The organism is Streptomyces sp. NPDC093111 (assembly GCF_040683955.1).
GTDB lineage: Bacteria > Actinomycetota > Actinomycetes > Streptomycetales > Streptomycetaceae > Streptomyces.
This window is the reverse complement of sequence record NZ_JBFBNW010000012.1, coordinates 1-221,622: the sequence shown is the minus strand read 5'-3', so window position 1 is coordinate 221,622 and position 221,622 is coordinate 1. Positions and strand designations below refer to the sequence as shown.

The window sequence follows — 221,622 nt, the reverse complement described above, 5'->3', positions numbered from 1 at the left end:
CGAGAGCGCCGTTCGTTCGCCAACCGGTGCATGACCCTGGCCGACCTCAGTTACAACATCACGCTGTTTACCCCGAGCCTGGTCAGCCCCGGCCTGCCCGAGTCCCGCCCGGTCTTCCTCGTGATGCAGTGCAAGCTGTTCAGCTACGTGGGACACGCCCCCGCCGTCGGCGACGCCGTCGCCTCCGTCATCGACCGGCACCACGGGCCCGTGATGGACCACGCCCTCCTCGCTCGCCGTCGCGCCTTCCAGGACGCCTACCTCACCTGTCTGGGCACCGTCCTGCCCAGCCTTTCCGCCGCTCCGGAGGTAACCCGGTGATCGACCCCGAAGTCCTCGACTTCTACAACCTCGGCCTTGAGCAGGAACGCCTTCAAGACCCCCGCCGCTCGGTGGAACTCCGGCGCACCCTCGACATCCTCGCCCGCCACCTGCCCCAGCCGCCGGCCACGGTCCTGGACATCGGCGGCGGCCCCGGGGCCTACGCCCTGCCCCTGACCCAGGAGGGCTACCGCGTGACCCTGATCGACCCGGTTCCGCTGCACATCGAGCAGGCCAACCGCGCTTCCGCACGGCAGGACCGGGCACTGCACCGCGCTCTCCAGGGGGACGCGCGGTGCCTGCCCGTAGAAGAGCAGCACGACGCGGTCCTCCTGCTCGGACCGCTCTACCACCTCACCAGCGAAGAGGACCGGGCGCGTGCCTGGCAGGAGGCCCACCGCTGCCTCCGTCCCGGAGGAGTGGTCATCGCCGTCGCGGTGTCCCGCTTCTACGCCGGCTGGCAGGCCCTTGCGGCGAACTACATGCCGCTGCCCGGAGTCGCTGAGGGACTGGCGAACCAGATGGCCACCGGGGAGTACCGCAACCCGAGCGGCGACGAACGGCTCTGGACCACGGCCTACTTCCACACCCCCGACGAACTCGCCGCCGAGGCCCGTGCCGCTGGGCTCACCGTGCGGTCGCTCATCGCCGTGGAGGGCCCGGCCAAGCTCCTCGGAGACATCGCAGACCGCATGGCCGATCCCGAGCGTCGGCAGCACGTTCTTGATGTCCAGCGGCAGATCGAGGAGGAGCGCAGCATCCTGGGCATGTCGCAGCACATCGTCGTTGTTGCCCAGCGAGCGGAGACCCCATGAGCCCCGAGTACGCCGACGCCAACGCCTTACTCATCGCTGTCTCGCAATGGCTCGACGGCACACCGGCCAACCAGGCCCGCGACCCCGAAGCCCTCCTGTGGGGCCGTGTCGCCAAGGTGGGGGAAGAGGCCGGGGAGGTGATCGCTGCACTCGTCGGAGCCCTCGGCCACAACCCGCGTAAGGGCGTCCACGACACCATGCAGCACGTCGAGTACGAACTGCTCGACGTCGCAATGACCGCGCTGTGCGCAGTGGCGCATCTCCGCTCCCATCGGAGCGGGACGCCGGACCTCTTCGATCTCCTCCGGCAGCACATACGCACGGTGCACGAACGCTCCGGGGCCTCTGCCGAAGCGCCCCAGGAAACCGAATAACCGAAACGAATCTCCGCAAGTCGGCTGTGCTACCTGCACAGTTAGAGGGATCAGGGTCCCGGTCGGTAACCTGCCGACGGTCGGCAGCCTGCCGCCTGGGGCCCTCTTCCCCAGCCGACATACGGACACGGGAAGTGAACATGCGGAACATCGCGGTCTTCGGCGCCGGGTACATCGGCCTTGTGACCGGTGCGTGCCTCGCGGAACTGGGGCACACGGTCGTCGTCCGGGACATCCAGCCGGAACGCGTCGCCGCCCTCCGCCGGGGGGAGGTGCCGATCTACGAGCCGGGCCTCGGAGAGCTGATGAAGGCCAACGCCGACCGGCTGAGCTTCAGCTTGGAGGCGGGAGAAGCACTGGAGCACGCCGAAGTCGCATACGTGTGCGTGGACACGCCGCCCACGCCCTCCGGCGACGCCGACCTCTCTCGCGTCTGGTCCGTCATCGAGGACCTGAAGACCGCTCCGCGCCTGGCGGCCGTCGTTATGAAATCGACTGTCCCCGTCGGCACCGGTGACCAGGTACGCGCCGCGCTCGACGCGGCAGGTCTCGATCACCTCGGATACGCCTCGAACCCGGAGTTCACCGCCGAAGGGCGAGCCGTCCGGGACTTCATGAACCCCGACCGCATCGTGGTCGGCGCCTCCGACCCCGCCACCGCCCACCTGATCTCCGACCTGCACAAGGGCGTTGCCGGACCGGTCGAGACGATGAGCATCGCCTCCGCCGAGATGGTCAAGCTCGCGTCGAACGCCCTCCTCGCCACGAAGATCACGTTCATCAACGAGATCGCGGCCGTGTGCGAAGCGACCGGAGCCGATGTCGAGGAAGTCGCCGCCGCGGTCGGGATGGACCACAGACTCGGCCCTCACTTTCTCAAGGCCGGTCTCGGCTACGGCGGAAGCTGCTTCCCCAAGGACTCCCGCGCCCTGCGTGCGATGGCGTTCAACACCGGCCTGCCGATCCAGCTCCTCACCACAGTCATCGAAGTCAACGACCTCCAGCCCAGGCGGGCCATCGCCCGTCTCAAGGAAGAACTCGGCGGCCTCCGGGGGCGCCGGATCGCTCTGCTGGGCCTCACCTTCAAAGCCGGCACCGACGACATGCGAGAAGCCCCGAGCACGATCATCGCCTCCCGGCTCGTGTCCGAAGGAGCCGAACTCACCGGCTGGGACCCGATGGCCCATCTGCGCGATGAAGCCCCGTGGAACCGGCTGGAGCGTGCCGAGACCGTGATCGAAGCGGTCGCCGGCTGCGACGCCGCGGTGATCGTGACGGAGTGGCCCATGCTGACGGAGGTCGACTGGGCATCGGCGGCATCGACCATGAGGACCCCCTTCCTCTTCGACGGCCGCAACCTCCTCGACCCGCAACTTCTTCAGAAGTGCGGCTTCACCTACATGAGCGTCGGACGAGCAACCGTCCGGCCCGAATAAGCCATGCGGTAGGGGCACAAGAGTTCGGGTGCTCGCCACTGCGACTACGCTCAAACACATGAGCGTCCCTACTGAAGGGCTGACTCTGGGGGCCGTCAGCGCGATCGTCGAGAAGAAGATTCTCACCAGCAAGATCAGGATCTACCGGCCTGGCGAGCCGGTGTTCAACCCCGACACAGGGCAGTACGAGCCAGGCCCGCCCGTCACCGTGTACGAAGGGCCAGGAGCCTTCTTCCCCGTGGGCGGACCGTCCGTCGTCCTGCACCTCGCGGGGCAGGCGTACGTGGACGACACGCCATCCCGGTATCGACTGCTGACGCCCCTGTCGGCGCCAGTGGCTTCCCGCGAGGACACCGTAACCGTGGTGGAAGCCGAGGACGAAGCCGCCATCGGGCGGACCTGGCGGGTGGTCGACCTCGGGGAGACCTCCACGCTGAGTATCGTTCGTACAACGTGGGTGGACCAGAACACCCAGACGGCCGGGGCCGTGACGTGAGCACGGCGATCGATCCGGAGGAAGTGCGCAGGGAGCTGGAGGCCAAGCTCCTGCTGGACACGGTCCGGGTTACCCGTCCCACCGGCACCCCCGTGCTTGACCCGGAGACGGGCCTCCTCGGCGACGTGCCAGCGGTCGTCGTCTACGAGGGGCCTGGCGCGCTGCTTTCCGGCCACGGGCAGGTGACGGCGGAGGGCATCGTCGGTCGCCAATGGCTCGACGACACCGTCTCCTGGTACCGCCTACTGACACCCCTCAGCGCACCCGTCCCCGCACGCTACGACCGCGTCGAGGTCGTCCTCGCGCACTCCGACGAAGCGGCAACTGGCGGTCGGCTGTGGCAAGTTCTCGACCCATCGGAGGCGTCAACCGTGGAACTCGTACGGGTCACGCGGCTCGACGAGATCACGCCGCCGTCCTGAGCGATTCGGGGTGTCCGCGAACCGTCCTACGCTCGATGCATGGAGATCACGGACACCCCACCCGCAGACATACGGCAGGTCGAGATCACGGCAGCCGGCGGTGAAGCATCGCTCCTGGTAGACGGATCTGACTGCTCGAACCTCGTCTCCGGCTTCACGATCCACCACCGCTCTGGAGAACCAGCCGAGCTGGTCGTCCAGCTCGCACCGGGGACGACCGCCGCGACCTTCGACGGCGAAGCCCGGGTCTTCGTCGGCGTCCCGTATGAGCCGGGACCGGCCGCCGCCCACTTCCTGTCGGCCATCGACGCCGGACTACTGGAGAAGGCGGCGCTCGCCCGGCCCGACATCAGCGGCCCTCACGGCTTCACGGCTGCCGTCCTCGCACAGCTGAAGCAGTGGGCGAACGGCGAGTTCGACCAGGTGAAGGAGACCGATGGCTTCCTCTCGTAACCGGGGCGCCCGAGCAGACTCGAACGCCGCTCAGATTGCCGCCCAGCTGAACGGCCGCGCGGCAGCAGCCCTCCCGGCGGTCAGCTCCGTCGTCCAGCACTACGCGATGCTGCTGGAGACCAGGATCAAGGCCCACGCCAGCGGCCGACCCGGCCCAAACGCGCCGACCGGCGACTACCGGCGGTCCTGGACCCACGAGTTCACCGCCACCGGACTCACGGCCGAGGCGGTCGTCGGCACCAACAAGCCCCAAGCCCGCCGACTCGAGTACGGATACGTCGGCCCGGACAGTCTCGGCCGCATCTTCCAGCAGCCTCCGTACCCCCACATGGGTCCGGCAGTCGAAGAGATCCGCCCCAGCTTTCTCGCCGCAGTCGGAGCGGCGGTGGGGGACTGATGCCCGTATCCGGACGCATCCTCAGCCTCGCCGTCCAGAGCATGCTGGCCGGCGCAACTGGCCGGTCCTGTGGGTACGGAGCTGCGCCCACGGCAAGCAGTCTCCCCACCGGAACGACCACTCCGTACAGCGTGCTCTACCCGATTGGCTCCACCAGCGACGGTCCTCCTTTCGGGGACATGAGCGCGGACGCCCGGATCCTCTACCAGGTCACGTCCGTGGCGACGACGGCTGAGCAAGCAGAGTGGATGGCCGACAAGGTTCGCGCGGCCTTTATGGCCCGAACAGAAAAGGGCCCCACGTACCCCATCGCCGCGACCGGGTACGTGGTCATGTCCCGCGAGGTGGACAAGGAGGAAGGCGTCACCGTCGCAAGCGGCGTATACAGTTATGTCCAGCGGTTCGCGCTTGAGGTCACCACCCTCGCCTGACCGCACACCTCACCGCGGAGGCCCATCGCGGACGCCCGACCCACCGGTACGGGCCGACTCCCAGCAACACCTGTTGGGGACGGGCCTGCCGCAATCCCGGGGCCGTCGTCCCCGGAGAGTGAGAGTCGCGTGGCCACCACGCAGCAGCGTTTCATGCGCCGAGGCACGACCCTCTTCTACTTCCTGAAGGAGATCGCCTCCGACGACAACATCCCGACCCGCGCCGAGTTCGCCCCCGGCAACGCGACCAACCTGTCGGACACCATCTCCGACGTCGAGGGCTGGTCGCTGGAGAACACGCCCATCGACACGCCGGACATGGGCAGCACCTTCGCCACGACGATCCCGGGGGAGGACAAGGCCGACAACTCCTCGATCACCTTCTACGAGGACAAGGTCAGCGACACCGTCGAGACTCTCCTCTCCAAGGGCGTCACGGGGTACATCGCGATCATGCGCAAGGGCGACGTGGTCGCCTCGAAGTCGCTCGACGTGTTCCCCATCCGGGTCGGCAGCCGCAGCCCTTCCTACTCGACCGCCTCCGAGCCCGCCAAGTTCAAGGTGACCTTCGGCATCACCGAGGAGCCGACGCTCGACGCCGCAGTCCCGGCGAAGACCGTCTGACGGGGGGTGCCGCATGTCCAACATGAGCAATCCCGCACCGCCGGCCGCCGCCGTGGCCCGGGACCCGCACTGGTCCGCCAAGATGGCCCGCCTCAAGGCCCGGAAGCTCCCGGAGCGGAGCCTACGCCTATGCGACGACGACGAGGCGAAGCAGGCCGCCACCGACGCCGCACTCAGCCTGGCGAAGGCGCGTACCGCTGCCCGAGCCGCTTCCATCGAGCAGGGAGTCAGCGAAGCCGACCGCGAGAAGTGGGTGACGGCCCACCCGGAGGTGGTCGCCGCGCAGCTCCGACTCGACGACGCCGAGCAGGCGCTGACGGAGGCGACCGACGTTCTCACGTTCCGGGCTCTCCCGCGGCCCGTCTGGGAGCAGCTGCTGCGCGACCACGCGCCGACCGAGGCACAGGCCGACCAGGGCATGGAGTACAACGTCGAGTCCTACCCCGCCGCGCTCGTCGCCGCGTGTCACATCGAGCGTGACGAGACGGGCACCGAGGTGCCCGGAATGAGCGAGGAGGACGCGCAGGAACTCCTCGACAGCTGGCCGGACTCGGAGGCGAAGGCGCTCTTCACCACAGCCCTCTTGGTCAACCAGACGATCAGGGCCGACCTGGGAAAAGGCTGATCGCCGACCCTGCGTTCCGCGCAGAGATGGAGGTCTGTGCCTCGTACGGCATCCCGCACAGCCGCTTCACCGGCGCAGGAGACGGGCGGTGGTCGGCGCTCGACCGCGCGAAGGCCGTCGCCTACCTCGCCTACTCGCGGACGGTGTGCGACTCGTGCGGGACGAGGCCGGATGAGTGGGACGAGCACGTGGGCGGCGACCGCTTCGCGTACGTCACCGAGACGCACCGGTGCATCGGCTGCGAGCTGATCGCCATGGAGCAGGAGCAGGTTCCGGAGGGTCCGGAGGGTCGTGGGGTGAAGGTCGGGCTTCGGCCCAGGAAGAAGGCTTAGCCAGTGGCTGGGGCCTACACCCTCTACGTCCACGTTCAGGCCGGCGTCACGGGCCTGGTCGGCGGTCTGCGCACGGCTGCGGGACAGGTCAACGCATTCGGCGGCCAGATCCGTCGCCTCGACAGCGACCTGAACCAGCTCGCGGGAAGGTCGGAGCAGACCCGCCGGACCATGGCCGTGGGCTTCGCCGTGATGGGCGCCGCCCTTGGCGGGGCCTTCGTTCTCGGCGTCCGGGGCGCCATCGAGCTTGAGAAGCAGATGGCGAACGTGATGACGATCTCCAAGGAGATCAACAACACCAACATCGGCGCCTTCACGGACCAGATCGTCGAGCTGAGCACCCAGCTTCCGCAGTCCGCCTCCCAGCTTGCTGAGGGCCTGTACCAGGTCGTCTCCACGGGCTTCGACGGCGCGGACGCGATGACGATCCTCCGGGTCGCTGCCCGAGGTGCAGCCGCTGGCCTGACCACGACGGAGACTTCGGCACGGGCCCTGCTCGGCGTCCTGAAGGCGTATGGGATGGACGCCTCACAGGCCGGCGACGTCATGGACGTCATGTTCCAGACCGTGAACTACGGCGTCATCTCGTTCGACGAGCTCGCGCAGCAGCTCGGCGACGTCGTGCCGATGGCGGCCGCCGCCGGCGTCCAGTTCGACGACATCAGCTCCGCGCTCGCCGCCGTCACCCTCACCGGCATCCCTGCGGCCGAGGCGGTCACCGCGCTCAACATGCTGATGACGAGGATGATGAAGCCAGGCCGTGAGCTGGTCGACATGATCAAGGGCTTCGGCTACGAGTCGGCCGCAGCCGCCCTGGAGCAGGACGGCCTGTACGTCGTTATGGAGAAGGTCCGCACCGCCACGGGCGGCTCGGCCGATCAGCTTGTGCCGTTGCTGAAGGACATCCGGGCAGTGCGCGCCGCGCTCGCCCTGTCGGCCGCTGAGGGCAGGAACTACCAGGACACCTACGCAGGCATCAGCATCGAGGTCGAGCGCGCCGGAGCGACCCAGAAGGCGTACGCGATCCAGCTCGACACGACCGCCGGGCAGTGGTCGCTGTTCCAGAATCAGGCCCAGGCGCTCGGCATCTCCATGGCGCGAGCTCTGCTCCCTGCCTTGGAGAGCGTGGGGGAGGTCCTGAACATCGTGGCCGGGTCGATCAACGACCTTCCCGGCCCCGTGAAGTCCCTCTTGGGCGGGATCCTTGCCCTCTCCGCCGCGGTGCTCTTGGCGAAGGCCGCCTTTCTCCGCTTCGGGACCCAGCTCACCGTCTTCCGTACGCAGCTGGCCGCCGCGCGGGCTGGTGGGTCTGCTCTGCCCGCGGTCCTCACGGGCGCCGGCATGGCCGTGGCCGGCCTGACGACTCTCATGGCCATCGGGGTCGGCGTGTACGCCGCCTACTCCGCCAGCAAGCAGAAGGCCAAGGCCGCGACCGAGGAACTGGTCGACGCGCTGCGCCGCGAGCGTGAGGAAGGGGAGCAGGGAGCAGGCCTGCGTGCACTCACCGAGCAGCTCACCAGCAGCGGTGACCTGGACAAGCTGAAGGACGCCGGTCTGAGCGTGGAGGAGGCCATCGACGCCCTCACTTCGGGTGGGGCGAAGCTCCAGAGCCTCAAGGACGAGCTCGACTTCGGCAAGCTGATGTCGTGGGAGAAGACGAGCACCGGGTGGATGTACGACGTCCGCTTCGACCGGGCCAAGAAGGTCTTGGAACAGCAGCACGAGGTCTGGTCGAACGCGGTCAAGAAGGAGAACGAACTCGCCGCCTCCATGGCGATCGTCAACAACAAGATCACGGCCAACCGGCAGCAGATGCTTGGCGCCTGGGAGCTCACGCAGTCGCTCCCGACCGACAAGAACGGCTCCCCGAAGTTCACCGAACAGATGGAGGCGATGGGCAAGGCTCTCGGCTCGATCGTTGACCCGGCCAAGGCGTGGAAGGCCGCGCAGGACAAGGTCGCCGAGGCGAACCGGAAGGCGGGCCTGTCCGCCGACGCGTCCAAGGCCTCTCTCTCGGACTACGTGGAGGAGCTGAACAAGCAGCTCAAGGCACAGCGAGAGTTCCAGAAGAACCTGGGCGAGCTGGCGGCGGACGGCCGCCTCGATCTGGCTGACCACTTTGCAGCCCTCGGCTCCGACTCGGCGCCCCTCCTTGGGGAGCTCGTCGGGCAGCTCAAGAAGGGCAAGGGCGACGTTGCCGACGAGCTGGAGAAGATCATCCAGGAGTCGTCCGCACGGGCGACGCCGGCGTTCCGTGCCGGGCTGGAGCAGCTTCCCGCGATCTCGGCGAAGTACGGCAAGAAGGTCGCTGACGCGTGGGCCGACGCGTCGGCCACCAACGACCCGGGAAAGTTCGCGAAGGTCATGCAGGACATGGTCGTCGCCGACATGGGGAAGGCCGCCAAGAAACTCCCCAAGGCCGCCGCCGCGCAGATGGAACAGGGCATGAGCGTCCTGGCAGACGTCTCCGAGAAGTACGGCAAGGAAGCATCCACGTCGCTGGCACAGTCGTTCCTCAAAGGCGACATCGAGAGCATCCGCTCTCAGCTCGGCTACCTGTACGGCGCGGACATGCCCATCGACGCACCGGACCTCTCGGCCGTCGTAGCAGCATTCCGTACGGCAGGCGGCCAGTCGTCCTCCGAGTGGCTCGGCATGCTCAGCCTGATCGTGTCTGTCTCTCAGACGAAGGGATCCGAGGCGGCGAGCGCCCTGACCTCGGCGCTGCTCTCGGGCGATATGGCAGCCGTGCAGGCGCAGCTCGACGAGATCGGGGCTTCGGTCGGCCGGATCCCCGGCCAGAAGACGATCACCGTCAGCGTGAACAAGCCGGCCAGCGTGACGATCCCCTTCTTCGCGAAGATCCAGGCCAGCGCGTGGGACAAGGATGGCAACGGCGTCCCTGACGGCATTCAAGCGCCGGTGAAGCAGGCCAACGGCGGGCTGCTCGACTTCTACGCAGACGGCGGCGTGCGCAGTCCGCGCGAGGACCACACCGCACAGATCGCGCCGGCGGGCGCATGGCGTGTGTGGGCGGAGCCGGAGACGCAGGGCGAGGCTTACATTCCTCTGGCCGGGGCGAAGAGGGAACGTTCCAAGCGCGTCCTGGAGGAGGTGGCCCGTCGCTTCGGTGGCGAGGTCAACTACTACGCCGACGGCGGGCTGAGCGGCTTCACCTACCGCCCTGCCACCCCCGCGACGCTCTTCTCGCTGTCAGGAATCGCCACCGAATCGCGAGACAAGAAGGGCAACTTCAGCCTCAAGGCCTTCGCCAAAAAGCTGGACGCCTCGATCGCCACCGCCAAGCAGTGGCGCAAGGACCTTGACACCATCGCCCGCCGTGCCGGCCGTGATGTGGCCGACGCGCTGGAAGAGATGGGCGAGGAGGGGATAGCTCTCACACGGAAGATGGCGAGCGGAAGCTCCGGTTACCTCCTGGCGATGGCGAAGAACATCAGGGAGCTGGAGGCCGCCTCCAAGGCGAGTCTGGGGGAGTTCACCGGCCAGCTGCGGAAGGCCGTCCAGGACCAGGTCGCCTTCGAGCAGAACCTCGCAATGCTGGCGGCGAAGGGCTTCGGCGACCTGGCCGTCCGTCTGGCACGTCAAGGAGACCAGGACGCAGCCGACTTGGCAGTCGAGGCGGTGAAGAACCCGAAGAAGGCGAAGGCGGCGAACGACACCGCGCGCGCCGCGAACCGGACCCTGCCCGAGGAAGACCTCCCCGACCTGATCGCGATCATCGGGGCGGTCAAGAGCAAGACGACCGGGCTGCACGCTGTGGCCGAGACAACAGGCCTCGGCGAGGACCAGATCATCGAGATTGCCAACCGTGCCCTCGACCGCCTGAAGAAAGCCCTGGGATCTAAGGGGAGCAAGTTCTTCTCCGACCTGAACCGGGCCACCCGGGGCCTGTCGTACGCCAACGGCGGCATCCTCACGCCTGGCCTCTACGCCACCTCCAACGGGCTCGTCAGGTTCGCCGAGCCCGAGACGGCGGGCGAAGCGTTCATCCCGTTGGGCGCAGGCAAGCGCACCGGCGCGCTCGCCGTCCTCCACGATGTTGCCTCCCGATTCGGGATGCGCCTGTCCACCGCCGCGGCGCCGCCGTCCGCGACGCGGCTTGTCGACGCGCGCCCAGCTACCGCGATCAAGGTCACTGTCGTCCAGCAGCAGCCGAAGGCCCTGGTGGGATCGATGCCGATCACCGTCCATGGTCGGGACACGTCCCCGCAGGAACTGTCAGGGGAGATCATGCGGCGGCTACGCAACGCCCAGCGCGGAGGGCGAATCTGATGATGTCGCTTGCCTACTGGCAGATCGACTTCGCCGGCGTACTCGTCGGTCGCGACACCCCAGTACCCGTATCGAACGTGGAAGGTCTCGGAGCTGCCGAGCTGCGCACACAGGATGTGCTGAACCCCACCGACGACGGGGCATTTCCCGGAGTGGATCTGTACGCACCGCGTACGGTCCGGATCGAGGCGGCCATCCGGACTCCGGGCGACCCGGCCGCCGCTCTGGACAAGCTGGCTGAGATCGAGGCCGTCGCTGCGGATGCGAAGGTCCGGCGTACGGCCGGAGCCCTCGCGCAGTTGCGCTTGCGCTGGCCTGGCCGCGAGACCAAGGTCCTCTTCGGACGCATCCGGCGAGCCGAAGCGGTCTCCACCGCCCAAGCCATCCACGGATGGATTCCCCTGGACCTGGAATTCACCGCCCTCGACCCGCGGATGCACGGCGACTCGATTTCAAGCATCACCCTGCCTCTGGACATCAGCCACAGCGGCGGAGGCTTCCGCGCCCCGATCGTGGCACCCATCACCACCGGCATCGCAACCCCTGAGACCAGGCCCGGGTGGGTCATCAACGTGGGCAACGCCGGCGCCTGGCCGTCCATCAGGATCACCGGGCCCGTCGTCAACCCGCGGATCGTGCACGTGGAGAGCGGCCGCGTACTTGAGCTGGCCGTCACCCTCGGTTTCGGCGAGCGCATCGACGTCGAGACCCGCCCTGGTACGCGCTGGGTGTTGCGCAACGGCTCGGGCAACGCAGCAACGGCGCTGTCGAGTGCGTCTCGCCTTGACCTCTTCCAGATCCCGCCGGGCCGCAGCGAGATCCGCTGGACCGCGACCGACTACACGAACTCTTCCCGGCTGGCCGTCTCGTGGCGGCCAGCGTGGACAGCCCTGTAAGGAGACCCGCTGTGCCACTCATTCAGCCGCCCATGCTCACCCACGGCGGAACCCACCCCGCCCGCGCGATGCGCATGATGATCAGGGACCTCGCACGCGGTTCCCAGGGCGTCACCGAGGCCAACGACCTCAAGGTCAGGCAGCTCTCGACGCCGGGCTCCGCCGTCCGCGTCGGAGACGGGTCGTCCATCATCCGCGGTGCGTCATGGGCCCAAGGCGCCTACACCCAGTACAACGTGGGCGACACCACGGTCCCCATCGCGCCCACGGGCGCGTCGGCGCGTTCGGACCTGCTCGTACACCGAGTGGAGGATCCGGAGTACGAGGGCAACCGGGACCCCGCCACTGAGGACATCGGATACTTCCATGTCATCCCCAACGTGGGGGCGACAGCAACCGCGGTCCCGGCCGGGATGACCGCGATACCCCTGGCCCGGATCGACATCCCGCCCAACACGGCGACGATCACGGACGCGATGATCAAGGACCTGCGGCGCATCGCCAACCCGCGCAGGGACCGCCGCCTCTACACCGCCTTCCCGGGCAGCCTCCAGCGCCTGACCTACTCGGACAACCGCTGGCACACGTGGCCGGCGGCCGCGCGGTGGACCATCCCCGTCCCCGACTGGGCCGTGAACGTCAAAGCGATCACGACCTTCGCAGGTCTCCGTATGGACAGCGCCGATGTCTACGCCACCATGCAGCAGGTCTTCGGCCCGATTCAGGGCCAGGACACCGTCATCGACGACGACCAGGGCAAGAACACACGGCGGAGCGCGATCGTCCTCGCCGACAGCCTCGGAGTCTCGGCCGCCATGCGCGGGACGAACCAGATCCTGTACGTGCAGACCTACATGTCGAAGGCGGAGACCGGCAACCTGGCCGTCGACGGCGGCACCTCGATGATCTGCGACGTGGAGTTCAGCGAGGGCGTCATCTGATGGCGTACCGCTACCTCACGACGCATGCCCTCACCGGCCAGACGCTGGCCTGGGATCTTCCCCTGAGCGAGGTGGAGTTCGGGCCCGAGCTGTCCGGACCCGGCTCCTTCACGGGCGTCCTGGAACCCAAGCTGGCCGGGCTGATGCCTTCCCAGGTAGACCCTGGGACCACGGCGATCTACGTCGAGCGCGACCGGACACTGCTGTGGGGCGGGCTGATCTGGAGAGCCGAGCCCGAAGGACAGAAGCTCCGCCTGGAGGCCAGCGGCTTCGGGTCCTACCTGACCAAGCGGACGGATACGCACGGCAACCTCGGCGGCCGCGGTCCCTGGGTGCACGCCGACCCGTGCCGTGTGATCCGGGACGCGTGGGCGTACTGCCAGGCTCAGCCAGACGGGGACGTGCGCGTCGCAGTGGACGCCACAACGTCGCGGGCTACGGTCGGGACGCCCGCCGAGCCATACTCCACTTCGTGGTGGGAGGCACCCTCTCTCGCGAAGGTCGTCGACGACATGGTTGCGGTCGCTGGCGGTCCGGAGTGGACCGAAGCGGTCGCATGGTCGGGCAACTCTCCGACCCAGCGCATACGCATCGGCTGGCCCCGCCTTGGAACCCGACGGCAGGACATCAGCTTCACATCCGGAATCAACGTGGCCTCGGCGGTCCCGGTGCAGTACGACGCCGACGCCTACGCCCAGGTGATCATCGGCCTCGGTGCCGGCGAGGGCCGTTCCCGGCGCCGCGCCGTCGATGCGGCCCGAAACGGGCGGCTCCGGCTGGAGCACGTGCTTGAACTCCCGGACGAGAAGGCGACCGACCGCCTGGCCGCGCGTGCTCGCGCCGAGCGCGTGGCCCGATCGGTCATCGGGGAGGTCACCGAGATCGTGCTTCGGGACCACCCTGCGGCGCGCATCGGCTCCTTCCAGATCGGTGACGACGTCCGCGTGCGCCTCACCGACGAGTGGACACAGTACGACGGCTGGGCTCGGATCACCGGCTGGCTCCTGAAGCCGCCGTCCGACGCCGGGCCGGAGCAGATCACAGTTCAACTGGCGCGGGCCGACAGATTCACCTACGGAGCGTGATCATGAGCAACCCCATAGCCGACTTCGCCGCCCGCCTCGCCGGCGTCGAGCGGCGGCTCGACAGCACGAGCCGGACCGCCCAGCTTGCCTACTCCTCCATCGAGGACGGCGCGATCAGCGTCTACGACGGGGACGGATCCCTTCGCGCGATCATCGGCCAGCAGCCGGACGGTACGACCGGCCTCACCGTCACCAACGGGCCGCCCCCTCCGCAGCCGACTCAGCCGACGCTCGTGCCGTCGATCGGAGGCGTGACGGTGGCTTGGGACGGGCAGTTCCTCGACGGGAGCGCCGCCCCCCTGGACTGGGCTCGGCTGGAGATCCACACCGCAGAGGTGCCCTTCACGCCAGATTCATCGACTCTGCGCGCGACCATTGAGTCTCCGCAGGGCGGCACCTTCACCGTCCAGGCCGAGACACCCCAATACGTCTGCCTCGTGGCACGGAACACGTCAGGCACCGCGTCGCCGCCATCCTCGCCTGCGGGGCCTCTGGGTCGCATGCCGGTCGTCGCCGAAGCGGTGCTCGACGGCATCGTGGGCGAGCTGGCGCTCGCGGATGCCGCCGTCAGCCGCGCGAAGATCGCGGTCGGCGCCGTTGATGCGGACCGCCTCGCCATCGGGACCGGCAACCTCCTACCCGACGGCGGATTCGAAGGCCCGTATTCCGAGAAGCTGATCGCCGACAGTCCCGACTGGCAGCTGACGGGGCCGGGCTACAACTCGGCCCGCTGCCTCACAGCGACCGTCACCGCCGACGTGCCGACTACACGAGGCCAGCGGCTTGCCGTGCTTCCGGTCTCCCCGGGCGACCGGTTCTTCCTCGCGGTCGACTACCGGACCAGTCTCGACTGGTCCGGACTCGGCGCGCGGCTCGCCCTGCGGTGGTGCGACGCGAGCGGCGCCACGCTGGGGGCAGACGCCGTCGAGCGGGCGGCCGCGCCCAACTCTGCGTGGACGCGTATGAGCGGTCAGGCTCAGGCGCCCGCCCACACGGTGAGAGCCGAGGTATGGGCGGAAGCCGTCCAGGCGAGCCAGGGGACGGTGTCCTTCGACAACTCCGAGCTTCGCACGGTCGTCACGGCCGGCATGGTCCTGGCGGGTTCCATAGGCACCACCGAGCTGGCCGCGAACTCCATCACAGGCGAGAAGGTCGTAGCCCAGAGCATCACCGGCCGGGAGGTGAAGTTCCAGACCCTGACCGGCGATCACATGGACGTCAACAACGTCCGCGTCGCCCTCCTGACCGCGGGTGTCGTCACGGCCGACATGATCAAGGCCGACGCGCTCAACGGCAAGACGATCACCGGCCTGAAGATCATCGGCGCCGAGATCAACGGCGCCACCCTGCGCACCGCCGACTCGGGCAGCCGGGTGGAGATCACGTCCGTACCCGCCAGCGAAACGACGCCGGCGTCCGGGCGGGTGCAGCTCCCGTCGGGCTCGGCAGCCGAGGTCGAACCAGCGGCCGTCTACTCGCTGTACGACGCCAGCAGTAACCGTTCCACCCTGAGGCTGCAGTCGGCTGTACTGCGCGCGGCGAACACGGCGGGCGGCGCCATGAAGGCCATGGCATCGGAGCCCACGTGGCCCAACTCTGCGATCACCATGTGGTCGGAGCCTGACACCTCCTACCTCGAAGTGGTCGCCACCAAGGCGATCATCGAGGCGGGCTCTGTCGAGATCGGCGACTCCATCCGCACCCACCTCGTCATCGAGGGCAACAACATCAACGCGGAGAACCCGGGGGGCCGCGCGCCGGTCTACATCGGCGGCACGTTCACGGTCGACCCTGACGGATGGATCAGCCGCTACAACGAGGCCTGGCGCGAGCCGACGATCGCGTCAGGCTGGGTTCAGTACGGGGGAACCTGGGACCGGGTCGCCTGCAAGGTCTTCCCCGACAAAACCGTCGGGCTGCGAGGGGTGCTCAAGCGGACCTCCAAGGACCCCGTGGGCTCAAGCGAGATGGTCATGGTCCTCCCTGCTGCGGCCCGGCCGAAGGCCAGCTACACCCAGCAGTTCCAGGTTCTCGTCTCGAACGGGGCAGCGGCCTTCCTAAATCTCAACCCGGCCACGGGCGTTGTCACCCTGACCAACGTCACCGCGGCTGCGTCCACGGCACTGGCGACCGGGACGGCGCACCTGAGCCTGAGCGGCATCCGCTACCCGCTGGACTGACGCTGGCTGACCGTCCGAAGTTCCGCCGTATGATCGAGGCGTGGCGCGGGGCCACCGATCACTAGGAGTTCGCGGTGACCATCCCGCCGGGTGCGGAGCCCACGCTGTGGGAGCTGCACCGCGCCGTCGTCCAGCTGCGCGAGGACCAGCGCGACGACCTCGCCCAGCTCCGTGACGATCTGCGCGGCGACATCGCCGCCCTGGCGAACCGCTTGGCCGAGGTGGTCACCGTGGACGTCTACCGAGCCGACCAGCGCAACGTCGTCCAGCGGATCGACTCTCTCGAACGCGACCTTGAGGAAGTGAAGCGGGAGCGCAGCCAAGACCGGGAGCAGGCCACCACGAACCGGCGCCTCGTCGTCTCCGCGTTCATCGCCCCGGTGCTGCTGACCGTGCTGCAGCTGGTACTTGCCGCCCGCGGTAGCCCGTAGGGCTAACACCACCACCTACAACTCAGCTGGCGCGGGGGAGAAGCAGGACGCGCCTCATGCCCGACCTCTGGCTGCCCGGCGCCGAGCGGCACCCGCTCGGCGATACGGCACCGACCGACACCCAGTACGCCCCGCGCGTGATCTGGCACATCACCTGGGACAAGAACGCCAGCTCAGCCCGCCCGGCCGATCTCGTCCCGTTCGACCGGCTCGTGGCGTACTTCACCGGCGCCGGACGCAGCTCGGCCCCCCACCTGCTCTGGGACCCCTTCACGGGCCGAATCGCGCAGTTCTACCCGGCGAACAGCCGGTCGAAGTCGGTTGTGGACCTCTCCGGCGGCACGCGGACGAACCGCACTGGGAAGGTCTGCCTCCAGGTCGAGACGCTCTTCTTCCCGCACTGCCGCGTCAACGGCAAGTCGTACGCGACCGTCCGTGACACACCTGCGAAAGGGCTGGACAAGATTCTGGCCTGGGCCCGGAGCTGGGGCGTCCCCGACGGCTGGCCCATGGGCTTCCCCTCCTGGTCCGCGAACCGGAGCGAGGAGGTGTGGGAAACCCGGGGCGGGCACTACGGGCACAGCCAGACGCCTGAGAACACGCACACGGACCCGGGCCCAATGCCGAAGTGGCCCGCGGACGGATCGCCGGCCCCCAAGCCCGGTCCGCCCCGCTTTCCCGGGCGGGGCGCCTTCGGCCCCGGCAAGTCGAACGGCTCGATCCTCCTGCTCGGTCAGCAGCTCGTCAGCCGGGGCTACGGCAAGCACTACCGGGTCGGCCCCAGCCGCGACTGGGGCGAGGCGGACCGACTGAACGTCGCGACCTTCCAGCGAGCCCAGGGCTGGAGCGGCGCGGACGCCGACGGGCTGCCCGGCCCTGAGACCTGGCATCGGCTCTTCGCCTGACCTCACCGATTCGACCAAGGAGACAGCTCCCTGTGAACCTGTACGTGTCCCTCCTGCGCACGGGCGTTCCGGCCATCGCCGGCGCGATCGTCGCCTTCGCCCTGCGCTACGGCCTCGACCTCAACGCGTCCACGCTCACCGAGGTCCTGACGCCGCTCGCGGCCTTCCTCTACTACGGGGTCTTCCGCCTGGCCGAGACGCACCTGTCGCCGCGCTTCGGATGGCTGCTCGGGTACGCCCGTCCCCCGCAGTACGAGACGGCCCCGGTGCCTCTGCCGAGCGTGTCCTGTGACAGCGAATCTTGATCGTGCGCCGTCGGACTTTGACTGATGTGAGTTCGTGTCATCGAAGGTTGATCACGTAGTTCAGATGCGCCGTCCGAGTGTCCCCGGATGGGTGAGATGTGCATGTATGCACCTGGGCGCGGGTAGCGGTCTCCATCGATTGATCATCATCCCGGACGATGGGACGCAGCATGGGTGACCGCCAGCACGGCACAGTGAAGTGGTTCAACGACGAGATGGGACGTGGGTTCATCACCCCGGCGGATGGGGGCGACGATCTCCCCACCGACTACAAGGCCATCCGGACCGACGGACCCAGGACCCTCACGGAAGGGCAAGACGTCACCTTCGTCGCCGAACGGGGCCTGAAGGGAATGCAGGCCGTGGAGGTCCAACCCGAGTAGGTCCGCACCTTGCTGGGGGTGGGGCCAGGCCCGGCCCCGCCCCTGCCCTTCCGGGTTCGTCAGCCCGGCAGCGACCGCTCAACCTTCCTTGCCATGTACTCAAGGTTCGCTGTCACCGGACAGCGAGCCTGATCTTCGGGCTCAGAACTCTCGGTGCTCATGCAAGGAAGAAGGCCCCCGTCATACGACGGGGGCCTTCGACCTCTTGGAGACACCCACTCTACCGCCGTTCTGGGCAGCGCCGAGTCTCCACGCCCACTGGTTACAATCTATATGCATACGTTGGTAGAGCGGGAGGCGTCGAAGTGGTAGAGGGACAGGGGCTGGCGGCGAGGAAGCCGTACCTGGTCGGCGGGGCGGAGTTCGCCGAGCTGTACGACGTGAAGCGGCTCCAGGTCAGCCAGTGGATCAGCCGGGACCACACGCTCGACTACCGGTATGCCAAGATCATCAGCGGCTCGCCGTACTGGCTGTTGCGGTTTGCCAAGGAGTTCGGGGAGACCACGCCCCGGCCGCGGCATCTGAACTCGGCGGCGCTTGAGCGTCTGGTCGCCTCGCAGGACCCGGGCTACTGGGCGAGCGAGGTGAGCGAGCTGCCCCCGCTCGTAGGTCAGGCGGAGCTGAGTGTGCTGTTCGGGGTGTCGCGCCCGCTCCTGCGTGATGCCCTGGACTCGGGCCGGCTCCGTCCCGCCGACTACACCCTCTCGGGCTCTCCGATCTGGCTCCTGGAGCCCGTGGTGGCTGAGGCTCCCACGCTCAAGGCTGGCGCCCGCACGGCGGATTGGTCGATGGATGAGAGCGTCCTGGAGGCCCTGCGTGCGGGGTCGTACGACGGGTCGGGTTCCATGATCGTTCCGCGAGGTAGGGCGGCAGCGAAGCCCGGCAACTAGGTTCCGTAGCAGGCGATTTGATTTGAATTCACCCCTAATCGCATATAGAATGGAAGCGCATCCAGGGGGGTGCGCTTTCGTGCGTTGAGGGAGGGTCGTGTACGGAATCAGGGGGCCGCCGTGGGGTGGTCGATGTTGCTGACGATCGACAATTCGCCCATCCAAAGATAGATTCCAACACTCCAGAGTCGTCGGTCTATCTCTGAGGGGGAGCCTTGTTGATCGAGCAGCCGCCGTTGTTCGGCATCCAGCCCGTTCGTCGTCCCTCCGGTACCTCCGGCCTGACGATTCAAGAGCGGTTCGAGGCATTCCACGCTTGCAACCCCTGGGTGGCACGGGCGCTGGAACGGCTCACCGCCGACTGCGTAGCCACCGGGTTCAGCCGCATTGGCATCGGGATGCTCTTCGAGCTCCTGCGCTACCAGTACGGGGCGGCCACCCACGGCGATGAGTTCGCGCTGAACAACTCCTACCGCTCCCGGTACGTCCGGCTGCTTCTGGACGACCACCCGGAGTGGGCGCCTCTTTTCGAGGTCCGCAGCTTGCGCGCGGACTGACCCACACGACCTCTTGGAGCCAGATCGTGACCGCACCAACGGACGCCCCCAAGGCGCCTGGCATCAAAATCAGGACCCGCAAGCCGACCGGGATAGTCCCGTGGCCGCTTCTCCTCATCGAAGGGGAAGAGGGCGCCGGCAAGACCTACTCAGCCGCCCAGTTCTCCAGCAGCGACCGCATCGGCCAGATGTACTGGATCGACCTCGACGAAGGCAGCGCAGACGAGTACGCGGCCATCGAGGGCGCGGACTACCTGATCATCGAGCACGACGGTACCTACCGGGACATCCTTGAGCAGATCGAGGCGGTGCACTCCGAGGCGCGGCGAGCGGCCGCAGCCAAGGAGAAGCCGGTCGTCCTCGTCATCGACTCTGGCTCCGCCCTGTGGCGGATGCTGACCAACTGGACCTACGAGCGCGGTCGGCGAACCAACAAGAACCGCAAGCTCCTCCAGGACGACCCGGACGCCGCGTACGACATCGGCCGCAACCTCTGGAACGACGCTCTGGAGCGGTGGAGCAGGGTGATCTACCTCCTGCGCACCCTGCCCGGCATCGCCATCGTCCTGGCGCGCGGCAAGGAGGTCAGCGCAACCGACGACACCGGCCAGCCGGTCCGGAACAAGACGGAGTGGAAGGTCGCGGCACAGAAGGACCTCGGCTTCGACGCCACCTGCTGGATCCGCATGAAGCGCGACACCGACCCGCAGGTCATCAAGGTCCGTTCCCTCAGGGTGCAGGTGCAGCGCGGGAAGCCCATCACCTTGCAGGACTTCAGTATCGAGGACCTGGTCTTCAGCAAGCTCGGCTGCTCCGTCGAGTCTCAGCCCCGGATCATGCCCGCCCTCACTGGCGACCTCGTCCAGCCCTGGCTGAACCGCATCGAGAAGCTGAAGGACAAGGACGCCCTCCAGGCACTGTGGCGGTCGGTCCCGGACCAGGCCAACCGGCTCGGCCGCGAGGAGATCCTCACCATCCGAGCTGCTGCCGAGCGGCGGGCCGCCGAACTGGAGAACCCCCGCTCCGGCATGGGGGAGGGCCCCCTGTCCGACGCCGACAAGCTCCGCGCCGCCGCTCGCCAGAGGGCAGCCGAGCAGGACGCGGATGCCGAGCAGTGACCCCCTCGACTCTGGAGATCCCCTCATGTCCGTAGCAGCCCTTCCCGGCACCGCCGCACCCTCCATATGGGACGCGGCCCACGACGTCGACGCTCGCCGGCCGCGCTCCCTTCAGACCCAGCTGGGAGCGTCCGACACGGTGTGCGGACGCCGGGCCGCCTACATCCTCCACGGTGTAGTCCCGACGGATCAGTCCGACAAGCGGGCCGCCATCCTCGGCACCTACATCCACCACGGCCTCCTGGAGTCGGCGCGCACCGAATACCGGTGGCTCGTCGAGCGCAGCATTCAGGACAGCCGCATCCGAGGGCACGTTGACGTCGTGCAGCTCGACGCGGCGACCGCCGCGCGGCTGCCCGCCCGTCACCGGCCCGCGGTCCCGGCCGACGTGCTCACGGTGGAAGACGTCAAGACCAAATCGACCTACCTGTGGGACCAGGTCCGCCGATACGGCGCCACGGCCGCCGAACTGCGGCAGGTGCACCTGTACGCCGGTGCCCTCGCCGAGGTGGGCTTCGAGGACGTTCCTGGGCAGCGGTACCTCGCCCGGCTGGGGCCCCTGGAGATCGGCCGCATCCGCTTCCGCTTCATCAACAGGGACAACGGCGCCGAGCACGTCCAGGAGATCGACTTCGACCCCCAGCGCGCCGCCGAAGCCGGATGGTGGGTGGAACGGGTGAGGGAGACGACCGACCCGGACCAGATGCCGCGCGACTTCAACGGACCGGGGCTGGACCCCATCTGCGATTACTGCCCCTTCCGGTCCCTGTGCTGGCCCGAAGCCGAGCCGGGTGCCCCCGTCCAGACCGCGCTCATCCACAACGACGCCGACCGTGAACAGGCCCTGATCGACTACGTGAAGGGCCACGAGCTCGCGGCGGAGGGAGCCCGGATCAAGCAGCTCGCGCGCCAGAAGCTCGACCGTTCCCCGGAGGGGATCTACGGGCCCAACCGGCTCTCCTGGCGCGGCGGCAACGACGGCGAGGAGGACGACCTCGAGGCCATGGTCGACCTGCACGAGGTCGCGAGCCTGCCGGTGCCGATGGTTCCGGACGCCGGCCGCATGATCAAGAACCTGACCGCAGCTGGACTGCCGGTGCCACGCCGGAAGACGGGACGGAAGACGCCTCGGGTCATCAACGTCGGACCCGCCTGACGTACGAACACCGCCTCATGAGCCCCGCCCGGCAGAGACCGGGCGGGGCGCCCCGTCCTGCCCCGCACCGTCCGAGGAAAGCGTGCCGTGTCCATCCAGCTGATGATCGCTGCGTCCTACCTGCCACCCGAAGAAGTGACCCAAGGGCAGAAGCTCGCCCTCATGAAGATCGCGGACTCCGCCGATGACGAAACGCGCCTGTCGCGGCCGGGCCTGACGCGCCTTGCCGCCTGGGTGGGTGTGAGTGACAAGCGCGCCATCACCATCGTCACCGAGCTGATCGCCAAGGGCTTCGTCGAGCGCGTGGAGACCGGGAAGGTGGGGCGCGCTGCCGTCTACCGGGTCTTCCCTCTCGGCGTGCCTCCGACCCCGACCACGCCGGAGCTCAAGGCCGCAGCCGCCGCGCGCAAGGCGGCACCGAAGAACCCGCGGTTGGCCCGCCCGGGAGTATCGCGCCCCAAGCCCGACAAGCCGGCCATGACCTACCAGGACGTGGAGAAGAGAGAAGCCGAGCGCCGCCAGAGAGGCGAATCTGCGCAGGTGGAGCCAGGGTTCCACGAAGGGAACCCTGCTGACAGCGCAGGGTTGCGCGAGGGGAACCCTGAAGCCCAGGAGCCCCGGGTTCCCCCGGTGGAACCCGGTGAGTTCCGCGAGGGAAACCCTGTGGGTTCCCTCGGTGAAACCCCTTCCTTTCCTGGTCCTTCCTCTGTTCTTCCTTTCCCCCCTACCCCCACGGCTGACGCCGTAGGGGAGCCTGCTCCGCCTGCTGCTGGCTCTTCTGAGCAGGAGCGCGCTGCGTCCCCAGAGGGTTGCGAGAGGCACAGAGGCCGCCCTGCTGCGTCCTGTCGTGGCTGCGGCACCAATCCGCGTGCAGGACGGGAGCGCGAGCGGGTGCGGGCCAAGGAGGCGGAGAGGCGGGCTGACAGCCAGTTCTGGGAGGACTGGAGGGAGGGGGCAGCCAGTCGGCGTCAACAAGCCGACGCGCAGGTGGAGACGGCCGAGAGAGCCCGTGAGGAGGCCCGTGCCGCCGTGCGGAGCTTCAAGGAGCTCAAGCGCCAACAGCAGTAGCCAGGAAAATTCCGCCAAAAATATGGACATCCCGGCAATTGCATATAGAATAGAAGCGCAAGGAGGGGAAACCCCTCCTGGACCGGAAGGACACCATGACCTACTTGCCGACCCTCGGTCGCGACTGCGACGGGGCCCTGGTCCTCGACAACTCCACCGTGATCCACGCGTGCCTGCGCATCCTCGCGGACCTCTACCGGGAGGACCCCGAGGGAACCGGGGATGCGCTCGTCGGCATCGCCGACCTCGGCGACGCGGTCGAGGAGGAGCGGTGCTCCAGCGGCTGCGGATGCATCGAGCGCGCCCGCGACGCAGTGATCGACCGCCTCATCGAGAGCCTGGGGGGTGCGCGAGTCCGCCTCGATCCCCGCGTCAACCACCGGGCCCTCATGCAGATCCGCCACCTCGCCGGCGAGGCCCGGTGGATCGCGGACGTCTCCGACGCTCGTGCCGAGGAGCTCGCATCGGTGGCCGCCGTGGCGCGCCAGATGAACGAGAAGGGGCGCCAGGCGTCCACCTCGTAAGGCATTCAAAATCAACCCGAAATAGATCCCAACGCTATAGTGTTTGCCCTCGACCTCTTGGAGAGTTCGTGAACAACGCCCTTGTCCCCGCCCCCTTGCCCGAACACGGCCGCATCACCGACCCGCTCTGGCGACGGCTGTGGAACGCCTATGACGAGGTGATCGGCGCCCTGCGCCGCATCCCGCTCCACGTCGACGTCGAGACCACCGGCGGCGAGTTCGGCATCGTCGCCGAACTGGCCGACGGCTCGCACCTGTGGATCGCCTCGGACCACGACCTGCCCCTGGACCCGACGGACCTTCAGGGCTTCCACGTCCGGCGAGCTCACCCGGACGTCCCGACGATCGACGAGATCGTCTACGACTCCACCCCCGCCGGGGAGCAGTCCGGAAACGGCAACGACGTCGCCCCCGTCATCGTCGCGATCACCGAGTTCATCGCCGCACAGGGCCTCGCGACCCCGCCCGTCGAGGTGTTCTCCGTCCAAACGGTGGGTGTGACCGCCAAGCACCGCGCGGTCGTCGACCTGGGTCCGGAGTCCTATCTCAAGCGCGAGGAGGCACTGAAGGCGTTCGACCAGGCCACCCACTTCATCGAGCGGGAGGGTGCCCGTCTCATCCACCTAACGGGCGAGGACACCGACTGGCCCGTGACGGTCTGGGACGTGCACGGCGAAGTGGTCACCATATTCCTGGCACACGGCAGGCAGGCCCCGAGCCAGGCCACGCCCGGGCGCCCCGCCGACGCCGAGCCGAGCCCGTCGTGACCGCCCTGTACGCCTTACTCGCGCTCGGCGTCGGCGCCGCCGCCGGCCTCGCTGCCCTCGCTATCGATGAACTGCGGCGGGAGGCGCGCAGCAGGATCCCGCGCTGCACCACCTGCGGCGAGACGCACCGCCGCCACGCAGCCCACCGCTGAACCGCCGCCGGGCCCGCACGGGCCCGGCGGCCCCGACCTCTTGAGAAGACATGGGATACGACATCTACGTCCAGGATCAGGAAGGCAGATTCCTGATAGGCGACGAGAACTACTTCCGAATCGCCGACACCCGCATGCCTGGCGTCCTCGACGCGATGCAGAACCTGGGCATGGTCGTCGAGACGGCCAACCCCCCCTACCCGCAGCTCGACGGCTTCCAGCTCACGGAGGCCGACTTCCAGACCCACCTCCAGCGCGATCCGGAGGTGACGCAGCGCATCGATGCCTTCAGGGCCGCCTACCAGGCCGTCAAGGACGCCGCCGAGCCCGAGCCGACCGCGATCCCGAAGTACAAGCTCTCGCTCAGCGACGGGTTCCTCGTCACCGTCCCCGAGCTCACGGCCGCCTTGAAGGCCTATGCCGCCCACCCGGCCATCGACATCTCGGAGATGCCCTGGGGACAGCCGGACTGGGGGAACTGGATCTCCTTCCTGCGCCGCGCGCAGGTGCACGGCGGCCTGCGCACCCTCTGACTCTCGCCCTGCCCGGCTCCGCCAACCACGGGGCCGGGCCTTGGCAACACCTCTTGGAGAACATCCACATGGCAACAGTCATCGACCTGCTCTGCGGCGCGGGAGGCAGCAGTACCGGTCTCGTCGAGGCCGGACACGAACTCCTCCTCGGCATCAACCACTGGTCCCTCGCGATCGAAACCCACGCCGCAAATCACGTGAACGCCGACCACGCGTGCATGGACATCAGCGGCTTCCCCATGCGCCACCTGCCCAACGCCGACATCCTGTGGGCCTCCGTCATCTGCACCGAGATCAGCCCCGCGGGCGGACGCCCCCGCCAGACCGCCCAAATGGACCTCCTGACCATGGTCGAGGACAAGGACGACTGGGAGGCGCTGACCAAGGACGCCTTCGAGCGAACTCGGGTTACCGGGTGGTGCGTCGTCCGCGCAGCCGAGGCGAAAAAGTTCAAGGCCGTCGTCGTTGAAAACGTGGTCGAGTTCGGCCTCGACTGGGTCCTCTTCCCCACGTGGATTCAGGCCATGGAGCGCCTTGGCTACGACTACCAGATCACGTGCGTCAGCAGCGCCCACGTCGGCGACGAGACCAACCTGAGGGCGCCGCAGTGGCGCGACCGCATGTACGTCACCTTCACCCTCAAGGCCATGCGGAAGCCGGACCTCGCACCCCGCCCGCTCTCGTTCTGCCTTGAGTGCGGCGAGGACGTGAACGCGGTGCAGTCCTGGCACGTCACGGGCACACGAATCGGCAAGTACCGCCGGGACTACATCTACCGGTGCCCCAACACTCGCTGCCACCACGCCATGGTCGAGCCCTACGTCCGCCCCGCCAGCGACATCATCAACTGGGGCGACCTCGGCACTCGGATCGGCGACCGCAAGAGGCCACTCGCGGACAGCACGATGCAGCGGATCAACGCTGGCCTCATCAAGTTTCCTCACCGCCCCAGCTCCATCACCCTCACCCACGGCAAGGATGGGGGCGACCGGGCGTACGCCGTCGAGGACCGCCCCCTCTCCACGCGTACCGCCAAGCAGGGAGACGCCCTCCTCGTCCCGACAGGCGGCTCGTGGAACACCGACGCCGTTCCCGTCGACGTCCCGCTGCGCACCAGGACCACCCGCGAGAGCGAAGCCCTCGTGACAGTGGAGCCCTTCGTCGTGGAGTTCCGCAACCACGCCACCGCCAGCCCCGCCCGCAACCCGCTCGCCAGCATCACCGCCCAGGGCAACCACCACGGCCTGGTCACCCACAACGGCCACGTGCCCGAGCAGGCGCGGAACACCCTCGTCATCCCCTACCGCAAGGCGGCGGTCAAAACGGCTGTCGAACCCATCCACACGCTCTCCACCCGCGACTCCGCTGCGCTGCTGCGCAGCGCCCCGAACATCGAGGACTGCTACTTCCGGATGCTGAAGCCCCGAGAGCAGCTCCTCGCACAGAGGCTCCCGGGCGCCTACATCGTCTACGGCACCCAGGCCGAACAGACCATGCTGGCGGGTAACGCCGTCAGCGTGAACGTCGCGGGGTGGATCGGACGACGACTGGCGGCCGTCCTGTGACCGGTACCCGCAACCTCCCCGGTATCCACGTCACCGAGCACGCGCCCTGCTGGGGCGACGAGGACTTCGCTGTGGCCGATGACCGCTTCAAGTCCTCCGCTGACCTGATCAAGCTGTGCTCGCCCGTGCTCTACGTCTGCGCAGGCTGCCCGTTCCGCGCTGCGTGCATCCGGCAGGTCAGGCCGGCGAAGACCGAGTTCTCCGGCATCTGCGGCGGGCGCATCTGGAACAACGGGGAGATCGTCTGCACCCATCCGGACGCCGAACCCGCCGAGCTGCTTGCACCCGTCATCCGCAAGGCCGCGTGCGGCAAGGCGGCCGGCGTGCGTGCCCATCGGAAAGCCGCCGAGCAACTGTGCCTGCGTTGCCAGGAGTTCGACACGGACGCCGACCAGCTCGAACTGCCCACCTCGGACTGAGAGAAGACCTCCATGCCCCGTGACCGCCAGATGCGCGACCTCCTCGGCCCCGTGGCCGCAGTCGCCCTCATCGCCCAGCTCAACGGCGACCTTCCCGTGCCCAACATCAGCTTCGAGGTCATCTTCGACGGAGGCCGCGAGCTCGGTATGGGCGTACGCCTTCACCTCCACCACCCCGACCACGGCACCTACGAGAGGTGGGCCCAACTGATCGGAAGCGACAACCCCGACTCTCACACCGACTACACGCCCACGACCAGGGGCAACGTCATCCGCCGCACCTTCGGCGCCTACGCGGACATCCCCGTCGAGGTCGTCGCCTACGTCCCGCCGACGCAGCCGGTAGCCGTCAGCCACCTGGCGCTCGCCCTCGGCAGCTCTGCCGCCTGATCAGCCAACTTAGCCGCCCCGGAGGCCCCGGGGCGGCAACGACCACGAGACAGACACGACCAAGGGGAGGGGTGCCACGTGCATCAGCGCGAGAGCGAGCAGAGGACGGGGGACATGAGCGGGTCCACCTATACCGAGGACGGTCTTCGCCACGACGTCGCCGACCCTGCGACGTGGAGCGTACGGATCTGCCTGGAGCGGTGCACTACCTGCATCTTCCGGCCGGGCAACCTCATGAATCTGACCCAGGGCCGGGTGAAGAGCATGGTGGACCAGGCCGTCGCCGACGGCGGTCACATCGTCTGCCACGCCACGCTCGGCAGCGATGCGCCCGCGATCTGCGCGGGCTTCGAGGTCCACCCGGTGGGACGCGTGACGTCCCTCGCCCTACGCCTGGCACGTGCCGGGGTGCTCAGGATCGTCCGCGTCCGGCCCGACTCCGGGAGCCGAGCGTGAGCGCCGGCTTCATCGTGAACGGGCGCGTCTTCGCGGCCTGCCATCCGGAGGACACTGCTCGGCTGCGGATCGTCCGGTACCAGCCCGGGGAGTTGCGCGCCTTGGTCGCCGACGCCGCGACCGGCGCCCGCCAGCGGTCCATCCTGGTCTCCAGCTTGCACGACTCCCCGCTCACCAGAACGGGGGGCCGGCGACGCAGCGGCTACGCCCCGGACGACGACTGGGAGCCGGAAGCGCCCCCGCCGATGGTGGAGGCAGCTGTGGAGCCGAATGTCGGCGAGGTCGACTGGTTCCAGGGACTTCCCGGACGCCGGTTCAGAGTCGCGCTCCCGCCTCGGCTGATCCTGCTCAACGCCAACGAACGGCTTCACCACCATTGGCCTTGTTCACGAGTTCCGACAGCGGATATCCGCCGGTTTTGACAGCACTCCGCGCGGCTCGGATCGAACGCGCGGTGAAGGCTGGGCGGCCGGTGCGGATCCGGATCGTCAACGAGGCCGTGGAGATTCAGGTCAGATCGGTCGGGCGGGAGGGAAGGCCCAGGTGCCGTCCAGGATCTCCGGGCGGGGGCGGTAGAGCCGGACCATGTAGTTCCAGCCCTTGGGGACGGGGAGGACGTTGACGTCCTCGTCGTCTGTGGTGCCGCCGAACTGGACGGTGATGGTGCCGTCGGCGGCCCGCTTCGCGCCGAGGTTGTTGAGGGTGTAGACCCCCTCGGTGTTCTGCTCGAAGTAGCCGTCGCTGTTGTACACGCTGATCGACCAGAACCCGTCGACCGGCACCTCGCCCACGGTGAGCCGGTAGACGGTGTCGCCGTCGTTGTCCTCAGGGGTCACGTTGAGATAGGTGGCGTCCTTGTCGGGGTTGCCGCCCCACGCGCTCGCGCTGGCGATCAGGTGGCGGACCGGATCGACGTGTCCGGGCGCGCCGAAGGCGTGCGCGAGGTCTGGAAGTCCCTCGCTGAGAACGATCAGAGCGTCCCGGACGCGCTTCTGGGACACCTGGTCCCAGGCGGGCAGGTCGAGGTCTCCGGGGCCTCCGGGCTGGTCGATGTGCATGGAGTCCTGGAGCGCGTGGACGACTGCCAGGTCGCCGGCGATGCCGGGGTTGACCATCGTGCGGATGCCGATCATCACGTAGCGGGTTCCGACCTGCTCGCGCGTGACGCGGTACGACCCGCCTCCGTACTCGACGCCGGCGATGTAGTGGTCCTCGTTGATCAGGATCATCGACAGGAACCGGTCCCCGGGGTCGGGCAGCGTGATGGTCGCCGGGCCCGCGTCCAGGTCGAGCACGGCATCGGAGTACAGGGTGTCGCGGTTGGCGCGGACGACGCTCTGGTGGTCGATCGGCATCAGGGCGCGGTGGTGGTGGAAAGCCCCGAAGCCTCCCTGGTTTGCCGACACGGAGAAGTACATGTCGCTCTCGGCCCGGGGGAAGTTCTCGACCGTGACGGCGACGGCCTCGGGAGTGCTCTGCCGCTGGACCACGGGTGCTCCTCTGTCATCTCGCTCGGGTTCCGCTCCTTCGAGTGGGCACTGGCCCCGCCCAAAGGCGCTGCGGCCAGCAGAGCACCGGTGGAACGCCACCGCTCGACGAGTCGACCGAACGGGTGACCGGCCGGGTGGGTTCGCGCAGGCCGCCAGCCTTCACCGCGCGTTCGATCCGGCCGCGCGGGGTGCTGTCGAAACCGATGGACATCTGCTGTCAGAACTCGTGAACAAGGCCACCACCATCGACGCGCCGAGGTGACCCGCGTCCTGAGGCGGGCTGCCGCCCTCGCCTCGCGCCACATTCCGCACCTGGAGCGGGCGCACATCGTAGGAGTTCTGCACCCGCCCAAACGCGGGCGCCGGGACCCGGCCAACTGGTACCCGACCTTCAAGGCCGTGACGGACGGGCTCGTTGACCAGGGCGTCCTGGACGACGACGACCACACGCGCGTCGTCGGGCCGGACATGAGGCTCGGTCACGTCGTCGAGGGAGCCCGGATCGTCTTGCACATCAGAGCTCTTGAGGCGCCCAACCTGCCGTCTGAGCAGGGAAATTAGCCGCGCGCCGCACGAGAAAATTCCACCGAAAATATTGCCAATCCCCCTAATGCATATAGAATAGAAGCATGAAGAGGGGGGAACCCCACCCGAACCCCGCCCGGCGGCCGGTGAACGCACACCCGGCCGCCGGGCGGACTCGCACCCAGGAGGACGAACGTGTACGTGCCCGTGCAAGACCCCTGCGGCGAACAGGACCGGCAGGTCTGCGCCGCCACCCGCAGCCTCGCCCGCGCCATCCTGCGCCGTCTCGCGGTCAACGCGACCGCGATCGAACCCCGCACCAGGGGCATCGTGGCCACCCTGGGCGACGGGCCGTGGTCCTACGACCTCTGGAAGCTCTGCGGCGAGGACGGCGAGGAGTTCAAGGAGTTCGACCTGTCGAAGGGGCCGGACCCCGCCTGGGGCAAGGTCGCGGCCGACGTCGCGAAGCTCATCCGGCTCGCCGACCTGCGCACCCATCCCCACGGCTACTACTACGTCTTCCCGCTCGAAGACCAGCGCGACTTCACCATCGTCCTGCCCGCCCACGCCTACGGGCCCAGCCCCCGACGGATCGGATCCCCGGCATGACCCCCTCCGTCATAGTCCTGTGGCCCAGCGGCCGAACGCAGACGCTCTACCGGGACCAGGGTGCCTTCCGTGGGGACGTCAACCTCTATGTCGAGGGCGCTCGCCCCTACCTCCTCGGTCGACAGGCGATTGTCCACGCCGGCCTGGATCGGGGACCCGTCAACCAGCCCGCACGTCAGGTCTGGATGAGTCTCACCGGCGGCAGCCTGCCGCCGGTCCTGCGCGGCCCGGTCGCCTTCACCGGTCCCGCCGACCGCTACGGCAACCTGGCCCCGCTGTCCGCCGACAGCGTGAACGCCGTCCAGCGCGTCGCCGACCTGACGGACGGACTCATCAGCACGGCACCGTTCACGGCCAGCGCGGCCCAGGCGCGCGGTGAGCGGACGTATCAGTGCGACGCCCATGCCGTCAGGCTCTCCCGAGCGACCGGGCGATCGGCCTTCGTCGTCCTGGATGGAATGGGCGCCACCGCGGACGTCCACCACTTCGTCCATCGGTACGCCCCCCTCATCGCCCAGGGTGCCGTCGAGAGCGGCAACCCCGACCAGGCGCTCCGAGCCGCGCGGATCGCCGCCAACGCCGACCGCCAGACCGGCGGGGTTACCGCAACCGCCGTCGTCGCCGTCCTTGACGCCCGGCATCCGTACGTCCACATCGCCTGGTGCGGCGACTCCCGCGCGTATCGCGTCTCACGCTTCGGTGCCGCCATTCCCTTGACCGCGGACCACGTGAGGGCCGCCGCTCAGCTCCACCGCCACGGCCTGCCCGCCGGCGGTCGCGCGCTGAGGGGCTGGCCCGCCTCCAGCCTCACCGCCGGGCCGATCACCCAGCGGTTCGTCGAACACCGCGCCATGGCTCGGTTCCTCCTGTGCACCGGAGGCGTCTACGCGCCGCTGGAGCGCGACCGGCTGGGCCCGATCCTGCACCTCGCGGAAAGCGCGAAGGAGGCAGCCGCCCAGTGCGTGCGCGAAGTGACTGCCGCCGGCGGTGCGGATCCGGGCAATGGGACCGCCCTCGTCGTTGACCTTCACCACTGACCCTCCCGCCCATTCACCAGCGCCGACCCACGCCCTCAATGCACATAGAAAAGCAGCATCGGGTAGGCGTTCCCCTCCACCAGGAGACACACATGCCCAAGCCCTCAAGAACCCCCGCCTTCAACACCCCCGAACACCACCTCGGGGCAATGGCCCTCGTCCTCATCGTCCGCAATCCCGAGGACGCCGACCTCCGTGCGGCCGCCAGCCTCATCGACAACGCCACCGAAGCCGCCTGGGCCCTGCGACCCGACCACCTCGTCCCGCTGGCCAAGGAGGAGTACCGCCAGCTCATCGACTACTTCGCCGCTCCCCACGTCTTCGACTTCGCCCTCTATCTCGAAGGCGACCGCAAGCAGATCCGCACCCTCATGGAGCACATCGCCACCCAGCTCGACGACGCCCTGGCCCACTACCCCGCCCCCGCACAGCCCACCGAGTAGAAACGGAGCAACCGATGCACGCAACCTCGATACAGCTCCTCGCCCATCCGACGGCCACGCGCTTCGGCATCGACCCGCGCATTGCCGAAAGCGCCGTCCGGCGAACCCTGCGGCAGTTCCAGGCCGAAGCCCGCCACCCGGCCATCGCCCGCGCGGGACGCACCCCCGGCGAATACCTCGCCGCCGCCCTCCCCGGCCCCCGCTTCACGGCCGCCGTCCACTCCACCGCGCTCGCCTTCGCCGGACGCGAACCCGAAGCCGAGGTGCTGTGGGACGCGCACATCAAGGCGGAGCGCGAAGCGGTACAGCGAGCCCACCTCGACGTCCCGCCCACCGCCCTCCTCGGCAACCTTCAGGCCATCCACAGCGTGGGGAAAACGCTCAACCTCAGCCCCCGGCGGACCGAGCGGCTGGTCGCCAGCATCGTCAACACGATCGCCGCCGGATACCCGTGCCGCCCGAGAGAGATGGACCACCTCAGCCTCACGGACTCCCTCGCCCAGGTCGACGCCGAGGAGCTGGAGATCTACCTGCTCCACGCCAGCCTCGTAGAAGACGGCCACCAGGCCGCAGCCGACGTGATCACGCAGGCAGTACTGCGGCACGCCTGAACCACCCTCGCCACGCCCGCCCTGCAGCCGGGGCGGGCGTGGCGGGACCTGCCCGAACCCCACCCATCCCGGAGACCGACATGAGCCAGCTCGACCTCTTCGCCGACGAGTCGGAGGAGCCGCCCGCTCCGCCTGCCCCCGCCGCCCCGATTCGCCGCTACCTCACCGACCTCCCACCCGCCCCCAATCGGACGCCGGCGACGAACCGCACCCTCCGCAGCGTCACCCCGCCCAAGACCGAGGCGCACCACTACCGCCCCTCGACGCGCGACCCCCACGCGCACGCCTTCGAGATAGCCGAGGCCGTCAGCTACGCCTGGCACCACCACCAGGGCGGCGAGGACATCGCCGTGCCGATCGGAACCGTCGCCACCCTCGCTCTCTGGCCCCTGTACGGACCCGACGCCCACCTCGCTGCCGACTGGTGGCTCAGCCTCAGCGAGCAGGACCTGATGACCGCCTTCCGCGAGTGCTGGGCCCGCTGGTGGATCAGTCGCCCCGACCTCATCGACCGCGCCGCCCCGCTGCACCGCTGGCTCGACGACGAGGAGCCGCCCGCCCGACGCATCAAGGCCGTGCGCGCCGTCGTCGAGGCGGCGCTCACCCGCGGTCTGCTCCACCGCACCAGCAGCGCCGACGCCGAGATCCGCTCGGAGGCGGACATCATGGGCGCGCTCCTAGCGGTCCTCCGCTCCAGGGGTAGCCACGACGCGCTCGCGGAGGTCCATACGCCGCCCGGCATGGCGGAGCTGATGGCCCGCATGCTCTTCTCCGACGCGTCGCTGGAGCCGGGGATGAAGTTCGACGAGCCTGCCGGAGGCACCGGCGGCCTCTACCGCGCTGCCGCTCAGGTCATGCGGGAGAGGGGTATCAGCCCGCACGGCTTCGGCTGGTGCCTCACGGACATCGACCCGATCGCGGCCGCCGGGGCCGCCGTCAACGCGATCGTGTGGGATCTCGGCCCGCACGTCCTCATCGCCTGCGGCGACACACTCCACGACGGCAACCTGCCGGCCAGGGCCGCACAGGAAGCGCGCGAGTCGATAGGCCGCCGGGATCGCGTGCACGCCCAGGCGGTCATGCTCGCCGCGATCCGCAAGGTCGAAGCACTGTTTGAGAATGCGGCTTGACCTGCGGAAATCTCGAAAATGAATCTTGAACCCCCCTTGAATGCATATAGAATAAAAGCGTCAGGGAGGGGGCACGTACCGGCCCGCCGCTCGTGGCGCCGACCCCGCACCACCACACCCCGAGAAAGGAACACATGGCCTACGCCCAGGGCGACCGCATCGCCCTCGTCCACACCAGCGACCCGCACACCGACCTCAAGCCCGACGACGAGGGCACCGTCCTCAGATACAACGCCACCCTCGATCAGCTCGACATCACCTGGGACAGCGGATCCAGGCTCTCCATGCTCCTCGACGAGGGCGACATAGTCCGCCCCGCCTGACCACCGATCCACCGGCCCCGCCCTCAAAGGCGGGGCCGCAGTCGTACCGCCAAACCTCTTGGAGAACCCCATGCTCATCACCGACGCCGCAGTCCACGAAGCGGCCCTCACCCTCGCCCAGCGCCTCACCCTCACCGACCCCGCCACCGGCACCTGGACGATCGACCCCGAAGCCCCGGCCGACGGCGCAGCACACCTCACCCACGACGACGGCCGCAGCCTCAGCTTCCGCCCCATCTACGGCGGCACCACCGCGCAGATCTGGATCACCGGCGCCCCCACCCCCTCCCTCCCGGCCGACGCCACCCCTGCCGAGCGCAACGCCCACAAAGCGCACCTCGCCCTCCGCCTCGCCGCCGGCCACCGCTACAACCACGCCATCACCCTCCTCGCCGAAGACGACAACGACGACGACCCCGCCGACCTCATCCAGGCCGCCGTCGAGAACAACCTCCTGCCCGCCTTCACCATCAAGCCCCTCTACGTCGGCCACCGCCCCTGGGACGACCTCTTCGCCGAAGCCCTCGCCGAGGCCACCAACGAGAACGCCACCCCGACCGGTACGTCCCTCCGCGACTGCGGCCCCGAGGCCCACACCCAGCCGGCCGCCGAAACCAGCAACGAGCCGGGCGAAGGCGACCCCGTCCCGGAGGTCGAAGCCGACGCGGCCGACACCTCCGAGACGTCGATGGCCCAGAGCGACGAAGGCCTCACCGTAGGATCCGATATGCAGCAGCCCACTGAAGCGACGCCGGCCGCCGAGCCTCAGGAGCCCGAGGCCGATGAGGCCGTCACCGACGGCGTCTCCACCGGCGACGCCCTCCGCTCGGCCGCGAAGCGCCGCCCGCGCAAGCGCACCTCCAACAAGAAGCCCGACTGACCAGCCCTTGGGAGCCTGGCCCCGGCCCGATATCCTGAGGGCAGATGTTGGGCCGACGACACGGCCATGAGGCTCCGCCCCCAGTACGGGGGGCGGAGCCTCTGTGCGTTGGAAAGGGAATCCGTCGGCCGGGACTCCGCTTCGGCCCGGTGAGCTGGGCTCGATGTCCACGTGGTCCCGCGACTGGCCAGGGATGGACGGGGATTGGACGGAGATTGGACACAAGGACAGGAAAGGATTGGCAAGGGCCGGAAAGGGGAGGTCCACCTCACCCCATCTGACCAGGCGAAACGACATACCTGATCATGGAATGGCAAGGGCCGCCAAGATCCCCAAAGGACTCATAATCCGTCGGCCGTGGGTTCGAGTCCCACCCGCCCCACCGTTGCCGTGGACGCAGGAAGGTTTTGCCAGCCCTGCGTCCACGGTGCACCACCGGTGAGACGCGTCACAGCAGCGACACGCCGAGATCCCACGAATGTACGTACGGATGCGCAGGCGCCGACGCGCGGCGGCCTACCGATAAGAGCGCCGCCTCCGGCTGCGAGGGCGGACCGCCCCGGCGATGACCCGAACCGAGCCCCCACACCACCTCCCGCCCGCGATCAGCCCTCGACGGCGGTCAGGTGATAGGTCGTGTCGACCCAGAACCCCTCCGCCGTCTCCCCCTTGATCTCCAGCACGTACTGTCCCGGCGTCAGCGGCGCGAGCCCCGCCCACAGGCCCCAGGCGAGATGCATCCGCAGCCCCAACCGGAACGGCGGCGCGACGAACTCCTTCAGCGGAAGCGGAACGCCGTTGAGGTGGGCCGTCGCCCGCGTGACGTCGAGGCTCATCGCCTTCCGCGAGAACAGCTTGGTGTGCTGCATGTTGAGCACGGGGAAGAACACCCGCCGCCTGGCCGGCACCTCACACCGCCGCACGACCCGCCCGCCGTAGGTCCCGGCCAGGAACCAGAGATCCTCCGGCTGCCGCCACCCCGCGTGCTCCCCGGTCTCGTCGGCGACCGGACTGATCTCGTCGGGCGCCGACAACGCCCACTGCCACCAGCGCGCGGAGAGCACGCCACCCGCCTCGTCGGATATCTGCCATTCGCTCACGGCGACACACCCTACGGGGTCACCGCAACCCGTCCCCTTCCCCGGGCGTCTTCGGGTGCGGACCCCCTGCCCCCGCCGCCGCTACGCGCGTCATGTGCGGCCAGGGCAGCCATCGCCCGATCACAGTAGGGAGCCTGTGGTGAAAGCGAAGGTAAGTCGCACCGCGGAGAAGGTGGCGTCCGTCGTCACCGTGTGGATCCCGCTCGTCGGGGCCGCGTTCCTCGCTCTCCGCAACGTGTTCACGGCGGCCTGGACCGCCGACGGCTGGGCGGCGCCGGTGGCGCTCCTCCTGGCCGGGCTGGTCTTCCAGCGGCTCGACCTCGTCCAGAAGCAGCAGAAGAGCACGGAGGAGAAGGTCGACGCGATCATCGCGTCCGCGTCCTCGGTCACCCACTACAAGAACGGGAGGGAGTTCTACGGAGCGCTGAGGACCGCGCTCAAGGACACCACCGACGAGGTGCGGTCCAGCTACTTCCGGAGGGTCCCGCCCGGCAACGAGAAGGCCGCCAAGGACTACTTCAAGGCCTGCGTCGCCTGGGCCAACGGCGGCTCCGACCGCGCGCTCCTGCGGGTCATGGCCGAGCCGCAGACCGATGCCATGCGCGCCTGGGTGGAGGACCAGCGCGAACAGGCGAAGAGCGTCAGGAACGGCAAGTACCTGCTCCACTCGATCCAGCTCCACGACACGCGCGCCGTGTCCCAGGTGGACGCCCTGAGCATCGCCGTACTCGACGAGAAGACGGTGTTCTGCGCCTTCACCACGGACGACGAGACCGTCCGCGGCTTCAGCGTCACCAGCGGCGACCTCGGCGGCTACTTCGCGCTCTACCACAAGAAGCTCTTCGAGGGCGGGAAGAAGATCTTCTAGTCGCACGCCCCGAGAGGAGCGCGGCGCCCCGCCCGCGAACAGGCGGCCGGGGCGCCGTCATTCAGCCACACCACACCTCATCGACGCCCGCTAACGGAGCTGCCCCCTCCTGGCCGCAGGAGGGAAGTCAGCACATCGAATGTTGATCACTCTCTGTAATGAACTGGCTGGTGTGTTCGCAACCGAGGGCGCGGCGCCGGGGTTCTCCGGTGGTCAGAGTCGTCCACTGGAAGGACCTTCATATGGTCACCCTGCGTGCGCCCCGGTTCCTCGCCACGTTCTCCATGGCCACCGCCGTCGCCCTGGCGGGCTCGTCGCCGGCGCAGGCCACCGCGATCGGGTCGACGCCCGTCCACACCTTCGACTACAGCGTCGGCGGCGCGACGATGAAGGTGCCGACCGGGTGCATGTTCAGTCACGTCATCCGGGGAGACGGCAAGAAGATCACCTATCAGAACGCCGGCGTGGACTGCGGTTTCGTCGCCGCGATGGGCAGCGGTTTCTGCAACTGGCGGATCGACTTCACCTACGCCGACACCAACAACAAGACGTACCGCACGTCACGGGGCAGGACGCACTCCGAGTGCAAGATCGACCCCATGCGGAACAACTCCCCGCAGACCCTCCCTCGTTATGGCAAGGCGTGTGCGCATCTGCACGTCAACGGGGTGCGCCGGGTGAGCCAGTGCCATCACATCACGAAGTGAGTGGTCACGAAGTGAGTCGTTACGAGGTGAGTCGTTCATGATCGATCGTGAGCAGGGGCCGCGCGAGGTGGACGTCGCGGTGGCGCGTCGCCGGGTCGTGGGGATCCTCGGGTTCGGGGCCGGGTTCGTCGTGGCGATCGGGTTCTTCGCGTTCTTCCCCGGGCTGCCGCACGTCATCGACTGGGGGGCGATCCTCGTCTCGCTCGGTGTCGGGGCGGGCGCCCGGTGGGGTGCTCGGAGGTGGGTGGGGGAGTAGGCGGGTGCCCCGGCCCCTCCGTGGGGAGGGGCCGGGGCGGTGGGGTCAGTACGTCAGGATCCCCGGGTCCGAGATGCCTGTCGTGCCTGTTTCCACGTGGCCGGCCAGGCGGCGGAGGAAGTCCGGGTTCGTGGAGGACGTGATGGTCACGTCGTACCAGCGGGAGGACGCCGTCAGGTCCACGGTGCGGGTGGTCGTCGTGTTCTTCGGGACCGTCACCGTCTGGGGCTGGCCCGTGTACGTGTTGGCGATCGTGAGGGTCGTGTCCGTGGACGTCGGGTTGGTGAGGGTCAGGTCCAGGTTGCCCGTCGTGCCGTTGTGGCGGGCCGTGACCTCCGGGGCGGCGGTCTTGCCGGGGGAGCGGAAGCGGCGGAGGAAGCCGTTGGGGCCGTGGACCGTGAGGTCGGTGAGGGTCTTGGAGTACTTCGTGTTCCAGGTGTCCGCGATCTGCTTGTTCGCCTCCGTCGTGTACGTCCACGGCGCGTCCGTGCGGTTCGCCGACGTCACGTAGAACTGGGCGCCCGCCGACGGGCCGCCGCTGAACGTGAGGCGGTACGTGCCGGCCGAGACGTCCGCCGCGCCGTCCACGTACGGGGCGTACTTCAGGGGGCGGGTGGGCTTCGTGCCCGGTTCCTGGCGGGGCATCGTGCCGACGGCCGGGGCGGTGGCCAGGAAGTCGGAGTGGCGGTTCTTGTCCGGCGGGAAGTAGCCCGCGGTGGAGGGGAGCGTGGGCTGCTGCGTCTGGGTGCGGGTGAAGTCGAAGGCCGCGGTCAGGTCGCCGCAGACCGCGCGGCGCCACGGGGTGATGTGGGGTTCCTGGACGCCGAAGCGGGACTCCATGAAGCGGATGATCGACGTGTGGTCGAAGGTCTCCGAGCAGGTGTAGCCGCCGGTGGACCACGGGGAGACGACCAGCATCGGGACGCGCGGACCCAGGCCGTACGGGCCGGCCGCGTAGCCGACCTTGCCGCCGAAGTAGTCCAGCGTGGTGGCGGTCGTGGACAGGCCCTGGGCCGCCGAGCCCGGCGCGTACGGCGGGACCACGTGGTCGAAGAAGCCGTCGTTCTCGTCGTACGTGATGAACAGGGCCGTCTTCGCCCACACGTCCGGGTTCGAGGTCAGCGCGTCCAGAACCTGCGCGATGTACCAGGCGCCGTAGTTCGAGGGCCAGTTGGCGTGCTCCGAGAATGCCTCGGGAGCGGCGATCCAGGAGATCTGGGGGAGACTGCCCGACTGCACGTCGGCGCGGAGCTTGTCGAAGTAGCCCTCGCCCGCCTTCGCGTTCGTGCCCGTGCGGGCCTTGTCGTAGAGCGGGTTGCCCGGCTGCGCGTTGCGGTAGGTGTTGAAGTAGAGGAGCGAGTTGTCGCCGTAGTTGCCGCGGAACGCGTCGTTGATCCAGCCCCACGAACCGGCCGCGTTCAGGCCGTCGCCGATGTCCTGGTAGATCTTCCAGGAGACGCCCGCCGCCTCCAGGCGCTCGGGGTAGGTGGTCCAGCCGTAGCCCGCCTCGGCGTTGTTGAGGACGGGGCCGCCGCCCGTGCCGTCGTTGCCGACGTAACCCGTCCACATGTAGTAGCGGTTGGGGTCCGTCGCGCCGATGAACGAACAGTGGTACGCGTCGCAGATCGTGAACGCGTCGGCCAGCGCGTAGTGGAACGGGATGTCCTCACGGGTGAGGTGCGCCATCGTGGCCTTGGTCTTGGCCGCGATCCAGTTGTCGTACTTGCCCTTGTTGAAGGCGCTCTGGCCGCCCTGCCAGTCGTGGTTCAGGCCCTGGAGGTACTCCATGCCCAGCTTGTCGCTGGTCGGGCGGAACGGCAGCGTCACCTTGATGCCGTCCGACTGGTTCCACACGGACTTGCCGCTGGGCAGCGTCACCGGGCGCGGGTCGCCGAAGCCCCGTACACCCTTCATCGCACCGAAATAGTGATCGAAGGAACGATTCTCCTGCATCAGCACGACAATGTGCTCGATGTCCTGGATCGTGCCGGTCGAGCCCTGCGCCGGTATCGACGCGGCGCGGGCGATGCTGTCGGACAGCATGGTGAACGCGGCGGTGCCGCCTGCCAGTTGAAGGAACCGGCGGCGATTGAGGTCAGCCATGGGGGAGTTGTCCTCCGGGGGTGAGGGTGGGCGAGCTGGCGGCGTGCCGGCCCACGGGCCGGCGACGGGCGCCCCAAGGAGAGCGCCCCCGAACTACCGCCCGGCGGCCGTCCGATGACTGCCCGCCGTACGGCAGGCGAATCCCCCGTATCTCAACATGAACGAGCAGATGCGAACACCCCCTGTGCGGGAAAAGTGCACAGGGGGCGTTCAGTTGCCGACAGGGGGGGGTGATGTCGGGTGGCGGGGGTGGGTGGTTTGGGTGCCGGTCTTGCCGGACGTCGCTCGCCTTCGGTGGCCTTCGGTGACCGGTGCCGGTCGTCGTCGGCCGTCCGGTCGTTACTCCACGACCAGCTCGACCTTGATGTTCCCCCGCGTCGCCTTCGAGTACGGGCAGAACGCGTGGGTCTTCTCCAGCAGGGCGGCTCCCGCCTCGCCCTGCAGGTGGTCCGGGAACTCCGCGCGCATCACGACCGCCAGGCCGAAGCCGCCGTCGGACGGGTCCTTGCCGATGGAGACCTCGGCGGTGATGGAGGCGTCCGCGATGTCGATCTTCTCCTGGCGGGCCACCACTCCCATCGCGCTCGCGAAGCAGGCCGCGTAACCGGCGGCGAAGAGCTGCTCCGGGTTGGTGCCCTGGCCGTTGCCGCCGAGGGCCGCCGGGTGGGCGAGGGGGAGGTCCAGGTGGCCGTCGGAGCTGACGGCGCGGCCCTCGCGGCCGTTCGCGGTGGCGACTGCGGTGTAGATCGCGTCCATGGGGGTCCTCTTCTCGATTCCGGTTTCCGGTTTCCGGTTCCAGGGCGGCCCGGTTCTCGGGTCCCGGCTGCCGGGTGTCGGGCGGGGTGTCGGGCGGGGTGTGTCGTGCTGCCCTCATATTTGTAGCGTGCCATTTAATTGTGCACAACTTAATTGGGTGTGATGCGGGTCTCCCGTATCCTGGGCCCCATGGACGGACGCACCACCGACGCACCCGCCGACGAGGACTTCCTCCGGCTCGACAACCAGATCTGCTTCTCCCTGCACGCCGCCACCCGTGCCTTCAACGGCGTCTACCGCGGCGCGCTCAAGGAGCTCGGGCTCACCTACCCCCAGTACCTCGTCATGCTGGTGCTCTGGGAGTACGGCGAGCTGCCCGTCAAGGGGATCGGCGAGCGGCTCCGGCTCGACTCCGGGACCCTGTCCCCGCTGCTCAAGCGGCTCGAAGCGGCCGGATACGTCGAGCGGCGGCGGAGCGCCGAGGACGAGCGGTCGGTCACCGTGCGCGTCACCGGCGACGGGGCCGCCCTGCGCGAGCGGGCCCTCGGCGTGCCGCGCCGCATCGCCGCCGCCACCGGGCTCGACCTGGACGAGATCGCCGGACTCCGCGACCGCCTGAACGCGCTGGCTGTCCGCCTCGACGGCGTCGACCCGGACGACCTCGCCGCCTGTCTGTGAGGGGGCCGGTGAGGGGGCGTGAGGGGGGCTGTGGCGGGCCGCGCGGACTCCTTCAGTCTTCACATAAATGTAAGGAGCCAATCCGCTAGGCGGTCCTATACTCAGCCCATGGTCGAGATCACCCTCAGACGTGCCACGGCGGCCGACGCCAAGCGTCTCACCCAGATCGTCCGGAAATCCGGTGCCTACCGGGGCGACTACGCCTCCATGGTCGACGGGTACGTCGTCGGTGGTCCGTACGTCGAGCACCACCCCGTGTACGTCGCCGTCGACGCCGGGGACAAGGTGCTCGGCTTCTACGCGCTGATCCTCGACGAGGCCGAGCTCGACCTGGCCTTCGTCGCCGACGAGGCCCAGGGGCGGGGGATCGGGCGGCTGTTGGTGGAGCACATGCTCGGGGAGGCGCGGGCCGCCGGGCTCGACTCGATACGGGTGGTGGCCCATCCGCCCGCCGAGGACTTCTACCTGCGCACCGGCGCCCGCCGCACCGGCGCCGTCCCGCCCTCCGGACACATCCACTGGGCGCGCCCCGAGCTCCGGTACGACGTCACGCCCGGCGTCACGGCCGACATCGCGCCCCACGCCACGGCCGACATCGCGTGACCGCCACCCAGGAGGCGGGTCCCGGTAAGCGCAGGGTCTTCGCCGACCTCACCCCGCTGCGCACCTCCGTCCACTTCCGCCGGCTCTGGTTCGGCAACGCCGTCACCTGGGTCGGCCAGGGCATGACGACCCTCGCCATCTCGCTCCAGGTCTACGACATCACCGGCTCGCCGTTCTCGGTCGGCCTGGTCGGGCTGTTCTCGCTCGTCCCCCTCGTGATCTTCGGCCTGTACGGCGGTGCCGTCGCCGACACCGTCGACCGGCGCAAGCTCGGGCTCGCCAGCGCCGGCGGATCCGCGGTGCTGTCCGCCGCGCTCGCCGCCGCCGCGTTCGCCGGGTTCCACGAGGTCTGGTTCCTGTACGGGATCGTAGCCCTCCAGGCCGTCTGCGCCGCGCTCAACGCGCCCGCCCGCAGCTCGATGATCCCGCGCCTGCTGCCGCCCGAGCAGCTGCGCGCCGCCAACGCGCTCAACGCCATGACCACGACCTTCGGCACCCTCGTCGGCCCCAGCCTCGGCGGCCTCATCGTCGGTCTGGCCGGCTACCAGGCCGCGTACACCATCGACGTCCTCGCCTTCTCCGCCTCCCTGTACGCGATGGGGCGGCTGCCGTCGATGCTGCCCGAGCGGACGGGTGCGAAGCGGGCCTCCGTGCTCGACGGGCTGCGGTTCCTCGCGACCCGGCCCAACCTGCGCATGACCTTCTTCTCCGACTTCTGCGCGATGATCCTCGCCCATCCGCGCGCGCTGTTCCCGGCCGTCGCCGTCCTCTGGTTCGGCGGGGACGCCAAGACCACCGGACTCCTCGTCGCCGCACCGGCGTTCGGCGCGCTCCTCGGCGGGGTGCTGTCCGGCTGGCAGGGGCGGATCCGGCACCACGGGCAGGCGATCCTGCTCTCCGTGGCGGCCTGGGGCACCGCCATCGCCGCGTTCGGCCTCACCCGGAACCTCTGGCTCGGGCTGCTCCTGCTCGCCGTCGCCGGATACTCCGACACCGTCTCGATGATCTTCCGCAACACGATGATGCAGGTCGCGGCCCCGGACGAGATGCGCGGCCGGCTCCAGGGCGTGTTCATCGTGGTCGTCGCCGGCGGCCCCCGCCTCGGCGACTTCCTCGCCGGGTCGGTCGCCGACCTCACCTCCCCGGCCGTGGCCATCACCGGCGGCGGCCTCGCCTGTGTCCTCGCGGTCGGGATCCTCTCCCTGTACGCGAAGGGCTTCCGGCGGTACGACGGCGACAACCCCACCGCCTGACCCGCCCACCCCGCAGCCGCCACCGGGCGACCAGGCCCCGCTGCCCGTCCCGGCGCCCGCCCCGCCGCCCCCGCCCCCACACCGTGCGGTCCGACCCCCACCGCCCGCCCCACCCCCCAACCCGACATCCCGCCACCTGATCCGCCAAATCCCCCACCCCGACTGGCGGTTGACCGCCACGGCACATAGCCGCCAGGCGTGACAAGGGTCAACTCCCGTCCCGCGGACCAGACTCCTCGCGACGCCCGGAGCCACCCCTTCCCCCGGGCGCCCGAGGAGTGTGTCGTGATCAGACCTTCCGTAGGAGGAAGGACAGCCGGCCTGCTCGCGGCGGGGCTCTCCCTGATGCTGCTCACGGCGGGCCAGACCCCCGCCGGGGCGGCGGAGCCCGCCGTGCCGGACACGTTCAGGAGCGCCGCGGCGTCCGCGTCCACCACCGTCACCCTCGTCACCGGTGACCGGGTCACCCTCACCGACCTCGGCGGCGGGCGGAGCACCGTCACCGTCGAGCGGGCCAAGGGTGCCACCGGGGCCGTCCGCAGCGAGACCGTGAACGGCAGGGTCACCGTCATACCCGACGAGGCCCGGCCCTACCTGGAGTCCGGCGCCCTCGACCGGCGCCTCTTCGACGTCACCGGCCTCGTCGAGCAGGGCCTCACCGGCGAACTGCCGCTGATCGTCACCTACGGAGCCGGCCGGAACGCCCGCGCCGCCGCCGGCGGCCCGCGCGGCACCGAGACCGTGCGCGCACTGCCCAGCATCGGCGGCGCCGCCGTCACCGTCACCGAACCGGGCGCGTTCTGGCGGGAGTTCACCGCCCCCGCCCGGCGTTCGGCCGGCCCCGTCAAGGTCTGGCTCGACGCCAAGGTGACCGCCGCGATGGCCGAGTCCAACGCCCAGATCGGCAGCCCCAAGGCCTGGGAGGCCGGGCTCACCGGCAAGGGCGTCAAGGTCGCCGTCCTCGACACCGGCTTCGACTCAGGCCACCCCGACCTCGCCGGACGGGTCGGCGAGACCCGCTCGTTCATCGAGGGCCAGGAGGTCGCCGACCGCAACGGCCACGGCACCCACGTCGCGTCCACCGTCGGCGGCAGCGGCGCGGGCTCCGAAGGCAAGGAGCAGGGCGTCGCCCCCGGCGCCACCCTCGCCGTCGGCAAGGTCCTCAGCGACCAGGGCACCGGCACCGAGTCGCAGATCATCGCCGGCATGGAGTGGGCCGCCCGGGACATCGACGCGAAGATCGTGTCGATGAGCCTGGGGTCGCAGGAGGCCAGCGACGGCACCGACCCCATGGCCCAGGCCGTGAACTCCCTGTCCGCCGAGACCGGCGCGCTCTTCGTCATCGCCGCCGGCAACTCCGGCGCCCCCGGCTCCATCGGCTCGCCCGGCGCCGCCGACGCCGCGCTCACCGTCGGCGCCGTCGACTCCGCCGACGAGGCCGCCTACTTCACCAGCAAGGGCCCCCGCTACGGCGACCAGGGCCTCAAGCCCGACGTGTCCGCCCCCGGCGTCGGCATCCTCGCCGCCCGCTCCCAACTCGTCGCGGGCAGCGGCCTCTACACCTCGATGAGCGGTACGTCGATGGCGACCCCGCACGTCGCCGGCGTCGCCGCGCTGCTCGCCGAACGGCACCCCGACTGGACCGGCGCCCAGCTCAAGAACGCCCTCATGTCCAGCTCCAAGACGCTCGCCGACTCCGCCTACGACCTCGGCGCCGGCCGCGTCGACGTCGCCGCCGCCCTCGAAGCGAACGTCACCGCCACCGGCTCCGCCGATCTCGGCTTCTACGCCTGGCCGTACGAGGAGAACAAGCCGGTGACGAAGACCGTCACCTACACCAACTCCTCCGACGCGCCCGTCCGCCTCGACCTGGCCGTCGAGGGCATGCCCGAGGGCACCGCCGCCCTGGCCGACCGCACCCTCACCGTCCCCGCCCACGGCAGCGCCGCCACCACCGTCACCGGTGACGGCACCAAGGCGCCCGTCGGCAACAGCTCCGGCCGGATCACGGCGAGCTCCGACGGCACCGCGCTGGCCCACACCGCCCTCGGCCTGGTCAAGGAGGAGGAGCGCTACACCCTCACCGTCCACGTCAAGGACCGCGACGGCGCCCCCGTCCCGGCCCACCTCGGCGTGCAGCGGCTGGCCGCCGACTCCGACCCGTTCCCGGCGGCCGTCGACGACTCCGGCACCCTCCAACTGCGCCTGAAGCCCGGCACGTACACCGTCGACACCTTCCTCGACGTGCGCGGCTCGCACGGCAAGGACTCGCTCGGCCTCGGCTTCCTCACCGCACCCGAGATCGTCCTCGACCGCGACCGCGAGATCACCCTCGACGGACGGCGGCTGCGCGAGATCCGCGCCGAGGTCGAGCGGCGCACCGAGACCCGGCAGCTCCTGATGGAGTTCGACCGCAAGGCCAACGGGGCCTCCTACGGCGGCGCCGTCCAGGTCCCGGCCGCCTACGACTCGATCTTCGCCGCGCCCACCACCGCGCCCGCCACCGGCAGCTTCGAGTACCGCACGATCTGGCGGCTCGGCAAGCCGATGCTGGAGGCCACGGCCGGCGGCACCCGGCTCGCCGACGTCGTCGCGCAGCCCGGCGCCACCCTCCTGGAGGGCCGCCACCGGCTCGGCGTCGTCGACGTGGGCACCGGCACCGCCGCCGAGTACGTCGGCAAGAAGGTCACCGGCAAGGCCGTCCTGGTCCGCCGCACCGAGGGCGCCGACCCGGTCGCGCTCGCCCAGACCGCCCAGGACGCGGGCGCGAAGGCGCTGTTCGTCACCGACGACCGGCCGGGACGCCTGATGGCCTGGTTCGGCACCGCCGACTACGAGGACCGGCCGCTCGCCGTCGCCTCCGTGAACACCGCCGACGCCGCCCGTCTCGCGGCGGCCGCCGCCCGCGGCACGGCGCTCGACCTCACGGGCACCCGCTTCACCCCGTACACGTACGACCTCTCCGAGGGGCACCCCGGCCGCATCGGCACCGACCTGGTGTTCCGCCCGGGGCGCAAGGAACTGGCCACCATCCGCTCCACGTTCCACATGCCGACCGCCCGCAAGGAGCTCGGCGGCGAGTTCCGCTACTCGCTCACCGACACCTTCCGGATCGGCTTCGGCTTCAAGGAGTGGATCGCCTTCCCGGCCGAGCGCACCGAGTACGTCTCCACCGGCACCGGCCAGCGCTGGCACGAGTCCGTCGACCTCGGCGACTCCCTGGAGCAGCGCGGCGGGCAGTCCGTCTACCGGGGCGGCAGCGAGAACGAACTGGAGTGGTTCAAGCCGGTCTGGCACCCCTGGCTCGGCACCGGCCTCGGCTGGGGCCAGGAGCGCAGCGGCAACGACCTGCGGTTCAACACGCCCGGCTGGGGCGACTCGGGCCCCGACCACACCGGCTTCGGCAACGTGTGGGGCGACGACTCGATGACCCAGTACACCGAGGTGTACGTGAACGGCGTCCGCGTCGACCGCAAGAAGAGCTCCGGCGCCTACGCCTGGGACTCGCCGTCCGAGGAGGCCACGTACAAGGTCGTCACCGACACCACGCTCGACCCGGCCCGCTGGCGCCTGGGCACGAAGGGCCACGCCGAGTGGACCTTCCGCTCCGCCGAGACGCCCGGCGACCGGATCACCTACCTGCCGCTCATCAACCTCGGCTTCGACCTGCGCACCGACCTCGTCGGTGACGTCCGGGCCGGCTCCCGGGTCCCCGTCCGGATCACCGCCGCGTACGTGGCGGACGCGGCCGGCACCGGCCGGATCGGCGGCGGCTCGCTGGAGGTCTCGTACGACGAGGGGAAGACCTGGACGAAGGTCGGGCTCGACCGTTCCTGGGGCGGTGAGCTGCGCGTTCCCGCCGGGGCGAGCTCCGTCTCGCTGCGCGCGGGCGCGCAGGACGACAAGGGCGGCTCGGTACGGCAGGAGGTCATCCGGGCGGTGGGCGTGAAGTAGAAGTGCTCCCAGCCGAACGGGTCATCCCGCCACTCGACAGGGCGCGTGCACTTGCTGACGGCCTATGCCCCGGCGAGGCTCCGACGTGAGCAACTCGGCTCATACAGGAGGTTTTCATGCGTAGGTTCATCGCCACGGTCACGCTCGCCGCCGCCGCCGTCCTCGTCGGTTCCGGCACCGCCCTCGCCAACGGCGGGCCCGAGCACGGCGACGACATCGACATCGTCGTGGTGGACAACACGGTCGTCGTCTGCGGCGACTTCAGCCTGTGTGCGGGCGACGTCAGCATTGGTGGCTGACGTCATCTGACCCACGCGAAGCCCCCTCATCCGGAGGGGGCTTCGTGCCGCCGGGACTTCAGCAGTCCCGCCGCGTGGACCTAGTCGTTTCTTCCACCTGGACTTCGTCGGCCCTTCCGCCCGGGACCCGTCAGTCCTTCCGCTCGGGATCCGCTCCGACGATCCCGCGCACCACACCGAGCTCCACCAGGTCCTGGGGGCGGAGCCGCAGCTGGTCCGCCGTCTCGGGGACGCGGGCCGGCGGGCGCTTCAGGATCTGCGCGGCGAGTTCGGGGGCGATGACGGAGAAGTAGCCGCCGGGCGCGGCCCAGGTGTTGCCGGGCGCCGCGAGCGCCAGCGCGCCCCCCGACCCGCCCTCGCCGACGAGGAGCGAGGTGACGGGGGTACGGGCCTCCGCGAGGGCCGTGAACGCGTCCGCGATGGCGGGGCCCGCGCCCGCCCGTTCGGCGTCGGCGCCGTTGGCGGCGCCGGGCGTGTCGATCAGGGTGAGGACGGGGACGCCGAGCCGCCCCGCGAGCCGCACCAGCCGCGCCACGGTCCGGAACCCGGCCGGCCGGGTCGCCCCGCCGTCCTGCGCCGCGTACGCGACGACGCGCCCCTCGTGCACGCCGAAACCGCACTCCACGCCCGGGTCGACACCCCCGGCCCGGTCGCCGCGGATCGTCGCCCGCACCTCGAAGTACCGGTCCAGGTACGCCCCCGCGCGCGGCCGTTCCGCCGCCCGGGCCCGCCGCACGGCGTCCCAGCCGGAGGCGGGCGGGCCGAGCGGGCCGAGCGCGTACGGCGGGGGCGCGGGGGCCGGCGGCGCGGCGGCGTCGGACGTGGCGTCCGGGCCGAGCAGCCGCAGCCACAGCGCGACGGCCGCCCGCAGCCGCTCGGGCGGGACGAGCGCGTCGACGTGGCCGTGGGCGTACTGGCCCTCCGCCGTGTACGCGGCCGGGTCGGCGTCCGCCGGGCGCACCCGGGAGCCGGCGAAGGCGACCTGCGCGGTGGGCAGGGCCAGGACGACGTCGGCGCCCGCGCCGACCGTGGCCCAGCCGCCGCCGGTCGACGGGTCGCGCAGCACCGTCACATGGGCCACGCCCGCCGCCCGGAGCCGGACCGCCGCGGCGGCCACGCGTTGCAGCTGGGCGAGGGCGATCATGCCCTCCTGCATGCGGCTGCCGCCGGTCGCGACGAGCGAGACCAGCGGCAGCCGCCGTTCGGCCGCCGTCCGGTACGCGGCGACCAGCCGGTCCCCGGCGGCCCGCCCGAGCGAGCCGCCGAGGAAGCCGAACTCGAAGACGACCAGCACGCAGGGCCGGCCGCCGACGGTCGCCGTGCCGTACAGGACGGACTCGTCGGCGCCGGTGCGCTCGGCGGCCCGGGCGCGCGAGGCGTCGTAGCCGCTCCAGGCGAGCGGGCCGTCGGGCTGCGGTGCCGGTGCCGGAGGCTGCGCCTCAGTCTGGGCCGGTGTCTGTGCCTCAGTCCGCGCGGGCGTGGCGGCGGGCGTGAACTCCTCCGCGACCAGGGCGACGGCCTCCCGGGCCGAGAGCCGCTCAGGCATCGGGGGTCCCCGGCAGCGCCTTCTTGAGGATCTTGCCCATGTCGTTGCGGGGCAGCGCGGCGAGGTAGCGGACCTCGCGGGGCCGCTTGTGCGGGGCGAGGAGGGCGGTGACGTGGGCGGCCAGGGCGTCGGGCGCGGGGGGCCGGGCCGGGTCGGCGGGGACGACCCAGGCAACGATCCGCTCGCCGAGGTCCGGGTCGGGTTCGCCGGTGACGGCCGCCTCGCGGACGTCGGGGTGGTCGAGCAGGGCGTTCTCGATCTCGCCCGCGCCGATCTTGTAGCCGCCGCTCTTGATGAGGTCGGTCGCCTTGCGGCCGACGATCCGGACGTAGCCGTCGGCCTCCCGTACCGCCATGTCCCCGGTGCGGAACCAGCCGCCGTCGGCGAAGGCCGCCGCCGTCGCGTCCGGGCGGTTGAGGTAGGCGGTGAACAGGTTCGGGCCCCTGACCTGGATCTCGCCGACGGTCTCGCCGTCGTGGGCGTCGAGGACCGAGCCGTCCTCCTCCACCAGGCGCAGCCCGACCCCGCGCAGCGGCAGTCCGACCGAGCCGGGGCGAGGGCCGGGGCCGACGGGGATCGAGGTGTTCATGAGGGTCTCGGTCATGCCGTAGCGCTCGATCACGGTCCGGCCGGTCGCCGCCGCGATCCGCTCGTGGTCGCGCACGGGCAGCGCCGCCGAGCCGGAGACCAGGAGCCGGGCGCCGGTCAGCGCCCGGACGAGCGCGGGGTCGTGGGGGAGGGCCTCGGCGATCCGGTGGTACATGGTGGGGACGCCGAACAGCATCGTGCCGCCGCCGTCGCCGAGCTCCTTCGCGACCCCCTCGACGGAGAAGGCGCCCAGGTGCCGCACCTCGCCGCCGCGCCGCAGCGGGCCGAGGATCCCGAGGATCAGGCCGTGCACGTGGAACAGCGGCAGGGCGTGCACGAGCACGTCGTCGGCGGTCCACCGCCAGGCCTCCTCCAGGGCGTCGAGGGAGGCGGCGATCGCCCGCCGGGAGAGCACGACGCCCTTGGGCGGGCCGGTCGTCCCGGAGGTGTAGACGATCAGGGCGGGGGCCTCGGCGTCCTCCCGGCCCTCCTCGGCGCGCCCCCCGCCGCCCGCGGCCGGTACGCCACCGTCCGGTACGCCACCGGCCGGTACGTCGATGTCCACGTCGATCCGGCGCAGTGCGGCGAGCGGGCCGGGGAGGTCGTCCGCCGTTCCGGCGAGGACCGCGCCCGGGGCGCTGTCGCCGACGATGTGGGCGAGCTCCCGCTGCCCGGTGCGCGGGTTGACCGGGACGGCCGGCACTCCGGCGAGGAGCGCGGCGACCACGCCGACGGCGGTCTCCGCGGTGGGCGTGGCCCAGACCGCGACGCGCCCGGCGCCGCGGATCCGGACCGCCAGGGCCCCGGCGGCGCGGGCCAGCTCCTCGTACGTCAGGGTGTCCGCGCCGAAGCGCAGGGCGGGGCGGCCGGAAGCGGCCTCCAGGGCGGGGAACAGGGCGCTCATGGAGGCATTCTGCCCAGGCGTCAGGGTCGGCGCGTTGCGACCTTGCTCACCTCGGCCCGCGGGTCGCCGTCCTCGGGCTGGATGTTCCGCATCCGCCCGTACGCGTAGACGCAGCCCGCGAGGGCCAGGTCGGACAGGAGCATGAAGCCGATCGAGTACGAGCCCTTGGCGCTGTAGATGGCGCCCATGACCAGCGGCGGGACGAAGCCGCCGAGGCCGCCCATCGCGCCGACGATGCCGGTGACGCTGCCGACCTGGGACTGCGGGGTGACCTGGGAGACCAGGGCGAAGACGGAGCCGCTCGCGGTGCCGAGGCCGGCGGCCATGATGAGCAGGGCGGTGGTGCCGCCGGGGTTCAGCGGCGGGTCGAAGGCCTGCACGATGGCCAGGAGCGCGACGACGGCGAGCGCGACGGCCGTCACCAGGGCCGGGTGCACGCGGTCCGAGAGCCAGCCGCCGATGGGCCGGAACACGACCGTCACCAGGGCGAATCCGGCGGCCTTGGTGCCCGCGTCGGTCGGGTCGAGCTCGTACCAGGTCTTCAGGTACGTCGGCAGGTAGACGCCGAACGCGACGATGCCGCCGAAACCGATCGCGTACAGCGCCGACAGTTCCCAGGTGACCCGCAGCCGGCCGGCCTGGCCGAGCCGGTGGGCGAGGGAGGCGGAGGGAACCGGCCGGTCGGGGCGGTCGGTGATGAGCAGGGCGGCGAGGACGGCGTACGCGGCGAGCGCGACGGCCACCACGACGAACGGCAGGTTCTCGCCGTGCTTGGCGATCCGCGGGGTGAAGTAGCCGGACAGCGCCACGCCGCCCATGCCCATGCCGAAGACGCCGAGGGCGAAGCCGCGCTTGGCGGGCGGGAACCAGGAGTTGACCAGCGGGACACCGATCGCGAACGTGGTGCCGCCGAGTCCGAGCAGGAAGCCGACGACCAGCATCAGCGGGTACGAGTCCTTGACGACGATCAGCAGCAGGACGGGCACGATCGTGAGCGCCGCCACCAGCGGGAACATCTTCTTCGCGCCGTACCGGTCGGTGAGCGCCCCCGCCGGGATCCGCCCCAGCGAACCGACGAGCACGGGCACGGCGACGAGCAGCGACTGCTCGAAGGAGCTGAGCGAGAGCCGGTCGCCGTACCAGCTGCCGAGCGGGGCGATCAGGTCCCAGGCCCAGAAGGTCAGCGTGAAGCCGATGGTCGCCATGACGAGGTTGCGGTAGGCGGCCGCGGGGATCTTCGCTTCGGTGTCCACGCCCTCAGTCAAGATCCGGGCGGGGAGCGGTGCGCGCGGGACTGAGCCGTACGGGGGAGCAGGGGGCCCTCCGGAGGCGTACGGGGAGTGGGCGGCCCCCTCGGACGCGGTACGGGGGTGTGCGCGGTCCTCCGGAGGCGTACGGGCGGCGGTGCGCGGTCCTCCGGAGACGTACCGGTCAGGGCCAGTCGACCGTCGTCGGCGGGGTGCCGTCGTCCTCGACGTGCAGCCGTAGCCCGTTCTCGTCGGCGGTCACCTCGACGGCCACCGAGCCGACGCCGGGGCGGCGGTGCGCGGCGGCGAGCGCGCCGCGCAGGGCGGCGAGCAGCCCGTCGGCGGTGGCCGCTTCGGCGAGGGTGTCGACGGCGCCGGAGAAGTGCACGGAGGGCTGGAAGCCGAGCAGCGCCGCCGCGCCGCCGGTCTCCCGCAGCACCTGGCCGCGGAACGAGGTCGGCGCGTCGGCCGGCGGCTGCTGGAGCGCGAAGATCGTCGTGCGGACCTCCTGGATCGTCGAGTCCAGCTCGTCGACGGCCCGCCCGAGGAGCGCGTCCTCGTCGGAGGAGTCGTCGGCCCGGCGGCGGGTCGACTCCAGCATCATCTCGGTGGCGAAGAGGCGCTGGACGACCAGGTCGTGCAGGTCGCGGGCGATCCGGTCGCGGTCCTCGTAGACGGCCAGCCGCTCCCGGTTGTGCTGGGCGTCGGCGAGGACCAGGGCGAGGGCCGCCTGGGAGGCGAACTGGGCGGCGAGCAGCCGGTCCACCGCCGAGTACGGACGGCCGCCGTGCCGCCGGGGCAGGGCGAGGGTGCCGATGAGCTGCCCGCCGCTCTGCAACGGCAGCATCATCGAGGGTCCGAAGCGGCTGCGGACGTGGGTGGTCATCCGGGGGTCGCTCGCCGAGTCCTCGATGAAGACGGGCTCGCCGCCGAGCAGCTGGACCAGGACGGGGGAGCCGGGGGCGATCGTGGTGCCGACCAGGTCGCCCGGATCGTCGGTGGTGGAGGCGGCGACGATCTCCATGCCGCCCTCCTCGGTGGGCTGGAGCACCACGCCGGCGGAGGCGTCGGCGAGCAGCCTGGCCCGTTCGGCGACGGTCATCAGGGCGTTCTCGGCCGGTTCGCCGGAGAGCAGGGCCGTGGTGACGGCGGCGGCGCCCTCGATCCACCGCTCGCGCTGCCGGGCCGTCTCGTACAGCCGGGCGTTGCCGATGGCGATGCCGGCCTGGGAGGCGAGGACGCGCAGCAGGTTGTGGTCCTCCTCGGTGAAGGGGCCCTCGCGCTTCCCGGTGAGGTGGAGGTTGCCGAACACCTCGGTGTGGACCCGGATGGGCACGCCGAGGAAGGCGCCCGTGCCGGGGTGCCCTTCGGGGAGCCGGTCGATCCGCTGCCGCTGCTCCTCCGTGATGCCGGAGGTGTACAGCTCGGTGATGGTGCCGCGCTCGGGGTCGACGACCCCGAGCGCCCCGTGGCGGGCCCCGGTCAGCTGGGTCGCGGTCTCCACGAGGTGCTGGAGGGTGGTCCGCAGTTCGAACTCGCTGCCGACACCGAGGACGGCTTCGAGGAGCACGGGCAGCTGGGGGGAGGCGTCGTCGGGCTGCCCACCGCGCTCGTCGCCGTGCGCGTCGCGGTGCTCGTCGCCCCGATGGCCTCCCCGCTGGTCGCCTTGCTGGTCACCGGGGTCGTCACCGTGCTCGTCACCGTGCTCGTCACCGTGCTCGTCCATGATCGACATGGGGTCATTGTCGTACAAAACACCCATCCGCCGGCTATTCGCTTTCGGACAGCGGGTTGAGCACCAGTGGCTGGATCTTGCCCTCCAGCATCGCACCCAGACCCAGGACCGCGCAGACGTCGGGGCGCTCGGCGATGTGCACCGGCATCCCGGTGGCCTCGCGCAGCATCTGGTCGAGGCCCGGCAGCAGGGCGCTGCCGCCGACCATCATGATGCCGCGGTCCGCCAGGTCGGCCACCAGGTCCGGCGGGCAGTCGCGGAGCACCTTGCCGATGACGTCGAGGACGGCCGTCAGCGGGGTCTGGATGGCCTCCCGGACGGCGGCGGTGTCGACGGTCACGGAGCGGGCGAGGCCGGTGGCCACGTCCCGGCCGTGGATCTCGGTGTAGGTGGGGCCCTGGAGCGTGAGGCCGTTGCCGTGCAGCGCGACTTGCAGTGGGCGGACCGACTGGCTGGGCAGCATCAGCTCGTGCTGGTGGCGCAGGTGCTGGATGATCGCGTGGTCGATCGCGTCGCCGCCGACGGGAACCCGCTCGGCGGTGACGATCGCACCGAGCGAGAGCACCGCGACCTGGGTGGTGGCCGCCCCGCACACCATGATCATGGTCGCGGTGGGCTGCTCCACCGGGAGCCCGCAGCCGACGGCCGCCGCGATCAGGGTGTCGACCAGTTCGACCCGGCGGGCGCCCAGGCCGACCAGGGTCTCCACGGCGGCCCGCTGGGCGAGCGGGTCGCTGTCGTGCGGGGTGCAGGCGGCGGCGCGCAGCCGGGGCTTGCGGCGCAGCTGGCGGCGGAGCTTGTCGCCCAGCAGGTGACGGAGCATCCGCTGGGCCATCTCGATGTCGACGACGGTGCCGCCGGAGACGGGGCGGACCACCCGGATGTAGTCGGGGGTGCGACCGGTCATCTTCTCGGCGAGGGCGCCGACGGCGATGAGCGCGCCGGTGCGGGTGTTCACGGCGGCGACGGACGGCTCGTCTACGACGAGTCCGGCGCCCTTGACGAAGACCCGGGTGCGGGCTGCTCCCAGGTCGACGGCGACATGGCAGCGGCGCAGCTGCTCAAGGCTGACGGTCACGGCGTTCCTCCGGAGTGCGGTGCTGGCACGGGCGAGGCGGTGCGCGGAGCACGGTCCTGTTCGCATCGTGCTGCCGCCCCGGCCGGTGCGCGCGTTGGGCTGCGCCGCCCGGGGGTGGCGAATCGCTGACGGAGGGTCAGGCTCGGGTGAGGGCTTGGGGGGCTGGGGGGGCGTGGCGGGCCCGTGGGGTCTCGGCGGGTCCCGGCGGCCGGATGGCGTCCGTAGCGAAGGCGTAGGCCCGCGTCTGGCCGGCGCGCGGGCGAGGCTGCGCCGGGCCTGGGCTCCCCGCGACGGCTTGGCGGGGCTCGGCAGGGTGGCCAGGGCTCGGCAGGGTCGGGTACGGCTCGGCAGGGTCGGACAGGGCTGGTCAGGGCCGGGGGCAGGGCTCGGCAGGGTCGGACTGGGCCGGGGGCAGGGCTCGGCAGCGCCAGCCCGAGCCAGCCCGAGCCAGCCCGAGCCAGCCCGAGCCGGTCGCAGCCCGTCAGCCCTTCACCGGCGGCAGGAGCCTCTGGAGCAGCCCCCAGGCGAACTCGGCCGCGCATGTCGAGTCGTCGGGCAGGGTGAAGTCCAGGCGGGTGAGTGCGGGGGAGACCTGTTCGCGGGCGCGGGCGTCCCGGGACGCCGTGTACACCTCGTCGATCGTGCACCGCCACGGCAGCAGGTCGGCCGCGGTGCGCAGTTCGGGTACGGGGGCGCCGGGCGCCCTGGTCAGGGTTCTGGACCAGACCGCGCGGCCCGGGCCGGCGCAGACCGTGAAGCGCAGTTCGGGCCAGAGCGGCACCGGCCACACCCACGCCTGGTGACCGGCGGGGAGGCCCGGGATCGGTCGCCGCGCCTCGGGTTCGCCCAGCGCCGCCCGGTACCGGTCGAGTTCACCCGGTCCGCGCCCGGCGTGCGCCCGCGCCTGCCAGCGCTTGTTCGCCTCGCGCATCACGGTGGGGGTGGCGCCGAGCGTGCGCAGCGCGTCCTCGACGAGTCCCGGCTGGTGGTCGGCCATCCGGCGGAGCAGGACGAGCTGGAACTCGGCCGGTCCAAAGGGGGCGGCAGGGGTCATGCGCCCATCCTGCCCGAAGGGGGAGATTAGCGACGGCACGCCGACGACCTGCGGTTTCCTCACAGGATCCTCACCTCCGTGGCTATCTGTCGTGTCCATGGGACGCATAGCCTGCGGGCGCCATGGACTACTGCCACCAGTGCCGACGGCATCTCAACGGCGCCCTGGCCTGTGCCGGCTGCGGGACCCCCGTCGAGGAGCTGCGGTACCGCGCCCCCCACCCGACCACCGCGCCGCCGGCGGACTTCCCTCCGCCGGCCGAGCCGGAGTCCGGCTACGCCTTCGAGCTCGACCCGCTGGAGCCGCCGCGCCCCGCGGAGGGGCGCGCCGCCGCACGCCGGGGCGCGCGGAGCGCAGGCCGGGGCGGCAAGGGTGCGCGGGGCGCCGCCGGGGCCAAGGGGGGCCGCCGGGCGCGCTCACGGCGCGGGCGCACGGTCCTGGTCGGCACGCTCGGCCTGGTGCTCGCGGCCGGAGCCCTGAGCATGGCGAGACTCGCCCTGGAGCAGCCCGACGGGGGCGGTGCTGCCACCGCCGTCCAGGAGGAGGAGGTCGTCGAGAGCTCCCTCGACCCCGACCCGCTCACCCCGTCGGAGAGTGCCGCGCGGACCGAGGGCCCCGGGACGGTCGAGGTGCCGGACGCCACGAGCCCGACGCCCACCGGGCCCGCCTCGCACGGCTCGGGAGGCAGCGGCGGCGGCAGCGGCGGCTCGGGTGGTTCCGGTGGCTCCGGCGCGCCGGGCAGCGGTACAGGGACGGGCTCCGGGGACGGTACGGGGCCCGGCTCGGGCTCCGGGGACGGCTCCGGCGCCTCGCCGCGGGCGTCCACCGGCTCCCCGAGCCCGACGGCCACGCCCTCCGGCACGCCCTCCGGCTCCGCCTCGCCCACGGCGAGCGGTCCGGCCCCGACGACGGGCGCGCCGAGCGGCACGCCCAGCACCTCGCCGAGCCCGACGCCGACCTGTACGCGCTTCCTGTGGTGGTGCGTGTAGGCAGGGGCAGGGGCAGGCGGTGACGGGGCGCCTGCGGGTGCGGCTAGGCCGTGCCGAGCATGCGCTTCAGGAGGTCGCGGAGCAGGGTGCGCTCGACCTCGGTGAGCTCACCCAGCGGCTCGCGGGCGAAGTGCAGCGACTCGCGCAGCCGGCGGGCGACGTCCTGGCCCTCCTCGGTGGGGGCGGCCACCTTGACCCGGCGGTCGCCGGGGTCCGGGCGGCGCTCGGCGAGGCCGCGGGACTCCAGGCGGTCGATGATCCCCGTCACGTTCGACGGCTCGCACTTCAGCTTCTCGGCGATCTTCCGCATGGGCGTCGGCTCCAGCGAGAGCAGGCCGAGGACGCGGGCCTGCGCGCCGGTGAGGGCGTGCTGGGTGGCGGCCTCCTCGTACTCGTCGTGGTAGCGCGCCACGACCGTGCCGATGAGCTCCACGACTTCCAGCGTCAGGGGGTCCGTACGTGTGGTGGGCATGACGTCATCGTACTCCGATACTTGACAACATGAAATATTGAGGCGCATGGTTGTTTCAGTTGATGAAGCATTTCTAGGAGGCTCCGCCGATGTCCGCACTGCCCGCGTCCAGCCGTGAGTGGCACCTCGTCTCCCGTCCGCACGGCTGGCCCGTGCCGACGGACTTCGCCCTGCGCGAGACCCCGGTCACCGAGCCCGCCGAGGGCCGCGTCCTCGTGCGCAACCTGCACTTCTCCGTCGACCCGTACATGCGCGGCCGCATGAACGACGTCAAGTCGTACATTCCCGCGTTCAAGCTGGACCACCCCATGGACGGCGGCGCGGTCGGCGAGGTCGTCGCGTCCAACGCGGAGGGCTTCGCCGTCGGCGACCACGTGCTGCACGGCCTCGGCTGGCGCGAGTACGCCGAGGTGCCCGCCCAGCACGCCACCAAGGTCGACCCGGAGCTCGCCCCGCTCTCCACCTACCTCGGCGTGCTCGGCATGACCGGCCTCACCGCCTACGCCGGCCTCTTCGACGTGGCCTCCTTCAAGGAGGGCGACGCCGTCTTCGTCTCCGGCGCGGCCGGTGCCGTCGGCAGCCAGGTCGGCCAGATGGCGAAGCTCAAGGGCGCCTCCCGGGTCATCGGCTCGGCCGGCTCCGACGAGAAGGTCAAGTGGCTCGTCGAGGAGCTCGGCTTCGACGCCGCCTTCAACTACAAGAACGGCCCGGTCAAGGACCAGCTCCGCGAGGCCGCCCCGGACGGCATCGACGTCTATTTCGACAACGTCGGCGGCGACCACCTCGAAGCCGCGATCTCCTCGCTCAACGTGCACGGCCGCGCCACCATCTGCGGCATGATCGCGCAGTACAACGACACCGAGCCGGTCGCCGGCCCGCGCAACATGGCCATGATCATCGGCAAGCGGCTCCGCCTCCAGGGCGTCCTCGTCGGCGACCACTACGGGATGCAGCAGCAGTTCGTCCAGGAGGTCGGCGGCTGGCTGCGCTCCGGCGAGCTGAAGTACGGCGAGACCTTCGTCGAGGGCATCGAGAACGGCGTGGACGGCTTCCTCGGTCTGCTCCGCGGCGAGAACACCGGAAAGATGATCGTCTCGCTGACCCGTTAGTCTTCCCTCAGCCGTCGCGATCGTGGGCGCGAGTCGCGGCGAACGAAGAAGGAAGACATCAGCATGTCCATCCAGCACTCCGATGTCCTGTACACCGCCGTCGCGACCGCCGAGAACGGCCGCGACGGCCGGGTCGCCACCGACGACGGGCAGCTCGACGTCGTCGTGAACCCGCCGAAGGCCATGGGCGGCTCCGGTGCCGGCACCAACCCCGAGCAGCTCTTCGCCGCCGGGTACAGCGCCTGCTTCCAGGGTGCGCTGGGCGTCGTCGCCCGCAACGAGAACGCCGACGTGTCCGGTTCGACGGTCACCGCCGAGGTCGGCATCGGCAAGAACGACGAGGGCTTCGGCATCATCGTGAAGATCTCGGCGACCATTCCGAACGTGGATGCCGAGACCGCCAAGAGCCTGATCGAGAAGGCGCACCAGGTCTGCCCGTACTCCAAGGCGACCCGTGGCAACATCACGGTGGAGCTCGCGGTCTGATCACGGGATACCGTAGTAACGGGGCCGCACCCCGACCGACCGAGGTGCGGCCCTCCTTCACGTATGCCCGGACGCCCTGGTCAGCGGGCCAGCAGAGCCCGTCCCACCAGGGCGAACGAGCCCTTCGGGTGGTCCCGGAACAGGGGTTCCGTGCCGATCAGCACCACCGGGGCGCCGTTTCCGGCCCGGCCGCTCACCACCGCGGCCCGCCCGGCGGCGTCCGCCGGACCGCCCCGGCCGTCCGCCCCGGCCCGCCAGTGGCCCGAGACCAGCGGCGCGAGCGGCGCGTACGCCAGATCGGTCCGCACCCCCGCCCCCAGCCCCGTGAACCACAGCGGCCCGTAGACGAAGGCGTGTCCCGGAGCGCCCGCGGTCAGCGGGGAGCCCGTGGCACGGACCCGCACCACCCCGTTCGCGTCCGGATTTCCCGCGACGGCCGTGGCCGTCAGCAGCCCCGCCGCCGCGTTGAACGCGGCACCCTCCGCCCCGACGGCGACCACGCCCGCGCCGCTGGCCCGCAGCGCCGCCCGGGCCGCCGGGGACAGCCCGGCCCAGTCGAGACCGCGCGACACGTACAGCACGTCCCCGGCTGCCCAGCGGAAGCCCCCGTTCAGGCGCTCCGCCGAGACCGGCACCACCGCGAAGCCCATCTCCCGCAGCGCGAACAGCTCGCCCGCCGAAGCCGAGGCCACCACCCGGGTGCGGACCAGCGGCGCCGAGCCCCGCTCCTTCGTGGCCCGGAACCCCACCCCGTACCGCGCCGCGAGCTCCCGGGCGGCCTTCCGCGCCGAGCCCGGCACGACCGCCGCCCCGCTCGCCGTCCGGCGCACCGCGACCCCCCGCGCGAGCAGCGCGTTCACCGCCACCAGCTCCTCCGGGTCGTCCAGCCGCAGCAGCAGGTCCCCGTACGGCGCGACGGAGCCGGTCGGCGCCGCCGCGCGCACCTGCCGCACCACGGCCGGCACCGGGCCGCGCTCCACCTTCCGTACCGTCGCGCCCCACAGCAGGCCCAGGCTCCAGCCCGAGATGTCGTACATCGTCGACACGTCCGCGCTGATGTCCCGGCCGTCCGCCAGGATCACGTTCGCGATGCCCCGCTTGGGCTGCCGCAGGTCCACCACGTACGAACCGTCCGCCGCCCGCCCGACCCGTACGTCGTTGGCGAGCAGATGGTCCACCAGCCGCGCCGCCGCGACCGCCGACCGCTGCGAGCGGCCCGCCGGGATCACGTACGCCCGCGGGAAGGTCGTCGTGTACACGTCCTCCGGACCGATCCCGGGCACCCCCGGCACGGTCTCCTCCGACACCGGCCGCTGCGGCTCGCCCGCCGCGCCCCGCCGGAAGGTCTCGATCTGGTCCGCGAGCACCGAGGCGCGGTGCGCGTCCGTGTAGTCGAGGGTGGCCCGCATCGCCGCGCCCGCGACGGCCACGTTGATCGCCGAGCGGCGGCGCAGCTCCGGCACCGGCAGCGTGTCGTACTCCTCGTTGTTCACCGCCATCGGGAACTCGACGGTGTGCGCGGCCACCGCGCCCTGGAACGGCATGTACTGCGGGGTGAAGATCGGCGGCCAGTCGTCCCAGCCCTCCGGCAGGTCGCGGAACGGGATGACGGCCGGCTCCACGCCGTCCTTCGCCGGGGTGTAGCCGAGCCCGTTGACGGCCTTCTCCATGCCGAGCGCGTTGGCGTACGCGTTCTTCAGGAACAGGTCGTACTCGTAGTTCTCGCCGTGCGGCGGGGTGGTCGGCTCGATCAGGGTGCCGTTGACGTAGCCGTGCAGGTCCAGCATCACGGCCGGCTGCTTGTCGATGGCGATCCGGCGGATCGCCCGCGCCTCCGGCTGGGAGGCGGTGACGAAGTCGCGGTTGAGGTCGAAGCCGTCGGCGTTGGCCCGGGTGCCGGCGATCCGGCCGTCCGGATTGGCCGTCACGTTGAGGTAGACCCGGGTGCGCGCGAGCAGCCCGGCGGTCTTGCGGTCGGTGGCGGTGGCCAGCTCCCCGATCAGCTTCAGGGCCGCGTCGGTGCCCTCCCACTCGTTGCCGTGGATGTTGTTGTTGATGAGGACCGGCGTCTTGTACGCGGCCTTGATCCGCGGGTCCTTCGCCGCCGCGGCGGGCGCGTTCTCTATCCGCTCGCGCATCCGCTCCTGTTCGCGGGTCTGCCCGGCGGACTCCGGCGCGGTGACGGTGACCAGGTACAGCTCGTGCCCGCCGGCCGACCGCCCGGCGACCTCGACGCTCACCCGGTCGCCCAGCCGCTGCAGGGCGTTGAGACGCGGAGCGAGCGCGTGGTACGGGGCGAGCCCCAGCTTGAGCGACCGGTCGGCCGGGTCCGCCGGCGGCACGGGCAGGGGCGTGCGCCGCGGATAGCCGGCGCCCGGGCGCGCCGCCAGGGGCAGGTCGGGGGCGCCGAGCGCCCGGGGCAGCCGCGCGGCGGCGGACTCCGGCCCGCCGTCCTCCCGTAAGGGACGGGTGGTGGGACCCGGCGTCCCCGCCGGACCCGGGGGCGCGGCGCTCGCCGGGAGCGCGGTGAGGACCAGCGCCCCGAGCGCGGCGCAGGCCGTGGTGATCAGAACGGAACGGGGTCGTGCCATGCGTGCGAACCTCCGTGACTGGGCCCGATGATCATTACGGAGGGGTCTACCGTCTCAACTCGGGAACAACAAGAGGGCGTCGGGCCGACCGCCGTTAGGGTGATCACCATGCGCGATTTCGGGGCGGGATTCGGTTACCTGCTGCAAGGTCAGAAGTGGGTCGGCCGGCACGGACGCTGGTTCGGGTTCGGGCTGCTGCCCGGTCTGGTGACCTTCGTCCTGTACGTGGGGGCGCTCGTCGGCCTCTTCTACGGCGCCGACGACCTGACGGCCTGGGCCACCCCGTTCGCCGACGACTGGGGCTCGCCGTGGCAGGGCGTCCTCCGGGGCGCGCTGACCTTCCTGGTCTTCTCGCTGGGCCTCTTCCTCGCCGTGATCACCTTCACCGCCGTCACGCTCCTGGTCGGCCAGCCCTTCTACGAGTCGCTGTCCGAGGAGGTCGACCGCAGCCGGGGCGGCGACGCGCCCGAGTCCGGGCTGCCGCTCTGGAAGGACCTGTGGATCTCCGCCCGCGACAGCCTGCGGGTCCTGGTCCGGGTGGCGTTCTACGGCGTCCTGCTCTTCGCGGCCGGGTTCATCCCCGTGGTGGGCCAGACGGTCGTCCCCGCGATCGGCTTCTGCGTCTCGGGCTTCTTCCTCACCGAGGAGCTGACCGCGGTCGCGCTCCAGCGCCGGGGGATCGAACTCAAGCAGCGGCTCGGTCTGCTGCGCGGGCGCCGGATGGCCGTCCTCGGCTTCGGCGTCCCCCTCACCCTCGCCTTCCTCGTCCCCTTCGTCGCCGTCCTGCTGATGCCGGGCGCGGTCGCCGGAGCCACCCTGATGGCCCGCGACCTGAACGGCGAGGAGGGCGACGGGGACGCCGACGGTGACGACGCGGCCGACGGGACCGGCGGCCACCGGCCCGCCACGGGAGCCGCGTCCGGCGCCTGAGGCTCAGTCCGGCGTCACCGGGTCGAGCACCGGATGCAGCTCCGGCCGTGACTCCCACCAGGCCTGGTGGAAGGCGTTGTTGGGGACGTTCGCCAGATAGGCGAGGCCCGCCGCGCGGTACAGCAGCACCGCCCGGCGCTCCGAGACCGCGGCCCGGTTCCAGGCGAGCCGGATGCGGCCCGTGATCGGGTCCCCGGCCAGCGGGCGCAGCACGGTGCCCTCGGCGGGGGGCGCCGTCGGCTGGCTCACCGAGATCGCGCGGCCGGCCGCGATCAGGTCGTAGTGCATCTTGCGGTCGGCGATCCGGTAGCGCAGGGCCGGTGTGAACCCGGCCTTCTGACAGGCCGCGACCAGTGCCTCCGGGCCGCCGTCGTCGTCCTCCACCAGCGTCATCCAGGTCTCGCCCGCCAGCTCCGCGAGGTCGATCCGCTCCCGCGAGGCCAGCGGATGGGCCGCCGACATGCGCACGCAGAACGGTTCCTTCGGGATCAGGGTGCGGGCCGCCGTGCCCTCGGGGAGCGGCACCTCGTGGTCGTTGCACTCCCCGTACACGATGGCGTCGTACTGCCCGGCGCCGAGCAGGCGGCTGAGCGTGGTCACCGAGTGCTCGATGCTGACCGCGATCTCCTGCCCCTCCATCTCCCGGTCGAGGCGGCCGAGCAGGCCGTCCACCAGGACCAGCAGGATGCACCCGAGCCGCAGCGTCGGATGCGGCTCGGCGGCCCGGGCACCGGCCGCCAGCGCGTCCATCTCGCCGAGCACCCGGCGCGCCTTGGACAGCACGAACTCGCCCAGCGGGGTGGGGTCCACCCCGTGCCGGCCGCGGAAGAACAGCTCGCCGCCCGCGGCCCGTTCGATCCGCCGCAACTGCGCCGAGAGCGCGGGCTGCGAGACGCCGAGCCGGACTGCGGCGCGCCCCAGACTGCCCGCTTCCGCTATCCGGCAGACGGCTTCGAGATGCCTCAACTCCAACTGCATTTCAGCAGCGTACGCAGCGCGAGAGGGAGGACGGCAGGGTTCTGCGGCTCCGATCCATAACGCGGGTCTTATGCCGGGTGAGATGTCCCCGACTTGCCATGTCCACGCACATACTCGGCGCGACGACCCACCGTCTCCCCCCACCTTTGATCGGAGCAGACGTGCAACCCACCAGACTCTCGGCGGCCGTGGCAGCGCTCGCGCTGACGGCGAGCCTCGCGGGCACCCTCGCGAGCACCGCCTCCGCCGCGACCCCGGCGCCGCAGCCCGTACCGCCCGGGCACGGCAAGTCCCTCGCGCTGGCCGCCGCGGACAAGGCCGCCGACAGCGGGCTCGACGGCCTGCGCCACGGTGCGGACGAGGAGCTCGTCCGCACCGCCGTCACCCCGTGGGCGGGCGGTCTCTTCTACGCCACCTACCAGCGCACCTACAAGGGGCTCCCGGTGGCCGGCGGCGACGCCGTGGTCCTCTCCGACAGCGCCGGCAAGGTCCGTGACGTCACCTCCGCGCCCGCGCCGGCCATCCGCCTCTCCACCAAGGCCACCGTGAGCTCCGCCGCCGCGCTGGCCACCGCCCGCGGCCAGCTCGCCGAGGTCGAGAGCGCGAGCGCCCCCGAGCTCACCGTGCTCCTCAAGGGGAACAAGCCGGTCCTCACCTGGCACACCCTGGTCGTAGGCCGCACCGCCAAGGACCTGCCGAGCTCGCTCGACACCTACGTCGACGCCCGCACCGGCGCCGTCGCCCGCGCCACCGACAAGATCCTGCACGCCGACGGGCGCGGCTACCACAACGGCAACGTCACCATCGACACCGCCGCGGGCTCCATGACCGACCCGAACCGCTCCGGCTTCAAGTGCGGCGGCCAGAACGGCAGCGTCTACACGGGCTCCTCGCCCTGGGGCAACAGCGGCGCCAACGACCTGGTCACGGCCTGCGTCGACATCATGTACGCGGCGCAGAAGGAACACTCCATGCTCAAGGAGTGGTTCGGCTACAACGGGCAGAACGGCCAGGGCGGCATGGTCCCGGCCCGCGCCGGACTCGCCGAGGTCAACGCCTACTACGACGGCACCAAGACGACCTACGGGCGGGCCCAGACCGGCTCCAACCAGCTCACCGGCATCGACGTCGTGGCCCACGAGTACGGCCACGAGATATTCGACCGCACTCCGGGCAGCTCCGGCTCGTCCAACGAGAACGGCGGGATGAACGAGTCCACCGGCGACATCTTCGGCGCGCTCACCGAGCACTACGCCAACAACCCGAACGACACCCCGGACTACACGGTCGGCGAGAAGGTCAACTTCTTCGGCGACGGCAAGCCGATCCGGAACATGTACAACCCCTCGCTCGTCGGCAACGACCCCAACTGCTACCCCCAGTTGACCTCGGGCACCGAGGTGCACGCGGCGGCCGGTCCGCAGAACCACTGGTTCTACCTGCTCGCCGAGGGCTCCAACCCGGGCGGCGGCAAGCCCAGCAGCCCCATCTGTTCCGGCGGCCCCTCCTCGGTGACCGGCGTCGGCATCCAGAAGGCCGGCAAGATCTTCATGGGCGCCCTGCTGATGAAGACCTCGTCCTGGAACCACCTCGCCGCCCGCAAGGCGACGCTCTCCAGCGCCAAGAACACCTACGGCAGCGTCGAGTGCAACGCGGTGAAGGCGGCCTGGAACGCGATCGGCGTCCCCGCCCAGTCCGGTGAGACCGACTGCGGCGGCACCACCACGCCGGACTTCTCGCTGGCCCTGAACCCGACCTCCGGCTCGGTCCAGGCGGGCGCCTCGGCCACCTCCACGGTGAGCACGAGCACCACCGGCGGCAGCGCGCAGACCGTGCAGCTCTCCGCGAGCGGCGCCCCGAGCGGGACCACCGTCTCCTTCAGCCCCTCCTCGGTGACCTCGGGCGGCTCCTCGACGATGACCGTGCAGACCGGGGCGGGCACGCCCAACGGCTCCTACGCGATCACCGTCACCGGCACCGGTTCGGCCACCCACACGGTGACCTACCAGCTGACGGTCGGCTCCACGACGCCGCCCACCGGCTGCGACAACACCGAGTACACGTACCAGGGCACCCTCGCCTCCGGCCAGGCCCAGGCCCAGCCGGACGGCTCGTACTACTACGCGGCCACCGCCGGCACCCACGTGGGCTGCCTGCGCGGCCCGGCGGGCACCGACTTCGACCTGTACCTGCAGAAGTGGAACGGGTCGGCCTGGGCGGACGTCGCGGTCGGCGGCACGGCCGGCGCCGATGAGGACACCTCGTACTACGGCACGGCGGGCTACTACCGCTATGTGGTCCACGCCTACAGCGGATCCGGCGCGTACACGCTGGGCCTGAGCGCCCCGTAAGGGGCGGGGACGCCGTCGTGGACCGGGGGTTCCGCGGCGGCTTCCCCCGCCGGACGGCCGTGGGCGCACCCACCGGCCGTCCGGCTCTTCCGCGTACGGGACGCCGGTGACCCTTCCCCGTCACCGGCCTTCCGGCACCTCCGCGTCTCTGGGGCCTTCCGGCACGTCCGCGTCACCGGCGGGCCGGGACTTCCCGTCACCGGCCGTCCGGGACCTCCGCCAGCGCGTACCCCGGCTCTGCGCCCGCGTCGGCGATCCGGCGTCCGTCCGGGGCCCAGGCCCCGGCGAGTCCGGCGCCGACCCCGTCCTCGTTGGCGCCGAGCACGTTGCCCAGGACCACGTACAGGCCGAAGTCCCGGGCCCGCGCCGGATAGACCGTCTCGAACGAGTCGTTGTCCGCGCCCAGCACCGAGCTCGCCAGGTAGACCGCGCAGCCGTCCGCCGCGGCCCGCTCGGCGAGTTCCGGGAAGCGGTTGTCGTAGCAGGTGGCGGTCGCGAACCGGACGCCGTCCAGCGCGAACCGGCCGTCGGCGGTGCCCGGCGCGAAGACCTCCTCCTCCACCCCGTACAGGTGCCGCTTGTCGTAGCGGGCGAGGAGGGAGCCGTCCGGGCCGATCACCAGCGTGGTGATGGCCAGCCGCCCCGAGGCCGTGCGCACCGGCCCGTTGACGACGGCCGCCGCCGACGCCGCCCGGCAGGCCTCCCGTACGGGTTCGAGGCGCGGGTCGTCCTCGCTGAGGACCAGGCCGGGGGTGTCCCGGATCAGGCTCGGCTCGTAGCCGGTGAGGGCCAGCTCGGCGAAGACGACGCCCCGCGCCCCCTCGGCCCCGGCGGCCCGGACGAGTCCGGCGACCGTCCGGACGTTGGCGGCGATGTCCCCGGCGACCGGGGCGAACTGGGTGGCTGCGACGATCATGGGCGCCATCATTCCGCCTCGGCCGGTAAGGAGCAACAGTGGGGCGGGGGGCTTATTCGGCGGTGCTCGGGCGGCCGGCGGCCACCGTCAGGATCGCCCGCACCTGGGCGATGATGTCCAGCCGGTTGCGGACGAACTCGGGGTCGGTGACCGTGCCCGTCGCCGGGTCGGCGTTGGCGGCCCCGAACTGGAGCACCGGGGTGTGCACATGGCCGCCGGGCAGCCCGGTCAGGCCGAGCCGGTCGCGCAGCAGGGTGGCGCGGTAGGCGATCTCGTTGGAGAGGTAGTCCCCGCCGCCGCCCGCCCGGGCCCGCGAGCCCGGGGTGGGGCCGCCGGGGCGCACCACGGGGGTGTCCGTCCCGGCCGGGAGCTCGGTCACCGAGGTGTTGTCGTAGACGGGGAAGCGCCCGGTGGCCGCCGCCGTGATCGCCGCGTACGGGAGGGTCGTCGACGTCCACTGGGGCTGCGCGGCCGGACCGTCCACCGGCACCGTGCCGGTCCTGGACAGGTTCTCGTTGTCGGGGAAGCCGCCGCGCCAGGCGCCGTTGGTGCGCTCGATGTCGAAGCGGCCGGGGCGGCCCTGGCTCACCGTGGTGAACAGGTCCACCTCCGGCAGGTGCGGGCGCAGCGTCCGCTCGACCGTGCCGTCCGCGAAGTCCTCCCAGCGCACCGGGAAGACGGCCGTCTCGATCCGGGCGAGGGAGCCGTCGGAGGTGCGCAGCCAGGTGCCGTCCAGGGCGAGCGCGGTGGCGCCGGAGGGGTTGCTGATCCGCATGTCCCGGTCGAGGGTGAACGGGTCGAAGCCGGTGAGCAGGATGCGCTTGACGCCCTTGCCCGCCGGGTAGCGGATCGTGTCCTGGCCGCGCGAGGAGCGCTCCAGGCGGTCGAGGAGCCGGGCCCGGCCCTCGTCGGTGACGTCGAACCCGGGCCGCCAGCCGCGCAGTTCGCGGGTGAGGGCGAGCCGCGCCCAGTACAGCGGCCGGTCGTCGTCCCGGGTCAGGTCGCCGTGGAGCGGCCCGCGCCCCTGGGCCCGGTCGACCGCCCGCTGCCACAGCCGTGCTCCGTGCCGTGCGACGGTGCGCTCGGCCTGCCCGATCGTGCGGGCGTCCGCGAGGTCGGTGGCGAACTCCGGTGCCAGGGCGTCGAATCCGCTCCTGCGCAGGATCTCGCGCGGTGCGGCCCGGTCGAGCCTGGCCTCCTCCGTGGTGACGGCGGGGGAGGGCGAGGCCGGGGCGGCGGGAGCGGCCGGTGCGGCCGGTGCGGGCGGGGCTCCCACGGCGAGCGAGGCGGCGGCGAGGGCGAGGGCGAGCGTGCTGCGTATCGGGGGCACGGGGGTCCTTCCGTACGGCGGTGACGGGCCGGCGGAAGTATCCCGTCCCGCCCGCGACTCCCGCTACGGAGCCCCCGTGCGTCTGTCAGGACCCGCCCGTCACGCGGTCCGCCGCGAGTCCTCCCCGGGCAGTGCCCGATCCGCCCGTCACGCGGTCCGCCGCGAGTCCTCCTTGAGGAGCGCCAGGAAGTCCCGGAAGGACGCCGCCATGTCCACCGCGTCCGGGTCCAGCAGCCACTGGTACTGGAGGCCGTCCATGACCGCCGTGAGCAGCGGCGCCACCCGCTCCGGGGTGAGCCCGCCGGGCAGTTCGTCGCCGTACTCGGCGCGCAGGACCTCGGCCATGTTCTCCCGCACCTGGGTGTAGCGCTCGGTGAAGAAGGCCCGTGCCGGGTGGTCCTCGGTGACGCTCTCGCCGAGCAGCGCGGAGAAGGTCTGCACGATCCCGGGCCGCATCGCGTTGTACTCCACGAGCGACTCCATGAGGTCGAGCCGCCAGTGCTCGCGCTCCCGGCCGCCGCTGGTGTCCCAGCGGTCGCGCTCCTCCAGGACGGCGACGAGCAGCGCCTCCTTGGTGGGGAAGTAGTGCAGCAGTCCCTGCTGGGTGAGTCCGACCCGCTCGGCGACCGCGCCGAGGGAGGCGCCCCGGTAGCCCCGCTCGGCGATCACTTCGAGGGCGGCGCGGACGATCTCCGTCCGCCGCTCCTCGCTCCTGGCCCGTGCCATCGCCCCGTCCCCCTTCCGTAGGTCCCTGACAGGAGGACCGTACGTCATGCCGCGCACCCCACCGTTGATAACGAAATGCTAACGTAACCTACCGATCTACAGGTAGTCGGGTCACCATGGCGGCATCAGCACTTCAACGAGGAGGTAGGCCGTGCCGGAGACGAACGCGGACACCCTGCGCGAAGAGGCCGTCGAGGCGGCCCTGGCCAAGCTGGACCTGGACGCCAAGACCCGACTGCTCGCCGGTCAGGACATGTGGTCGCTCCCGGCCCTGCCCGAGATCGGCCTGGTCTCCCTGGTCATGTCCGACGGCCCGATCGGCGTCCGCGGCGTCCGCTGGACCGCCGACGACCCGTCCGTCGCCCTGCCGTCCCCGACCGCCCTCGCCGCCACCTGGGACCCGGCGCTGGCCCGCCGGGCCGGCCGGCTGCTCGCCCAGGAGGCCCGCCGCAAGGGCGTCCACGTCCTCCTCGCGCCCACCGTCAACCTGCACCGCACGCCGCTCGGCGGGCGCCACTTCGAGGCGTACAGCGAGGACCCGTACCTCACCGGCGCCATCGGCACCGGCTACGTCCAGGGCGTCCAGGACGGCGGCGTCGGCACCACCGTCAAGCACTACGTCGGCAACGACGCGGAGACCGACCGCTTCACCGTCGACAACAGGATCGCCCCGCGCCCGCTCCGCGAGCTCTACCTCGCGCCCTTCGAGGCCATCGTCAGGAACGCCCACCCCTGGGGCATCATGACCGCCTACAACCGGGTCAACGGCACGACGATGACCGAGCACCGGTACCTCGTCAACGAGGTCCTGCGCGGCGAGTGGGGCTTCGACGGCTACAACGTCTCCGACTGGATGGCCGCCCGCGACACCAAGGGCGACATCGAGGGCGGCCTCGACGTCGCCATGCCCGGCCCGCACACCGTGTACGGCGAGGCGCTGGCCGCCGCCGTCCGCACCGGCGACGTCGAGGAGTCCGCCGTCGACGCCGCCGTGCGCAACGTGCTGCGGCTCGCCGCCCGTGTCGGCGCCCTCGAAGGCGCCCCGGCCGTCGTCACCGAGCCGCCCGCCGCCATCGACGGCGACGCCCTCGCCCGCGAGCTCGCCCGCCGCGGCTTCGTCCTCGTCCGCAACGAGAACGGCGCCCTGCCGCTCAAGCCCGGCAGCGTCGCCCTCTCCGGCGCCGCCGCCCGCGACGCCCGCGTCCTCGGCGGCGGCTCGGCCCAGGTCTTCCCCGAGCACACCGTCTCCCCGCTCGACGGCCTCACCGCCGCGCTCCCCGAGGGCGCGCTCACCTTCCGCGTCGGCGCCGACCCCAGCGAGGAACTCGCCCCCGCCGACCAGGGCTTCACCCTCCGCGCGGTCTGCCGCGACGCCGACGGCGCCGTCCTCGGCGAGGGCACCCTGCCCAACGGCCAGGTCCAGTGGATCGGCGACGACCTCCCGGCCGGCGTCACCCACGAGGCCCTCGCCTCCATCGAGGTCATCGGCAGCTTCACGCCCCGCGAGACCGGCGAGCACTCCTTCGGCACCCGCGGCCTCGGCGCCTTCGTCCTCACCGTCGCCGGGGAGGTCCTCTTCGACGGCGTCCAGGCCATGGGTCCCGAGACCGACCCCTTCGAGGCGTTCTTCGGCTCGCCCGTCGAGCGCGGCCGGGCCGTCCTCACCGCCGGCGAGACGGTCGAGGTCTCCCTGCGGCACTCCCTGGACAAGGAGTTCGCGGCCCCGCTGCCGGCCGTCATGTTCTCCTTCGTCCACCTCGGTCCGCGCCGTGACCCCGACGAACTGATCACCGAAGCCGTCGAGGCGGCCCGCGCCGCCGACACCGCCGTCGTGGTCGTCGCCACCACCGAGCGCGTCGAGTCCGAGGGCTTCGACCGCAAGGACCTCGCCCTCCCCGGCCGCCAGGACGACCTCGTCCGGGCCGTCGCCGCCGCCAACCCGAACACCGTGGTCGTCGTCAACGCCGGCTCCCCGGTCGAGATGCCCTGGCGCGAGGAGGTCGCCGCGGTCCTGCTCAGCTGGTTCCCCGGCCAGGAGGGCGGCGCCGCGCTCGCCGACGTCCTCACCGGCGCCGAGGAGCCCGGCGGCCGGCTCCCCACCACCTGGCCCGTCGCCCTGGCGGACGTGCCCGTCACCGAGGTCACCCCGACCGGCGGCGAACTCCACTACGAGGAGGGTGTGTTCATCGGCTACCGAGCCTGGGACAAGGCCGACGCCACCCCCGCGTACCCCTTCGGGCACGGCCTCGGCTACACCACCTGGACGTACGACTCCCTCGTCGTCACCCAGGACAGCGCCACCGTCCGCCTCACCAACACCGGTGAGCGCGCCGGCCGCGAGATCGTCCAGCTCTACCTGGCGCCCGTCGACGACCCGGTCGAGCGCCCGGCCCGCTGGCTGGCCGCCTTCGCGAGCGTCGAGGCCGGCGCGGGCGAGACCGTCGAGACGACCGTCGAACTGCCGCGCCGCGCCTTCGAGATCTGGGACGAGGAGCGGAACGACTGGACCCTCGTCACCGGCGGCTACGCGGTGCTCGCCGCGCACTCGCTGGCCGACGCGCGGCTGACCGCGACCCTGGAGCTCTGACCTCCGGGGTCCCCGAGACCGGCCCCGGGGCGGACCTGACTCCCGCCCCGGGGCCGACGGCCGTCCCGCGCCCTACCGTGCGCTGATCAGGCGATACGCGATCTCCGCGAGCCGCGCCTGCCCGTCCCGGCTCGGATGGAACCAGTCCCACGGGCTCAGCTGTCCGCCCTCGAAGCGGAAGCCGAACACCGCCCCGCCGTCGTAGCGGCAGCGCGCGTCCTTCGCGCACACCTCACGGAGCACCCCGTTGTACGCGACCACCCGGTCCCGCACCCGGTTCCTGCGCTCCTCCGCCGCCGGGCCCAGGTCCTCCGGGTCGGCCAGCATCGCGCCGCAGACCCCCAGGCTCCACACCTGACGGCCCATCGGGCTGACCCGGCCGGTGGCCCACAGCCGCTTCAGGTCCGGCAGGCTCGACACGTACACCTGCGCCTTCGGCGCCCCCGCCCGCAGCCGGCCGAGCGCCGCCGTGAACGAGGCGCGGAACTCCTCGACCGGGGTCATCAGCTCGGGCCGCTCCCGGCAGGCGTCGTTGGCGCCCATCATGACCGTGACCAGCTCGGGGCGTTCGGCCGCCGCCGCGGCCATCTGGGCCGGCAGCTCCGCCATCCGGGCCCCGGTGCGCGCCAGGTTCCAGCTCCGGCCGGCCACGCCCTCGGGCCCGAGCAGTCGCAGGGCCAGGCTGTCGACGCCCGCGTCGGTGCCGGTCGCCCAGGACGCCTCGGGGCAGTCCGCCAGGACCGCGCAGGCGTCGAAGGCGCGGGTGATGGAGTCCCCGACGGCGGCCACGGAGCCGGGGGAGGGGTCCCACAGGGGCGTCGGCTTCGGCGTCGGTCTCGGCTTCGCGGCGGTGGCGGCCGGGCGCGCGCCGTCGGCCGGGCCGTCGGCGGAGCAGCCCGTCAGCATCGCGACGCACAGCGTCGCGACCGCGGCGGCGGTGGTTCGGAATCGGCGTCGCCCGCGCATCCCCGGGGCCCCTCCTCGGCGTCCTCGCGAGTGAATGCTTCGTGTCCACCCGCACCTGACCGACCGTACGTCACTCCGATGTGGGTGAGGCACGGTAGCTTTTCCCCGTCGAACCAGAGGCGCCTCGGCCGACTGTGTCCGGTAAATTACGTCACGTCACTTGCTGTCCCCTTTTTGGGGGTTTGCGAAGTTCTGCTCCTGATGTGTTTACTGAGGCCGCTGGGCAAGGTGAACCTCGTCCCACACTGGAGGTCCCGGTGACGACACGTGGAGTCCTGTACGTACACTCCGCACCGCGCGCGCTCTGCCCGCACGTCGAATGGGCGGTCGCGGGTGTCCTCGGTGCGAGGGTCCAGCTCGACTGGATCCGCCAGCCGGCGTCCCCCGGCACCTGGAGAGCCGAGTTCTCCTGGAAGGGGCGGACCGGCACCGCCTCCCAACTCGCCTCCGCCCTGCGCGGCTGGCAGATGCTCCGCTTCGAGGTGACCGCGGAACCCTGTCCCAACGCCGAGGGTGAGCGCTACAGCGCCACCCCCGCGCTGGGCATCTTCCACGCCGTCACCGGCATCCACGGCGACATCCTGGTCCCCGAGGACCGGCTGCGCGCCGCCCTGGCCCGCGCGGCCCAGGGGGAGACGGTGCTGGAGGCGGAGGTCGCCCGGCTCCTCGGCAAACCCTGGGACGACGAGCTGGAGCCCTTCCGCTACGCGGGCGAGGGGGCCCCGGTGCGCTGGCTGCACCAGGTGGTCTAGTACGCGCTACGCGTCGACGGTCACCCGTACGCGCCGACGGCCCCGCCCTTCGTGGGCGGGGCCGTCGGCGCGTCACGGGGAGGGGTCAGGAGTGGCGGCCCCGGCTCCGGCGTCGGGCGGCGAAGGCGAGGCCCGCACCGGCGGCGACGGCGAGCGCGGCGGCCGCGGCGGCCGGTCCGGCGATCGATCCGGTGTCGGGGAGCTGACCGCCGCCCCCGGGGTGGCCGCTGTGCGACGGGCCCGGGGTCGGTTCGGTGGAGGTGCTCGGCTCGGGCGTGGGGCTGGTCGGGACGTCGACCTCGGTCGTGGCGGTGCAGTCCGGGTCGCCGCCGCCGGCCGGGCAGTTGCCGCCGGGCTTGTCGCCCACCACGGTGTTGGTCAGCTTCCGGTCGCCGTCGGCGGGCTCGTCGACCGTGACGGAGTAGGTCAGCTTCACGGTCTCGCCGACCGGGAGGTCACCGGTCCAGCTCAGCTTCGGGGCGTCGTAGCCGACGGTGCCGCTCGTGGCGGTGGCGTCGCCGCCGTACGTCGCGTCGTCGAGCACCGCGCTCAGGTCGTCGGTGACGGTCAGCGCCTTGAGCGGGGTGTTCCCGGTGTTGGCGATGTCGACCTCGTAGCTCACCTTGTCGCCGGGGGCGGCGGTGGCGCGGTCCGAGGTCTTCTTGACGTGGTAGCCGGACTTGGCGGCCACCGTGTTGCGCACGGTGTTGCTGGTGCGCTCCTGGGCGCGGCCCGTCTGCTTGCCCTTGAAGGCGACCGAGGCGGTGTCGTCCAGCTTCGTGCCCGCGGCGGTGCCGTCCGCGACCTTCGCCCGGAACGAGACGGTACGGGACGCGCCGGGCGCGAGGTCGGCGGTGGTGCAGGTGACGGTGGACGCCTTCGCGGTGCAGTCCGGGTTCGACCCGGCGACGTACTCCGTGCCGGCGGGCAGCTCGTCGGTGAGGGTGACGCCCGTGGCGGTGTCCAGGGCGTCGGTGCTGCCGTCCGCGTGCTTGTTGGTGACGGTGAAGGTGTAGGTGATGGTGGCGCCGGGGTCGACCAGGCCGGGAGGCGTGTCGTTGGTGGTGCCGGGCGGGTCGTTGGCCTTGGTGAGCTGGAGGTCCGGCTCCCGGGCCTCCAGGGCCAGCCAGACGGCCTGGGGCTCCAGCGCGTCGCCCGCGCCGTTGATCCGGAGCAGGGCCTGGGTGCTGCCCGCCGGGATCTTGCCGGTCACGTCGATGATGCGGGCGTCGTAGCCGTAGTTGCTGACCGGGTTCGGGTCGCGGGTGGTGATGTTGCTGCTGGTGCCGTCGGCGGCGACGTGGTCGATGCGCCCGGTGAAGGCGTTGTCGGTGCTGATGCCGTTCGGGCCGGGCATCGGCAGCGCGGTGAGGTTGTCCACGGTCGAGCCGACCAGGGCCTGGTCGCCGGCGATCGGGGCGTCGCCGTCCCCGACGGTGACGCCCATGGTGGCCGCGGCCGGGCCGCCGTCCGGGGTGCGGATGCCCGCCAGGGTGAGGGTGGTGGCGGGGTTCGGGTCGCGCAGCAGCTGGAAGCCGTCCCAGACCTGGAGGTAGCGCAGCGGCTCCGTGGGTGCCTCGTAGGCGACGACCAGGGACCAGCCGCCCCAGCAGCCCACGTTGTTCCCGCCCTGGTTCTGGGCGGAGGAGCGTCCGCTGCACGCCTGGATGTCGGCGACGGTGTACGAGCCCGCGCCCGCGGCCTTGACCTCGGCCGTGACGTCCTTGACGGCGCCGGCGGCCATCAGCGGCTCCGGCGGCGTACCGCCGACCTTCTGGTCGAAGTAGTCGAAGGTGTCCGCGGTGACCTGGGTGTAGCCGCTCGCCCCGGGGACCTTCCAGGACACCGTGTTCCCCTTGGCGAGGTCGCCGGAGGTGCCGTTGGTGCTCGTCCCGGTGGGGTTGAACTGCCAGTAGAGCCGCGCGGACAGGACGGTGGCGCCCGCCGGCAGCTGGAGCTGGGCGGCGGAGGCGTTGGACCCGGGGGCGTTGGGGTCGGACTTCACGTACATGGTCCGGCCGTTGTTCGTGCCCTCGGTGTCGGAGCAGACGCTGCCGTCGCTCGGGTCGCAGGTGAGGACCGAGTTGGAGGCCATCGTCAGGTTGCCGTGGGTGAGCAGGGTGACGACGGGGTCCGGGCCGATCGGCCGCTCGGTCCCCGCGCCGCGCGGAGCGGCCTGGACGGCACCGGCCATGGGCGCCGCGGCCACGGCCAGGGCGGCCGCGGCGAGGGCGCCCACCACGGGCCGCAGGGTTCGCTGGGGTCGCCCACCTCTGTGGTGACGACGGATCATAGGTGACGCCTCTCGCGGCCGAGTTCCCGGCCGACGCCTACCGCCGACCGACCGTCCCGCCGCCGGGAGCGTGCTGAGGGGCGGTACGGGCGTCAGCATCACATGATCATTCGCTCATACCGGTACGACACGCATGTTCATCGACTTATGAGATAAAAGCGACATAGGTCCACCCCCGAAACCGGGGGTGGACCTATGAGGTGACGGAACGTCACACCGCGTGTCAGGACAGCGTGTCAGAACCGCGTGTCAGAACAGCGCGTCAGACCGAACGGAACGCCAGCACCACGTTGTGGCCGCCGAAGCCGAACGAGTTGTTGATCGCGGCGATCGAGCCCTGGGGCAGTTCGCGCGGCTCGTTCAGGACGATGTCGGCCTCGACCTCGGGGTCGAGGTCGGTGACGTTGATCGTCGGCGGGGCCAGCCGGTGGTGGAGGGCCAGGACCGTCGCGACGGTCTCGATGCCGCCCGCGCCGCCCAGCAGGTGGCCGGTCATGGACTTGGTCGCGGAGATCGCGACGTGGTCCAGGTCGTCGCCCAGGACCCGGCGCAGCGCCTTGATCTCGGCGACGTCGCCCTGCGGGGTCGACGTGGCGTGGGCGTTGAGGTGGACGACCTCGGACGGCTTCAGGTCCGTCGAGTCGAGGAGGTTCTGCATCGCGGCGGCGATGCCCCGGCCGGTCGGCTCGGGCTGCGCGATGTGGTGGCTGTCGGCCGACAGGCCCTGCCCCAGCACCTCGCAGTAGATCTTCGCGCCGCGCGCCTTCGCGTGCTCCTCGGACTCCAGCACGACCACGCCGGCGCCCTCGCCCAGGACGAAGCCGTCCCGGCCCTTGTCGTAGGGGCGCGAGGCCTGCTGGGGCTCGTCGTTGTTCTTGGACATCGCCATCATGTTGGCGAAGGCCGCGATCGGCAGCGGGTGGATCGCCGCCTCGGTGCCGCCCGCGACGACCACGTCGGCCCGGCCGGTACGGATCATCTCGACGGCGTAGCCGATCGCCTCGGCACCCGACGCGCACGCGGAGACCGGGGTGTGGACGCCCGCCCGGGCGTTCACCTCCAGGCCGACGTTGGCGGAGGGGCTGTTGGGCATCAGCATCGGCACGGTGTGCGGGGAGACGCGGCGGACGCCGGACTCCTTCAGCACGTCGTACTGGTCGAGCAGGGTCGTGACACCGCCGATGCCGGAGGCGATGACGGAACCGAGCCGCTCGGGCGCGATCTTCTCGTCCTCGCCGGCGGGCGCGGTGTAGCCCGCGTCGGCCCACGCCTCGCGGGCCGCGATCAGCGCGAACTGCGCCGAGCGGTCCAGCTTGCGGGCCAGCGGGCGGGGCAGGACCTCGGACGGCTCCACCGCGACGCGCGCGGCGATCCGTACGGGCAGCTCCTCGAAGCGCTCGCCCTCCAGGGGCTTCACGCCGGAGCGTCCGGCGAGGAGGCCCTCCCAGGTGGAAGCGGAGTCGCCACCCAGCGGAGTGGTTGCGCCGATACCGGTGACGACCACGGTGCGATTGGTCGAGCTCACAGGAATTCTTTCTCCATGTGTGTGATGGTCGAAAAGCGGCGCCACCGCTGGGTGGCGAACCGGGTCAGCTAGGCCCGAATCAGGCCTGGTGCTTCAGGATGTACTCGGTGGCGTCGCCGACCGTCTTGAGGTTCTTGACGTCCTCGTCGGGGATCTTGACGTCGAAGCGCTCTTCGGCGGCCACGACGACCTCGACCATGGACAGGGAGTCGACGTCCAGGTCATCGGTGAAGGACTTCTCGATCGCGACGTCCTCGACCGGGATGCCGGCGATCTCGTTCACGATGTCGGCGAGACCGGCGACGATCTCTTCCTGGGTGGCGGCCATGGTGGCGCTCCTTCTTGTGTGTGCTGAGAAAACAGAGGCTTCCGGGAGATCCGGAGTGCCTAGGGGAGAGTAACGACCGTCGCGGCGAAGACGAGACCCGCCCCGAAGCCGATGATGAGCGCCGTGTCGCCGCTCTTGGCCTTGCCGGTCGCCAGGAGCCGCTCCATCGCGAGCGGGATCGAGGCGGCCGAGGTGTTGCCGGTGGTCTCCACGTCACGGGCGACCATGACGTGCTCCGGCAGCTTGAGGGTCTTCACCATCGAGTCGATGATCCGCATGTTGGCCTGGTGCGGGATGAAGACGTCCAGGTCGTCCGCCGAGATGCCGGCGGCGTCCAGGGCCTGCTGGGCGACCTTCGCCATCTCGAAGACGGCCCAGCGGAAGACCGCCTGGCCCTCCTGCGTGATGGCGGGGAACTTGATGTCGCCCTGCTCGTTGAGGGGCAGCGTCGAGTCGTCGCCGCTGTGGAACTCGTTCCACGGCACGGTCTGCTTGATCGTCTCGGACTTGTCGCCCTCCGAACCCCACACCGTGGGGCCGATGTGCGGCTCGTCCGAGGGGCCGACGACCACGGCACCGGCGCCGTCGCCGAACAGGAAGGCCGTCGCGCGGTCCTCCAGGTCGGTCAGGTCGCTCAGCCGCTCCACGCCGATCACCAGCACGTACTCGGCCGAACCCTCGACGATCATGCCCTTGGCGAGGGTGAGGCCGTAGCCGAAGCCCGCGCAGCCGGCGGAGATGTCGAACGCGGCCGGCTTGCCGGCACCGATCTTGTCGGCGATCTCGGTGGCCACCGCCGGCGTCTGCTTGAAGTGCGACACCGTGGAGACGACGACCGCGCCGATCTGCTCGGGAGAGATCCCGGCGTCGGCGATCGCCTTGCCGGAGGCCTCCACCGACATCGCGGTGACGGTCTCCTGGGGGGACGCCCAGTGGCGGGTGGCGATGCCGGAGCGCGAGCGGATCCACTCGTCGGAGGAGTCGATCTTCTCCAGGATCACCTCGTTGGGCACCACACGGGTCGGGCGGTAGCCGCCGACACCGAGGATGCGCGCGTACGGGGCGCCCTTGCTGGGCTTGATCTTCGCCATGCTTCTCGACACTCCTTGTCAGGCCGTGGCCGTCGTCGCTGCGAGCGTGCGGGCCGCGTCGAGGTCGTCCGGGGTCTTCAGAGCCACGGTGGGGACACCGGGCAGGGCGCGCTTGGCGAGGCCGGTCAGGGTGCCGCCGGGGCACACCTCGATCAGGCCGGTGACGCCGAGCTCCTTGAAGGTCTCCATGCACAGGTCCCAGCGGACCGGGTTGGCGACCTGGCCGACCAGGCGGGCGATGACCTCCGCGCCGCCGGTGACGACCTGGCCGTCCTTGTTGGAGACGTAGCGCACGGCCGGGTCGGCCGGGGACAGCTCCTGGGCGGCGGCGGCCAGCTTCTCCACGGCCGGGGCCATGTGGTGCGTGTGGAACGCGCCGGCGACCTTGAGCTCGACCACGCGCCGGACGCCCTCGGGCTTGTCCTCGGCGAGCGCGGCCAGCTGCTCCAGGGTGCCGGCGGCGACGATCTGGCCGGCGCCGTTGACGTTGGCCGGGGTCAGGCCCAGCTTCTCCAGGTGCGGGACGGTCACCTCGGGGTCGCCGCCGAGCAGCGCCGCCATGCCGGTCTTCGTGATCGCGGCGGCCTCGGCCATCGCCAGACCACGGGTGCGTACGAGACGCAGCGCGGCGGTGTCGTCGAGGACGCCCGCGAACGCGGCGGCGGTGAACTCGCCGACGCTGTGACCGGCGACGGCGCCGGGCGCCAGGTCACCGAGGGCGGCGGCGGACAGCAGACCGGCCGCGACCAGCAGCGGCTGCGCCACGGCGGTGTCGCGGATCTCGTCCGCGTCGGCCTTCGTGCCGTAGTGGGCAAGGTCGAGCCCGATGGCGTCGGACCAGGCCGCGACGCGGTCGGCGGCACCGGGGAGTTCGAGCCAGGGAGTCAGGAAGCCGGGCGTCTGGGCGCCTTGGCCGGGAGCGACGAGTACGAGCACCCTCACACTCTCTCTTGGGGACGGTCCCCGACGCCCGTGGGGACAAGGACGAAGAACCGTCGGTCGAATTGTTGGTGTTCGACAAAAGTCTAGGACTGGGTATCCGCGTCGGCCAAGCGCCCGAGGATGAGTGCGATCCGCAGGGTGAACGCGGAGCGGACGTCGGAGGGTGACCAGCCGGTGACGTCGGTCACACGTCGAAGCCGGTAGCGCACGGTGTTCGGGTGGACGAACAGCATCCGCGCCGCGCCTTCCAGGCTGCTCGCCTGCTCCAGATAGACACTGAGTGTTTCGAGCAGCGCCGATCCCGCTTCTTCCAGCGGTCTGTAGATCTCCTCCACCAGCTGGTCGCGGGCCGAAGGGTCGGAGGCGATGGCCCGCTCCGGCAGGAGATCGTCCGCGAGGACGGGCCTGGGGGCGTCCTGCCAGGCCGTGCAGGCCTTGAGGCCGGCGGCGGCGGCCTGCGCGGACCGGGTGGCGGCCAGCAGGTCGGGCACGACGGGCCCGGCGACGACGGCACCGGCCGCGTACGGCCCGATCAGCGCCTTCGCCACGGCCAGCGGGTTGTCGTTGCCGCCCGCGATGACCACGAGCCGGTCCCCGAGGACCCCCGTGAGCACCTGGAGCTTGGCGTGCCGGGCGGCCCGGCGGATCGCCTCGACGGTCAGCTCGCTGTCCCCGTCGGGCGCCGTCCCCAGGACCACGCACACGTTCTCCGGCGAGTTCCAGCCGAGCGCGGCGGCCCGGGACACGGCCCCCTCGTCGGCCTCCCCGGAGAGCACCGCGTTCACGACCAGCGACTCCAGCCGGGCGTCCCAGGCGCCCCGCGCCTCGGCGGCCTGCGCGTACACCTGCGCGGTGGCGAAGGCGATCTCCCGCGCGTAGACGAGCAGCGCCTCGCGCAGCACCCGCTCGTCGCCCGGTGCGGCGACCTCGTCGATCGCCACCTCCATGACCTCGATGGTCGTGCGGACCATCTCGACGGTCTGCCGCAGCGTGATCGCCCGGGTCAGCTCGCGCGGCGCGGTGCCGAACACGTCGGTGGAGATCGCCTGCGGGGTCTCCGGGTGCCGGAACCACTCGGTGAACGCCGCGATCCCCGCCTGGGCGACCAGGCCGATCCACGACCGGTTCTCGGGCGGCATCGCCCGGTACCACGGCAGCGTCTCGTCCATGCGGGCAATGGCGTTGGCGGCGAGCCGCCCGGAGGACTGTTCGAGGCGCTTCAGGGTCGCGGCGTGCGGGTGAGGGGCGTTCACGGGTTCAGACACGGGGACAAGACTGCCTTATCAGGACGGCCGCGTGCGGGGTCGGGGCGGTTTCGCGGACACCCCGCGCACCGGCCGCCGCTACCGTGGGCCCGTGATACGCATCCAGCGCGCCGGGGAGCGGTACCCCGGAGGTGACCCCGAGGCCGGGATCGACACCCGGCACGCCCTCTCCTTCGGGCGCTTCTACGATCCCGACAACCTCCGCTTCGGCGCGCTGCTCGCCTGCAACGAGGAGCGTCTCGCGCCGGGGGCCGGTTTCGACGAGCACCCGCACAGTCACACCGAGATCGTCACCTGGGTCGTCGAGGGCGAGCTCACCCACCGCGACTCGACCGGCCACGCGACCCTCGTCCGCCCCGGCGACCTCCAGCACCTGAGCGCCGCCGAGGGCGTCCGGCACGTCGAGCGCAACGACGGCCCGGCCCCGCTGGTCTTCGTCCAGATGTGGCTGGCCCCGCTGACCCCCGGCGGCGCCCCCGCGTACGACGTGGTCCGCGGCATCGCCGACGCCACCCCGTACGCCCTGCCGGCGGCGGGCGCGATGCTCCACGTACGCCGCCTGGAGGCGGGCGAGCGGTCCGCCGTCCCGGACGCCGCCTTCGTCTACGCGCACGTGGTGCGCGGCACGGTCCGCCTCGACGGCGAGGAGCTGTCGGCGGGCGACGCGGCACGCGTCACCGGCGCGGAGGGCCTCGCCCTGCTCGCGACCGGCGACGCGGAGGTGTTGCTGTGGGAGATGCGGGGTGCGTCCTAGCGGACGCCGTCCACGAAGGTCTGCCAGGCGGCGGCGCCGACGATCAGGGCCGGGCCCGTGGGGTTCTTGCTGTCACGGACCGGGACGGTGCCGGGGCAGTCGTCGATGACCTCAAGGCACTCGCCGCCGGTGTTTCCGCTGTACGAGGACTTCCGCCAGGCGGCGTTTCCGGTGACGGTGCACTCGACGCATTCGCCACCGGTGCTTCCGCTGAAGCTGGACTTACGCCACCGCGCGCCGGTCAGCTCAGGACGGGTCTCCATAACGTTCCTCCATCACGCGGGCGATCAGTGCCGCCGAATCCTCTACGGAGAGGGCGGTGGCCTGCACGTGAGAGTAACGGAGCGCGGCTTCCCTGACGGTGTCGGGGTTGGCGGTCATGTGGCCCGAGATGATGTCCTCGGTGTAGACGATATCCGGGTCGTCGTCGAAGCGAAGGGCTGTGAACGACCCTGCCAGGCTTGCGTGTTCGCCCGCCTCGAAGGGCAGCACCTGGATGCGCATCCAGCGGTGGTCGGCGAACGTCAGCAGGTGGGCCAGTTGCCTGCGCATCACCTCGCGGCCGCCGATCGGCCGGTGGAGCACCGCTTCGTCGAGCACCGCCCAGGCCAGCGGCGGGCGCTCTCGGGTCAGGATGCGCTGGCGTTCCATGCGCGCCGCGAGCAGACCCTCCAGGTCGTCCGGCATGCCGGTGGCCAGGACCGCCCGCGCGTACTCCTCCGTCTGCAACAGCCCGTACACCAGCTGCGTCTGGAACGTGGAGATGTACGTCGCGATGGCCTCCATCTGCGCGTACGGCTGGAACCACGCCGGCAACTGGCTCCGCAGCACCAGCCCGACGAGCCGGCTGAACAGCCCGTCCGTGCCGAGTGCCGCGTCCAGCCGTTCGGAGAACTCGCGGGTGGGGATCTTCTTCGCGCACTCGACCTGGCCGATCAGGGAGGCCGAGCAGAAGATGATGTCGCCCAGCTGCTGCTGTTTGAGGCCGTGCGCCTCGCGTAAGCGGCGGAGCTCCCAGCCGTAGTAGTCCAAGGGGGAGGCGCTGGGGTCGAGTTGCATGATGTTGGCCATGGCGGGTACCTCCGGCCTGGACGCGCTCGGCGTGTCGACTCGCTGTGTCGCCGAGCGTATCCAGTGCGTCGCGGGCCGGAGGAGGGAATCCCGTACGGCCACTCCTGTGGGTGACCCGGCCGGGGTCAGCCGCGCAGGGCGCTCTTGGCCTGCCAGGCGTTCCAGTCCAGGTTCCACGCGCCGTAGCCGTTGCCCTCGGCGACGACGCCCTTGGTGTCCTCGCCGGTGATCTCGAACGGGTCGCCGACGCGGACGGAGGCGTAGAAGGAGGTGGCGTTCTCGGTGCTCATGCCGATGCAGCCGGAGCTCTTGTTGGCGTTGCCGAAGTAGGCCGCGTTCCAGGGGGCGGCGTGGGCGTACATGCCGGACCAGGTCAGCCGCATCGAGTAGTCGACGTCCTTGTTGTAGGCGTCGCCGAGGCCGACCGTCTCGGAGTTCATGTTGATCGTGCCCTCCTTCGCCATCAGGACGGCCGTGCCGCGCCAGGAGCGCTTGTCGCCGCCGGGGGTGCCGCCGGAGACGGGGATGGTACGGACGGTGCGCCCGTCGCGGACGACGGAGAGCTTCTGGCGGTCGAGGTCGACCTTGATGACCTGGGACTGGGCGGCGACGGTGAAGCCGGTGCGGTAGTCGCGGACGAACCAGCCGCCGCCCGAGTCGGTGCCGTTCAGCGTCGCGTCCAGGGTGACCTTCGTGCCGGGCTTCCAGTACGCGCGGGGCCGCCAGTCCGCGCGGTCCTTGCCCGAGTAGTCCTTGAGCCAGCCCCATGAGCCCTCGGTGGGGACGGAGGTGGTGACTTTCAACTGGCGCTCGACGTCGGCCTTGTTGGTCACCGGGCGGTCGAAGACGATCGAGAGGGGGTGGGCGACGCCCACCGTGGTGTTCTTGCCGGGGGCCAGCGTCAGCTTGTTGACCTTGTCGGCCTCGGGGGTGGAGAAGGACCTGCGGTCCTTCGTCTCCTTGCCGCCGGCGCCCCGCGCGGTCACCTCCACGGTGTACGTGGTGCCCGGCGCGGCCTTGCGGTCCGAGGTCCAGGCGGAGCCGCCCGTACCGGTGCGGCCGACGAGCGCGATGCCGTTCGCGTCGACCACCTTGACCGTCGCCAGGGTGCCGCCGGTGGCCGTCACCGTCACCGGCCGCCCGGCCGCCGGGGGCACCACGGTCACCTTCGCGGGGGCGCCGTCCGCGGACGCCTTCGGCGACGCGGACTGCGGGTCGGCCGCCGCCGTCGAGCAGGCGGTCAGCGACGCGGCCGCGATCAGGAACAGGGGGATGCGTATGTGGGTGCGCAGCACGGCACGGCCTCCGCGAGGGTGGAAAGGGTGGGATGCACCGGACTGTAGGCCGCCGCCGGGGGGACGCGCCCGGTCCCGGGGCGTTGTGACGGGGGCTGAAGAGAAACGGTCATCGTCCGGTCACAATCCTCGCGCGGAGTGGTCAATACCGGCTGTGAGCCTGCTGAGCGCCCCACCACCGACGGGGCGGAACAAGGAGGCCCTCGTTGTGTCAGCGCTGCTCGTGACGCCCGCGCCCGCCCGCCCCGCGCTGCGGCTCGGCCCCGTCACCCCCGAGGTGTACCGCGCGTTCCTGGCCGCCCGCTCCACCGGAGCGGACGGGCCCAGCTTCCTCCAGGTCCCCTCCTGGGCACAGGTGAAGGACGGCTGGACCCACCAGCTGGTCGGCTGGGGACCCGAGTTCGGTGAGCTGTCCGGCGTCGCGCTGGTGCTGCTGCGGGCGTTCCCCGGCACCCGCAAGTACTTCGCCTACCTGCCCGAGGGGCCCGTCGCCGACTGGGCCGACCCGGACCTCGACGGCTGGCTCGATCCGCTGCTCCGGCACCTGCGGTCCTGCGGCGTGTTCGCGGTGCGGATGGGCCCCGGGCCGGACTACCGGCGCTGGTCCGCCGCCACGCTGAAGGCGCACGCGGGGCCCGGCCGGCGCCTGTCCGACGTCCTCGCCACCGAGGTCGACCCGCTGGGCTCGGCCGTCGCCGAACGGCTGCGGGCCCGCGGCTGGAAGCGGTGCGGCGGCGAGGCCGACGAAGGCGCCGACGCCCAGCCGCGCCTCGTCTACCAGGTGCCGCTCACCGGCCGCAGCTCCGACGACCTGTGGTCCGGGCTCAACCAGGAGTGGCGGCGCAACATCCGCAAGGCCCGCAAGTCCGGCGTCGAGGTCGTCGTCGGCTCCGCCGCCGACCTGCCCGAGTTCTACCGGCTGCTGCGCGTCACCGAGGAGCGCGACGGCTTCCGGCTCGGCCGCTCCCTCGCGTACTACGAGCGCCAGTACGCCGTCCTCAACGCCGAGCACCCGGGGCGGATGCGGCTCTACCTGGCCCGGCACGAGGGCGAGATCCTCGCCGCCCACACCATGGTCACCGTCGGACGGCGGGTCTGGTACCAGACCGGCGCCTCCGCCGACCACCGCCGCGAGGTCCGCCCCTCCAACGCACTGCAGTGGCGCATGCTGCTCGACGCCCACGCGCTGGGAGCGGACGTCTACGACATGCGCGGGGTACCCTCCACCCTCGATCCGGACGACCGGGCCCACGGACTGCTCCGCTGGAAGCTGGGCACGGGCGGGCGGGTCGTCGAGACGCTGGGGGAGTGGGAGATTCCATTGCAGGGCACGACCAACCACACGCTGTACCGCGCCTTCCAGGCGTACCTGGCCCGCCGATGACGGCCACGGCCACCGAGGCGGCCCCGGCCACGTCCCCGTCCGTGCTGCGCAGCGGCGCGCTGATGGCGGCCGGATCCCTGGTCTCGCGCGCCACCGGCTTCGTACGCTCCGCCGTCGTCGCGGCGGCCATCGGCACCGGATTCGTCGCCGACGGCTACGCGGTCGGCAACTCCGTCCCCACGATCGTCTACATGCTGCTGCTCGGCGGCGCCCTCAACGCGGTCTTCGTCCCCGAGCTGGTCAAGGCGGCCAAGGAACACGCGGACGGCGGCGTGGCCTACACCGACCGGCTGCTCACCGTCTGCGTGCTCGCCCTGACCGTGCTGACCGGCGTCGCCGTGCTCGCCGCCCCCGCGATCGTCGACGGATACACCGACTACACCGGCGCTCAGCGGGACATGACCGTCGCGTTCGCCCGCTCCTGCCTGCCGCAGATCTTCTTCCTCGGCCTGTTCACGCTGCTCGGGCAGGTGCTCAACGCGCGCGGCCGGTTCGGCGCGATGATGTGGACGCCGGTCCTCAACAACGTCGTCGTGGTCGGCGTCTTCGGCCTGTTCCTCGCCGTCTCGGCGGGCGGGGAGCTCACCCCCGGCGAGACCGCGCTGCTCGGCTGGGGCACCACCGCGGGCATCGCCCTCCAGGCCCTGGCCCTCCTGCCCTCCCTGAAGGCGGCGGGCTTCCGCTGGCGGCCCCGCTTCGACTGGCGGGGCAGCGGCCTGACCGCGCCCCTGAAGGCGGCCGGCTGGCTGGTCCTGCTGGTCCTCACCAACCAGGCCGCGTACTGGGTGACCACCAAGATCGCCACGGCGGCCGGCCAGCACGCCGAGGGCGCCGGCCTCAGCGCGTACAACAACGCCTACCTGCTGTGGGCCGTCCCGCACGGCATCGTCACCGTCGCCCTGGTCACGGCCCTGCTGCCGCGGATGAGCGGCGCGGCGGCCGAGGGCGACCTGGCGGGGGTGCGCCGGGACGTCGCGTACGCGCAGCGCACCAGCGCGGCGGCCATCGTGCCCGCCGCGTGCGCGCTGTTCGCGCTGGCCGTCCCGCTGGTGGGCATGGTCTTCCAGTACGGCCGCACCGACGCGGCGGCGGTCCGCGCGATGGCCTGGATCCTGATGGCCCTCGCGCCCGGCCTCGTCGCCCTCTCCGGCCAGTACGTCTGCACCCGCGCCTTCTACGCCCTGCGCGACACCCGCACCCCCTTCCTCCTGAACCTGGTCATCGCGGGCCTCAACGCCCTCCTCGCCGTCACCGCCTTCAGCGTCCTGCCCGCCCGCTGGGCCGTCACGGGCATGGCCGCGGGCTACTCCCTGGCGCTCTGGACGGGCTGGGGCCTCACGGCGTACGTACTCGGGCGCAGGCTCAGGGGCACGGGGCGGCCGGAGGCCGGGGCGGCCGGGACCGCGCCGACCGGCGCCGGTGCCGCGCCGGCCGGCCAGGCACCCACCGGGACCGTGCCGACCGGTGCCGCGAACGCCGCCCGGGTGCCCATCGACCCCGCGCCGACTGCCGGTGCCGGTGCAGGTGCCGCGCTGGCGCGCCTGCTGACCGCCGCCGTGCCCGCCGCCGGGTTCGGGCTGCTCGTCGCCGACCGCACCACCGGCGCCGGCTCCGTGCTCTCCGGACTGGCCGGCGCGGGCGCCGTCCTCGCCGTCTTCGCCCTCCTCGCCCGGCCGCTCCGGCTCACCGAGGTGCAGGCCCTGCTCACGGGCACCGCCGCCCGGCTCACCCGGCGGCGCTGACACCACACCCGCCCCGCCCCCCCCGTACCCGCTCCCCGCCGGATCCCCTCCCCGGCGGGGAGCGCATCCGACCGACCTTGGGATACTCCACGAATGCCACGCGTGCTGCTGATCGAAGACGACCCCTCCGTCCGCGAAGGCGTCGAGCTCGGGCTCCGGCGCCGCGGGCACGAGGTGCGCACCGCCGCGACCGGGGAGACCGGCCTCGCCGCGCTGCGCGAGTTCCGCCCCGACCTGCTCCTCCTCGACCTCATGCTGCCCGGGATGAACGGCGTCCAGGTCTGCCGCCAGGTCCGCGAGACCAGCCAGCTCCCGATCATCATGCTCACCGCCCGCGGCGACGACTTCGACGTCGTCATCGGCCTGGAGGCCGGCGCCGACGACTACATCGTCAAGCCCGCCCGTACCGAGGTCATCGAGGCCCGGATCCGGGCCGTGCTCCGCCGGATCGACGAGCCCGGCGGCGCCCGGCAGGCCGTGGAGTTCCACGGGGAGCTCGCCGTCGACCGGGCCGGACTCACCGTCGCCAAGAACGGCGAACGCATCGCGCTGGCCCCCTCCGAGCTCAAGCTGCTGCTCCACCTCACCGCCGCCCCCGAGCAGGTCTTCAGCCGCCAGCAGCTCCTCGAACACGTCTGGGAGCACAGCTTCCACGGCGACGCCCGGCTCGTCGACGCCTGCGTCCGCCGCCTCCGCAACAAGATCGAGGACACCCCCGGCGACCCCCGCTACATCCAGACCCTGCGCGGCTTCGGCTACCGCTTCGGACCGTTGTGAGAGCCCACGTCCCGGGCGGCGGCAGACACGCCGATGCCCGCCGCAGACGCCTGCACCCCTTCGGGCTGCGCACCCGGCTCGTCCTCGCCTTCCTGCTGGTCGCCGCCGTCGGCTGCGGCACCACCGCCGCCCTCACCTACCGGGCCGCCCGCAACGCGATCCTGGAGCAGACCCAGGACACCGCCGTCTCCGCCTTCCGCCAGCAGGTCGAGACCCTGAACACGCAGCTGCCCATCAACCCCGACGGGCTGCGCACCGCCCTCCAGGGCATCGCCCGGCAGGGCAAGCCACGGCCCTGGCGGGTGTACGCCGAATACGGCGACCTGCGGGTGTCGTCCACCGACCGGCCCGAGTCGAGCGTCCTCACCCCCGAACTGCGCCGCCGCGCCACCGCGATCGGCGCCACCCACGGCAGCTTCCAGCGGGTCGTCAAGGACGGCGTCCCGTACCTGACCATCGCGGTGCCCGCCGTCTTCGGCGACTACTACCGGGGCTTCCCCGAGAACAGCCCCACCGGGCTCGTCCTGTACGCGGTGATGGACCTCGGCGAGGAGGAGGCCAACGTCGAGGCGATGGTCGTCGCCGCCCGCGACGGCGCCCTGCCCGCGCTGCTCGTCGCCCTGATCCCGGCCCTGGTGGCCTCGCGCGGGGTGCTGCGGCCGGTGCGGGAGCTGCGGGTCGCCGCCCACAGCATGGGCCGGGGCCGGCTGGACACCCGCATCCACGCCAAGGGCAGCGACGAACTCGCCGACCTCGCCCGCACCTTCAACGAGTCCGCCGCCGAGCTGGAACGTTCCGTCACGGAGCTGCGGAACGCCGAGGCCCGGGCCCGCCGCTTCGCCTCCGACGTCTCCCACGAACTGCGCACCCCGCTCGCCGGGATGCTCGCCGTCACCGAGGTGCTCGACGAGGACGCCGGCACCCTCGACTCCGACACCGCCCGCGCCGTCCGCCTGATCAGCGCCGAGACCGGCAAACTCGCGGTGCTCGTCGAGGACCTCATGGAGATCTCCCGCTTCGACGCCCGCGCGGCCGAGCTCCACACCGACGAGGTCGACGCGGCGGACTCGGTCCGCAAGACCCTCCAGAACCGCCACTGGACCGACCCGGAACAGATCGTCACCGAGCTCACCGACGGCATCCGCGCCCCCCTCGACCCGCGCCGCTTCGACGTCGTCGTCGCCAACCTGGTCGGCAACGCCCTGCGGCACGGCGCCCCGCCGGTGACGGTCCGGCTGTACGCCGAGGACGGGCCCGACGGGCGGCTCGTCACGGAGGTCGCCGACCGGGGGCCGGGCATCCCCGAGGACGTCCTGCCGCACGTCTTCGACCGCTTCTACAAGGCCGACGCGGCCCGCACCCGCTCGGCGGGCAGCGGCCTGGGCCTCGCCATCACCCTGGAGAACGTCCGGCTGCACGGTGGTACGGTCGTCGCCGCCAACCGCCCCGACGGCGGTGCCGTCTTCACCGTCAGGATCCCCTTGTGACTCCCGCCGCGAGCCGCCCCCGGAGGCGTGCGGCAGCCGCCCTGCTGGCCCTGCTGGCGCTGGCCGGCTGCGGCATACAGAAGAGCGACGTCGTGGAGGCCGGGGCGGGCGCCCCGGTCACGGTGAACCCCACCGGCAACCCGCGGATGCTGCTGTTCTTCGTCGGACGGGAGGGCAGGCTGATGCCGGTCGCCCGCGACCTCGGCTTCCACCGCATCGTCAACGACGGCTCCGGCGTCGACGTCGCCCGCCCGCCCGACTACCGGGTCGCCACCGACAAGCTGCTCGGCGCCCTCATCGAGGGCCCGGACGAGCGCGAGCGGGCCGCCGGCCTCACCACCCGGATCGACTTCCACGGCGCGGGCGAACCGCACACCATGCGCCAGACCGGCCCCGACGGGCGCCCGCAGCTCACCGTCGGGCTCCGCGTCCGCGTCCAGGACCTCGACCCGATCGCCGTACGCCAGCTGATCTGCACGGCCTCCTACGCCGAGGAGCTCGGCCGCACCGCCGAGGTGGTCCTCGCCGGCACGGACGGGCCGCTGCCCGCGTCCCGCTGCGAGACGGACTGACCCGGCGGGCGTCCCCGCTCAGACGCCCCGCAGCTCCGCGAGGACCGCGTCCGTGAACGGCGGCCACGCCTCGACCGCCCAGGCCCCGAAGGGCCGGTCGGTGAGCGCCACGCAGGCCGCGCCGGCGTCCGGGTCGATCCACAGGAAGGTCCCGGACTGGCCGAAGTGCCCGAAGGTGCGCGGCGACGACGAGGCGCCCGTCCAGTGCGGCGCCTTGCCGTCGCGGATCTCGAAGCCGAGGCCCCAGTCGTTGGGCCGCTGGTGCCCGTAGCCCGGCAGGATGCCGGTGAGACCGGGATACGTCACGGTCATCGCGTCCAGCACCGTCCGCGCGTCGAGCAGCCGCGGCGCCTGCACCTCGGCGGCGAAGCGCACCAGGTCGTCGACGGTCGACACGCCGTCCTTGGCGGGCGAGCCCTCCAGCGTCGTCGCGGTCATCCCGAGCGGCTCCAGGACCGCCTGGTGCAGATACTCGGCGAAGGGGATGTCGGTGGCCTTCGCGACGTGGTCGCCGAGCACCTCGAAGCCGGTGTTGGAGTAGATCCGGCGGGCGCCGGGCGCCGCCATGACCCGGTTCTCGTCGAAGGCGAGCCCGGAGGTGTGCGCGAGCAGGTGCCGCACGGTCGCGCCCTCGGGCCCGGCCGGCTCGTCGAGGTCGATCGCCCCCTCCTCGTACGCGACGAGGACGGCGTACGCGGCGAGCGGCTTGGTGACCGAGGCGAGCGGAAAACGCCGGCCGGTGGGGCCGTGCGCGCCGGCCAGGGTGCCGTCCGCGCGGACGACGGCCGCCGCGGCGGTGGGGACGGGCCAGTTCTCGATCGACGCCAGGGTCTGCAGGCTGCTCAGCATGGTGCCGAGCGTACTTGGCCTGCTTGCTTCGAGTGCACTCCAACGTTCTAGCGTGAGGGCATGAGCTTGATCGAGAGCACGACAGCCCCGGTGCGGAAGGACCGCTACACGATCAGCGAGGTGGCCGCCCTGACCGGACTCTCGGCCCACACCCTGCGCTGGTACGAGCGGATCGGCCTCATGCCGCACGTCGACCGCTCGCACACCGGGCAGCGCCGCTTCACCGGGCGGGACCTGGACTGGCTGGCCTTCGTCGGCAAACTGCGGCTGACCGGGATGTCGGTGGCCGACATGGTGCGGTACGCCGAGCTCGTCCGCGAGGGCGCCCACACCCACGCCGAGCGGCGTGCGCTCCTGGAGACCACCCGGAGCGACGTCCTGACCCGGATCGCCGAGTTGCAGGACACCCTCGCCGTGCTCGACCTCAAGATCGACCACTACGGCACCGTATGCGGAGGCAGCACCTCATGAGCAGCAGCGACGGCAGGATCGGCACCGTACGTCTCGGCGCGGGACAGGACGGACCGGAGATCGGCGTCCAGGGCTTCGGCGCCATGGGCATCAGCGAGTTCTACGGCGACACCGACGAGAAGGCCGCCCGCGACACCCTCGACGCGGCCCTGGAGTCGGGCGTCACCCTCATCGACACGGCCGACGTCTACGGGCAGGGCGCCAACGAGGAGTTCCTCGCCCCGTTCGTCGCCGCGCACCGCGACGAGATCGTCCTGGCCAGCAAGTTCGGCATCGAGCGGCGGGCCGACGACCCCGCGTACCGGGGCGTCCGCAACGACCCCGCGTACATCCGCAACGCGGTGGAGGCGAGCCTGCGCCGCCTCGGCGTCGAGTCCCTGGACCTCCTCTACATGCACCGCCGTGACCCCGGCGTCCCCCTCGCCGAGTCCGTCGGCGCGATGGCCGAGCTCGTCCGGGAGGGCAAGGTCCGGCACCTGGGCCTGAGCGAGGTCACCGGGGCCGAGCTGCGCGAGGCGTACGCGGTGCACCCGATCGCCGCGCTCCAGTCCGAGTGGTCGCTGTTCTCCCGCGACGTCGAACGCAGCGCGGTCGCCGCCGCCGCCGAACTGGGCGTGACCTTCGTCCCGTACTCGCCGCTCGGCCGCGGCTTCCTCACCGGCGCGTTCGCCGACGCCTCCAAGGACCTGTCCGACACGGACTTCCGCCGCCACCAGCCGCGCTTCAGCGGCGAGAACGCGGCCCGCAACGCGGCCCTGCTCGCCCCGGTCCGGACGATCGCCGAGGAACACGCGGCGACCCCCGCACAGATCGCCCTCGCCTGGGTCCAGCAGCGCGCCGCCGTACACGGCCTGGACGTCGTCCCCATCCCGGGCACCCGCAAGCGCTCCCGCCTGAAGGAGAACGCCGCCGCCACCCGCATCACCCTCACCGAAACCCAACTCACCACCCTGGAACCGATCGCCACCCAGGTAGCGGGCGACCGCTACCCGGACATGACGTTCACGTCGGCGTCCCGGGAGGACTAGCGGGCGGGGGCCCGGACCCGCACCCGCACCCGCACCCACCTCACGCCAGCCCCAGCGCGAAGACCGCGAACCCCGCCGCCAGAACACCCGCGAGGGCCCGCAAGGCGGTGCCGGTCCGGCTCCACGGCGACTCGAAGCCCCGCGCGTACCGCCCGATCAGGACGAGCAGCCCCGCGAAGACCGGCATCCAGGCCAGCCGCGCCAGGATCCAGCCGACCGAGTCGGGCGCCCCGACCAGACCGGCGACCTCCCCCACGTACGAGGCGGGGATCGCGGCGGTCAGCATCGCCGTCTGGTGCCAGCACAGGATCGTCATCGCGGACAGGTTGATCACGACGACCGGCGCCCACAGCGCCGGCTTCCGGAGCAGCTTCCCGAGCCGGTCCCGCAGCAGGATCGCGGCGCCGCTCTGCGCCGCGGCGAGCGCGAGCACCAGCAGCGACGGCGGGTGCGAGTTGGTGCGGGCCTCGCCCGGGACGCCGACCATCGAGGCGGGGTAACCGCACCACAGCAGGAGCACGGCGAACAGCGCCGCGCCACCCGCGAGAAGCGCCCAGGCGTGCCGCCGGGTGACCCGCCCCTCGCCCCAGGAGACGCCGAGCTGATACGCGAAGAGCCAGCCGGGCAGGATGTTGAGGACGCTCAGCCAGGACGGCACGGCATCGGCGTACGGCCCGTAACGCAGCAGGTCGACGACGGCGACGGACCCGAGCAGCGGCGCCGCCGCCCACACGCCGAGCCGGCGGGCGGCCCGGACGCAGTACGGGGTGAGCGCGGTGACGACCGAGTAGACGCCCACGAACCACAGCGGCTGTATAACCAGCGTCGACGCCGTCCGCAGGGTGTCGCCCGGCACGCCGAGCCCGTAGTGCAGCAGCGGCAGCAGCGCCGCCCACACGGCGGTGACCCCGAGCACCGGGCGGCCGAGCCGGGCCAGCCGGGCCTTGAGCCAGTCGCGGACCGGACCCTGGTGGCGCCGGAAGGAGAGCACCGAGGCGTAGCCGCCGACCAGGAAGAAGATGCCCAGCATCTGGAGGATCCAGCTGGCCGGGGCGAGGCCGCCGAAGGCGGAGAGCGGGCTGGCGTTGTGGATCGCGCCGTCGGCGGAGCGCGTGAACCCGCCGAGCAGCCAGTGCCCGGTGGGCACGGCGAGCAGCGCGAGGGCGCGCAGCCCGTCGATCGCGCGGTCGCGGTGGGCGGGCGTACCGGCCTCGATGCGCCGGACCAGGGTCTGCGTCGAGCTCATCGGGCGACCCCCTCGGCGATCGCGGCGAAGGCCCGCAGGGACGCGGTCCCGGGGGCGAAGTAGCCGTCGTGGCCCCGCGCGTCACCGGCGTCGATCCGGCGCGCGCCGAACTCGGGGGCGGTGGGGTCGGCGCCGTGCCCGAGGCCGGCCACCTGGACGTTGGGGATCCGGTCGATCCAGTCCGTGGGGTCCTTCGCGGCCCACACCCGGGCCCCGGTGCCGAGCGCGGCGGCGTTGTCGGCGCGCATCCCGGGGGAGCCGAGGACGACGAGGTCCTTGACCTCGATGCCGTGCGCGGCGAGCCCGCAGACGACGGAGCCGTAGCTGTGGCAGAAGACCGAGGGCCCGGCGGCGCCGACGGCGGCCAGCCCCTCGGTGAAGCGGGTGAGCCGCCCGGCACCGGCCTCGGCCAGGCCCCCGGTGGCGGCGTCCAGGCCGACCCCGACGGGCGTGGTGTAGCCGGCCCAGGCGACGACGGCGGTCCGGCCGCCGGTGGCCTCGCGCAGGGCGGTGGCCTTGCGGGTGAGCGGCGCGAGGTTCCCCGCGTCGATGTCGGACCCCGGCACGATCACGGCCACGTGCGCGGCCTTCGCCAGGTCGCCGTAGACGAGGACCGCCTGGCCGCGCCCCCGCGGGTCGTAGGCGAGGACCTGCTGCCCGGCGAACCGGGTTCCGGCGGTCCGGGCGTTGGCCGCGTAGCGCAGCGCGGGCGGGGCGCCGTCGAGGTTGCCGACCACGGTGGGGTGGGCGGCGGCCAGCTCCCGCTGCCGCCGGGGGCTCAAGGACCCGAAGTAGGAGGCGATCTGGGCGGGCGTCATGCGCTGCGGGTCGGGCAGCCCCTCGGCCCGCCACTGCGCGGTCCCGACCGGCGCGCCGGTCACGGCCTGCTGGCTGCTGCCGGAAGCCCAGCCTGCGGTCCCGGCCACCATGGTCGCGGTGAGCGCGGCGGCGACCAGGGTCCTCGTGAAGCGGCGCATCGAGTGGCCCTCCCTCTCTCTCGTCGTTGGCGAGAGGAAGGTAGGAAGACGACGCCTGACCGGGCGTCACACCGGAGCGCCAACCGCGAACCGATACCCCGGTAGGGGGAGGAGGAGCAGAAGGCCCCAGGGAGGGGGTGGGGCTAACCCCCGGGGGTTGTCCCGAGCGCGTACGGGGGGACGGGCCCGGCACCCCGGCGACGGCGGGGCCGACGCGCCTTCGGGGGCGGGCCCGGCGCCGGGTGCGGAGGGGGCGGAGCCGGCCCGCGCGGACGGGGGTGGAGCCGGCCCGCGGGGACGGACTAGCACCTGTGGGGCTAGTGCCCGTGGGGCTAGTGCCCGTGGGGCTAGGGCCCTCGGGGCTGGCGCCCCTGGGACGGGCGCCGGTGGGGCTGGCGCCGGTGGGGCTGGCGCCGGTGGGGCTGGCGTCCCCGGGACTGGCGTCCCCGGGGCTGGCGTCCCCGGGGCTGGCGTCCCCGGGGCTGGCGTCCCCGGGGCTGGCGTCCCCGGGGCTGGCGTCCCCGGGACTGGCCCCCTCGCGACTACCGCCCCTGACCCGGTGTCACAAGCCCCGACTCGTACGCGAAGACGACCGCCTGGGCCCGGTCGCGCAGGTCCAGTTTGGCCAGCACCCGGCCGATGTGGGTCTTCACGGTCTGCTCGGCCAGCACCAGGTGGTCGGCGATCTCCTGGTTGGACAGGCCCCGGGCGATCAGTTCGAGGACCTCCGTCTCGCGCGGGGTCAGCCCGTTGAGGCGCAGTGCCGCGCGGTCCGCGCGCGGCGCGGGCTTCGAGGCGGCGAAGTCGGCGATCAGGCGCCGGGTCACCGAGGGCGCGAGCAGCGCGTCGCCGGCCGCCACCACCCGGACCGCCGCGATCAGGTCGGCCGGGGGCGCGTCCTTGAGGAGGAAGCCGGAGGCGCCGGCGCGCAGCGCCTCGTACACGTAGTCGTCCACGTCGAAGGTGGTGAGCATGAGCACCTTGGGGCGGTGGACCACGCCCGGCGGTGGGTTCAGGATCTCCCGCGCCGCCGAGAGCCCGTCGAGCTCCGGCATCCGTACGTCCATGAGGACCACGTCCGGGTGGGTGGAGCGGGCCACGTCCACGCCCTGCCGCCCGTCCGGCGCCTCGCCCACCACGTCGATGTCGGGCTGCGCGGCGAGCAGCGCGGCGAACCCCGCCCGCACCATGGCCTGGTCGTCGACGATGATCACACGGATGGTCACGGGCTTCCTCAGCAGTCGGTCGGTCCCAGCGGCAGCCGGGCGGCGACCCGGAAGCCCCCGTCCGGCAGCGGCCCGGTGTCGAGCGAGCCGCCGGTCAACCGTACGCGCTCCCGCATCCCGACCAGCCCGTGCCCGGTCCCGGAACCGCGCTCCACGGGCGAACCCTTCTCCGCGGCGGGCCCGTTGACGACCAGGACGTTCAGCCAGCCCTCGCCGTCGGGACGGACGGACACCCGGGTGGCGGCGCCCGGCGCGTGCCGGACGACGTTGGCGAGGGCCTCCTGCACGATCCGGTACGCCGACAGGTCCACCGCCTGCGGGACGCCGTCCAGACCGGCCGCCAGGGACAGCTCGGCCGGCACCCCGGCCCGTACCGTCGCCTCGACCAGCTGCTGCACCCGGTCGAGCCCCGGCTGCGGCGCCCGTTCGCCCTCGGCGCCCTCGCTGCGCAGCACCACGAGCAGCCGCCGCATCTCCGCGAGCGACTCGCGGGCGCCGGCCGCGATCGAGGCGAACTCCTCGCGGGCCGCGTCCGGCAGTTCGGGGATGCGGTACGGGGCGGAGTCGGCCTGCACGGTGATCACCGACATGTGGTGGGCGACCACGTCGTGCAGCTCGCGGGCGATCCTGGCGCGCTCCTCCAGGAGGGTGCGGCGGGCGCGTTCGGCCTCGCTGATGGTCTCCTGCTCGACGAGCCGCCGCTCGGCGTCGCCGCGGCCCCGCAGGGTCGCGGTGATCAGCAGCACGGCGCCGCTGAGCACGAAGAGGAGCAGGGTGATGCCGCCGGCCCGGTGCGGGGAGAAGATCTCGAAGACGGTCGCGGCGGCCCCGGTCATCAGCCACACGCCGAGGAGGGCGCGCCGGGACTCGCGCAGGCCGAGCGCCAGCATGAGCGCGAGGTAGCCGACCACGACCATCGGCGTCCACGGCCAGGGCCGCCCGTCGACCCCGTCGGCGGCGAGCAGCACGAAGCCGCCGAGGACGTCCGCGGAGAAGATCACCCACCAGGCCTGGAGGGGCCGGGTGACGGCGAGCAGCAGGGGCGCGGTCTGCGCGGTGGCGAGCGCCCCGGCGACGGCGCCGTTGACCTGGTAGTCCTGGACGAGCACGGTGACGGTGACCGGGAGCAGCGCGGCGACGAACGCCAGCGCGACCCCGTACGGGAGCAGCCGCACCCAGGGCGAGGACGCCCGGGCGAGCAGCGCCTCCCCGTCGGCGGACGGCGTGGCGAGCGCGACTCCGAAGCTGCGGACCAGCCCGTTCGCCCGGGCCCCGACGGCACGGAGCGGCCCGGCGGCCCGGGCCCCGACGCTCTGGAGCCGCCCGCGCACACGGACGGCGGTCTGGGAGAGGCGCTCTCGGCGCCGCGGTTCATCCTTCATGGCCCGCCCAGGGTAGGCAGGCGGGGTGGGAGCGGACGTCATACCGGGGGGTGGGGTGCGGGGTCATACCGGGGTACGGGGTCGGGCCCGTACTACGGGGGCGCGCCCCGCCTCCGTACCCCGGGGGGCGCGCCCCGTCCCCGTACCTCGCGCCCGTCCCTACAGCTCGGCCAGCAGCTCGGCTTTCCTGGAGGAGAACTCCTCGTCGGTCACGAGGCCCGCCCGGTGCAGCTCGCCGAGGTGCCGAATCCTTTCCGCAACTCCCGCCGGGTCGTAGGGCGCGGAGGCGCCCGGGAAGGCGGGGACGCGGCCGGAGCCGCGGATCGCGGCGAGCACGGCGGCGGCGAAGGGCAGGGACTCGTGCACCGGCCCGTAGCGGTGCCCGAAGACCACCGCGGCGGGGTCCAGGTCCGGGTGGGGCGGCCGGGCCGACGCGGCGACCGCCCCGCGCGGCAGCAGCCGCAGGCAGCCGTCGGGGGACTCGGGCGAGCGCCACTCGACCCCGCTCAGCTCCCGTACCGGGAAGATCCGGTCACCCGCCCGCCACTTCTCCGAGGACGCCCCGGTCCGCGACCAGCGGAAGGCGACCTCGCCGGACCCGTCGAAGCTGGCCTTCCCGTCGTACGCCTTGAAGGACTGCGGGCCCTCCGGCGCCGCGACGAGGAAGCCGTCCGTCGGCTCCGCCGCGTCCCGGGGGAGCACCGCGAGCAGCTCCTCGCGGTAGTACGCGGCCTGCGCCTCGCGGTCGACGGGCAGCACGAGCCGGTAGGGGTCGCCCCCTTCCTTCAGCTGCCCCGCCGCCGCCTCGACCAGCGGATCGGCCCCGGGTCTCGGCACGGCGTGCAGCACCACGGTGCCCCGCTTGCCCGGGGCGAGCGTCACGGACGCCAACGCCTCGTGCGGGATGCGCCGTTCGCGCAGCGCGCCGAAGAGTCTCGGCGTACGGATCCCCCGTTCGAAACGGATGACGATGGCGTCGCTCTCGAACTGCCAGGTGGCATGAATTCCGGCCAGCACATCACCCATACGCCTCATCGTATGCGGCGTATGCCCCGGCGTCGCCCCTGTGGGAACGCCCGAAATCCGCCGTGATCTACGCGCGTCAGGCGGCTTCGGCACCGGAGATTCCCCGGCGGCAAGCGCTGTCGGCGGCGGCGCAGGTCAGGTCGTCGTAGGCGCCGACACCTATCGCGGCGAAGTTCCGCAGGCTCCCGGTGCCGGGCTCGAAGTATCCGGCGTGGCCGCTGGCCCCGGCCGCCGAGAGCAGCCGCGCGCCGAACTCCGGGGCGACCGGGTCGGCGCCGTGGCCGACCCCGCCGAGCTCCACGTGCGGGACGTCGGCGATCCAGTCGCCCGCGTCCCGCATCGCCCAGATGCGGGCCGGGGTCGCGAGGTCGGCGGCGTGCTCGGCGCGCATGCCGGGACTGCCGGCGACCACGACGTCCGTCACCCGGGCGGGCAGCCGGGAGGCGGCGACCCCGCACAGGACGGAGCCGTAGCTGTGGCAGAACAGGCTGACCCGGGCGTCGCCGGGCAGCGCGGCGGTCAGGTCGACGAGCCGTACGGCGCCGTTCTCGGCGAGCCGCCCGATGGCCGCTTCGATCCCGACGCCGACGGGCGCGGTGTAGTCGGCCCAGGCGATGACGGCGGTCCGGGCGCGCGGGTCGGCGCGGTGCTCGGCGGCGTACAGGGAGGTGGCCATGCCGGCGGGGGCCGAGTACATCCGGGCGGTCTTCTGGAAGGTGAGCAGGTTGGTGTCGACGCCCGGCACGATCACCGACACCCGCCGGGCCCGGTCCAGGTCGCCGAGGACCTCGGCGGTCCGGCCCGAGCCGGTCGGGTCGAAGGCGAGGATCTGGCGGCCGGGGTGCATCAGCGACCGGAAGCGGTCCACGCGGCGGCGGGCCTCGTGCAGTCCTTCGGCGTTGAGCCGCGGGTCGTCGACCCGGCTCCGCTCGGCGTCGAGGGTGTGGGCGAGGGCGATCCGGTTCGCGCGGTAGCGGAGGGTGACCGGGACGCCGTTGAGGTTGCCGACGACGAGCGGGTAGCGGTCGGCGAGGCGGGTCCGCTGTGCGGGGGACAGGGAGGCGAAGAAGGCGGCGACGGTACGGGCCGGGGCCGCGGCGTCCGGCAGCGGGCGCTGCCCGATCCGTCCGTGGGCCCAGGCGGCGAGCGCGGTCGCGCGGGTCTCCCCTGGCGTGCTCTGATCCCGGATCGTGGTCCACCCGGTGGTCGCCAGGAACACGAACACCACGGCCAGCGCGAGCATCATGCGCCAGACGGAGAGGGTGGGGGAGGAGTCGAAAGGTGGCATTGCGAGCCACCCTAGGGGGCGCGGTCGTACGCCCGGGCGGGCGAGTGACGCGGATCACCTGGCGGACGGCGCGCGGTGACGTTCCGTGCGCGGGGGCGCACGCGGAGCTTGCGCGGGGGTGGGGCGGGTTGAGGGCGTGGGGGGGGGCGGGTGGAGGGCGTGCGGGCGGGGTGGAGGGCGTGCGGGCGGGGTGGAGGGCGTGCGGGCGGGGTGGAGGGCGTGCGGGCGGGGTGGAGGGCGTACGGGCGGGGTGGCTGCCCGCCTGCCCGCCTGGCCGCGTGCCGGCGCGGGCGGGTGCGGGCGGGTGCGGGCGGGTGCGCCCCGGGTCCGTTCAGGTCCTCCAGTCCGGCGCGAGCGCCGGGCCCAGGTGGTCCAGGTAGTGCTCGGTGAGCGCGCGGATCGCCTCCAGGGTCGGCTCGCCGCTCCGTCCCCACAGCTGGCCGGTCACCCGCATCACGCCGCTGAACGCCGCCACGGCGATCCGCGGGCGGGGGTCCGCGTCCACGTCGAGGCCCTCGCGTTCGGCGATCACCCGGGCGATGGACTCCTCCATCTCCGTGGAGCGGCGCAGGTGGACCGCGAGCAGTGCGGGCGTGGACTCGATGACCTGGAAGCTGCGGACGTACAGCTCGACGGGGACGACCTCGGCGATGGCCTCGCCGATGGTGTCCCAGGCGCTCAGGACCGCGTTGCGCATCGCGTCGAACGGGCCCTCCTCGGGGGGCCGTTCGGTCAGCGCGCGCATGAAGCGCTCCTCGACCATCTGCTGGACGGCGAAGGCCGCGTCCTCCTTGGAGGCGAAGTAGCGGAAGAAGGTGCGCTGCGAGACCTCGACCGCGTCGGCGATCTCGTCGACGGTGGTCCCCTCGTACCCCTGGGTGGTGAAGAGCTCGAGGGCGACCCGGATCAACGCGTCGCGGGTGCGCTGCTTCTTCCGCTCACGCAGACCGGGAATCGTCACCACCCGGCTCCCTTCCCCGTCTCGATTCGGCCACTTCGTCCAGCTCAGCGTACCTGTGAGCAACATGACAGTTACCGTCGCGTGAACTCATTAGTCAATTGTCAGTGACTGACATTAGCCTCGCCGCATGACTAGTCAGACCACCGTGGAAAAGACCCCGAAGGGCCAGGGGGGTGGCCGGCAGCCCGACGCGACTCCGGCCCCGGCTCAGGCGAAGGGGCTCCGCGGTCATCCGTGGTTGACGCTGTTCGCCGTGGCCGTGGGCGTCATGATGGTGGCGCTCGACGGCACCATCGTCGCCATCGCCAACCCCGCCATCAAGGACGACCTCCAGGCCTCGCTCGCCGAGGTCCAGTGGATCACCAACGGCTACCTGCTCGCGCTGGCCGTCGCCCTGGTCACCGCCGGCAAGCTGGGCGACCGCTTCGGGCACCGCCAGACCTTCATCATCGGCATCGCGGGCTTCGCGGCCTCCTCCGGCGCGATCGGCCTGTCGAGCTCGATCGGCCTCGTCGTCGCCTTCCGCGTCCTCCAGGGCCTCTTCGGCGCCCTGCTGATGCCGGCCGCGCTCGGCCTGCTGCGCGCGACCTTCCCGGCCGAGAAGCTCAACATGGCCATCGGCATCTGGGGCATGGTCATCGGCGCCTCGACCGCGGGCGGCCCGATCGTCGGCGGTCTGCTCGTCGAGCACGTCAGCTGGCAGTCCGTCTTCTTCATCAACGTGCCGGTCGGCGTCCTCGCGCTCGTCCTCGGCCTGGTGATCCTCAAGGACCACCGCGCCGAGAACGCCCCGCGCTCCTTCGACGTCCTCGGCATCCTGCTGCTCTCCGGCGCCATGGCCTCCCTCATCTGGGGCATCATCAAGGCCGGTGAGTCCTGGGGCTGGTCGAGCGGCAAGACCTGGGGCTGCCTGATCGGCGCGCTGCTGCTCTTCGGCGTCTTCGCCTTCTGGGAGACCCGCGTCAAGGAGCCGCTCATCCCGCTGGCGATGTTCCGCTCCGTGCCGCTCTCGGCCGGTGTGGTGCTGATGGTCCTGATGGCCTTCGCCTTCATGGGCGGCCTGTTCTTCGTCACCTTCTACCTCCAGGGCGTGAAGGGGCTCAGCCCGGTCGACAGCGGCATGCACCTGCTCCCGCTGACCGGCATGATGATCGTCTCCTCGCCGCTGGCCGGCGCGCTGATCACCAAGTTCGGCCCGCGCGTCCCGCTGGTCGGCGGCATGGTCTGCACCGCGATCGCGATGTTCGGCATGATCACCCTCACCTCCGGCACGGGCACCCTGGCGATGTCCCTCTGGTTCGGCCTGCTCGGCCTGGGCCTGGCCCCGGTGATGGTCGGCGCCACCGAGGTCATCGTCGGCAACGCGCCGCTGGAGCTGTCCGGCGTGGCCGGCGGTCTGCAGCAGGCCGCCATGCAGGTCGGCGGCGCCCTCGGCACCGCGGTCCTGGGCGCGGTCATGTCCTCCAAGGTCTCCAGCGCCTTCGCGGAGAACTGGAAGGGCGCCGGCATCCCGACGCCGCCGGACCCGCGCCTGGAGCAGGCCGCCGAGTTCGGCATGGTGCCGCCCGGCCTGGAGCAGGCGCCGGGCATGACGCCCGAGATCGCCGGGACCATCGGCAAGGTCATCCACGACACGTTCATGGACGGCATGGGGCTCGCCTTCACCGTCGCCGGTGTCGTGGCCGTCGTCGCCGCCCTGGTCGCCACGCTCACCAAGCGCGGCGCCAACGCGGAGGCGGGTGCGGGCGCGGCCCACATCTGATCCCGAGCCGGACCCGGGAGAGTCCTGGGCCGCCCCGGCCGCCCTGAGCTCCCCTAGGGGGTCGTCACCCGTTCGCGTGAACGGGGGCGGCCCCTCTTCCGTTCGGGGGGTCCGTTCCGCCATGCTCTCGATTACAGAGAGTGACGAAACGGGGGTTCACCTGCATGTATACGAAGACGATTCTCGCTGCCGGAGTCCTGCTGACGGCCCTGGCGGCCCTGCCCGCCGAGGCCGCCGCGCCGGGCGTCACGCCGGGTGTCGCGCCGGGCGCCGCGCCGGGCTTCACGCCGGGAGCCGCGCCGGGCGCCGCACCGGCCGGCGCCGCCCTCGGCCCCTGCGGATCCGGCCAGCTGTGCCTGTGGCCCAAGCCCGACTTCAAGGGCAGGTCCCAGACTCACGAGTTGGCCTCGGTCGACATCGAAAGCTGTGTCGCCCTGCCACCGGGGACGACCGCCCAGGCCCTCGCCAACCGGACCGGACGGCCGGTCACCACCTACCAGTCCGCGGTCTGCGCGGAGACCGGCGAGTTCGAGACCTACCCGGGCCGGGGGACCTGGGTCCCCCAGACGCCCTACCAGGTCCGGGCCTTCAAGATCTGGGAGCGGTAGGCGCCGGGACGTCCGGGGTGCCGGGCGGCGGGACCGAGAGGCGCGCGACCTCGGCCCGCAGCTCCCGCACCTCGACGGTCAGCGCCTCCAGGAGCTCCAGCTGCCGGCGCTCCGTCTCGTCGTCCCGCTCGAAGCGGGCGATGAACCAGGCGGCGATGTTGGCCGTCACCACACCGAGCAGAGCGATGCCCGACAGCATCAGACCCACCGCCAGCACCCGGCCCAGGCCCGTGGTCGGGGCGTGATCGCCGTAGCCGACGGTGGTCATCGTGGTGAAGGACCACCAGACCGCGTCCCCCAGCGTCTTGATGTTGCCGTTCGGCGCGTCCCGCTCCACGTGGAGCACGGCCAGCGAGCCGAACATCATCAGCCCGACCACCGCGCCCGCCACATAGGTGGTGAGCGTTATCTGCGGGGCCATCCGGGCCCGCCGGCCCACCAGGAGGAGCGTCGACACCACCCGCAGCAGCCGCAGCGGCTGCACCATCGGCAGTATCACCGCGAGCAGGTCCAGCGGATGTCCCCGCACGAACGCCCACTTGGCCGGGGCGAGCGCGAGACGCACCAGATAGTCCAGGGCGAACGCGGCCCACACCGCCCACTCCACATGGGTGCACAGCCGGTGCACCCACGGGTCGGCGCCGGGCGCCACGATCGGCACGGCGTACGCCACGCCGAACGCCACGGCCAGCACCAGCAGCGGCGTCTGGGTGCGTGCTTCCCAGCGGTCCTTCATGACGGGTGATCCTTCATGCCCGGCATCGTAAGGAACGCGGAAGGGCGGCGGGACCGCCCGGTCCCACCGCCCTCACCAGCGCATACGTGTTACGCGTCGCCGCCCGCCGCGCCCGGGTCCGCCGCCGCCACGTCGAGCAGCTGGTAGCGGTCCACGGCCTGCTTCAGGGCCGAGCGGTCGATCTTGCCGTCACGGGCCAGCTCGGTGAGGACCGCCAGCACGATCGACTGGGCGTCGATGTGGAAGAAGCGACGGGCCGCGCCCCGCGTGTCCGCGAAGCCGAAGCCGTCCGCGCCCAGCGAGGTGTAACGGCCCGGCACCCAGCGGGAGATCTGGTCCGGCACCGAGCGCATCCAGTCCGAGACCGCCACGAACGGGCCCTGGGACGACTGGAGCTTGCGGGTCACGTACGGGACGCGCTGCTCCTCGTCCGGGTGGAGCAGGTTGTGCTCCTCGACGGCCACGGCCTCGCGGCGCAGCTCGTTCCAGGACGTGGCCGACCAGACGTCGGCGCGCACGTTCCACTCCTCGGCGAGGATCCGCTGGGCCTCCAGGGCCCACGGCACGCTGACGCCGGAGGCCATGATCTGCGCGGGGATCGCCCCGGCCTCGCCGGCCCGGTAGCGGTGGATGCCCTTGAGGATGCCCTCGGCGTCCACGTTCTCGGGCTCGGCCGGGTGCTGGATCGGCTCGTTGTAGACCGTCAGGTAGTAGAAGACGTCCTCGGCCTCGGGGCCGTACATCCGCCGCAGACCGTCCTGCACGATGTGCGCGATCTCGAAGCCGAAGGCCGGGTCGTACGCGACACAGCCCGGGTTGGTCGAGGCCAGCAGGTGCGAGTGGCCGTCGGCGTGCTGGAGGCCCTCACCGGTCAGCGTGGTGCGGCCGGCCGTGGCGCCCAGCACGAAGCCGCGCGCGAGCTGGTCGGCCATCTGCCAGAACTGGTCGCCGGTGCGCTGGAAACCGAACATCGAGTAGAAGACGTAGACCGGGATGAGCGGCTCGCCGTGCGTCGCGTACGCCGAGCCGGCGGCGATCAGCGAGGCCGTGCAGCCGGCCTCCGAGATGCCGTCGTGCAGCATCTGGCCGGTCGGGGACTCCTTGTAGGCGAGGAGCAGGTCGCGGTCCACGGCCTCGTACTGCTGCCCGAGCGGGTTGTAGATCTTGGCGCTCGGGAAGAACGAGTCCATGCCGAAGGTGCGGTACTCGTCCGGCGCGATCAGCACGAAGCGCCTGCCGATCTCCTTGTCCCGCATCAGGTCCTTGAGCAGCCGGACGAAGGCCATGGTGGTGGCGATCGACTGCTGGCCGGAGCCCTTCTTCACCGCGGCGTAGGTCTTCTCCTCCGGGAGCGCCAGCGGCTTGGCGCGCACCACCCGCGTCGGGACGTACCCGCCGAGCGCCTTGCGGCGGTCGTGCATGTACTGGATCTCCTCGGAGTTCCGGCCCGGGTGGTAGTACGGCGGCAGGCCGTCCTCCAGCTGCCGGTCCGTGACCGGGATGTGCAGCCGGTCGCGGAAGCGCTTGAGGTCGTCGACCGTCAGCTTCTTCATCTGGTGGGTGGCGTTGCGGCCCTCGAAGTTGGGGCCCAGCGTCCAGCCCTTGACCGTCTTGGCCAGGATCACCGTCGGCTGGCCCTTGTGGGCCTTGGCCGCGGAGAACGCGGCGAAGATCTTCTTGTGGTCGTGACCGCCGCGGCCCAGGTGCAGGATCTGGTCGTCGGTCATGTTCTCGACCATGGCCCGCAGCCGCTGGTCGTCGCCGAAGAAGTGGTCGCGGATGTACGCGCCGGTCTCGGTCGCGTACGTCTGGTACTGCCCGTCCGGCGTGGTGTTCATCCGGTTCACCAGCACGCCGTCGCGGTCCTGCGCGAGCAGCGGGTCCCAGGAACGGTCCCAGACCAGCTTGATGACGTTCCAGCCGGCACCGCGGAAGACCGACTCCAGCTCCTGGATGACCTTGCCGTTGCCGCGCACCGGGCCGTCGAGGCGCTGCAGGTTGCAGTTGACGACGAAGGTGAGGTTGTCCAGGTTCTCGCGGGCCGCGATGGTCAGCTGGCCGAGCGACTCCGGCTCGTCCATCTCGCCGTCGCCGAGGAAGGCCCACACGTGCGACTTGGAGGTGTCGGCGATCCCGCGCGCCTCCATGTAGCGGTTCATCCGGGCCTGGTAGATCGCGCCGAGCGGGCCGAGGCCCATCGAGACGGTCGGGAACTCCCAGAAGTCCGGCATCAGCCGCGGGTGCGGGTACGAGGACAGCCCGTTCGGGAACTTCGACTTCTCCTGGCGGAAGGCGTCGAGCTGGGTCTCGCTCAGCCGGTCCAGCAGGAAGGCGCGGGCGTAGATGCCGGGGGAGGCGTGGCCCTGGAAGAAGATCTGGTCGCCGCCGTCACCCTCGTCCTTGCCCCGGAAGAAGTGGTTGAAGCCGACGTCGTACAGCGAGGCGGAGGAGGCGAAGGTCGCGATGTGGCCGCCGACGCCGATGCCGGGGCGCTGGGCGCGCGAGACCATGACGGCCGCGTTCCACCGGGTGGCGTTGAGGACCTTGCGCTCGATCTCCTCGTTGCCCGGGAAGAAGGGCTCGTCCCTGGTCGCGATCGTGTTGACGTAGTCCGTGCTGCGCATCTCGGGCACCGCGACCCGCTTCTCGCGCGCCCGCTCGATCAGCCGCAGCATCAGGTAGCGGGCCCGCTCCCGGCCCCGCTCGTCGACGGCGGCGTCAAGGGAGTCGAGCCATTCCTGGGTCTCTTCGGGATCGAAATCCGGGACCTGGCTGGGAAGGCCGCCAATGATGATCGGGTTGCGATCGGATGCGGAAGCCACGCTGTTCCTTCGCTGGTCGGTGGAGCCCACGGGGAGGGACCCGCGGAGGCCGGGATGACCATCGTGTACCCCGCCGACGGCAAACGTCATCTTTACCGTGGGGTAACCCTCCCGAGGTGCCTTGTTCGGTCAAATCGCAACCTTACGCCCATCCCGCGCATGCGTTTCGTCAGCGCGTTCGGCAGACTGAAGCCGCAGAGTCCCGTATTCCGGGGCGAAGCGTGCATGCCTCGTCACGGAGCGCGACGGGCGCTCGCCGGAAGTTGCGGCGAGACGGCCCCAAACGTCACCGTTTCGGCGGTCTCCGTGGCCGGGTACTTGCGCGATCCGCCCCGGCCCGTGTGGACTACGGCCAGCGCCGCGCGCACGCGCGCGGCCGAAGCATTTTTCCGAAGACGATCAGGAGGCAAGCCGTGAGCGCGACCGCGGACCACGCGGAGGAGCGGACCAACCCGGCAGCGAGGCTGGGGTTCGAGCCCGGACAGGTGGTCCAGGAGATCGGCTACGACGACGACGTAGACCACGATCTCCGAGAAGGCATCGAATCCCTCATCGCCCAGGAACTCGTGGACGAGGACTACGACGACGTCGCCGACGTCGTGCTGCTGTGGTTCCGTGACGAGGACGGTGATCTCACCGACGCCCTGGTGGATGCCATCGGTCTTCTGGAGGAGGGCGGCCAGATCTGGCTGCTCACCCCGAAGACGGGCCGCGACGGCTACATCGAGCCGAGCGACATCAACGATGCCGCGCAGACCGCCGGTCTCTCCCAGACCAAGAGCATCAGCGTCGCCAAGGACTGGACGGGCACCCGCCTGGGCACTCCCAAGCGCTGATTCCTCGATCGCTGCACGGAGCCCCCGCCGGTCACGACCGGCGGGGGCTCTGCGCGTACCGGCCGCCCATTAGGGTGGGTTTCACCGGATCGGCCCAAGGCTGGGCCGCCGGGCGAAGGGATGCGTACGCGATGGCGATCGAGATCGGCGCCCAGGCCCCGGACTTCGAGCTGAGGGACAACCACGGGCGGACCGTGCGGCTCTCCGCGCTCTTCGGGGACTCCCCGGACAGCCGGAACGTGGTGCTGTTCTTCTATCCGTTCGCCTTCACCGGCGTGTGCACCGGCGAGCTGCGCGAGCTCCGCGACCACCTGGGCGCCTTCGTCAACGACGACACCCAGCTGCTCGCGGTCTCCAACGACTCCATCCACACCCTGCGCGTCTTCGGCGAGCAGGAGGAGCTGGAGTTCCCGCTGCTCTCCGACTTCTGGCCGCACGGCGCGGTCTCCCGCGCCTACGGCGTGTTCGACGAGGACAAGGGCTGCGCGGTGCGCGGCACCTTCGTCATCGACCGGACGGGAACGGTCCGCTGGTCGGTCGTCAACGCCCTCCCCGACGCCCGTGACCTCGACACCTACATCAAGGCGCTCGCGGCCCTCTGAGCGTCCGGCCGGGGGCTACCGGTCCAACACTCGGGCGAAACGTCTGTTTGTGCGGGGAACCCGTCACTAGGATCCAGACGTTGATCCGATGCCAACGCACGACTGGGGGCACGACCCCTGGAAAACAATGGAGGGACTCGTGGGAGTCAGCCTCAGCAAGGGCGGCAACGTCTCGCTGACCAAGGAGGCCCCTGGCCTGACCGCCGTCACGGTCGGTCTGGGCTGGGACGTCCGCACCACCACCGGTACGGACTTCGACCTCGACGCCAGCGCCATCCTGGTGAACGCGGAGGGCAAGGTCCGCAACGACCAGGACTTCGTGTTCTTCAACAACCTGAAGAGCGCCGACGGATCCGTCGAGCACACCGGTGACAACACCACCGGCGAGGGCGAGGGTGACGACGAGCAGGTCAAGGTCGACCTGGCCAACGTCCCGGCGGACGTCGCCAAGATCGTCTTCCCGGTCTCGATCTACGACGCCGACAACCGGCAGCAGTCCTTCGGCCAGGTCCGCAACGCGTTCATCCGCGTCGTGAACCAGGCCGGCGGCGCCGAGATCGCGCGGTACGACCTCTCCGAGGACGCCTCGACCGAGACCGCCATGGTCTTCGGCGAGCTGTACCGCAACGGTGCGGAGTGGAAGTTCCGCGCCGTCGGCCAGGGGTACGCCTCGGGTCTGCGCGGCATCGCGCAGGACTTCGGCGTCAACGTCTGACCGACGCCCTCGCATCCGTCCGGCGCCGCACCCCTCGTGCGGCGCCGGACGTGCCTGAAGCGCCTGTAGTGCCTGAACAGCAGTCATCACCGGGGAGGAACCACCGTCATGGGCGTCACGCTCGCCAAGGGAGGCAATGTCTCCCTCTCCAAGGCCGCACCCAACCTCACCCGGGTCCTGGTGGGTCTCGGCTGGGACGCGCGCTCGACCACCGGAGCCCCCTTCGACCTCGACGCCAGCGCGCTGCTGTGCCAGTCGGGCCGGGTGCTCGGTGACGAGTACTTCGTCTTCTACAACAACCTCACGAGCCCCGAAGGCTCCGTCGAACACACCGGCGACAACCTCACCGGTGAGGGTGAGGGCGACGACGAGTCGCTCATCGTGGACCTCACCAAGGTCCCGGCCCACTGCGACAAGATCATCTTCCCCGTCTCGATCCACGAGGCCGACAACCGCGGCCAGTCGTTCGGCCAGGTGGCGAACGCGTTCATCCGCGTCGTGAACCAGACCGACGGTCAGGAACTCGCCCGTTACGACCTCTCCGAGGACGCGTCCACGGAGACCGCGATGATCTTCGGCGAGCTCTACCGGTACAACGGCGAATGGAAGTTCAGGGCGGTGGGGCAGGGGTACGCGTCCGGTCTCCGGGGCATCGCTCTAGACTTCGGGGTCAACGTTTCGTAAAGCCGCGTTATTACACGATGAGGTAGACAGTGGTTCTGAAAACCTTCGGGTGGTCGTTCGCGATCACTGTGCTCGGCCTGGCCGCGGCCGTGATCTACGGGGGGTGGGAGGCGTTCGGGGTCGTCGCGATCCTCTGCGTCCTCGAGATCTCGCTGTCCTTCGACAACGCGGTGGTCAACGCCGGAATCCTGAAGAAGATGAATGCCTTCTGGCAGAAGATCTTCCTCACGATCGGTGTGCTCATCGCCGTCTTCGGCATGCGGCTGGTCTTTCCTGTCGTCATCGTCGCCATCAGCGCCAAGATCGGCCCCATCGAGGCCGTCGACCTCGCGCTGAACGACGCCGACCGGTACCAGGAACTGGTCACCGACGCACACCCGTCGATCGCCGCCTTCGGTGGCATGTTCCTTCTGATGATCTTCCTCGACTTCATCTTCGAGGACCGTGACATCCAGTGGCTGCGCTGGATCGAGCGCCCGCTGGCCAAGCTCGGCAAGGTCGACATGCTGTCGGTCTGCATCGCCCTGATCATCCTGCTGATCACCTCGATGACCTTCGCGACCCAGGCCCACCAGCACGGCGGCGCGCACGTCGACAAGGCCCAGACGGTGCTGATCTCCGGCATCGCCGGCCTCATCACGTACCTGATCGTCGGCGGTCTCTCCGGCTACTTCGAGAACAAGCTGGAGGAGGAAGAGGAGCGCGAGCACGAGGCCGAGGAAGCGGCCAAGCGCAGCGGCAAGAAGGTTTCCGCGGTCCAGCTCGCCGGCAAGGCCGCCTTCTTCATGTTCCTCTACCTGGAGGTCCTCGACGCCTCCTTCTCGTTCGACGGCGTCATCGGCGCCTTCGCCATCACCAACGACATCGTCCTGATGGCCCTCGGCCTCGGCGTCGGCGCCATGTACGTGCGTTCGCTGACCGTCTACCTGGTCCGCCAGGGCACCCTGGACGACTACGTCTACCTGGAGCACGGCGCCCACTACGCGATCGGCGCGCTGGCCGTGGTCCTCATGATCACCATCCAGTACGAGATCCCCGAGATCGTCACCGGCGGCATCGGCGTCGCCCTCATCGGCTGGTCCTTCTGGTCCTCCGTGCGGCGCAACAAGGCCCTCGCGGCGGCCGGCGGGAACTCCGATTCCTCGGACGACAAGACCGGGGTGCCGTCGGGGGTGTGACACCCCCGACAATGAGGAACGCTTCACTGCGGGGCGGCCGGTGCACCCGGCCGCCCCGCGGCGTGTGTCAGGGGTGGGCGACGAGTGGGGGGTGAAGGCGCATGGCCTTCTGGGACAACCTGTTTCCGGGCCGGGTGGACGAGTTCGCGTCGGGCACCGGCTCGCACGCGGTCGACCTGACCAGACGCCGCCCCACGATCTCCCTCAGCAAACAGGGCGCCGCCACCGGCAACCTCCGGGTCAACCTCTCCTGGCGCATGCGCACCTCCGACATCGGAGACCGCCCCCGCCAGTCCGGCAGCCTGCTGCGCCACCCCTTACGCCTCTTCAAGCCCGAGGAGGTCCAGGCGCACACCCAGGGCGTCGTCAACGTCGACCTCGACCTCGGCTGCCTCTACGAGATGGCCGACGGCAGCAAGGGCGTGGTGCAGCCGCTCGGCGGCTTCATGGGGGAACTGAACGAACCGCCGTACGTGCGGCTGAGCGGCGACGACCGCTTCGGGGCGCCCTCCGGCGAGACGATCTTCGTCAACCTCGACCACGTGGACGAGATCAAGCGCCTGCTCTTCTTCGTCTACATCTACGACCAGACGCCGGCCTTCGACCGCACCCACGCCACCGTCACGCTCTACCCGAGCAACGGCCCGCGGATCGAGATCGAACTGGACGAGCACGCCCCGCAGGCCCGCTCCTGCGCGGTCTTCAGCGTCGAGAACGTCAAGGGCGAGCTGACCGTCCGCCGCGAGGTGCGGTTCGTGTACGGCTTCCAGGCCGAGCTGGACCGGCTGTACGGCTGGGGCCTCCAGTGGGGCCGCGGCTACAAGTCGAAGACCTGACGCCCGTCCGGCCCACCGGGCCCGCCGCGGTCACCGGACGAACTGCGGCCCCATCGGAGGCATCCGGAACTCGCGCACCGGCTGCGGATAGCCGTACGCCGGCGCCGCCGGAACGGGGGCCGGCACCGGTGCCGTCGCCGGGAGCGGCGGAGCGGCCGGCTGCGGCGGCACGACCGGCACCGGCGGCGGGCTCACCGGGCCCGCCGGGGCCCGCACCGCCTCCACCGGCTGCACCATCGTCGCGTCGAGGTCGTGCCCGGCCGCCGCAGCGTCCCGCGGCCCGCCGTCCTCGGCCCCGGAGGCCCCCACGGCCCCCGCCTCGACGGAATCGTCGACCGAGACCCCGAAGTCCGTCGCGAGGCCCACCAGGCCGGTCGGATAGCCCTGCCCGACCGCCCGGAACTTCCAGCCGTCCCCGCGCCGGTACAGCTCGCCGCAGATGATCGCGGTCTCCTCGCCGGTCTCCGCCGACACGTCGAAGACCGCCAGCGGGTCCCGGTCCCCGGCGCCCGCCGCCCCGTCGTACAGCAGGATCCGCAGGTCGGAGACCGAACGGAAGGTGTCACCGTCCGATGAGGCCGCGAGCACCACCCGGTCGACCGACGGGTCGAGGACGCCCAGGTCGGCCTCCACGGTGTCCGTGAGGCCCTCCGGCACCCGTTTCTTGTGGGGCAGCCTGCGCACCAGCCCCGACGGATGCCGGAGCTGGTTGTAGAAGATGAAGTCCTCGTCGGACCGCACGCGCCCGTCCACGCCGAGCAGCAGCGCCGAGGCGTCCACGTCGGGCACCCCGGGGCCCGGAGTCCAGCGGAGCACGGCCCGTACGGCCGCGGTGTCGAGAGGGACGTTGGAGCCCTTCAGCATCGCGTGCGTCATGACCGTCATCATTCCTGCCCGGGCACCTTCCGGACAACGCGGGGGGCCGGATGCGGACGAGTTACCTGAACTTCACGCACGTGGGGAACTACGGACACCCTCACCTACGTACTATTACCGGCCACATCTCATCAGGGCTTCCCGGGCCAGTCAGGGGAGATACATGCGTCATTTCGGGCACATCCCGGCCGCAACGCGGACCAGGCTGTTCCACCAGGAGCCGGCCGCGTTCACGGCCGACTCCGCCGCGCGCACGCTCGCCGTGGCCCTGGGAGCCACGCTCTACAGCCCGGCCACCCGGCCGCGGCTCGCCGACGACGTGCGCAAACAGGTCACGCGGGGAGTGGCCTCCATGGTGCTCTGCCTGGAGGACTCCATCAGCGACGCCGAGGTGGAGGCGGGCGAGGCCAACCTCGTCCGGCAGTTCGCGGACCTCGCGGCCGGCAGCGGCCCGGACGGCGCCGACGTCCCCCTGCTCTTCATCCGGGTCCGGGAACCCGGACAGATCACCGATCTCGTCGACCGCCTCGGCGACACGGTCCGGCTGCTGTCCGGATTCGTACTCCCCAAATTCACCGAGGCCCGGGGCCGCGCCTTCCTCGAAGCGCTCGCCGTCGCCGAGCGGAACTGCGGCCGGCGGCTCTTCGCCATGCCCGTCCTGGAGTCCCCCGAGCTCCTCCACCTGGAGACCCGGGCCGAGACCCTGGCCGGCATCGCCTCGATCACCGGCAAGTACCGCGACCGCGTCCTCGCCCTGCGCCTCGGCGTCACCGACTTCTGCTCCCACTACGGCCTGCGCCGCTCGCCCGACATGACCGCGTACGACGTCAAACTGGTCGCCGACGTCATCGCCGACGTCGTCAACGTCCTCGGCCGCTCCGACGGCACCGGCTTCACCATCACCGGCCCCGTCTGGGAGTACTTCCGGCCCGGCGAGCGCATGTTCAAGCCGCAGCTCCGCCGCAGCCCCTTCCTGGAGGGCCGCGCCGAGGACCTGCGGACCGCGCTCATCGAGCACGACCTCGACGGGCTGCTGCGCGAGATCGAACTCGACCGCGCCAACGGCCTGCTCGGCAAGACCTGCATCCACCCCACCCACGTGCCCCCGGTGCACGCCCTCTCCGTGGTCACCCACGAGGAGTTCAGCGACGCCCAGGACATCCTGCGGCCGGAACGCGACGGTGGCGGGGTGCTCCGCTCCGCGTACACGAACAAGATGAACGAGGTGAAGCCGCACCGCGCGTGGGCCGAACGGACCCTGCTGCGCGCCGAGGTCTTCGGTGTCGCGCGCGAGGACGTCGGCTTCGTGGAGCTGCTCACCGCCGGCCTGGCCGGCTGACGGAAGGCTGAAGAACTCCGATGGAAACGGTGTGGTCGGGAACCTGGGTCGCCGAGCGACTGGGCGTCGGACTGATCGGCGACGCGAAGCTGCCGGACCTGCTGGGCCTCGCCCTGCGCCGCAACCCCAAGCGGGCGCATCTGCTGGTCTCCAACGTGCTCGGCAAGCACGTCCCGCAGCGCCCCTCGGTCGTCCGGGACGCCGGGCACGACCTGGGCGTACGGGTACGGGCGCTGCTCGGCGACGAGGAGGCGGCGCGGGCCGTCGTCCTCGGGTACGCCGAGACCGCCACCGGCCTGGGCCACAGCGTCGCCGACGGCCTCGCCCTCGCCCCGTACCTGCACTCCACCCGGCGCCCCGTCGACGGGGTCGCCACCGCGGGCGGCTTCGAGGAGTCCCACTCCCACGCCACCTCCCACCTGCTGCTCCCCGAGGACCCCGAGCTGCTCGCCGGCGACGGCCCGCTGGTCCTCGTCGACGACGAGTTCTCCACCGGCAACACCGTCCTCAACACCATCCGTGACCTGCACGAACGCCACCCGCGCGACCACTACGTGGTCGTCGCGCTCGTCGACATGCGCACCCCCGCCGACCGCGCCCGGCTCACCGACTTCGCCGACACCCTCGGCGCTCGCGTCGACCTGATCACCCTCGCCGCGGGCACCGTGGAACTGCCGGACGGCGTCCTCGCCAAGGGCCAGGAACTCGTCGCCCGCCACGAGGCCGCCGCCCCCGCCGTACCCGCCCCCCGCCCCCCGCGCGGCGGACCCGCGCCCCGGACCCGGCGGATCGCCCTCGACTGGCCGGCCGGCCTGCCCGACGGCGGCCGGCACGGCTTCACCCCCGACCACCGGGAGCGCCTGGAGGCGGCCCTGCCGGGGATGGCGGCACGGATCGCTCAGGCGCTGGGGGAGGGCGCCCAGGACGGTCCGGGCGTCTCCTCCCGCGCCCCCCGTGTGCTCGTCCTCGGCTTCGAGGAGCTGATGTACGCCCCGCTGCGCCTGGCCGGCGAGCTGGAGCGGACCGGCGCCGCCGAGGTGCGCTACTCGACCACCACCCGCTCGCCCGTCCTCGCCGTCGACGACCCCGGCTACGCCATAAGGACCCGGCTGGTCTTCCCGGCGCACGACCGGCCCGCCGACGGCCCCGGCGAGCGGTACGCGTACAACGTGGCCGGCGGCGGCTTCGACGCGGTCGTCGCCGTCGTCGACTCGGCCGCCGACACCCCGGAGCTGCACGCGCCGGACGGACTCCTCGCCCAGCTCGCGGCCCACATACCCCGGGTCGTCCTGGCCGTCGTCCCCTCGTACACCCCCCAGGTCACCGAAGCTCCCGAAAGGAGCTCCATGCTGCCCGAGCCCCTCCGCGGCCCCGCCTTCTCCTCGTACGCCCCCGAAGAGGTCGGCTGGCTGCTCCAGGACCTCTCGGACGTCGAACTGGAGGCACCGACCGAGGAGCGGGAGGAGGCCATCCAGAGCGGCGGCGCGCACTACGCCGAGTCGCTGCCGGTCGAGTACCAGCCCAGCGAGCGGTACCAGGAGCTGTTCCAGGCCGCCCTGGACGGCTCCGCCACCCGGATCGCCCGGGCCGTCGGCACCGTCACCGAGACCGTCCTCGCCGAGCGCGGCAAGCAGGCCGTCCTGGTCTCCCTCGCCCGGGCCGGCACCCCCGTCGGCGTCCTGATGCGCCGCTGGGCCCAGCACCGGCACGGCCTGGAGCTCCCGCACTACGCCGTCTCCATCGTGCGCGGCCGGGGCATCGACGCCAACGCGCTGCGCTGGCTCGCCGCCCACCACGACCCGGCCGACGTCGTCTTCGTCGACGGCTGGACCGGGAAGGGTGCCATCACGCGCGAACTCGCCGAGGCGCTCAAGGAGTTCGACGGCTTCGACCCGGAGGTGGCGGTCCTCGCCGACCCCGGCTCCTGCGTCCGCACCTACGGCACCCGCGAGGACTTCCTCATCCCCTCCGCCTGCCTCAACTCCACCGTCTCCGGCCTGATCTCGCGCACGGTCCTGCGCCCCGACCTGGTCGGCCCGCACGACTTCCACGGCGCCAAGTTCTACCGCGACCTGACCGGCGCGGACGTCTCCGGCGCCTTCCTCGACGCCGTCGCCGCCCGCTTCGACGAGGTCGCCGCCGACGTCGACGAGGAGGTCGCCAAGCTGCTCGTCACCGACCGCACCCCCACCTGGGAGGGCTGGAGCGCCGTCGAGCGGATCAGCGAGGAGTACGGCATCCACGACGTCAACCTGGTCAAGCCCGGCGTCGGCGAGACCACCCGGGTGCTGCTGCGCCGGGTCCCCTGGAAGATCCTGGCCAAGCGGGGCGCGGGCGCCGACCTGGCCCACGTACGGCTGCTCGCCGAGCAGCGGGGCGTACCGGTCGAGGAGGTCGACGACCTGCCGTACAGCTGCGTCGGACTGATCCACCCCCGGTACACGCGCGGGGCGACCGGCGCCGACGGCACGGCGGTGGTGTCCCGGTGAACGCGATCCCGAAGCCCGCCGGGGCCACGCCCCCGCCCACGCCCACCGTCCTGGTCGCCAGCGACCTCGACCGCACGCTCATCTACTCCACGGCCGCGCTCTCCCTCGGCATGCCCGACGCCCAGGCGCCCCGGCTGCTGTGCGTGGAGGTCCACGAGTCCAAGCCGCTCTCGTACCTGACCGAGAACGCCGCCGACGAACTGCGCGCGCTGGCCGCCGAGACGGTCTTCGTCCCGACCACCACCCGCACCCGCAAGCAGTACCAGCGCATCCGGCTGCCCGGCGACACCCAGCCGACGTACGCGATCTGCGCCAACGGCGGGCACCTCCTCGTCGACGGCGTCTCCGACCCCGACTGGCACGGCGAGGTGCTCCGCCGGGTCGCCGAGTCCTGCGCCCCGCTGGCCGAGGTCCGCGCCTACTTCACGGCCACCACCGACCTGTCCTGGGTGCGCAAGCACCGCGTCGCCGAGGACCTGTTCGCCTACCTCGTCGTCGAACGGGAGCGGCTGCCCGAGGAGTGGCTCGCGCGCTTCACCGAGTGGGCGGGCGAGCGCGGCTGGACGGTCTCGCTCCAGGGCCGCAAGGTGTACGCCGTGCCCCGGCCGCTCACCAAGAGCGCCGCCGTCCGCGAGGTCGCCCGCCGCACCGGCGCCACCCTCACGCTCGGCGCCGGCGACTCCCTCCTCGACGCCGACCTCCTGCTCGACGCCGACCGGGGATGGCGCCCGGGCCACGGCGAACTCGCCGACGCCGACTGGACGGCGCCGCACGTGGAGGCCCTGGCCGAGCGGGGCGTGGCGGCGGGCGAGGAGATCCTGCGCCGCTTCCGGGCCGCGGCCCGCGCGCACACCGCGCCCCGCCTCAACGGCGCGCCCGCCGTCTGAACGGCTGAAGGCCGGGCGAGGCGAGCGGCCTCAGCCGCAGCACCCGCCGCCGCAGCATCCGCCTCCGCCGCCTCCACCGGGCGCGGGGGCGGAGCCCTTCCCGCCGCCGACGGCGACGGCGGAGAGCAGCTTGACGGTGTCGTCGTGCCCGACGGGGCAGGCGGCGGGGGCGGAGGACTCGGCCATGGGACGGCTGAGCTCGAAGGTGTCGCCGCAGGTCCGGCAGCGGTACTCGTAACGAGGCATGGACACAGGTTACGGCGTGCCCCTACGCCTTCCCCCGTTCCTCCCGGATCTGTTCGACGACCTGCCCGGCCGTGGCGCGGATCGCCTCCAGCTCGGTCAGGAAGGCCCAGTAGTCGGGATGCCGCCCGCTGTCCAGGGTCCCCACGGCCCGGTCGATCCGGGCGACGGCCTCGTCGAGGGGCCGGGCGTGCCGGGGCTCGGGGGTGGAGCGCCCCGCCATGGCGAGCCGCTGCGCGTCCCGTACGGCGAAGCGGGTGCGGTCGATCTCGGCCTGCGGGTCCTTGGCGACGGCGTTCAGGCGGCGCAGCCGCTCCCCGGCGGCGGCCACGCCCTCGTCGGCGGTGTTGAGCAGGGCGCGGACGGTGGCGAGCAGCGAGGTGGCGTCGGGCCAGCGCTGCTCGTCGCGCGCCGTGACGGCCTCGGCCAGCCGCTCCTCGGCCTGCCGGGCGGCGGTGGCGGCCTGCTCGGGCACGTGCTGGAGGTCCTGCCAGCAGGCGGCCGAGAACCGGCGGCGCAGCTCGGACAGGACCGGCTCGACGCCGTCGGCCCGGGTGGCTAGGGCCTGGGCGCGGGTACGGAGCGACACGAGCCGCTTGTCGATCTCGGCGGCCCGCTCGGGCACCCGGGCCGCCTCGGTCCGCACCGCCTCGGCCTCCCGGAGGACCCGGTCGGCCCGTTGCAGCGTCTCGGCGACGCCGTGCCGCCCGGCGCCTTCGTTGAGCCGGGTCAGCTCGGGCCCGAGCAGCGCGAGCCGCCGCGCGAGCTCGTCGGCCCGGAACCCCTGCTCCCTGGTGGCGTCGAGCGCGACCGCCGCGCCGCGCAGCGCCTGCCGGGCCCGCTCCACGGCGGGGGCGAGCCGGGCCAGCTGGGTCTCCGCCCGGTCGATCAGCGGCGCGAGGCCCTGCTCGAACCGGTCGAGCTCGCCCTTGACCCCGACGAGCTGGTCCCGGGCCCGCTCCAGCTCGACCTTGGCCCGCCCCGCGGCGGCGGCGTCGAGCTCGTCCCGATCGAGATCATGCCCGTCCACGGCCTCGATATAGACATGGCTGACCTCGTCGATCCGTCGCCCCAGCGCGGCGAACCCGTCCACCGCGCGCCGGGCGTCGGCGGAGTCGTCGGCGGCGGTGATCGTCTCGATGGAGATCCGCAGCCCGCGCTGCGCGGTGTCCAGCTCGTAGAAGGCCGCCGCGGCGGCGTCCTTCGCGGCCTGCGCCTCGGCCCGCCGGCTCTCGTCCCGCCCCCCGAACCACCGCCGGGTCCCGCCCCCGGCGAAGGCCTGCGGCAACAACGCGACAACCAGCAACGGCAAGGCGAGCCCCAGCCGAACCACACTGGTGATCCCGGGCGTCGCCCCGCCCCTGTCCTCGGTCGCCGCCACGTTCCCTCTCCCGTGCTGTGTCCGCCCTGCCCGGTCCGCTACATTCTCCCACCCGCTACGGACGAAGACACGGCCCCCTCAGTTCGCCCGAACCCCCACCCACTTCCCCACCCCCATCGGTTTGTGATCCCCACCGGTCCGCCATGTACGCTGTTGCTTCACTCCACGGGTGCGTAGCTCAGGGGTAGAGCGCTGCTCTTACAAAGCAGATGTCGGCGGTTCGAAACCGTCCGCGCCCACCACACGAAGGCCCCCAGCCGATCTTGGCTGGGGGCCTTCGGCGTTCCTGTCGGGCCGGGGCCGTTCGCGGTCTCCGGTCTCCCGGTGCGTCGAGGGCCGGTCGGTCAGCTGGTTCTTCTCGGAGTGACGGTGTGTGCGGCCAGGGCCAGCAGGCTGAGGCCGAACATCAGGACGCCCAGGGGGACGTGGACCGACGGGACGTGTGCGATGCCCAGGAGGACCTGGGCCGAGGCGAGGAGCAGGAAGACGGTCGCGTACAGGATGGGGCGGGGGGTGCCGCCGCCCGGGCGCCAGGCCAGGGTCGCGGCCAGCAGGTAGAGCATCGACGCGCCGTACATCACGCGGGCCCCTATGCCGTGCAGCAGCTCGCCGTGCGAGGAGGTCAGCAGGAGGCCCGCGGTCGTCGCCTGGAAGAAGAGGGTGAGGGTCTGGAGGGCCACCGTCGCGCGGAGGAACGTGGCGGTCGCGGGAGTCTGCGTGGGCGTCGTGGGCATCTTGGGCCTCTGTTCTGTCGCTTCGCGGGCGGGTCGGTACCTTCTCGGTAGTTCGACGACGCGGGTGCGTGGAATGTGAGGCGGGGGGCGTATGAGCGGTGTGTACGGGGGTGAGGGCGGCGTGCTCGTCTCGGAGCGGCGGCGGCTCACCGATCTCGCCTACCGGCTGCTCGGGTCGGTCGCCGAGGCCGAGGACGCCGTCCAGGAGACGTACGCCCGCTGGTACGCCATGTCGCCGGAGCGGCGGGCGGCCGTGCGGGTGCCGGGGGCCTGGCTGACCACCGTGGCGGGGCGGGTCTGTCTCGACCTGCTCGGTTCGGCGCGGGTCCGGCGGGAGCGGTACGTGGGGGCCTGGCTGCCGGAGCCCTTGCCCGACCGCGGCGAGTGGGGTGGGGGGACCGCGGCCGATCCCGCGGAGCTGGTGACCCTCGACGAGTCCGTCCACATGGCCTTTCTCGTCGTCCTGGAGGCCATGACGCCGGCCGAGCGCGTCGCGTTCGTCCTGCACGACGTCTTCGGGTACCCCTTCGCCGAGGTCGCCGCGATCGTCGGCCGGACGCCCGCGGCCTGCCGGCAGCTGGCCTCCTCGGCGCGCCGCCGGGTCGCCGCCGCCAAGGCGCCCGCCGCCCCCGCCGCCGCCGGGCAGGCCGGTGTGGTGCGGGAGTTCAAGGAGGCGTGGGAGGCGAAGGACATCGGGGCGCTGGTCGGGCTGCTCGATCCCGACGCCGTCATGACGGCCGACGGCGGCGGCCTCGTCGGCACCGTCCTGCGTCCGGTCGAGGGCGGCCGACGGATCGCCGACTACCTGCTCTTCATCGCCGGCAAGGCCCCCGGACTTCGGCTCCTGGAACGGTCGGTCAACGGCCGGCCCGGCCTCGTCGCCCGGCTCGGCGACGTCACCGTGACCGTCGCCGCGTTCGACCTCGGCGAGGACGACGGCAGGGTTCGGCGGATCTGGGTCGTGCGCAATCCGGAGAAGCTGCGGCCCTGGAGCGAGGGGTGAGAGGGGAGGGGGACGGGTCAGGTTGACTCGCGGGCGGCGCGGCGGTCTACTCCCACGCATGGATCAGGTGGGGGACGCGCCCGAAGTCGAGGCGCGGAGCGGCGAGATGACGCCGCAGACGTACGTGGAGACGCGGCTCGCGCAGTACCAGGAGTGGTACGACCGCAAGGCCACCAAGATGAAGGCGATGCATCTGCGGATGCGTACCGTCTCGGTGGTCGGCGGCGCGCTCGTGCCCGTTCTCGTCAACCTGGACGTGGGGTTCGCGCGGATCACCGCGACCGTGCTCAGTCTGGTCGTGGTGGCGTCCGTGTCGCTGGAGAGCGTCTACCGCTATCGCGAGCAGTGGAAGAACTACCGGTCGACCGAGCAGCTGCTCGGCCACGAGCGGGTCTACTTCGCCGCTCGCGTCGGGCCGTACGACCGGCTCTCCGACCGGGACTCGTTCACGACGCTGGTCGCGCGGGTGGAGAAGGCGATCGCCAGCGAGAACTCGGCCACGCTCAACGTCATGACCCTCGGCGGGCAGGTCAGCACCGAGCTTCAGCAGTACGGGCTCCCCCCGCAGCGCGAGGAGAGCCCGGCGGGCCCCAAGGGGCCGCAGGAGCCGAACGGTCAGGCCCGGCCCGACGGTTCCGCCGTCAGCACATGACGTAGTCGACGCGGGTCGAGTTGTACGAGCACGTGTCGATCCGCGCACCGTTGGACTTGCGCAGCGTCGCCGTGTCCCGGTCGTTGTTCCACACGTACGCGCCACGGCCCTGGTAGAGGTTCGCGGCGGTGTTCGTGCCCCGGCCGGTGCGGACGGTGACCGTCTTGCCCTTGCCGAGGCTGAAGTTGCCGAAGGTGTACTTGTGGTTCGACGCGTCCGTCAGCGTCCAGCCGCGCAGGTTGACCGCCGCGCCGGTCGTGTTGCGTATCTGCACGTACTCGGCGTTGAGGCTGGCCGTGCTGCGGGTGTCCGAGCCCGGGCTGTCGTAGTAGATCTTGTACAGGTGGACGGAGCCGGCCGCCTGGGCGGGCGAGGGCAGCAGGAGCAGGCCGGCTGCGGCGGCAGCGGCGGCGGCCGCGACGGTGCGCGTACGGAGCATGGGTGTCCCTTGGCGTGGTGGGGCGGATGCGATGGTGACGGGGCCGGGCCCGCCCCGACGGGCGCCCGGCGCGGACACAGAATACGCACGCTCTTCACAACTTCCGCACCGAGTTCCGGAAATGACCGCCCGGCGGCCGGAAGTGGATTCCCGGCCCCCCAGGGGATCCCCGCCGGCTTCCCAGTGGATCCGCAATGGATCCCCGTCTCCCCGCCCCCCCCGTCACGCGTCGAAGTCGTACTCCAGTACGTACGACGCCGAGTCCAGCGTCATTTCGTTGAGCTCCACCGGAACTCCCGCCTCCGTGAGCGCCGTCCGGCTGATCAGGATCACCGGCGTGCCGAACTCCAGCGCGAGCCGCGCCGTTTCCTCGGCCGTCGGCATCCGGCAGCGCAGCTCCTCGCGGAAGTGCGCCGGCCGGTGGCCGAGTTCGGTCAGGCGGGCGTAGGTGCCGCCGGGGCCGGTGTCCGGTTCCGTGATCGCCGTGCCCTCGGCGAGGGCCGCCGGGAGGTACGAGACGGAGAGCAGCACCGGCTTGTCGTCCAGCACGAAGCGTCGGCTGCGCACGCAGACCGCCGTGTCGGGCGAGGCCAGGCCGAGCGCCCTGGCCACCCGCGCCCCCGCCGGAGCGGCGGCCCGGATCTCGACCTCGTCCACGAGGAGGGACCGGTCCTCGATGTCCGCCGACCAGACCGAGCGCCCGGCGCCCCAGTGCGCGTGCGCGAGCCGCGGGATGCCCCTGCGGCGCAGCGGGCGGAAGGTGCGGACGAAGACCCCGGCCCCCTTGCGGGCCTCCGTCAGGCCCTCGTTGCGCAGGACGGACAGGGCCTGGCGCGCGGTCATCCGGGCCACGTCGTAGGTGGACATCAGATCGTTCTCGCCGGGGAGTCGGTCGCCCGGCGCGAAGTCACCCGACTGGATCGCGGTTCTCAACTCGTCGGCGATGCGCTGGTACTTGGGCCGACGACCGCTGTCCTGATCAGTCATGGGTGGACCACTCCCTTCCGTCTGCGGGACACCCTACGGCCCGGTTCTCCGAGGTGGTGTACACCTGTGCGCCGTCCCGCGCCGCCGATCCGTCCTTCGGGGGACATCTCTAGAGATGCGTTGACACAGGGGGGTCTCAGGGCTTCTCTGGGTGTATCTATCTGATCTCTGCCAGATCTCTGTCAGAACTCTGCGTAAGGGGACGGAGGGAATGCGTGCAGCCCATGCCCGAGGTCGGTGACCTCGTCCGTGATGCCGCCACCGGGCGGGTCGGCTTCTACGTCGACAGCGTCTCCGGTCGCTTCCTCATCCGGGCTGTCAACGGCGACTGCGCCTGGGAGGCCGAGCCCGCCGACGTGCAGCTCGCCACGCCCCTGCGGGAGCTGCGCGCCCGTGCCGCCGAGATCAACGCGCGGAGCAGACGGAGTCTCGGCGGCTGATCCGGCCGGCGGGCCTGACGTTGTCAGTGGGGCGCGTCACACTGGAGGCATGTGCCGCAGCATCAAGACCCTCCGACCGCCGGCCCTCCCCGAGGAGGCCACCGAGGACGACTTCCGCGCCGCCGCCTTGCAGTACGTCCGCAAGGTCTCCGGCTTCCGCGCGCCCGCCGCGCACAACCGCGAGGTGTTCGACCGGGCCGTGGACGAGATCGCGGAGGCGACCGCGCGTCTCCTCGCGGGCCTGGAGATACGGGGGAGTCACCCGCATCCGGCCCAGGGGACGACCCAGGGGACCGGCGCCGCCGCTCCGGACCGGCCCGTCAGCCCGCGGTCGCGGGAGCCGCAGCCGGACGCCGTATGACGTAGGCCGCCACCCCGCCCGCCAGGAACAGGGCGAGGACCGGGACGCAGGCGCCGAGCCAGGTCGCGCCCAGCCAGCGGCCGCTCAGCCAGCCGAGTCCGACGCTGTACGTGGCCCAGGCCACGGCCGCCAGGGCCGACCAGGGCAGGAAGTCCCGCAGCCGGCGGCCCGTCGCGCCGGCGCCGAGGGAGACCACCGAGCGCCCGGCGGGGGCGAAGCGCGCCAGGACAACGAGCAGGCCGCCGCCGCGCGCGAGGGTCTCGCCGAGACGTTCCTGCGCCGCTGCCAGGCGGCGCGAGCGGGCGACGGCGCGGGCCAGCCGGGTCCCGCCGCTCCTGGCCAGGCGGTACGCGAGGAGGTCGCCGAGCGTCGAGGCGGCGGCCGCGCAGAGCAGCAGGGGGAGCAGGGCGGGGGCGTACGGGCCCGCCGCCGCGCCCGGGGCGGCGGCCACCGTGGCGGCCGAGGACGCGGTGGCGGCCGTGACCACCAGGATGCCGCTCGGGAGCACGGGCAGCAGGACGTCGAGCAGGATCGACGTCGTCACCGCCGCGTAGATCCACGGGCCCGAGGTCAGCGCCTGCAGTGACCACCCCGTGCCGTCGAGCACGTTCACAGCGCCAGAGCCTACGTGGGGGCGGCCCCGGCCGGACCGACCGGGGCCGGAAAGCGGCGCCTAGGCGGCGACCGTCGGGCGCTTCTCCTCCGAGGACGGCCGCGCGGCGGCCGAGGAGCGCGCGCCGAAGAGGCTGTCGAGCGCCAGCGCGCCGGGACCGGTGAAGACGAGCAGCAGGAAGGCCCAGCAGAACAGGGCCGCGCCGTCGCCGCCGTTCTGCAGCGGGAACAGGCCCTCGGGCTGGTGGACGTCGAAGTACGCGTACGCCATCGAGCCGGAGGCTATGAACGCGGCACCGCGCGTCCCCACGCCCAGCAGGACCAGGGCGCCGGCGCCGAGTTGGATGACGGCCGCGTACCAGCCGGGCCAGGCGCCGGTCTCCACCGTGCCGCCGCCGTTGGCACCGCCGAGCACTCCGAAGAGCGAGGCGGCGCCGTGGCAGGCGAACAGCAGGCCGATGACGATCCGGAACAGGCCGAGGGCGTACGGCTGCGCCTGATTCAGGCGGTTCGCAAGGGTGTTCATGTGGGGGGAGGGCTCCTTCGGTTTCGCGGGGCCCTCAGGTTAGGCATCCCTCACTAGTACTTGCAACTTCAACATTCCGCCCTGTGAGACGCCCTGGTCGGAGGCGGGTGGGGTCAGCAGCCGGCGAGGGTCGACTGGAGCGCGGACTTCTCGGCCGAGTCGACGCTGAGGTTCCAGTAGTACTTCACGTGCACCCACATGCGGGCGTACGTGCAGCGGTACGCCGTGCGCGAGGGCATCCACAGGGCCGGGTCCTTGTCGCCCTTGGCCTGGTTGACGTTGTCCGTGACCGCGATCAGCTGAGGGCGGGTCAGGTCGTTGGCGAAGGACTGGCGCTGGGCGGTCGTCCAGGAGTTGGCGCCCGAACGCCATGCCTCGGCCAGCGGCACGACGTGGTCGATGTCCAGGTCCGAGGCGGCGGTCCAGGTGGCGCCGTCGTACTCCGAGTACCAGCTGCCGCTGACCGAGGCGCAGCTGGAGTCGGTCACGACGTTCACGCCGTCCCGCTTGAGGACCGTCTCGCGCGTGTTGCAGGCGCCGGACTGGGTGATCCAGTGCGGGAAGAGGTCGCGGCTGTAGCCGCTGGTGGAACCTTCCGTCTTGACCGTCAGGGCGGCGAGGTAGGTACGGGCCGTGGCGGCGCTGACCGGAGTGGGCGGGGCGGCCTGGGCGGCCGGGGCGGTGGCGAGCAGACCGGTGGCGGCGGCGGCGACGCCTATTCGACGCGCGTAGACGCTGGCGACGGACATGCGAACTCCTTTGATGTGGGGGGACCTTGACCGTGGCCGGCCCCCGTGCGGGTGCGGAGGGGCGCCGGACGGCCCGGTCATCGTGACGGCGCCGGGTTTCCGTGGGGGGTGCGCCAGGTAACAGGGTGGCGACATGAGCACGTCACATCAAGGGGTGTGACGTGCCGGCAGTTCCCGTGCGGGGTCCTAGGGTTGGCGCGTGCTCGTGGACGTGAACGTGACATTCGGGGCGGTTCTCGCCGTTCTGCTCGCCCTCGCCGCCGGGGTCGTCGCACTGGCCCGGCTCGGCCGCGCCCGCGACACGCTCGTCGCCGGAGCCCGCGCGGCCGCGCAGCTCGTGGCCGTCTCCCTGGTGATCGGGTGGGTCGTCCGCTCGGTGCCGCTGCTGATCTGCTTCCTGCTGCTGATGTACGCGGTGGCGGTACGGACGGCGGGGCGGCGGATCGTCCCGGCGCCCGGCCGGGCCTGGCGGTGGGCCGCCGTCCCGATCGCGGCGGGCGTCGTCCCGGTCGTCTCGGCCCTGGTCCTCACCGGCCTGGTGCCGCCGCGCGGCATCACGCTCATCCCGGTGACCGGGATCCTCATCGGCGGCGCGCTCACGGCCACCGTCCTCGGCGGGCGGCGCGCCCTCGACGAGATCCGGGGGAGGTGGGGGGAGGTCGAGGCGGGGCTCGCGATCGGCCTCCCGGAACGCGAGGCCCGCCTGGAGGTGGCCCGCGAGGCGGCCTCCGACGCGCTGCTGCCCGGCATGGACCAGACCCGCACGGTCGGCCTCGTCACCCTTCCGGGCGCCTTCGTCGGCATGCTCCTGGGCGGCGCGTCACCCCTGCACGCGGGCGCGGTGCAGCTCTTCGTCCTGGTCGCCCTGCTCCTGGTCCAGGCGGTCGCGGTCGCGGTGACGCTGGAGCTGGTGGCGCGGGGGCGGCTGGTCAGGGTTTAGGGGGGGCGGGAGCCGCCGAGATCCGCTCCCCGGGGGCTCCGCCGCCCCCGAGATCCGCTCCCGGGTACGGCGAAGCCCCCGGGATCCGATGGTCCCGGGGGCTCCCGCGTGCGGGTCGGCCCGTTCGTGTCCTACGCGAACGTCAGCGTGATCGTGCCCTCGGCGCCCGGCTCGACGCGGAGCCGGGTCAGGTCCTGGACGTGCGCGTCCGGCGCGAAGGCGGCGGCGCGGGGGCCGACGCCCACCACGCGCATGCCGGCCGCGCGGCCCGCCTGGATGCCCGCCTCGGAGTCCTCGAACACGACGCAGTCCTCGGGGGCGAAGCCCAGCTCCGCCGCGCCCTTCAGGAAGCCCTCCGGGTCCGGCTTGCTCGCGCTCACGCCCTCGGCGGTCACCCGGACCGCCGGCATCGGCAGCTCGGCCGCGCCCATCCGCGCCCGGGCCAGCGCCTCGTCGGCGGAGGTCACCAGGGCGTGCGGCAGCGTCGCCAGGGCGGCCATGAACGCGGGCGCGCCCGGCACCGGCACGACACCGTCGAGGTCGGCGGTCTCCTCGGCGAGCATCACGCGGTTGTCGGCGAGGTTCTCCTCCATCGGCCGGTCCGGCAGCAGGACCGCCATCGTGGCGTACCCCTGGCGCCCGTGCACCACCTTCAGGGCCTCCACCGGGTCGAGCCCGTGGCGCTCCGCCCAGCGCCGCCAGCAGCGCTCCACGACGGCGTCGGAGTTGACGAGCGTTCCGTCCATGTCGAGCAGGAGGGCACGTGCGGTGAACGACGCCGGAGTGGTGGCAGTCATCAGGGATCTCCAGGAGGGGTGGTCGGAGACGAGATGAGGAGGAAAGGGACAGAGCGGTCCCGCCCGCCGGTCAGGGAGTGCGGACGGGGCCACTTTGTTTCTCCACGATACAAAACGAGTCGGCTTCCGCGCCAATCCGTCCGCATCGCGGGACCCGCCGGCGGCCCCGTCACCCCGAGGTCTCGGCCTCCAGCGCGCGGCGCGTGGCCGGCCCGTAGACGCCCTCGGGGTCGTCGGAGATGTACTTGTACGACTGGAAGATCTCGACCGCGTGCTCCACCTTCCTGGTGAACCTGCCGTCCTCGGGCCCGTTGTACAGCCACAGCTCCTTCAGGCGCCGCTGGAGCTCCGCCACCTCGTCCCCGCTGGAGCCCAGGCTGAGGGTCGGCCCCTCCGGGTCCTCCGTGGCGCTCGGGGCCACCCCGGGCGCGCTCGACGGTGCGGTGGTGGTCTTCGTCGCGGTCGCGGCCGGTGCCGTCCTGGTGGCGGACGCCGAGGTCCGGGCCGGGGTGGCGGAGGCGGTCGCGGTCGCGGTGGGGGCCGCCGAGGTGGTCCGGGCGGAGGGGGAGGCGGTCTCCGTCGGGGTCGGCGCGGTGCTCGGCTCCTCGGAGACGGCGACGTTCTCGGACGCGCTGGTGGTGACCTCGGGGACGGCGGCCCGGTCGTCCGTGTCGCTCCCGCCGATCATCGCGGTCGCCATGACCGCCGTACCCACGACGGCGGCGGCGACCACGCCCGCGACGGCCAGGGCCCGGCCCCGCCCGGAGCGCCGGCGCCCCTCGGGGGCGTACGCGAGCGTGTGCGAGACCTCCTGGGCCCCGTCGAACCCGGCGCTCCCGTCGAACCCGGCGGCCCCGTCGAACCCGGCGGCCCCGTCGAACCCGGCGGCCCCGCCGAGTCCAGAGGCCCCGTACGCGCCGGTGTCGGCCTGCCCTGCCCCGTACGCCTGCCCCGCCCCGTACGCCTGCCCGTACTCGTACCCGTAAGCCTGCCCCTGGTCCTGCCCCGACCCCTGCCCGTACGAGGGTCCCGCCACTCCCGGCAGGAGCAGCGACATCGTCTCGGACGGATCCCCGGCCGGACGCGGCACCGGGACCTCCGCCGGGACCTCCGCCGGCACCTCCGCCGGCAGCGGTCCGGCCAGCGGCCCCGGTCCCGCGGGCGCCCCCGCTCCCGCTCCCGGCGGCACGGGCGGCACCGGCCGCAGCAGCGTCGTCGTGTCCTGCGGTGACTCCAGCGTCACGTACGGCCGGATGCGCAGCGGATCGAAGTCCTCCGCCGCCGCCACCTCCGCGGCCTGCGCCTCCGCTCGGGCGCAGGCGCAGCCCGGTCTGTGTAGACCGCATTCAGGACAGGCGTGTCCGGACATCGTTGGTTCCCTCCCCGGTTCAACTGCGAGCGATTATGCAGCCAGCCCACCCCGGTGGAGTGAACAGCTGTGCCCTTTCGCCACTCCTCCGCAGGCCATACCGGGGCAAAGCAACCAGGATGGAGCCGTACGGAGGGGGACGAACCCCCAGCGGCCCGGCCGGAGGAGACGCCCATGGCCCAGGAAGTACGCGCGCCGCGCGCCGGCGGCGACCCCCTGCCCGGGGAGGGCCAGAACCAGCGCACCGTCATCATCGCGATCGGCGCACTGCTGCTCGGCATGCTGCTCGCCGCGCTCGACCAGACCATCGTCTCCACCGCGCTGCCGACCATCGTCAGCGAACTCGGCGGCATGGAGCACCTCTCCTGGGTCGTCACCGCCTACATGCTGGCGTCGACCGCCGCCACGCCCCTGTGGGGGAAGCTGGGGGACCAGTACGGGCGCAAGAAGCTCTTCCAGAGCGCCATCGTCATCTTCCTGATCGGCTCCGCGCTCTGCGGCATCGCCCAGAACATGCCGCAGCTCATCGGCTTCCGCGCGCTCCAGGGCCTCGGCGGCGGCGGGCTCATGGTGCTGTCGATGGCGATCGTCGGCGACCTCGTCTCGCCCCGCGAACGCGGGCGCTACCAGGGCCTGTTCGGCGCGGTCTTCGGTGCGACCAGCGTGCTCGGGCCGCTGTTGGGCGGACTGTTCACCGAACACCTCTCCTGGCGCTGGGTGTTCTACATCAACCTGCCCGTCGGCATCGTCGCGCTCTTCGTCATCGCCGCCGTGCTGCACATCCCGGTCGGCGGCACCCGCCACACCATCGACTACCTCGGCACCTTCCTCATCGCCTCGGTCGCCACCTGCCTGGTCCTGGTGGCCTCCCTCGGCGGCACCACCTGGGCCTGGGGCTCGTCGCAGATCATCGGGCTCTCCGTCCTCGGCGTCGTCCTGCTCGTGTGGTTCGTGTACGTGGAGCGGCGGGCCGCCGAACCCGTGCTGCCGCTCAAGCTGTTCCGGATCCGGACCTTCAGCCTGGTCTCCGTGATCAGCTTCATCGTCGGCTTCGCGATGTTCGGCGCGATGACCTACCTGCCGACCTTCCTCCAGGTCGTGCAGGGCGTCAGCCCCACCATGTCCGGCGTCCACATGCTGCCCATGGTCCTCGGCATGCTGCTCACCTCGACCGCCTCCGGCCAGATCGTCTCCCGCACCGGCCGCTGGAAGGTCTTCCCGCTGGCCGGCACCGCCGTCACCGCCCTCGGCCTGCTCCTCCTGCACCGGCTGACGGAGACCAGCTCCACCTGGGAGATGAGCGTCTACTTCTTCGTCTTCGGCGCCGGACTCGGCCTCGTCATGCAGGTCCTGGTGCTCGTCGTGCAGAACGCCGTCTCCTACCAGGACCTCGGCGTCGCCACCTCGGGAGCCACCTTCTTCCGCTCGATCGGCGCCTCCTTCGGCGTCGCCATCTTCGGCACCGTCTTCACCAACCGCCTCACCGACAAACTGGAGGCGGCCCTCGCCGGGCAGCGGGTGCCACCCGGTGCCGGGGCGGCGCAGATCGCCGCCGACCCCCGGGCCATCGCCGCCCTCCCGCCGGAGCTGCGCCCCTCGGTGCTGCACGCGTACGCCACGTCCATCACCGACGTGTTCCTGTACGCGGCGCCGGTCGTCCTGATCGGCTTCGTCGTGGCCTGTTTCCTGAAGGAGGACCCGCTGCGGGCCTCGGTCACCGCGCCCGACACCAGCCAGACCCTCGCCTCCAACCCCGTGGAGCGCTCCTCGTACGACGAGTGCGCCCGCGCGCTGTCGCTGCTCGGCTCCCGCGAGGGGCGCAAGCACGTGTACGAGAAGATCACCGCGCGCGCCGGGCTGGACCTGCTGCCGGCCGCCAGCTGGCTGCTGCTGCGGGTCCGCCGGCACGGGACCGTGGAACCCTCACTGCTCGCCGACACCACCCCCGTACCGCTGCGGGCGATCACCGAGGCCGCCCGGCAGCTGGAGGAGCGGCGGCTGGTGGACCGCGAGGGGGTCCAGCTCGTGCTCACCGAGGACGGGGCGCAGACGGCGGTCCTGCTCGCCAAGGCGCGCGAGGACTCGCTGTCGGAGCTGCTCGGCGACTGGTGGGGGCCGGACCGCCCGACCGATCTGGTGCAGCTGGTCGAGGAGCTGACCGCCGAACTCGGCGGCTCGGACGGGGAGCGCCCCCGCTCGCCGGAGCCCCCGGGCGACCACCACGCCCCCTGAGGCGGGGCGCCGCATCCCGGAGCGCCGCCCCCAGGAGTGACCCGCCCGCGCCCTCCGGCGGTCAGAGCTCCTTGCCGTACCAGATCTCCATGTACGGCCCCGAGCAGTACGCCGGTATCTCCGCGTACCCGTGCCGTGTGTACAGCGCCCGCGCCTCCACCAGGTCGAGCCGGGTGTTGAGGACCGTCCGGCGGGCGCCGAGGTCGCGGGCCGCGTCCTCCAGGCCGTCCATCAGGGCGCCCGCGCCGCCCTTGCCCCGGAAGGCGTGCCGGAGGAACACCCGGGTCAGCTCGGCCCGTTCGGCGTCGAGCAGGAGCACTCCGCCGCAGGCCGCGGGGGTGCCGTCGTAGCGGCCCACGAGGAAGCGGCCGGTGGGCGGGGTGAGCTGCTCGACCCCGTCGCCGGCCAGCCCCTCGTCGATCTCCGCCTCGGTCGCCGGGCGCTTCCAGTACCGTCCCGCGACGTCGCCGTAGTAGGCGCGGCGCAGCGCGGTGGCGTCCGGGGTGTCGACGTGCTCGGGCGTGAAGATCCAGGTCATGCGCGCCATTGTGCGGCGCGCGGGGCCCGGGACGCAGCCGGGTTTCGCCGACCCGGCCGCGGGCTGTCGCGGGACCCCGGTTCAGTTCTTGGGGGACGCCGTCTGCACGACCTCGAAGGACCACAGGGTGGAGCCGGTCGCCGCGGGCTTCGGCCGCTCGGCCCCGCCCTCTCCGCCGGAGGTGCCCTGGTGGGCGGCCTTCATGGAGCCGTTCATCCAGTTCTGGAAGTCCTCCTCGCTGCGCCAGCGGGTGTAGACGAGGTAGGAGTCGGTCCCCTCCAGGGGGCGCAGCAGCTCGAACCACTCGAAGCCGTCCGAGCCCTCGACGGCCCCGGCGCGCGACGCGAAGCGCTTCTCCAGGACCTCGCGCTGCTCGGCCGGCACGGTCAGTACGTTGATCTTCACGATGCTCATGAAGGGCAGGATATGACCGGTTCCCCGGTCAGTCCGTCACGCGGGCGATCAGCAGCCCGTCGTGCCCCTTCGTGCCCACCGTCTGGAACGCGGTGGCGTCGAGCCGGGGCTCGCGGGCGATCAGGTCGAACATGGCGCGGATGCCGGTGATCGCCGGGTCGTCCGGGTGGGCGGTGGCGACCTTCCCGCCGCGCGCCACGTTGTCGACGACGATCAGCGAGCCGGGCCGGGAGAGCTTCAGGGCCCAGCCGACGTAGTGCGGGTTGTTGGCCTTGTCGGCGTCGACGAAGACCAGGTCGAAGGGGCCGGCGCCCTCCTCGGCCAGGACCGGCAGGGTGTCCAGGGCCGCGCCGGTGCGCACCTCGACGATCTCGTCGAGGCCCGCGCGGGCGAGGTTGGCGCGGGCCACGTCGGCGTGGACGGGGGAGTACTCCAGGCTGATCAGCCTGCCGTCGGCGGGCAGCCCGCGGGCCAGCCAGATGGTGCTGTAGCCGCCGAGGGTGCCGATCTCCAGGACCTTCCTCGCGCCCTGGACGCGGACCAGGAGGTTCAGCAGTTTGCCCTGGTTGGGGGCGACCGCGATCTCCGGCAGGCCGGCGGCCGTGGAGTCGGCGAGCGCGGCGGCGAGCGCCTCGTCGGCCGGGGCGAGCAGCTCGGTGAAGTAGTGGTCGACGGCGGTCCATTGATCCTGGTCGTTGCTCATGCGGCCGAACGTACACCGCCGTTCGCGCGCCGGGCCCGCACCGCCACGAGGACGCCCGCCACGGTCAGGAGGGCCGCCCCGCCGAGGGCGAGCAGCCAGGCCGGGACGCCGCCGAGGGTGAGCAGCCGGTCGGTGTAGTACACCGTGCGGTACGGGGTGTCGGCGGCGGCGCGGACGAGGGTGTGGTCGTCGTCGATCCGGGCGGGGACGGGGAAGCTCTGCTCGACCGCGGTGAGGAAGACCGGGGCGCGGCCGGTGAGTTCGGCGACGGCGCCGTCGGGCGCGTCGAGCGTCCCGGCGAAGGTGACGGCGGGCCGGTCGCCGCCGATGCGGTCCCGCGGCTCCATGCGGTGGCCGGAGAGCACGTACAGGTCGAGCGCCTGCGGGGTCCGCGCCAGCCGGGACAGGCGCATGGGGTAGACGGGGGTGTCGTTGGCGAAGGTGATCCGCAGCGGGTCGAGGGCGCCGCGCAGGGGTGCGCCGGCCTGTTCGGGGGCGAGGCGGACGGCGACGTACTCCCATCTCCGCTCGACGTACGGGCGCAGTTCGGCGGCGAGCCGGTCGGGGAGTTCGAAGCCGTTGCGGTGCAGCCAGTCGCCGAGCGCGTCGGGGTCGGTGGCGGTGAGGCGGGCCACGTCGAAGGGGCCGAGCCGTTCGCGGCCGACGACGCCGACGCCGGGGGCCCGGGCGGTGGGCGGCGCGGCTCCGGCGACGCCGTCGGTGTCGCCGGAGGAGAAGGGCCAGTCGCCGGAGCGGGGCCAGAAGTGGTCGCGGTCCCGGTAGGCGGGTGCGGTGAGCCGTTCCAGGGCGTCGAACAGGGCGGGGTCGCCGAGTCGGACGTCGGCGCGGTGCGGCACGGGCATGACCCAGGCGGCCTGGTCGGCGTCGCCGCGCACGGTGAAGCGCATGACGATCCGTTCGGTGCGGGTCCGCTCGTCCCAGTGCACGGCCGAGGTCTCGCGGTCGACGCCGATCCGGGCGCCGCGGCCCGGGATCATGGCGCCGCAGCCGCACGCGTAGGCCGGCGCGACGAGCGAGCCGGCCTGGAGCGCGAGCAGCGCGACGAGCATGGTGAGCAGTCTGGTGAACCGGTGATGGTGTGTCCCCCGCATGCCCGTTCGGACGTGCGGGTGGACCACCCGGTTCCGGCGGGCGCTCAGGCCACCCGGACCTGGAGCTCCTTGATGCCGTTCAGCCAGGCCGCCCGCAGTCGGCGGGGGTCGCCGGCGAGGGTCAGGTCGGGCAGTTCGTCGGCGAGTGCCTCGAAGATCAGCTCGATCTCCTTGATGGCGAGGGACTTGCCGAGGCAGAAGTGCGGTCCGCCGCCGCCGAAGCCGAGGTGCGGGTTGGGGTCGCGGCCGATGTCGAAGGTCTCGGGGTTCTCGAAGACCTCGGGGTCGTTGTTGGCGGAGGAGTAGAAGAGGCCGACCCGGTCGCCCTTGCGGATCTGCTGCCCGCCGAGCTCGGTGTCCTGGGTGGCGGTCCGCTGGAAGGAGACGACGGGGGTCGCCCAGCGGACGATCTCCTCGGCGGCGGTCGCGGGCCGCTCGCGCTTGTAGCGCTCCCACTGCTCGGGGTGGGTGAGGAAGGCGTGCATGCCGTGGCTGATGGCGTTGCGGGTGGTCTCGTTGCCGGCGACGGCGAGGAGCAGCACGAAGAAGCCGAACTCGTCGGAGGAGAGGTTGCCCTGTCCCTCGGCCGCGACGAGCTGGCTGACGATGTCCTGGGCGGGGCACTCCTTGCGGCTGGCGGCGAGGTTCATCGAGTAGCCGATGAGCTCCATCGCGGCCTCGGCGCCGATCTCCTCGGTGATGGCGTACTCGGGGTCGTCGTACGCGACCATCTTGTTCGACCAGTCGAAGATCCGGGCCCGGTCCTCCTGGGGTACGCCGATGAGTTCGGCGATGGCCTGGAGCGGCAGCTCGACGGCGACCTTGGTGACGAAGTCGAAGGTGCCGCCCTCGCCGGCCGCGGCCTTCGCCTCCTCGACGATGGAGCGGGCCCGGTCGCGCAGGGCGGTCTCCAGGCTCCGGACGGCGCGCGGGGTGAAGCCGCGCTGGACGATCTGGCGGACCCGGCTGTGCTCGGGCGGGTCCATGTTGAGCATGATCAGCTTCTGGACCTCGATCTGGTCCCGCGAGATGTGCTCGTTGAAGCGGATGACGGCGGTGTTCTCGTTGGAGGAGAACAGCTCGGGGTGGGTGGAGACGTACCTGACGTCGGCGTGCCGGGTCACCGCCCAGTAGCCGTCGTCGGCGAAGCCGGTGAGGCCGGGGGTCTGGGCGCACCACCAGACGGGCGCGGTCTGCCGCAGCTGGGCGAACTCCGGATGGGGTATCCGGTCCTGGAGCAGATCGGGGTCGGTGGCGTCGAACCCTTCGGAGAGGTGAGGGCACGGCATCGGCAACACGTCCTTGTCTGATCCTGTCAGTCCATTGTCTGACGGCCCATCAGAAGTTGCCGGGAAAGGTAGTAACGAGTTCTACAAGAGGCAAGGCATGGCGCGGGAACTGTTGCGTTCCGGACCCTTGCGTACCCGCGGTAGCAGTCATAAGACTGCACTCAGAACTAGAACGCGTACCAGTTCCGGATGTGAGCCCGCACCGGGGTGCCGGGACACCCCGGGCGGGCGAGGAGAGGACGAGCTCATGGCCGCGGAACCCGTCATCGTCGAAGCCGTACGCACCCCCATCGGCAAGCGCGGAGGCGCGCTCGCCAACCTGCACCCCGCCTACCTCCTCGGCGAGACCTACCGTGAGCTCCTCGGACGCACCGGCATCCACGCCGACTGCGTCGAGCAGATCGTCGGCGGCACGGTCACCCACGCCGGCGAGCAGTCCATGAACCCCGCCCGCACCGCCTGGCTCACCATGGGCCTCCCGTACGAGACCGCCGCCACCACCGTCGACTGCCAGTGCGGCTCCTCGCAGCAGGCCAGCCACATGGTCGCCAACATGGTCGCGGCCGGCGCCATCGACATCGGCATCAGCTGCGGCGTCGAGGCGATGTCCCGCGTCCCGCTCGGCTCCGGCTCCAAGCACGGCCCCGGCAAGCCCTGGCCGGACGAGTGGAACGTCGACCTGCCCAACCAGTTCGAGGCGGCCGAGCGCATCGCCCGCCGCCGCGGCCTCACCCGCGAGCGGGTCGACTCCCTCGGCCTGCTCTCCCAGGAGCGGGCCGCCGTCGCCTGGTCCGAGGAGCGGTTCAAGCGCGAGACCTTCGCCGTCCAGGTCCCGACCACCGAGGAGGAGCAGGCCGCCGGCCACGGCATGTGGCGGCTCGTCGACCGCGACGAGGGCCTGCGCGACACCAGCATGGAGGGCCTCGGCCGGCTCAAGCCCGTCATGCCGACCGCCGTCCACACCGCCGGCAACTCCTCGCAGATCTCCGACGGCGCCTCCGCGATCATGTGGGCCTCCAAGCGCATGGCCCGCGCCCTCAAACTGCGCCCGCGCGCCCGGATCGTCGCCCAGGCCCTGGTCGGCGCCGACCCGCACTACCACCTCGACGGCCCCGTCGACGCGACCCGCGCGGTGCTCGGCAAGGCCGGGATGTCCCTCAAGGACATCGACCTCGTCGAGATCAACGAGGCCTTCGCCTCGGTCGTGCTCAGCTGGGCGCAGGTCTTCGACCAGGACCTGGGGAAGGTCAACGTCAACGGCGGCGCCATCGCGCTGGGCCACCCCGTCGGCGCCACCGGCGCCCGGCTCATCGCCACCGCCCTGCACGAGCTGGAACGCACCGACAAGGAGTTCGCCCTGATCACCATGTGCGCGGGCGGCGCGCTCGCCACCGGGACGATCATCCAGCGCCTGTGACCGGCTGACCGCACCCCGGAAACGCCGCAGGCCCCGCCCCTCCGTGCGGAGGGCGGGGCCTTGCGGGTCTGCGCGGTGCGGCGTGGTGACTCTTAGTACCAGCCGTGCGACTGCCAGAAGTTCCAGGCGCCGTTCGGGGAACCGTAGCGCTCGTTCATGTAGTCCAGACCCCACTTGATCTGCGTGGCGGGGTTGGTCTTCCAGTCGGAACCGGCCGAGGACATCTTCGAGCCGGGCAGGGCCTGGACCAGGCCGTAGGCGCCGCTGGAGGAGTTGGTGGCGGTGTGGTTCCAGCCGGACTCGTGCTCGACGATCTTGCTGAAGGACGCGTACTGGGCCGCCGGGACGATCTGCCGGGCAAGCTCCTGGGGGGTGGCGGCGGAAGCCGTACCCGTCGTGCCGAGCACCGCACCGGAGGCGCCGAGCAGCACCGCGGCCGAAACGGCGAAGGTCTTCTTGCGGGAGTTGGCACGAGTGGCGATCGAGCGGAACAAAACGTCATTCCTAACGTCGGGGACTTGGGCCGCGCCAGGGGTTTCGGCATGCCGGAACCAGAGCCCGGGAGACCCGGGGACTGGGGGGAACCGGCCGGCCGTGCCGTTGCGATGAGCACCGGCTGCCTGGCGACGTCCACCAGAGAAGCAAACCCCGGACGGCGGCGCAATCACCCCCAGTACGAGGAAGGTTCGGACCTCGCCCACAGGTCCCGGCGCGAGCTCTGCCCCCTTTCCGCAGGTAGAACCCGCGTATGGGGGCATTTGACCCACCCTGAACCCTCTACTATTTCCCGTCGTACGTGACGTGGGTCCTATGAGGCGCCTCACCCGCCAGGGCCCTCTCCGGGGCCTCGAATGTGACCTGGGCCTCGAAGTTCGCCCGCCGCGTGGCCCGCCGGAGCGCCTTCAGGAGGGTGCCGCCGACGGTCAGCGTCAGCACCACGGTGAGGACGGCCCGCCCGAGGTCCCAGCCGACGGAGGTCGCGACCACGTACGCCAGGAACCGGACCAGGTTCTCGTGCACCGGCGCCCCCGGCTCGAACGAGATGCCGTGCGCCAGGCCGCCGACCGTCACCCAGCCGTACAGATTGGTGACCGTGCCGTACGCGAAGGCCGCCACGAAGCCGTACGCGGAGAGCATCAGCAGCTCGCCCCGCCCCCGCACCCGCCCCGGCAGCAGCCCCGCGCCCATCGAGAACCAGCCCATCGCCAGCATCTGCGTCGGCATCCACGGCCCCACCCCGCCCGTGAGCAGGGCCGACGCGAACATCGTGACCGCGCCCAGCACGAAGCCGAAGCCCGGCCCCAGCACCCGGCCGCTCAGCACCATCAGGAAGAACATCGGCTCCAGACCGGCCGTCCCCGCCCCCAGCGGGCGCAGCGCCGCCCCCACGGCCGCCAGCACGCCCAGCATCGCCACCGCCTTCGCGTCCATCCCGCAGTCCGCGATCGTCGCCACCACGACCGCGATGAGCAGCGGCAGCAGCAGGGCGAAGAACCACGGGGCGTCGGCGGCGTGGTCGGTCAGCGCCGAGCCCCGGGCGGCGAACAGCGGCCAGCCGACCGCGATCAGCCCGACGACGGACACCAGGACCAGGGCGACGACCGAACGGGCGCCCAGCCGGATCGGCCGCGCGCTCACAGCGCCGCCTCCACCTGTTCGACGGTGAGCCACGGCTGGGGCGCGAGGACCTTCGCGACCTGCGGCGAGAACGCGGGCGAGGACACCACGACCTCGGCCGTCGGGCCGTCCGCGACCACCTCGCCGCCCGCCACGATCACCACCCGGTGCGCCAGCTCCGCCGCCAGCTCCACGTCGTGCGTGGCCAGCACGATCGCGTGCCCCTCGGCCGCGAGCCCGCGCAGCCGCGCCACCAGACGCGCCTTCGCCGCGTAGTCCAGACCGCGGGTCGGCTCGTCGAGCAGCAGCAGCGGCGGGCGGGCCGTCAGCACCACGGAGAGCGCGAGCGTCAGCCGCTGCCCCTCCGACAGGTCCCGCGGATGCGTCCCGTCCGCGACGCCCGGCAGCAGCTCCGACACCAGCGCCCGGCAGCTCCCCGGCGCCGCGCCCGCGTCCGTGTCGGCGGCGGCGCACTCGGCGGCCACCGTGTCCGCGAACAGCAGGTCCCGCGGCTCCTGCGGGACGAGCCCCACCTGCCGGATCAGGGCCCGCGGGTCCGTGGCGTGCGGGGTGAGCCCGGCGACCCGGACGCTGCCGGAAGCCGGCGCGATCATCCCGACGAGCGTCCCGAGCAGCGTCGACTTCCCCGCCCCGTTCCGCCCCATCAGCGCCACGGTCTCGCCGGCGGCGACCTGGAGCGTCACCTGCCGCAGGGCCTCGACGCGGCCGCGGCGGACGGCGAGGCGGTCGATGTCGACGAGGGGCAGGCCGGGGGCGACGGGGGCGGGGCGGGCGCGCCGCCGCCGGAAGAGGGAGAGTCCCCCACCCCGCCCCTTCCCGAAACCGGGGGCCTGCCCCCGGGCCCCCGTACGGCCTGCGGCCGTGCCCTCAAGCGCCGGGCGGGCTGGGAAATCCAGCCCCGCCGCAGGCGCCCCCGGGGCTCCGCCCCCGGACCCCCGCGCCTCAAGCGCCGGCGGGGCTGCAATTTCAGCCCGTCCGGCGTTTGAGGACCGGGGTCCGGGGCGGAGCCCCGAAAGCGGGGCCCGGGGCGGAGCCCCGGTTCGGGAAGGGGCGGGGTGGGGAGCAGGGCCCGCCGCAGGCGCCTCGGGCTCGCGGCCCGGCCCTGGGGCTCCGCCCCCGGACCCCCGCGCCTCAAACGCCGGCGGGGCTGGATGTGCCCCCGCCAACCGCTCCCGCAGCGCCCCCGCCGCCCGTCGCGCGTCCCGTACCGACAGCGGCAGCGGGTCCCACCCGGCCAGCCGCCCCAGCGCGACCACCGGCGGGTGGACCGGCGAGACGGCCATGAGGTCGGCGGGGGCGCCGAGGACGCCGTCGGGGAGGAGGAGGACCTGGTCGGCGTACTGGACGACCCGCTCCAGGCGGTGCTCCGCCATGAGGACGGTCGTGCCGAGGTCGTGGACGAGCCGCTGGAGCACGGCGAGGACGTCCTCCGCGGCCGACGGGTCGAGCGCGGAGGTCGGCTCGTCGAGGACGAGGACCTTGGGGTGCGGGGTGAGCACGGAGCCGATCGCGACGCGCTGCTGCTGCCCGCCGGAGAGCGTGGCGATGGGCCGGTCGCGGAGTTCGTTCAGGCCCAGCAGGTCCAGGACCTCCTCGACCCGCCGCCGCATGACGGCGGGGGCGAGGCCCAGGGACTCCATGCCGTAGGCCAGCTCGTCCTCGACGGTGTCGGTGACGAAGTGGGCGAGCGGGTCCTGCCCGACCGTGCCGACCAGGTCGGCGAGCTCGCGGGGCGGATGGGTGCGGGTGTCGCGCCCGTCGACGGTGACCCGGCCGCGCAGGGTCCCGCCGGTGAAGTGGGGGACGAGCCCGGACACCGCGTTCAGGAGGGTCGACTTGCCGACCCCCGAGGGACCGACGAGCAGCACGAGCTCGCCCTCGGGCACGGTCAGGTCGAGCCCGCTCAGGGTGGGCGCGGCGGCGGCGTCGTAGGTCACCGACACGTTCTCGAAGCGGATCATCGGGAGGTCTCCTTCGGAACGGGGGCCACGAAGGCGGGGAGCAGGCCGAGCAGCACGGACACGGCGGGCCACAGCGGCAGCTCGGGCGCCCGGAGGGGGACGACGCCGGGGCGGAGCGCCTCGGGGTCGGCCGACGCCGCCCAGATCATCGCGACGGCGACGGCGATGCCGGAGGCGGCGACCAGCCAGGCCCGGACGCCCCAGCGGTCGGGCCGGTAGCGGGTCCTGGCGGCCCGCCGCCCGCCGAGCCGCAGCCCCGCGACGGCCGCGAGGAGCCCGGCGGCGAGCAGCGGCAGCCCGTACCCGGCGCCCTGCGCGGCGAGCAGCCCGTACGATCCGGCGCACACGCCGAGCAGCCCGCCGAGGGTGAGGACGGCGGTGGTGCGCCGTACGGCGGGCGGTACCCGGGCGGTCCGGCCGTAGCCGCGCGCGTCCATGGAGGCGGCCACGGCCACCGAGCGTTCGAGGGCGCCCTCCAGGACCGGAAGGCCGATCTGGAGCAGGGCCCGCACCCCGCCGGTGGGGCGGCCGCGCAGCCGCCGGGCGGTGCGCAGCCGGACGACGTCGGCGACCATGTTCGGCGCGAAGGTCATCGCGACGACGACGGCGACCCCCACCTCGTACAGCGCGCCCGGCAGCGACTTGAGCAGCCGCGCCGGGTTGGCGAGCGCGTTCGCCGCGCCCACGCAGATGAGCAGGGTCGCCAGTTTCAGCCCGTCGTACAGGGCGAAGACGAGTTGTTCGGCGGTGACCCGGCCGCCGATCCGGACGCCCTGGGCCCAGTCGGGCAGCGGCACCTCGGGCAGCGTGAACAGCAGCCGCTCGCCGGGGATCGGCGAGCCGAGGACCAGCGAGAACACCAGGCGCAGGGCGACGACGAACAGGCCCAGCTTGACGAAGGCGCCGTACGAGCGGGCCCAGGGCGCGTCGGTGCGGCGGGCCGCGACGACGTAGCCCGCGACGCCGACGATCAGGCCGAGGAGCAGCGGGTTGGTGGTGCGGGAGGCGGCCACGGCGAGGCCGAGCGCCCAGAGCCACCAGGCTCCGGGGTGCAGGGCGTTCGAGCGGTTCGCCTCGGGGGCGCGCAGCCGGTTCGGGCGGGTCATCCGCGGCGGCGGCGGGCCTGCCAGACGCCGGCGATGCCGAGGAGCAGCACGGCGGCGCCGCCCGTCACGAGCCCGAAGGAGGGGCCGCCGGAGTCCCCGGGGGCGGCGTCGAGTGTCCCGGACGGCTGTGCGGCGGGCCGGGACGCGGCGGCGTCCGGGGTGGCCGCGACCTGTTCGCCGCAGCCCTTCGCCGGGTAGCCGGCGATGCCGCAGAGCAGGGCGTTGGTGTCGTACCGCAGCGGTTTGGCGACCGCGGCGAGCACCTCGGCGGCGGTGGCGTCCTCGCGGACCTGGGGGCAGCCGACCTTGAGCGCCTTCGCCGGCGGGGTCTCGCCGGGCGGGGCGTCGAGGGGGCCGCCGAAGTCGATGACGACCGCGATCCGCTTGCTGCCGTCGGCCTTCTCCGCCTTCTTCACGTCCCCGCATATCTGCCCGAACGCGGGCGCGGCGGAGGGCTTCGAGGCGTCGGCGGAGTCCTTGCTGACGGCGAAGCGGAAGCCGATGACGTCGCCGTCGGCGGGCCGGGCGGTCGCCGGGCCCTGGGTGGCGTAGGCCCAGCCGCCGTCCTTGCCCCCGGCCTCCCAGAAGGACCAGTAGCGGTAGCCGGCGGCCTGGGCGGGCGCGGCGGCCAGCAGCATCAGGAGGCCGGCCGCGCCACCGGCGAGACCGGTGCGGGCCCTCACTTCTTGCGGCCGCTCAGGAGGAAGCCGACACCGACGCCGACGACCATGCCGATGCCGATGATCCACCACAGGTCGAAGCCGGACTCGTCGTCGTCGGCGGTGGTGGACGCCTGCGAGTTGTCCGGCGCCTTGGGGGCGGGCCCGGTGGCGTTCAGCTGCTCCAGGAGGTCGGCGCTGCCGAAGCTGCGCGGGTCGGTGTCCATGGCGTGCGCGGCGAAGACCAGCTGGGCGTAGGCGGCGGGGCCGCTGGTCGCGGCCCACTGGGGGGAGTTCTTCTCCAGCCAGGCCAGGGCGCCGGCGGCTTCCTTCTTCGCGCCGGCCGCGGCGAGCGCGACGACGGCGTCGGCGGTGTTGCCGTAGTCGGGGAGCTCGGCGGTCTCGGAGGCGCCGGGCATCGGCGGGACGGTGAGGTGGCCGGTCTTGGCGAGCTGGGCGGCGAGGTAGGAGGCGCCGTTGAGCGCGGCCCGGTCGGCGGTCGGCTTCGGCAGGTCCTTGCAGACGGGGGGCTGCTCGGGCTGGGTGCCGCGGGCGGTGATGCTCTTGCCGAGTCCGCCGAGGGTGGCGGCGGCGGTGGCGTCGGCGTTCGCGAACAGCTTGCCGGCCTTGTCGGGCTGGTAGGCGAAGGCGCCGGCGCCTTCCTTGTCCGTGCAGGGCAGGGCGAAGGTGAGGAGGGCGTCGTACGGGTTCCTGCCGTCGGCGGACCTCACGTCGCCGGGGCGCTCGCCGGCGGCGACGAAGGCGCTGATGACGACGGAGGTGGAGTTGGCGTCGCTGGGCCCGCCGGGGACGTAGCTCCAGCCGCCGTCCTTGTTCTGCACGCTCTTGAGCCAGGCGGTGCCCGCCTTGGCGGCCTTCTCGGCCTTCTCGGGGGCGTGGGACTGGCGCCGGACGGCGGCGAGGGCCTGCACGGCGGCGGCGGTGGCGTTGCTGTCGAGCATCGTCTTGGCGTCGCAGGGCTTGGCCGGGTCGGGGCGGTACGAGGCGAAGGCGCCGGAGTCGCACTGCTGGCCGAGCAGCCAGTCGACGGCCTGGTCGGCGGGCTGGATGCCGGAGGTGCGCTGGGCGAGGAAGGCCAGCGACTGGCGCCAGACGCCGTCGTAGGTCGGGTCGCTCGTGCCGTACAGGCCGGCGGGGATCTTCGCGGGCGTCGGCGTCGGCGAGGGTGCGGCGGCGGCCACTCCGGCGGCGGTGGTGCTGAGCACGGCACCGGCCGCGAGTGCGGCGGCGACACGGCGAACGCTGATCATGGGTCCCTCTCCTGCGGGCACCGGACACCAGCACCCGGGGAGCCGGCCTCCGGCGCCGTATTCCTCGACGGTGCCGGCGCTCACGTCCCGTACCGGGCATTCCGACTCGCCACCTGGAGGTGGCTCACGGCTGCGGGTCAGTGCCGGATTCCCACCGGCTTCCCCCTGTACGGGCATGACGACGACCGCCCACTCTACCGGCCGCGCCGGCCCGGCCCGGGGCGCCGTGGGTCACACCGGGAGCGTGGACGGGTGGCTCAGACCGCCTGGTAGGCCACCGGGTCGGTGCCGGGGACGGACTCGGCGCGGCCCAGTTTCACCAGGCGCCGGAGGTGGGCCTCGGCCTCGCTGACGGCGATGTTGCGGGAGCCGTGCGGGATGAGCTCCCAGGGGCGGTTCCACTCCATGCGTTCGGCGAGCTGCCAGGGGGTGAGGGGGGTGGCGAGGAGGGCGTGCAGTCCGGCGAGGCGTTCCTCGTGGTGGTCGAGGAGCTCGCGGACCCGGCGGGCGGCGTCGGGGAAGGCGTACTGGTGGGCGGGGAGGACTTCGGCGACGCCGAGCCGGCCGATGCGTTCGAGGGAGTCGAGGTAGTCGCCGAGGGGGTCGGCGGCGGTGGCCTCGTCGGGGTCCTCGTACAGGCCGATGTGCGGGCTGATCCCGGGCAGCAGGTGGTCGCCGGAGAAGAGCCGGCCGTGGCCGGGCAGCCCGGCCGGGTGGGCCTCCTCCAGGTGGAGGCAGACGTGGCCGGGGGTGTGGCCGGGGGTCCAGACGGCGCGCAGCCTGCGGCCGGCGAGGTCGAGCAGTTCGCCGGGGACGATCTCCCGGTCGGGCAGGGCGGAGGAGAGGCCGGGCAGGGTGCGCAGCCGGCCGGCCGCGCGGGCGGCGAGCAGCGGGGCGGTGTGCTCCTCGGGGGCGCCGACGGCGGCCAGTTTGCGGGCCAGGTAGTCGAGCCAGCTGCCGGGTTCGGCGCTGCTGGTGCGGCGGACGACGGCGATGTCGGCGGCGTGCATGGCGATCCAGGCGCCGGACTCCTCCCGGACCCGGCCGGAGAGGCCGTGGTGGTCGGGGTGGTGGTGGGTGACGACGACCCCGTGGACGTCCTGGATGCCGATGCCCAGCACGCCGAGTCCGGTGGTGAGTTCGTGCCAGGAGGCGGGGTCGTCCCAGCCGGTGTCGACGAGGACGGGCCCGCGGTCGGTGTCGAGGACGTGCACGAGGGTGTGACCGAGGGGGTTGTCGGGGATGGGCACCCGCAGCGACCAGACGCCTCCGCCGTGCTCGGTCACCTGGTCGGTCGGCTGCGTCATGAGCGCCCTCGTCTCTGCGTGCCGGTACGGCTTGTCGCAGCACTATAACGAGAACTGACGCAGCGTCAGAATAGTGGGGGAGGGAGGAATGGCGCGAGGGGGTGGATCAGTCGATCCGCTGGCACACCGGCACGGGCAGCCGCGGCGACCAGGTCTGGGTGGTGCGGTCGAAGGCGCGGGCGTAGCCGTTGTTGCCGGGGGCGCAGGGTGAACTGATCGTGGTCTCCACGTAGATCGCGCCGCCGGGGGTGATGGGGTGCGTCCGTGCGATGACCGTCTGGCGGAACATGATCGTGCCGTTGTTGAGCTTGACGTAGAGGGTGACCGGGCCGTCGACGGTGAAGTTGCCGCCGCCGATCTTCAGGTGCCCGTTGAAGGTGTACTGGAAGAGGAAGGAGTCGGGCGCCTTCGTGACGACGGAGACGCTCTCGGGTGCGGGCTGCGCGGCCGGCGCGGGCGCCGCCGAGGCGGTCGTCGGCACGAGCAGGGCGACCGCGGCGACGGACGAGACCGCGGCGGCCGTCAGGCGCCGGGCCCGGTGCGGATGTGAGCGCGCGAGGGTACGCATGGTGCTCCTCCGGGGCGTGGGGGGAGGGTGACGTCGGCGGCCGGAGCGCGTGCGCGGCCGCGGGTTCTTCCGCTCCGTCTCAAATTCTAGACCGGCGGGCCCCGGCATGCCCGCCGTCCCGAGTCTGGCCAAGCAGAACTAGAACTGGTATCAGTTCTGAAACACAGTCAGATATCGGCGATCAGATATCGGCATCGGCGCGTGGTTCCGGGAGGCAGTCGGTCATGACCGAGCTTGTGGAGCACGGAAAACTGTTCATCGGCGGCGAGTTGACCGACCCGCTCGGCAGCGAGGTCATCGAGGTCGTCTCCCCCCATACCGAGGAGGTCATCGGCCGCGTCCCGCATGCCGCCGAGGCCGATGTGGACCGGGCCGTCGCCGCCGCCCGCCGGGCCTTCGACGCGGGGCCCTGGCCGCGGATGACGCTGGAGGAGCGGATCGAGGTCGTCGGGCGGATCAAGGACGCCATCGCGGTCCGGCACGAGGAGATCGCCCGCTCGATCAGCGCGCAGAACGGCTCCCCGTACTCCTGGTCCGTCCTCGCCCAGGCGCTCGGCGCGATGATGGTGTGGGACTCGGCGATCACCGTGGCCCGCTCCTACGCGTACGAGGAGCGGCGCGCCGGGGTCCTCGGCCCGCTGCTGGTGCGGCGCGAGCCGGTCGGGGTGGTCGCGGCGGTCGTGCCGTGGAACGTGCCGCAGTTCACCGCCGCCGCCAAGCTGGGGCCCGCGCTGCTGGCCGGCTGCACCGTGATCCTCAAGCCCTCGCCGGAGTCGCCCCTCGACTCGTACATCCTCGGCGAGATCGCGGCCGAGGCCGGGCTGCCGGAGGGCGTGCTCTCGATCCTGCCGGCCGACCGCGAGGTCAGCGAGTACCTGGTGGCGCACCCCGGCGTCGACAAGGTGTCCTTCACCGGCTCGGTCGCGGCGGGCAAGCGCGTGATGGAGGTCGCCGCGCGCAACCTCACCCGCGTCACCCTCGAACTCGGCGGCAAGTCCGCCGCCGTGATCCTGCCCGACGCCGACCTCGACGCGGCCGTCGCCGGGATCGTCCCCGCCGCCTGGATGAACAACGGGCAGGCCTGCGTGGCCCAGACCCGCATCCTCGCGCCGCGCGCCCGCTACGAGGAGATCGCCGAGGCGTTCGCCGCGGCGGCCGGCGCGCTCGTGGTCGGCGACCCGCTCGACCCCGCCACCCAGGTCGGCCCGCTCGTCGCCCGCCGCCAGCAGCAGCGCTCCCTCGACTACATCTCCATCGGCCAGGCCGAGGGCGCCAAGGTCCTGACCGGCGGCGGACGTCCGGCCGGCCTGGAGCGCGGCTGGTACGTCGAGCCGACCCTCTTCGGCGGCGTCGACAACTCCATGCGGATCGCCCGCGAGGAGATCTTCGGCCCGGTCATCTGCCTCCTGCCGTACGGGGACGAGGACGAGGCCCTGCGGGTCGCGAACGACTCCGACTACGGCCTCAGCGGCAGCGTGTGGACCGGCGACGTCGAGCACGGCGTCGACTTCGCCCGCCGGGTCCGCACCGGCACCTTCAACGTCAACACCTTCAGCCTCGACATGCTCGGCCCCTTCGGCGGCTACAAGAACTCCGGCGTCGGCCGCGAGTTCGGGCCCGAGGGCCTGGGGGAGTACCTGGAGCACAAGATGATCCACCTGCCGGCGGGCTACGAGGGGCCCGGTGGCGCGTGATGGGCGACCGCTGGCACGTCGAGGTCGACCGCACGGTCTGCATCGGCTCGGGCATGTGCGTCAACCACGCCCCCCAGGGCTTCCGTCTGGACACCGCCCGCCAGTCCCACCCGCGCGAGGGCGAACTCGACGCCAACGAACGGGTCCTGGCGGCGGCGGAAGGCTGCCCGGTTGAGGCCATCTCGATCACCCTGGTGGACGGTGGGGAGCCGGTATTCCCTCCCGAGGACTAGGCGCCGCGCGGCACACCGGCCGGGCCCCGGGCTTCCGGGGGCCGGCCCCCGGTCCGGTCCGCCCCCGCCGTTCCCACGTGCAAAACTACTCCTTTGATCACGGGGGCAACGGGCCCTCGTGCACGGGGAATCGGGAGAGTCGTGCGCAAGGCGAGGTGGGTGGCCGGGTCGGTGGCCGCCGGTGTGGTGCTGCTGGTCGCGGGGTGCAGTGGGCAGGGCGGCGACGCCGGCAAGGGGGCGCCGGGCAAGGGGGGTTCGGGGGCCACGGCGGCTCCGTCTGCCCCGTCGGCCGAGGGAGGTCTGTCGGCCGCCGCGGTGAAGAAGGAGATCGAGGCCGCCGCCACGGCCGCGGGCTTCACCCAGGACGCGACCGGCGACGACGTGCCGCCCGGCCTGGAGAACTGCATGGTCTCCTGGTCGCCCGACACCGAGAAGGCCGTGAACCCCAAGAAGTCCTACACGGACACGCTGGACGCGCTCGGCAAGGGCGGCTGGAAGGAGGGGCAGGGCATCGACCAGGGCGAGTCCAGGATCGTGCCCCTCACCAAGAGCCGGTGGAAGCTGAAGGCCAGCGAGCACACCATGGGCGAGTTCAAGATGGTGATGTTCATCGCCAGCGACACGTCTCCCGCGTGCGAGGAGCTGTTCAAGGCCGACGTCGAGAAGAGCAGGACGCAGGGCAAGAAGGCCTGACCCCCCGGGGGTCAGCCGCGCCCGGGGGCCTCGCCGGCCCCCGGCGCGGTCAGGTCGATCAGCCGGCAGACCGTCTCGATGTCGATCTTCACCTGTGCGATCGAGGCGCGCCCCGAAAGCCAGGTGATCAGCGCCGAGTGCCAGGTGTGCTCGATCACCCGCACCGCCGAGAGCTGCGAGGGCGTCGGGTGCTCGGTCCCCATGGCGTCCAGGATGATCGCCGTGGTCAGCCGGGACACCGTGTCGACCTCGGGGCTCACGCTCCGGTCCGCGAAGGTCAGCGCGCGGACCATCGCGTCCGCGAGCTGCGGTTCGCGCTGGAGCGCCCGGAAGGCCCGCATCAGGGTTTCGGCCACCCTCTGGGCCGGGTCCGCGCCCGCCGGGGGACGCTTGCGGAGCGTGGTGTGCATGTGCTGGAGCTGGTCCTGCATGGTGGCGACCAGCAGATGGATCTTGGAGGGGAAGTAGCGGTAGAGGGTGCCGAGCGCGACGCCGGCCGCCTCCGCCACCTCCCGCATCTGCACGGCCTCGAACCCGCCCCGCCCGGCGAGCTGCGCGCTCGCGGTGAGGATGCGCCGTCGGCGCGCCTCCTGGCGCTCCGTCAGAGGCGGCGACGACGGTCTGTCTTCCACGGTCATGAGGCCCCGTTCCGTGCGGTGAAGGAGCGACAGTATCGCGGGGCTCCGGCCGTGGCGCGAATCACCTGATCCGGCTTCTCACGGCGGAGCTACCAGCCGGTAGATTCTGTGCTCCTTGAAGGATCAAGAAGATCAAGCCAGAAGATCATGAACGATCAAGTCTGTAACTTGTTCTAGATTAGCGCGGGCGGTTACGCTCCCGCGAAATACACGCTCGAAGGGGGTCGCACATGACCGCGGAGGCCATAGAGGCAAGCCCCCGGCAGGGTGTCACGCCGGGCGGTGACGGTCCGTTGCGGATCGCTCTCCTCACGTACAAGGGGAACCCGTTCTGCGGCGGCCAGGGCGTCTACGTCCGGCACCTGTCCCGCGAGCTCGCCCGGCTCGGCCACAGCGTCGAGGTGCTCGGCTCCCAGCCGTACCCCACGCTCGACGAGGGCGTCCCGCTCACCGAGATCGCCAGCCTCGACCTCTACCGCCAGCCCGACCCGTTCCGCACCCCGAAGCGCGACGAGTACCGGGACTGGATCGACGGTCTGGAGGTCGCCACCATGTGGACCGGCGGCTTCCCGGAGCCGCTGACCTTCTCGCTGCGCGCCCGCCGCGCCCTCGCCGCCCGCCGCGGCGACTTCGACGTCATCCACGACAACCAGACCCTCGGGTACGGACTCCTCGGCGGCCCGCGCGCCCTCGGCGCCCCGCTGGTGACCACGATCCACCACCCGATCACCGTCGACCGGCAACTGGAGCTCGACGCCGCCGCCGACTGGAAGCGCCGCGCCTCCGTCCGCCGCTGGTACGCCTTCACCCGCATGCAGAAGCGCGTCGCCCGCCGGCTGCCCTCCGTCCTCACCGTCTCCGGCACCTCCCGCCAGGAGATCGTCGAACACCTCGGCGTCCGCGAGGACCGCATCGGCGTGGTCCACATCGGCGCCGACACCGACCTCTGGTCGCCCGACCCGTCCGTCGCCGAGATCCCCGGCCGGATCGTCACCACCTCCAGCGCCGACGTCCCGCTCAAGGGCCTGGTCCACCTGATCGAGGCGCTCGCCAAGCTGCGCACCGAGCGCCCGGACGCCCACCTCGTCGTCGTCGGCAAGCGCGCCGAGGACGGACCGGTCGCCCAGGCCATCGAGCGGTACGGCCTGGAGGGCGCCGTCGAGTTCGTCAAGGGCGTCACCGACGCCGAGCTCGTCGACCTCTACCGCTCCGCCCGGGTCGCCTGCGTCCCGTCCCTGTACGAGGGCTTCTCGCTGCCCGCCGCCGAGGCCATGGCCACCGGCACCCCCCTGGTCGCCACCACCGGCGGCGCGATCCCCGAGGTCGCGGGAGCCGACGGCGAGACCTGCCTGGCGGTCCCCCCGGGCGACGCGGGCGCGCTCGCCGCGGCCCTCGGCCGGGTCCTCGCCGATCCGGACCTCGGCGCCCGGCTCGGCGCGGCGGGCCGCGAGCGGGTCCTCCAGCGCTTCACCTGGGCGCGGGCCGCCCAGGGCACGGCCGAGCTGTACCGTGCGGCGATCGCCGCGCAGGGCGCGCAGGCCTCCCTCCACCGCGAAAGCAGGAACCCGTGCTGACCGTCGACTTCACCCGCTTCCCGCTCGCCCCCGGCGACCGCGTGCTCGACCTGGGCTGTGGCGGCGGCCGGCACGCCTTCGAGTGCTACCGGCGCGGCGCCCAGGTGGTGGCCCTCGACCAGAACGCCGAGGAGATCCGCGAGGTCGCCAAGTGGTTCGCGGCGATGAAGGAGGCCGGCGAGGCCCCGGCCGGCGCGAGCGCCACCGCGATGGAGGGGGACGCGCTCAACCTGCCGTTCCCCGACGAGTCCTTCGACGTCGTCATCATCTCCGAGGTCATGGAGCACATCCCGGACGACAAGGGCGTCCTCGCCGAGATGGTCCGGGTCCTCAAGCCGGGCGGCCGGATCGCCGTCACCGTCCCCCGCTACGGCCCCGAGAAGGTCTGCTGGGCGCTCTCCGACGCGTACCACGAGGTCGAGGGCGGCCACATCCGCATCTACAAGGCCGACGAGCTGCTCGCCAAGATGCGCCAGGCCGGCCTCAGGCCGTACGGCACCCACCACGCGCACGCCCTGCACGCCCCGTACTGGTGGCTGAAGTGCGCCTTCGGCGTCGACAACGACAAGGCGCTGCCGGTGAAGGCGTACCACAAGCTGCTGGTCTGGGACATCATGAAGAAGCCCGCCGTGACCCGGGTCGCCGAGCAGCTGCTCAACCCGGTCGTCGGCAAGAGCTTCGTGGCCTACGCGACCAAGCCCCACCTTCCCGTGGACGCCGCCAAGTGACCTCTCCCGAGCGGATGGCGCAGCACCTCGTCCTGCCGGGCGTGCTGACCGCCGAGGAGGCCGCCGAGACGGTGGCCCGCATCCTCGAGACGCAGCGCGAGGACGGCGCCATACCCTGGTTCCGCGGGCACCACCTGGACCCGTGGGACCACACCGAGGCCGCCATGGCCCTGGACACCGCCGGCGAGCACGAGGCCGCGGCCCGCGCCTACGCGTGGCTGGCCCGGCACCAGAACGCCGACGGCTCCTGGTACGCGGCCTACCGCGACGGCGACCCCGAGGACGTCACCGACCGCGGCCTGGAGTCCAACTTCGTCGCGTACGTCGCCGTCGGCGTCTGGCACCACTACCTGTCGACCGGCGACGACGTCTTCCTCGACCGCATGTGGCCGGTGGTCCAGGCGGCCGTCGGGTTCGTCCTGGGGCTCCAGCGGCCGGGCGGCGAGATCGGCTGGAAGCGCGAGGCCGACGGCACCCCCGTCGACGAGGCGCTGCTCACCGGCAGCTCCTCGATCCACCAGGCGCTGCGCTGCGCCCTGGCCATCGCCGACGAGCGCGAGGAGCCGCAGCCCGACTGGGAGCTGGCGGCCGGCGCGCTCGGCCACGCGATCCGCAGCCACCCGGAGCGGTTCCTCGACAAGTCCCGCTACTCGATGGACTGGTACTACCCGGTCCTCGGCGGCGCGGTGACCGGGGCGGAGGCCAAGGAGCGGATCGACGAGCGGTGGGACGACTTCGTCGTGCCGGGCCTCGGGGTGCGCTGCGTGCTGCCCAACCCGTGGGTGACCGGCGGCGAGAGCTGTGAACTGGCCCTGACCCTCTGGGCGATGGGGGAGTCGGACCGGGCCCTGGAGATCCTCCAGTCCATCCGGCACCTGCGGGCCGCCGGCGGCGACTACTGGACGGGGTACGTCTTCGAGGGCGACCGCGCGGTCTGGCCGGAGGAGCAGACCACCTGGACCTCCGGTTCGCTGCTGCTCGCGGTGGCGGCGCTCGGCGGCGACGAGGCCACGGTCGCGGTCTTCGGCGGTGAGCGGCTGCCGCGCGGGCTGGAGCCCGACTGCTGCGGCTGACCGCCTCGTTGATCCATGCGCGATGCATGTAAAACCGGTTGTTCGACCGGCTCTAGTATGTCCACGTCCATGACTGGCATGGGCATGCATATCGGGGGGAATCGGTCACAATGGACCGTGCGGGGTCGGTCACGGACCTTGCTGGCGAGCTGCTCGCGCTGAAGAAGGCGTCGGGGTGCAGCTTCGCCCAGCTCAGCGAGAAGACCCACTACGCCAAGTCGTCGTGGGAACGGTGGGTCAACGGCAAGCAGTTCCCGCCGCGCGACGCGGTCGAGAGCCTCGCGAAGCTGTGCGAGGCCGACCCGGCGCCGCTGCTCGCCCTCTGGGACGAGGAGGAGGCCCGGCGCGGGGCGCCGGAGGCCGAACCCGACGGGGCGGACGCCCCGGACGAGGCCGCGCCGCCCAGGAGCCGCCGCACCCTGTGGATCTCGCTCGTCCTCGCCGTCCTCCTGGTGGCGGGCGCGGGCGGGTACGCGGCCTTCACCCTCTCCGGCTCCGACGAGCCGCCGGTCAAGCCCAAGCCCGCGGTGAAGGTCGCGGGCCCGGCCACCGGCTGCACCCTCACCAAGTGCGAGGGCCGGGACCCGAAGAAGATGAACTGCGGCGCCGACGCGGTCACCGTCCGCACCGGCTCCATCCCCAAGGACCTCGTCATCGAGCTCCGCTACAGCCGCGCCTGCAAGGCCGCCTGGGGCCGCATCTCCTTCGCCGAGGTCGGCGCCACCGTCGTCGTCAACAACTCCGACGGCGCCGCCCAGGCCGACGTCGTCCACTTCGACCGGGACGTCTACACCCCGCTGATCGCGGCCCCGGACGACGGCTCCGTCTTCGTCTGCGCCGCCCTGCCGAAGAAGAACGGCAAGGACAGCGTGCCCACCTGCACCGGCCGCTTCATCCCGAGCGCGGAGTCCCACCAGCCCTGACGGGCGCCGGGGGTCTCAGGCCGTGCCCGCGAGCACCTCGCGGGAGGTCTTGTCCTGCCGGGCCAGCAGCGCCGTCCAGTCCTTCACCACGGCCGGGTTGGCGTCCAGCCACCGCTGCTGGACGGCGGCGAGCCGGGTGTACGCGGTGGTCAGGTAGCCGGTCTCGCTCTTGCAGCGCAGATCGGCCTTCAGGATGCCGTCGGACGGGGCCTTGGCCGGCCCCAGCGGGTCGCGCTGCCCCGGGAAACCGGCCCGCTCCATGCACTGCCGCCAGCGTCCGGTGGCGTTCCGGAACGCCGGGTCCTTCTCCACGTCCGCACGCGCCTGCTCCTGCGCCTCGAAGAGCATGATCCGCACCTGGAGCCAGCGCATCCGGCCGTCGCCCAGGACGCGCTTCTCGGCGTCGGCGAGGCAGCCGTCGCCGGGCCTGGACACCTTCATCCCCTTCGTGCCCTGGGCCGTCACCCGCTTGTCCGCGTCGCCGAAGAGCGCCTTCGCGTACGCGGGGGAGGCCTCCGGACTGCCGGGCTTCGGCGGCTTCTCGCCGGGTGGCCGCCGGGCGGGCGGGGCCGCGGAAGGGGCGGTCTCCAGGCCGAAGGGACGGGGCAGCTCGGCCGTGTCCTTGCCGGCGCGGGCCGCCGGGGTGGCGGGCGGGGCGTAGCGGAAGCCCCGCCGGGCCATGCAGTCGATGGCGTACCGCCGCTGCGCCTCGGCACCGCGGTAGTGGACGTCGGTCCAGGCGAAGACGCGGTCGGTGACGGGCGGCAGCCGGTGCAGCCGCTCCAGGGCCTCCGCCGAGGCGAGGGTCCCGTCGGACGGCGCCGGCGCCGCTTCGGAGGCCGAGGTCAGCATCGTTCCCCCGACGACGGCGGCTCCGCCCGCGAGAACGGCGGTGAGGGCGAGCAGGGCGCGGCGGCCCGGCCGGTGCATGGTGGCGGTTGCCTTTCGTCGGTGCGCGGAGGAAAAGGGTGGGGCCCGGTGCACCCCTGTAGCACCGGGCCCCGTTCACGCGCGGGGCGTGTGGATCAGAAGCAGCGGATCGTCGTCGACGGGCGCAGCTCCAGCGAGCTGGCCGCGTTGCGCTGCCCGTCCGAGAGCTGCGAACCGAAGACCTCGCTGCCCGGGTTCACGCAGAAGAGCAGGCCGCCGCCGTAGTTGATGTCGCGGTAGTAGTGGCTCTCGTAGCCGCCGGTGCTGGAGTTGCTCGCCGACCAGAGGGCGTCGTTCACGTTCTGGCCGTAGCCGCCCGTGCCCGGGTTCTTGTCGAACGTGTCGTCCGTGAAGTTCCGGTCGCTGTTGTAGAAGTCGTGCGCCGCGCTGTCGCCCAGGTTGCCCCAGTAGACGCAGTGGTAGCCGGCGCCGCACATGTAGCCGGCCGACGCCTGGGTCGCGGCGGCGACGCCGCCGCCGACGAGAAGTGCGGTGGTCGCGGCGACGGCCGCGGCCTTCCTGCGGAGCCCCGTGGTCATGCGCATGAAAGTCGATCCTTCTGTTCGTCGTCGCGTACGCAACCGCACGCGGGCGTCAGACTCGCACCCGCCGCCCGGCCCCGTATTGGAAAAAACCGCCGCGTCGGATTCGGTGCCGCTCAGCCCGCGATCCAGGCGCTCGACGTCCCCCGGTCCGCGAGGAAGCGGCCCGGCGGCAGGCCGGTCAGCGCCTTGAAGTCGCGGCTGAGGTGGGCCTGGTCGTAGTAGCCGCAGCGGACGGCCGTCTCGGCGGGCCGGTCGCCCGCCGACAGCAGCCCGATCGCCCGGTTCAGGCGCAGGATCCGGGCCAGCCGCTTGGGGCCGAGCCCGATCTGCTCACGGAACCGCGTCTCCAGGTGCCGCTGGCTCCACCCCGTGGCCGCCGCCACCTCACGGATCTGGAGGGCCCCCGCGGACCGCTCCAGGAGCCGCCATGCCTCCAGGACGGCCGGCGCGGGCCCGGTGTCGCCCGCCGCGTCCGCCTCCGCCGACCAGCGCAGCAGCGTCTCGTCGAGCAGCGCGAACCGCTCGGCCCAGCCCGGGGCCTCCGCCAGCGCCTCGGCCAGGCCGCGGGCCCGGGCGCCGACGACGTCCGCCGGGTCGGCCAGCGTGTCGGTCAGCTCCGCGAGCGCGGTGTCGCCGAAGAAGCGGCGCGCCGCCCATGGCGCCAGGGCCAGCTCCACGCCCTGTACGTCCCCGCCGTGCCCGAGCACCCGCGCCCGGGTGTGCAGCCCCGACACGAGGGACGTGTGCCGTCCCGCGTCCCGGACCCGCAGCTCGCCGCCGAAGCCGATGAGCAGCGACACCCGCCCGCTCGGCACGACGAGACGTTCCTGCGGCACCCCCGCCGTCGACCGGAATCCCCGGTACGTACCGATCCCCCTGCCGAGCCGGGCGTCCGGCGCCCGGTAGAACCACTGACACCGACCGCCCCCCGTGCACACACGGCGACTCACCATCGGACTTCCGTACCTCCCCCGCCCGGAACCGTCCCGGGCCGGTGATCCACTCTCCGATCGCCCGGCGGGCCGGGCCAGGGGCGACGGCGTCCCAGGGACACGATGGGACGTCCCAAGGCTCTGACCTGCGGGGATGTCGGGAGGAAGGGATGTCGGCCACCGTGTTTGAGCAGCGGTGGAACCCGTACGGCGTCACCCCGGTGGCGCACCCCGGGGCCCCGGGCGAGGCTGGGGCCTGCCCGGCGGATCAGTCCCGGCGCCACAGCCCCCACGGAGGTTCCACGTGCCCAGCCTCGTCCGCGCGCGGCGCGCCGTCGTCGCGCTCTTCCTCTCCGGCGCGCTGCTCGTCACCACCGCGGCCTGCGGTGGTGACGGCTCGCAGTCCATGACCACCAGCGCCGACTCGACGCCGACGAGCTCGGCGAGCTTCGAGCAGCAGAAGCTGGCCAAGACCCGGTTCGTGGCCAACGCGGGCCTGGCGGCGGGTGCCACGTACCAGTGGATCGTGAAGCCGTACCGGGCGGGCAAGTTCAAGAAGGGCGCGGACGGGCGCACCTTCGCCCTCGTGAAGGCGGGTCTGGCGGGCGCCTTCACCTACAACCGGCTCAAGGCGGCGCTGAACAACGCCAAGGGCGACCCGTTGCTGTCCAAGGCGGTGGCGCCGCTGAGCGCCGGCATCGAGTCGCTGAAGGAGCTCGGGACGAAGCTGCGCAAGGGCGAGGCGACCGACGGGGACATCGGCTCCTTCGACAGCATCATCAACAAGGTGAAGGAGGCGGGGAAGAGCGCGGGCGCCGAGGTCGTCGACAAGGTGCCCAGCACCTCCCAGCTGAGCGGCGGCTGACCGGCTGACCCGGCGGACCGGCTGACCCGGCGGACCGGCTGACCCGGCGGACCGGCTGACCCGGCGGACCGCCTGACCCGGCGGACCGCCTGACCGGCGGACGGCCGCCGGCCGCGCTAGGCGGTGAGCTCCGCGAGGACGCGGAGCGTGGCGGGGTCCGGTGCCGTGACCAGGAGGTCGGTGACCGGGCCCTTGCGCCAGGCGGCGAGCCGTTCGGCGATCCGCTCGCGCGGCCCGACCAGGGAGATCTCGTCGGCGAAGGCGTCCGGCACGGCGAGCACGGCCTCCTGGCGCCGCCCGGCCGCGAACAGCTCCTGGATGTGCCGGGCCTCCGCCTCGTACCCCATGCGTCCCATCAGGTCGGCGTGGAAGTTGCGGGCCGCGTGCCCCATGCCGCCGATGTAGAAGCCGAGCATGGCCTTGACGGGCAGCAGGCCCTCGGCGACGTCGGCGCAGACCTGGGCGCGGACCATCGGGGCGACCATGAAGCCGTCCCGGAGGCGCTCGGGGAGCGGGTAGACCTCGGCCCAGCGGCCGGGCGACCAGTACAGCGGCAGCCAGCCGTCGGCGATCTCGGTGGTCTGGGCGATGTTCTTGGGGCCCTCGGCGCCGAGCAGGACGGGCAGCCCCGGCCGGAGCGGGTGGGTGATCGGCTTCAGCGGCTTGCCGAGCCCGGTGCCGTCGGCGCCCGCGTACGGGTGGGAGTGGTAGCGCCCGTCGAGCCGTACGGGCCCCTCGCGCCGCAGCACCTGCCGGATCACGTCCACGTACTCGCGGGTCGCGGTGAGCGGCGAGCGCGGGAAGGGGCGCCCGTACCAGCCCTCGACGACCTGCGGTCCGGAGAGCCCGAGCCCGAGCATCATCCGGCCGCCGGAGAGGTGGTCCAGGGTGAGCGCGTGCATGGCGGTGGCGGTGGGGGTGCGGGCGGCCATCTGCGCGACGGCGGTGCCGAGCCCGATGCGGCTGGTGTGGGCGGCGATCCAGGTGAGCGCGGTGAAGGCGTCGGAGCCCCAGGCCTCGGCGGTCCACACCGAGTGGTAGCCGAGCCGCTCGGCCTCGCGGGCCAGTTCGAGGTGGGTGGCGGAGGGGCCGCGGCCCCAGTAGCCGAGGGCGAGTCCAAGGCGCATGACGGCCAGCCTTCCTGACGCATCGTCAGATCGTTGGGTCGGCCTGGACTGTACGACAACGGCCCCCCGCCCGGAAGGGCGAGGGGCCGTGGCGGGATTCTCCCGGGCGCGGACCGGCGGACTAGCCGCGCTGGATGCCGGTGGTGTCCTGGAGGACGCCACGGCGCCCGTCCTGCGTCTGCGCGACCAGGGCCTGGCCGCGCTGCTCGACCGCGAGGTACCAGGTGCCGGGCGCCAGCTCGGCGATCGGTGCCTGCGAGCCGTCCTCCGCGTACAGCGGGCGGGCCACCGGCACGGCGAACCAGAACGCGGCGAAGTCGGCGGCGGGCGCCGGAGCGGCGGCCTGCTGCGGCTGGGGCTGCGGGGCCTGCGGCTGCGGGGCCTGGTGCTGCTGCGCCTGCGGCTGGCCGCCGAAGGGCTGGCCGCCGAGCGACGGGTCGGGCTGGCCGCCGTACGGCGGCTGCGGGGCACCCGGGTAGCCGTAGCCGCCGGGGACGCCCTGCTGGGCGCCGGGCTGCATGCCGTACGGCTGCGGGGTCTGCGGCTTCGGGGCGCCGAGCAGCGGGCCGCCGAGGGCCGGGACCAGCGGGGCCGCGACGGCCGCACCGGCCACCACGAGCGCGGCGATCAGGCCGAGGATGAGGCCGGCGCCGGCGTTGTCCGACTCGAAGACCCACATCAGCAGGGTCCAGGCGGAGGCGATGCCGAACGCGGCACCGACCTGGCCGAGCTCCAGACCGGCCACCTTGCGCGGCTGCGGCAGCGCGCGCGAGAGGACCACCAGCGCGGCACCGGCGATGCCGAGGAAGAAGGAGCCCCAGCCGATCGGCGACACCTCCCACGAGTTCGGGAGGTCGACCTTGTCGCAGATCGCGGCGCTCGCGTCGCATCCGGAGATGCTGAGGAACGAGGCGATGAACAGCAGCACCGCTGCACCGATCAGCACGCCGTCGCCTCGGGTGAGGGAGCGGATATTCACGTATGAGTCCTTCGTCGGGTCGTCTCGTCGGGGTGGCGCTGGATCACGGGGGCGGCCCCATCGTACGGAGCATCGTACGGAGGGAATCTATCGTCCGTCCGCCGGGACACCTGTGCTACCCCTTGAGGTAGGCCCCGATGCCGTCCGCGATCCCCTGCGCGGCCTTCTGGCGCCACGCGGCCTCGGTCAGCAGCGCGGCGTCCTTCGGATCACGCATATTGCCGCATTCGATGAACACCTTGGGGACGGTCGACAGATTGAGCCCCCCGAGATCCTTCCGCACATCCAACCCGGTACCGGAACCGATGTAGTTGGCGGGGCGGGTGCCGGTCGCGCGCCCGAACTGCGTGACCAGCCGCTCGCCCAGGACCCGCGAGGGCCCCACGATCTTCGTGGTGTCCGCGCCGCCCTCCTGCACCCGCGCGGGCAGGATCACGTGGAAACCCCGGTTCCCGACGGCCGAGCCGTCCGCGTGCACCGACACGACCGCGTCGGCCCCGGCGGCGTTCCCGATCCGGGCCCGCTCGTCGATGCAGGGCCCGTAGGGGCGGTCGGCGTCGTGGACGAGGACGACCTTCGCGCCCCGCGCCTTGAGGAGATCGCGCAGACGGTGTGAAACATCCAGGGTGAACGTGGCCTCGGTGTAGCCGCCGTTCGTGGAGGTCCCCGTGGTGTCGCACTCCTTGCGGTTCATCCCGATATTGACCTTCTTGTTGATTTCCGTGGAATGACGGAAATTGCCGGGATTGTGGCCGGGGTCGATCACGATCGTCCGCCCGGCGAGCGGCAGCCCGCGCGGCGGGCCGGCCGGGATCGCCCCGGTCGCGGGCCCGGTCGCCGGTCCGGCGGCGGGTGCGGTGGCGGTTTCGGCAGCCCCGGCCGCCTCGGTACGGGGGGAGGACTGCGAGGGCGTCTGCGTCACCGACTCGGCGGCGCCCCCGCACCCGGCGAGGGCGGCGCAGGCGGCGAGGGCCAGGGGAAGGGCGAGGAGTTTCCGGGCGTACGGCACCCCGCGACTGTAGGCGTTCCGGCACGGGATTGCGCGTTCCGCTGGACGTGTGTGGGGGGAGGGTGAAGGGTATGTGGGGGGCACCGCAGTAACGACCACAGAGGGGGAACCTGTGGCGGGGGAAGACAACGACCACAGCAGCGCGGCCGAGGGCCACGGCGCGAACGATCCACGGGGCGGACAGCCGTCGCCCTGGGAGTGGACCGGACCGGGGGCGGGGCAGCCATTAGGGCCGCCGCCGTCGCCGCAGCCGCCGGGAGCACCCCAGGACCCGCGCCTCCAGACCGGCCCGTACGGGCAGCCGCCGGCGCCTCCGGGACCGCCGCCGGTGATGACCGCGGCGCCACCGCCGCCGCCCGGGCCGCCGCCCGGCCCGCCGAATCCCGCGCAGGCCGCCGCCGTCGCCCTGCTCAACCTCTCCGGACTGGGCCTCGGCTACGCCCTGCTCCGGCACTGGAAGTCCGCCGCCCTCTGCTGGGCCGCCACCGTGGCCCTGCTCGTGGTCGCCCTGCCGGCCGACCCGGACGGCATCCCCCTCGGCGTGCTCGTCGTGTACGGCGTCTTCCTCCTGGCCGTCGCCGCCGACGGGGCCCGCCGCGGACTGCGCGCCACCCCCGCCGCCCTGGAGGCCCCCGGCCGCCGGGTGCTCGTCCTGCCCGTCGCGATCGCCCTCCTGGTCGTCGTCCCCGGAGGCGGCACCTTCGCCTACGGGGCGGCCCGCGACGAGGCGATCGAGCAGCGGCTCCTGGACACGCTGAACACCGCCGACGGGCTGGTGAAGCGGGTCGAGGGCCAGTCCTTCACCAGCGTCGAGGTGACCTACAACTCGGTCCTGGCGACCTACCGGGACATCGCCGCGCAGCACCCCGGCTCGCGCGCCGCGAAGCTGGTCCCGGACCGGCTCACCGCCTACTACACCTCGGTCTCCGCGCCGTACGCGAAGAAGGACTACTGCGCGGCCGTCCCCGGCCTCAAGCACCTGCGCGCGCTGCCCGACAAGATCGACCGCGGACTCCTCGGCGGCCTGGTCGGCAAGGCCGACGAGCCGCTGGCCGAGTCCTGGTTCCAGTGCGGCACCACCACGATCGGCTCCGCCGGCCAGGAGACCAGCTCCGCGAACTACCTCAACGACCTGATGAAGACCTTCCCGCAGTCCCCCTACACGCAGAAGGTCGAGCCCGCCCTCCGCGAGGGCCTGCGCACCCGCGAGAAGGCGCTCGGCGTCGCGCCCTGCGACGGCCTCCTGGAGATCCGCCGCTTCCGTAACACGGTCGACCTGCTGCCGAGCGAGACCTACGCGGGCCTCTCGACGGACACCAAGCGGGTCATCCAGCGCGGCGACTTCGGCTGCGGTCTCGACCGCTTCAAGAAGAAGGAGTTCAGCGAGGCGGCCACGGCCATGACCGACTACGCCAAGACCTACCCGGACAGCCCGCAGACCGCCCAGGCGCGCAACATCGCCATCGCCGCCGAGATCGCCGAGGAGACCCCGGCGGCCGGCAACAAGGTGCCCTCCGGCGCCACCGTCGACGGCTCCGGCATGGTCATGGTCATCAGCAACGACGGCCCCGGCGAGGTCGAACTCCTCTACACCGGCCCGGTCACCGGCCGCCTCACCATCCCGTCCTGCGCCAAGTGCACCAGCTACCCGACCCTCCTGGTGCCGGTCGGCGGCAAGATCAAGCCGTGCTCGGGCCCCTCGTCCAAGTACCCGAAGCGGACCCTGACGCTGCCTCCGGGCAACTACCAGATGCTCCAGAAGCGGGTGGGCACGGGCACGTCGGCGGGCATGAAGAAGCCCAGCAACGCCAAGATCGAGTCCGGCTACAGCTACACCAACTGCCTGTACGTGACCTCGGGGCTCTGAGCATCCCGGAAAGGTCACCGAGCGTCTCCAGAGCCGGGCCCCGCGATTGCGGGGCCCGGCTCACGCGCGGACAGCGGCGCTGTCTACGCCCGCTCGCTCGGTTCCGGCCGCTCCGCCTCCGCTCCCGTGACCCGCTGATGGGGAACCGTCGGCCGGCGCCACGACGGGCGGCCCCACGACGGGCGCCGCCGGTCGAGGCTCTGGCGCTGTGAACCGGCCACGCCGAGCAGGGAGACGGCGTACCAGATCATCACCCCCGCACCCCATCCGCCGAAGGCGTCCCAGGCGAGGACCACGCTCGGCACCAACAGGCACACATAGGCGAACCGGAGCCGCCATTTGTGGAAGGTCAGCGAGGAGACGTCCAGCCGGATGCTGTACTCGCTGATGATGATCCAGTCGTCGATGAAGAACGCGAACACATAGGCCAGCCCCGTCATCCAGAGGCCGTCGAGACCGTGCCCCCGGAGCAGCCACATGATGGTGAGGGCGGCGAGGAAGACGCCGCCCTGGGCGTTGGTCATGTTGAGCTGACGCAGTTTCCGCCAGAGCTCCACCGTGGTGCCGCTGTGCGCGTAGAGCGTGCGCAGGAAGCCGATGTGCCGCATCAGCACGGTCACTCCGACGGCCACGGTGGTGAGCTGGAGGATCAGCGAGCCGCTCGCCAGCTGCTCCGCGAGCCTGTTCAGGGTCGCCCGCCGGTCGGTGAAGACCAGCGGCAGCCACTCCCCGACCGAGGCGACCGACCCGCTGAGCGCCATCACGCAACAGGTGACCGCCAGGGCCAGGTTCGTGGCGCCCTGCCCGAAGCTGGTGCTGAGCGCGTGCGAGTGTTCCGAGAACAGGTCCCGGACGCGCCGGACCTCGAAGGGGAGCTGACCGGCCGCTTGCCGTGCCTCCGCCCGCGTGCTGCCCACGGCCGACGCGAGGACCGCCAGCACGAAGGTGGCGACGCCTGCGACGGCCGCCGCGCGAATGACCGGATCGTCGAGCAACTGCACCTGGGACCTCTTACGCACGGGGCCGCTGAAGGGGCCGATCGGGGGCGAGGGGCGCCATCATGGCAGCGGAAGAGGACGGGCGAAGGCGGTTTCGGCGCATTCGCCCGTACGAATTCGGGGGGCCGTTTCCGGCCCGCCCCGCCCCCTCGCGCCTCAGCCCCGCCGGCGCAGCACCCGCATCGAGTCGGTGACCGAGACCTCCTCGAAGTCGCCCGACCCGATCGCCCGCAGATAGATCCGGTACGGGGCCTGGCCGCCGTCCTCCGGGTTCGGGAAGACGTCGTGGATGACGAGCGTGCCACCGGGCGCGACCTTGGGCGCCCACCCCTCGTAGTCGGCCGTGGCGTGCTCGTCGGTGTGCCCGCCGTCCACGAACACGAAGCCGAGCTGCCCGCCCCACACCTTCGCGACCTGCGGCGAACGCCCGACCACCGCGATCACGTACTCCTCCAGGCCCGCCTTGCGCAGCGTCCGGCGGAAGGTCGGCAGCGTGTCCATCGCCCCGACCTCCGGGTCCACGACGGTCGGGTCGTGGTACTCCCACCCCGGCTGCTGCTCCTCGCTGCCCCGGTGGTGGTCCACGGTCACCGCGACCGTCCCGGCCGCCCGCGCGACGTCCGCGAGCAGGATCGTCGACCGCCCGCAGTACGTCCCGACCTCCAGCAGCGGCAGCCCGAGCTCCGCCGCCCCGGCCGCCGCCGCGTACAGCGCGAGCCCTTCCTTGACCGGCATGAAGCCCTTCGCGGCCTCGAAGGCGGCGAGGATCTCGGGGGTGGGCTCGGCGGCGACCATGGTCGGCTCCTCCTACTGGCGGGTACGCGCTTACGGGCGCCCATGCTGCCCTACCCGTCGCACTCGAACCACACCGTCTTCCCGTCGGGCCCCTCCATGACCCCCCACCGGTCCGTCACGGCCTCCACCAGGGCCAGCCCCCGCCCGCCCTCGTCGAGCGGCCCCGCCGCCTTCGCCACGAGCGGCCCCGGCACCCCGTCGGCCACCTCCACCCGCAGCCCGTGCGGCTCCCGCAGCAGCAGCACCGTGCACCGGCGGCCCGGCACGTGCCGCACGACGTTCGCGACGAGCTCGGTGAGCGCGAGCTCACCGGAATCGGACAGCCGGTCGAGTCCCCAACGCGTGAGGAACATGCGCAGGATGCGACGCATGTGACCGGCCGAGTGCTCACCCACGGTGAAGCCCATCCGGTAGCTCGCTTCAAGCTCCGCAGGGTAGAGGTCTGTTACGTGATTCATGCCACCAGATTGGAGCCGCATCACTACGCTCGGCTACGGACTGGACCTAACGCTTGCATGCGTAAGTTTGGGGGTGACCTCGCCGTGGCCAACATCCGTAACCTCGATCCCAGCGCCTCGCCGCTGGACTACTACGGCTCGGAATTACGCCGGTTGAGGGAGGAGGCGAAGCTCAGCCAGGATCAGTTGGGCGACATCCTGTTCTGCACGGGCTCGCTGATCGGGCAGGTCGAGACGGCGAAGAAGCTGCCGACGAGACAGTTCTCGGAACGGCTGGACGCGGCGCTGATGACGGGCGGGCTGTTCAGCCGGCTGATCGGCCTTGTGCTGAAGAGCCAGCTCCCGAACTGGTTCCAGCCGTACGCGGAGATGGAAGCGAAGGCGACGTACATCTCGACCTTCCAATCTCAACTGGTCTACGGGTTGCTTCAGACCCCGGCCTACGCCCGGGCGGTTCTGGGCGCGCGGACGGAAGCGGACGTCGAGGGCAAGCTCGCCGCGCGAATGGAGCGCCAACGCATCCTGGACCGCGAGTCCCCGCCGCTGCTCTGGGTCGTGCTGTCCGAGGCGGTGCTGAGGCAGGAGCTCGGCGGTCGTGACGTCATGCGAGAGCAACTCGCCCACCTGTTGGCCATACAGGAGCGGGAATGGGCGAAGATCCAGATCTTGCCCTTCCGGGCGGGTGCGCACGCGGGGATGCTGGGTTCGTTCACACTCCTACGCTTCGACGACGACCCTGACCTCGTGTACACAGAGGACTTCTTCCGGGGGCACATGACCGCCGATCCGGCCGCCTTCAAGGAAGGGTCGCTCCGTTACGATCACTTGAGGGCCGCTGCCCTCTCGGTGGAGGAATCGGCCGCACTGATCGCCCGTGTGATGGAGGAACAGTATGGGGACCAACCTGAACCTGACGGGCGCGGAATGGCGTAAGTCCTCGTTCAGTGGCGACACTGGCGGCGAATGCGTCGAGTGCGCCCCCCTCGGCACCGCCGCCTGGCATAAGTCCTCCTACAGCGCCGACAACGGAGGCGACTGCATCGAGGTCGCCGATCTCTCCGCGCACGTCGCCGTCCGGGACTCCAAGAACCCCGCCGGCCCCGCCTTCCTCGCCACGCCGGCGGCCTTCACGGTCTTCGTGACGGCCGCCGCCGAGGGGCGCATCGGGCGCTGAGGCGCGCGGCTCTACGCGCCGGTGCTCGTCAGCACCGCGCGCAGGCGCAGGATGCCCGCCTTCCACTCCTCCCCGTCGGACTCCTCCCACAGTTCGAGCAGCTCGGAGTCCTCGCCGAGGACGCGGTCGAGCGCGGCGACGGCGAGGGGGCGGAGGGCGTCCGGGAGGGGCGGTATGGCCTGCTTCGGGCCGTACGCGGTGGTGACGGGCTCGCCGCCGGGGCACTGCGCGGCGACGAGGGCCGCGGAGGCCACGGCCTTGACGGCGAGGTAGTCGTCCAGGAAGTCGTCGCCGTTCTCGGTGACCTCGCGGAAGGCGACGAGGAGGACGCCCGCCTTGTCGTCCGCGGCGGCCTCGTCGATCTGGTACGAGAAGTCGGCGGCCGTGTCGTTGTCGAAGGGGCCGATGTCCCAGGTGCCCATGGCGTACTCGCTCACTCGCTCGGTGCCGGCGGTCCCGGCTGCTGTTCCACACCTTGGCACCCGCCACTGACAACGCCCCCGGAGTGACGGGACTCTCGCCAATCGAGCACGTATCTGACCTTCCGTCAGATTGGAACGTGTTCTAGTCTGCCGTGCCATGGGCATCGCCATCACGCACGAACAGCGGGAGCTCGCCCGATCCGTCCGCGGCTGGCTCACCCGCGCCGTACCGCCCGAGGACGTACGCAAGCACCTGGACGCGCCAGGGGGCGCGACGGGCAGGCCGGCGTACTGGGACGGGGCAGCGGCGCAGGGGCTCCTCGGCATCCACCTCCCCGAGGGGTGCGAGGGCGGGGGCGGCGGGGATCTCGTCGACCTCGCGGTGGTCCTGGAGGAGGCGGGGCGGGCGCTGCTGCCGGGCCCGTACCTCCCGACCGTCCTCGCCGCCGAACTGCTGCACCGGGCCGGGCGGGGGGAGGACGCCGGGGCGCTCGCCACGGGGGAGCGCACCGGGGCGGTGGCGCTGGGGCCGGGCACGCTGACGGCCGCGCCGGCGCTCGAAGCCGACGGGTTCGTGCTCGACGGGGTCGCCCCGCCGGTGCTCGGCGCGGCGCAGGCGGACCTGCTGATCCTGCCCGCGCGGGGGCCGCACGGGACGGTCTGGCTCGCGGTGGACGCGGACACCCTCGACGTACGGCCGCACGAGAGCGCAGACCCCACCCGGCCGACGGCCGAGGTCGCGGCCGACGGGGTGCAGGTGCCCGCGAGTCGGATCGTGGGGGGCGTGGACCAGGCGCTGGTCACCGACCTGGCCGCCGTGTTCTTCGCCGCCGACGCCTGCGGGACGGCGGCCCGGGTCCTCGACATCGCCGCCGAACACGCCCGGACGCGCGTGCAGTTCGGGAAGCCGATCGGACAGTTCCAGGGGGTGAAACACCTCTGCGCCGACATGCTCGTACGGCTGGAACAGGCGCGGGCGCTGACCTGGGACGCGGCGCGCGCCGCGCGGGAGGACGCGACCGACGTGCGGGGGCTGACCGCGGCGCTCGCGGCGGGGGCGGCGCTCGACACCGCGTACGGTCTGGCGAAGGACTGCATCCAGATCCTCGGCGGCATCGGCTTCACCTGGGAGCACGACGCCCACCTGTACCTGCGCCGCGCGCTCGTCGCCCGCCAGCTCCTCGGCTCCGGCGACACCCACCGGCTGGCCGCCGTACGGCACGCGACCGCCGGCACCCGGCGCGAACTGCGCCTGGAACTCCCGCCGGAGGCCGAGGCGTTCCGGGCCGAGGCCAGGGAGGCGCTGGCGCCGGCCGTCGGGCTCGACCCGCGCGCGGCCCGGCGGGCCCTCGCGGGCACCGGATACGCGGCCCCGCACCTGCCGGAGCCGTACGGGCTGGGCGCGGGCCCGGTGCGACAGCTCGCCGTACAACGGGAGATGGAGGCGGCCGGGGTGCGGCTCAGCCCCCTCTCCATCGCCACCTGGGTGATCCCGTCCCTCCTCGCGTACGGCACCCCCGCCCAGCAGGACCGGCACCTGGCGCCCACCCTGCGCGGCGAACAGCAGTGGTGCCAGCTGTTCTCCGAGCCCGAGGCCGGATCGGACCTGGCCTCCCTCCGTACGAAGGCGGAACGGACGGAGGACGGGCGGGGCTGGCGGATCAACGGCCAGAAGGTGTGGACGAGCGCCGCCCAGTGGGCCGACTACGGCATCCTGCTGGCCCGCACCGACCCCGACGCGCCCAAGCACAAGGGGCTCACGTACTTCGTCGTCGACATGCGGAACACCCCCGGCATCGACATCAGACCGCTGAAGGAGATCACCGGGGAGTCGCTCTTCAACGAGGTGTGGTTCGACGACGCGGTGCTGCCCGCGGAGGCGGTCGTCGGGGAGGTCGGCGGCGGCTGGCAGGTCGCCCGCAACACCCTCGGCAACGAGCGGGTCCACATGGCCGACCAGGTCGCCTTCGACACCGGACTCGAAGCGCTCATCGGACGGGCGGGCGACGAGGACGGCGTCGTACGGGCCCGGATCGGGGCGCTCGTCGCCGAGGCGCACGCCCTGGCCTGCATCGGGCTGCGCACCACCCTGCTCCAGGTGTCCGGTCTCGAACCCGGCCCGGGGGCCAGCGTCCGCAAGCTCGTCCAGACCGTCCACCAGCAGAAACTGGCCGAACTCACCCTCGAACTCCTGGGCGCGCGCGGCGCGTTGCGGGAGGGGCCGGGGGAGCGGGCCGTGCACGGGCTGCTGATGTCGCGCTGCCTGACCATCGCGGGCGGCACGACCCAGGTGCAGCTGAACGTCGTCGCCGAGCGCCTGCTCGGCCTGCCGCGAGACTGAGAGAGACTGAGGGAGTGGCTTCGATGAAGTCGTACATCGTCGGTGTGGGCATGACGAAGTTCGAGAAGCCGGAGACCCGGGACTGGCAGTACTGGGACATGGCGAAGGAGGCCGGCACCGCCGCCCTGAACGACGCCGGCATCCCGTACGGCCTGGTGGAACAGGTCCCGGTCGGCTACTGCTTCCAGGCGTCGACGGCGGGACAGCGCGCGGTCTACGAACTCGGCCTGACCGGCGTCCCCGTCTACAACGTCAACAACAACTGCGCGACCGGCTCGACCGCCCTGATGATGGCGCGGCAGCTGGTCGAGGGCGGCATCGCCGACTGCGTGCTGGCGCTGGGCTTCGAGAAGATGGCGCGCGGCGCGCTGGGCGGCGGCTCGGACGGCGGCGACTTCAAGACCTCGCCGGTGGCCCGCCACTACGGGATCATGGCGGCCGGGCACGGCTTCGAGATGTCCCCGCCCACCGCCCAGATCTTCGGCGACGCGGCGCGCGAGCACATGGAGCGGTACGGCACGACGGAGGCCCAGCTGGCGGCGGTGGCCGCCAAGAACCACGAGCACTCCTCGCGCAACCCCAACGCGCAGTTCCAGGACGTGTACACGGTCGAGGAGATCCTCGCCGCGAAGACCATCCACCGCCCGCTGACCAAGCTCCAGTGCTCGCCGACCTCGGACGGCGCGGCGGCGGCCGTGGTCGTCTCCGAACGCTTCGTGGCGGAGCACGGCCTGCGCGACCGGGCGGTGGAGATCGTCGCCCAGGCCATGACCACCGACACGGAGGAGTCCTTCGCCTCCGGCACCTGCATCGACGTCGTCGGCCGCCCCATGTCGAGGGCGGCGGCACGGCAGGTCTACGAGGCGTCCGGCCTGGGCATCGAGGACATCGACGTCATCGAACTCCACGACTGCTTCTCCATCAACGAGCTCCTGACCTACGAGGCGCTGGGCATGTGCGAGGAGGGCGCCTCCGGCAAACTCGTCGAATCGGGCGCGACGACGTACGGCGGCCGCTGGGTGGTCAACCCCTCCGGCGGCCTCATCTCCAAAGGCCACCCGCTGGGCGCGACGGGCCTGGCCCAGGCGACGGAACTGGTGTGGCAGCTCCGGGGCGAGGCGGGCGCACGGCAGGTGCCGGGCGCGGGCGTGGGTCTCGCGCACAACATCGGCCTGGGCGGGGCGGCGGTGATGACGCTGCTGCGGCGGGCCTAGCACCGAGGGGAGGGCGATGTACGGGTCGGGACGCTTCTGCGACCATGACGCTCATGCCGCGACCCGACACGAGTAAAGCCACCCCCACCCCGACCCCCTCCATACCCACCGCACCCCCGCCCTCCCGCCTGTGGCTGGTCGTCCTGATCGCGTGCGCGGGCCAGTTCCTGGTGGTGCTGGACGTGTCGGTGGTGAACGTGGCGCTGCCGTCGATGCGGACGGACCTGGGCCTGACGGCCGCGGGCCTCCAATGGGTGATCAACGCGTACGCGATCGCGTTCGCCGGCTTCATGCTGCTGGGCGGCCGGGCGGCGGACCTGTTCGGCCGCCGGCGCATGTTCGTGGTGGGCCTCGGCCTGTTCACGCTGGCGTCGGTGGCCGGCGGCCTGGCGCAGGAGGGCTGGCAACTCCTGGCCGCCCGCGCCGTCCAGGGCCTCGGCGCGGCGGTCCTGTCCCCCTCCACCCTCACCCTCCTCACGGCGGCCGTCCCCGTGGGCCCCGCCCGCACGAGGGCCGTCGGCACCTGGACGGCGGTGGGCGCGGCCGGCGGCGCGGCGGGCGGCTTCGTCGGCGGCCTCCTCGTCGACCTGCTGTCCTGGCGCTGGGTCCTGCTGATCAACGTCCCGATCGGCGCGCTGGTCCTCCTCTGCGCGTGCCTGTGGCTGACGGAGAGCCGCGTGACCGACGGGCGGGCCCGCCTGGACCTGCCGGGCGCGATCCTGGTCACCGGCGGCCTGGCGACCCTCGCCTACGGCATCGTGCAGACCGAGGAATCGGGCTGGACCGCCCCGGCGACCCTGACCCCCCTCCTGGCGGGCGCCCTCGTCCTGGCCCTGTTCGTCTGGTGGGAGACCCGGGCGACGGCCCCCCTGATGCCGCTCCGCATCTTCCGCACCCGCGCGGTGTCGGCGGCGAACGCGACGATGGCGCTCTGCGCGTCGACGACCTTCGGCATGTGGTTCTTCATGACGGTCTACGCCCAGAACGTCCTCGGCTACACCCCCCTCCAGGCGGGCCTCGCCCTGGTCCCCAGCTCGGCCAGCGTCATCGTCGGCTCCAAACTCTCCCCCCGCCTCCTCCCGCGCTTCGGCGCCCGCCCGATCGCGGTGACCGGCGTCCTCATCGCGGCGGCGGGCTTCGCATGGCAGTCGACGATGACCCCCGACGGCACCTACACCACCGCCATCCTGATCCCCGGCCTCCTGATGATGTTCGGCATCGGCATCGGCTCGACCCCCCTCGCCATCCTGGCCACCACGAGCGCCCCACCCTCGGAAGCGGGCCTGGCCTCCGGCCTCATCAACACCTCCCGCACGATGGGCGGCGCCCTGGGCCTCTCGATCCTCTCCACGGTCGCCGCAGCCTGGACCACCGACACCCCGACCCCCGCCTCCCTCACCGCCGGCTACGCGGCAGCCTTCCGGGTAGCGGCGTGCGTGCTGGTGGCGACGGCGGCCCTGATGGCGGTGTGGCTGCCGGGGCGGGAACGGAAGGGCTGAGCCGATCTGGACTGATCTGGGCTGAGCTGGACTGATCTGGACTGGGCTGGGCTGGGCTGATCTGAGCTCGCCGAGCCGTGCGCAAGGGGAATGCTCGGACGAGCTACAACCACCCCTGCTGACGCGCGGCCCGAACCGCCTCCATCCGGTTCCGGGTCCCTGTCTTCCCGATGGCGGAGGACAGGTAGTTCCGCACGGTCGACTCCGAAAGATGCAGCGCCGCCGCGATGTCCGCGATCGTCGCCCCGTCCACGGACGCGCCCAGGGCGTCCCGCTCGCGGGCGGTCAGCGGATTCGGCCCGGCGCTGAGCGCGGCGGCGGCCAGCGCGGGGTCGATGACCGTCTCGCCGCGCAACACCTTGCGGATCGACTCGGCCAGATCCTCCACGGGCCCGTCCTTCACCAGGAACCCGGCCGCCCCCGCCTCCATCGCGCGCCGCAGGTACCCCGGCCGCCCGAACGTCGTCAGGATCAGCACCCGGCAGTCCGGCACCTCGTCCCGCAGGTCCGCCGCCGCGTCCAGCCCCGACCGCCCCGGCAGCTCGATGTCCAGCAACGCGACCTCGGGCCGCGCGACCAGCGCCGCGTCCACGATCTCGTCCCCGCGCCCGACCTGGGCAACGACCTCGATGTCCGGCTCCAGCCCGAGCAGCAGCGCGAGCGCGCCGCGCATCATGCCCTGGTCCTCGGCGAGCAGCACCCGGATGCTCTTGGCGGGGCGGTGGTCCTGCGGCATCTCGTTCACGAGGAACAGGGTAGGGCGGTGGCCCGTTGGGGCGCGCCCGCAAGGCTCCGAACATGCGAGAACCAGGGACCTCCAGGGTGGCGATAGGTGCGAAGGGTGAGCCATGGCCGCCCGAGCCCCATTGTCTTACTCGCGGGTAACCATTGCTGAGCTGGTAGGAGCCAATTCGCCACCCTGCGCCAGGGCTCGCTGCCTTCCCTGCCGTACTGCACATCAGGTGGGATAAGGCCCCGCGGCACCAGTACACGAGAGGTAGTCATGGCACCCAAGGCTGAGACCAGTCCCGCGCTCGAACTGCGCTTAGGAGGAGTTCACTTGACTGTTCAGCGCATCCCCGGATGGCTCGTCGCCCTGGTCACCACCGCCGGCGGGGCGGCGGGCACATGGTGGGCACAGCGGTAGACGGGCCGGGGCGGCGAAGGCGGCCAGAGCGACCACTGAACATGCGTCCTGTGGTGCGTCATGCGGCGTCGGCGTTGGGTCGTCGGCTCGGCACAGTCGATACAGCGCAGAGCGATGGTCGAAGTCTGTGGATGGCGACGTGGCTGGGTGAGCGGTCCGAGTTCCTGTCGTCCTGCGGTGGCGGTCGGCAACTGGCCGGGCATGCAAGGCTGGGCTCATGCTGATCGCGATGGCCGGGCTGCCCGGGGCGGGGAAGAGCGCGATCGCCGACGGGCTGGGGCGGCGGCTGGGCGCTCCCGTTGTGTCGGTGGATCCGATCGAGGCCGCGATGTGGCGTGCCGGGGTGGCACGCAGTCAGCCGACCGGCCTTGCCGCGTATGTCGTGGCCGAGGCCGTGGCCGACGGTGTGTTGGCCCTGGGCCAGACGGTGATCGTCGATGCGGTCAACGCGGTGGAGGAGGCGCGGGCGCAGTGGCGGTCGCTGGCGTCTCGTCGTGGCGTGCCGGTGGTGTTCGTCGAGGTGGTGTGTTCGGATCCGGCGGTGCATCGTCAGCGGTTCGAGGGCCGGTCGCGGGAGATCGACGGCTTCTGCGAGCCGACATGGGAGGCGGTGGAGCGGAGGCGGGAAGAGTTCGCTCCGTGGGTCGATGACCGACTGGTGCTGGACAGCGTGATCGACCTGTCGCAGAACATCGCGACAGCCGTGGGGTTCCTGACCGCGGCGTCCTGACCCGTGGTTTCTCGGGCCGCGGTGACCTGCTGGTGCTCGGCCAGGACGCCGTTCTCGAACTTCGTGCCCGTGCGGACCGGCGTGACCAGGTTGAAGGGAGCTCCTCCTGTGCGGGATCCGCGCGCATCCGCGCCCGCCCGCACTCGTTAGGCGGGGTATGAAGATCACCACGCGCGCTCTCGCCGTCCTGGCCCTCGCGGGGGCCGCGCTCTCGGTCGTCGGCTCCGCGCACGCCGACGGGCCCCGCGACACCGGGCCCGCGAGCCGCGGCGACTCGGCCGATGTCACGGCGGCCGACGTCAAGACGGCCGACAGCTCGGCGCCCGACGTCAAGGCGGCCGACGTCACGGCGGACGGTGTCGGTGGCGACGTCAACAAGGGGGTCGGCGAGGGTGTCGGCAAGCTGTTGCTCGACCGGCCGCTCGTCGCGGTGGAAGGCGTGAACACCGGTCACATCATCTGAGGGGTCGCGGTCGCGCATCCACAGCGTGTCGTTCCTCGTTCGCACCGCATGAGCAACAACGCACAGCGCACCCTCGCCGCTTCCCTCCTCCTCGCCGCCGGTGCCGCCGTAGCCGCCCTCGGGGCCGCCGGGGCCGCGCAGGCCGCGCCCCTCCCGCTCGACCTGCCCGGCGGCGGGCTCGTCGACGTCCTCGGGGGCGGGCAGCCAGGTGGTGCGGCCCCCGTCAGTGGGGACGCGCAGAGTGCCGTCATCGGGGGGAACGCCTCCGAGCAGAGCATCGGGAGCTAGCCCGTCGCCGGGGCGGGGCGGGCGGGTCCTCTACGATCCCGGCCATGGTCAAGACATTGCGTACGCACCTCGCGGTCCTCGGGGCCGCGGCCCTCGCCCTGGCGTCCTGTCTCTCCGCCGCCGGGCCCGCCCAGGCCGCCACGCCCTTCGCGGAGGTCGACGCGGCCACCGTAGCGGGCTTCCAGCTCCGGCCCGGCAACACGTTCGCCGACAACGACGCCGCCATCAAGGCCGTCGAGGCCCAGGGTGCCGTCACCGTCAAGAACGCCACCCAGGTCCTCACCTCCGGAGGCCGTACCGGGCGCAACGGCCTGTGTCACACCACCGGCCTCTCCGCCTCCCTCAGCCCCAGCGGCTTCTGCTGGGACGCCGCCGACGACACCTCCAACTCGTACACCGACGCCGGAGGCTGGACGCCGCAGGGGCTGACCGGGTCCTACGACGCCCAGCCCGGTGGGCTTTGGGACGGGCGGCCCGCCTTCCTGGCCTCCTGGCACTTCAGCCGGGGCATGCAGACCGGCGGGGCGAAGGTCGCCAACGAGTTCAGCCGGGTCAGCCTCGTCAACACCGAGGGCGGGCAGGTCCGTTACAACCACCTGCTGCTCGTCCGTCCGACCGTCGGCGCCGACGGCAAGGGCAGCTTCACCGGTGTCTCCAGCCACAGCGACGGCGTCGTCTGGTACGGCAACAAGGTGTTCGTCGCCAACGGACGCTGGCTTCAGGTGTACGACCTGCGGCACATCTGGCAGGTCAACTCCAGCACCGAGTCCGTCGGCGTCTCCGGGAGCACCTCGTCCGCGCGGTGGAGCAACTACGCCCTGCCGATGATCGGCGAGTACGTCACCACCTCCGACGGCGGTGCCTGCTCGACCGCCACCGGCGACCGGCCCTGCCTCAACTCCCTCAGCCTCGACCGCACCGGCCAGGACGGCCTCGTCTCCGCCGAGTACAAGCCGGGCGCCGCCGGCGGCCGGGTCATCCGCTGGGCCCTCGACGCCAACACCGCGCTCCCGTACGGGCACGCCACCGCCGCGTACTCCTCCCCGATCTGGGCCATGCAGGGCGCCACCACCGACGGCACCGACTGGTACCTCGCCGGTGACTGCCCCAGCGGCGTCGGCGGCGGTTCCGGCGACCCCTCGGGTGCCTCGTACTCCTGCATCCACAAGACGGGCGTCAACGCCGCGCCGCACGTCCTGACCACCGCGCCCGTCTACACCCAGAACCTCGGCTACGCCCCGTCGACCGGGCGCGTCTGGGGGCTCAACGAGCGGATCAACTCCACCGTCGGCGTGAGGGTGGTGTTCTCCGTCGACCGCGCCTAGGGAGTAGAGGGGGGAGGGGGCCGGGTCTGGGGCTGGGTCTGGGGCTAGGGGAGGGGGGCGGGAGTGGTGGGGTCTGTGGGTTGTGACTCCGGTGTCGCCGCTCCGTCCACCGGCAGTTCCGCCGTCACCCGGAAGCCGCCCCGCGGGCCCGGGCCCGACTCCAGCGTGCCGCCCGCCGCCAGCACCCGTTCGCGCAGGCCCTTCAGGCCGCTCCCGGGGGTCCCCTCGCCCGTGCCCCGGCCGTTGTCCGTGACGGTGAGGCGGACGCGTTCGGGGGTGCCCCCGACCTCGATCACGCAGCGGGTCGCGCGGCTGTGGCGTACCGCGTTGGTCGCCGACTCGCGGACCACCCAGCTCAGCAGGGCCTCCGTCTGCGGTTCCAGCGGCGGGCCCGAGCGGCGGACGACCGGCTCGACGCCGGCGGAGGACAGGGCGTCCCGCGCGCGGTCCAGTTCGGCGTCCAGGGTGACCTCGCGGTAGCCGGTGACGGCCTCGCGGATCTCGGTCAGGGCCTGCCGGCCGACCGACTCGATGTCCGTGATCTGCGACAGCGCCGCGTCCAGGTCGCGCGGCGCCAGGCGGCGGGCCGCCTCCGACTTCACCACGATCACCGACAGGGTGTGGCCGAGCAGGTCGTGCAGGTCCCGGGAGAAGCGCAGCCGCTCCTTCTCGACGGCCGTGCGGGCCAGCTGCTCGCGGGTGGAGCGGAGCTCCTTCACCGTCTCGGAGAGGGTGAGCACCGCCGCCGTCACCATGGCCGAGATGAACGTCCCGTACGCCACGTTGATCGCGCCCCACCCGTCCCGCAGCCCCGCCACCGTGCCCGCGACCACGCACAGCGGGAACACGACCCGGCCCAGCATCCGGCCGCGCACCACCGAGCCCACGGCGAGGCCGAGGAGCGGGAAGAAGAGCAGGTACGGGCCGCCGTAGGCGACGGAGAGGGCCAGGGTGACCGCGGTCATCGCGGCCAGCAGCCACCAGGTCGCCGGGGCCTCGCGCTTGGTGCGGTCGAAGGCGCGGAAGACGAGGGAGATGTAGAGGGAGTTGAAGGCCAGGAGGCCGACGGCGCCGATCCAGGGGTTGGGGGTCTCACCCCGGAGCAGGTTGGAGACCGCGCCCATGCCCATCAGCAGCCACGGCAGCATGGCGAAGCCGTTGGGCGGTCCCATCTCCTCCGGGACCCGGCCGCCGCGTCGCTCGCGTCGTTCGCGTCGCATGGTGACTCCTCCTTCGGCCTCACACATCAGATCGTCCGTGCCGCACGACGGTACGAGACCGCCGCGTACGTGCCGAACAGCGCCGCCCACACGAGCAGGATCACCAGGGTCCCGGTGCCCGGCATCGTGCCCTCCGTCAGTGCCCTGCCGAGGTCCGCGAAGCGATTGGTCGGGGTGTAGGAGGAGATCGTGCGCAGCCACTGCGGGAACAGCTCGACCGGGAACCACAGGCCGCCGACCACCGCGAGCCCCAGGTTGCAGGCGACGTTGACGACGCCGGTGGTCTGCGCCGAGAGCCGGTAGCCGTTGCCCAGGCCGAGCAGGGTGAAGGGGAGCGAGCCGGCCCACAGGGCGAGGGCGACGGCCGCCCACTGCCAGGCGTCGAGCCGTACGCCGTTGACGAGCGCCCCGGCGAGCAGCACCGCCGCGATCGCCGGAAGGACCACGACCGTGCCGGTCAGGGCGCGGCCCGTGACCACCTGGCGCGGGGTCATCGGGGTGATCCGCAACTGCCGCAGCCAGCCGGAGGACTTGTCCTCGGCGACGCCGGTGCCCAGCGACAGGGCGGCGCCGAGCGCTCCGTACGCGGCCATGCCGACCATGGCGGCGGCCTTCACGTCGGCGCTGTTCGCGCCGCCGAGGTTGGTGAAGAGCAGGTACATCATCACCGGCACGGCGATCGAGGAGATCGCGAAGCCGACGTCGCGCAGGGTGCGGCGGACTTCGAGGCGTACGTAGGCGGTGATCATCGGGCCTTCTCCATGCTCGTGGGGGTGGGGGCGGTGGTGGTGCCGGTGGTGGGGTTCTCGCCGGTCAGGGCCAGGAACGCGTCGTTCAGGGAGACCGGTGCGACCTCCAGGCCGCGGATCGCGTGCAGCGCCGCCAGCGCGAGGACGGTCGCGTCCGAGTCGTCGCTGCGCAGGTGCGCGCGGTCGCCGCGGATCTCGATCGCGGTGACGCCGGGGAGCAGGGTGAGGCCGTCCGTCGGGCCCCCGGCCAGGTCGAAGGAGACCAGCGCCCCGCCGGCCCGGCGCTTCAGCTGCTCGGCCGTGCCGTCGGCGATCACGCGGCCGGAGTCGACGACGACGATCCGGTCGGCGCTGGTGTCGGCCTCCTCCAGGTAGTGGGTGGAGAACAGCACCGTGTTGCCGCGCCCGGCGTAGTCCCGCATCGCGTCCCAGAAGATCTGCCGGGCCTCGACGTCCAGGGCGGCGGTCGGCTCGTCCAGGACGATCAGCTCGGGGTTGCCGGCCAGGGCGACGGCGAAGCGGACGCGCTGGGCCTGGCCGCCGGAGAGCCGGTCGGCGCGGCGGTCCGCGAACTCGGTGAGGCCCGCCAGTTCCAGGGCCTCGGCGACCGGCATGGGGGAGGGGTAGGTGCGGGCGACGAACGAGACCAGCTCGCGGACGGTGACCCGGGGGACCGGGCGGGTGTCCTGGAGCATGGCGCCGACCCGGCCCGCCTCGACGGCCCGGGCGGGCGTGTCGCCGAACAGGCGGACCCGGCCGCTGTCGGGGGCGTCGAGGCCGAGGAGCAGGTTGATGGTGGTGGACTTCCCGGCGCCGTTGCGGCCGAGCAGGGCGACGGTCTCGCCGCGGCGGATCGTGAGGTCGATGCCGTCCACGGCGCGGACCGGGCCGTAGGTCTTGGTGGCCGCCTCGAAGGCGACGGCGGGCTCGTTCGTCATGACCACGACGTTACGGAGGGGAGGGTGCGGCCGGTCAGGAGCGCGTGTACGGACCTGGCGGTGACAAATGTCCTGGGTGCCCCGCATCCCCGGGCCACCCTCGGGCATCCCGGAGCACCCCTCGGGTGCCTCTCGAACACCCCTTGGAGCGAACGGCATCTGACATGCCGTCAGGAGGGTTCCCAACGGAACACCCCTCCGCTATACATGGGGGTCACCGAACTGGAACAGGTTCTAGCTTCTGGGACTTCCGTTCCGGCCTCGGTCCCCGCACGGCCTCGGTGCGGTCGACGGTGCGGACGACCGCACCGAGGTCTTCCACTCCAAGGATCCCCAAGGAGCAGCAAGCCGATGCCCATTGACGCCGCCAAGGCCGTCGCCGCCGAGCCCCGCAGCGCGGAGATCGGCTGGGACCACAAGGACGTCCAGCTCTACCACCTCGGCCTCGGCGCGGGCGTCCCCGCGACCGACCCCGACGAGCTGCGCTACACCCTCGAATCCCGGCTGCACGTGCTGCCCAGCTTCGCCACCGTCGCCGGTGCCGGCATGGGGGTCGTCGGCGGGCTCTCCGCCCCCGGCATCGACATCGACCTCGCCGCCGTCCTGCACGGCGGCCAGTCGGTCACCCTGCACCGCCCGCTGCCCGTCTCCGGCCGGGCCGTCTCCACCTCCCGCGTCGCCGCCGTGTACGACAAGGGCAAGGCCGCCGTCCTGGTGCTCCGCTCGGAGGCCGCCGACGCGGACGGCCCGCTGTGGACCAGCGACGCCCAGATCTTCGTACGCGGCGAGGGCGGCTGGGGCGGCGACCGCGGGCCCTCCGAGCGCCTGGACATCCCCGCCCGCGAGCCCGACGCCACCGTCGAGCGCCCCATCCGCGAGGAGCAGGCCCTGCTCTACCGCCTCTCCGGCGACTGGAACCCGCTCCACGCGGACCCCGAGTTCGCCAAGCTGGCGGGCTTCGACCGGCCGATCCTGCACGGCCTCTGCTCGTACGGCATGACCCTCAAGGCGGCCGTGGACACCCTCCTCGACGGCGACGTCACCCGGGTCCGCGCCTACCGCACCCGCTTCGCCGGGATCGTCTTCCCGGGCGAGACCCTGCGGATCCGGATGTGGCGCCTGGCCGGGGCGGAGGGCGGCGGCGACGGCGACGGGGCCGTCGCGGGCGGCCGGATCCAGATCACGGTCAGCGCCGTCGAGCGGGACGACGCGCCCGTACTCGCCGACACCGTCGTGGACCACTCCTGATATCTCCTGACATCTCCTGACATGAGCCCCGAGGGAGCCGCACCATGCGCGCAGCCGTACTGCACGAGATAGGCCAGGACAAGCTCGAAGTCGTCGACGACGTCGAGGCGGTGGGCTTCGGCCCCGGCCGGGTGAAGATCCGGGTACGGGCCACCGGCCTGTGCCACTCCGACGTCTCCGCGATGAGCGGCGTCCTCCCGCAGCCCGCGCCCTTCATCCCCGGGCACGAGGGCGCCGGCGAGATCCTCGACATCGGCGACGGGGTCACCGGACTGAGCGAGGGGCAGCGGGTGCTGCTCTGCTGGCTGCCCGCCTGCGGCAGCTGTCCCGCCTGCAAGCGCGGCCAGACCCAGCTCTGCCTGGCCGGCTTCATGAACGCCGGGACCCCCAACTTCAAGCGCCCCGGCGGAGACGTCTTCGGCTTCGCCGGCACCGGGACCTTCGCCGAGGAGGTCGTCGTCGACGCGGGCTGCGCCGTCCCGATCCCCGACGACGTGCCCTTCGACATCGCCGCGCTCATCGGCTGCGGCGTGACCACCGGGCTCGGCGCGGCCATCAACACGGCCAAGGTGGAGGCCGGTTCCTCGGTCGCCGTGATCGGCTGCGGCGGCGTCGGCATCTCCGCGATCCAGGGCGCCAAGCTCCAGGGCGCGGCCGAGATCGTCGCCGTCGACCCCGTCGAGTCCCGGCGCGAGGCCGCCCTCCGCTTCGGCGCCACCGAGGCCGTCGCCCCCGACGCCCTCGCCGACGCCAAGCAGCGGATCACCGGCGGCGAGGGCTTCGACTACGTCTTCGAGGTCGTCGGCAAGTCCGCCACCGCGCGCACCGCGTACGAGACCACCCGGCGCGGCGGCACCCTCTGCGTCGTCGGCGCGGGCGCCCTCGACGACCACCTCCAGCTCAACATGTTCGAGCTGTTCTTCGACGAGAAGCGGATCCTGCCGTCCATGTACGGCGGCGGGGACGTGCTCCGCTCGTACGAACGGGCCATCGCGCTCTGGCGGGCCGGCCGCATCGACCTGGAGTCCCTGATCACGCACCGGGTGCCGCTGGCCGGGATCAACGAGGCGCTGGAGCAGATGCGGACCGGCGTCGCGCTGCGCACCTGCATCGAGATCTGACCGGCACCCGGCCACCCGGTATCCGGCCACCCGGTATCCGGCCACCCGGCATCCGGCATCCGGCATCCGGCATCCGGCCGTCCGGGCCGGCATCCACACCTGAGAGGACCTGCCCCATGTCACTCCCTCTTGAGGGACTGAGCGCGATCGTCACCGGCGCCGGCCGCGGGCTCGGCCGGGCCGAGGCGCTCGAACTGGCCGGGCTCGGCGCGGCCGTCGTCGTCAACGACTACGGCCAGCCCGGGCGGGACGGCTCCGGCGAGGCGTCGGCGACCCCCGCCGAGGAGGTCGCCGCCGAGATCCGCGCGGCGGGCGGCCGGGCCGTCGCCCACCTCGGCGACATCGCCGACTTCGAGACCGCGCGCGGCCTGGTCGACCTGGCCGTGAGCGAGTTCGGGAAGCTCGACATCCTGGTCAACAACGCGGGCATCCTGCGCGACCGGATGGTCTTCTCGATGAGCGAGGAGGAGTGGGACTCGGTGATCCGGGTCCACCTCAAGGGCCACTTCAACACCACCCACCACGCGGCCGTGCACTGGCGCGGCCGGGCGAAGGCGGGCGAGAGCGGCGTCTACGGGCGGATCGTCAACACCTCGTCCGAGGCGTTCCTCGCCGGTTCGGCCGGACAGCCCAACTACGCGGCGGCCAAGGGCGGGATCGTCGGCCTGACGACCTCCACCGCGCTCGCCCTCGCCAAGTACGGCGTCACGGCGAACGCGATCTGCCCCCGGGCCCGCACCCGGATGACCGAGGACGTCTTCGCCGGGTTCGCCGAGCCGACCGCCGAGGACCGGCTCGACCCGCTGTCGCCGGAGCACGTGGCGCCGCTCGTCGGCTACCTCGCCTCCCCGGCCGCGGCCGGGGTCAACGGGCAGCTGCTCGTCGTCCACGGCGGGATGGTGGCGATCGTGGACCGCCCGAAGGTGGCCGCGAAGTTCGACACGGCGAAGGACGCCTTCACCTATGAGGAGCTCGACGGGCTCCTGACCCCGCACTACGCGGCCCGGCCGGCGGGGGAGACCTTCGCGGCGGCGGAGGTGCTGGGGCTGAAGAAGGGCTGAGCGGGGCTGAAGCGGGCTGAGCGGTCCGAGGTGGGCTGAGCGGGGCTGAGCGGTCCGAGGTGGGGAACGTGCGAGGCCCCCGGTTTCCCGGGGGCCTCGCAGGTGTTCGGCTCAGCCCTTCGGCTCAACCCTTGAGCTCAGCCCTTCGGCTCAGGTGTTCAGCGGTCTTCCGGCTCGCGGCGGTGGCGGCCGTGCGGCGAGGAGGCCGACGACGCCGAGGACGCGGCGTCCTCCGACGGCGCCGATTCACCCCTGTGCCGGCCCGAGCCGTTCGACTCCTGCGCGTCCGTGTCGTTCATGGTGGAACTCACCCCGTTGATCTCGCTCTTGCTGTGCGGCCAGTGAGTCTAACGAGCGGGCCCGCGGTCCGTCAGCGGAGCCTGCTGCAAGGGCACCGGACGGCAGACCTTGAAGGCGCCCGTCCCCGTCCCCGTACCCGTACCCGTACCCCTCCCCGTCACCGGCCCCGGTTCCGGTACGGGGGGCTGCTCGGGCTCCTCCAGGGCCGCGAGCCCGCAGGGCGTGCCGGCCGTCGCGTACGGGAGTCGCAGCACCCCCTCGGGCGTCCACAGGCCCGCCCCGGCCAGCCAGCCCGCGGGGACGCCCAGTTGGCTCATCCGGCGGGCGGAGGGCCGCCACATGCCCACCCAGCTGCCCGCCGCGGCGTCGATCCGCAGCGCCACCCCGCAGCCCTCCGGCACGAGCACCTGCCCCGGCTGCACCGCGAACGGCGTCACCGCCGCGTCGTCGAGCCGCAGGCACTCGGGGAACCGCACCGGCAGCAGGCTCCCCAGGACCCCCCAGCCCAGCCGGTCGTGCCCGGGCGAGGGCGCGTCGGAGCGGATCAGCAGCAGGCCGCTGTCGGGGTCCGCGAGCAGCAGCCGGTCGTGGCTGTCCTCGGCGATCTGCAGCAGCGGGGTCACCTCGCCGCCGCGCTCCAGGTCGACCGCGACCGCCTTCACCGGGCCGTCGCCCAGGCGCCGGTCGAGCGCGAGCATCCGCCCCGTACGGTCCAGCCAGACGCCGCCCGAGCAGCGCCCCCGCACCTCGGCGACCTGCTCGGGCCCGAAGGCGCCGCCCGCCACCAGCCACAGGGTGGTGGTGTCCCGGCCGACGCACAGGGCGTACGCGCAGATGCCGTCCGGCGACGGCGGGAGCAGCGTCAGCTCTCCCGTGCCGGGCGCCTCCACGGAGCCGAGCATCAGCTCGCCCGTCTCGGGGCCGGTCGGGTACAGCAGCGAGAACGTGTGCCGGCGCCCGTCCACGCGGCGCGCCACCAGCACCCGCCCGTCGGCCAGCGGCAGCAGGGGCGTGCCGGGCTCCTCGGGCTGGGCGAGCGGCAGCGGTACGGCGTACGGCTCCGGGCCGTCGAGCGTCCAGCGCTCGGCGTACAGCGCGTCCCCGGATCCCGCGAGCCGGGCCGCGTAGGCGCCGTTCGTGGTGATCGTGAACGCCCCGTGGCCGGTGGGTACGGGCCCCATCGGGCCGCCTTCCCTCGCCGTTTCGATGGCACAGGCTGTCATCGACTCGTCACCTCCGGCCACGAAGCTAGTTTTCGCACTTCCTGCCGAACAACGCGAGCCACCGCACTTCACCCCAATGGGTGGCCGTCTTCCGGTTCCGCTGAGCCGAGGGGGCGGGTTGTGCTGGTGGGGCTGAGGGTAGGTAAGGTAAGGCGACCCTAAGTGGAACCCGGTGCTCCGTCTCGGGGTCGCGAGCCGTCCCCGTATGCGTACAGGAGAGCCCTCATGTCCTTCCGCCGCCGCGGCACCGCCGCCGCCGCCCTCAGCCTCGCCGCCGCGCTCACCCTCGCGGCCTGCGGAGGCGGTGACGGCTCCTCGGACGGGGCCAAGAAGGACGAGGGCGGCAAGAAGAAGGACGTCGCCGTCGGCGGCAAGGACTTCGGCGACGCGGCGGCCAAGACCGCCGCCCTGGGGACGGACGCCAAGCCGGGCCAGTTCCCGCGCACCCTCACCCACGCCCTCGGCAAGACCGAGATCCCCGCCGCGCCCAAGCGCGTGATCGTCCTCGACGTCGGCGAGCTCGACAACGTCGTCTCCCTCGGCGTCAAGCCCGTCGGCTACGCCCCCTCCGAGGGCGACGACGGCATCCCCGGCTACCTGAAGAAGGACGCCGGCAACCCCAAGTCCGTCGGCACCATCAACAACCTCAACCTGGAGGCGATCGCCAACCTCCAGCCCGACCTCATCCTCGGCAGCCAGCTGCGCGCCGCGGACAAGTACGACGAGCTGTCGAAGATCGCCCCCACCGTGTTCTCCATCCGCCCGGGCTTCACCTGGAAGGAGAACTACCTGCTCAACGCCGCCGCCCTGGACAAGAGCGCGGAGGCGAAGACCAAGCTGGACGCCTACGAGGCCAAGGCGAAGCAGCTCGGGACCGACATCGGGGCCGACAAGCCGACCGTCTCCATGGTCCGCTACCTCCCCGGCAAGATCCGCCTGTACGCCAAGGCATCCTTCATCGGCACCATCCTGGAGGACGCCGGCCTGCCCCGGCCCGCCAACCAGCAGGTGAACGACCTGGCCGTCGAGGTCAGCCCCGAGAAGATCGACCAGGCGGACGGCGACTGGATCTTCACCGGCGTCTACGGAGACCCCAAGTCCACCAAGCGGGACACCGCCCAGGCCAACCCGCTCTGGAAGAACCTGAAGGCGGTCAAGGCCGGCCAGGCCAAGGACGTCCCGGACGAGACCTGGTACCTCGGCCTCGGCGTCACCGCCGCGAACAGCGTCCTCGACGACCTGCGGGCCGACCTTGTGAAGTAGGGGAGTGGGGGGCGGGCGTGCGGCGGGCGTGTCGCTCGCCCTGCCCCGCCGGGCGGGCCGCGCTGCCCTGCGGGGGCGCCCTGCCCGCCCGGGTAGGGGCGGCTCCGCCCGGCGAGTCGGGGGCGTCCACTCGACAGGGCAGGGGCGTCCACTCGACAGGACGAGGCCGTGCTGCCCGGGCAGCAGGGGCGCCCACCCGGCCGGGCAGGGCGGCAACCCGGCCGGAGCGGGGCGCCCATCCCACCGGACCGGGTTGCCCACCCCGCCGGACCGGGTTGTCCACTCCGCCGGACCGGGTTGTCCACCCGCCCGGAGTGGGTTGTCCACAGGCCAGGACGGCGGGGCACGTGGGGCAGGTAGCCTTTCCCTCGTGCCCCGTCTGTCTGAAGTCATCGCCGAGCTCGACGCCCTCTGGCCGCCCGAGCGGGCCGAGCAGTGGGACGCCGTCGGCACCGTCTGCGGCGACCCCGACGCCGAGGTCTCCCGCGTGCTCTTCGCCGTGGACCCCGTGCAGGAGATCGCCGCCGAGGCCATCGCCCTCGGCGCCGACCTGATCGTCACCCACCACCCGCTCTACCTGCGCGGGACGACGACCGTCGCGGCCTCCCACTTCAAGGGCCGGGTCGTGCACACCCTGATCAAGCACGACATCGCCCTCCACGTGGCCCACACCAACGCCGACACCGCCGACCCCGGCGTCTCCGACGCCCTCGCCGGCGCGCTCGACCTGAGGGTCACCGGACCGCTCGTCCCCGAGAACAACCTCGGACGGATCTGCGAGCTGGACACCCCCGAGACCCTGGCCGAGTTCGCCGCCCGCGCCGCCGCGCGGCTGCCCGCCACCGCGCAGGGCATCCGGGTCGCCGGTGACCCGGACATGGTGCTGCGCACGGTCGCCGTCAGCGGCGGCTCCGGCGACAGCCTCTTCGACGCCGTACGGGCGGCGGGCGTGGACGCCTTCCTCACCGCGGACCTGCGCCACCACCCCGTCTCCGAGGCGACCCAGGCCGCCGCACACGCCTCCGCCTCTTCCTCCGGCCCGCTCGGCCTGGTCGACGCCGCCCACTGGGCCACCGAATGGCCCTGGTGCGAGCAGGCCGCCGCCCAGCTCGACACGATCTCCGACCGCCACGGCTGGGACCTGCGCGTGCACGTCTCCAAGACGGTCACCGACCCCTGGTCCTCCCACCACACCTCTCCTGGAGCCCCCAACTGAACGCCGCGCCCGCCGACCAGATCCGACTCCTCGACGTCCAGGCCCTGGACGTGCGCCTCCAGCAGCTCGCGCACAAGCGCCGTTCGCTGCCCGAGCACGCCGAGATCGAGTCGCTGAACAAGGACCTCACCCAGCTGCGCGACCTGCTCGTCGCCGCGCAGACCGAGGAGAGCGACTGCGCCCGCGAGCAGACCAAGGCGGAGCAGGACGTCGACCAGGTGCGCCAGCGCGCCGCGCGCGACCAGCAGCGGCTCGACTCCGGCGCCGTCTCCTCCCCGAAGGACCTGGAGAACCTCCAGCGCGAGATCACCTCGCTCGCCAAGCGCCAGGGCGACCTCGAGGAGATCGTCCTGGAGGTCATGGAGCGCCGCGAGTCCGCCCAGGAGCGCGTCGCCGAGCTGACCGAGCGGGTCGCCGCCGTGCAGGCCAAGACCGACGACGCCACCGGCCGCCGCGACACCGCGCAGACCGAGCTGGACGCCGAGAGCGCCTCGGTCACCAAGGAGCGCGAGCTCGTGGCGGACTCCGTCCCCGCCGACCTGATGAAGCTCTACGAGAAGCTGCGCGGCCAGCAGGGCGGCGTCGGCGCGGCCCGGCTGTACCAGCGCAAGTGCGAGGGCTGCCACATCGAGCTGAACATCACCGAGCTCAACGAGGTCCGCGCCGCCGCCACCGACACGGTGCTGCGCTGCGAGAACTGCCACCGGATCCTGGTCCGCACCTCGGAGTCCGGGCTGTAATGACACCGTCGAGGGAGCTGATCGTCGAGGCCGACGGGGGCTCCCGGGGCAACCCGGGACCCGCCGGCTACGGAGCGGTGGTCCTGGACCCGGTGACGGGGGAGACCCTGGCGGAGCGGGCCGAGTTCATCGGCGTCGCGACGAACAACGTCGCCGAGTACAAGGGCCTGGTGGCCGGCCTGGCCGCCGCCAGGGAGCTGTTCCCGGACTGCACCGTCCATGTCCGCATGGACTCCAAGCTGGTGGTCGAGCAGATGTCCGGCCGCTGGAAGATCAAGCACCCCGACATGAAGCCGCTGGCGGCCGAGGCCGCCCGCGTCTTCCCGCCCGGCCGGGTCCGCTACGAGTGGATCCCGCGCGAGCGCAACAAGCACGCCGACCGGCTGGCGAACGAGGCGATGGACGCGGGGCGCCGGGGCGAGCAGTGGAGCCCCGCCGCGTCGACCGCCGCCCTGGACCTGACGGCCGACCTGGCCGCCGCCCGCAAGGCGGCGGGCGACCCGACGGCAGGCGCGGCCCGCGCCCGCGCGGCCCTGGCGGGCGCCGGTGCGGCGGGCGGTGCGGCGTTCGGAGGTTCCGCGTCCGGCGATACGGTCTCTGGCGGTTCCACGTCCGGCGGTACGGCCTCGGGCGGTGCGGCGTCCGGCGGTTCGGCGCCCGCAGGTTCCGCGTCCGGTGCGTCCGCTCGTCCGTCCTCCCCGGTGGCCGGCGGTGGGGCTGACGGCTCGGTCGTCCCCGCCTTCGGGACCGTCAGCCCCGACGAGGGCCTCTTCGCGCCGGACGCGGCCGTGGCCGCGCAGGCCCGCGCATCGCTGAGCTCCGCCGCCGCGGCTGACCGCGACGCGGCGACCGGCGACTTCGAGGCGGCGGCCGCCGAGGCGGTCCACGCGCGGCCCGCGGCCCCCGCGCCCCCGGGCTGGTCGGGCCCCGACATGGGCGCCCCGGCGACGTTCGTGCTGCTCCGGCACGGCGAGACGGCCCTCACCCCCGAGAAGCGCTTCTCCGGCAGCGGCGGGGGCGACCCCGAGCTGTCCCCGGCCGGCCTGCGCCAGGCGGAGGCCGTGGCCGCCGCGCTCGCCGCGCGCGGCACGATCCAGGAGATCGTCAGCTCCCCGCTGACCCGCTGCCGCCAGACCGCGGAGGCCGTCGCCGGCCGCCTCGGCCTGGACGTACGGATCGAGAACGGGCTGCGCGAGACCGACTTCGGCGCCTGGGAGGGCATGACCTTCGCCGAGGTCCGCGAGCGGTACAAGGACGACCTCGACGCCTGGCTGGCCTCCACGAAGGCCGCCCCGACCGGCGGCGGCGAGAGCTTCGCGACCGTCGCCCGCCGGGTCGCCGCTACCCGCGACCGCCTGACCGCCGCCTACGCGGGCCGCACGGTCCTGATGGTCACCCACGTGACCCCGATCAAGACCCTGGTACGGCTCGCCCTCGGCGCCCCGCCCGAGTCCCTGTTCCGCATGGAGCTCTCGGCGGCCTCGATCTCGGCGGTCGCCTACTACGCGGACGGCAACGCGTCGGTCCGCCTGCTCAACGACACCTCGCACTTGAGGTAGCCGAGAGGGCCGGGGCGGGTCGCGTCCGAGTCCGAGTCCGAGTCCGAGTCCGGCCAACGGACGGGCCGGTGCCGGAGTCGAATCCGGTCGGCGGTCGGGTCGGACCCGGACCCGAATCCGCTCACCCGGCCGCCGCCACCAGCCCCGACGCCTCCCGCGCCAGCGCCTCGACGCGCCCCCAGTCGCGGGCCGCGAGCGCGTCCGCCGGGAGCATCCAGGTGCCGCCGACGCACGCCACGTTCGGGAGGGCCAGGTAGCCCGGGGCGGAGCTGCGGGAGATGCCGCCCGTCGGGCAGAAACGGGCCTGGGGGAGCGGGCCCGCCAGGGACTTCAGGTACGGCACGCCGCCCGCCGCCTCCGCCGGGAAGAACTTCATGTCCGTCACCCCGCGTTCGAGCAGCGCCACGACCTCCGAGGTCGTCGAGACACCGGGGAGGAACGCCACCCCCGAGCCGCGCATCGCCTCCAGGAGGGCGTCCGTCCAGCCGGGGCTCACCAGGAACCGCGCCCCCGCGCCGACCGCGTCGGCCACGTGTGCGGGGGAGACGACCGTGCCCGCGCCGACGACCGCGTCCGGGACCTCCGCCGCGATCGCCCGGATCGCGTCGAGGGCGGCCGGGGTGCGCAGGGTCACCTCGATCGCGGCCAGGCCGCCGGCCACCAGGGCACGGGCCAGCGGTACGGCGTCGGCGGCGTCCTCGATCACGACGACCGGGACGACGGGGGCGGCGGAGGCAAGGTCAAGCACGCTCATCATGCCCCCATCCTGGCGGCGCTGAGCGATCTATGCAACGAGCGTTGCGTATGCTGCAACGTCTCGGGGTTGGGGCAAGGCAGGATCGGGCCGATCAGGCCGGTTCAGGCCGGTTCAGGAAGCGGTGTGCAAGACGCCGCGAACCCGCCCCGCCCGCCGCCCCCCCCCGACCGGCACGACACCCCTAGTGGATCTCGTCCACCAGCACGTCCAGCACCCCCGCCTTGCCGCCCTCCTCCACCACGTACCCCAGGTCCCGCAACGCCTCGGTCAGCTCCTCCCGGCCGGCCGGCGCCGCGCCCGCCTCCAGGAGGCTCCGCACGATCCGGCCCTTCGTCGCCTTGTTGAAGTGGCTGACCACCTTCCGGGTCGGCGCGTGCAGCACCCGCACCGTCGCCGTACGCGCCGCGAGCTCACCCTTCGGCTTCCACGCCGACGCGTACGCCGACGAGCGCAGGTCGAGCACCAGACCGTCCCCGGCCTCCTCCGGCAGGACCGAGGCCATCGCCCCGCGCCAGTGCGCCCCGAGCGCGCCGAGACCGGGCAGCTTCACGCCCATCGAGCAGCGGTACGACGGGATCCGGTCGCCCACCCGTACGGCCCCCCAGAGTCCCGAGAACACCAGGAGCGAACGGTCCGCCCGCTTCCGGGCGGCCGCGTCCAGCGTCGCCAGGCCCAGCGAGTCGTACAGGACCCCGGTGTAGATCTCCCCGGCGGGCCGCGCGCCGGCCGTCCGCAGCTCCGTGTTCTTCGCGACCTCGCCGCGCAGGCCCTCGCTCAGACCGAGCACCTCGCGGGCCTTCTCCTCGTCGGCGGCACACAGCTCGACCAGCTCGTCGAGCACTGCGGCCCGCGCCTCCGCGAGCCCCGGCAGCGACAGCGACTCCGGCTTGAGCGGCGCCCCACGCCCCGAGGAGGCCTTGCCTTCGGAGGGCGGCAACAGGACGAGCACGGCGGTTCTCCTTCGTACGTACGGGGGTGGGGGTGCGGCCCCGGTGCCCCAGCGTACGAGGTACCGAGGGGCCCACGGCGCCGCCTCGGACCGAGGCGCCGGGGGCCGGGCCGTCCTCCCCGGCCAAGCCGCCGCAGGGACCCGCCCGCCGCCCGCGACGAGGTGCCGTCCCCCGGTCGCCCGTATCGGGATGCTGCGTCGCCCGCGCCGAGCCGTCCGCCCCCGGGCGCCCGCGCCGAGCCGTCCCCCCCCCGCGACGGTGCCGCCCCCGTCGCCGCCCGCGACGAGGTGCCGCCCCCCGCAGCCCGTCCTACGCTCGGTCCATGCCCCGCCGACACCTCCACGTGACCGCCGCAGCGGACGCTCCGCTGTCGGCCGCCCTGCGTGCGCTCCGCACCGAGCTGGCCATCCCCGAGACCTTTCCGCCGGCCGTCCTCGCCGAGGCGGAGGCCGCGGCCAAGGCGCCGCACCTGCCCGCGTACGACGCCACCGACCTGCCCTTCTTCACCATCGACCCGCCGACCTCCCGCGACCTGGACCAGGCCATGCACCTGGCCCGGCGGCCCGAGGGCGGCTACCGCGTCCACTACGCGATCGCCGACGTCGCCGCGTTCGTCACCCCGGGCGGCGCCCTCGACGCCGAGGCGCACCGGCGGGCCACCACGCTCTACCTGCCCGACGGCAAGGTGCCGCTGCACCCGCCCGTGCTCTCCGAGGGCGCGGCCAGCCTCCTCCCCGGCAACACCGCCCCCGCCCTGCTCTGGCGCATCGACCTCGACGCCGAGGGGCGCCAGGTCGCCGTGGACGTGCGCAGGGCCCTCGTCCGCAGCCTGACCAAGCTGGACTACGCGGGCGCGCAGGCCCTGATCGACGCGGGCACCGCCGAGGAGCCGCTCGCCCTCCTCGCGACCATCGGCCCCCTCCGGGAACGGCTGGAGATCGAACGCGGCGGGGTCTCCCTCAACGTGCCCGAGCAGGAGGTCGTCGAGACCAACGGCACCTACACGCTCGACTACCGTGCCCCGCTGCCCGTCGACGGCTGGAACGCCCAGATCTCCCTGCTCACCGGAATGGTCGCCGCCGACCTGATGATCGCGGCGGGCACCGGCGTGCTGCGCACCCTGCCGCCCGCCCCCGACGGGGCCGTCGCCAAGCTGCGGCTCTCCGCGAAGGCCCTCGGGATCGAGTGGCCGCACCACGTCTCGTACGCGGAGCTGATCCGTTCCCTCGACCCGAACAACGGCCGGCACGCCGCCTTCCTCCAGGACGCCACCAGCCTGCTGCGCGGCTCCGACTACACGCCCTTCACCGGCGGGCACATCCCCACCCCGGCGGTGCACGCGGCCGTCGCCGACGAGTACACCCACTGCACGGCCCCGCTGCGGCGGCTCATCGACCGCTACACCGGCGAGCTGAGCCTCGCCGCCGCCGCGGGCACCCCGCCGCCCGACTGGGTGCTGAGCGCGCTCGACACCCTGCCGCAGGACATGGCGAAGGGGACGAAGCTGGCCAACAAGGCCGAACGGGAGAGCGTCGACATCGTCGAGGCCGCCCTGATGAGCCATCGGATCGGCGAGACCTTCGACTCGGTCGTCATCGACGTCCAGGAACACGAACCGGACGTCGGCACCGTCCACCTGCCGGACCCGGCCGTGATCGGCCGGGTCGAGGCCGACGGGGCGCCGCTGCCGCTCGGCGACCCGCTGCGGGTCAGGCTGACGCAGGCGGATCCGGGACGGGCGAAGGTCCTGTTCGCGCCGGCGTAGCGGCGTCACCGCCACCGGCCGCGAGCGCCTCCCGCGCCTCCCGCAGCGCGCGGACGAGCGCCCGCGCGTCGTCGGCGTGGAGGCGGACGAGGCGCACCGGCCGGGGCGGCCCGAGCAGCCGGGGCGCGGGCACCGGCTCGGTCAGCTCGACGGTGAGGGAGGTCTGCGAACCGACGGCCAGGTTCAGCTCGCCCTCCGCCTTCTCGTGCGAGAACAGCGACTCGTGGCGGACGGAGGCGATCCGCTCCAGCGGGATGCGCACGTCCACGTGGGCGGCCTGCCGCACCCGCAGCGCGTCCTCGGTGAGCAGGTGCGGCCGGGTCGCGGAGGCGGCGTGCAGGCCGAGCACGAACAGCACGGTGTACACGTCGAGGACGAGGAAGACGGCGTGCACCACCGGCCACTCCGCCAGCAGGTACGACATGCCGACGGTCTCCACGACGCAGACGAAGGCGAAGCCGTACATGAGGGCCGCCTGGTCCCGCGCGTGCGGGAACGCGGTGGCGCCCGGCCCGACGCCGTGCGGCCGGCGGACGACCCAGCGCGCCAGGCTCGCCATCAGCCGCAGCTCGTGCCCGGCCAGCCGCAGCACGGGCTCCGGCACGAGCCGTTCGAGCGCGGCCCGCCGGGAGAGCCCGCGCCGCCGCAGCCGCAGATAGGCGAAGGTCTCGACGCCGGCCACCAGCAGCACGGCGGCCTCGGCGCCGACGAGCACCGCCCCGGGGATCCGTACCCCCGCGACGAGACAGACGACGAGCGCGAACTCGGCGGGCAGCAGTATGCAGGCCAGGTACCTCATCGCGCGGCCCGCTCCCACACCAGCCGCAGCGCCTGCCGTACGACGGCGGCCTGGGCCGGGGCGAGGTCGGCGAAGAAGACGTCGGCGAGCCCGCTCCCGGGCGGCTCCACGACGGCCTCGTCCGGCAGACAGGCGGCGAGCAGCGCGGCGGCCTCCCCGACCCGAGGGTCGTCGGGCGCCGCGTCCGCGAGGGCGTCGAGGCGCGCATACAGCTCGGGCGCGTGCCCGGACGCCTCCCGCATCAGCTCCATCAGCCGGGCCCGCTCCTCCGCCGGCACCACGGTGTCGAGCAGGGTCAGCAGCTCCCGGTCCTTCGCGGCCATCGGCGACGCGGCCAGTCCGGGCGCCTCGCCCAGCTCCGCGAAGAGCGCCGCCAGCTCCGCCGACACCGGCCCGTCCGCCGCGAGCCGCCCCGCCCGCGCCTGCGCGAGCAGCTCCCCGAGCCGCGCCCGCCGCTCCCCGATCACCCGCTCCTGCCGCGCCAGGTCCCCGTCGAGCTCCTCCAGCACCTCCACCAGCTCCCGCCCGGCATCGTCCGCGAGCACGTCCCGCACCTCGTCGAGCCCGAGCCCCAGCTCGGTCAGCCGCCGGATCCGGGCGAGCAGCACGGCGTCCCGCACCCCGTACTCCCGGTACCCGTTGGCCCGCCGCTGGGGCTCGGGCAGCAGCCCGAGGTGGTGGTAGTGCCGCACGGCCCGCGGGGTGACCCCGACGAGCGCGGCGATCTCGCCGATCCGCATCCCTGTGCCCCTGCTCATGCCCCCAGTAGAAACCTTGCCGCCGCGACAAGGTCAAGCGTCCTCCGGGGCGCGGTACGGATCATGTGCCACGATCGACCGCGACACCACGCGCCCCAGCTACGCCCGGTCGGCTTCGACCTGGAGACGGCCGAGTTCGTGTGAATCGGCAGGTAGCATGGTCGGCACGGCAGACGAGCCGGGCGGGCGGCCGCGTGGAGACCTCCGGGTCTTCCCGAGGAACGTCCGGGCTCCACAGGGCAAGGTGGTGGCTAACGGCCACCCGGGGTGACCCGCGGGACAGTGCCACAGAAAACAGACCGCCAGGGACTTCGGTCCCCGGTAAGGGTGAAACGGTGGTGTAAGAGACCACCAGCGCCTGAGGTGACTCAGGCGGCTAGGTAAACCCCACCAGGAGCAAGGTCAAAAGGGAACACCCCGGTGTTCCTGCGCGGACGATCGAGGGCTGCCCGCCCGAGTCCGCGGGTAGACCGCACGAGGCCGGCGGCAACGCCGGCCCTAGATGGATGGCCGTCACCCCGACGACCGCGAGGTCCCGGGGTACAGAACCCGGCGTACAGCCCGACTCGTCTGCCCCTCACACGTGAAGCCCCCGCCTGGACGGGGGCTTCGGCCGTCTCAGCTCCCGTAGCCCCACCGTGCGCGGCCGTCCTTGCCCATGAAGCACTTCGCCGGGCGGCCGTCGGTGGTGACGCCGGTCGCTCCGACGGGCGCGCAGAAGCGGCCGTACTGGATGCCCGTCTGGCCGCCCCCACCCGAGCCCGAGCCTGAGCCCGATCCTGACCCCGAGCCCGAGCCCGAGCCCGTTCCGCGGTGGTGGTCCCTGTCGTTGTCGTCGTCCGTGTGCAGTCGCGTGTACTCGTCCGACGGGCACCTCGTCCCCGGTGCCACGAGCTTCAGGCGGGCGGTCTCGGTCTTCGGGTGTTCGATCGGCTCGTTCGGCTCGGGGTCCTGGAAGCAGACCTTCCACGCGTCGGGGTCGGACGGCGGGGGCACGTCGGTGTAGGCGCCGTCCGCTTCGATCCGGGTGATCCCGGTCGGGCGGATGGCCGCCGACGCCTTCTCGAAGGTCATGCCGACGACCTTCGGCATCCTCGGCCACGGCACCGGCGCCCCGTCGCGCGGCGGGCAGGGCGCCTCCACCCGTACGACGCCGAAGTCGACCTTCGTGCGGCGCCCGTCGCGGGCCGTCGCCGTCTGGAAGCAGACCCGCCAGTTGCTGTCCACCAGCTGCTGCTGGTCCCGGTCGGAGGCGTCGTGCGAGGCGGGGCGGAACCCGGCCTCGTAGGCGGCGGCAACCGCCTCCTTGAGGTTCATGCCGACGTAGTCCGGCGGGACGGTCGGCCTGGTCGGCGTCGCGGTCGGGGTCGGGCTCGCGGTCGCCACCGGCGGTGGCGTCGGGCGCTTCGCGTCGGCGGGCCCGCCCGCGGCCGGCTGTTCCGGGTCGGAGGTCACCGCCGCCAGGAACCACAGCCCGGACAGCACCGTGGCCGTGATCTTCCCGTTCCGGCTCCACCCGCTCCGCCAGGCGAAGAGGACCCCGAGCGGAGGGAACAGGAACAGCAGGGCGACGATGCCGCCGGGACGCCTCCACCACCTGGGGCGCGGGACCGTGGGCGGGGGTATGGGGGGCGCCTGGCGTGACATCAGGGGGTTCTCCGGGAAAGGGGGTTCGCCGAGTGGAGGCGTCCCGGAGTGTACTGTTCCGGATCTCCGTGCCCGCGGTCGGTCCCGCTGGTCCACGCGGGGGCCGTCGCGGTGTCGGTCCGGGGGCCGGCGCGCCCCGCGGTGTACGGGTGGTCCATGACCATTCCCGTGGAGCAGCTCAGCGACCCCACCGTGCGGGCCTTCGTCGCCGCCCTCAACGCCAACGACCGGCAGGCCTTCTCCGCGGTCCTCGCGCCCGGGGCCACCATGTCCGACGACGGGTCGGAGCGTGACGTGGCCGACTGGACCGAGCGGGAGATCTTCTCCTCCGGCGGTCACATGGACGTCGAGGCGGAGGCGGACGGCGGACTCGCCCTCGTCGCCGACTACCGCAACGACACCTGGGGTGCGATGAGGACCGCCTGGCGGTTCACCGTCGACGGGGGGAAGGTGGCGCGGTTCGAGACCGGTCAGGCCTGATCGCCCATCAGCCCTCAGCCCCTCCGTACGGCCTCACCCCCGCCCGATGTACGGCATCCCCGTCGCCATCACCGTCGCGAACTGCACGTTCGCCTCCAGCGGCAGGGCCGCCATGTGTACCACCGTCGCCGCCACGTCCGCCGCGTCCATCACCGGTTCCGTCGCCAGTTCTCCGTTGGCCTGGAGGATGCCGGTCTGCATGCGGGTCGTCATCTCCGTCGCCGCGTTGCCGATGTCGAGCTGGCCGCAGGCGATCCGGTACGGGCGCCCGTCCAGCGACAGGGACTTCGTCAGGCCCGTCATCGCGTGCTTCGTCGCCGTGTACGCGATCGAGTGCGGGCGCGGTACGTGGGCCGAGATGGAGCCGTTGTTGATGATCCGGCCGCCCTGCGGCGACTGGTCCTTCATCGTGCGGAAGGCGGCCTGCGCGCACAGGAACGCGCCCGTCAGGTTGACGTCCACCACCTGGTGCCAGGTCGCGTGGTCCAGGTCCTCCACGGGGACGCCGCCGCCCGCGAACGTACCCGCGTTGTTGAAGAGCAGGTCGACCCGGCCGAAGCGGTCCCGTACCGCCTCGAAGAGGGCCGCGACCTGGTCGGCGGAGGTCACGTCCGTGGGGACGCACAGGACGTCGGAGGGGGAGAGGGGGGCCGCCGTCTCCTCCAGGGGGGCCAGTCGGCGGCCCGCCAGGGCCACTTGCCAGCCGGCCGCCGCCAGGGCCCGCGCCACGCTCCGGCCGATGCCCGATCCCGCTCCCGTCACCACTGCGATGCTCATGGGCGCGCAGCGTACGGCAGACCCGTGCCCCGTGAACTCATCCGTCCGACACGTGGATGTCCTGCACGCGACAACATGAGGTCGCCCCGCCCTCCTGTAATAAACGGAAGGACAACATCCGTCAGGGGAGGGTTACATGACCGCCGTACGGACCCACCAGGCCCAGGCCGACGAACTGCGCGCCGTCGCCCGTCACTTAGGGCGCCGCCGCTTCCTCACCGTCACCGGTGCCGCCGCCGCGCTCGCCTTCGCGGTGAACCTGCCCGCCGCCGGCACGGCCGCCGCCGCCGAGCTCGACCCGCGCCGCATCTCCGAGGACCCGTTCACCCTGGGGGTGGCGTCCGGCGACCCGCTGCCCGGATCCGCGCTGCTGTGGACGCGGCTCGCCCCCCGCCCGTACGAGACGGGCGGCGGCCTGCCCACCGGCAGCCGGGTCACCGTCCGCTGGGAGCTCGCCCACGACGAGCGGTTCCGGCGCGGGCTGCGGCGGGGGAGCGCGATCGCCCACCCCGAGTTCGACCACACCGTCCACGTCGAGGTCCCCGACCTCGGGCCCGGGCGGGTCTACTTCTACCGGTTCCGCGTCGGGAGCTGGACCAGCCCCGTCGGCCGGACCCGCACCGCGCCCGCTCCCGGCGCGCACAACACCCGCCTGAAACTGGCCGCCGTCTCCTGCCAGGCGTACCACGACGGCTACTTCACGGCCTACCGCCACCTCGCCGACGAGGACCTCGACGTCGTCTTCCACCTCGGCGACTACCTCTACGAGTACGCCGTGAACAGCGCCGGCGGCGCCCGCGCCTACCAGGACCGGGTCCTTCCCGGCGTCTTCGACAAGGAGACGCTGACCCTCGACGACTACCGGCTGCGCTACGCCCTCTACAAGTCCGACCCGGACCTGATCGCCGCGCACGCCGCGCACCCCTTCGTCGTCACCTGGGACGACCACGAGACCGAGAACAACTACGCGGGCGACACCCCCGAGAACGACGTGCCGCCGGAGGAGTTCCTCATCCGCCGCGCCGCCGCCTACCGCGCCTACTGGGAGAACCAGCCGCTGCGCCGCCCCCAGCGGCCCCAGGGCCCGGACATGCGCCTGTACCGGCGGCTGCGCTTCGGGCGGCTCGCCCAGTTCGACATCCTCGACACCCGCCAGTACCGCTCGGACCAGGCGTACGGCGACGGCTGGCAGGTCCCCGGCCCCGAGTCCGAGGACCCGGCGCGCACCCTGACCGGCGCCGCCCAGGAACGCTGGCTGCTCGACGGCTGGCGCGACGCGCGCGCCCGCTGGAACGTCGTCCCGCAGCAGGTCGTCCTCTCCGAGCGCCGCAACGTCCCCACCGACGCGTACAAACTGTCCATGGACTCCTGGGACGGCTACCCCGCCTCCCGGCAGCGCGTCCTCGACGGGGCGCGGGCGGCCGGGGTCGAGAACCTGATGGTGCTCACCGGCGACGTCCATGTCGCCTACGGCCTCGACATCAAGGCCGACTTCCGCGACCCCGGCTCCCGGACCCTCGGCACCGAGATCGTCACCACGTCCGTCACGAGCGGGAAGGACGGCAGCGAGCGGCCCGCCAACCACGCCAACCTGACGCGGGCCAATCCGCACCTGAAGTTCTACGACGGGCGGCGGGGCTACGCGACCGTCACGCTCGGGCAGGACAGCGCACGGGCCGACTTCCGTACCGTCTCCGCCGTCACGACCCCCGGCGCCCCGATCACCACCGCCGCGTCCTTCGTCACCGAGGCGGGCGACCCCGGGCTCACCCCCGCCTAACATAGGGAAGGATTCAACGAAACGGAGCAGTAATGCCGGAGAGCGGCCGGACCACCACCAAAGCCCACATAGCCGACGTACCGGTCGCCACCGCCCGTAAGGCGGGGCTGCTCGTGACCCTCGTGCTCGGCGGTCTCACCGCCCTCCCGCCGCTCTCCATGGACATGTACCTGCCGGCCCTGCCGGAGGTCACCGAGGTGCTCCGCGCACCCGCCGCCACCGTCCAGCTCACCCTGACCGCCTGCCTCGCCGGCATGGCGCTCGGCCAGCTCGTCGTCGGCCCCATGAGCGACAAGTGGGGCCGGCGCCGGCCGCTGCTCGTCGGCATGGTCGTGTACGTCCTCGCGACCGCCGTCTGCGCCCTCGCCCCCTCCGCCGGACTCCTCATCGGCTTCCGGCTGCTCCAGGGCCTCGCGGGCGCCGCCGGCATCGTCATCGCCCGCGCCGTCGTCCGCGACCTGTACGACGGCGTCGAGATGGCCCGCTTCTTCTCCACCCTGATGCTGATCTCCGGCGTCGCCCCCGTCGTCGCCCCGCTCATCGGCGGCCAGATCCTGCGGATCACCGACTGGCGGGGCGTCTTCTACGTCCTCACCGGCGTCGGGATCGTCCTCACCCTGGTCGTCTGGCGCTTCCTCCACGAGAGCCTGCCGCCGGAGCGGCGCCACGCGGGCGGCGTCGGCGAGGCCCTGCGCACCATGCGGAGCCTGCTCGCCGACCGCGTCTTCGCCGGCTACATGCTGGCCGGCGGGCTCGCCTTCGCCGTCCTCTTCGCCTACATCTCCGCCTCGCCCTTCGTCGTCCAGGAGATCTACGGGGCCTCCCCGCAGACCTTCAGCCTCCTCTTCGGCGTCAACTCGGTCGGCCTCGTCGCCGTCGGCCAGATCAACGGGCGGCTGCTCGTCGGCCGGGTCAGCCTGGACAAGGTGCTCGGCTGGGGCCTCGGCATCATCCTGCTCGCCTCCGTCGCGCTGCTCCTGATGACCACCGGCGTCTTCGGCGAGCCGGGCCTCACGGCCGTCGCCGCCGGCCTCTTCGTGCTGATGTCGGCGATGGGCCTCGCCCTGCCCAACACCCAGGCCCAGGCCCTCATGCGCACCCCGCACGCGGCCGGCTCCGCCTCCGCCCTGCTCGGCTCCTCCTCCTTCCTCATCGGCGCCGTCGCCTCGCCGCTCGTCGGCATCGCCGGCGAGACCACCGCCGTCCCCATGGCGGTCGTCCAGGTCTGCTGCGCGGTCGCCGCCGGCGCCTGCTTCCTGCTGCTCTGCCGCCCCTGGCGCGTCGCGGCGGAGAAGCGGAACCCCTGATGTGACGATCCGGGCATGTGCCACTACTGCGGTTGCCGTGACATTCCCCTGATCAAGGAATTCATCGCCGAGCACGAGGCCGTCACCGACCTCGGCGGGGACGCGGTCCGTGCCCTGGAGGCCGGCGACCGCACCCGCGCCGCCGCGCTCGCCGCCGAGATGGCGGTGCTGCTGCGCGCGCACTGGGCGGGCGAGGAGGCGGGCCTCTTCGCGGTGATGAGCGAGAACGAGGAGTACGCGGCCTACGTCGACGCCCTCGAACGGGAGCACCGCGAGCTCGCCGCCTTCCTCGCCGCCCTGGACCTGGACGCCCCCGAGCAGCGCACCGCCTTCGTCGAGGCCGTCGACGAACTCCACGCCCACATCGCCAAGGAGGAGGACGGCCTCTTCCCCGCCTCCCTCACCGAACTCACCGGCCCCCAGTGGAACCTCGCGATGTCCGCCTGGAGCACGGTCCACGGCCGGCAGGTCGGCGCCCCGACGGGCGCCTAGAATCGTGCGGTGAATGGATCCACCGCCTCCGCCGAGTCCCTGCGTGCCGCCCTCGCCGGGATCGTCGGCGGGCTGCCGCCCTCGCAGGCCGCCCGGGCCGTCGAGCGTCTGATCGCGCACTACCGGGGGACGACCCCGACCGACGCGCCGGTGCTGCGCGACCGGTCCGACGTGGTCGCCTACGCCGCCTACCGCATGCCCGCCACCTTCGAGGCGGCCCGGGGCGCCCTCGCCGCGCTGCGGGACGCCGCCCCGGACTGGGTGCCCGCCACCCACACCGACGTCGGCGGCGGGACCGGCGCCGCCACCTGGGCCGTCGCCGAGCTGTGGGACGGGGCGCCGCCCCGTACCCGGGTCCTCGACTGGGCCGAGCCCGCCCTCGCCCTCGGGCGCGAACTGGCCGCCGGGGTCGTCGAAGCCGACTGGCGGCGCGAGCGCGTCGGCACCGCGCTGCGGCTCGACGAGACGGACCTCGTGACCGTCTCGTACGTGCTCAAGGAGCTGACCGAGAAGGACCGGGCGGCACTCGTCGCCGAGGCCGCCCGCGTCGCGCGGGCCGTCGTCGTCGTGGAGCCGGGCACCCCCGACGGGTACGAGCGGATCATCGCCGCCCGGACCGCCCTCGTCGAGGCCGGCTTCACCGTCGCCGCGCCCTGCCCGCACAGCGGCGCCTGCCCGATCGTGCCGGGCACCGACTGGTGCCACTTCGCCGCCCGGGTCAGCCGCTCCTCCCTGCACCGGCAGGTGAAGGGCGGCTCGCTGCCGTACGAGGACGAGAAGTACGCGTACGTCGCCGCCACCCGGTTCCCGGTGACCCCGGCGCCCTCCCGCATCACCCGCCGCCCGCAGATCCGCAAGGGTCTGGTCCAGCTGGAGCTCTGCGGGCCGGACGGGCTCGGCCGGGAGATGGTCACCAAGCGCCACGGGCCCCTGTACAAGGAGGCCCGGGACGCCGACTGGGGTGACCCCTGGCCGCCGGAGACGGAGTGACGGAGCGGGTCGGGGGCGGGACGTCCCTGACGCGGCCTAGGGGCGCAGCTCCTGAGTGCAGCACTTCACGCTGCCGCCGCCCTTGAGCAGCTCGCCCAGGTCCATGCCGATCGGTTCGAAGCCGCGTTCCCGCAGCGGGCCGTAGAGCCCGACCGCCGCCTGCGGGAGCAGCACGTGCCGGCCGTCGCTGACCGCGTTCAGACCGAGCGCGGCGGCGTCCTCGGCGGAGGCGATCAGGGCGTCGGGGAAGAGGCGCTCCAGGACGCGGCGGCTGCCCGGGGAGAACGCGTCCGGGAAGTACATGACCTCGTCGCGGGCGTCGTCCAGGACGCACAGCGCCGTGTCCAGGTGGTAGTAGCGCGGGTCCACCAGCTCCAGGCCGATCACCGGGCGGCCGAAGAACTCCTGGGCCTCGTCGTGCGAGAGCGGGCTGGAGCGGAAGCCCCGGCCGGCCAGGATCCAGGAGTCGGTGACGGCGAAGTCGCCCTCGCCCTCGTTCACGTGTTCCGGCTCCCGGACGTCCGTGTCCGGGTAACCGTTCCTGCGGAACCAGTCCAGGTGGGCCGCCGCCTCGTCCGAGCGCTCCGGGTACGCGAACCTCGCGCCCAGCACGCGGCCGTCCACCACGGTGGCGCCGTTCGCGGCGAAGACCATGTCCGGCAGGCCCGGACCCGGGTCGAGCAGCTCCACGGTGTGGCCGAGGGCGCGGTAGCGGTCGCGCAGGTCCTCCCACTGCGCGAGGGCCACCGGCAGGTCGACCGGCTTCGTGGGGTCCATCCAGGGGTTGATGGAGTAGGTCACCTTGAAGTGCGTGGGTGGGCACATCAGATAACGGCGGGGCGAGGCCTCGCGCGGTGTGTGGCGCAAAGAGGGCTCCTCTACGGTCGCTGAGCGTTGAGCCCATGGTCCGCTTTCCGGGGGCCGTGCGCAGTGGACCGTTCGGGTGGTTCCGATGAAGAGCAGGTGGCGAGACGAGACGTCTCGCCGACTGTTAGGTTGGACGGCATGACCGACTCCAAGGCGCCCGATTCCCGAGCGCGCGATCTCAAGGCGCCCGACTCCACCCGCCGCAGCGAGCGCTCCCGCCGCGCCATCTACGCCGCCGCCCTCGACCTCGTCTCCGAGAACGGCTACGCCAGGACCACCGTCGAGGGCATCGCCTCCCGCGCGGGCGTCGGCAAGCAGACCATCTACCGCTGGTGGCCGGTGAACTCCAAGCCCGCCGTCCTCATGGAGGCCTTCCTCGACCTCGCCGAGCAGGCCGCCGAGGCCGCCGGCGGCAGCGGCGAGAGTGAGATCCCCGACACCGGCGACCTCGCCGCCGACCTCAAGCGCGTCCTGCGGGCCACCGTCGACGAGCTCAACGACCCCGTCTACGACCGCCCCACCCGCGCCCTCGCCGCCGAGGGCATCGTCGACCCCGAGCTCGGCGCCCAGTTCACCGCCCGGCTCCTCGAACCCGCGCTCCAGCAGTACGTGCGCCGCATCGAGGCCGCCCAGGCGGCCGGCGACGTCGACCCCTCGGTCGACCCCCGCATCGCCCTCGAACTCCTCGTCGGACCCCTGCACCACCGCTGGCTGCACCGCACCCGGCCGCTCACCCACGCCTACGCCGACACCCTCGTCGACTACGCCCTGCGCGGTCTCGGCGCCCGTCCGTGAGAACCGGCCCACCCCCCGGTTCCCGACTCCGGTCACCCGAGGCGCAGGATGGTGGGACCATGGAGAACCCGTGGGACCGAACGGGCGAGCATGAGGTGTGAGGGGATAGATGGGCGACGGTATCGGCCGCTACCGCGGCACGGAGAGCAAACTCGCGCAGTGGCTGCGCAGGCGCCCCAAGCGGAGCGCGGCCGACATCGAGAACGACCGCGAGAGCGCGCTCCTGGCCGTCGCCGCCGCGGGGATGCCGCTGGCCCCCGCCGCGTACCCCGTCGGCTACCGATGTTCCTGTGAGCGGATCGGCTGTCCCACCCCCGCCCGGCACCCCGTCTCCTTCGCCTGGCAGACCCAGTCGACCACCGACCGCGCGCAGATCGAGCGCTGGGCCCGCAACCAGCCCGAGGCGAACTTCGTCACCGCCACCGGCATGGTCCACGACGTCCTCGACGTCCCCCTCGCCGCCGGCCAGGCCGCCCTCGACCGGCTCCTCGCCGAGGGCGTCGAGGTCGGCCCCGTCGCCGTCTCCGGTGCCGCCGAGGACCGCGACGACGACGGCCGGATGCTCTTCTTCACCGCCACCCGGGGCACCCCCGAGGACGAGGACGAGTGGTGGCCCTGCGAGCTGGACTGCCACCCCGAGACCATGGACGAGCATCCGGGGCTCCGCTGGCACTGCCGCGGCAGCTACGTGCTCGTGCCGCCGTCCCGGCTCCCCGGCGACGAGGGCAGCCAGCCACTCCTCGCCTGGGTCCGCGGCCCCGAGCATCCGCTGCCCGAGCCGCTGAACCTCCTGGAGTCCCTCACCGACGCCTGCGCCCGCCACGCGGCCGCGCGGGCCGAGCAGGGGGAGTCCGCGGACCAGGCGGCAGCCTGGCCGCTCAGCCGCTGATCCCGGCGCGGGAGCCTGACCGCTGATCCCGGCGCGGGGGCCCGACCACTGAGCCCCGGCGCGGGGCCCGGCCGCTCAGCGGCTGAGGGGTCCCGCCGCCCGCGGCCCGAAGGTCGTCACGAGCCCGCCGCCCCAGGGGCGTCACGCCCCCGCCGCCCGCGGCCCGAGGGTCCCGCCGCTTACGACCCCTCCGCCGCCGTCACGCCCTGGAGCCGGCCCACGACCGCGACCGCGTCGCCGTCCGTGCCCGCCGGCTTCACCAGCACCGTCTGGCTGGACACCCATCGCTTGGTGACCGTGTTCTTGACCTCGCCGGTCAGCAGCGCCTTCACGTCCTTGCCGACCTTCGGCCGGTAGCCCTTCGCCGCCGTCTGGCGCTCGAAGTAGCGGGTCGCGAAGAAGACCAGCGCCCCGCCGTCCTCCGTCGCGAGCCCCAGCGGCGCGAAGTCCCCGGAGCTGTCGGCCCGGTCGACGTACTGGGTGACGAGCCCGGGCCGCTTGGCGTCCTGCTCCCGCGCCGCCCGCCACTCGGTGGTGTGCGGGCCCGGCGCGAACGGACCCCGCTGCCCGGCCGCCCCGCCCTTGAGGAACGCCACGTACCGCTCGCCGAGCTCCCGCGGCGCGACCGCGAGGCCCTGGGAACCGGCGCCGACGGGCACCGCGTACCCCGCCTCGCTCTTGAACGCGGGGACCTCGCCGGCGCCCAGGATCGACAGGTAGGCGACCTCCCAGAGCTGCTGGGCGCCGCCCCGCACGAAGACCAGGAGCCAGCGGTTGTCGCCGGGGCCCTGGTCGGTGTCCCGGTTCGAGTCGGTGTCCGCGACGAAGTACCGCGGCCAGCCGGCCTTGCGGGGTATGGCGAACTTCGCGTCCGTCAGCTCCAGCGGCCGGTGGTCCGGATTGCCGCCGGGGGTGGACCTCTGGCGCGAGGTTAGGCCCGCCTGGTTGATCTCGCCCATCGGGCCGGTGACCCGGCCCGCGTCGAGGGCCGGGTCGTACGCCTTGTCGGCCTTGTTGTAGGCGTCGGTGAAGTCCTTGAGGGCCTGCGCGGCCTCGGCCTTCGTCGCGGCGGGCGTCAGCTCCCGCTCGCCGTGCACCGTCACACAGCCGCTCGCGGTCAGGGCGAGGACGGAAGCCGTCGCCGCCGCGAGGAGCGTGTCAGCCGGTCGCCTCCGCGCCGGTCGCCTCAGCCTTCTCATCGGTCTCGGTCGCCTTCTGCTTCGCCACCCGCTTGGACGGACCCGACCCTACCGGGGCCAGGAACACGGCGAGCGTCGGGATCAGATATGCGGCCCACACCGTGACCTGAAGGACCGTCGGGTCGGGCTGGAAGTTGAACACGCCCTTGAGGAGGGTCCCGTACCAGCTGTCCGGCGGGATCGTCGCGGAGATGTCGAAGGCCTTGTTCGACAGGCCGCCGAGGAAGTCCGCCTCCTGCAGGTCGTGCACGCCGTACGCGAGCACGCCGGCGGCGACCACGACCAGCATGCCGCCGGTCCAGGTGAAGAACTTCGCCAGGTTGATCTTCAGCGCGCCCCGGTAGAACAGCCAGCCCAGGAACACGGCCGTCAGCAGGCCGAGGACCACGCCGATCAGCGGCGCGTACGTGCCGTCCGAGGAGGCCCGCACCGACGCCCACACGAACAGCGCCGTCTCCAGGCCCTCCCGGCCGACCGCCAGGAACGCGGTCGCGACCAGCGCGCCCGTGCCCATCTGGAGCGCCGCGTCCAGCTTGCCGTGCAGCTCCGTCTTCAGGTGCCGCGCGGTGCGCCGCATCCAGAAGACCATCCAGGTCACCAGGACCACCGCGATGATCGACAGCGAGCCGCCGAGCAGCTCCTGCGCCTCGAAGGTCAGCTCCTGCGAGCCGAACGTGAGGCCGGCGCCGAAGGCGAGCGCGAGCGCGACGGCGACGCCGATGCCGATCCAGATCGGCCGCAGGGCGTCCTTGCGCCCGGTCTTCACCAGGTAGGCGATGAGGATGCAGACGACCAGGCTGGCCTCAAGACCCTCGCGCAGGCCGATCAGATAGTTGCCGAACACGGCGGTCCCTTCTTGGAGGTCGGGGTGGTACGCGACTCAGGCGAACAGCGCCCGGCCCCACCAGTCGTCCTTGTCACGGACGCCCGGCGGGATCGCGAACAGTGCCGAACCCACGTGCTGCGTGTACTCGTTGAGCGAGTCGTTGCGGGCCAGGGAGGTCTGCACCGGGATGAAGCCGGTGCGCACGTCCTTCTGGTACGCGAGGAAGAACAGGCCCGCGTCCAGGCGGCCCAGACCGTCCGTGCCGTCGGTGAAGGAGTAGCCGCGGCGCAGGATGGTCGCCCCGCCGTTGGAGTCGGGGTGCGCCAGGCGCACGTGCGAGTCCGGCTTCATGGCCTTCAGGAACGGCTCGTCGTGCTCCTTGGCCTTGCCGACGGGCGCGCCTTCCTTCTTGTCGCGGCCGAAGACGTCCTCCTGCTCGGCGAGCGAGGTGCGGTCCCAGGTCTCGACGTTCATCCGGATCCGGCGGGCGACCAGGTACGAGCCGCCGTCCATCCAGGCCGCCGGGCCCTCGGCGCCCTTGCCGGCCACCCACACGTGCCGCGCGAGGCGGTCGGTCTCGGTGCCCGCGATGTTGCGGGTGCCGTCCTTGAAGCCGAACAGGTTGCGCGGGGTCTGGGCGTCCGGCGTCGTCGAGGACGTCTTGCCGAAGCCCAGCTGGGACCAGCGCACCGCGACCTTGCCGAAGCCGATGCGGGCCAGGTTACGGATGGCGTGCACGGCGACCTGGGGGTCGTCGGCGCACGCCTGGACGCACAGGTCGCCGCCGCTGCGGGCCGGGTCCAGGTTGTCGCCGGGGAACTTGGGCAGCTCCACCAGGGCGCCGGGGCGCCGGTCGGCGAGGCCGAAGCGCCCGTCGAAGAGCGAGGGGCCGAAGCCGATGGTGAGGGTGAGCCGGGACGGCTTGAGGCCGAGGGCCTCGCCGGTGTCGTCCGGCGGGGCCTCCGGCAGGCCGCCGTAGGCGCCCTCGCCGACCTCGGCGCCGGCCGTCATGCGCTCGGCGGCCCGGGTCCAGTCCTTCAGGAGCTGGATCAGCTCGGCCCGGTCCTTCGTCTTCACGTCGAAGGACGCGAAGTGCAGCCGGTCCTGGACGGCGGTGGCGATGCCGGCCTGGTGGGTGCCGTGGAAGGGGACGGCCGCGCCGCTCTCGGCGACGGGGGCGGTGGCGTCGCCGCCGCCCCGGGTCAGGGCGACGGTGGTGCCGGCCGCGACGGCGCCGAGCGCGAGCCCGGCCCCGCCCCAGCCGATGACGCTGCGACGGGAGGGCGCGGCGCCCTGCCCGGTGCCGGCCTGCCCGGCCAGCTCCGCCTGTTCCGTGCCCTGCGGGGCGTCCTGCGGGGCGTTCTGCGTGGTGCTCTCGTCCGAGGGCGTGCTCATCCCGGTCGTCCCCTCTACTTCACAACCGCGGCGGCCAGCTTGGAGAGCGGCTCGGCCAGCGCGTTGACGCCGTCCGACAGCTCCTTGCGCTGCTCCTTGCCGACCTTCTCGTACGAGGTGAAGACGTAGCTCGTCTTGTCCGTGCGGTACTTGTCGAGCAGCGTGTTCAGGGCGGCGAACTGCTTGTCGAGCTCGGCGACCAGCTTGGGGTCGTTCTTGGCGGCGACCGGCTTCAGCAGCTCGAAGGACTTCTGCGCGCCCTCGACGTTGCCCTTGAAGTCGACCAGGTCGGTGTGCGAGTAGCGCTCCTCCTCGCCGGTGACCTTGCCGGTGGCGACCTCGTCCAGGAGCTCCTTGGCGCCGTTGGCCATGGAGGTGGGCGTGATGTCGGCCTTGCCGACCCGCTTCTGCCAGTCGGCCAGGTCCTTGTCGAGGAGGTCGGCGAGCTGCTTCTCGCGGTCGCCGATCTTCTTGTCCTGCCACAGCGCCTTCTCCAGGCGGTGCCAGCCGGTCCAGTCCTTCGCGGGGTCCTGGCCGGCCTCCAGGCCGTCCTCGCGGACGTCGACCTTCGGGTCGATGTCGCCGAAGGACTCGGCGACCGGCTCGGTGCGCTCCCAGCCGATGCGGGAGTCGGCGTAGGCCTTCTTGGCGGCCTCGATGTCACCGGCGCGGACCGCGTCGGTGAAGACCTTCACCTTGGGCATGGTCGCGTCGGCCTGCGCCTGGACGTACTGGCGGTAGGCGGCGACGGCGGCGTCCATCTCCGGGGAGCGCTTGACGGCGGAGGCGCCGGCGCCGGTCGCGGTGACCTTCTGGCGGATGCCGTCGCCCTTCATGCCGGGCTTGCAGGCGATCTCGTAGTCGCCGGCCTTGATCTCGGCGGTGATGGACGCCTTGGTGCCGGGGCCGATGTTCTCGCGCTCGGCCACGATCCGGTCGTCCGGGTACAGGACGTAGACCTCGGTGACCTTGCTGCCGCGGTTCTCCACGTTCAGCTTGAGGTGACCGGCCGGGAAGTCCTTCTTCGAGACCTCGCAGGAGTCGTCCTTCGCGATCACCTGGACCGCGCCGTCCTCCGACTTCGCGTCGCTCTTCTGTGTGCAGCCCGTGGCGGCGGCCAGAGTCGCCGCGGTGACGGCGGCGGTGACGACGGTGAGACGGACGGCTCGCATGTGGGCTCCACTCGGGGACACGGCGCTGGGGACGGGGTGAGGCGGACCTAACTTAACCGAGGCTTACCTCAGCAGTACCCACCCGTCCAGTGATTCAGCTCTCAGGACCGGAGTCCCGGACACGACCTGGTCACAGCTGCCTCATGGGGACTTCAGGGCTTGGTCAAGGGCTGGTCAAGTGGGGTGGATTGTCCTGATTCGGGTTACGTGCGGGTAGCACGACGGGGGCGCCGGTCCGCGGATGCGGGAACACCTCCACCGGCTGCCGGTAGACCCGGCTCAGCAACTCCCCGCCGAGCACCCGGACGGGCGGCCCGGCCGCCACGACCCGCGCCTCGTGCAGCACCGCCACCCGGTCCGCGTGCGCGGCGGCGAGACCCAGGTCGTGCAGGACCACGACCACCGCGTCCCCGGCCGCCGCCCGCTCCCGGCACACCCTCAGGACCAGCTCCTGGTGGCGCAGATCGAGCGCGGCCGTCGGCTCGTCGAGCAGCAGCAGCCCGGCCCGCTGGGCCAGCACCCGGGCCAGCGCCACCCGGGCCCGCTCGCCGCCCGACAGCGCGGGGAACGGGCGCCCGGCGAACTCCGCCGTCTCCGTCAGCGCCAGTGCCTCCGCGACCGCCGCCCCGTCCTCCGCCTCCCGGACCGTCCCGGCCCAGGGCGCCCGGCCCATCCGCACCACCTCGGCGACCGGGAACGGGAACGCGAGCGCCGCGTCCTGCGGCAGCACCGCCCGCCGCAGGGCCAGTTCGGCGGCCGTCCAGGCACCGGCGGGCCGCCCCGCGATCCGCACCTCGCCGCCGGCCGGCGCCAGGTCCCCGGCGAGCGCCGCGAGCAGCGTGGACTTCCCGGCCCCGTTGGGCCCCACCAGGGCCAGCACCTCCCCGGCCCGTACGGCGACGTCGACACCGTCCAGGACCGCGCGCCGCCCCCGCGCGACCCGCAGGCCCACGGCCTCGGCGACGGTCCCGCCGGGCGGGACGGGCGCGGGCAGCGCGCGCGTGCGGCGCCCCGGGATCCACCTGGTCGTCCGGATGCTCATGCCCAACCACCTTGCCTGCGACGGGTCCTGCGCAGCAGCCAGAAGAAGAACGGGCTGCCGATGAGGGCGGTGAGGACGCCCAGGGGGAGTTCGGCCGGGGCCGCGACGGTACGGGCCGCGAGGTCACCGGCCATCAGCACCACCGCCCCGCCCAGCGCGCTGCCCGGCACCAGGAAGCGGTGCCCCGGGCCGTGCGCCATGCGCAGCAGGTGCGGGACCAGCAGGCCCACGAAGGTGATGATCCCGGCCACCGCGACCGCCGCCGCCGTGAGCAGCGCCACCACCAGGACCAGCGCCACCCGCAGCCGCTCCACGTCCACGCCCAGGTGCCGGGCCGGGCCCTCGCCGAGCGCGAGCAGGTCGAGACGGCGGGCGTACAGCGGGGCGACGGCCAGGCCGAGCAGCGCGCACGGCAGCACCGCGAGCACCTTCGGCCAGGTCGCCTGGGCGAGCGAGCCCAGCTGCCAGAAGGTGATCTGGGTGAGCTGCGCGTTGTCCGCGAAGAACACGAAGAGCCCGATCAGCGCACCCGCGAACGCGTTCACCGCGATTCCGGTCAGGATCAGCGTCACGACCTCCGTACGGCCGCCCGCACGCGACAGCGCGTACACCAGACCCACCGTCACCAGGCCCGCCACGAAGGCGCAGACCGTCACGGTCCAGCCGCCCAGGAAGGACAGGCCGAGCGCGATGGCGCCGACCGCGCCGACCGCCGCGCCCGCCGAGATGCCGATCACGCCGGGCTCGGCGAGCGGATTGCCGAACACGCCCTGCATCAGGGCGCCCGCGCAGCCGAGCGAGGCGCCGACCAGGAGGGCGAGCACGACCCGGGGGAACCGGATGTTCCACAGGACGCTCTCCGCGGACCGGTCCAGCGGATGCCCGCCGAGACCCACCCGGTTCCGCACGGAGGCGAGGACGTCGCCGAGCGGGATCTCGTACGCCCCGAGCCCGGCCGACAGCAGGGTGAGCAGCAGCAGCGCGCCGAGCAGACCGGCGGTCAGCGCGAACGTCCGGCGGGGGCGGGAGCGGGGGAGGAGGCCGGGGCTGGGGGCGGCCGCCGGGGTGGCTTCGGGTGCGGCGGTCGCCGGGGCCGTGTCCGGTGCGGCGGTCACTTCGGCTCCCCGTACAGCTGGTCGATCAGGGACTTCAGTACGCGGTCGGTGCGCGGGCCGTAGTTGAGGAGCACGCCGTCGTCGACGCTGACGATCCGGCGGTCCCGTCCGGCCGGGGTCTCGGCGACGCCCGGCAGCCGGACGAGCCCGTCGACGCCGCCGACCGAGTCGAGTCCCTTGCTCATCACGAGGATCGCGTCGGGCGCCGCCGCCGCGAGGGCCTCGCTGGTGAGGGGCGTGAAGTCCTTGGTGAGCCCGGACTCCTTGCCCGCGTCGACGGCACCGGCCGCCTCCAGGAGGGAACTCGCGCCGGAGTCGGCGCCGCCGAGCAGATAGACGGCGGCCGAGCCGCGCACGTAGAGGAAGGCGACCCGGGGCTTCTCGGGGTGCCCGGGGACCGTGCCCCGTACCGCGTCGAGCCGTTCCTCGGTGCGCTGTCGGAGTGCGGTGCCGGCGGTGGGGACGCCGAGGGCGGCGGAGACCGCGCCGATCCGCGCGGAGACGTCCGCGAGGCGCTTGGCGGGGGCGACGACGACCAGCGGGACCCCGGCCTCGCGGATGCGGGCGACGGCCTCGGCGGGCCCGGTGGTGCTCTCGGCGAGGACGAGGGTGGGCCGCAGCGAGAGCACGCTCTCGGCGGAGACGTCGTGGCCGCGGGTCACCACGGGGAGCCGGGCGGCCTGTTCGAAGGTGGCCGTGACGTCGCGGGCGACCACCTGACGGCCGAGCCCGAGGGTGAAGACCAGCTCCGAGAGGGAGCCGCTGAGCGGGACGATCCGCTCGGTGGACGCGACGGTCACCTCGCGCCCGTCCGCCGAGGCGACGGTGACGGGGAGTCGGGGCCGCGCCGGGGCGGCGAGCGGCTCGATCCGATCGGGGGCGGGCGAGGCGGGAGGGGCAGGGGTGCCGGGGGCTCCCGCGGGCCCGGGCGCCGCCGGGGCGCAGCCGCTCGCGGTGAGGGCGAGGGCGAGCAGCGCGACGAGCGTTCCGGCCGTGCGGAACGGGCGAGTTGGGCGTGTGCGGCGGGCAGTGCGCACCGGGGGCCTTCCTGTCTCTCGGGGGGCGTGGACGTCTTGACCGGGTCGTAGCTTAGGTTAGCCTTACCTTACTTTTCCTCGACTCGGAGGGGTTCCATGCCGCCGTTCTCCAGACCCGGCCGCGCATCCGCCGTGACGCTCGTCGCGGCGCTGCTCGCCGTCCTCCTCCCGGCCGCCGCCGCCCGCGCGGAGAGCCGGACCGTGCAGGGCGGCCGGCTCGACTGGGGCATCAAGTCCTCCTTCCAGAGCTACGTCACCGGGCCCGTCGCCCACGGGAGTTGGAGCCTCACCGGCGGCGCCGCCACGGTCGGCTCCGGGCAGTTCCGCTTCCACTCCGCGCAAGGCGCGTACGACCCCGCCACCGGCGCCTTCGAAGCCGCCTTCAGCGGCGGGGTGCGCTTCCTCGGCCACCGCGAGGCCGACGGCGGACACGCCCTCGACCTGACCGTCAGCCGCCCCCAGGTCCGGATCCGCGACGGCCGGGGCACCCTCTACGCGGACATGGCGAGCAAGGCCAAGGGCAGCGGCACCCTCACCACCCGCGGCCGGGTCCCGCTCGCCACCCTCGACCTCTCCGGCATCGACATGCGCGGCGGCGGCAGCCCGCTCGCCCTCACCGGCGTGCCCGCCACCCTCACCGCCCAGGGCGCCACCGCCTTCGCCGGCTACTACCCGGCGGGCACCCCGCTCGACCCGCTCACCCTCTCCGCCGACGTCCTCACGCCCCCGGCGGGACAGCGCGCGAAACCCGCCGCACCCACCCCGGCCCCCGCCCCCGACACGGGCCGACCCGCCACCGGCTTCCGGGACGCCGCCGTCGACTGGGGCGTCCGGCGCACCTTCCGCGAGTACGTCACCGGGGCCGTCGCCCAGGGCCGCTGGGCGCTGACCGGCGGCGCCCAGGACGGCGGCGCGCTCTTCCGCTTCCCCGCCGGCAAGGGCACGTACGACCCGGCGAAACACACCCTCGACGCGGTCTTCGCGGGCAGCGTCCGCTTCACCGGGGCCCACCTCGACCTCACGCTCGGCGCCGTCACCGTCCGCGTCGCCGACGGCCGCGGCACCCTCAGCGCCGACGTCACCAGCGCCGGGAGACCCCCCGAGAAGCGCGTCCCGCTCGTCACCTTCCCCACCGGCGACCTCAGCCCCAGGAACGGCCTCGCCGCCGTCACCGAGGCCCCCGCCACCCTCACCGAGGGCGGCGCCCGGACGTTCGGCGGGATGTACCGGGCGGGCACCGCGATGGACCCCGTCTCCCTCGCCGTCGCCGTCGACACCACGGCCCGGCTCCCGGCCCTGCCGGACCTCGGCACCGACGCGAAACCCCCGGCCCCGAAGGCCCCTTCGACGCCCCCGGCTCCCGCACCCGAGGCGGCGTCGGCGAAGGCCGCCGACGCCGGCCCGGGCCCCGCCGTCTGGACCGCCCTCGGCGCGGGCGTCCTGCTCGCCGCCGCCGTGGCCCTCCGCGCCGCCCTGCGCGGACGCCGCGCGGCGGACCCGGACTGACCACGGCGGACCCGGACTGACCACGGCGACCCGGGCTGACCACGGCGACCCGGGCTGACCACGGCGACCCGGACTGACCACGGCGACCCGGGCCGACCACGGCCCCACCGACCCACCCGCACGTCCTCACCAGGAGACCACCCACCATGGCCACCCCCCTGAGCCACCGCACCCTCACCCGGGCCGCCGCCCTCGCCACCGTCGTGGCGCTCGGCGGCGGCGCCCTCGCGCTGCCCGCCGTCGCGGCCGACGGCCCGCCCCCGATCCCGTTGAAGAACGGCACCCTCGACTGGGGCGTCAAGGAGTCCTTCCGCTCCTACCTGGCCAAGCCCTTCGCCAAGGGCCGCACCACCGTCGAGGGCGGCGCCCGGCAGGCCCCTGACCACGGGATCTTCACCTTCGTCGACGGCACCGGCACGTACGACACCGGCAGCCACGCCACCGCCAACTCCTTCAAGGGCGGCGTCCGCTTCGAGGCCCACGACGGCGCCCTCGACATCCGCCTCTCGGACGTGCGCCTGTCGACGAAGGGCTCCGCCGCGCCGACCGGCGAGATCACCGCCGACGTCGTCACCAAGGAGAAGGACGGCACCTTCACCACCCGCGCCGACATCCCCTTCGCCGCCCTCGACATGACCGGCGTCCGGCCGGGCGGCGGCGCGGGCGGCGCGATGGTCTTCAAGGGCATACCGGCCAAGCTCACCAAGGAGGGCGCCGCCGCCTTCGCGGGGTTCTACAAGGAGGGCGACGCGCTCGACCCCGCCACCCTCACGGTGACGCCGGGCGGCGCCGAGCCGACCCCGCCGACCACGCCCCCGACCCAGCAGCCCACCCCCACACCCACCACGAGCACGACCCCGCCGCCGAAGCCGAAGCCCACCCCGACCGCCACGGTGAAGCCGAAGCCGACCGCCACGACCGCCCCGCCCGGGGCCCAGGCCCCCGCCGTCAAGAGCGGGCGCCTCACCTGGGGCGTGAAGGAGTCCTGGCGGACGTACGTCACCACCACCTGCGGCGGCACCGTCACCCCGGCCGGGGGAGCCCGTACCAATGGCTCCGCCTACGCCTTCGCCTTCAGCCGGGCGAGCCTGGACACCGGGGCCCGCACGGCCGACGCGGGCTTCGGGGGCAGCCTCCGCTTCGCCTGCGCGGCACATGGCATCGACTGGAGCATCGGCGACGTCAAGGTGAAGGCGAACGGCACGAAGGGCACCCTCGTCGCCGACGTCACCACCGCCAAGGGCACCCAGGGCGACGTGGTCTTCGCCGAACTCGACCTGACCCGGGCCGACTGGCGGGCGAAGAACGGCGTCGTCACCCTCGCCGCGCTCCCCGCGAAGCTGACCGAGGCCGGCGCGGCCACCTTCGCGGGCCCGAGCGGCGAGGCCTTCTACACCGCGGGCACCGCCATCGACCCGGTCACCGTCAGCCTCGCCACCACCACCGGGGCGAACCTGCCGGCGGCCGGCGGCTCCACGGGCGGCTCCCCGGCGGATGGCTCGGCCGGCGGTGGCGGCAGCGTGGGCGGCGCGGGCAGCACCGTGGGCGGCTCCGCGGCCCTCGCCGCGACCGGCGCGGACACCCCCACCGGCCCCCTCCTCGCCGCCGCCGGCCTCGCCGCCGCGGCCGGCGCGGGCGTCGTGATCGGCGTCCGCCGCCGGGCGACCCGCAGCTGATCCCGTAGCCGATCCCGTATCGATCCCCGTACGCGAACGAGGCCGCACCCCTCCCCGGGGTGCGGCCTCTTCGCGGTGCTCCGGCGCGACCGGGCGTCTGGATGCTTCAATTCCGCCATGAACACGACGGTCACTGACATCGACGTCCTGCGGGTCTTCTGTGCGGGCGACGGCCGGCACGGCAACGCCCTCGGCGTCGTACGCGACGGGCGAAGCCACCCCGACGAGGCGTCCCGGCAGGCACTCGCCAAGGAACTCGGCTTCAGCGAGACCGTGTTCGTGGACGACCCCGAGCGGGGCGTCGTCGACATCTACACCCCGGGACTGCGGCTGCCCTTCGCCGGGCACCCGCTCGTGGGCACGGCCTGGCTGCTCGACCTGGAGGTCATCTGCCCGCCGGCCGGCGAGGTGTGGGTGCGCGGCGACGGCGAGTTCACCTGGATCGAGGCCCGCGCCGAATGGGCCCCGCCGCGCACGCTGAAGCGGTACGCCACGGCCGCCGAGGTCGACGCCCTGGACGTCCCGGAGCCGGGGGAGTGGATCTACGCCTGGGCCTGGGAGGACGAGGCCGCCGGGCGCATCCGCGCACGGGCCTTCCCCGGACGCGGCGACGGCATCGACGAGGACGAGGCGACGGGCGCGGCGGCGCTGCTGCTCACGGCGGAGCTCGGCCGGGCGCTCAACATCACCCAGGGGCGCGGCTCACAGCTGCTCACCGCGCCGGGCCCGGACGGCATCGTCGAACTCGGCGGCCGCGTCCGCCTGGAGCGGACGTTCACCGTCTGAGGGAGGCGCCGGGCGGGACCACTCGGTCCGCCCGGCCCCGTACCCGCCGTGCTCAGGCCGCGGTGAGCGGGAACTCGCCCGCCAGCTCGCGGAAGACCGCGCCGTTGAAGTCGAAGGCGCGCTTGCACTCGTCGACGATCCGCTGCTTCTCCAGGTCGTCCGCGTTCACCCCGTCGAGGAGCTCCCGGTACGCCCGCTTGAAGGCGGCCGGGTTGCCGATCGCGTCGAACACGTAGAACCGCACACCGTCGCCCTTGCGGGCGAAGCCCCAGGTCCGCTCGGCCTTGTCACGGATGATCTGGCCGCCCGACAGGTCGCCCAGGTAGCGGGTGTAGTGGTGTGCCACGTATCCGGCGGGCCAGTCGCGGGCGCACTCGGCGACCCGCGCCGCGTACGCCTCGGTGGCCGGCAGGGCCGTCAGCCCGGCGCGCCAGTCGGGGCCCCGCAGGTGGGCGAGGTCCTGCTCCAGCGCGGCCGTGCGGAACAGCTCCGGCTGTATGAACGGCCCGGCGACGGGGTCGGACCTCAGGGCCTCGGCGGCGTCCTCCAGGGCCCGGTAGACGAACCACAGCTGCTCCGTGTAGCGCGCGTACGCGTCCACGGCGAGGTGGCCGCCGAGGAGGTCGCTCATGAACGTCGACGACTCGGCCTCCGTGTGCTGCGCGTGCGACGCGGTGCGGATGAGCGTCGAGAAGGGCGTGTCCAAGGCGTGCCTCCGGGACCGTCGGGGGTCGGGAACCATCATGACCAGGATGATCCTGCCAACTTAGGTTTGCCTAAGTCAACTGGTTCCCGACGTCCTGTCGGTAAAAAGCTACCCTTCGAACGGGTCAGGGCAACGTAAGAATCTCGGCCCCGGTCTCCGTCACCACGAGCGTGTGCTCGAACTGCGCCGTCCGCTTCCGGTCCTTGGTCACCACGGTCCAGCCGTCCTCCCACATGTCGTACTCGTGGGTGCCCAGGGTCAGCATCGGCTCGATCGTGAACGTCATGCCGGGCTCGATGACCGTGGTGTGGTGCGGCGAGTCGTAGTGCGGAATGATCAGCCCGGAATGGAACGACGAGTTGATGCCGTGCCCCGTGAAGTCGCGTACGACGCCGTAGCCGAAGCGCTTGGCGTACGACTCGATGACCCGGCCGATGATGTTGACCTGGCGGCCCGGCTTGACCGCCTTGATCGCCCGGTTCAGGGACTCGCGGGTCCGCTCCACGAGCAGCCGGGACTCCTCGTCGACGTCCCCGCACAGGTAGGTCGCGTTGTTGTCGCCGTGGACGCCGTTGATGTACGCGGTCACGTCCAGGTTCACGATGTCGCCGTCCCGCAGGACGGTCGAGTCGGGGATGCCGTGGCAGATGACCTCGTTGACCGACGAACACAGCGACTTCGGGAAGCCGCGGTAGCCGAGCGTCGACGGATAGGCGCCGTGGTCGCACATGTACGCGTGCGCGACCCGGTCCAGCTCGTCCGTGGTCACCCCCGGCGCGATGTGCTTGGCGGCCTCCTCCATCGCCTGCGCGGCGATGCGACCGGCGATCCGCATCCGCTCGATCGTGTCGGAGTCCTGCACCTCGGGCCCGGAGTACGGGGTGGGGGCGGGCTTTCCGACGTACTCGGGGCGGCGGATGGACCCCGGAACGGAACGGTGGGGGGAGAGCTCCCCCGGGACGAGAAGCGACTGGCCAGACATGTCAGCGAGTCTAACGACCGCGTCTGGGGCAGCATGGCGACAGAGGAAGGAGCCGACGATGGCCCTGTTCAAGAAGCGCACGGTGGGCAAGCCGGGCGAGTGGTACTACTGCCTGGAGCACAAGAAGGTCGAGGAGGGCCCCGAGTGCCCGGCCAAGAACCGCTTCGGCCCGTACGCCACCCCTGAAGAGGCCGCCCACGCCATGGAGACGGCCCGGGAACGGAACCTGGAGTGGGAGACCGACCCGCGCTGGCACGACAAGCGGGGCGGCGGGGAGAGCAGCGAGAGCGGCGGGGAGAGCGGTGACGGCGCCCCGGGCCAGGACCGCTAGGGCCGCCGGGGCGGTCGGGCGTGCCGCATGGGGCCCGGGTGGCGCCGGGGCGTGGGGGCGTCGGGGGGTGGGTGGCGGCCGGTACGCGAGTGGCGCCCGGGCTCGCGCCCGGCAAGCCCCGCCCGTCCCTCACGCCTCGTTCGCCGGGAAGGCGGCCGACGCCAGAACCGTGCCGTCCGTGCCGAGCAGCCGGACGCCGGCCGGTGCCGTGGGGCCCAGCCGGGTCGGGGCGGCCCAGTAGCCGTAGCCGTCCTTGAGCGCGAACGAGCCCAGCACCGTCGAGCCGCCGTCGGCCGCGTCGAGCACGCAGCGCACCGGCCCGCGGCCCGCCCCCTCCAGGTCCACCGACATGTACACCCAGCCCGGTTGCCCCTGGTGCGCGAAGACCCGGCCGACCTCGTGCCCCGCCGGGGAGACCAGGGCCGCCTCGAACAGGCCCGGATGCGCCGCGTGCCCCGGATCCGTCGAGACCGCCGGTGCGCTCTCCACCACCGTGCCGACCGCCCAGCCGCCGAACCCGCAGGCCACCGCCGCGGCCAGCGCCACCGCCGCCATCCGCAGCCGGCGCCGCCCGTACCGCCGGGGCGCCGGGGCCGGAGCCAGCGCCGCCACCACCCGGCTCTCGAAGCCGACCGGAGGCTCCGCCTCCGGCAGCAGTCCCAGCAGCCGGTCCCCGGTCGCCGTCAGCTGCTCCACGTACTCCCGGCACTCCGGGCAGCGGTCCAGATGGGCCACCGCCTCGGCCCGCTCCCGGGCCGACAGGACCCCCAGCGCCAGCTCGGCACCGAGCTCCCGCAGCCGCTCGCACGCCACGCCGCTCACCGCTCCTCCTCCCGCTCCAGGGCCGCCCGCAGCTTCGCCGTGCCCGCCCTGATCCGGGTCTTGGCGGTGCCCAGCGGAACGGACTCCCGCGCGGCGACCTCCCGCGCGGTCATCCCGTAGATCCCGGCCATCACCAAGGCCCGCGCCTGCTCGCGCGGCAGCGTCGCCACCGCCCGCCGCACCCGCTCCGAGCCCTCCTCCGCCACCGCGTACCGCTCGGGCGTGTCCGTCATCGCGCCGAGCAGCGCGTCCAGGTCCTCCGGGGCCACCGGACTGGCCCGCCGGGCCCGTACGGCGTCGATCGCCAGGTTGTGCGCGATCGTCGTCAGCCAGGTCCGCACCGAGCCGCGCCGCGGGTCGTACACCTGGGCGTGCCGCCAGGCCCGCTCGAAGGTCTGCTGGGCGATGTCCTCGGCCAGCTGGGGATCGCCGACGACGGCGACGGCCACCCCGAAAACGGCCCGCTGGAAACGGCGCACGAAAGCCACCGCTATCTCCTGGTCGCCCGTGGTCAGACCGGAGAGCAGTGCCTCGTCGGGTACCTGCCCGAGGGAAGCGCCCATGTGCCGCATACCTCTGGATACGTTCCGCGGCCCCGAAGGGATTGCCCGGGGGGACTTGGCTCCCCCCGGGGGGGCCTCGGACTCCATTGTCCGTCCGTCCCGCCACCGGAAACGGGGGCCGGCAATCCCTTCGTCCCGCCCGGCCGTATCCCCTGTGGAGGACCGAACCATGACCGGAACATCGAGCACCCCACGCGCCCACCGCACCCGCGGCCGTATCGCCCTCGGCCTGTCGGGTGCCGCCCTCGCCGCCCTCCTGGCCGCCTGCGGAGGCGGCGGCGGAGGCGGAGGCAGCGGCAGCAGCAGTACCCCTGCCCCGGCCCCGTCCACCGGGACCACCGGGACCACGGCGGCCACCCAGGTGAAGGCCGACCTGACCGATTTCCACATCGCGCTCTCCCAGCAGACCTTCCACGCCGGGCCGTACACCTTCGTCGCCAAGAACGACGGGCAGAACATGCACGCCCTGGAGATCGAGGGCGGCGGCACGGAGAACCGCACCAAGACCCTCTCCCCGGGCGAGTCCGCCACCCTCACGGTGACCCTCAAGTCCGGCACCTACCAGGTCTACTGCCCGGTCGACGGCCACAAGGACCTGGGCATGAAGACGCAGATCACCGTCGGCGCGACCGGCGGCACCACCCCGACCACTCCGAACAACGGGAACGGCAATGGCAACGGCAACAGCCCGGGTACCGGCTACTAGGAGCGCCGCCGTGACGGTCCTGCTGCGCCTCACCGGCGTCGCCCTGACCGCCACGATGGCCGCGATCCACCTCTACCTCTGGGGCGACGGCTACCGGTACGTCGCCACCATCGGCGTGCTCTTCCTGCTCAACGGCATCGTCGGCTGCGTCCTCGCGGCGGCCCTGCTCGGCACGCCCGCCCGATTCCTGGAGCCCGTCGCCGCGGTCACCGCGCTCTTCACGGCCGGCACCCTCGGCGCGCTCGTCCTGAGCCTCACCACCGGGCTCTTCGGCTTCAAGGAGGTCGTCGAAGCGGACCTCGTCGTCCCCACGCTCGCCGTCGAGACGGCGGGGGTCCTCGTCCTCGCGGCGCTGTCCCTGCGCGGGTGGGCGGCGCGCCGCCGGGACTCCTGAGGGCCCGCCCCGGCCGTCGCGTAGGGCCCGCGAGCCCTACGCGACGGCCGCGGCCTTCCGGGCCAGCGCGTCCTCGTCCGTCGCGGCGTCGTACGCGAGCAGCTTCGGCAACGCCAGGCACAGCAGGCCGACCGACGCCACACAGGCCACGCCGCCCGACCAGACCGCCGCCCGCGTACCCGTCCAGCCGGCCATCGCACCCGCCCGGACCTGACCGAGCTGCGGGCCCACGCTGTACGACAGCACCTCGATGCCCGCCAGGCGCCCGCGCAGCTCCTCCGGGATCGTCTGGTTCCAGATCGTCGACCGGCCGAGCCCGCTCAGCATGTCGCCCGCACCCGCGAACGCCAGACACAGCAGCACCAGCCACACGTTCCCGAACCAGCCCGCCGCCGCGATCGCCAGACCCCACCCCGTCGCCCCCGCCACGACGAGCAGCCCGTGCCGCCGTACCCTCGACGTCCAGCCGCTGGTGAGCCCCAGCACCAGCGAGCCGACCGAACCCGCCGCGTACATCAGGCCCAGCGACCACTCCGCGTCCAGGTCGTCCGCGAGGAACGGGAAGATCGTGTTGGGGAAGGCGAAGAACATCGCGGCCAGGTCGATCGCGTACGTCCCCAGCAGCACCGGCCGCGACCACGCGTACCGCGCGCCCTCCACGATCCCGCGCAGCGACGGCTTCTCCGCGTCCCGCGCCGGCGGCGCCGGCGACAGCCGGCGGCACAGCAGCACCGACACCACGAACCCGGTCGCCCCGACCGCGTACGCCGGGGCGTGCCCCGCGTACGCCACCACGAGACCCGCCAGCGCCGGGCCCGCGATCGACCCCAGCTGCCAGCGCAGCGAGTTCAGCGCGGCGGCGGCCGTCTGCTGCGCGTGCGGCACGATCCGGGCCATCAGCGAGTCCAGCGCCGGGCGTTGCAGCCCCGCCAGCGCCGAGACCCCCGCCGCGACCACGTACAGCGGCCACAGCAGCGGCTGCGGCAGCAGCGCGTTCAGGAACAGGACGAGCGCCAGCAGCGCCAGCCCCGCCTCCGTCGCCACGATCACCTTGCGCCGGTCCACGGCATCGGCGAGCGCCCCGCCGTACAGCCCGAAGACGATCAGCGGGACGAGCTCCACCGCACCCATCGCGCCCACCGCGAGCGGCGAGTCCGTGAGGTCCTTGATCTGGAGCGGCAGCGCGATCAGCGCCATGAAACTCGCGAAGTACGCCACCAGACCCTGCACCCACAGGAGCCGGAAATCAGAGGAGGAGCGCCAAGGGGCGAGATCGGGGAGGAGGCGGAGCAAACGGGTCACGACGGGTCATGGTGGGGTGGGGCGGGTGCCCCGGGCAATCGAATATTCGGTGGGTGGGTGGGTGGGCGGCCGGCTGAGAGGTTGGTGGGTGATCTCTTCACCAGCGGGCCGGTGGCGGGGCCGTCAGGCGGTCGGCCAGACGGGACAGGCGGTCCCGGAAGCGCGGCCGCCCACGCGGCGCCGCCGGCGGCAGGCAGTTCTCGCCGCTCGCCGCGCTCACCAGGTGCTGGACCGTGTCCAGGTCCACCTCCGCGTCCGCCGTCACCACCAGCGTCTCGTGCGCCAGGCCCAACAGCTCCGGATCGCCGGCGTCCAAGGACAGCACCGTCGCCCCCGCCCTGCGCGCGTCATGGACCCGCTCCAGCAGTCCCGCCGCCGGCCGCGACGGGGCCACCATCAACAGCGTCGCCCCCCGGCCCGCCGACTCGATCCTGCCCAGACCCACCGCCAGGTGCGCCGGATCACCCGGCCGCACCCGGTGCCTCACCAGGGTCGGCGCCAGCTCCGGGCAGCCCGACCAGGCCGACTCGTCGACCAGATGCGCCGCCAGGTGCCACGGCTCGTACTCCTCCGTCCCCACGAGCAGCAGCCCACCGCCGTGCGACACGACCGAGGAGCGCAGCGAACCCGCGAAGCGGCGGGCCGCAGCCGGCCACTCCGTACCGGCGAGCACTTCACGCAGCAGCGCGACACGTACGGCGTCCATGGCCCCGCATCATGGGCCCGCGCCGGGCGCGTACACGGGCGTTCGCGGAACTGTCACCCGTACGGGGCCACTCGACCCGACCGGTCGGTAATGTCGGGGCCATGACTTCCTCGCCCTCCTCCAGCAGCCCCGCCTCCGCCGCCCCCGCGCCCAAGGACCCCTGGGACCTCCCCGACGTCTCCGGGCTCGTCGTCGGCGTCCTCGGCGGCACCGGCGACCAGGGGCGCGGCCTCGCGTACCGGCTCGCCAAGGCCGGCCAGAAGGTGATCATCGGCTCCCGCGCCGCCGACCGCGCCCAGGCCGCCGCCGACGAGCTCGGCCTCGGCGTCGAGGGCGCCGACAACGCCGAGTGCGCCCGCCGCAGCGACATCGTCATCGTCGCCGTGCCCTGGGACGGGCACGCCAAGACCCTGGAGGCCCTGCGCTCCGAGCTCGCCGGCAAGCTGGTCGTCGACTGCGTCAACCCGCTCGGCTTCGACAAGAAGGGCGCCTACGCCCTCAAGCCCGAAGAGGGCTCCGCCGCCGAGCAGGCCGCCGTGCTCCTCCCCGACTCCCGGGTCACCGCCGCCTTCCACCACCTGTCGGCCGTCCTGCTCCAGGACACCTCCGTCGACGAGATCGACACCGACGTCATGGTCCTCGGCGAGGTCCGCGCCGACGTCGAGATCGTCCAGGCGCTCGCCGGGCGCATCCCCGGCATGCGCGGCGTCTTCGCCGGGCGGCTGCGCAACGCGCACCAGGTCGAGTCGCTGGTCGCCAACCTCATCTCCGTGAACCGGCGGTACAAGGCGCACGCCGGGCTGCGCGTCACCGACGTCTGAGCCTCGTCCGGGGCCTTGTGCGTGGCCTGGCAGGGCATGGGGGACACTGGACGGGCACCATCGCCGTATCCGACAGGAGTCGACCTCCATGCCCCGCCTCGCCCTCTACGCCCTGGTCGTCTGCGCGCTCGCCGTCACCGCCGCCGTCGTCTCCTTCGTCCAGGGCAGCTTCCTCGGCATCATCTGGGTGCTGCTGGCCGGTCTCTCCTCGAACATGGCCTGGTACTACATCCGGCGCGCCAAGACCTCCGCCGGCGCCTCCACCGAGGGCTAGACCGCGCAGATCTCCGGCGCCGACTCCCAGAAGCGGAACAGGTTCGACCCGCAGTAGCGCGCCAGCTCCGGCACCCCGAGCGCCCGCATCAGCGCGTCCACCCCGTCGAAGAACGCCCCGTTGATCGCCGGGACGAACAGCAGCGCGATCACGACGAAGAAGCCGTACGGCGCGTACGGCTCGATCTGGCGCTTGAAGCGGTACGACAGCCAGGGCTCGATCACTCCGTAGCCGTCGAGCCCCGGCACCGGCAGGGAGTTCAGGAGCGCCGCCGTCACCTGGAGGAACGCCAGGAACGCGAGCGCGTACCGGAACGCCACCGGCACGCCGTCCAGCGCCCCCAGCCAGAACGGCGCCGTGCAGGCGACCGCGAACAGCACGTTCGCCAGCGGGCCCGCCGCCGAGATCAGGCTGTGCTTCCAGCGGCCCCTGACCCGGTCCCGCTCGATGAAGACCGCGCCGCCCGGCAGACCGATCCCGCCCATGATCACGAACAGCACCGGCAGGACGACGCTCAGCACCGCGTGCGTGTACGCCAGCGGGTTCAGGGTCAGATAGCCCTTCGCGCCGACCGTGATGTCCCCGCTGTGCAGCGCGGTGCGGGCGTGCGCGTACTCGTGGAGGCAGAGCGAGACGATCCACGCCGAGGTCACGAAGAGGAAGACCGCCAGGCCCGTCGAGGCCGCGAAGTCCGTCCACACGGCCCAGCCGGTGACTCCCATCACGGCGGCGATCGCCAGGAAGACCGGGCTGATCCTCCGCTCGTGGTGGCGGTGGGTGGTCGCGCTCATGCTTGGCTCCCGGGGGGTGGGGTGTCTGTCCGGGGAACGTACCCGGGGGCTGTGGCGGTTCCTCCGGCGGGATGCGGATGTGGGGGCGTCTGTCGTCTGTCGTCTTCTGTCTGGCGCCTAGACCCGTGGGTCGTGCGGGGGCCTCCTCTTGTCGGTCGGGTGCGGGTTTTCTGGCGGCTCACGGACAATGGGGTCCGTGCGCTACTTCGTCCTCGGCCCGGCCCGGGTCCACACGTCAGAAGGCCCTGACGGGTCCGCCGTCGCCGTCGGCGGGCCCCGGGTGCGGGCGCTGTTGACCGTGCTCGCGCTGCGGCCGGGGCGGGCCGTTCCCGTGGGGGTGCTCGTCGACGAGGTCTGGGGCGCCGAGCCGCCGGCCGACGCGGTCGCCGCGCTCCAGGCGTTGGTGGGGCGGCTGCGGCGGGCCCTGGGGCACGAGCGGGTCGTCTCCACCGACGGGGGCTACCTGCTGGACGCGGCGCGGGACGACGTCGACCTGTTCCGTTTCGAGCGGCTCGCCGCCGAAGGCGTACGGGAAGGGGAGGGCGGGCGTGCGGCCGCCGCCGCCCGGCTTCTCGACGAGGCCCTCGCGCTGTGGAAGGGGCCGGCCCTGGCCGACCTCCCGGACCGTGGGGCCGAGGCCGCCCGCTGGGAGGCCCGTCGGCTCGACGCCCGCCGGGCCCGGCTCTCCGCCGCCCTCGCCCTCGGCGACGCGGCCGTGGTGCTGCCCGAGCTGACCGCCCTGTGCGAGACCCATCCGCTCGACGAGCCCCTCCAGGCCCTGCACATCCGGGCACTGCGGGACGCCGGGCGCTCGGCCGAGGCCCTGGCGGCCTACGACGTCGTCCGGGGGGAGATCGCCGATCGGCTCGGTGTCGATCCCTCCGCTGAACTGCGGGCCCTGCACGGTGAGTTGCTGGAGGCGCCCGTAGTTCTTTCCGGCGTGCGGGCTCCCGTCGGCAATCTGAAGGCGCGGCTCACCAGCTTTCTCGGGCGCGATGCCGAACTGGAGGAGCTTGCCGGTGAGTTGAGGTCCTCGCGGCTGGTCACCCTGCTCGGGCCCGGCGGTGTCGGCAAGACCCGGCTCTCACAGGAGGTCGCCGAACGGGTCGGCGGCGGCTGGCCCGACGGCGTCTGGCTCGTCGAACTCGCGCCCGTCACCGACCCCGAGGCCGTCGTCGAAGCCGTCCTCGGCGCCGTCGGCGCCCGCCAGACCGTCCTGCGCGGCGCCGGCGCCGAGGAACTGCGTCTCGGCGAGGACCCCAACGACCCCACCCGCCGCCTGATCGAACACTGCGCCGAGCTGCGCATGCTCGTGGTGTTGGACAACTGTGAGCATGTGGTGGGTGTGGTGGCTGGGTTGGTGGAGGTGTTGTTGGCGGGGTGTGTGGGGGTGACGGTGTTGGCGACGAGTCGGGAGTCGTTGGGGGTGCCGGGGGAGGTGGTGTGGCCGTTGGGGCCGTTGTCGGTGGGGGCGGCGGTGCGGTTGTTCGGGGAGCGGGGGGCTGCTGTGCGGCCTGGGTTTGGTGTGGAGGGGGAGCGGGCTGGGGTTGAGGAGATTGTTCGGCGGTTGGATGGGTTGCCGTTGGCGGTGGAGTTGGCGGCGGCTCGGTTGCGGAT

At 72.5% G+C, this 221,622-nt stretch carries 221 protein-coding genes, 1 tRNA gene, 1 other RNA gene and 1 riboswitch (1 of these 224 only partly in view); of the genes, 126 read left to right on the top strand and 97 right to left on the bottom strand.

Annotation, left to right across the window (positions count from 1 at the left end):
- The 34 genes from AB0Q96_RS22590 to AB0Q96_RS22425 form a co-directional block, all read left to right on the top strand.
- Window positions 1–321 carry the final stretch of a hypothetical protein gene (locus tag AB0Q96_RS22590; RefSeq protein WP_365328114.1) on the top strand. It extends 966 nt beyond the left edge of the window, so the window shows 321 of its 1,287 coding nt (coding positions 967–1,287); its start codon lies off the left edge, out of view; its stop codon occupies window positions 319–321.
- Window positions 318–1,136, top strand: a complete 819-nt coding sequence (locus tag AB0Q96_RS22585) for a class I SAM-dependent methyltransferase (protein WP_365328112.1) — start codon at window positions 318–320, stop codon at window positions 1,134–1,136. The genes AB0Q96_RS22590 and AB0Q96_RS22585 overlap by 4 nt, the downstream gene beginning before the upstream one ends.
- Window positions 1,133–1,510, top strand: a complete 378-nt coding sequence (locus tag AB0Q96_RS22580; protein WP_365328110.1) for a MazG-like family protein — start codon at window positions 1,133–1,135, stop codon at window positions 1,508–1,510. Before AB0Q96_RS22585 ends, AB0Q96_RS22580 begins: the two co-directional genes overlap by 4 nt.
- Window positions 1,511–1,650: 140 nt before the next feature.
- On the top strand, window positions 1,651–2,946 hold the full coding sequence (locus AB0Q96_RS22575) for a UDP-glucose/GDP-mannose dehydrogenase family protein (protein WP_365328108.1): 1,296 nt from the start codon (window positions 1,651–1,653) through the stop codon (window positions 2,944–2,946).
- A 58-nt stretch (window positions 2,947–3,004) separates the two neighbouring features.
- Window positions 3,005–3,442, top strand: coding sequence for a DUF6093 family protein (locus AB0Q96_RS22570; protein WP_365328106.1), 438 nt, complete (start codon window positions 3,005–3,007; stop codon window positions 3,440–3,442).
- On the top strand, window positions 3,439–3,864 hold the full coding sequence (locus AB0Q96_RS22565) for a DUF6093 family protein (RefSeq protein WP_365328104.1): 426 nt from the start codon (window positions 3,439–3,441) through the stop codon (window positions 3,862–3,864). The genes AB0Q96_RS22570 and AB0Q96_RS22565 overlap by 4 nt, the downstream gene beginning before the upstream one ends.
- Before the next feature lie 39 nt (window positions 3,865–3,903).
- On the top strand, window positions 3,904–4,317 hold the full coding sequence (locus tag AB0Q96_RS22560; protein WP_365328102.1) for a hypothetical protein: 414 nt from the start codon (window positions 3,904–3,906) through the stop codon (window positions 4,315–4,317).
- Entirely contained in the window at window positions 4,301–4,714 is a 414-nt protein-coding gene (locus AB0Q96_RS22555) for an HK97 gp10 family phage protein (RefSeq protein ID WP_365328100.1), read from the top strand. The genes AB0Q96_RS22560 and AB0Q96_RS22555 overlap by 17 nt, the downstream gene beginning before the upstream one ends.
- A 179-nt stretch (window positions 4,715–4,893) precedes the next feature.
- Complete coding sequence (locus AB0Q96_RS22550; protein WP_365328098.1) at window positions 4,894–5,145, top strand: hypothetical protein; 252 nt, start codon at window positions 4,894–4,896, stop codon at window positions 5,143–5,145.
- 129 nt (window positions 5,146–5,274) lie between these two features.
- Window positions 5,275–5,769, top strand: coding sequence for a hypothetical protein (locus AB0Q96_RS22545; RefSeq protein ID WP_365328096.1), 495 nt, complete (start codon window positions 5,275–5,277; stop codon window positions 5,767–5,769).
- A gap of 22 nt (window positions 5,770–5,791) precedes the next feature.
- Entirely contained in the window at window positions 5,792–6,394 is a 603-nt protein-coding gene (locus AB0Q96_RS22540) for a hypothetical protein (RefSeq protein ID WP_365328094.1), read from the top strand.
- A 26-nt stretch (window positions 6,395–6,420) separates the two neighbouring features.
- On the top strand, window positions 6,421–6,726 hold the full coding sequence (locus AB0Q96_RS22535; RefSeq protein WP_365328092.1) for a hypothetical protein: 306 nt from the start codon (window positions 6,421–6,423) through the stop codon (window positions 6,724–6,726).
- Between the two features lie 3 nt (window positions 6,727–6,729).
- Window positions 6,730–11,019: a phage tail tape measure protein gene (locus AB0Q96_RS22530; RefSeq protein ID WP_365328090.1), complete on the top strand. Its 4,290-nt coding sequence runs from the start codon at window positions 6,730–6,732 to the stop codon at window positions 11,017–11,019.
- Entirely contained in the window at window positions 11,019–11,915 is an 897-nt protein-coding gene (locus tag AB0Q96_RS22525; RefSeq protein WP_365328088.1) for a hypothetical protein, read from the top strand. Before AB0Q96_RS22530 ends, AB0Q96_RS22525 begins: the two co-directional genes overlap by 1 nt.
- 11 nt (window positions 11,916–11,926) lie before the next feature.
- Window positions 11,927–12,856 carry a hypothetical protein gene (locus tag AB0Q96_RS22520; protein ID WP_365328086.1) on the top strand — a complete coding sequence of 310 codons (930 nt, stop codon included), beginning with the start codon at window positions 11,927–11,929 and terminating at the stop codon, window positions 12,854–12,856.
- Complete coding sequence (locus tag AB0Q96_RS22515; RefSeq protein WP_365328084.1) at window positions 12,856–13,941, top strand: hypothetical protein; 1,086 nt, start codon at window positions 12,856–12,858, stop codon at window positions 13,939–13,941. Before AB0Q96_RS22520 ends, AB0Q96_RS22515 begins: the two co-directional genes overlap by 1 nt.
- Before the next feature lie 2 nt (window positions 13,942–13,943).
- Window positions 13,944–16,121, top strand: a complete 2,178-nt coding sequence (locus AB0Q96_RS22510) for a hypothetical protein (RefSeq protein WP_365328082.1) — start codon at window positions 13,944–13,946, stop codon at window positions 16,119–16,121.
- Between the two features lie 74 nt (window positions 16,122–16,195).
- Window positions 16,196–16,552, top strand: a complete 357-nt coding sequence (locus AB0Q96_RS22505; RefSeq protein ID WP_365328080.1) for a hypothetical protein — start codon at window positions 16,196–16,198, stop codon at window positions 16,550–16,552.
- A gap of 56 nt (window positions 16,553–16,608) precedes the next feature.
- A complete protein-coding gene (locus AB0Q96_RS22500; RefSeq protein ID WP_365328078.1) occupies window positions 16,609–17,457 on the top strand; it encodes a peptidoglycan-binding protein in 849 nt (282 codons plus the stop codon).
- 32 nt (window positions 17,458–17,489) lie between these two features.
- Complete coding sequence (locus AB0Q96_RS22495; RefSeq protein ID WP_365328076.1) at window positions 17,490–17,762, top strand: hypothetical protein; 273 nt, start codon at window positions 17,490–17,492, stop codon at window positions 17,760–17,762.
- Between the two features lie 170 nt (window positions 17,763–17,932).
- Window positions 17,933–18,145: a cold-shock protein gene (locus AB0Q96_RS22490; RefSeq protein WP_365328330.1), complete on the top strand. Its 213-nt coding sequence runs from the start codon at window positions 17,933–17,935 to the stop codon at window positions 18,143–18,145.
- Window positions 18,146–18,450: 305 nt separating this feature from the next.
- Complete coding sequence (locus AB0Q96_RS22485; protein WP_365328074.1) at window positions 18,451–19,035, top strand: hypothetical protein; 585 nt, start codon at window positions 18,451–18,453, stop codon at window positions 19,033–19,035.
- A 218-nt stretch (window positions 19,036–19,253) separates the two neighbouring features.
- Window positions 19,254–19,592, top strand: a complete 339-nt coding sequence (locus tag AB0Q96_RS22480) for a hypothetical protein (RefSeq protein WP_365328072.1) — start codon at window positions 19,254–19,256, stop codon at window positions 19,590–19,592.
- A gap of 26 nt (window positions 19,593–19,618) precedes the next feature.
- The gene (locus AB0Q96_RS22475) at window positions 19,619–20,710 is read left to right on the top strand and encodes an AAA family ATPase (RefSeq protein ID WP_365328070.1); all 1,092 of its coding nucleotides are present in this window, start codon (window positions 19,619–19,621) and stop codon (window positions 20,708–20,710) included.
- 25 nt (window positions 20,711–20,735) lie between these two features.
- A complete protein-coding gene (locus tag AB0Q96_RS22470; RefSeq protein WP_365328068.1) occupies window positions 20,736–21,866 on the top strand; it encodes a PD-(D/E)XK nuclease family protein in 1,131 nt (376 codons plus the stop codon).
- Window positions 21,867–21,953: 87 nt separating this feature from the next.
- Window positions 21,954–22,934 carry a helix-turn-helix domain-containing protein gene (locus AB0Q96_RS22465; protein WP_365328066.1) on the top strand — a complete coding sequence of 327 codons (981 nt, stop codon included), beginning with the start codon at window positions 21,954–21,956 and terminating at the stop codon, window positions 22,932–22,934.
- 95 nt (window positions 22,935–23,029) lie between these two features.
- On the top strand, window positions 23,030–23,458 hold the full coding sequence (locus AB0Q96_RS22460) for a hypothetical protein (RefSeq protein WP_365328065.1): 429 nt from the start codon (window positions 23,030–23,032) through the stop codon (window positions 23,456–23,458).
- A 68-nt stretch (window positions 23,459–23,526) separates the two neighbouring features.
- Entirely contained in the window at window positions 23,527–24,225 is a 699-nt protein-coding gene (locus AB0Q96_RS22455) for a hypothetical protein (protein ID WP_365328063.1), read from the top strand.
- Window positions 24,226–24,427: 202 nt separating this feature from the next.
- Window positions 24,428–24,910, top strand: coding sequence for a hypothetical protein (locus AB0Q96_RS22450; RefSeq protein WP_365328061.1), 483 nt, complete (start codon window positions 24,428–24,430; stop codon window positions 24,908–24,910).
- A 68-nt stretch (window positions 24,911–24,978) separates the two neighbouring features.
- The gene (locus tag AB0Q96_RS22445; RefSeq protein ID WP_365328058.1) at window positions 24,979–26,475 is read left to right on the top strand and encodes a DNA cytosine methyltransferase; all 1,497 of its coding nucleotides are present in this window, start codon (window positions 24,979–24,981) and stop codon (window positions 26,473–26,475) included.
- On the top strand, window positions 26,472–26,894 hold the full coding sequence (locus AB0Q96_RS22440) for a hypothetical protein (protein ID WP_365328056.1): 423 nt from the start codon (window positions 26,472–26,474) through the stop codon (window positions 26,892–26,894). The genes AB0Q96_RS22445 and AB0Q96_RS22440 overlap by 4 nt, the downstream gene beginning before the upstream one ends.
- Before the next feature lie 12 nt (window positions 26,895–26,906).
- A complete protein-coding gene (locus tag AB0Q96_RS22435) occupies window positions 26,907–27,284 on the top strand; it encodes a hypothetical protein (protein ID WP_365328054.1) in 378 nt (125 codons plus the stop codon).
- A gap of 114 nt (window positions 27,285–27,398) precedes the next feature.
- Window positions 27,399–27,740 (top strand): hypothetical protein, encoded by a 342-nt coding sequence (locus tag AB0Q96_RS22430; RefSeq protein WP_365328052.1) that lies wholly within the window; start codon window positions 27,399–27,401, stop codon window positions 27,738–27,740.
- The gene (locus AB0Q96_RS22425) at window positions 27,737–28,162 is read left to right on the top strand and encodes a hypothetical protein (protein ID WP_365328050.1); all 426 of its coding nucleotides are present in this window, start codon (window positions 27,737–27,739) and stop codon (window positions 28,160–28,162) included. Before AB0Q96_RS22430 ends, AB0Q96_RS22425 begins: the two co-directional genes overlap by 4 nt.
- A gap of 90 nt (window positions 28,163–28,252) precedes the next feature.
- Here the strand turns inward: AB0Q96_RS22425 and AB0Q96_RS22420 are convergent, their stop codons facing one another.
- Window positions 28,253–29,230, bottom strand: coding sequence for a DUF1254 domain-containing protein (locus AB0Q96_RS22420; protein ID WP_365328048.1), 978 nt, complete (start codon window positions 29,228–29,230; stop codon window positions 28,253–28,255).
- A gap of 726 nt (window positions 29,231–29,956) precedes the next feature.
- Here AB0Q96_RS22420 and AB0Q96_RS22415 point away from each other — a divergent pair.
- The 7 genes from AB0Q96_RS22415 (at window position 29,957) to AB0Q96_RS22385 (ending at window position 34,788) form a co-directional block, all read left to right on the top strand.
- Window positions 29,957–30,364 (top strand): hypothetical protein, encoded by a 408-nt coding sequence (locus AB0Q96_RS22415; RefSeq protein ID WP_365328046.1) that lies wholly within the window; start codon window positions 29,957–29,959, stop codon window positions 30,362–30,364.
- Between the two features lie 185 nt (window positions 30,365–30,549).
- Window positions 30,550–31,401: a hypothetical protein gene (locus AB0Q96_RS22410; protein WP_365328044.1), complete on the top strand. Its 852-nt coding sequence runs from the start codon at window positions 30,550–30,552 to the stop codon at window positions 31,399–31,401.
- 92 nt (window positions 31,402–31,493) lie between these two features.
- On the top strand, window positions 31,494–31,844 hold the full coding sequence (locus AB0Q96_RS22405; RefSeq protein ID WP_365328042.1) for a hypothetical protein: 351 nt from the start codon (window positions 31,494–31,496) through the stop codon (window positions 31,842–31,844).
- Between the two features lie 14 nt (window positions 31,845–31,858).
- Entirely contained in the window at window positions 31,859–32,455 is a 597-nt protein-coding gene (locus AB0Q96_RS22400) for a hypothetical protein (RefSeq protein ID WP_365328040.1), read from the top strand.
- A gap of 80 nt (window positions 32,456–32,535) precedes the next feature.
- On the top strand, window positions 32,536–33,585 hold the full coding sequence (locus AB0Q96_RS22395; RefSeq protein WP_365328038.1) for a hypothetical protein: 1,050 nt from the start codon (window positions 32,536–32,538) through the stop codon (window positions 33,583–33,585).
- A gap of 134 nt (window positions 33,586–33,719) precedes the next feature.
- Window positions 33,720–33,908 carry a DUF4314 domain-containing protein gene (locus tag AB0Q96_RS22390; RefSeq protein WP_365328036.1) on the top strand — a complete coding sequence of 63 codons (189 nt, stop codon included), beginning with the start codon at window positions 33,720–33,722 and terminating at the stop codon, window positions 33,906–33,908.
- A gap of 70 nt (window positions 33,909–33,978) precedes the next feature.
- The gene (locus AB0Q96_RS22385) at window positions 33,979–34,788 is read left to right on the top strand and encodes a hypothetical protein (protein ID WP_365328034.1); all 810 of its coding nucleotides are present in this window, start codon (window positions 33,979–33,981) and stop codon (window positions 34,786–34,788) included.
- 605 nt (window positions 34,789–35,393) lie between these two features.
- Here the strand turns inward: AB0Q96_RS22385 and AB0Q96_RS22380 are convergent.
- Window positions 35,394–35,888, bottom strand: a complete 495-nt coding sequence (locus AB0Q96_RS22380; protein ID WP_365328032.1) for a hypothetical protein — start codon at window positions 35,886–35,888, stop codon at window positions 35,394–35,396.
- Window positions 35,889–36,027: 139 nt separating this feature from the next.
- On the opposite strand from AB0Q96_RS22380, the gene AB0Q96_RS22375 reads away from it, so the two are divergent.
- The 3 genes from AB0Q96_RS22375 to AB0Q96_RS22365 all read left to right on the top strand — a co-directional run bounded on the left by AB0Q96_RS22375 (window position 36,028) and on the right by AB0Q96_RS22365 (window position 37,719).
- Window positions 36,028–36,756, top strand: a complete 729-nt coding sequence (locus tag AB0Q96_RS22375) for a hypothetical protein (RefSeq protein ID WP_365328030.1) — start codon at window positions 36,028–36,030, stop codon at window positions 36,754–36,756.
- Between the two features lie 242 nt (window positions 36,757–36,998).
- Window positions 36,999–37,463 carry a hypothetical protein gene (locus AB0Q96_RS22370; protein WP_365328028.1) on the top strand — a complete coding sequence of 155 codons (465 nt, stop codon included), beginning with the start codon at window positions 36,999–37,001 and terminating at the stop codon, window positions 37,461–37,463.
- Between the two features lie 37 nt (window positions 37,464–37,500).
- On the top strand, window positions 37,501–37,719 hold the full coding sequence (locus tag AB0Q96_RS22365; RefSeq protein WP_365328026.1) for a hypothetical protein: 219 nt from the start codon (window positions 37,501–37,503) through the stop codon (window positions 37,717–37,719).
- A gap of 45 nt (window positions 37,720–37,764) precedes the next feature.
- On the opposite strand, the gene AB0Q96_RS22360 is transcribed toward AB0Q96_RS22365, so the two are convergent.
- Together AB0Q96_RS22360 and AB0Q96_RS22355 are read right to left on the bottom strand one after the other, a co-directional pair.
- The gene (locus tag AB0Q96_RS22360) at window positions 37,765–39,822 is read right to left on the bottom strand and encodes a phosphocholine-specific phospholipase C (protein WP_365328024.1); all 2,058 of its coding nucleotides are present in this window, start codon (window positions 39,820–39,822) and stop codon (window positions 37,765–37,767) included.
- A 339-nt stretch (window positions 39,823–40,161) separates the two neighbouring features.
- Window positions 40,162–40,578 carry an organic hydroperoxide resistance protein gene (locus tag AB0Q96_RS22355; RefSeq protein ID WP_329420365.1) on the bottom strand — a complete coding sequence of 139 codons (417 nt, stop codon included), beginning with the start codon at window positions 40,576–40,578 and terminating at the stop codon, window positions 40,162–40,164.
- 189 nt (window positions 40,579–40,767) lie between these two features.
- On the opposite strand from AB0Q96_RS22355, the gene AB0Q96_RS22350 reads away from it, so the two are divergent.
- From AB0Q96_RS22350 to AB0Q96_RS22330, 5 genes are all read left to right on the top strand, one after another.
- A complete protein-coding gene (locus AB0Q96_RS22350) occupies window positions 40,768–41,256 on the top strand; it encodes a MarR family transcriptional regulator (RefSeq protein WP_365328022.1) in 489 nt (162 codons plus the stop codon).
- A gap of 108 nt (window positions 41,257–41,364) precedes the next feature.
- Entirely contained in the window at window positions 41,365–41,859 is a 495-nt protein-coding gene (locus AB0Q96_RS22345) for a GNAT family N-acetyltransferase (protein WP_365328020.1), read from the top strand.
- The gene (locus tag AB0Q96_RS22340; protein WP_365328017.1) at window positions 41,856–43,112 is read left to right on the top strand and encodes an MFS transporter; all 1,257 of its coding nucleotides are present in this window, start codon (window positions 41,856–41,858) and stop codon (window positions 43,110–43,112) included. Before AB0Q96_RS22345 ends, AB0Q96_RS22340 begins: the two co-directional genes overlap by 4 nt.
- 345 nt (window positions 43,113–43,457) lie before the next feature.
- On the top strand, window positions 43,458–47,066 hold the full coding sequence (locus AB0Q96_RS22335) for a S8 family serine peptidase (RefSeq protein ID WP_365328328.1): 3,609 nt from the start codon (window positions 43,458–43,460) through the stop codon (window positions 47,064–47,066).
- A gap of 116 nt (window positions 47,067–47,182) precedes the next feature.
- Window positions 47,183–47,365, top strand: coding sequence for a hypothetical protein (locus tag AB0Q96_RS22330; RefSeq protein WP_365328015.1), 183 nt, complete (start codon window positions 47,183–47,185; stop codon window positions 47,363–47,365).
- 130 nt (window positions 47,366–47,495) lie between these two features.
- Here AB0Q96_RS22330 and AB0Q96_RS22325 read toward each other — a convergent pair whose 3' ends face one another.
- From AB0Q96_RS22325 to AB0Q96_RS22300, 6 genes are all read right to left on the bottom strand, one after another.
- Window positions 47,496–48,911 (bottom strand): carboxyl transferase domain-containing protein, encoded by a 1,416-nt coding sequence (locus AB0Q96_RS22325; protein WP_365328012.1) that lies wholly within the window; start codon window positions 48,909–48,911, stop codon window positions 47,496–47,498.
- On the bottom strand, window positions 48,904–50,403 hold the full coding sequence (locus AB0Q96_RS22320; RefSeq protein WP_365328011.1) for an acyl-CoA synthetase: 1,500 nt from the start codon (window positions 50,401–50,403) through the stop codon (window positions 48,904–48,906). The genes AB0Q96_RS22325 and AB0Q96_RS22320 overlap by 8 nt, the downstream gene beginning before the upstream one ends.
- A 20-nt stretch (window positions 50,404–50,423) precedes the next feature.
- Window positions 50,424–51,608, bottom strand: coding sequence for an MFS transporter (locus AB0Q96_RS22315; protein ID WP_365328326.1), 1,185 nt, complete (start codon window positions 51,606–51,608; stop codon window positions 50,424–50,426).
- A gap of 226 nt (window positions 51,609–51,834) precedes the next feature.
- A complete protein-coding gene (locus AB0Q96_RS22310) occupies window positions 51,835–53,385 on the bottom strand; it encodes a GAF domain-containing protein (RefSeq protein WP_365328009.1) in 1,551 nt (516 codons plus the stop codon).
- A gap of 34 nt (window positions 53,386–53,419) precedes the next feature.
- A complete protein-coding gene (locus AB0Q96_RS22305; protein ID WP_365328007.1) occupies window positions 53,420–54,463 on the bottom strand; it encodes a rod shape-determining protein in 1,044 nt (347 codons plus the stop codon).
- A gap of 481 nt (window positions 54,464–54,944) precedes the next feature.
- Complete coding sequence (locus AB0Q96_RS22300) at window positions 54,945–55,517, bottom strand: hypothetical protein (RefSeq protein WP_365328005.1); 573 nt, start codon at window positions 55,515–55,517, stop codon at window positions 54,945–54,947.
- 122 nt (window positions 55,518–55,639) lie between these two features.
- Between AB0Q96_RS22300 and AB0Q96_RS22295 the strand changes: the two genes are divergently transcribed.
- Window positions 55,640–56,506 carry a hypothetical protein gene (locus AB0Q96_RS22295; protein WP_365328003.1) on the top strand — a complete coding sequence of 289 codons (867 nt, stop codon included), beginning with the start codon at window positions 55,640–55,642 and terminating at the stop codon, window positions 56,504–56,506.
- A 43-nt stretch (window positions 56,507–56,549) separates the two neighbouring features.
- On the opposite strand, the gene AB0Q96_RS22290 is transcribed toward AB0Q96_RS22295, so the two are convergent.
- Window positions 56,550–56,978: a MarR family transcriptional regulator gene (locus AB0Q96_RS22290; protein ID WP_365328001.1), complete on the bottom strand. Its 429-nt coding sequence runs from the start codon at window positions 56,976–56,978 to the stop codon at window positions 56,550–56,552.
- Between the two features lie 89 nt (window positions 56,979–57,067).
- Here AB0Q96_RS22290 and AB0Q96_RS22285 point away from each other — a divergent pair, with 89 nt between their 5' ends.
- Window positions 57,068–58,087, top strand: coding sequence for an NADP-dependent oxidoreductase (locus AB0Q96_RS22285; RefSeq protein WP_365327999.1), 1,020 nt, complete (start codon window positions 57,068–57,070; stop codon window positions 58,085–58,087).
- 63 nt (window positions 58,088–58,150) lie between these two features.
- Window positions 58,151–58,573 carry an organic hydroperoxide resistance protein gene (locus AB0Q96_RS22280; protein WP_046911604.1) on the top strand — a complete coding sequence of 141 codons (423 nt, stop codon included), beginning with the start codon at window positions 58,151–58,153 and terminating at the stop codon, window positions 58,571–58,573.
- 80 nt (window positions 58,574–58,653) lie between these two features.
- Here the strand turns inward: AB0Q96_RS22280 and AB0Q96_RS22275 are convergent, their stop codons facing one another.
- Window positions 58,654–61,164 (bottom strand): M14 family zinc carboxypeptidase, encoded by a 2,511-nt coding sequence (locus AB0Q96_RS22275; RefSeq protein ID WP_365327997.1) that lies wholly within the window; start codon window positions 61,162–61,164, stop codon window positions 58,654–58,656.
- Between the two features lie 108 nt (window positions 61,165–61,272).
- Between AB0Q96_RS22275 and AB0Q96_RS22270 the strand changes: the two genes are divergently transcribed.
- Window positions 61,273–62,094, top strand: coding sequence for an EI24 domain-containing protein (locus AB0Q96_RS22270; RefSeq protein WP_365327995.1), 822 nt, complete (start codon window positions 61,273–61,275; stop codon window positions 62,092–62,094).
- Between the two features lie 3 nt (window positions 62,095–62,097).
- On the opposite strand, the gene AB0Q96_RS22265 is transcribed toward AB0Q96_RS22270, so the two are convergent.
- Window positions 62,098–63,072 carry a LysR family transcriptional regulator gene (locus AB0Q96_RS22265; RefSeq protein WP_365327992.1) on the bottom strand — a complete coding sequence of 325 codons (975 nt, stop codon included), beginning with the start codon at window positions 63,070–63,072 and terminating at the stop codon, window positions 62,098–62,100.
- A 161-nt stretch (window positions 63,073–63,233) separates the two neighbouring features.
- Between AB0Q96_RS22265 and AB0Q96_RS22260 the strand changes: the two genes are divergently transcribed.
- Window positions 63,234–65,423 carry a M4 family metallopeptidase gene (locus AB0Q96_RS22260; protein WP_365327990.1) on the top strand — a complete coding sequence of 730 codons (2,190 nt, stop codon included), beginning with the start codon at window positions 63,234–63,236 and terminating at the stop codon, window positions 65,421–65,423.
- 196 nt (window positions 65,424–65,619) lie between these two features.
- On the opposite strand, the gene AB0Q96_RS22255 is transcribed toward AB0Q96_RS22260, so the two are convergent.
- The 3 genes from AB0Q96_RS22255 to AB0Q96_RS22245 form a co-directional block, all read right to left on the bottom strand.
- The gene (locus AB0Q96_RS22255; RefSeq protein WP_365327988.1) at window positions 65,620–66,339 is read right to left on the bottom strand and encodes a carbon-nitrogen hydrolase family protein; all 720 of its coding nucleotides are present in this window, start codon (window positions 66,337–66,339) and stop codon (window positions 65,620–65,622) included.
- 52 nt (window positions 66,340–66,391) lie between these two features.
- The gene (locus AB0Q96_RS22250) at window positions 66,392–67,615 is read right to left on the bottom strand and encodes a pyroglutamyl peptidase (protein ID WP_365328324.1); all 1,224 of its coding nucleotides are present in this window, start codon (window positions 67,613–67,615) and stop codon (window positions 66,392–66,394) included.
- Window positions 67,616–67,816: 201 nt separating this feature from the next.
- Entirely contained in the window at window positions 67,817–68,395 is a 579-nt protein-coding gene (locus AB0Q96_RS22245; protein ID WP_365327986.1) for a TetR/AcrR family transcriptional regulator, read from the bottom strand.
- Between the two features lie 151 nt (window positions 68,396–68,546).
- On the opposite strand from AB0Q96_RS22245, the gene AB0Q96_RS22240 reads away from it, so the two are divergent.
- On the top strand, window positions 68,547–70,982 hold the full coding sequence (locus AB0Q96_RS22240) for a glycoside hydrolase family 3 C-terminal domain-containing protein (protein ID WP_365327984.1): 2,436 nt from the start codon (window positions 68,547–68,549) through the stop codon (window positions 70,980–70,982).
- A 72-nt stretch (window positions 70,983–71,054) separates the two neighbouring features.
- Here AB0Q96_RS22240 and AB0Q96_RS22235 read toward each other — a convergent pair whose 3' ends face one another.
- Window positions 71,055–71,948, bottom strand: coding sequence for an SGNH/GDSL hydrolase family protein (locus AB0Q96_RS22235; protein WP_365327982.1), 894 nt, complete (start codon window positions 71,946–71,948; stop codon window positions 71,055–71,057).
- 257 nt (window positions 71,949–72,205) lie between these two features.
- Here AB0Q96_RS22235 and AB0Q96_RS22230 point away from each other — a divergent pair, with 257 nt between their 5' ends.
- Window positions 72,206–72,700, top strand: coding sequence for a DUF3145 domain-containing protein (locus AB0Q96_RS22230; RefSeq protein WP_365327980.1), 495 nt, complete (start codon window positions 72,206–72,208; stop codon window positions 72,698–72,700).
- An 85-nt stretch (window positions 72,701–72,785) separates the two neighbouring features.
- On the opposite strand, the gene AB0Q96_RS22225 is transcribed toward AB0Q96_RS22230, so the two are convergent.
- The 6 genes from AB0Q96_RS22225 to AB0Q96_RS22200 all read right to left on the bottom strand — a co-directional run bounded on the left by AB0Q96_RS22225 (window position 72,786) and on the right by AB0Q96_RS22200 (window position 80,144).
- Window positions 72,786–74,942 carry a DUF11 domain-containing protein gene (locus tag AB0Q96_RS22225; RefSeq protein ID WP_365327978.1) on the bottom strand — a complete coding sequence of 719 codons (2,157 nt, stop codon included), beginning with the start codon at window positions 74,940–74,942 and terminating at the stop codon, window positions 72,786–72,788.
- A gap of 313 nt (window positions 74,943–75,255) precedes the next feature.
- On the bottom strand, window positions 75,256–76,518 hold the full coding sequence (gene fabF / locus AB0Q96_RS22220) for a beta-ketoacyl-ACP synthase II (RefSeq protein WP_365327976.1): 1,263 nt from the start codon (window positions 76,516–76,518) through the stop codon (window positions 75,256–75,258).
- Between the two features lie 79 nt (window positions 76,519–76,597).
- Entirely contained in the window at window positions 76,598–76,846 is a 249-nt protein-coding gene (locus tag AB0Q96_RS22215; protein WP_329420325.1) for an acyl carrier protein, read from the bottom strand.
- A gap of 59 nt (window positions 76,847–76,905) precedes the next feature.
- On the bottom strand, window positions 76,906–77,937 hold the full coding sequence (locus AB0Q96_RS22210) for a ketoacyl-ACP synthase III (RefSeq protein ID WP_365327974.1): 1,032 nt from the start codon (window positions 77,935–77,937) through the stop codon (window positions 76,906–76,908).
- Window positions 77,938–77,955: 18 nt separating this feature from the next.
- Complete coding sequence (locus AB0Q96_RS22205) at window positions 77,956–78,873, bottom strand: ACP S-malonyltransferase (RefSeq protein ID WP_365327972.1); 918 nt, start codon at window positions 78,871–78,873, stop codon at window positions 77,956–77,958.
- Between the two features lie 89 nt (window positions 78,874–78,962).
- Window positions 78,963–80,144, bottom strand: a complete 1,182-nt coding sequence (locus AB0Q96_RS22200; protein ID WP_365327970.1) for a helix-turn-helix domain-containing protein — start codon at window positions 80,142–80,144, stop codon at window positions 78,963–78,965.
- 94 nt (window positions 80,145–80,238) lie between these two features.
- Here AB0Q96_RS22200 and AB0Q96_RS22195 point away from each other — a divergent pair, with 94 nt between their 5' ends.
- On the top strand, window positions 80,239–80,898 hold the full coding sequence (locus AB0Q96_RS22195; protein WP_365328322.1) for a pirin family protein: 660 nt from the start codon (window positions 80,239–80,241) through the stop codon (window positions 80,896–80,898).
- On the opposite strand, the gene AB0Q96_RS22190 is transcribed toward AB0Q96_RS22195, so the two are convergent.
- The 3 genes from AB0Q96_RS22190 to AB0Q96_RS22180 form a co-directional block, all read right to left on the bottom strand.
- Window positions 80,895–81,161, bottom strand: coding sequence for a DUF397 domain-containing protein (locus AB0Q96_RS22190; RefSeq protein WP_365327968.1), 267 nt, complete (start codon window positions 81,159–81,161; stop codon window positions 80,895–80,897). The genes AB0Q96_RS22195 and AB0Q96_RS22190 overlap by 4 nt on opposite strands.
- On the bottom strand, window positions 81,145–81,969 hold the full coding sequence (locus AB0Q96_RS22185; protein WP_365327966.1) for a helix-turn-helix transcriptional regulator: 825 nt from the start codon (window positions 81,967–81,969) through the stop codon (window positions 81,145–81,147). The genes AB0Q96_RS22190 and AB0Q96_RS22185 overlap by 17 nt, the downstream gene beginning before the upstream one ends.
- A 125-nt stretch (window positions 81,970–82,094) precedes the next feature.
- Entirely contained in the window at window positions 82,095–83,264 is a 1,170-nt protein-coding gene (locus AB0Q96_RS22180; RefSeq protein WP_365327963.1) for an Ig-like domain-containing protein, read from the bottom strand.
- 208 nt (window positions 83,265–83,472) lie between these two features.
- Here AB0Q96_RS22180 and AB0Q96_RS22175 point away from each other — a divergent pair, with 208 nt between their 5' ends.
- The 5 genes from AB0Q96_RS22175 to AB0Q96_RS22155 all read left to right on the top strand — a co-directional run bounded on the left by AB0Q96_RS22175 (window position 83,473) and on the right by AB0Q96_RS22155 (window position 89,226).
- Entirely contained in the window at window positions 83,473–84,648 is a 1,176-nt protein-coding gene (locus AB0Q96_RS22175; protein ID WP_365327961.1) for a peptidoglycan bridge formation glycyltransferase FemA/FemB family protein, read from the top strand.
- Entirely contained in the window at window positions 84,645–86,390 is a 1,746-nt protein-coding gene (gene murJ / locus AB0Q96_RS22170) for a murein biosynthesis integral membrane protein MurJ (protein ID WP_365327959.1), read from the top strand. Before AB0Q96_RS22175 ends, murJ begins: the two co-directional genes overlap by 4 nt.
- A 93-nt stretch (window positions 86,391–86,483) precedes the next feature.
- Window positions 86,484–87,167, top strand: coding sequence for a response regulator transcription factor (locus AB0Q96_RS22165; protein ID WP_365327957.1), 684 nt, complete (start codon window positions 86,484–86,486; stop codon window positions 87,165–87,167).
- Window positions 87,164–88,654 (top strand): HAMP domain-containing sensor histidine kinase, encoded by a 1,491-nt coding sequence (locus AB0Q96_RS22160; protein ID WP_365327955.1) that lies wholly within the window; start codon window positions 87,164–87,166, stop codon window positions 88,652–88,654. The genes AB0Q96_RS22165 and AB0Q96_RS22160 overlap by 4 nt, the downstream gene beginning before the upstream one ends.
- Window positions 88,651–89,226 (top strand): hypothetical protein, encoded by a 576-nt coding sequence (locus AB0Q96_RS22155; protein WP_365327953.1) that lies wholly within the window; start codon window positions 88,651–88,653, stop codon window positions 89,224–89,226. The genes AB0Q96_RS22160 and AB0Q96_RS22155 overlap by 4 nt, the downstream gene beginning before the upstream one ends.
- 18 nt (window positions 89,227–89,244) lie before the next feature.
- Here AB0Q96_RS22155 and AB0Q96_RS22150 read toward each other — a convergent pair whose 3' ends face one another.
- On the bottom strand, window positions 89,245–90,075 hold the full coding sequence (locus AB0Q96_RS22150; protein WP_365327951.1) for a serine hydrolase domain-containing protein: 831 nt from the start codon (window positions 90,073–90,075) through the stop codon (window positions 89,245–89,247).
- 60 nt (window positions 90,076–90,135) lie between these two features.
- On the opposite strand from AB0Q96_RS22150, the gene AB0Q96_RS22145 reads away from it, so the two are divergent.
- Together AB0Q96_RS22145 and AB0Q96_RS22140 are read left to right on the top strand one after the other, a co-directional pair.
- Entirely contained in the window at window positions 90,136–90,546 is a 411-nt protein-coding gene (locus AB0Q96_RS22145) for a MerR family transcriptional regulator (protein WP_365327948.1), read from the top strand.
- Window positions 90,543–91,574: an aldo/keto reductase gene (locus tag AB0Q96_RS22140; RefSeq protein ID WP_365327946.1), complete on the top strand. Its 1,032-nt coding sequence runs from the start codon at window positions 90,543–90,545 to the stop codon at window positions 91,572–91,574. The genes AB0Q96_RS22145 and AB0Q96_RS22140 overlap by 4 nt, the downstream gene beginning before the upstream one ends.
- A 40-nt stretch (window positions 91,575–91,614) precedes the next feature.
- Here the strand turns inward: AB0Q96_RS22140 and AB0Q96_RS22135 are convergent, their stop codons facing one another.
- The 7 genes from AB0Q96_RS22135 to AB0Q96_RS22105 all read right to left on the bottom strand — a co-directional run bounded on the left by AB0Q96_RS22135 (window position 91,615) and on the right by AB0Q96_RS22105 (window position 99,680).
- Complete coding sequence (locus AB0Q96_RS22135; protein WP_365327944.1) at window positions 91,615–92,820, bottom strand: acyltransferase; 1,206 nt, start codon at window positions 92,818–92,820, stop codon at window positions 91,615–91,617.
- On the bottom strand, window positions 92,817–93,797 hold the full coding sequence (locus tag AB0Q96_RS22130; protein WP_365327942.1) for an alpha/beta hydrolase: 981 nt from the start codon (window positions 93,795–93,797) through the stop codon (window positions 92,817–92,819). The genes AB0Q96_RS22135 and AB0Q96_RS22130 overlap by 4 nt, the downstream gene beginning before the upstream one ends.
- Before the next feature lie 542 nt (window positions 93,798–94,339).
- Window positions 94,340–95,023, bottom strand: a complete 684-nt coding sequence (locus AB0Q96_RS22125; protein WP_365327940.1) for a response regulator transcription factor — start codon at window positions 95,021–95,023, stop codon at window positions 94,340–94,342.
- Window positions 95,024–95,031: 8 nt separating this feature from the next.
- Window positions 95,032–96,405 (bottom strand): sensor histidine kinase, encoded by a 1,374-nt coding sequence (locus tag AB0Q96_RS22120; protein WP_365327939.1) that lies wholly within the window; start codon window positions 96,403–96,405, stop codon window positions 95,032–95,034.
- 159 nt (window positions 96,406–96,564) lie between these two features.
- A complete protein-coding gene (locus AB0Q96_RS22115) occupies window positions 96,565–97,431 on the bottom strand; it encodes a DUF4429 domain-containing protein (protein WP_365327938.1) in 867 nt (288 codons plus the stop codon).
- Window positions 97,432–97,507: 76 nt separating this feature from the next.
- Complete coding sequence (locus tag AB0Q96_RS22110; RefSeq protein ID WP_365327936.1) at window positions 97,508–98,719, bottom strand: alpha/beta hydrolase; 1,212 nt, start codon at window positions 98,717–98,719, stop codon at window positions 97,508–97,510.
- 331 nt (window positions 98,720–99,050) lie between these two features.
- Window positions 99,051–99,680, bottom strand: a complete 630-nt coding sequence (locus tag AB0Q96_RS22105) for a TetR family transcriptional regulator (RefSeq protein WP_365327934.1) — start codon at window positions 99,678–99,680, stop codon at window positions 99,051–99,053.
- A 127-nt stretch (window positions 99,681–99,807) separates the two neighbouring features.
- Here AB0Q96_RS22105 and AB0Q96_RS22100 point away from each other — a divergent pair, with 127 nt between their 5' ends.
- The gene (locus AB0Q96_RS22100) at window positions 99,808–101,442 is read left to right on the top strand and encodes an MFS transporter (protein WP_365327932.1); all 1,635 of its coding nucleotides are present in this window, start codon (window positions 99,808–99,810) and stop codon (window positions 101,440–101,442) included.
- Between the two features lie 164 nt (window positions 101,443–101,606).
- A complete protein-coding gene (locus AB0Q96_RS22095) occupies window positions 101,607–102,050 on the top strand; it encodes a peptidase inhibitor family I36 protein (RefSeq protein WP_365327930.1) in 444 nt (147 codons plus the stop codon).
- On the opposite strand, the gene AB0Q96_RS22090 is transcribed toward AB0Q96_RS22095, so the two are convergent.
- Together AB0Q96_RS22090 and aceE are read right to left on the bottom strand one after the other, a co-directional pair.
- Complete coding sequence (locus AB0Q96_RS22090) at window positions 102,031–102,786, bottom strand: potassium channel family protein (protein WP_365327928.1); 756 nt, start codon at window positions 102,784–102,786, stop codon at window positions 102,031–102,033. The genes AB0Q96_RS22095 and AB0Q96_RS22090 overlap by 20 nt on opposite strands.
- An 89-nt stretch (window positions 102,787–102,875) precedes the next feature.
- Window positions 102,876–105,608, bottom strand: coding sequence for a pyruvate dehydrogenase (acetyl-transferring), homodimeric type (aceE, locus tag AB0Q96_RS22085; RefSeq protein ID WP_365327926.1), 2,733 nt, complete (start codon window positions 105,606–105,608; stop codon window positions 102,876–102,878).
- Window positions 105,609–106,021: 413 nt separating this feature from the next.
- Here aceE and AB0Q96_RS22080 point away from each other — a divergent pair, with 413 nt between their 5' ends.
- From AB0Q96_RS22080 to AB0Q96_RS22055, 6 genes are all read left to right on the top strand, one after another.
- Window positions 106,022–106,444, top strand: coding sequence for a DUF3052 domain-containing protein (locus tag AB0Q96_RS22080; RefSeq protein ID WP_365327924.1), 423 nt, complete (start codon window positions 106,022–106,024; stop codon window positions 106,442–106,444).
- A gap of 131 nt (window positions 106,445–106,575) precedes the next feature.
- Window positions 106,576–107,046, top strand: a complete 471-nt coding sequence (locus AB0Q96_RS22075) for a peroxiredoxin (protein ID WP_365327922.1) — start codon at window positions 106,576–106,578, stop codon at window positions 107,044–107,046.
- A 139-nt stretch (window positions 107,047–107,185) separates the two neighbouring features.
- Window positions 107,186–107,761, top strand: a complete 576-nt coding sequence (locus tag AB0Q96_RS22070) for a TerD family protein (protein WP_365327920.1) — start codon at window positions 107,186–107,188, stop codon at window positions 107,759–107,761.
- A gap of 108 nt (window positions 107,762–107,869) precedes the next feature.
- The gene (locus AB0Q96_RS22065) at window positions 107,870–108,445 is read left to right on the top strand and encodes a TerD family protein (RefSeq protein ID WP_365327918.1); all 576 of its coding nucleotides are present in this window, start codon (window positions 107,870–107,872) and stop codon (window positions 108,443–108,445) included.
- Between the two features lie 29 nt (window positions 108,446–108,474).
- Window positions 108,475–109,623: a DUF475 domain-containing protein gene (locus AB0Q96_RS22060; RefSeq protein ID WP_365327916.1), complete on the top strand. Its 1,149-nt coding sequence runs from the start codon at window positions 108,475–108,477 to the stop codon at window positions 109,621–109,623.
- A 101-nt stretch (window positions 109,624–109,724) separates the two neighbouring features.
- Window positions 109,725–110,459 (top strand): Tellurium resistance, encoded by a 735-nt coding sequence (locus tag AB0Q96_RS22055; RefSeq protein ID WP_365327914.1) that lies wholly within the window; start codon window positions 109,725–109,727, stop codon window positions 110,457–110,459.
- A 30-nt stretch (window positions 110,460–110,489) separates the two neighbouring features.
- Here AB0Q96_RS22055 and AB0Q96_RS22050 read toward each other — a convergent pair whose 3' ends face one another.
- Complete coding sequence (locus AB0Q96_RS22050; RefSeq protein WP_365328320.1) at window positions 110,490–111,344, bottom strand: TerD family protein; 855 nt, start codon at window positions 111,342–111,344, stop codon at window positions 110,490–110,492.
- A gap of 154 nt (window positions 111,345–111,498) precedes the next feature.
- Between AB0Q96_RS22050 and AB0Q96_RS22045 the strand changes: the two genes are divergently transcribed.
- The 3 genes from AB0Q96_RS22045 to AB0Q96_RS22035 are packed head-to-tail and all read left to right on the top strand — an operon-like array spanning window position 111,499 to window position 116,050.
- The gene (locus AB0Q96_RS22045) at window positions 111,499–112,674 is read left to right on the top strand and encodes an HpcH/HpaI aldolase/citrate lyase family protein (RefSeq protein WP_365327911.1); all 1,176 of its coding nucleotides are present in this window, start codon (window positions 111,499–111,501) and stop codon (window positions 112,672–112,674) included.
- A gap of 20 nt (window positions 112,675–112,694) precedes the next feature.
- A complete protein-coding gene (locus tag AB0Q96_RS22040; protein ID WP_365327909.1) occupies window positions 112,695–115,163 on the top strand; it encodes a phosphoribosyltransferase in 2,469 nt (822 codons plus the stop codon).
- Window positions 115,160–116,050: an HAD family hydrolase gene (locus AB0Q96_RS22035; RefSeq protein ID WP_365327907.1), complete on the top strand. Its 891-nt coding sequence runs from the start codon at window positions 115,160–115,162 to the stop codon at window positions 116,048–116,050. Before AB0Q96_RS22040 ends, AB0Q96_RS22035 begins: the two co-directional genes overlap by 4 nt.
- Before the next feature lie 30 nt (window positions 116,051–116,080).
- Here AB0Q96_RS22035 and AB0Q96_RS22030 read toward each other — a convergent pair whose 3' ends face one another.
- The gene (locus AB0Q96_RS22030) at window positions 116,081–116,296 is read right to left on the bottom strand and encodes a zinc ribbon domain-containing protein (protein ID WP_365327905.1); all 216 of its coding nucleotides are present in this window, start codon (window positions 116,294–116,296) and stop codon (window positions 116,081–116,083) included.
- Window positions 116,297–116,318: 22 nt separating this feature from the next.
- A complete protein-coding gene (locus AB0Q96_RS22025; RefSeq protein WP_365328318.1) occupies window positions 116,319–117,635 on the bottom strand; it encodes a hypothetical protein in 1,317 nt (438 codons plus the stop codon).
- A 206-nt stretch (window positions 117,636–117,841) separates the two neighbouring features.
- Between AB0Q96_RS22025 and AB0Q96_RS22020 the strand changes: the two genes are divergently transcribed.
- Window positions 117,842–117,916, top strand: a tRNA-Val gene (locus tag AB0Q96_RS22020).
- A 102-nt stretch (window positions 117,917–118,018) separates the two neighbouring features.
- Here the strand turns inward: AB0Q96_RS22020 and AB0Q96_RS22015 are convergent.
- Window positions 118,019–118,408, bottom strand: a complete 390-nt coding sequence (locus AB0Q96_RS22015; protein WP_365327903.1) for a hypothetical protein — start codon at window positions 118,406–118,408, stop codon at window positions 118,019–118,021.
- A 91-nt stretch (window positions 118,409–118,499) separates the two neighbouring features.
- Here AB0Q96_RS22015 and sigJ point away from each other — a divergent pair, with 91 nt between their 5' ends.
- Together sigJ and AB0Q96_RS22005 are read left to right on the top strand one after the other, a co-directional pair.
- Entirely contained in the window at window positions 118,500–119,411 is a 912-nt protein-coding gene (sigJ, locus tag AB0Q96_RS22010) for an RNA polymerase sigma factor SigJ (RefSeq protein WP_365327900.1), read from the top strand.
- A gap of 58 nt (window positions 119,412–119,469) precedes the next feature.
- On the top strand, window positions 119,470–120,063 hold the full coding sequence (locus tag AB0Q96_RS22005) for a DUF4231 domain-containing protein (RefSeq protein WP_365327899.1): 594 nt from the start codon (window positions 119,470–119,472) through the stop codon (window positions 120,061–120,063).
- Here the strand turns inward: AB0Q96_RS22005 and AB0Q96_RS22000 are convergent.
- Both AB0Q96_RS22000 and AB0Q96_RS21995 read right to left on the bottom strand, forming a co-directional pair.
- Window positions 120,053–120,502, bottom strand: coding sequence for a lamin tail domain-containing protein (locus AB0Q96_RS22000; protein ID WP_365327897.1), 450 nt, complete (start codon window positions 120,500–120,502; stop codon window positions 120,053–120,055). The two genes, AB0Q96_RS22005 and AB0Q96_RS22000, sit on opposite strands and share 11 nt — an antisense overlap.
- Before the next feature lie 222 nt (window positions 120,503–120,724).
- Window positions 120,725–121,489 (bottom strand): GntR family transcriptional regulator, encoded by a 765-nt coding sequence (locus tag AB0Q96_RS21995; protein ID WP_365327895.1) that lies wholly within the window; start codon window positions 121,487–121,489, stop codon window positions 120,725–120,727.
- A 224-nt stretch (window positions 121,490–121,713) separates the two neighbouring features.
- Between AB0Q96_RS21995 and AB0Q96_RS21990 the strand changes: the two genes are divergently transcribed.
- Both AB0Q96_RS21990 and AB0Q96_RS21985 read left to right on the top strand, forming a co-directional pair.
- On the top strand, window positions 121,714–121,929 hold the full coding sequence (locus AB0Q96_RS21990; protein WP_365328316.1) for a hypothetical protein: 216 nt from the start codon (window positions 121,714–121,716) through the stop codon (window positions 121,927–121,929).
- A gap of 49 nt (window positions 121,930–121,978) precedes the next feature.
- The gene (locus tag AB0Q96_RS21985; RefSeq protein ID WP_365327893.1) at window positions 121,979–122,290 is read left to right on the top strand and encodes a DUF2277 domain-containing protein; all 312 of its coding nucleotides are present in this window, start codon (window positions 121,979–121,981) and stop codon (window positions 122,288–122,290) included.
- Here the strand turns inward: AB0Q96_RS21985 and AB0Q96_RS21980 are convergent.
- The 3 genes from AB0Q96_RS21980 to AB0Q96_RS21970 form a co-directional block, all read right to left on the bottom strand.
- The gene (locus AB0Q96_RS21980; protein ID WP_365327892.1) at window positions 122,250–122,903 is read right to left on the bottom strand and encodes a VTT domain-containing protein; all 654 of its coding nucleotides are present in this window, start codon (window positions 122,901–122,903) and stop codon (window positions 122,250–122,252) included. The two genes, AB0Q96_RS21985 and AB0Q96_RS21980, sit on opposite strands and share 41 nt — an antisense overlap.
- Before the next feature lie 60 nt (window positions 122,904–122,963).
- The gene (locus AB0Q96_RS21975) at window positions 122,964–123,428 is read right to left on the bottom strand and encodes a DoxX family protein (RefSeq protein ID WP_365327890.1); all 465 of its coding nucleotides are present in this window, start codon (window positions 123,426–123,428) and stop codon (window positions 122,964–122,966) included.
- Between the two features lie 113 nt (window positions 123,429–123,541).
- Entirely contained in the window at window positions 123,542–124,177 is a 636-nt protein-coding gene (locus AB0Q96_RS21970; RefSeq protein WP_365327889.1) for an HNH endonuclease family protein, read from the bottom strand.
- A 199-nt stretch (window positions 124,178–124,376) separates the two neighbouring features.
- On the opposite strand from AB0Q96_RS21970, the gene AB0Q96_RS21965 reads away from it, so the two are divergent.
- Complete coding sequence (locus tag AB0Q96_RS21965; protein WP_365327887.1) at window positions 124,377–125,117, top strand: ABC transporter permease; 741 nt, start codon at window positions 124,377–124,379, stop codon at window positions 125,115–125,117.
- A 131-nt stretch (window positions 125,118–125,248) separates the two neighbouring features.
- On the opposite strand, the gene AB0Q96_RS21960 is transcribed toward AB0Q96_RS21965, so the two are convergent.
- Together AB0Q96_RS21960 and AB0Q96_RS21955 are read right to left on the bottom strand one after the other, a co-directional pair.
- Window positions 125,249–125,914: an HAD-IA family hydrolase gene (locus AB0Q96_RS21960; RefSeq protein ID WP_365327885.1), complete on the bottom strand. Its 666-nt coding sequence runs from the start codon at window positions 125,912–125,914 to the stop codon at window positions 125,249–125,251.
- 169 nt (window positions 125,915–126,083) lie between these two features.
- Window positions 126,084–127,202, bottom strand: coding sequence for a peptidoglycan-binding domain-containing protein (locus AB0Q96_RS21955; protein ID WP_365327884.1), 1,119 nt, complete (start codon window positions 127,200–127,202; stop codon window positions 126,084–126,086).
- Window positions 127,203–127,457: 255 nt separating this feature from the next.
- On the opposite strand from AB0Q96_RS21955, the gene AB0Q96_RS21950 reads away from it, so the two are divergent.
- Complete coding sequence (locus AB0Q96_RS21950; RefSeq protein ID WP_365327882.1) at window positions 127,458–129,515, top strand: MFS transporter; 2,058 nt, start codon at window positions 127,458–127,460, stop codon at window positions 129,513–129,515.
- Between the two features lie 61 nt (window positions 129,516–129,576).
- Here AB0Q96_RS21950 and AB0Q96_RS21945 read toward each other — a convergent pair whose 3' ends face one another.
- The 5 genes from AB0Q96_RS21945 to AB0Q96_RS21925 form a co-directional block, all read right to left on the bottom strand.
- Window positions 129,577–130,053 (bottom strand): GNAT family N-acetyltransferase, encoded by a 477-nt coding sequence (locus AB0Q96_RS21945; protein ID WP_365327881.1) that lies wholly within the window; start codon window positions 130,051–130,053, stop codon window positions 129,577–129,579.
- A gap of 81 nt (window positions 130,054–130,134) precedes the next feature.
- Window positions 130,135–130,467 carry an antibiotic biosynthesis monooxygenase gene (locus tag AB0Q96_RS21940; RefSeq protein ID WP_365327879.1) on the bottom strand — a complete coding sequence of 111 codons (333 nt, stop codon included), beginning with the start codon at window positions 130,465–130,467 and terminating at the stop codon, window positions 130,135–130,137.
- Window positions 130,468–130,495: 28 nt separating this feature from the next.
- Window positions 130,496–131,170 carry an O-methyltransferase gene (locus tag AB0Q96_RS21935; RefSeq protein WP_365327877.1) on the bottom strand — a complete coding sequence of 225 codons (675 nt, stop codon included), beginning with the start codon at window positions 131,168–131,170 and terminating at the stop codon, window positions 130,496–130,498.
- Complete coding sequence (locus AB0Q96_RS21930; RefSeq protein ID WP_365327876.1) at window positions 131,167–132,240, bottom strand: DUF2330 domain-containing protein; 1,074 nt, start codon at window positions 132,238–132,240, stop codon at window positions 131,167–131,169. The genes AB0Q96_RS21935 and AB0Q96_RS21930 overlap by 4 nt, the downstream gene beginning before the upstream one ends.
- An 86-nt stretch (window positions 132,241–132,326) precedes the next feature.
- A complete protein-coding gene (locus AB0Q96_RS21925) occupies window positions 132,327–133,571 on the bottom strand; it encodes a cytochrome P450 (RefSeq protein ID WP_365327874.1) in 1,245 nt (414 codons plus the stop codon).
- 247 nt (window positions 133,572–133,818) lie between these two features.
- Between AB0Q96_RS21925 and AB0Q96_RS21920 the strand changes: the two genes are divergently transcribed.
- On the top strand, window positions 133,819–134,988 hold the full coding sequence (locus AB0Q96_RS21920) for a steroid 3-ketoacyl-CoA thiolase (RefSeq protein ID WP_365327872.1): 1,170 nt from the start codon (window positions 133,819–133,821) through the stop codon (window positions 134,986–134,988).
- Between the two features lie 92 nt (window positions 134,989–135,080).
- Here AB0Q96_RS21920 and AB0Q96_RS21915 read toward each other — a convergent pair whose 3' ends face one another.
- From AB0Q96_RS21915 to AB0Q96_RS21880, 8 genes are all read right to left on the bottom strand, one after another.
- On the bottom strand, window positions 135,081–135,482 hold the full coding sequence (locus tag AB0Q96_RS21915) for a transglycosylase SLT domain-containing protein (protein ID WP_365327870.1): 402 nt from the start codon (window positions 135,480–135,482) through the stop codon (window positions 135,081–135,083).
- A gap of 286 nt (window positions 135,483–135,768) precedes the next feature.
- Window positions 135,769–136,626 carry an ECF transporter S component gene (locus AB0Q96_RS21910; RefSeq protein WP_365327868.1) on the bottom strand — a complete coding sequence of 286 codons (858 nt, stop codon included), beginning with the start codon at window positions 136,624–136,626 and terminating at the stop codon, window positions 135,769–135,771.
- On the bottom strand, window positions 136,623–138,587 hold the full coding sequence (locus AB0Q96_RS21905) for an ATP-binding cassette domain-containing protein (RefSeq protein WP_365327866.1): 1,965 nt from the start codon (window positions 138,585–138,587) through the stop codon (window positions 136,623–136,625). Before AB0Q96_RS21905 ends, AB0Q96_RS21910 begins: the two co-directional genes overlap by 4 nt.
- Window positions 138,584–139,693 carry an energy-coupling factor transporter transmembrane component T gene (locus tag AB0Q96_RS21900; RefSeq protein ID WP_365327864.1) on the bottom strand — a complete coding sequence of 370 codons (1,110 nt, stop codon included), beginning with the start codon at window positions 139,691–139,693 and terminating at the stop codon, window positions 138,584–138,586. The genes AB0Q96_RS21905 and AB0Q96_RS21900 overlap by 4 nt, the downstream gene beginning before the upstream one ends.
- Complete coding sequence (locus AB0Q96_RS21895) at window positions 139,690–140,331, bottom strand: SCO2322 family protein (protein WP_365328314.1); 642 nt, start codon at window positions 140,329–140,331, stop codon at window positions 139,690–139,692. Before AB0Q96_RS21895 ends, AB0Q96_RS21900 begins: the two co-directional genes overlap by 4 nt.
- 41 nt (window positions 140,332–140,372) lie before the next feature.
- Entirely contained in the window at window positions 140,373–141,623 is a 1,251-nt protein-coding gene (locus AB0Q96_RS21890) for a prenyltransferase/squalene oxidase repeat-containing protein (protein WP_365327862.1), read from the bottom strand.
- Window positions 141,624–141,717: 94 nt separating this feature from the next.
- A riboswitch (cobalamin riboswitch) is annotated at window positions 141,718–141,790 on the bottom strand.
- 90 nt (window positions 141,791–141,880) lie between these two features.
- The gene (locus AB0Q96_RS21885; protein WP_365327860.1) at window positions 141,881–142,930 is read right to left on the bottom strand and encodes an MBL fold metallo-hydrolase; all 1,050 of its coding nucleotides are present in this window, start codon (window positions 142,928–142,930) and stop codon (window positions 141,881–141,883) included.
- A 106-nt stretch (window positions 142,931–143,036) separates the two neighbouring features.
- Complete coding sequence (locus AB0Q96_RS21880; RefSeq protein ID WP_365327857.1) at window positions 143,037–143,498, bottom strand: hypothetical protein; 462 nt, start codon at window positions 143,496–143,498, stop codon at window positions 143,037–143,039.
- Window positions 143,499–143,722: 224 nt separating this feature from the next.
- Between AB0Q96_RS21880 and AB0Q96_RS21875 the strand changes: the two genes are divergently transcribed.
- From AB0Q96_RS21875 to AB0Q96_RS21865, 3 genes are all read left to right on the top strand, one after another.
- Window positions 143,723–145,192, top strand: coding sequence for an aldehyde dehydrogenase (locus AB0Q96_RS21875; protein ID WP_365327855.1), 1,470 nt, complete (start codon window positions 143,723–143,725; stop codon window positions 145,190–145,192).
- Window positions 145,192–145,425: a ferredoxin gene (locus AB0Q96_RS21870; RefSeq protein ID WP_365328312.1), complete on the top strand. Its 234-nt coding sequence runs from the start codon at window positions 145,192–145,194 to the stop codon at window positions 145,423–145,425. The genes AB0Q96_RS21875 and AB0Q96_RS21870 overlap by 1 nt, the downstream gene beginning before the upstream one ends.
- Window positions 145,426–145,566: 141 nt before the next feature.
- Window positions 145,567–146,118, top strand: coding sequence for a hypothetical protein (locus AB0Q96_RS21865; protein WP_365327853.1), 552 nt, complete (start codon window positions 145,567–145,569; stop codon window positions 146,116–146,118).
- Window positions 146,119–146,129: 11 nt separating this feature from the next.
- Here AB0Q96_RS21865 and AB0Q96_RS21860 read toward each other — a convergent pair whose 3' ends face one another.
- Window positions 146,130–146,756: a TetR family transcriptional regulator gene (locus AB0Q96_RS21860; RefSeq protein ID WP_365327852.1), complete on the bottom strand. Its 627-nt coding sequence runs from the start codon at window positions 146,754–146,756 to the stop codon at window positions 146,130–146,132.
- Between the two features lie 230 nt (window positions 146,757–146,986).
- Between AB0Q96_RS21860 and AB0Q96_RS21855 the strand changes: the two genes are divergently transcribed.
- From AB0Q96_RS21855 to AB0Q96_RS21840, 4 genes are all read left to right on the top strand, one after another.
- Window positions 146,987–148,330: a glycosyltransferase family 4 protein gene (locus tag AB0Q96_RS21855; RefSeq protein ID WP_365327850.1), complete on the top strand. Its 1,344-nt coding sequence runs from the start codon at window positions 146,987–146,989 to the stop codon at window positions 148,328–148,330.
- A complete protein-coding gene (locus AB0Q96_RS21850) occupies window positions 148,324–149,058 on the top strand; it encodes a class I SAM-dependent methyltransferase (RefSeq protein ID WP_365327848.1) in 735 nt (244 codons plus the stop codon). Before AB0Q96_RS21855 ends, AB0Q96_RS21850 begins: the two co-directional genes overlap by 7 nt.
- Window positions 149,055–150,131, top strand: a complete 1,077-nt coding sequence (locus AB0Q96_RS21845) for a prenyltransferase (protein WP_365327846.1) — start codon at window positions 149,055–149,057, stop codon at window positions 150,129–150,131. Before AB0Q96_RS21850 ends, AB0Q96_RS21845 begins: the two co-directional genes overlap by 4 nt.
- A 110-nt stretch (window positions 150,132–150,241) precedes the next feature.
- On the top strand, window positions 150,242–151,054 hold the full coding sequence (locus AB0Q96_RS21840) for a DUF2690 domain-containing protein (RefSeq protein ID WP_365327844.1): 813 nt from the start codon (window positions 150,242–150,244) through the stop codon (window positions 151,052–151,054).
- Between the two features lie 15 nt (window positions 151,055–151,069).
- Here the strand turns inward: AB0Q96_RS21840 and AB0Q96_RS21835 are convergent, their stop codons facing one another.
- From AB0Q96_RS21835 to AB0Q96_RS21825, 3 genes are all read right to left on the bottom strand, one after another.
- Window positions 151,070–151,984 carry a hypothetical protein gene (locus tag AB0Q96_RS21835; protein ID WP_365327842.1) on the bottom strand — a complete coding sequence of 305 codons (915 nt, stop codon included), beginning with the start codon at window positions 151,982–151,984 and terminating at the stop codon, window positions 151,070–151,072.
- A gap of 95 nt (window positions 151,985–152,079) precedes the next feature.
- A complete protein-coding gene (locus tag AB0Q96_RS21830; RefSeq protein WP_365327840.1) occupies window positions 152,080–152,529 on the bottom strand; it encodes a hypothetical protein in 450 nt (149 codons plus the stop codon).
- Between the two features lie 113 nt (window positions 152,530–152,642).
- Window positions 152,643–153,365 (bottom strand): helix-turn-helix transcriptional regulator, encoded by a 723-nt coding sequence (locus tag AB0Q96_RS21825; RefSeq protein WP_365327839.1) that lies wholly within the window; start codon window positions 153,363–153,365, stop codon window positions 152,643–152,645.
- A gap of 400 nt (window positions 153,366–153,765) precedes the next feature.
- Between AB0Q96_RS21825 and AB0Q96_RS21820 the strand changes: the two genes are divergently transcribed.
- Window positions 153,766–154,326: a hypothetical protein gene (locus AB0Q96_RS21820; RefSeq protein ID WP_365327837.1), complete on the top strand. Its 561-nt coding sequence runs from the start codon at window positions 153,766–153,768 to the stop codon at window positions 154,324–154,326.
- A 116-nt stretch (window positions 154,327–154,442) separates the two neighbouring features.
- Here the strand turns inward: AB0Q96_RS21820 and AB0Q96_RS21815 are convergent, their stop codons facing one another.
- The 3 genes from AB0Q96_RS21815 to AB0Q96_RS21805 form a co-directional block, all read right to left on the bottom strand.
- Complete coding sequence (locus tag AB0Q96_RS21815; RefSeq protein ID WP_365327835.1) at window positions 154,443–155,453, bottom strand: LLM class F420-dependent oxidoreductase; 1,011 nt, start codon at window positions 155,451–155,453, stop codon at window positions 154,443–154,445.
- Between the two features lie 121 nt (window positions 155,454–155,574).
- On the bottom strand, window positions 155,575–156,432 hold the full coding sequence (locus tag AB0Q96_RS21810; RefSeq protein WP_365327833.1) for a DUF5336 domain-containing protein: 858 nt from the start codon (window positions 156,430–156,432) through the stop codon (window positions 155,575–155,577).
- Window positions 156,433–156,547: 115 nt separating this feature from the next.
- On the bottom strand, window positions 156,548–157,408 hold the full coding sequence (locus AB0Q96_RS21805) for an N-acetylmuramoyl-L-alanine amidase (protein ID WP_365328310.1): 861 nt from the start codon (window positions 157,406–157,408) through the stop codon (window positions 156,548–156,550).
- 364 nt (window positions 157,409–157,772) lie between these two features.
- Between AB0Q96_RS21805 and AB0Q96_RS21800 the strand changes: the two genes are divergently transcribed.
- Window positions 157,773–159,308 (top strand): hypothetical protein, encoded by a 1,536-nt coding sequence (locus AB0Q96_RS21800; protein WP_365327831.1) that lies wholly within the window; start codon window positions 157,773–157,775, stop codon window positions 159,306–159,308.
- A gap of 83 nt (window positions 159,309–159,391) precedes the next feature.
- Here the strand turns inward: AB0Q96_RS21800 and AB0Q96_RS21795 are convergent, their stop codons facing one another.
- From AB0Q96_RS21795 to AB0Q96_RS21785, 3 genes are all read right to left on the bottom strand, one after another.
- Complete coding sequence (locus AB0Q96_RS21795) at window positions 159,392–160,327, bottom strand: hypothetical protein (RefSeq protein ID WP_365327829.1); 936 nt, start codon at window positions 160,325–160,327, stop codon at window positions 159,392–159,394.
- Window positions 160,328–160,462: 135 nt separating this feature from the next.
- Window positions 160,463–161,101 carry a class I SAM-dependent methyltransferase gene (locus AB0Q96_RS21790; protein ID WP_365327827.1) on the bottom strand — a complete coding sequence of 213 codons (639 nt, stop codon included), beginning with the start codon at window positions 161,099–161,101 and terminating at the stop codon, window positions 160,463–160,465.
- Window positions 161,102–161,151: 50 nt separating this feature from the next.
- Complete coding sequence (locus AB0Q96_RS21785) at window positions 161,152–161,559, bottom strand: ATP-binding protein (protein ID WP_365327825.1); 408 nt, start codon at window positions 161,557–161,559, stop codon at window positions 161,152–161,154.
- Between the two features lie 84 nt (window positions 161,560–161,643).
- On the opposite strand from AB0Q96_RS21785, the gene AB0Q96_RS21780 reads away from it, so the two are divergent.
- A complete protein-coding gene (locus AB0Q96_RS21780; RefSeq protein ID WP_365327823.1) occupies window positions 161,644–162,492 on the top strand; it encodes a helix-turn-helix transcriptional regulator in 849 nt (282 codons plus the stop codon).
- Window positions 162,452–162,733 (top strand): DUF397 domain-containing protein, encoded by a 282-nt coding sequence (locus AB0Q96_RS21775; RefSeq protein ID WP_365327821.1) that lies wholly within the window; start codon window positions 162,452–162,454, stop codon window positions 162,731–162,733. The genes AB0Q96_RS21780 and AB0Q96_RS21775 overlap by 41 nt, the downstream gene beginning before the upstream one ends.
- Window positions 162,734–162,744: 11 nt before the next feature.
- Here AB0Q96_RS21775 and AB0Q96_RS21770 read toward each other — a convergent pair whose 3' ends face one another.
- Window positions 162,745–163,155, bottom strand: coding sequence for a DUF4259 domain-containing protein (locus AB0Q96_RS21770; RefSeq protein WP_365328308.1), 411 nt, complete (start codon window positions 163,153–163,155; stop codon window positions 162,745–162,747).
- 157 nt (window positions 163,156–163,312) lie between these two features.
- On the opposite strand from AB0Q96_RS21770, the gene AB0Q96_RS21765 reads away from it, so the two are divergent.
- Genes AB0Q96_RS21765 through AB0Q96_RS21755 form a run of 3 tightly spaced genes read left to right on the top strand, consistent with a single transcriptional unit; the run spans window position 163,313 to window position 168,209 of the window.
- Complete coding sequence (locus AB0Q96_RS21765) at window positions 163,313–165,496, top strand: acyl-CoA dehydrogenase family protein (protein ID WP_365327819.1); 2,184 nt, start codon at window positions 163,313–163,315, stop codon at window positions 165,494–165,496.
- Window positions 165,497–165,519: 23 nt separating this feature from the next.
- The gene (locus AB0Q96_RS21760) at window positions 165,520–166,710 is read left to right on the top strand and encodes a lipid-transfer protein (RefSeq protein WP_365327817.1); all 1,191 of its coding nucleotides are present in this window, start codon (window positions 165,520–165,522) and stop codon (window positions 166,708–166,710) included.
- Window positions 166,711–166,763: 53 nt separating this feature from the next.
- Window positions 166,764–168,209: an MFS transporter gene (locus AB0Q96_RS21755; protein WP_365327815.1), complete on the top strand. Its 1,446-nt coding sequence runs from the start codon at window positions 166,764–166,766 to the stop codon at window positions 168,207–168,209.
- 103 nt (window positions 168,210–168,312) lie between these two features.
- Here AB0Q96_RS21755 and AB0Q96_RS21750 read toward each other — a convergent pair whose 3' ends face one another.
- Window positions 168,313–168,945, bottom strand: coding sequence for a response regulator transcription factor (locus AB0Q96_RS21750; protein ID WP_365328306.1), 633 nt, complete (start codon window positions 168,943–168,945; stop codon window positions 168,313–168,315).
- A gap of 628 nt (window positions 168,946–169,573) precedes the next feature.
- Here AB0Q96_RS21750 and AB0Q96_RS21745 point away from each other — a divergent pair.
- The 4 genes from AB0Q96_RS21745 (at window position 169,574) to AB0Q96_RS21730 (ending at window position 172,162) form a co-directional block, all read left to right on the top strand.
- Window positions 169,574–170,086 (top strand): AAA family ATPase, encoded by a 513-nt coding sequence (locus tag AB0Q96_RS21745; protein ID WP_365327813.1) that lies wholly within the window; start codon window positions 169,574–169,576, stop codon window positions 170,084–170,086.
- Window positions 170,087–170,243: 157 nt separating this feature from the next.
- Window positions 170,244–170,549 (top strand): hypothetical protein, encoded by a 306-nt coding sequence (locus AB0Q96_RS21740; RefSeq protein WP_365327812.1) that lies wholly within the window; start codon window positions 170,244–170,246, stop codon window positions 170,547–170,549.
- A 48-nt stretch (window positions 170,550–170,597) separates the two neighbouring features.
- Entirely contained in the window at window positions 170,598–170,837 is a 240-nt protein-coding gene (locus AB0Q96_RS21735) for a hypothetical protein (protein ID WP_365327810.1), read from the top strand.
- A gap of 44 nt (window positions 170,838–170,881) precedes the next feature.
- Window positions 170,882–172,162, top strand: coding sequence for a hypothetical protein (locus tag AB0Q96_RS21730; RefSeq protein WP_365327808.1), 1,281 nt, complete (start codon window positions 170,882–170,884; stop codon window positions 172,160–172,162).
- 44 nt (window positions 172,163–172,206) lie between these two features.
- On the opposite strand, the gene AB0Q96_RS21725 is transcribed toward AB0Q96_RS21730, so the two are convergent.
- From AB0Q96_RS21725 to AB0Q96_RS21715, 3 genes are read right to left on the bottom strand one after another with little or no spacing between them, the layout of a single operon-like run.
- A complete protein-coding gene (locus AB0Q96_RS21725) occupies window positions 172,207–173,382 on the bottom strand; it encodes a sensor histidine kinase (protein WP_365327807.1) in 1,176 nt (391 codons plus the stop codon).
- A gap of 26 nt (window positions 173,383–173,408) precedes the next feature.
- A complete protein-coding gene (locus AB0Q96_RS21720; RefSeq protein WP_365328304.1) occupies window positions 173,409–174,128 on the bottom strand; it encodes an ABC transporter permease in 720 nt (239 codons plus the stop codon).
- Window positions 174,128–175,069, bottom strand: coding sequence for an ABC transporter ATP-binding protein (locus AB0Q96_RS21715; protein WP_365327805.1), 942 nt, complete (start codon window positions 175,067–175,069; stop codon window positions 174,128–174,130). The genes AB0Q96_RS21720 and AB0Q96_RS21715 overlap by 1 nt, the downstream gene beginning before the upstream one ends.
- A gap of 351 nt (window positions 175,070–175,420) precedes the next feature.
- On the opposite strand from AB0Q96_RS21715, the gene AB0Q96_RS21710 reads away from it, so the two are divergent.
- The 3 genes from AB0Q96_RS21710 (at window position 175,421) to AB0Q96_RS21700 (ending at window position 178,499) form a co-directional block, all read left to right on the top strand.
- Window positions 175,421–176,317: a MaoC/PaaZ C-terminal domain-containing protein gene (locus tag AB0Q96_RS21710; protein ID WP_365327803.1), complete on the top strand. Its 897-nt coding sequence runs from the start codon at window positions 175,421–175,423 to the stop codon at window positions 176,315–176,317.
- A gap of 44 nt (window positions 176,318–176,361) precedes the next feature.
- A complete protein-coding gene (locus AB0Q96_RS21705; protein WP_365327801.1) occupies window positions 176,362–177,438 on the top strand; it encodes a Zn-dependent alcohol dehydrogenase in 1,077 nt (358 codons plus the stop codon).
- 116 nt (window positions 177,439–177,554) lie between these two features.
- Window positions 177,555–178,499, top strand: a complete 945-nt coding sequence (locus AB0Q96_RS21700; protein WP_365327800.1) for a 3-oxoacyl-ACP reductase — start codon at window positions 177,555–177,557, stop codon at window positions 178,497–178,499.
- 347 nt (window positions 178,500–178,846) lie between these two features.
- Here the strand turns inward: AB0Q96_RS21700 and AB0Q96_RS21695 are convergent, their stop codons facing one another.
- A complete protein-coding gene (locus AB0Q96_RS21695; protein ID WP_365327798.1) occupies window positions 178,847–179,980 on the bottom strand; it encodes a hypothetical protein in 1,134 nt (377 codons plus the stop codon).
- 267 nt (window positions 179,981–180,247) lie between these two features.
- On the opposite strand from AB0Q96_RS21695, the gene AB0Q96_RS21690 reads away from it, so the two are divergent.
- The 4 genes from AB0Q96_RS21690 (at window position 180,248) to AB0Q96_RS21675 (ending at window position 184,800) form a co-directional block, all read left to right on the top strand.
- Complete coding sequence (locus AB0Q96_RS21690) at window positions 180,248–181,285, top strand: iron-siderophore ABC transporter substrate-binding protein (protein WP_365327796.1); 1,038 nt, start codon at window positions 180,248–180,250, stop codon at window positions 181,283–181,285.
- Between the two features lie 370 nt (window positions 181,286–181,655).
- A complete protein-coding gene (locus tag AB0Q96_RS21685; RefSeq protein WP_365327794.1) occupies window positions 181,656–182,501 on the top strand; it encodes a Nif3-like dinuclear metal center hexameric protein in 846 nt (281 codons plus the stop codon).
- A complete protein-coding gene (locus AB0Q96_RS21680) occupies window positions 182,498–183,241 on the top strand; it encodes a C4-type zinc ribbon domain-containing protein (protein ID WP_365328301.1) in 744 nt (247 codons plus the stop codon). Before AB0Q96_RS21685 ends, AB0Q96_RS21680 begins: the two co-directional genes overlap by 4 nt.
- Window positions 183,241–184,800: a bifunctional RNase H/acid phosphatase gene (locus AB0Q96_RS21675; RefSeq protein ID WP_365327792.1), complete on the top strand. Its 1,560-nt coding sequence runs from the start codon at window positions 183,241–183,243 to the stop codon at window positions 184,798–184,800. The genes AB0Q96_RS21680 and AB0Q96_RS21675 overlap by 1 nt, the downstream gene beginning before the upstream one ends.
- Before the next feature lie 121 nt (window positions 184,801–184,921).
- Here AB0Q96_RS21675 and eda read toward each other — a convergent pair whose 3' ends face one another.
- Both eda and yaaA read right to left on the bottom strand, forming a co-directional pair.
- The gene (eda, locus tag AB0Q96_RS21670; protein ID WP_365327790.1) at window positions 184,922–185,557 is read right to left on the bottom strand and encodes a bifunctional 4-hydroxy-2-oxoglutarate aldolase/2-dehydro-3-deoxy-phosphogluconate aldolase; all 636 of its coding nucleotides are present in this window, start codon (window positions 185,555–185,557) and stop codon (window positions 184,922–184,924) included.
- Window positions 185,558–185,738: 181 nt separating this feature from the next.
- On the bottom strand, window positions 185,739–186,506 hold the full coding sequence (gene yaaA, locus AB0Q96_RS21665; RefSeq protein ID WP_365327788.1) for a peroxide stress protein YaaA: 768 nt from the start codon (window positions 186,504–186,506) through the stop codon (window positions 185,739–185,741).
- A 323-nt stretch (window positions 186,507–186,829) separates the two neighbouring features.
- Here yaaA and AB0Q96_RS21660 point away from each other — a divergent pair, with 323 nt between their 5' ends.
- A complete protein-coding gene (locus AB0Q96_RS21660) occupies window positions 186,830–188,272 on the top strand; it encodes an RNB domain-containing ribonuclease (RefSeq protein WP_365327786.1) in 1,443 nt (480 codons plus the stop codon).
- Here AB0Q96_RS21660 and AB0Q96_RS21655 read toward each other — a convergent pair.
- Together AB0Q96_RS21655 and AB0Q96_RS21650 are read right to left on the bottom strand one after the other, a co-directional pair.
- A complete protein-coding gene (locus AB0Q96_RS21655) occupies window positions 188,217–189,071 on the bottom strand; it encodes a hypothetical protein (RefSeq protein WP_365327784.1) in 855 nt (284 codons plus the stop codon). The two genes, AB0Q96_RS21660 and AB0Q96_RS21655, sit on opposite strands and share 56 nt — an antisense overlap.
- Window positions 189,068–189,811 (bottom strand): MerR family transcriptional regulator, encoded by a 744-nt coding sequence (locus AB0Q96_RS21650; RefSeq protein WP_365328299.1) that lies wholly within the window; start codon window positions 189,809–189,811, stop codon window positions 189,068–189,070. The genes AB0Q96_RS21655 and AB0Q96_RS21650 overlap by 4 nt, the downstream gene beginning before the upstream one ends.
- Before the next feature lie 192 nt (window positions 189,812–190,003).
- Between AB0Q96_RS21650 and rnpB the strand changes: the two genes are divergently transcribed.
- Window positions 190,004–190,402: RNase P RNA component class A (gene rnpB / locus AB0Q96_RS21645), an RNA gene on the top strand.
- A 45-nt stretch (window positions 190,403–190,447) separates the two neighbouring features.
- On the opposite strand, the gene AB0Q96_RS21640 is transcribed toward rnpB, so the two are convergent.
- Entirely contained in the window at window positions 190,448–191,476 is a 1,029-nt protein-coding gene (locus tag AB0Q96_RS21640; RefSeq protein ID WP_365327782.1) for a PASTA domain-containing protein, read from the bottom strand.
- 156 nt (window positions 191,477–191,632) lie between these two features.
- On the opposite strand from AB0Q96_RS21640, the gene AB0Q96_RS21635 reads away from it, so the two are divergent.
- Window positions 191,633–191,956, top strand: a complete 324-nt coding sequence (locus AB0Q96_RS21635; RefSeq protein ID WP_365327780.1) for a nuclear transport factor 2 family protein — start codon at window positions 191,633–191,635, stop codon at window positions 191,954–191,956.
- Between the two features lie 33 nt (window positions 191,957–191,989).
- Here the strand turns inward: AB0Q96_RS21635 and AB0Q96_RS21630 are convergent, their stop codons facing one another.
- Entirely contained in the window at window positions 191,990–192,733 is a 744-nt protein-coding gene (locus AB0Q96_RS21630) for an SDR family oxidoreductase (RefSeq protein WP_365327778.1), read from the bottom strand.
- Window positions 192,734–192,869: 136 nt separating this feature from the next.
- On the opposite strand from AB0Q96_RS21630, the gene AB0Q96_RS21625 reads away from it, so the two are divergent.
- The 4 genes from AB0Q96_RS21625 to AB0Q96_RS21610 are packed head-to-tail and all read left to right on the top strand — an operon-like array spanning window position 192,870 to window position 197,302.
- Entirely contained in the window at window positions 192,870–194,513 is a 1,644-nt protein-coding gene (locus AB0Q96_RS21625; RefSeq protein WP_365327776.1) for an alkaline phosphatase D family protein, read from the top strand.
- 32 nt (window positions 194,514–194,545) lie between these two features.
- Window positions 194,546–195,820 (top strand): multidrug effflux MFS transporter, encoded by a 1,275-nt coding sequence (locus AB0Q96_RS21620; protein WP_365327774.1) that lies wholly within the window; start codon window positions 194,546–194,548, stop codon window positions 195,818–195,820.
- 15 nt (window positions 195,821–195,835) lie between these two features.
- On the top strand, window positions 195,836–196,312 hold the full coding sequence (locus AB0Q96_RS21615) for a hemerythrin domain-containing protein (RefSeq protein WP_365327772.1): 477 nt from the start codon (window positions 195,836–195,838) through the stop codon (window positions 196,310–196,312).
- A gap of 9 nt (window positions 196,313–196,321) precedes the next feature.
- The gene (locus AB0Q96_RS21610; RefSeq protein ID WP_365327770.1) at window positions 196,322–197,302 is read left to right on the top strand and encodes a small ribosomal subunit Rsm22 family protein; all 981 of its coding nucleotides are present in this window, start codon (window positions 196,322–196,324) and stop codon (window positions 197,300–197,302) included.
- Window positions 197,303–197,338: 36 nt separating this feature from the next.
- Here the strand turns inward: AB0Q96_RS21610 and ddaH are convergent, their stop codons facing one another.
- Window positions 197,339–198,169 carry a dimethylargininase gene (gene ddaH, locus AB0Q96_RS21605; RefSeq protein WP_365327768.1) on the bottom strand — a complete coding sequence of 277 codons (831 nt, stop codon included), beginning with the start codon at window positions 198,167–198,169 and terminating at the stop codon, window positions 197,339–197,341.
- A 138-nt stretch (window positions 198,170–198,307) separates the two neighbouring features.
- Here ddaH and AB0Q96_RS21600 point away from each other — a divergent pair, with 138 nt between their 5' ends.
- Window positions 198,308–198,964 carry a TetR/AcrR family transcriptional regulator gene (locus tag AB0Q96_RS21600; protein ID WP_365327766.1) on the top strand — a complete coding sequence of 219 codons (657 nt, stop codon included), beginning with the start codon at window positions 198,308–198,310 and terminating at the stop codon, window positions 198,962–198,964.
- Window positions 198,965–199,073: 109 nt separating this feature from the next.
- Window positions 199,074–199,853 (top strand): bifunctional DNA primase/polymerase, encoded by a 780-nt coding sequence (locus AB0Q96_RS21595; protein ID WP_365327764.1) that lies wholly within the window; start codon window positions 199,074–199,076, stop codon window positions 199,851–199,853.
- A gap of 179 nt (window positions 199,854–200,032) precedes the next feature.
- On the opposite strand, the gene AB0Q96_RS21590 is transcribed toward AB0Q96_RS21595, so the two are convergent.
- The 7 genes from AB0Q96_RS21590 to AB0Q96_RS21560 form a co-directional block, all read right to left on the bottom strand.
- On the bottom strand, window positions 200,033–201,052 hold the full coding sequence (locus tag AB0Q96_RS21590; protein WP_365327763.1) for a hypothetical protein: 1,020 nt from the start codon (window positions 201,050–201,052) through the stop codon (window positions 200,033–200,035).
- Entirely contained in the window at window positions 201,012–201,896 is an 885-nt protein-coding gene (efeU, locus tag AB0Q96_RS21585; RefSeq protein ID WP_365327761.1) for an iron uptake transporter permease EfeU, read from the bottom strand. Before efeU ends, AB0Q96_RS21590 begins: the two co-directional genes overlap by 41 nt.
- Window positions 201,897–201,932: 36 nt before the next feature.
- Window positions 201,933–203,273: an iron uptake transporter deferrochelatase/peroxidase subunit gene (gene efeB, locus AB0Q96_RS21580; RefSeq protein ID WP_365327759.1), complete on the bottom strand. Its 1,341-nt coding sequence runs from the start codon at window positions 203,271–203,273 to the stop codon at window positions 201,933–201,935.
- 14 nt (window positions 203,274–203,287) lie between these two features.
- Window positions 203,288–204,445 carry an iron uptake system protein EfeO gene (gene efeO, locus AB0Q96_RS21575; RefSeq protein WP_365327757.1) on the bottom strand — a complete coding sequence of 386 codons (1,158 nt, stop codon included), beginning with the start codon at window positions 204,443–204,445 and terminating at the stop codon, window positions 203,288–203,290.
- A 163-nt stretch (window positions 204,446–204,608) separates the two neighbouring features.
- A complete protein-coding gene (locus tag AB0Q96_RS21570) occupies window positions 204,609–205,487 on the bottom strand; it encodes a heme ABC transporter ATP-binding protein (protein WP_365327755.1) in 879 nt (292 codons plus the stop codon).
- Window positions 205,484–206,602: an iron ABC transporter permease gene (locus tag AB0Q96_RS21565; RefSeq protein WP_365327753.1), complete on the bottom strand. Its 1,119-nt coding sequence runs from the start codon at window positions 206,600–206,602 to the stop codon at window positions 205,484–205,486. The genes AB0Q96_RS21570 and AB0Q96_RS21565 overlap by 4 nt, the downstream gene beginning before the upstream one ends.
- Window positions 206,599–207,639 (bottom strand): ABC transporter substrate-binding protein, encoded by a 1,041-nt coding sequence (locus tag AB0Q96_RS21560; protein ID WP_365327751.1) that lies wholly within the window; start codon window positions 207,637–207,639, stop codon window positions 206,599–206,601. The genes AB0Q96_RS21565 and AB0Q96_RS21560 overlap by 4 nt, the downstream gene beginning before the upstream one ends.
- Window positions 207,640–207,735: 96 nt before the next feature.
- On the opposite strand from AB0Q96_RS21560, the gene AB0Q96_RS21555 reads away from it, so the two are divergent.
- From AB0Q96_RS21555 to AB0Q96_RS21545, 3 genes are all read left to right on the top strand, one after another.
- The gene (locus AB0Q96_RS21555) at window positions 207,736–209,145 is read left to right on the top strand and encodes an HtaA domain-containing protein (protein ID WP_365327749.1); all 1,410 of its coding nucleotides are present in this window, start codon (window positions 207,736–207,738) and stop codon (window positions 209,143–209,145) included.
- Between the two features lie 146 nt (window positions 209,146–209,291).
- The gene (locus AB0Q96_RS21550) at window positions 209,292–210,821 is read left to right on the top strand and encodes an HtaA domain-containing protein (protein ID WP_365327748.1); all 1,530 of its coding nucleotides are present in this window, start codon (window positions 209,292–209,294) and stop codon (window positions 210,819–210,821) included.
- A gap of 117 nt (window positions 210,822–210,938) precedes the next feature.
- Window positions 210,939–211,607, top strand: coding sequence for a PhzF family phenazine biosynthesis protein (locus tag AB0Q96_RS21545; protein WP_365327746.1), 669 nt, complete (start codon window positions 210,939–210,941; stop codon window positions 211,605–211,607).
- 52 nt (window positions 211,608–211,659) lie between these two features.
- Here the strand turns inward: AB0Q96_RS21545 and AB0Q96_RS21540 are convergent, their stop codons facing one another.
- Both AB0Q96_RS21540 and map read right to left on the bottom strand, forming a co-directional pair.
- Entirely contained in the window at window positions 211,660–212,313 is a 654-nt protein-coding gene (locus AB0Q96_RS21540; RefSeq protein ID WP_365327744.1) for a biliverdin-producing heme oxygenase, read from the bottom strand.
- A gap of 124 nt (window positions 212,314–212,437) precedes the next feature.
- Window positions 212,438–213,295: a type I methionyl aminopeptidase gene (map, locus tag AB0Q96_RS21535; protein WP_365327742.1), complete on the bottom strand. Its 858-nt coding sequence runs from the start codon at window positions 213,293–213,295 to the stop codon at window positions 212,438–212,440.
- 58 nt (window positions 213,296–213,353) lie between these two features.
- Here map and AB0Q96_RS21530 point away from each other — a divergent pair, with 58 nt between their 5' ends.
- Window positions 213,354–213,626, top strand: a complete 273-nt coding sequence (locus AB0Q96_RS21530) for a hypothetical protein (RefSeq protein WP_365327740.1) — start codon at window positions 213,354–213,356, stop codon at window positions 213,624–213,626.
- A gap of 129 nt (window positions 213,627–213,755) precedes the next feature.
- Here AB0Q96_RS21530 and AB0Q96_RS21525 read toward each other — a convergent pair whose 3' ends face one another.
- Complete coding sequence (locus AB0Q96_RS21525) at window positions 213,756–214,448, bottom strand: hypothetical protein (protein ID WP_365327738.1); 693 nt, start codon at window positions 214,446–214,448, stop codon at window positions 213,756–213,758.
- Window positions 214,445–215,020, bottom strand: coding sequence for a sigma-70 family RNA polymerase sigma factor (locus tag AB0Q96_RS21520; RefSeq protein WP_365327736.1), 576 nt, complete (start codon window positions 215,018–215,020; stop codon window positions 214,445–214,447). Before AB0Q96_RS21520 ends, AB0Q96_RS21525 begins: the two co-directional genes overlap by 4 nt.
- 160 nt (window positions 215,021–215,180) lie before the next feature.
- On the opposite strand from AB0Q96_RS21520, the gene AB0Q96_RS21515 reads away from it, so the two are divergent.
- Both AB0Q96_RS21515 and AB0Q96_RS21510 read left to right on the top strand, forming a co-directional pair.
- On the top strand, window positions 215,181–215,717 hold the full coding sequence (locus AB0Q96_RS21515; protein WP_365327734.1) for a cupredoxin domain-containing protein: 537 nt from the start codon (window positions 215,181–215,183) through the stop codon (window positions 215,715–215,717).
- A gap of 10 nt (window positions 215,718–215,727) precedes the next feature.
- Complete coding sequence (locus AB0Q96_RS21510; protein ID WP_365327732.1) at window positions 215,728–216,111, top strand: hypothetical protein; 384 nt, start codon at window positions 215,728–215,730, stop codon at window positions 216,109–216,111.
- 36 nt (window positions 216,112–216,147) lie between these two features.
- Here the strand turns inward: AB0Q96_RS21510 and AB0Q96_RS21505 are convergent, their stop codons facing one another.
- Window positions 216,148–217,413 carry an MFS transporter gene (locus tag AB0Q96_RS21505; protein ID WP_365327730.1) on the bottom strand — a complete coding sequence of 422 codons (1,266 nt, stop codon included), beginning with the start codon at window positions 217,411–217,413 and terminating at the stop codon, window positions 216,148–216,150.
- Window positions 217,414–217,510: 97 nt separating this feature from the next.
- Complete coding sequence (locus tag AB0Q96_RS21500) at window positions 217,511–218,119, bottom strand: hypothetical protein (protein ID WP_365327728.1); 609 nt, start codon at window positions 218,117–218,119, stop codon at window positions 217,511–217,513.
- Between the two features lie 101 nt (window positions 218,120–218,220).
- Between AB0Q96_RS21500 and npdG the strand changes: the two genes are divergently transcribed.
- Both npdG and AB0Q96_RS21490 read left to right on the top strand, forming a co-directional pair.
- Window positions 218,221–218,940, top strand: a complete 720-nt coding sequence (gene npdG / locus AB0Q96_RS21495) for an NADPH-dependent F420 reductase (RefSeq protein WP_365327726.1) — start codon at window positions 218,221–218,223, stop codon at window positions 218,938–218,940.
- An 88-nt stretch (window positions 218,941–219,028) separates the two neighbouring features.
- Window positions 219,029–219,214: a hypothetical protein gene (locus tag AB0Q96_RS21490; RefSeq protein WP_365327724.1), complete on the top strand. Its 186-nt coding sequence runs from the start codon at window positions 219,029–219,031 to the stop codon at window positions 219,212–219,214.
- On the opposite strand, the gene AB0Q96_RS21485 is transcribed toward AB0Q96_RS21490, so the two are convergent.
- Window positions 219,211–220,005 (bottom strand): site-2 protease family protein, encoded by a 795-nt coding sequence (locus AB0Q96_RS21485; RefSeq protein ID WP_365327722.1) that lies wholly within the window; start codon window positions 220,003–220,005, stop codon window positions 219,211–219,213. The two genes, AB0Q96_RS21490 and AB0Q96_RS21485, sit on opposite strands and share 4 nt — an antisense overlap.
- A 187-nt stretch (window positions 220,006–220,192) precedes the next feature.
- On the opposite strand from AB0Q96_RS21485, the gene AB0Q96_RS21480 reads away from it, so the two are divergent.
- A partial coding sequence (locus tag AB0Q96_RS21480) for a BTAD domain-containing putative transcriptional regulator (protein ID WP_365327720.1) occupies window positions 220,193–221,622 on the top strand: 1,430 nt, incomplete at its 3' end.

What these genes read in the sequence shown, in the direction of transcription:
- AB0Q96_RS22350 (WP_365328022.1), top strand. Translation starts at nt 40,768, where the DNA reads ATGGACGGACGCACCACCGACGCACCCGCCGACGAGGACTTCCTCCGG.
- AB0Q96_RS22000 (WP_365327897.1), bottom strand. Translation starts at nt 120,502, where the DNA reads ATGCTCCGTACGCGCACCGTCGCGGCCGCCGCCGCTGCCGCCGCAGCC.
- AB0Q96_RS22400 (WP_365328040.1), top strand. Translation starts at nt 31,859, where the DNA reads ATGCACGCAACCTCGATACAGCTCCTCGCCCATCCGACGGCCACGCGC.
- AB0Q96_RS22575 (WP_365328108.1), top strand. Translation starts at nt 1,651, where the DNA reads ATGCGGAACATCGCGGTCTTCGGCGCCGGGTACATCGGCCTTGTGACC.
- sigJ (WP_365327900.1), top strand. Translation starts at nt 118,500, where the DNA reads ATGAGCGGTGTGTACGGGGGTGAGGGCGGCGTGCTCGTCTCGGAGCGG.
- AB0Q96_RS22115 (WP_365327938.1), bottom strand. Translation starts at nt 97,431, where the DNA reads ATGGGTGATGTGCTGGCCGGAATTCATGCCACCTGGCAGTTCGAGAGC.
- efeO (WP_365327757.1), bottom strand. Translation starts at nt 204,445, where the DNA reads ATGCGAGCCGTCCGTCTCACCGTCGTCACCGCCGCCGTCACCGCGGCG.
- AB0Q96_RS22050 (WP_365328320.1), bottom strand. Translation starts at nt 111,344, where the DNA reads ATGACGGTCATGACGCACGCGATGCTGAAGGGCTCCAACGTCCCTCTC.
- AB0Q96_RS22120 (WP_365327939.1), bottom strand. Translation starts at nt 96,405, where the DNA reads ATGAAGGATGAACCGCGGCGCCGAGAGCGCCTCTCCCAGACCGCCGTC.
- AB0Q96_RS21615 (WP_365327772.1), top strand. Translation starts at nt 195,836, where the DNA reads ATGTGCCACTACTGCGGTTGCCGTGACATTCCCCTGATCAAGGAATTC.
- AB0Q96_RS22315 (WP_365328326.1), bottom strand. Translation starts at nt 51,608, where the DNA reads ATGGCGACCATCGGCTTCACGCTGACCTTCTGGGCCTGGGACCTGATC.
- AB0Q96_RS21630 (WP_365327778.1), bottom strand. Translation starts at nt 192,733, where the DNA reads ATGAGCATCGCAGTGGTGACGGGAGCGGGATCGGGCATCGGCCGGAGC.
- AB0Q96_RS22470 (WP_365328068.1), top strand. Translation starts at nt 20,736, where the DNA reads ATGTCCGTAGCAGCCCTTCCCGGCACCGCCGCACCCTCCATATGGGAC.
- AB0Q96_RS21880 (WP_365327857.1), bottom strand. Translation starts at nt 143,498, where the DNA reads ATGCGTACCCTCGCGCGCTCACATCCGCACCGGGCCCGGCGCCTGACG.
- AB0Q96_RS22090 (WP_365327928.1), bottom strand. Translation starts at nt 102,786, where the DNA reads ATGAAGGACCGCTGGGAAGCACGCACCCAGACGCCGCTGCTGGTGCTG.
- AB0Q96_RS21620 (WP_365327774.1), top strand. Translation starts at nt 194,546, where the DNA reads ATGCCGGAGAGCGGCCGGACCACCACCAAAGCCCACATAGCCGACGTA.
- AB0Q96_RS22165 (WP_365327957.1), top strand. Translation starts at nt 86,484, where the DNA reads ATGCCACGCGTGCTGCTGATCGAAGACGACCCCTCCGTCCGCGAAGGC.
- AB0Q96_RS21950 (WP_365327882.1), top strand. Translation starts at nt 127,458, where the DNA reads ATGGCCCAGGAAGTACGCGCGCCGCGCGCCGGCGGCGACCCCCTGCCC.
- AB0Q96_RS21725 (WP_365327807.1), bottom strand. Translation starts at nt 173,382, where the DNA reads ATGCGACGCGAACGACGCGAGCGACGCGGCGGCCGGGTCCCGGAGGAG.
- AB0Q96_RS22510 (WP_365328082.1), top strand. Translation starts at nt 13,944, where the DNA reads ATGAGCAACCCCATAGCCGACTTCGCCGCCCGCCTCGCCGGCGTCGAG.
- AB0Q96_RS22570 (WP_365328106.1), top strand. Translation starts at nt 3,005, where the DNA reads ATGAGCGTCCCTACTGAAGGGCTGACTCTGGGGGCCGTCAGCGCGATC.
- AB0Q96_RS21500 (WP_365327728.1), bottom strand. Translation starts at nt 218,119, where the DNA reads ATGGACGCCGTACGTGTCGCGCTGCTGCGTGAAGTGCTCGCCGGTACG.
- AB0Q96_RS22300 (WP_365328005.1), bottom strand. Translation starts at nt 55,517, where the DNA reads ATGACCCCTGCCGCCCCCTTTGGACCGGCCGAGTTCCAGCTCGTCCTG.
- AB0Q96_RS22100 (WP_365327932.1), top strand. Translation starts at nt 99,808, where the DNA reads ATGACTAGTCAGACCACCGTGGAAAAGACCCCGAAGGGCCAGGGGGGT.
- AB0Q96_RS22540 (WP_365328094.1), top strand. Translation starts at nt 5,792, where the DNA reads ATGAGCAATCCCGCACCGCCGGCCGCCGCCGTGGCCCGGGACCCGCAC.
- AB0Q96_RS22110 (WP_365327936.1), bottom strand. Translation starts at nt 98,719, where the DNA reads ATGCCACCTTTCGACTCCTCCCCCACCCTCTCCGTCTGGCGCATGATG.
- AB0Q96_RS21550 (WP_365327748.1), top strand. Translation starts at nt 209,292, where the DNA reads ATGGCCACCCCCCTGAGCCACCGCACCCTCACCCGGGCCGCCGCCCTC.
- AB0Q96_RS21740 (WP_365327812.1), top strand. Translation starts at nt 170,244, where the DNA reads ATGAAGATCACCACGCGCGCTCTCGCCGTCCTGGCCCTCGCGGGGGCC.
- AB0Q96_RS21760 (WP_365327817.1), top strand. Translation starts at nt 165,520, where the DNA reads ATGAAGTCGTACATCGTCGGTGTGGGCATGACGAAGTTCGAGAAGCCG.
- AB0Q96_RS22515 (WP_365328084.1), top strand. Translation starts at nt 12,856, where the DNA reads ATGGCGTACCGCTACCTCACGACGCATGCCCTCACCGGCCAGACGCTG.
- AB0Q96_RS22405 (WP_365328042.1), top strand. Translation starts at nt 31,494, where the DNA reads ATGCCCAAGCCCTCAAGAACCCCCGCCTTCAACACCCCCGAACACCAC.
- AB0Q96_RS21855 (WP_365327850.1), top strand. Translation starts at nt 146,987, where the DNA reads ATGACCGCGGAGGCCATAGAGGCAAGCCCCCGGCAGGGTGTCACGCCG.
- AB0Q96_RS21635 (WP_365327780.1), top strand. Translation starts at nt 191,633, where the DNA reads ATGACCATTCCCGTGGAGCAGCTCAGCGACCCCACCGTGCGGGCCTTC.
- AB0Q96_RS22030 (WP_365327905.1), bottom strand. Translation starts at nt 116,296, where the DNA reads ATGCCTCGTTACGAGTACCGCTGCCGGACCTGCGGCGACACCTTCGAG.
- AB0Q96_RS21775 (WP_365327821.1), top strand. Translation starts at nt 162,452, where the DNA reads ATGGGGACCAACCTGAACCTGACGGGCGCGGAATGGCGTAAGTCCTCG.
- AB0Q96_RS22265 (WP_365327992.1), bottom strand. Translation starts at nt 63,072, where the DNA reads ATGCAGTTGGAGTTGAGGCATCTCGAAGCCGTCTGCCGGATAGCGGAA.
- AB0Q96_RS21875 (WP_365327855.1), top strand. Translation starts at nt 143,723, where the DNA reads ATGACCGAGCTTGTGGAGCACGGAAAACTGTTCATCGGCGGCGAGTTG.
- AB0Q96_RS21555 (WP_365327749.1), top strand. Translation starts at nt 207,736, where the DNA reads ATGCCGCCGTTCTCCAGACCCGGCCGCGCATCCGCCGTGACGCTCGTC.
- AB0Q96_RS22190 (WP_365327968.1), bottom strand. Translation starts at nt 81,161, where the DNA reads ATGGAGACCCGTCCTGAGCTGACCGGCGCGCGGTGGCGTAAGTCCAGC.
- AB0Q96_RS21975 (WP_365327890.1), bottom strand. Translation starts at nt 123,428, where the DNA reads ATGAACACCCTTGCGAACCGCCTGAATCAGGCGCAGCCGTACGCCCTC.
- AB0Q96_RS21830 (WP_365327840.1), bottom strand. Translation starts at nt 152,529, where the DNA reads ATGCGCATGACCACGGGGCTCCGCAGGAAGGCCGCGGCCGTCGCCGCG.
- AB0Q96_RS22385 (WP_365328034.1), top strand. Translation starts at nt 33,979, where the DNA reads ATGCTCATCACCGACGCCGCAGTCCACGAAGCGGCCCTCACCCTCGCC.
- AB0Q96_RS21835 (WP_365327842.1), bottom strand. Translation starts at nt 151,984, where the DNA reads ATGCACCGGCCGGGCCGCCGCGCCCTGCTCGCCCTCACCGCCGTTCTC.
- AB0Q96_RS21710 (WP_365327803.1), top strand. Translation starts at nt 175,421, where the DNA reads ATGCCCATTGACGCCGCCAAGGCCGTCGCCGCCGAGCCCCGCAGCGCG.
- AB0Q96_RS22130 (WP_365327942.1), bottom strand. Translation starts at nt 93,797, where the DNA reads ATGCGCCGCTTCACGAGGACCCTGGTCGCCGCCGCGCTCACCGCGACC.
- AB0Q96_RS21600 (WP_365327766.1), top strand. Translation starts at nt 198,308, where the DNA reads ATGACCGACTCCAAGGCGCCCGATTCCCGAGCGCGCGATCTCAAGGCG.
- AB0Q96_RS21530 (WP_365327740.1), top strand. Translation starts at nt 213,354, where the DNA reads ATGGCCCTGTTCAAGAAGCGCACGGTGGGCAAGCCGGGCGAGTGGTAC.
- AB0Q96_RS21730 (WP_365327808.1), top strand. Translation starts at nt 170,882, where the DNA reads ATGGTCAAGACATTGCGTACGCACCTCGCGGTCCTCGGGGCCGCGGCC.
- AB0Q96_RS22075 (WP_365327922.1), top strand. Translation starts at nt 106,576, where the DNA reads ATGGCGATCGAGATCGGCGCCCAGGCCCCGGACTTCGAGCTGAGGGAC.
- AB0Q96_RS22040 (WP_365327909.1), top strand. Translation starts at nt 112,695, where the DNA reads ATGGAAACGGTGTGGTCGGGAACCTGGGTCGCCGAGCGACTGGGCGTC.
- AB0Q96_RS22055 (WP_365327914.1), top strand. Translation starts at nt 109,725, where the DNA reads ATGGCCTTCTGGGACAACCTGTTTCCGGGCCGGGTGGACGAGTTCGCG.
- AB0Q96_RS21905 (WP_365327866.1), bottom strand. Translation starts at nt 138,587, where the DNA reads ATGATCCGCTTCGAGAACGTGTCGGTGACCTACGACGCCGCCGCCGCG.
- AB0Q96_RS22365 (WP_365328026.1), top strand. Translation starts at nt 37,501, where the DNA reads ATGATCGATCGTGAGCAGGGGCCGCGCGAGGTGGACGTCGCGGTGGCG.
- AB0Q96_RS22325 (WP_365328012.1), bottom strand. Translation starts at nt 48,911, where the DNA reads ATGCCTGAGCGGCTCTCGGCCCGGGAGGCCGTCGCCCTGGTCGCGGAG.
- AB0Q96_RS21925 (WP_365327874.1), bottom strand. Translation starts at nt 133,571, where the DNA reads ATGCCGTGCCCTCACCTCTCCGAAGGGTTCGACGCCACCGACCCCGAT.
- AB0Q96_RS21940 (WP_365327879.1), bottom strand. Translation starts at nt 130,467, where the DNA reads ATGAGCATCGTGAAGATCAACGTACTGACCGTGCCGGCCGAGCAGCGC.
- AB0Q96_RS22550 (WP_365328098.1), top strand. Translation starts at nt 4,894, where the DNA reads ATGAGCGCGGACGCCCGGATCCTCTACCAGGTCACGTCCGTGGCGACG.
- AB0Q96_RS22345 (WP_365328020.1), top strand. Translation starts at nt 41,365, where the DNA reads ATGGTCGAGATCACCCTCAGACGTGCCACGGCGGCCGACGCCAAGCGT.
- AB0Q96_RS21945 (WP_365327881.1), bottom strand. Translation starts at nt 130,053, where the DNA reads ATGACCTGGATCTTCACGCCCGAGCACGTCGACACCCCGGACGCCACC.
- AB0Q96_RS21920 (WP_365327872.1), top strand. Translation starts at nt 133,819, where the DNA reads ATGGCCGCGGAACCCGTCATCGTCGAAGCCGTACGCACCCCCATCGGC.
- AB0Q96_RS21735 (WP_365327810.1), top strand. Translation starts at nt 170,598, where the DNA reads ATGAGCAACAACGCACAGCGCACCCTCGCCGCTTCCCTCCTCCTCGCC.
- AB0Q96_RS21790 (WP_365327827.1), bottom strand. Translation starts at nt 161,101, where the DNA reads ATGGTCGCCGCCGAGCCCACCCCCGAGATCCTCGCCGCCTTCGAGGCC.
- AB0Q96_RS22135 (WP_365327944.1), bottom strand. Translation starts at nt 92,820, where the DNA reads ATGAGCTCGACGCAGACCCTGGTCCGGCGCATCGAGGCCGGTACGCCC.
- AB0Q96_RS22445 (WP_365328058.1), top strand. Translation starts at nt 24,979, where the DNA reads ATGGCAACAGTCATCGACCTGCTCTGCGGCGCGGGAGGCAGCAGTACC.
- AB0Q96_RS21985 (WP_365327893.1), top strand. Translation starts at nt 121,979, where the DNA reads ATGTGCCGCAGCATCAAGACCCTCCGACCGCCGGCCCTCCCCGAGGAG.
- AB0Q96_RS21840 (WP_365327844.1), top strand. Translation starts at nt 150,242, where the DNA reads ATGGACCGTGCGGGGTCGGTCACGGACCTTGCTGGCGAGCTGCTCGCG.
- AB0Q96_RS22525 (WP_365328088.1), top strand. Translation starts at nt 11,019, where the DNA reads ATGATGTCGCTTGCCTACTGGCAGATCGACTTCGCCGGCGTACTCGTC.
- AB0Q96_RS22095 (WP_365327930.1), top strand. Translation starts at nt 101,607, where the DNA reads ATGTATACGAAGACGATTCTCGCTGCCGGAGTCCTGCTGACGGCCCTG.
- AB0Q96_RS22395 (WP_365328038.1), top strand. Translation starts at nt 32,536, where the DNA reads ATGAGCCAGCTCGACCTCTTCGCCGACGAGTCGGAGGAGCCGCCCGCT.
- AB0Q96_RS22065 (WP_365327918.1), top strand. Translation starts at nt 107,870, where the DNA reads ATGGGCGTCACGCTCGCCAAGGGAGGCAATGTCTCCCTCTCCAAGGCC.
- AB0Q96_RS22555 (WP_365328100.1), top strand. Translation starts at nt 4,301, where the DNA reads ATGGCTTCCTCTCGTAACCGGGGCGCCCGAGCAGACTCGAACGCCGCT.
- AB0Q96_RS22145 (WP_365327948.1), top strand. Translation starts at nt 90,136, where the DNA reads ATGAGCTTGATCGAGAGCACGACAGCCCCGGTGCGGAAGGACCGCTAC.
- AB0Q96_RS21690 (WP_365327796.1), top strand. Translation starts at nt 180,248, where the DNA reads ATGTCCTTCCGCCGCCGCGGCACCGCCGCCGCCGCCCTCAGCCTCGCC.
- AB0Q96_RS22580 (WP_365328110.1), top strand. Translation starts at nt 1,133, where the DNA reads ATGAGCCCCGAGTACGCCGACGCCAACGCCTTACTCATCGCTGTCTCG.
- AB0Q96_RS21490 (WP_365327724.1), top strand. Translation starts at nt 219,029, where the DNA reads ATGCCCCGCCTCGCCCTCTACGCCCTGGTCGTCTGCGCGCTCGCCGTC.
- AB0Q96_RS21705 (WP_365327801.1), top strand. Translation starts at nt 176,362, where the DNA reads ATGCGCGCAGCCGTACTGCACGAGATAGGCCAGGACAAGCTCGAAGTC.
- AB0Q96_RS21800 (WP_365327831.1), top strand. Translation starts at nt 157,773, where the DNA reads ATGACCGCGGCGCCACCGCCGCCGCCCGGGCCGCCGCCCGGCCCGCCG.
- AB0Q96_RS21640 (WP_365327782.1), bottom strand. Translation starts at nt 191,476, where the DNA reads ATGTCACGCCAGGCGCCCCCCATACCCCCGCCCACGGTCCCGCGCCCC.
- AB0Q96_RS21870 (WP_365328312.1), top strand. Translation starts at nt 145,192, where the DNA reads ATGGGCGACCGCTGGCACGTCGAGGTCGACCGCACGGTCTGCATCGGC.
- efeB (WP_365327759.1), bottom strand. Translation starts at nt 203,273, where the DNA reads ATGAGCACGCCCTCGGACGAGAGCACCACGCAGAACGCCCCGCAGGAC.
- AB0Q96_RS21570 (WP_365327755.1), bottom strand. Translation starts at nt 205,487, where the DNA reads ATGAGCATCCGGACGACCAGGTGGATCCCGGGGCGCCGCACGCGCGCG.
- AB0Q96_RS21695 (WP_365327798.1), bottom strand. Translation starts at nt 179,980, where the DNA reads ATGGGGCCCGTACCCACCGGCCACGGGGCGTTCACGATCACCACGAAC.
- AB0Q96_RS22235 (WP_365327982.1), bottom strand. Translation starts at nt 71,948, where the DNA reads ATGCGCGGGCGACGCCGATTCCGAACCACCGCCGCCGCGGTCGCGACG.
- AB0Q96_RS21890 (WP_365327862.1), bottom strand. Translation starts at nt 141,623, where the DNA reads ATGATCAGCGTTCGCCGTGTCGCCGCCGCACTCGCGGCCGGTGCCGTG.
- AB0Q96_RS22185 (WP_365327966.1), bottom strand. Translation starts at nt 81,969, where the DNA reads ATGGCCAACATCATGCAACTCGACCCCAGCGCCTCCCCCTTGGACTAC.
- AB0Q96_RS22245 (WP_365327986.1), bottom strand. Translation starts at nt 68,395, where the DNA reads ATGGCACGGGCCAGGAGCGAGGAGCGGCGGACGGAGATCGTCCGCGCC.
- AB0Q96_RS22270 (WP_365327995.1), top strand. Translation starts at nt 61,273, where the DNA reads ATGCGCGATTTCGGGGCGGGATTCGGTTACCTGCTGCAAGGTCAGAAG.
- AB0Q96_RS21900 (WP_365327864.1), bottom strand. Translation starts at nt 139,693, where the DNA reads ATGACCCGCCCGAACCGGCTGCGCGCCCCCGAGGCGAACCGCTCGAAC.
- AB0Q96_RS22140 (WP_365327946.1), top strand. Translation starts at nt 90,543, where the DNA reads ATGAGCAGCAGCGACGGCAGGATCGGCACCGTACGTCTCGGCGCGGGA.
- AB0Q96_RS21745 (WP_365327813.1), top strand. Translation starts at nt 169,574, where the DNA reads ATGCTGATCGCGATGGCCGGGCTGCCCGGGGCGGGGAAGAGCGCGATC.
- AB0Q96_RS22255 (WP_365327988.1), bottom strand. Translation starts at nt 66,339, where the DNA reads ATGATCGTCGCAGCCACCCAGTTCGCCCCGGTCGCCGGGGACATCGCC.
- AB0Q96_RS22215 (WP_329420325.1), bottom strand. Translation starts at nt 76,846, where the DNA reads ATGGCCGCCACCCAGGAAGAGATCGTCGCCGGTCTCGCCGACATCGTG.
- AB0Q96_RS22285 (WP_365327999.1), top strand. Translation starts at nt 57,068, where the DNA reads ATGTCCGCACTGCCCGCGTCCAGCCGTGAGTGGCACCTCGTCTCCCGT.
- npdG (WP_365327726.1), top strand. Translation starts at nt 218,221, where the DNA reads ATGACTTCCTCGCCCTCCTCCAGCAGCCCCGCCTCCGCCGCCCCCGCG.
- AB0Q96_RS22295 (WP_365328003.1), top strand. Translation starts at nt 55,640, where the DNA reads ATGGACTACTGCCACCAGTGCCGACGGCATCTCAACGGCGCCCTGGCC.
- AB0Q96_RS22535 (WP_365328092.1), top strand. Translation starts at nt 6,421, where the DNA reads ATGGAGGTCTGTGCCTCGTACGGCATCCCGCACAGCCGCTTCACCGGC.
- murJ (WP_365327959.1), top strand. Translation starts at nt 84,645, where the DNA reads ATGACGGCCACGGCCACCGAGGCGGCCCCGGCCACGTCCCCGTCCGTG.
- AB0Q96_RS21860 (WP_365327852.1), bottom strand. Translation starts at nt 146,756, where the DNA reads ATGACCGTGGAAGACAGACCGTCGTCGCCGCCTCTGACGGAGCGCCAG.
- AB0Q96_RS22490 (WP_365328330.1), top strand. Translation starts at nt 17,933, where the DNA reads ATGGGTGACCGCCAGCACGGCACAGTGAAGTGGTTCAACGACGAGATG.
- AB0Q96_RS21485 (WP_365327722.1), bottom strand. Translation starts at nt 220,005, where the DNA reads ATGAGCGCGACCACCCACCGCCACCACGAGCGGAGGATCAGCCCGGTC.
- AB0Q96_RS21755 (WP_365327815.1), top strand. Translation starts at nt 166,764, where the DNA reads ATGCCGCGACCCGACACGAGTAAAGCCACCCCCACCCCGACCCCCTCC.
- AB0Q96_RS22045 (WP_365327911.1), top strand. Translation starts at nt 111,499, where the DNA reads ATGCGTCATTTCGGGCACATCCCGGCCGCAACGCGGACCAGGCTGTTC.
- AB0Q96_RS22150 (WP_365327951.1), bottom strand. Translation starts at nt 90,075, where the DNA reads ATGCTGAGCAGCCTGCAGACCCTGGCGTCGATCGAGAACTGGCCCGTC.
- AB0Q96_RS22460 (WP_365328065.1), top strand. Translation starts at nt 23,030, where the DNA reads ATGACCTACTTGCCGACCCTCGGTCGCGACTGCGACGGGGCCCTGGTC.
- AB0Q96_RS22320 (WP_365328011.1), bottom strand. Translation starts at nt 50,403, where the DNA reads ATGAGCGCCCTGTTCCCCGCCCTGGAGGCCGCTTCCGGCCGCCCCGCC.
- AB0Q96_RS21515 (WP_365327734.1), top strand. Translation starts at nt 215,181, where the DNA reads ATGACCGGAACATCGAGCACCCCACGCGCCCACCGCACCCGCGGCCGT.
- AB0Q96_RS22275 (WP_365327997.1), bottom strand. Translation starts at nt 61,164, where the DNA reads ATGGCACGACCCCGTTCCGTTCTGATCACCACGGCCTGCGCCGCGCTC.
- AB0Q96_RS21960 (WP_365327885.1), bottom strand. Translation starts at nt 125,914, where the DNA reads ATGACTGCCACCACTCCGGCGTCGTTCACCGCACGTGCCCTCCTGCTC.
- AB0Q96_RS22355 (WP_329420365.1), bottom strand. Translation starts at nt 40,578, where the DNA reads ATGGACGCGATCTACACCGCAGTCGCCACCGCGAACGGCCGCGAGGGC.
- AB0Q96_RS22330 (WP_365328015.1), top strand. Translation starts at nt 47,183, where the DNA reads ATGCGTAGGTTCATCGCCACGGTCACGCTCGCCGCCGCCGCCGTCCTC.
- AB0Q96_RS22005 (WP_365327899.1), top strand. Translation starts at nt 119,470, where the DNA reads ATGGATCAGGTGGGGGACGCGCCCGAAGTCGAGGCGCGGAGCGGCGAG.
- AB0Q96_RS21750 (WP_365328306.1), bottom strand. Translation starts at nt 168,945, where the DNA reads ATGCCGCAGGACCACCGCCCCGCCAAGAGCATCCGGGTGCTGCTCGCC.
- AB0Q96_RS22435 (WP_365328054.1), top strand. Translation starts at nt 26,907, where the DNA reads ATGCCCCGTGACCGCCAGATGCGCGACCTCCTCGGCCCCGTGGCCGCA.
- AB0Q96_RS21520 (WP_365327736.1), bottom strand. Translation starts at nt 215,020, where the DNA reads ATGCGGCACATGGGCGCTTCCCTCGGGCAGGTACCCGACGAGGCACTG.
- AB0Q96_RS22280 (WP_046911604.1), top strand. Translation starts at nt 58,151, where the DNA reads ATGTCCATCCAGCACTCCGATGTCCTGTACACCGCCGTCGCGACCGCC.
- AB0Q96_RS21770 (WP_365328308.1), bottom strand. Translation starts at nt 163,155, where the DNA reads ATGGGCACCTGGGACATCGGCCCCTTCGACAACGACACGGCCGCCGAC.
- AB0Q96_RS21655 (WP_365327784.1), bottom strand. Translation starts at nt 189,071, where the DNA reads ATGAGGTACCTGGCCTGCATACTGCTGCCCGCCGAGTTCGCGCTCGTC.
- AB0Q96_RS22290 (WP_365328001.1), bottom strand. Translation starts at nt 56,978, where the DNA reads ATGCCCACCACACGTACGGACCCCCTGACGCTGGAAGTCGTGGAGCTC.
- AB0Q96_RS21970 (WP_365327889.1), bottom strand. Translation starts at nt 124,177, where the DNA reads ATGTCCGTCGCCAGCGTCTACGCGCGTCGAATAGGCGTCGCCGCCGCC.
- AB0Q96_RS21545 (WP_365327746.1), top strand. Translation starts at nt 210,939, where the DNA reads ATGAACACGACGGTCACTGACATCGACGTCCTGCGGGTCTTCTGTGCG.
- AB0Q96_RS22560 (WP_365328102.1), top strand. Translation starts at nt 3,904, where the DNA reads ATGGAGATCACGGACACCCCACCCGCAGACATACGGCAGGTCGAGATC.
- eda (WP_365327790.1), bottom strand. Translation starts at nt 185,557, where the DNA reads ATGATGAGCGTGCTTGACCTTGCCTCCGCCGCCCCCGTCGTCCCGGTC.
- AB0Q96_RS21715 (WP_365327805.1), bottom strand. Translation starts at nt 175,069, where the DNA reads ATGACGAACGAGCCCGCCGTCGCCTTCGAGGCGGCCACCAAGACCTAC.
- AB0Q96_RS22390 (WP_365328036.1), top strand. Translation starts at nt 33,720, where the DNA reads ATGGCCTACGCCCAGGGCGACCGCATCGCCCTCGTCCACACCAGCGAC.
- AB0Q96_RS22370 (WP_365328028.1), top strand. Translation starts at nt 36,999, where the DNA reads ATGGTCACCCTGCGTGCGCCCCGGTTCCTCGCCACGTTCTCCATGGCC.
- AB0Q96_RS21885 (WP_365327860.1), bottom strand. Translation starts at nt 142,930, where the DNA reads ATGACGCAGCCGACCGACCAGGTGACCGAGCACGGCGGAGGCGTCTGG.
- AB0Q96_RS21995 (WP_365327895.1), bottom strand. Translation starts at nt 121,489, where the DNA reads ATGACTGATCAGGACAGCGGTCGTCGGCCCAAGTACCAGCGCATCGCC.
- AB0Q96_RS21650 (WP_365328299.1), bottom strand. Translation starts at nt 189,811, where the DNA reads ATGCGGATCGGCGAGATCGCCGCGCTCGTCGGGGTCACCCCGCGGGCC.
- AB0Q96_RS21675 (WP_365327792.1), top strand. Translation starts at nt 183,241, where the DNA reads ATGACACCGTCGAGGGAGCTGATCGTCGAGGCCGACGGGGGCTCCCGG.
- AB0Q96_RS22450 (WP_365328061.1), top strand. Translation starts at nt 24,428, where the DNA reads ATGGGATACGACATCTACGTCCAGGATCAGGAAGGCAGATTCCTGATA.
- AB0Q96_RS22015 (WP_365327903.1), bottom strand. Translation starts at nt 118,408, where the DNA reads ATGCCCACGACGCCCACGCAGACTCCCGCGACCGCCACGTTCCTCCGC.
- AB0Q96_RS21765 (WP_365327819.1), top strand. Translation starts at nt 163,313, where the DNA reads ATGGGCATCGCCATCACGCACGAACAGCGGGAGCTCGCCCGATCCGTC.
- AB0Q96_RS21895 (WP_365328314.1), bottom strand. Translation starts at nt 140,331, where the DNA reads ATGCTGCTGGCCGCCGCGCCCGCCCAGGCCGCCGGCTACCGCTACTGG.
- AB0Q96_RS22310 (WP_365328009.1), bottom strand. Translation starts at nt 53,385, where the DNA reads ATGTCGATCATGGACGAGCACGGTGACGAGCACGGTGACGAGCACGGT.
- AB0Q96_RS21930 (WP_365327876.1), bottom strand. Translation starts at nt 132,240, where the DNA reads ATGCTCGTCGCGCTGCTCGCGCTCCAGGCCGGCTCGCTCGTCGCGCCG.
- AB0Q96_RS21595 (WP_365327764.1), top strand. Translation starts at nt 199,074, where the DNA reads ATGGGCGACGGTATCGGCCGCTACCGCGGCACGGAGAGCAAACTCGCG.
- AB0Q96_RS22210 (WP_365327974.1), bottom strand. Translation starts at nt 77,937, where the DNA reads ATGGCGAAGATCAAGCCCAGCAAGGGCGCCCCGTACGCGCGCATCCTC.
- AB0Q96_RS21590 (WP_365327763.1), bottom strand. Translation starts at nt 201,052, where the DNA reads ATGAGAAGGCTGAGGCGACCGGCGCGGAGGCGACCGGCTGACACGCTC.
- AB0Q96_RS22335 (WP_365328328.1), top strand. Translation starts at nt 43,458, where the DNA reads ATGCTGCTCACGGCGGGCCAGACCCCCGCCGGGGCGGCGGAGCCCGCC.
- AB0Q96_RS21660 (WP_365327786.1), top strand. Translation starts at nt 186,830, where the DNA reads ATGCCCCGCCGACACCTCCACGTGACCGCCGCAGCGGACGCTCCGCTG.
- AB0Q96_RS21990 (WP_365328316.1), top strand. Translation starts at nt 121,714, where the DNA reads ATGCCCGAGGTCGGTGACCTCGTCCGTGATGCCGCCACCGGGCGGGTC.
- AB0Q96_RS21625 (WP_365327776.1), top strand. Translation starts at nt 192,870, where the DNA reads ATGACCGCCGTACGGACCCACCAGGCCCAGGCCGACGAACTGCGCGCC.
- AB0Q96_RS22430 (WP_365328052.1), top strand. Translation starts at nt 27,399, where the DNA reads ATGAGCGGGTCCACCTATACCGAGGACGGTCTTCGCCACGACGTCGCC.
- map (WP_365327742.1), bottom strand. Translation starts at nt 213,295, where the DNA reads ATGTCTGGCCAGTCGCTTCTCGTCCCGGGGGAGCTCTCCCCCCACCGT.
- AB0Q96_RS22360 (WP_365328024.1), bottom strand. Translation starts at nt 39,822, where the DNA reads ATGGCTGACCTCAATCGCCGCCGGTTCCTTCAACTGGCAGGCGGCACC.
- AB0Q96_RS21700 (WP_365327800.1), top strand. Translation starts at nt 177,555, where the DNA reads ATGTCACTCCCTCTTGAGGGACTGAGCGCGATCGTCACCGGCGCCGGC.
- AB0Q96_RS21815 (WP_365327835.1), bottom strand. Translation starts at nt 155,453, where the DNA reads ATGCGCCTTGGACTCGCCCTCGGCTACTGGGGCCGCGGCCCCTCCGCC.
- AB0Q96_RS22500 (WP_365328078.1), top strand. Translation starts at nt 16,609, where the DNA reads ATGCCCGACCTCTGGCTGCCCGGCGCCGAGCGGCACCCGCTCGGCGAT.
- AB0Q96_RS22410 (WP_365328044.1), top strand. Translation starts at nt 30,550, where the DNA reads ATGAGTCTCACCGGCGGCAGCCTGCCGCCGGTCCTGCGCGGCCCGGTC.
- AB0Q96_RS21785 (WP_365327825.1), bottom strand. Translation starts at nt 161,559, where the DNA reads ATGAATCACGTAACAGACCTCTACCCTGCGGAGCTTGAAGCGAGCTAC.
- AB0Q96_RS21935 (WP_365327877.1), bottom strand. Translation starts at nt 131,170, where the DNA reads ATGAGCAACGACCAGGATCAATGGACCGCCGTCGACCACTACTTCACC.